The following is a 230,686-nucleotide window of genomic DNA, read 5'->3' on the forward strand; positions in this document are numbered from 1 at the left end:
AGCAAAAAGCAAAAGCAAAGCGAACCTTGCGGTTCGTCATCAATAATTGTCTTAGTTGTATTTGAAATTAGAGTGGATGTCCACGTTATTCTCACGTTATTTTCGGACGACTCCATGGATGGAGGAGGTAGAGCGAAGCAGGATGCCAGAGCCGAAATACATTTGTCCTTTGGTCATCTAATAAAACATCCATGTTTTGATGACATCCCATCATCCCTGATGTGAAACACTTTCCTCAATTGGGCATCCATGCCCAACCGATTTGAGAAAAGTCTTCTTTTATACAGAGCCGTAATACAGATGTTTTGAATCGGGAGGAAAAGCAGAGCAAAAAGCAAAAGCAGGGCGAACCTTGCGATTCGCTAGCAACTAATTGACTTAAATGTTTGTGGGAATTAGAGTAAATTTCCACGTTATATTTTGTAAGAAATAGATAGAGTAAAGTATTAAATGAAATTGACTGAAACGCACACGCATTACTTAGGACTCTTTGGCGGTTTTGCTATTATGTTTATAGTCATATTTGCGGGTTGGGAGCTGGCTGAAACATTTGATTGGTTTGCTGAAGTTTGGGAGTCAATGGGCAACCGACTGTTTATCATTTTTTCTGGAACAATGGGCATTATTTGGCTTATTGCTTTTATTTACTCTTATTTCTGGGGCAAGAGGAAATTCATCCGTACATTTATAGAAGTTGAACGGAAGTCGCTGAATGATTGTGTCGATGGGCAAGTCGTAAGAATTCAAGGGGTATTAAAGTCTATTGGGGAGCCTTTAGTTGCTCCGTTTTCAAGAAAGCAATGTTCAACATACGAAACACGAGCGCTAAGGCAAGAGGATGTCGTAACAACGAAAGGACACGGAACTCATGTTGAACAGAAAACAATTTGGGAAACCATAAAAGTTGTAAGTGACTCAAAAGACTTTTTGATTAGGTGTGGAGAGCAATATGCCCTTATAAGAGTTGACGACTGTCAAATGAAAATTCATGAAGATATTGCACATGATGAACCTGACTACGAACGTGATAGAGGAGGTTTTTTAACTGAGGCTGAAAACAATAAAAGGAAAGAAGCTCTTGAACAGATGGGACTTCAGCCACGAAGTTATATTGGTGTATACGCAGCTAACATTAAGTTTGAAGAAGGAATACTAGAGCCAGATGAGCAAGTTGCAGTAAAAGGGCAAGGTAAGTGGATTGCAACGGCTGAGTTACCTGATTTATCGGAAATCGCACAGCAAGGCATTGAGAAGGTTTTTGAGATAAAGGCTGGCGATAATTCCCCTTTGGTTATAAGTGACTCATTAGATGTTTTGGAGAGTTAATCCACGTGTTTAAAGTAAGTCTACATAATATAATTAGTTTGAGTGTTGCGCTCTACCTTATTGGGCTTGCAGCGGTTAAGTATTACCTTTCCGATATAAACATGCTTCACATTACTCAGGAGCAATCGGAAATTTTGTGGCAACTTGGAGTTGTAAGGGATATTGGCTTCTGGGGATTCTGCTTTTTTGCTGTCGTATCACCACTTAATAATTTCCTTTCGAAAAGAAAGAATAAACATTTGATATTCGTGGCTATAGCTATAACTGGTAACTTAGTTTTTATTGGTTTTACGCTCTATAACTCAAGTCAGCTAGCTAACATCCCGCCAATGACAGGGCAACTATTTAAAGGCAAGCCAGAAATTCTTACCGAGTATAGAGAATTTCTAAACCCTGAACATGAAGACCTCAAAGAACACTCTAAAATAACAAAAATGATGGCCTCTGCGTTTTTTCAAGATAACGGTGTAATAGTTGAAGTAGTCGAAGAAAATGGCGAACTAGTAAAGTATAAACCTAGTCCCGAAAACGTTAAGATGAGACAAGAAATGCTTCAGGCGGATGCGTTGATTATACATCAGGCTGAGGCGATAAAAAGTGCAGGGAATATACATACGCTGTTATTGATTAGTGCAATTTTCTTTGGATTTATGTCGCCTTGGATTTTAAATAAATATAAACAAACTCGCATCGAATAGATGCCTTTTATATTAATAAAAGAGAGACCCATTTTTAGTTGATCACATCCAAACGAAAATTAAGGTGGATTTCTCTAACTCAAATGATAGAAAACTTCTGTTGGCTAAGCTTGTAAGGTATCTAATTAATACACTCTTTTGTATCCACTTTAATTTCAGCAAATAATGAGTTATTTGTATCATGGTATTTGTATAACAAAATTACATCTAAGTCTCTAAAGCTTTTTGTTGTTTCCAATGTACATGCATCAGTTTCTATACCGGGACTCATTGCTTCAATGAATCCTTTAATATCTATATTTTCTTTATCGTAATTAGGAAGCTGATAAGAGTAAGTAAATGAATCTTCGGTGGCGGAACTAGTAAACCAAATAGTTTCTGAATCAAGTTCTAAAGGTAGATTTTCATTAACTCCTTCCGATATTTCTTTCAAAAATTCAGCCCTATTTTGAGATGATGGTTTAAATAATGCGTTATATGCCCAAGATGTTGCGAAAACACCGAACATTGCGGCTAACATCATGTACCCGTTTAGTTTCGTATTCGCCCAAAAACTGACTCGTTCAGTAGTCATTTCGGTATTAAGTTGAGGGTTTTTCTCAATATACGTCAAATATTGTTTTTCTTTGGATTTCCAACTTATAAACCCAAGCAAAGCGCCCCCTAGCGCCCAAACTCCAGCTTGTGACAATAGAGAAAAGAAATTTAAAGGTTCTTCACTTTTTAACGCAGGTAACGCAGCCAATACTAGGAACATGATAAAGCCCCAAGCTAATACGCCATTCTGAATTACATGATTAATCACACCTTCCTGTCTTTGTTCTTTCCAATTTTCCATTTGTTCTGTCATCGCTGCACTAAGTGTTTTGTTACCCTTCAGCCAGCTATCTGGAACTTCTGACTTCAAGTAGACTTTATGAACCTTTTCTTTATCCCAGCCTAAAACGGTTCGCGAAATCAATGCGTTAACTAACCACCCTAACAAATAAAATAGGATCATAAATATAACCATGGTGACTATAAACAATACTACCAAGGCTAAACTGTATTCGTGCTCATTAATGGACTTATCCAAATCAAAACTAAACATTTTTGTGATTAGCCACATTACAGCGAATGAAGAAAACATGAAGGAGAAAGGAAGAACTGCTAATGATAATGAATATCTAGTTTTTATCATTGAGCTGATTTCAGAGTTGAATGCTATGTTAGTCATAAGTTCCTTTTATAAAAAACTAAAATTTGTAACTTGAAGTAGATTGAATCACAATTATTCGTTCCATGCACTAAAAGCGTGATATTTGGGATTTCAGATCTAAACCAATGGGGTCAGATCACTTTGATTTCGTTTAGTGACTCTGTTTAGTTTCTTGATCTTCCTCAAAATATCACTCAAAGTTTAAAAACCCATTCCTCGCGTTTAACCTTCTTTTATTATATAACTGCAATATTGATTTATCGGAATACCTCCTCGTATTTGATTTTAATCGTAGAGATATCATATACCTGTGAATGTAAGGAAATAAACACTGGTTTCAAGGAAGCGCATGTTACAGGTCAATAGTTTAGAAAAACATTATCAATCGGTTACTGCCGTGAATGGTTTAACCTTTGAGGTTCATCCAGGTGAAATATTTGCGTTACTTGGGCCTAATGGCGCAGGTAAATCTTCTTTAGTTAAAATGCTTGTGGGTTTTACTCAAGCCGACAGAGGCAGTATTACGCTTACGGACGGCGACGAAACGCACGACTATATTCCTTCCCATTTATTAGGCTATTTACCGGAAGATAGAGGTTTATATCCAGAAAAAACGGTGAAACAAAACTTAGCGTTTTTTGCCACACTGCATGGCGTAAGCAAAACTGATTTTGAGGCGCGTTGTTTACATTGGTTAGAAAAGTTTAGTTTACGAGACCGCATTGACGAACCATTAAAAGCTTTATCAAAAGGCAATCAGCAAAAGGTCCAACTAATCAGTGCCATTTTGCATCAGCCTAAATGGGTATTGTTGGATGAGCCATTCTCAGGTCTAGATCCCATAAACCAAGAGCTTGTTGTGACCTTTTTGGCGGAGCTTAAACAACAAGGCATGACGGTGATACTTAGTGCTCATCAAATGGCGATGGTTGAAAAATTAGCTGACCGAGTGTTGTTACTTAATCAAGGGACTGCAGTGATTTACGGTGAGCTTGAGGAAATATTGCTGGCTAAACAAGCTGCTGTTATTCATGTTAGGTATGCAGACCAAGTCGATATAACTTCACTGGATGAATTAAAAAATAACTATGCCGTTGAAACCATGAAATCCAATCAATTGTTAATTACCTTACAAAATAATCAAACACTAAATGGACTTATGCCTTTGTTGGCATCGTTAGGCGAAGTGGTTGAGTTAAAAAATCAAGCCCAGTCTTTACATACCATATACTTGAATGCGGTGGCCGCACACAACACGGAACGTTCAAGCTCAGAAGGTTCAAGCGCAGAGATAAGCCAGCAGGGAGAAATATCATGAGTCATAACACGTCATCAAACTTTGAGCAGGTATGGACGGTTGCTAAGTGGGAGTTTTTACACTTTTTTAAATTGAAGCAAGAAATTATCGGCAAGCTAATTATGTTGGCGGTGGGGTTAACTATTTATTTTATTGCGACACAAACTCAAAAACTAGACGATGTTTATCACATAGCCACAGATCAAGAGTTTGTTATTGAGTCAGTTTCAGCAGACGCCAATGTATTTAAATTTAACAAAGTAGAAAATGTGGCTGAGATCATTGACGGCTTAGCCGATGATAATGGTTTTGATGCGGTTTTGGTTTTTAATGGCCTTAATTCTTCTAATATCCCAAATGCCCAAGCGACTGACAAGAAAAATGAGAAGGCGATAAAAGCTAACTCAAGCCCAACTTTAATTACAGCTGAAAAGTTTACTTGGCAAAATCAGCTTGTTTCTCTTATCAGTTCTGAGCTTAATATCATCAGGTTTAATCAACTGGATTTAACCGCTGAACAACAAGTTGCGCTAAGTACGCCTATTCATATTGAGCATAAAATACTGGATGATTTATTAAAAAACGACGCAGATTACAATCAGACTATTACTGCATTTGGTGTGTTGTTTTTATTAATTGTTGCCGTGTTTAGTGTGTTTGGGCAGTTATTTGTCAGTATTACCGGTGAAAAACAAAATAGGGTAACTGAGCAGTTAATGGCGACAATGACACCACAAACTTGGATTGATGGAAAGTTACTCGGTCAGATCTTATTTGCCTTAAAGACTATAGTCACCACGTTAATTTCCATTGTTTTGTCTTTTTTGTTTTTCTCAGTGATCATTAAACAACAGCCAGTAGATTTAACTATTATCAATTGGGCTTTGTTACCTTGGTTATTTGCTTTTGCTATTGCAGGTTTAGCAATTTGTGCCGCCTTTATGGCTGCGGTTGCATCTGCGATTGATGATCCTAACCATAGCGGTAAAAGCGGGTTGATGATGCTACCTCTAGTTCCAGTTATTATCACCTTTCTATTAATCGACTCACCAAATGGTGTGCTTACTATTTTGTTAAGTTATTTACCTATTACTGCATTTGCCGTGATGCCAGTGAGAATGTCACTAGTAGACTTACCGGTTTGGCAACCTATATTGTCGTTAGCCTTAAGCGGTCTTTGTTTTTATTACTTTAGAATTGTGGCCGCCAGAGTGTTTAAAATGGGCATGAACATGTATGGCAAAGAACCCAGCATCAAAGATATGTTTAAAGCTATGTTTAAAGGCTAAATAAAAAGGCCACCATCTAATTTGCTATTTAAAGAAGGTGGCTCAGGTTACATTTTTGTTAGTCAGTTGGTAAATGAGCTTTTGCTAGTGATGCTTTATGTTGTTTTATAAGCTGCTCTGCAATTGCTTGTTTAACGCTTAAAGGTTTTTGTTGGTCGAGTTTGAATATTGTATCAACTCGTTCAATAGATATTTCAAAACAGCGGATATTGGCTAACATGCCGTTGATCATTTGCTCTGGCTGAGCGTCCAAAGACCATTGTCCGGTCTCTAAATCATCTACTTGTAATGTCATTTGTTGTTTGTTTTGCTCTGGCGGTAAAAAGCGAAAGTGACCTGTTATATGAACACGGCGATAATTCCACGTAGGCACTTTGATTTTGTCATGCATTAAAGGGGAAATATAAGCATCATCACCTTGAAAAACAACGGTGACTTTAGCGTTATTTTCTAATAACCAAACCAGTTTATTGTTGATAAATAAATGGCCTGTTAATACATTTTTCTTTTGCTCTTGATTTTGTTCTAAGCGTACGGGTAAATAAATGATTTGGTCGTGCAAATTATCATTACTTGCAATCATTATCTGTGCTAAGGGGAATTCTTTTATTATTGATGTAACTTGTTCATCAAGCTCTGCATGTGTCTCCGTTTCTTGGGAGGCAGCTTTTTGAGCATGTTTTGCTATTTTATCCTGTAGGGTTAATTTAACTTGTGACCATTCATTTTTTAATAAGCTGAATAAAGCGGTGTTGCGGTATTCGCCCGTTGATAATAAACGCTGGCTTCTTAATATCCCTTCAAATGTTGCGCCCAAGCGAGCAATGGCATTACGTGATTTTTGGTTGTTTTCATGCGTTCGTAATTGCACACGAACAGCGCCTAAATCTTCAAATGCGTGAGTTAATAAAAGCAGTTTACAATTGCTGTTGATGTGACTACGTTGAAATGCAGGGTTAATAAAAGTAAAGCCGATTTCAAGTGCGCTATTTGCAATGTCAATACTGCAATAACGCGTACTGCCAACAAAGGCGCCACTGGCATTATCAATAATACCAAACATGACTTGCTCGCCTTTTTTAACTTGGATTAGTGACTCGGTAATCCATTGCCTAGCGGTTTCCAGAGTTTCACATTGGAATGGTGGCGTCCAACGCCAAGTCGCTTCATCTTTACCTGCTTCGTAAAATTGATGAGCGTATTCTTGGGTCATTGGTATCAATGTCACAACATCATTAGAAAGTGTAATAGGCAGTGGCTGTTTCATCGTTTTGTTAATAGCTGTCTTCATTGTTAGTCACCTTATCGTATTCAAGTAATCAATTTTTTTGTGTAAATATTGTGTGTATTGTTACTCAGTCTGGTATGTTTAAAACAACCAGAAATAAACTTATTACTAGACCAGTGAAAACGCTTAATTTGACAGCAAACTCAACTTTTCTTAAAGATGACAGCGTTAATAAAACGCCAAAATACTTGATCATTAGCCAAGCATTACGTGATGCGATAAAAAGTGGCAAAGCAAAGCCATTAGAGCAATTGCCATCCGCTAGGCAACTCGCTTTGCAATTAAATACCAATCGCCATACGGTTATGGCGGCGTTTAATGAATTAATTGCACAAGGTTGGATTGTGAGCCAACAACGCAAAGGCTATTTTGTTGCAGAAGATTTACCTGTAAATAGCTCACAGCAGGTGAAAGGCGCTGCCGGTATTGCCACAGGAACTGAGACTGATACTAATGAAACAGCATCTTTCAACTGGCAGTTTACAAAACCGGTTGACTCTAGTGCTGTGCAAGTAAAGCCAGATTATCGTTATAACTTTGCAGGTGGTTTGCCTGATATTGCTTTATTCCCGTTTAATGAATTTAAAAGCTACACCAGCGAGGCGTTTAGTCGGCCTAATATTAATGAATTAAATTATGGTAATACCGCAGGGTACTTGCCATTAATTGAGCAAATTACAGAATACCTTCGCCGTGCAAGGTCGCTTATTAATCGTGAAATAGTGATCACCAATGGTTCACAGGAAGCGCTTTATATTTTATCGCAGATATTACTGTGTTCTGAAAATAGTGTCGCCACTGAGGCAATGGGCTATGAACCAGCATGGAAAGCGTTTAAAAGCGCTGGAGCCGATGTTGTGTCTATAAAACAAGATGACAAAGGCATGATCCCAAGCGCGCTTGAAGCAGCTATTGAGCGGCAAATAAAAAACAGCAAACCCATTAAGCTGATTTATTTAACGCCTCTACATCAATATCCCACAACGGTGACTTTGCCAGTGAGCCGACGTCATGCGATTTATCGTATTGCGAGTGAACATAATATTGCGATTATTGAAGATGATTATGACCACGAATATCATTATAAATGTCAACCGTTAGCGCCTATGGCAAGTGATGATCCCAATGGATTGGTTATCTATTTGTCGACCTTTTCTAAAGTCATGTTTCCCGGAGCACGCATTGGATTTATGGCGTTGGATAAAACATTAAGCAAGGCGATAGTAAATTACAAAACCATCATAAATCATAAAGTTAATGTGCCAATGCAGGATGCGATTGCACGATGGATGAAAGCTGGAGACTTTGAACGTTATTTAAGAAAGGCAACAAAGGTTTATAATCAAAGACGTGATTTTATGGTTCAGCAGTTAACCTATTACCAAAGCCTTGGGAAGGTGAAATCATTTACCGTTCCAGACGGTGGAATGGCAATGTGGGTAGAGGTAAACCAAAGTGCAGAGAAATTGGCAAAACAAGCATTAGGAAATGGCATTTTCATTCAACAAGAAGGGCAGTTTTTAATAGAGAGAAATCATAGCCAAGACTGCTTTATCAGACTTGGTTTTGCTGGTATGGATATTGAAAATATTGAATCAGGGCTAAAATATATTTTTACGCTTACTGAGCATGAAGGTAATGATGTCAATCAGACAAACCCCAACTTAATTTGACAGGACTTTAAAGTTTACTAAACCCACTTATATCAACAGCGGTACAAGTGGGTTTGTTTTTTAAGGTTACAGTGCCCAGTCCAAGAAAAAGCCAAATCAGTTTAGTAGACGCCCTGCATTTTAATTGTCTTGCTTTTGATCTTGTTCTCGATTTAATTCAAACAAATATTGGGTGGCGGGCGGCGCTCTGTTTCATTATTACTAACCGCTTACATTTTGGGCTGTTGCAAAAAGAAAACTTGCCGTAAGGGCGAAACCTATATTTCAGCTAAGTAAGGTTAAACAGTATTAACAATAAACAAATTGAGTCTGTGCAGTAAGGCCTAAACCTTTAAGAAAATTATGCACTTTGTAATAGTTAATTCTCATTTCATAGCTTATAACTATTGAGTGGTTGTAAGAAATCAAAATATGCACCTTAAGGGTAATAAATGAATCTTGATGTAAAAGTAAAACTAAATGAGCCGCTAAAACTAGAATCTATCATTAAAAGAACCGCTCAACATTATGGCCGTATGTTGGAGACGTTTCGTCCATTTGCTAAGGGTGGCGAACTGAATGAACGAAACTTAACCACCCAATTTTTGATTGAGATTAAAAATAGCCATCCTAATGCCATTATCTGCCAAGAGTTCCATATTCCTGAATACAGTTCCAAAAAAGACTCTGCGTTTGTAGATGCTGTTGTTATTACCAACGACACTGTGCTTTTTATAGAAGCAAAAAGAAACGCTGCGATTATGAGTAATTTTGATGCAATTAACTTGGATATCAAAAAGCTCAACAGTGCAGCGCTAAAAAAACAGTTTAAAGCGGTTTGTGATGTTAGAGAATTTGTTCTTCCGCAATCTGCTTATGGGGTGGTGTTGGCCGACGCATGGAAGAAAAGTTTGACGGATAAGTGGCTTACTGAATACGTCAATGATACAGAGGTTGCGTTAAAGCCAAACTTCCAAAAAATAGCCAGTTTTCCTGATTACTCAGAAGATTATGACTTGCTCTATGGTGTGTTTAAACTTGATTTAAGTGATTAGGCTGCGCATGACTTTGATAGCTTAACCCGCTAGTGCAAAAAACTAGCGGATTAAATTCAATGCCAGATATATTTGGCTGTTTAGTTTAATTATTGCGTTCTACGTGTTCGAGCGCAGCTTGTAATGCTTCACTTCTGTTTTTAAATTCATTGCTGCTTAATTGACTGTTTGCAGAAATTAACTGCAAGATATTAAATTTCTCTAATTGTTGGCGAGTTTGTACATGTTCGCACAACAAAATGACTTCACAATTTGTGTCCAATGCATCTTTAACTGCATTTTCTAATGCTAAGCCAACCGTGACATCTATCATGGGCACGTCGGTTAAATCTAAAATCATAACTTGATAGTCCGATATGCTTGAATGTTGGCGTGTAATTGCTTTGGATACACTGAATATCATTGGCCCAGACAGATAAAAGAAAAGTACGTTGCCATTGGCTTTATCTAACAATTGGCGTTCATCATTGGTTAAAGGCACGTCATTTTCATCTGCGTCACTGATGGCTTTGATTTTACGTGCTTGTTCTTTACTTAATTTCTCAATAATGATGATATTTGAAATAAACACCCCCAAACCAACAGCTGCAATTAAGTCAACAAATACGGTTAAGAACATAACGCCATACATGATGGCCATACCATGAATACTGACTTTATGAGCCCGTTGTATAAAACTCCAATCTAGAATGTTAAAACCAACGTATACCGCAATACCAGCTAATACCGACATGGGAATAGGTTCGGTTAATCCACCGGCCACAATCACGACTAACGCCAGTACACCGGCACGGACTATGCCGGATAACGGTGATCTTGCACCCACTTGGATGTTGGTGACTGTGCCCATAGTGGCACCTGCACCTGGAAGCGCGCCAAACAAACCTGAGATCATATTGGCTAAACCTTGTCCTCTTAACTCTTTGTCAGAGTCGTGTTCCTTACGAGTCAGTGAGTCGCCTATAACGGCGGTTAACAAGGTATCAATACAACCTAATGTGCCTAGTACTAAAGCATCAATCACCATAATGGTAAACATGTCGGCGTTAAAATGAGGGATGATCAGTGACGGTAAACCTGCTGGGATTTCGCCAATTCGTCTAATGGTATCGGTATCAAATAATATGATTGAGATAAGCGTAACCACAACTAACGCGACTAATTGTGCTGGTACGTACTTTCTATAATGTTTTGGAAAATAAAATAAAATCCCTAAGGTTAGTGCACCTAAGAACAGTTCACTAAATTTAAAATTGTATAGTGTGTTTGGTAATGCCGATAGGGTGCCTAGTACGCCGCCAGAAGGTGCTGAGTGACCTAAAAGGGGTGACAGTTGCAAGATGATTAATATGACGCCAATCCCCGACATAAAGCCGGATATAACGCTGTAAGGCATTAAGGTTACGTATTTACCTAACTTAAGTGTACCGAGTAATATTTGAAAAGCACCGGCCATCATGACCACGGTAAATGACATGGCAACGCCAGTCTCAGGATATTTGGCCATCATACTGGTTAATATTGCCGTCATAATCACGGTCATAGGGCCAGTTGGTTCTGAAATTAGGGTTGAAGAGCCACCAAAAAGAGCGGCAAAAAGGCCAACCATAATAGCACCCCACAGACCCGCTTCTGCGCCAGCTCCGGATGCGACACCAAAGGCTAACGCAAGGGGTAAAGAGATTATTGCAGTAGTAACACCACCAAAAATATCGCCTTTTAGGTCGATACTGTCAAAACGATTTCCAAGCATATTAACAACTACCTACATCAGAATGAAAAGACTGGATTATTTTAACAGAAGTTAAAAATCGTGAGTATATGGAAGCCTGCTGTTTAGTAAATAAGTTATTTATTGGTAAGAGGTGTTGATGTGTAAACTCGTTCAAAAATACAGTTAACGGGAAATAATATTAATAACCAGTTTTCAGTTTAGACAAAAACACACACCTTAGTTAAGGCGCTAAATATTTGAGCTAATTAATAGAGTTAATTAAAAGCGCCATAGTAATGAAATTATTTCCTTAATCGATCATGCCTTACTAAGTCCGTTAGGTTATTTAGCGGTTCTGGTTTATGAAAGTGGAAACCTTGTAAATAGTCCACACCTATATCAATTAAGTAATCTGTTATGGCCTTTGAACCAACAAACTCAGCTACGGTTTGAATGCCTAATGTTTTACCTATGTCTGCCATTGATTTGACCATTGCTTGGTCAAGTGGGTCTTTATCTACGTTTCTTATAAAACTGCCATCAATTTTAAGATAATTAACCGGTAGGTTTTTAAGATAGTTAAATGAAGATAAGCCAGCACCAAAGTCATCAAGGGCAAACTTAAAACCTTCTGCTCGTAATCGTTCGATAAACGCAGACGCTTTTGAAATGCTGCCTATTGCGGCCGTTTCAGTAATTTCAAAACAAATATCTGCCGGATTAATGTTAAATTCTTTTTGATAAATTTCGATCTCTTCGATGATCTCGGTTTTATCTATGGATTTACCGGATAAGTTGATGGCACATTTTACTTGATGATCAGCCAGTATTTTTCTTTGTTTATTTAACCATGCAAACGTGTGGAAAATGACCCAGGCGTCAATTTTGTGAATTAAGCCATAACGTTCAGCCGCCGGCAAAAATGCATTAGGCGGTATGATTAATCCATCGTCTTCTTTCATGCGGATTAAGATTTCAAAGTGCAATGGCGGTTTTTGTCCTGCAATAGGTGCTGTAGAAGGGGTAATAAGTTGGAAGAACAGTTCAAACCCATTTTCTTGTGTAATAGCACCTTGCAAGCGTCCTGCCCAATGGGCGTCTCCACTTATCTGTTCTATTTCTGCATCTGTTTTTTTGAATACGGAGACTTGGTTCTTGCCTCGTTTTTTAGAGGTGTAACAGGCAGAGTCAGCTTGAATTAATACGTCTTGCACGTTGGTTGTTTGTTCATTGATCTCGACTACGCCAACACTAGTGGTGACTCTAAATTCTTTTTTGTCTTGAATGTACTTGTACTCAGCTATTTTCTCTCTGATCTTTTCTGCTATTAACAAGCTTCGGTCAATAGGGCAGTCGTGTAATATGATGGCAAATTCGTCGCCGCCCAATCGGGCTAGGGTGTCTTGATGACGAATGGTTTCTTTCATTATATTACTGACGTCTTTTAATAAAGTGTCTCCTGCGGCATGGCCACAAATATCATTTACAAATTTAAACTCGTCTAAATCGATAAAGATTAAGCTGTGTTCAATGTTGGAATGAGTTTGAACGTCATTCACTACATGCTGCAGTCGGATATCAAACTCACGACGATTAAATAGGTCGGTTAACGGATCATGGGTTGCTTGATGGTTTAACTTTGACTGTATTTGTTGGGATTGAGTTATGTCTTGGAACACTATAACAATACCCGAGAGTTTGTTGTCTTTATCAAAAATGGGGGAGGCGGTATAACGTATGGCATATACATCGTCGCTGCGACTAAACAATAGTTGGCTTTTTTGAGTGATAATGGTTTTTTTATCTTGATTTATCAGCTTAATTAATTGGTCACTAGGGTGATCTGTGATTTTATCAACAGCGCAAAATACTCTATGTAAAGGTTTGCCAAGTGCATCTTTATCTAACCAACCAGTAAGTTTGGCGGCGGTTCGGTTAATGTATTGCACGTTTCCGTTAGGAGAGGTTGAAATAACCCCATCGCCTATGGAGTCTAAGGTTTTCTTGGCCTTTTCTTTTTCTTGAAATAAGTCGTTCTCGGCTATTTTTTGTAACGTAATGTCGTGCACAAAACAGATAGTTTCACCTTGATTATGGCTACTCTCCGACGCAGTCATATTGAGAAATATAGGTTCTTTTGATGTTGTTAATTCCCCTTCGACTGAAACGGTTTCAATGGTGTCAAAAATAGCAACCCAAGGTAAGTGTGTAATATTAACTTGTTGTGGCAACGCTAATGCTTTTTGTCGATGAATTAACTGATTTAGTGGTAAAGGGAAATGATGGTTGTCGGTAATGCCAAAAATCGCTTTTGCTGCAGGGTTTGCATTAATGACATTTGCGTCTTTGTCTAACGTTAATATGCCAGCTTGAACGTCTTTAATAATGGTTTTTGTTTTTTGCACGGCATCTTCAGCACGTTCCATTAATTGATTGTATTTTTGTGCGATTTGTCCTACTTCAGTGAAAGGTTCAACGGGTAAACGTTTGGATAAGTCTTTATCTACATTGGCATCATTTACAGTTAACAAAAAGTCAATTAAGTCGGTGCGCGCCCCATGTTCTGACACATTTAACCCTATCTCTTCTTGCTCGGGAGTGACACGTAATCGGAAGAAGTAACGAGCTGTTTTTAATAAACACCAAGTCAGTGTAAACGTCCAAATTGCACAGGCTATAATCCCAATTAATTGTGCTTGTAACTGTTCCCAACGGCTCAGTCCAGTACCTAACAGGGATAGATCAGCAAATATGGCTACTGCTAACGTACCCCATATTCCAGCAAATAAATGAGCCGGAATCGCGTCAATGGCATCATCAATTTTATAACGCGCTAATAACGCCGAACCATAATAAACAATTACACCACCCACAGCGCCAATAACTATGGCGGCAGGTTGTCCAACGGCATGACAGCCAGCTGTAATAGATACCAATCCTGCGATTATACCGTTAAGAGGCGCAACGCTGGTTTGCACATACTGATTTTTAGCAAAGATGCTAAGTAAATAACTGCTAATGCCTCCAGCCATTGCGGCCATAATTGTGTTGACTATGATCGTCGGCACTAAGTTGTTGAATTCTAAAGTACTGCCGGCATTAAATCCTATCCAGCCTATGATAAACAAGATAATAGCTAAGGTAGCTAAAGTAAGGTTACTGGCGGATATATGTTGGCGTCCTTTTTCAAACACTCCGGTTCTTGGACCAATAATTAATATGGCAGCCAGTGATGCCCAGCCACCTAAACTATGCACCACAGTGGAACCTGCAAAATCAACAAAACCAATACGGCCTAAATAACCTTGCTCACCACCTAAAGCTCCGCCCCAGGTTAAATGGGTAAAGATAGGATATATAAGGGCTGCGACAATCACTGCGATAAATAAATAGGCCGAAAATCGAGTTCTTTCTGCAATAGCACCAGAGACGATAGTGATCGCTGTGGCGCAAAACATAGCTTGGAATAAGAAAAAGCTGCCCAACTCTGGTGAGTTTTCATCTATGGTAACAAAGAAATAATTAGTGCCTAATGTACCGCTCCATGAGTCACCAAAAGAAAGCCCAAACCCTACAGCCCACCAAACCATGAAGGTGACGACTAAATCGGCTAAGTTTTTCATGGCAACATTGATTGAATTTTTAGTTCTGGTCAGCCCCGATTCAAAACAAAGAAAGCCCGCTTGCATGATAAGCACCAAAATGGTGCCAAACATTAGCCATAATGTATCAATTGTCACTGTAACTCCTTTTGCTAAATAGACGTTAAAAACTATCTAACTAAAATACAATTTATTGATTTATATATATTTATTTTCATTCTATCAATGCTAAATATAATTAAAAAGGTGAGGGTTAAACATCTAAAGAGCAATAAACTTGCCATCAAGTAACATGTGAATTTTAATGTTAATTAAAGGACTAAAAAGGTGAGTGTAATTGGTTAAGTTAATCAATACCAATAAGTGGTCAAAATAACCAACTTGTGGTTTTTGTAATTGTATGAAAAGCAGCTTGAATTTGCGATTCGCTGTTAAGTTGTTGTAATTGTTACGTAAAATATATTGGCATCGCGGTTGCAATTCCATATATAACTTAACAAGAGGATGACAATTATGAACACTTTCACAAAAACTATTACAACTATTGCTTTAACTTTATCAACAATCGGCATGGCAAACGCAGCTAATCAAGTTGTTGCCGCAGACGACTCAGTAACCAGTAAATTATGTGTTGTTGCCGCTCAAGGTAGTCGTGTTGAATTACACAATGCTATTAAAGAGTCGGGATTAAGCAAAAAATATATTGCTCAAAATGTAAATTGTAATGACCAAAGTATTTTAGAATTTGTACAAACACATTCTGACTCACCAGAAAAAATCAACAATGTATTAACCAATGGTCGTTACAATACTAATGTTAACATTACTGATTTAGCATCAAACTAAGACTAATTCGTAATACAAATTAGACATTAAATTAAAGCAGCTTAGGCTGCTTTTTTTTGTGCTTATGTTTGTCGCTTTAATTCAGGTTGTAACCGTGAAGTCTGATGCAGAGTGCTGGTTTTGATTGAACAAAAATGACGAAATCTTTTATTTAGTTTTTATCAGTCATGCCTATTTTATTTTTATAGTTCAAATATATAAATCCATACCACTGTAAAAATTAATGATGTTTGCTAGTATCAAGCTATAGGAACCGGTATTTGGTGTGTTCTTAATCTCGTTTAATTGGAGCAGTTTGAATGAATTTAACCTTAGTGCCAAATCGTATTAAGTTTTTATTAGCTTTGGTTACACTAGGTGTATGGGGTGAACCTTGTTACAGCCAGGATAAAAATGAACCTTATATTATTAGTTATGTTGAACATGAAGGTATCATTAACTATTACGTTCCCTTATTAAAAAAAGCCTACAAAAAATTAGGCATCACGCCTGAGTTTTCCCAAATCAACGATCAAAGAGCATTAAGGTTACTCAATGATGGTGTGATTGATGCCGATACTGCAAAATCTCTCGAAAGCATTGATAGTTATGACGCTATCACATATTTACCTACTCCAATTAGCCGCATTGAAGTATTTCTGATTTGTCAGAAAAACGAGGTTTGTGATCTTTCACTGCTCGCTAACCCAGAAAAAAGTATGGCGCTTATTGGAGCTAACGAGTTTTATTCGGAATTATTAACCGATAGCGAAATTAAACAGGTTGAACTGGTTAGCTTTGATACTCTGTTCAAAATATTTGATCAAGTAAAAGTAGATGCGGCGATTATCGTATTAGATGCCTATACAAAGCCGAAACTCCTAAAATATACCAATCACTTTTTGATCCAAGAAAAGTTAGGTTTTCACCTTATAAACCAAAAGCATAAAGCATTGATCTTACCCTTGGAAAAAGCCATCACCGAAGTGTTAGAAGAGGGTAACTTTGCGATTTCTAAATAACCGCGTATAAGTGATTTATCTTCTTAATGTGAGTTCTACCATGACAATGCCATGGTCCGTACTTTCGCCATCATGTTCAAATACAGGGTTGATTAGTTGTTTGTCGTAGGTTGTGTAGTTGCTGACTTGATAAAGACTATTGTGGTGACTCGCGTCAAATTCACTAGATAATAATATGTAATCCAATACCGAGCCTTTACCATTAAAATAATGGGTTGGGGCTCGTTGTGGCGCTTTTTGTATTTGTTCATTGATATCATCTGAGTCTGGGCTTTGCTTTAATTCATTCATATAAACGTTATTAAACAAATTCCAAGCGTCGTTTAAACAGTATTTAGCAAGGTAGGCGTTTTGGTCAAAGGCCGAGACAAACCTTAGGTTATCGATGAGTAAGTGGCTTAATACACCGTCATGTAAAGTATTATTAAAATCGCCCATTAATATCATAGGGTAACCGGTGGCCTCACGTCGTTCTATCATATCAACCATTAACAAGGTTGCTTCGTTACCACGTTGCAAAGTTGAGCCCCAGCCACCTGCAACTTGTGCTTTTAAGTTTTCGATTATGATTTGTTCAGGTGATAAATTGGTATTGCTGTCATCAAAATCTATCATTGAGCGCTTAGATTTAAAGTGCACTACATAACAGTCGCAACAACCTAAATGAGGAATCTCTATGTTTGCTCTTAATACTTTTCGGCTAAAAGAAAATTCAGTATCTACGCCAATAGATTGAACTAAATCGACATTAGGCTCTACGGCCACCACGTCTTTAATCGGATAACGTGATGCAATGGCCACAACAGGCCGACGGTAAATGAAGTCATCGATGACTTCTGGCTCATCAACAACGGCAAAATAATCGTAACCTTGTTGTTTAACGAGCTTTTTTAATGACTCAGTGCTGAATACTTCTTGAAAGCCAATAATGTCAGGCTGATATTCGGTCAAGTAGTTACTGATCCAGTTTTGTTTTTTCTGCCATTGCTCAGCACTATATATACGTTCAAATTCATAATAAGCATTAGGTGGCTCAAGGTAATTAAACAAGTTGAACGTGGCTATGTTGAGTTGCAAATTTGTGGTTGCTGTAGTGGAAGTTAACTGGTTAATGGTAGATATATTCCTGTCTTTGCGTAATCAGTAAATAAAATGTAAACGATAAAATCTATTTTTAACATAAATAACAACAAGCAAATAGTGAATAGATTAACCTCTATAGGTTGGGATTATTTACGTTTTTCTAATGTTTTTTCCCAAAGGTTAACTTGATTACGGCCAAGTGACTTTGATTTATAAAGTGCTAAATCGGCTTGACTGATAAACTGAGCGGATGTTGTTGCGTTATAGTTGATTGATGAAACACCAAAACTACAAGTAACGGCAACATCGTTAAAACGACTATCTTCGATTTTTTTGCGCATGGTTTCAGCAATGTGCATGGCTTGCTGAGGTGTAACATTATGAATGATAATACAAAACTCTTCACCACCATAACGCGCAACTATGTCGTTTTGGCGAACACAGGTTTGCAGAATATTCGCCACGCCACAAATTACATTGTCTCCAGCATTATGGCCATGTGTATCATTTATGCTTTTAAAATGATCGATGTCAGCCATGATAATGCAGTATTCATCTAACTTATTCGGGTTTTCAAAAACACGATCCATGTTGTTAATTAATACTCGACGATTATAACAGTTGGTTAGAGGGTCGCGTGCGGCGAGATAATCGAGTTCACGGTTTTTCTTTTTAGAAACGATAAAACGGCGATAAATATAAATAACCAAAAAAGCGCAAAGTAATAAAGATAATACCAATAGGGTATTGGTATTTTTATTGTGCTCCAGTTGCAGATCTGTGATCTTCCTAGTTTGTTTCGCAATTTCAATTTCGTTTTCTTTTTTAACCAATTCGAGTTGGTCTAGTTTGTTTTTCTCCTTTAAGGACTCTAACTCTAATTCCATTTTATGCGAATATAAAAATGCTTTTGTTAGTTTGTATTTATTACTATCATCAGTGTTTTGAATGGTTTCGAGTAACTTAATTTCTTGTTCAGCGTATTGTAACGAAACGTCGATGTTGCCTCGTAATTTTTCAGCGTGTCTTAATTTAGAATAGATGAGCAAGATCAGCTCTTGGTTATTAATTTGTGTCGCGAGGTCTAACGATTCATAAAATAAGTCGGAAGCTTGTTCAATGTCGGAATTAATAAGTGTGACACCTAAGGTGATCATGCCTTGGATCTTCGTTTTTATATCTCCAGATTGTTCAGCTAAACGCATTGATTCTTTATAAAACTCGGTGGCTTGTTGGTTATTGTTTTGTGCAAAATATATATCTGCAATAATTTTTGCGCTGACAGAGCCCCTTAATTTATCGTTTAGGCTTTGATAAATCTGGTAAGCGCGTTCAGACATTTTCAGAGCCATTTCGTAATCTTTAGATTGCAGATAAATGATGGACATTTCTCTGAATGCGGAAGCTAAGGTAAATGGTTTAACTTGGTCAGTTGGCGAATTGATGGTTATTTGTAAAAAAGCAGTTGCTTGGTCAAATTGTTTTAATCGTATGTAGATAAAACCTAACTGGTTTGATGTATTTGCGATGCCTTCTACGTTGTTTACTTGTTTGTAATACAAATGAGCCTGATAAATGTGAGTAAGCGATTTTTCATACCGGCCAATATGTCGATAAATGATACCCGCACCGGTTAATGATTTTGCATAACCTTGGGGATCATCAATTTGTTTATGTAACTGTAAACCTTGAATAGAATAATCTAACGCATCAACTAAGTTGTTTAAGTAACGTTGTGCTTCCGCTAGCGTATTCAAAGTACGTGCGATATTTCTTTTGTCGTCAATAGCGGTAAACACATCCAACGCTTTTTTATAATAAAGAGCGGTTTGCTCTCTATTTTTAAGGCGTTTATAGGACTGCGCGATCATTTTAAACGTCCCACCGCGTTTTTTCTGGGTTTTAACATTAGGTGAAACAAAATAAGTGGACGCCAGCGTAAATTGTTCAATTGCGTCTTGATAACGTTTTTGTTGGTATAACTCAGTTGCGTTATCAAATAAGCGTAATCCTATTGTCCATGTTTCTTCATCTGATAATTGGCTGAGATTTTTTGCCTGATAATTTGTTGTCAGAGCTTTTGTTGGAAGAGAATTTGATGAATCCGTGTTTGTGTTCTTGAGCGTAAGCTTGGCGTCTGAATTACTTATTTGTGCAGACAAAAAAGTGGATAGAAAGGTAAGAAATATTATTAAAACTCTCATTTAAACACGACAAATTTATAAGAAGAAAATAACAGATGACGTAACGAAGCAGAGGTTAACATTGTGAAATATTCAACAAGGAAAGTGTCGTTAACAGCCTTAGTGGTTATTTGTCTGTCCTTAGTTGTGTTCACTTTTAAATGATGGATATTTAACACCTTATCTGAATGCGAATTACCTAGACTTGAGTCAAAATATTATACATTTATGAATAGAATAACAACGAGTTGGTCTGTTATTTTGTATATTACCGAATCTAGAAAATGACTTAGCCACTCGCTAACGTCATCGCTTTTAATAAGTTACAATACTTGGGATATCCATAACGTTGAACAAGCAATTGTCATTACATGCCCAATATTAGTCCATTTAGTCAATATCAAGCTTTGGTTAACTCACAACAAATTCGTTTTGACGATGCCCAACAGCAAGCCGTTAATCTGCTCCAGCAGTTGTTTTTAGACTTGCAGCAAACACACGTTCGTGGTCGAACATTAAAAGGCATTTATTTATGGGGCAAAGTAGGGCGCGGCAAAACATTTTTGATGGACTTATTTGTATCTAGCTTGCCAAACTCTATATGCAGAAGACAACATTTTCATCATTTTATGCAAGATGTACATCAGCAATTAAAAGCCTTTTCAGGTAAACCTGATCCATTAAAATTAATAGCCAAGCAGTTTAGTCAGCAATACCAAGTTTTGTGCTTTGACGAGTTTTTTGTCTCTGATATTGGCGATGCCATGTTGTTAGGTAACTTGTTGCAATACTTGTTTGCGCTGAACATAGTGGTGGTGAGTACCAGTAATTGTGCCCCTAATGAGTTATACAGAAATGGTTTGCAACGTCAGCGGTTTTTACCTGCAATTGCCGCAATAGAACAACATACACAAGTATTACATTTGTCTGGCAAGCAAGACCACAGACACCGTACGTTAACCTTTGAGCAAAACTACTTTGAACTGCCTAGTTTAAAATTAACTAATGGGAACAATGAGCAGATATCCTTGCACCAGAACTTACTCAGCAGATTTAACTTAATGCCATTAGAACAAACTAATCAAAAGTCTAAAAGTAAGATTGATCTTAAAATCAACATATTAGGCCGACCCATCACTTTCATCGCTAAAAATACAGAACATGCTAGTTGTGTCATTTGTTTTGAATTTGCCGAGCTATGCCAAGGGCCTCGCAGTCATTTTGATTACGTTGAAATTGCCAAACAATTTAACACTATCTTGTTATTTAATGTTCCGCCAATGAGTGGACAAGCCTACGAAAGAATAAAAGCCAGAGGCACAGAAGATAATGGTTCTAACATTAATGTATCCGCAGGAGAGACCGGTCAGCGGGAAGTTGTGTTAGCACCTATGGATGATGCCGCTAGACGATTTATCGCATTAGTTGATGAATGTTACGACTGTCATATCAATTTAGTTATCACCGCTTTTGTGCCACAAAACGAGCTTTATAACAGTGGCACATTAATGTTTGAATTTGAACGGACTAAAAGCCGATTAGTGGAAATGGCATCTTTGGAATACTTAGCCAAAAAAGCAGCGTTAAATGGGAGTTGATGTTTATTTACCCTGTTTATTTAAATCCGTACCTAATCAATTAAAATACTTTTTTTGCACCACACATTATTATGTTAATTTACATAGGTTTAAAACTCCATCCTGCCCCCTTAAAGTCGACATTTAACGCCTAGTTAGAACTTCAAAAACAACCCTTTTTAAAGGCTTGATTGTTGTTATTTTGCAATGTTAGTCTTGCCTCGAAATTTACTACTAGGCCACTTTAGGACACTGAATGATCAGTAATCAAACCTTTCAAGAACATGACTTTTCAAATCAAGACTTGCAAGAGTCAACCTTTGAAAATTGTCATTTTTATCATTGTGACTTCAGCCATGCAGATTTAAGAGATGCAACGTTTATTAATTGTAAATTTATTGAAAGTGGCGACAGTCTCGGTTGCCAATTTAAATACGCGGATATGCGTGATGTTAGTTTTAACTCTTGCAAGTTAGGCATGGCAAACTTTCTGGGCGCTAATGGTTTTGGTGCTGAGTTCAGGGAGTGTGATTTACAGGGAGCTAGTTTTGTAAAAACCAGTTTTGTGAATCAAATATCCCGTCAAAGTTATTTTTGTTCAGTTTATATAACGGGCTGTAATTTGGCTTATAGCGACTTTGAACGTCAATGCATTGAAAAGTGTGACTTATTTGAAAATCGTTGGACGGGGGCTAACTTGCAAAATGCATCGTTTAAAGGTTCGGATTTAAGCCGAGGTGTATTTTCAGAGGACAGTTGGCGACAGTTTAATATGGAGTATTGTGATTTAACTAACTGTGAATTAAATGGTTTGGATATCCGTCGTGTTAACTTAAATGGGGTGAAGATTTGCGACTGGCAGCAAGAACAATTGTTTGAACCGTTAGGGATCATTGTACTGCCAAATTAATAAAACTAAGCGTACTTTTGCTAAACCATTATTTAATTTTCTAGAAATAAATAATGGTTAACTTGATATTTCACAACAGCGCACTCATTTCAGTACAAAGCATATCACTTAAGTTCATTATGTTACCTTTTCTATCACTCATCGTTATTGCAGTTTTACTTATTGGTTATATTGTCGCTAAACCATCGTGGCGTGAATATCAGCGTGATAAAGTAAGGAAACTACCTTTTAAGAAAGACTGGCGCGTTATTCTTCAACAACGTATGCCTTACTTTAGACAAATGCCTGCTGACTTGCAGTTGCAGCTTAAGCAACATATTCAGGTGTTTTTGGCAGAGAAAAAATTTGTTGGTTGCAACGGGGTTGAGATCACAGACGAAATAAAAATAACCGTAGCAGCGCAAGCTTGTTTGTTGTTACTTAACCGTAAGACAGATTATTACCCTAAATTGCATACCATACTCATTTACCCGAGTGCCTTTGTTAAAGAACAACAAAGTATGCAAGCTGGTGGGGTCTTGCAGCACCAAAGAATTGCGTTGTCGGGTGAGTCATGGGACTCAGGTACTGTTGTTTTATCTTGGCAAGACACTATTGAGGGGGCCCATATTCCTGATGATGGACATAATGTGGTTATCCATGAATTTGCCCATCAGTTAGATCAAGAAAAGGGCAGTGCTAATGGTGCACCAATACTAGGTAAAGATCAGAACTATAAAGATTGGTCAGACATTTTTTCTAGTCAGTATGAATTGTTAAGAAAACAGAAAAATAGCGGAATTCCGTCTTTGTTTGATTATTATGGTGCGACAAATCCGGCTGAATTTTTTGCAGTGACCAGTGAAGTGTTTTTTGAACAAGCACACAAATTTCATCAACATTATCCAATGTTATACCAACAGCTTAAGTTGTATTACAAAGTTGATCCTATTCATTGGTAACTAATGAAAGCAAAACCTGACAGTTAACTTTAAACGGCCGATATTATGGGTTAGTGTTGACTGGATAAGCACCCTTATAAGCCAAGAGCATCATTTCCTTATGTGGTTTGGAGTAAAACTTTTAATGAAAACTAATTTTAAAACCACATTATTATGTGCCATTGTATTTCTTTCGGTTACTCATGTATTTGCCTTTGATGTTAAGCAGAATGAACAAATAATTAAAATAATTAATGCTTTTAAAGCTCAAGATAAAGTGCTTATTTCAACGTTAATAACTTATCCTTTAAATCGTCAGACTCCTGCTCCTGCAATCAATAATCAACAAGAATTAGTTAATCGATTTGATGAAGTGTTTGATCAAAACTTAATAAATCTAATCGCTAACTCAGATGTGGAGAATGACTGGAAAGCTAAGGGCTGGCGCGGCATTATGTTCCTTAATGGTAAGTTGTGGTTAGATGGTGGGAAGATCAGAAGTATAAATCATCAGACGGTAAACCAAGCAAACTTAAAACAAACGATTGTTGAACAGCAAAAGCTAACTTTACATGAGAGTTTAAGAAACTATAAACAGCCGATATTGCAATGGGAAACGACAAAATTTCGTGTACGAATTGATGATTTGGGGCAACAAAAGTTTAGATATGCTTCTTGGAGTTTGGATAAGTCATTCAGTGATAAACCTGATCTGGTTTTATTGAATGGCAAACAGGACTTTGATGGCAGTGGTGGCAATCATTATTATACTTTTATCAATGGCAAGTATACTTATCGTTGTGACGTGATTGTTATAGGCACGAGTAAAAGTCCGGCCGGAAGACTTTCTGTTTTGAAAGATCAACTAGTATTGTTAACGGATGATGTTGTTGAAGTACTGAAATAAATATTGGAGTTCAAATGAAATTAGGTGCATTTTCAGTGAGTTTAGCGGTTCAAGATATTGAACAATCAAAGTTGTTTTATCAAAAACTAGGTTTTGAAATAATTGGTGGTGATCAAACTCAAAACTGGTTAATCGTAAGGAACGGCGAGCATACCATTGGTTTATTTCAGGGGATGTTTGACAGTAATATCCTGACGTTTAATCCCGGTTGGGACCAAAGCGGTAAAAAGCTTGAATCATATACAGACATTAGACAGTTATTAAAGGAATTTGAAGCTCAAGGTGTTGAGATCACACATAAGTCAATAACCGGAGATTCTGGTCCTTCAAGTTTTTCTATTAAAGATCCAGACGGTAATGCCATTCTTATTGATCAACATGTGTAACTAATTTTAATACAGCGCCAGTATTGGATTTATTTTACTGGCGTTGTTATCTAGCCGTTATTCACTTTTGCTTATTTCGTTTTTATTTAATAGCCAAACCCCAGCAATAACAACCCCAAAAAACATGATATGCAGCCATAACTTTGGCCCAATCTCGGTATTTACAGCAGACAAAGTACCCAAGTCTGGAAACTGTAAGCTGGTGATAAGCTTTACAACAAATTCATTTGCGGGCGTCGCAGTTAACGTTGTTATCCAGCCTAAAGCAACAACTTGTGTGATGTTGACTAGCCAAGTGCGGTTAACGTTAAAAATAATGGTGGAGAGCAGAGCGTAAAACACAGAAACACTCATATGCACAAACCATGATAATAATAACGCCGTGGAGGCATCGTATTCACCTAGTTTAACGTATGCAGCAGCATGTCTTGAGGTTAAGGTTAACATCCCAAATAAAGGTTGAATGAAAATGAATGCAACACTGGCGATAAGTCCAACGATTAAGGCGGTTAAAATAACTTTTTGATTGATAACTGTTTTCATTTAATGGGTCTACTTGGTTAGATGAATAATTATTACGGGGAAACTTACATTCCCCACTGGTATTGGTTAATTTACAAACGTAAAGCGGTTATTGTTGACTAAGTTTACTTGCTAACTCTTCTAGATTTTGAACAACAATATCCGGCTTCACTCCCCAAGGATCAAACACGTCACTGTCATTACGTTTAACCCAAGCAGCCTGTAAACCAAATGATTTAGCACCAATCACATCAAATGAATTACTGGAGATAAGCCAAGTTGATTCAGCAGTGGAATCAGATTGGGTTAATAAATATTGGTAAATGTCTGGATTTGGTTTAAATGTGTTTATTTCGTCAGCACTGACGATTTGTGCAAAGTATTTGTCTAAACCTGCGGCAACTAATAAACCTTGTACAGAGTTATAAGTCCCATTTGAAAATGCGATTAACTTATGGCCTTTTACCAATAATGATAAACCGTGTGCAACGTCGTTATAGGCAGGTAAGGTTTTATAAATATCAAGCAGTTGCTGCTGTTGCTGTGTTGTCAGCGGCGTTTTTAAATACGCACAAGTAAAAATTAAAGACTCTTTGGTACATACCGAAAAGTCGGCATAACTCCTCATTAATCCTCTACGAAATGAATATTCTAATTGTTTAGCTCGCCATGTATCAGCAAAACGCTGAGCCCTCTCAACCCTTTGGTTTTTATCAAATCCGTCAGCTTGATCAACTAACATGGTTTCAAGAAGTGCAGTCACTCCGTTGGTGTTTATTAACGTTCCGTATACATCAAAGGCTAATGTTTTTTTCATAATGAGTCCCTGTAATTTTTTACTAAACACTTTCTTTTACATTGGAAAGTATTTTATTTATTTTGCTATTGACAGAATTGTACTAGTCAGTACAATGCCGGTCAAGATAAACTGTACTGGTTAGTACATTATAAATTTACCGGAGAATAAAATGACTACTTTAACCATTCATACAATCGAATCTGCACCTGAGTTAAGCAAACCAATTTTAGAAAAATCAGTTAAAACTAATGGCATGTTACCTAATTTACATGGTGTATTAGCCGGTGCTCCAGGCATTTTGCAAGCGTACCAAAACTTACATGAACAGTTTGTGAACTCGTCGTTTAACGCTGAAGAGTTAACGGTAGTATGGCAGACAATCAATGTAGAACATGGTTGTACTTATTGTGTCCCAGCTCATACTGCGATTGCACACTCAATGAAAGTTGACCCTGAATTAACTGAAGCATTACGTAATGATGGCTTGTTAACCACGCCAAAATTACAAGCGTTACAAGATATGACGTTAACTATTGTTCGCAATCGTGGTCATGTAACTAATGACGAATTATCTGCGTTTTATGCTGCAGGTTACGGTGAACAACAAGTATTAGAGATCATTCTTGGCTTGTCACAAAAAGTCATCAGTAATTATACCAACCATATTGCTAATACGCCTGTTGATGCACCATTCCAACCTTTCGCATGGAATAAATCAGCGTAATTAATTTTAGTTAATTTAATCGATTTTTTTAAAATGGCTGGGTTAATAACCCGGTCTTTTTTATATGCAGGATATTAATTTATCTCTAATTATTTGCTTAACTCATGAAACTAGGTAACATATTAAGTACTAACTTAATCTGGTTCTCAACGTTATTGACAGGTTCTTTGTGATATTAAACTTATCTAAAACATTAATGGTATTGCTTATTTGTTTGGCCTTTATTGGTCAAGTGATGGCGTCTACCGTTATGTCTTATAATATGATGAGTATGCAAGGAATGAGTCATGATCGCCAAATGTCACAATCAGAGCAGCATGATATGCCAATGATGGATCATTCATCACATACTATGTCTGATACCGTAAAAGTAAGTGATTCAAATTCAGATAATGGCGATTGTTGCCCTAGTATGTGTAAGTGTTTTACTGGTGGTTGTTCTAATATCGCCACGTTAACTAAAGATATTAATACTGTTGTTTTTACTGAATTTTCATCAAAGATACATTCCATTTCAAATCTGGCCTTGAGCCTACAACCAACATCGTTATACCGACCTCCCATTATTAGCTAATACAGAATAAGTGTGTCCAAAATTCGGCTCATTTAAAAGAATATATTCTGTTTTAGGTTCTCTGATCTTTAAATCAAGCAAAGTTAATGCGTCATTAATTTAAAGATTAAAATTAACCTATTCAATCCATTAATCATTGAAGTCCCTTTGGGGTGGTTATGTTTTCGAATAAAAGTAATGTAAACATTGTATTTGTTTCTGCGTTGATCAGTTTGGCGGTTAACGCTACGGATACATCAATAACAAATGTTCATGTCTTAACAATTGAACAAGCAATTAAAACAGCACAAACAATCGATCCTTGGTTAGCTGGCAATATGCATCAACAACAAGCGCTTGAATCAATGGCTCAAGCCTCAGGTTCGTTACCTGATCCTAGTGTATCTATGACTTTGGCTAATTTACCAATGGATGGTTTTGATTTTTCACAGGAAGCCATGACTCAAGTTAAAATTGGCTTAACTCAAGTGTTTCCTCGAGGCGATTCGTTAGCGCTAAAAAGTAAGAGATTTAAGCGTCAAAGTGAAGCCTTTCCTTTTCAACGGTTGGACCGTAAAGCCAAAATTGCGCTGACGGTTGGCAGCCTGTGGTTAGATGGGTATAGAGTACAAAAGAGCATTTCGTTAATAGAACAAAATAGAGCTCTGTTTGAACAATTAGCCGATGTGGCAGAAGCCAGTTACTCATCGGCACTAGGTAAAACGCGCCAACAAGACATCGTTAGAGCGCAATTAGAATTAAGCCGGTTAGACGAACGGCTAGATATACTTCGCCAGCAAAAACACCAATTTGAAGGCTTGTTATCTAAGTGGTTAGTTGATTTTGATGGTCAATATCAATCGTCTAAGTACTTTGAAGAAACTTATGATGTCATTTTAAATGGTATCGATTTTGGCGAACGGTTACCTCAAATTGAATTACAAATTCCATCGAATGAACCTCATAAATTACCTGACCTGAATAGGCTTACATCAAGCCGCTTGATTAATATATTTAACGCTCATCCTGGGGTTATCGCTATCGATAAAAAAGTCAGTGCCAGCAAAACTGGGATTTCCATGGCGCAGCAACAGTATCATCCACAATGGGGCGTAAATGCGAGTTATGGTTATCGAGATGATGCGCCATCTGGCATAGAACGTTCTGATTTCTTTTCAATCGGTGTCACGTTTGATTTACCGCTGTTTACTGACAATAAACAGGACAAGGAAGTAGATGCTGCAATATCTAAAACTGAAGCGGTCAAAACTGAAAAGTTAATATTACTCAAGCAACACCTTTCAGCCTATACAACTGCCATTGGGCGACTGGGAGGCATTAAACGCCGACAAGCATTGTACAAGTCTAAATTACTGCCACAAATACATGATCATGCAGAAGCCACATTGTCAGCATACACCCATGATGACGGGGATTTTTCTGACGTCGTCCGTTCACGAATTGCTTTATTAAATACGGTTATTGATGAATTAAATTTAAACGTTGAGCAGCAACAATTACACCTTGAATTAAATTACTTATTTATTGGTAACTCTTATTCAATCAGCAGTGACTTCGTTCCAAAGGAAGCCTCATTAATGACCACGTTAAACAAAAATGACGGTGGCCGTGTTACAGAATTAAATGTTACTAACCGTGGTCAGTTTTGGTCGGTAAAGGGAGATAACTAATGAATCCAGTTGAAGATAAAATAGCGGAGCAGAATCCTAGTCGTTCAATAATGCCACTGCTAATGGCAGCATTAACCGGCTGTGTATTAACGGTTGCAGTTTATAGCGGGTTTATACCTAAGGTAACCGATGCCGAAATAACAGAAAGTGTTAAAGATAAACCTTTGTATTGGGTTGCACCTATGGATGCAAATTATCGACGAGATAAACCCGGTAAATCCCCTATGGGAATGGATTTAGTTCCAGTATTTGATGATGCTTTAAGTAAAACTAATAATGGAAAAGGCGCTGATGAAGCTGTTGGTACTATTAGAATCGCAGCGAATGTTGTTAATAATTTAGGTGTTCGTACCGCTAAAGTCAGTTATAAGTCGTTAAAAACTGAAATAACCACAGTTGGATATATTACCTACGATGAAGACAAGTTAGTGCATATTCATCCAAGAGTGCAAGGCTGGATCGAAAAGTTACATGTTAAAACGGTGGGCGACCCGGTCAAAAAAGGCCAAGCTTTATATGAGATATATTCTCCGGAGTTGGTCAATGCGCAAGAAGAGTTTTTATTGGCGTTAGAGCGAGGTAATGATCGTTTGATCTATGCCGCTCAAAATCGATTGGTGGCACTACAAATACCAAAGTCGACGATAAACGAACTTAAAAAAACGCAACAAGTGCAACAAAGGATTATCTTTTATGCTCCACAAAATGGCGTTGTTGAAAACTTAAAGATTCGGGAAGGTTTTTTTGTAAAACCCGGATCAACCATAATGTCTATTGGCGATTTATCGGAGGTTTGGGTTGAAGGTGAATTATTTGAGCGCCAAGCTGGGCAAGTAAAAACCGGTACTGCGGTTACCATGACGTTAGATTATCTGCCAGGTAAGGCTTGGCAAGGGCAAGTGGATTACATTTACCCTATGTTGGATCCGAACACACGTACCGTTAAAGTTCGATTACGCTTTAATAATGAAAACGGATACTTTAAACCCAATATGTTTGCTCAGTTAGTGCTGCATACACAAGGGGATGATAATACGTTACTGATCCCAAGAGAGGCTTTGATTAGAACCGGTACTCAAGACCGAGTTGTGCTGGCATTAGGGAAAGGCAGTTACAAATCAATAGCGGTAAAAGTGGGGCGGTATGACAGTGAAAACGTTGAGATTTTGGCTGGGTTAAACGATGGTGAATATGTGGTGAGTTCGGCTCAGTTTTTACTAGATTCAGAATCGAGCAAGTCATCTGATTTTAAACGTATGGAAAAAATGAATACAAGTAAGGACGAAAGTACTAAAGATCAAAAGCCAGACACCGCAACAGTCAAAGGCAAGGTTAATTCATTAATGGCCGAACATGGCATGATCAATATTAGTCGAGATGCCATTAAAAAATGGGGCAGACCCGCTGCAACCCTGGACTTTATCGCGGATGAAGATGTCAGCTTAATTGGCATTAACGTTAATGATGAAGTTGAATTTACCTTTGAAATACATGACGGTAATTTTGTCATTACCGAAATAACGACATTAACTCCTGACATGTTTAATAACAAATCAGATGTTAATCCGTCGTCTGTTGATCACTCAAACCATTAATTTAGGAGTTAAAAAATGATTGCTTCTATAATTCGATGGTCGGTGATGAACCGTTTCTTTGTATTGTTAGCCACTTTTTTGTTAGTGGGGGCTGGTATTTATTCGGTAAATAAAACGCCAATTGATGCCTTGCCAGACTTGTCCGATGTACAGGTAATAATTAAGACCAATTATGCCGGGCAAGCACCACAAGTCGTTGAAGAACAAGTTACCTATCCACTGACAACAGCCATGTTATCAGTGCCAGGGGCGGTTACGGTACGTGGTTATTCTTTTTTTGGCGATTCGTATGTTTATGTCATTTTTGATGAAGATACGGACTTGTATTGGGCTCGGTCACGGGTGCTGGAATATTTATCCCAAGTCACTCCAAACTTACCAACCAATGCCAGACCGCAATTAGGCCCTGATGCAACTGGAGTTGGTTGGGTATATTTATATGCCTTGGTCGATAAAACCGGACAACATGATTTAAGCCAATTACGAAGTATACAAGATTGGTTTTTAAAATATGAATTACAAACGGTGCCAGGTGTATCGGAGGTTTCAGTACTTGGAGGCATGGTTAAACAATACCAAGTCAGAATTAATCCCGATAAATTAAGGGCTTTCGGTATTCCTCTATCTCATATTCAAATGGCGATCAAACAAGGCAATCAAGAAATAGGTGCATCCGTAATCGAGATGGCCGAAGCCGAATATATGGTCAGAGCGACTGGTTATATAAAAAGTGTTGATGATTTGGAAAATATACCACTTGGCGTTAATGAAAATGGTACGCCTTTATTATTAAAAGATGTGGCTGATATAGGCACTGGTCCGCAAATGCGTCGTGGCATTGCCGAGTTAAACGGTGAAGGTGAAACCGTTGGTGGCATCGTAGTTATGCGTTTTGGTGAAAATGCACAACAAGTGATAGAACGAGTTAAACACAAGCTAGAACAACTTAAAAAAGGGCTACCGGATGGCGTAGAAGTGATCCCAGTGTACGACCGCTCCGCATTAATTGAACGCGCGGTTGATAACTTAACCTTTAAGTTATTGGAAGAGTTTGGGGTGGTCGCACTGGTATGCATACTTTTTTTATTCCATGTGCGTTCTTCTTTAGTGGCAATCATTACATTACCTGTCGGTATTTTAACGGCCTTTATTATTATGCATATTCAAGGTCTTAACGCCAATATTATGTCCTTAGGCGGGATTGCTATCGCTATTGGAGCTATGATAGATGGTGCTATTGTCATGATTGAAAACATGCATAAACATATGGAAAAATTGACTTCAAACGGAGAAACGCTCACCAATGAAAATCGCTGGAAAGTGGTTATATCGTCAGCTTCTGAAGTCGGTCCGGCATTATTTTTTAGCTTATTGATCATTACCGTGAGTTTTGTGCCTGTTTTTACATTAGAAGCTCAAGAAGGAAAAATGTTTGCGCCATTGGCCTTTACCAAAACCTATGCAATGGCCGCATCTGCCGCATTAGCAATTACCTTAGTACCAGTATTAATGGGCTATTTCATAAGAGGAAAAGTGGTTGCTGAGCATAAAAATCCTGTAAATCGTTTGTTAACTTTAATTTATATGCCGGTGTTAAAGGCAGTACTAGGTTTTCCTAAAAGCACCTTGTTAATTGCATTTATCGTATTTTTAATAGGTTTATTGCCGCTAAACAAAATTGGTAGTGAGTTTATACCGCCACTTGATGAAGGTGACCTGATGTATATGCCAACCACTTACCCAGGCATATCTATCGGTCAGGCTCGGCAGTTACTGCAACAAACGGACAAACTGATAAAGACAGTTCCTGAGGTAAAAACGGTATTTGGTAAAATAGGTCGCGCTGAAACGGCTACCGACCCAGCCCCGTTAACTATGATTGAAACCTTTATTCAATTTAAACCGCAAGATCAGTGGCGAGAGGGTGTAACGCCTGAAAGCTTAAAAAAAGAATTAGATGCATTAGTGAAACTACCCGGAGTAACCAATGCTTGGGTTATGCCAATAAAAACTCGAATTGATATGTTAGCCACAGGCATCAAAACGCCTTTAGGCATTAAGATTGCGGGAGCGGATTTAACCGTTATTGAAGATATTGGTAAGCAGTTGGAAGATATCTTGAAAGATGTGCCCGGTACAGCTTCAGTGTATTCGGAACGCGTAGCTGGAGGTCGTTATGTGAAAGTTGATATTCAACGTGCTAAAGCGGCAAGGTACGGTTTAAACATAGCAGAAATACAACAAGTGGTTGCTACGGCGATTGGCGGAATGAATGTAACTAATACGGTTGAAGGGTTAGAGCGTTATCCTGTGAGTTTACGTTATCCGCAAGATTACCGAGATTCCCCTGAAAAGCTGTCATTGTTACCAATAGTGACACCTAACGGACAGCGTATTTCTTTAGGCGATGTGGCCAATGTGTTTATTGAAGATGGTCCGCCGGGGATCAAGTCTGAAAATGCACGATTAAATGGTTGGGCGTTTGTTGATATTAACAATGGTGGAGATAACGGTGTTGATATTGGTAGTTATGTAGTTGAAGCTCAAAAGGTCGTTGCTGATAAACTTGTGTTGCCTGCAGGTTATTCCATCACTTGGGCTGGTCAATATGAATATATGCAAAGGGCAAAAGCTAAGTTAGCTTATGTTATTCCGCTAACTTTATTCATTATCATGATTCTGCTCTATCTGAACTTTAGAAATGTTATTGAAATGGCCATGATCATGGGAACTTTACCATTGGCGATGGTGGGCAGTATTTGGTTAATGTACTTACAAGGTTTTAATTTTTCAGTGGCAGTGGGCGTGGGTTTTATTGCGCTTGCGGGCGTTGCGGTAGAAATTGGCGTGATCATGTTAGTGTATTTAAACCAAGCTTATAAAGAGATGCTTGCTGAACATCAAGATAAAGGCATAACCACGACCAAATTAGACATATTAGAGGCTGTATTACATGGCGCGGGTATGCGAGTACGTCCGGTAATGATGACAGCCGCTGCAATAATTGTAGGCTTATTACCTATTTTATATGGCACAGGAACGGGCTCTGAGGTGATGAGTAGAATAGCGGCACCTATGGTTGGTGGCATGTTAAGCGCGGTGTTGCTCACCTTATTGGTATTACCGGCATTATTTTATTTATGGCGTTGTAACAGCCTCAAATAAATGTAGTTAGGTTACTCTGCATTTAGTTGGAATTTACCGTATGACCTATTTCAATATGGTAAGGGATAACAACGGCGTTGGTGGCACGGTTAATAAATAACTCAGCCGCCATATTGCCTTTTTCTTCACTATTTTGGTGTACGGTTGTTAATGGGGGCGTTGAACGGCTGGCTTCGTCTATGCCGTCAAAACCAACCACTCTAATGTCGTTAGGGACGTTCAGTCCCATCGCGCTGATCTCTTGTAATACGGCCAACGCAATAAGGTCACTCATACACAGAATAACATTGGGACGAGGCGTTGATGTTAATGCTTCTCTGGCGGCAATTAATGCGACTTCATGGCTGCTTTTTGGAATATTCCAAATTCTGTCGTTTCTTAGCTCGGCACCATGTTCTTTTATGGCTTTTTGGTATCCAGCTAACCGCTTATGTGCAATGGAAGGTGTGCCTTCATCATCTGGTAATTCATAAACACGGCAGGTTAGATTTGAGTCGAGTAAACGTAAACCTAAAATAGCTATGTCGTCATTTTTAGACTTAATCGCTAACTTAGAAATATCGTAAGCTGCTTGTTCGTTATCAATACCCACAGACGCTTTACGGTCTATGTCAAAATCGGCAGTGACCACTTTTTTAGCTGTGGTTCGTAATTGTTCAACGAGGTTAGGATTACGTGGGCTACCATAACAAATAAAACCATCAACAAAATCTGATACGGCATTAATGTTTTCCGATGCCCCTGAAAATAATAATAAATTGACGTTACTTTTTTCTAAAACTGAAGAAACCCCTTTAACAAAATCACTTGCCACAGGATCGGAGATCATATATTCGACACTATCTGGAAGTACTAAAGCAACAATATTCGATTGACCTTTTCTTAATGATTGAGCTGCTTTGTTAGGGCCTGAATAACCAAGCTTTTGACATGATTCGAGGATCTCTTCTCTACGTTTTTTAGAAAGTTGATCGGGCCGATTAAACGCGTTAGAAACCGTGGCATTAGAAATACCTAATTCCTTAGCAATACTTTTAAGTGTCCATGATTTCTGCTCTGACATACGACCCTATCTTATTGACTTTGAAATACTAAATAGTGAACAACCATAACTGTTAGATTGTTAGTATACTTTGTTGTTTTAAAAAGGCTTGTTAACTTTTTAATGGGTTAGACCAAGTCTAATTAAAAACCAATATTAATTAATATAAAAGGCTTTGTAACGAAATTGAATATGTTCTACTAGCCTCTTTTATTTCGATTGAAGATGTTCGATCTGTTAAGTTTATAATCAGTACGGCACTGCAATGTGCGTTATCCCAACTCATGGTTAACATACTTTGTTCGCCTTTAACGTTGAAATTACCATTAAACGCATCACAGGTGTTTCGAATATTAATTAATTCAATCATCGCTTTAACAAATGATTTTTCTAATGATTCGTCAATATCAGAAGGTGTTAAATAGGGACGGTTAATATCTCTACCAACGTTTGTTTTTTCTAATAATGTCATATCATTCTTTTCACCCATTAACCCTGCATAATATACCTGAGGCGTACCTGGAGCAAAAAATTGAATGGCTCTGGCTAATAAATAGTCGAAGTCATTTTGAGCTAGAGCATCGTAATAAGTGCAATTGACTTGGTATAAATCCACATTACTTGCTGCAGCCCCCGTGGCTTTTTTACTCTCATTAACACTATTAAAGTGGATGGTTTCAACTAAGTTGTCGATTTCGCCATTGGTCAATAACCCGGCCTTGCCTTCCATAGGGCCAACATCAATGATGCCAATGCCATCGTGTGTATCTAAAACGGTGATGCAATTACGAGGTGAAATCGTTAACCATTTCACTAACGCCGTGACATCTTTTGTAAAGAGGCTGTGGAGAATTAAAGGAGGAAGCGCAAAGTCATAAACTTGGTCAACCCGTTTGGCAATTTCTATTTGGGTTTGATAATAAGAATGAATTTCTACTAACGTTTCTATACCTAATGCATTGGCTTTTTTTGATAATTGATCAATGAAGTCAAAGGTTTCATCAAGCATAAAACAACGAGTACCGGCTTTTTTAATGGCGTAACCTGCGGCATCCAAGCGGATCATCTTGATATTGTTGTCGGCAAACGTGTTCAATATTCGAGACAAATACTCTTGGCCTTTATCTGACATGACATCTATATCAATTTGAGTGTCGGTAAAAGTCGTCCAAAACTCAGCCGTTTCTTTGTTTGCAAATTCAAACGTGGTAAAACAACTTCCTGGTCTAGGTCGGTAAATTTTATCAGCTAATTCGTTTGTTAACCCATCAGGAAATACTTTGTCTTTGGTTAAAAACAGCTCCCAGTAAATAGATTGTTTACCATGAGTGAGCACATCTTGAAACTCTTTAGATTGCGCAGACATGTGATTAACAATTAAGTCTGCCATCAATTCATGGCTTTGGCCTAATCGTTTTATATCCTGCCAATTTCCTAGACGACTATCCACTTGAGTGTGATCTATCGGGTCAAAACCAGCATCACTGCCATCAATTGGATAATAGAAAGGTAATAAGTGCACACCAGAAAATAAATCAGAGAACTGTTGGTTAAGTAAGTCTGTTAGCTCAGCGATTCCTGAGCCAGTTAATCTGTCCACGTAGGTGATTAATTGCACTTTGTTTTTCATGGTTTTACCTATTTTACAACAATAATTAAAAATTCACTTAATCGATTAAGTTGATATTCGTATACAATCAAATTTAAATCAAGGCTAAATGTAAATTTCTTTTTATGACCTAATAAAAACAGGATAGGAAAACCTTGTGTGGGGTAAATTTAATAAAAACTTTCAAAGGGGATTTAATTTAAGTTAATCATTATAATTTTTCGAAATCGATTAAACTAAATTCGGGTTAGCTACGTATATTCTACAAACTCATCAAAAAGTAGCGTTATGTTAGTTAATATAATTGGATTTAATCTCTCTTGGTTTGGGCTCGTAATATACGGTAACCAATTCATCCCCTTTACTTTTGTTTGGCTAATTTATCATTTTTATCAATGTTCAAATCGACAAGCTGAACTGAAAGTCTTTTCATTTGTAGTTGCTACCGGTGTAATTGCAGACTCAACGCTTATTAGCCTAGGCGTTTTTAATTTTCCTGAACAAAGCCAATTGCCTTTTTGGTTAATATGCTTGTGGGCTTCATTTGCCGCAACTGTGTCTCATAGTCTTGCATTTTTAGCAAAATCTAAACCTTTACAATTTGCTGTCGGGTTTGTTTTTCCGGCTTTTAGCTATTTAGCTGGTGCTTCATTTGATGCGGTTGAATTACCACTCGGTCCTTATGTCACGTATTTTATATTAGCACCACTGTGGTCGGTGTTAATGGTGCTGTTTTATCAATTTCATCAATACGTAAATTTCCCTAGGGGGGAAGATGAAAACATTACGAATTAGTTTCATCATATTTATCTTGATTTTCCACTCAACATTTACCCAAGCTAATGTAGTTGAGAAGTCCGAAATGAATAGAGGTAATGAACAGTCAAAGTTGTTCAGTAAATTACCAGATGATTTGACAGATATTGGTTACGTTCAAGTTGGTAATGCAACGTTTACATTTTTGTTTTGGGATATCTATAACAGTCGTTTGTTCACAAAGACTGGAAAGTATGATGACAACAGTGGTCAAGATTTATTATTTAAAATCAATTATTTAAAAGATATTAGTGCAGATGAATTAATAAAACGTACTGTCGAGCAATGGCAGCATCTTAAGTATGACGAATCTAAGTACCAGCATTATATTCCTAAAATGAAATCAATTTGGCCAGATATAAAGTCAGGTGATTCATTAACCTTATACAGGAAAAATCAAACAACCATCTTTTATTTTAATAATGAAGAAGTTGGCAATATTAACGACAAAAGTTTTAGTAATTTGTTTTTAGATATCTGGTTATCAAACAATACAAGCCAGCCTAAATTAAGAAAACTACTCATTGGGGAATAAAATAATGACGGTGTTAAACATAAAGAAAATAGGTAAAACGATAACCTATTTATTGGTTTCTATTCTGCTGATTAGTTGTAGTACGGACATTTCAACTTATAAAAACAAGGCGCCGACATTTGATATAAAACAATACTTTAATGGCGAAATGATTGCTTGGGGCATGATCCAAGATTATTCGAGTAAAGTTACCCGTCGGTTCTGTGTTGAATTAGCGGCAAATTGGCAACAAGAACAAGGCACCTTAGCCGAAACGTTTTATTTTGATGATGGTGAAATTAGCTATCGGACATGGAATTTAACTAAACAAGGCGCAGGGAAGTATTCCGGTACCGCAGAGGATGTGGTAGGTGTAGCAAGTGGTCAACAGTCTGGTTTTGCCTTTCAATGGCAGTACACACTCTCTGTGCCGATAGATGACACGGTTTATCAATTTGAAATGGATGATTGGATGTATCAAATTGATCAATATAGAGTATTTAACCGCACAAGTATGAGTAAGTTAGGCATTAAAGTCGCTGAAATTACTTTGTTCTTTGATAAAGGCCAACAGCAAAAACAGTGTCAAACCCCGGTGTCATAACTCATATATTAACAACTGCCACCGATAAGTGGCGGTTTAAGTTAACTCACAGTTAGTGATTTTTTCGGTGTAAAGTCATAACCAAAAGTTTGGATATGATTAGAAAAATCTTTGGCGGACAGTGGTTTTGAAAAATAATAACCTTGAAATTCTTTGCAGCCCATTTGGGCCATGGTATTAACTTGCTCAGCGGTTTCAACCCCTTCAGCGACACATTTAATATTTAACTCTTTGCACATGGCATGGACGGCTTTAACAAGACTTTTTTGTCTCGGTGAATCGGTAATTTGACTGATTAAAGAGCGGTCGAGTTTTAACTTATTAATCGGGTATTCCGCCAGCCTCGCTATGTTTGAATATCCGACACCAAAGTCATCGACAGATATCGTAAAGCCCCAAGATTGTAGGGATTGCATTAAGCTTAACGAATGGTCTTTGTTTGCATCAAGTGAGGTTTCTGTTAGTTCTAATTCAACTTGTTGAGGTTTAACATTAAAGTCAGCCAGTGACTTGACTAATTTTGAGACAAAATCTTTCTGACTAAAGTCGATAAGTGAAATATTGATAGCGACGGGAAGGGTAAGGTTTGTACCTTGTGACCAATATGCGATTTGTGCACACACTTTTTGGATGATTAAATCCGTTAAACGGCTGATCATTTTGTACTCTTCAGCAATGGCAATAAACACATCAGGAGAAACTGTGCCGAGGGTTGGACTGTGCCAACGAGCAAGGGCTTCAAGCCCAATACATTTACCTGTTGATGTAACTTTAGGTTGATAATGTACATCCAATTCAGCATTTTGAATTGCTTCATCTAATAACATCGAAATTTCGTATTTTTCTACAAAATCGTTTGAGGTCTGTTCGTTGTAACCTGTGAATGGCTCATTAATGTTGGCCTGTTTTAACGCACTTATGGCGTTTGCAATTATGTTAGTACTGCTTTTCAAATTACCATCGGAATGCGCGAAACCAAATAAGAATGAGAGGTTAAACTTACGATCTTCTAAGGCATAATCTTGATCAAGAATGTGTTTTATTTCTACCAGCAGTTGACGTTTTAAAGTATGGGCAGAAACATCGGTAACAACAAAGGCTAATTTGTTAGAGCTAATATGAGAACAAAGTAGGGGGCCTTGAACATCATATTTTAACCGTTTATACGCCGCTGTTATTAGCGATTTCACATCATTGGCATTGAGTTTTAAATTTAAATATTCATTATTCGCCGTTTGCATTACCACGACATAAAAAGGCTTAGAATATTTTTCTCTAAGGCGTTCGCATTGAAATTCAAACCAATCTCTATTTGGTAATTGAGTTCGACTGTCACAGTACTTTAATCGTTTATTTTCTTGTTCAATGTTGATGAGGTTTTGTTTTATGATTTGTTCTTGTGTGCAATCTATAAACTCGTAAACTTTATAGGTGGAGTCATTCACGTCTTCACACATGACTTGGAAATAGGCATTGTTCATTTCAATTAACTGTTTGTCGTTTTTATTCTTGGGCTCCGTTAATTGAGGGAACGTATGGAATAAGCCTGCCCCCGAGGTTTTTAAGTTATCTGTTAAATTAAATAAGGTTTTTGCATGCTGATTAAAGTCTGTGATTGTGAATGTATTATCTACGATTATTTTTGCTTTGTTCGACTCCACAAAAAATGTTCTGTACAGATCATTCTTTTGAGCTAGGTGTGTATTTGAGTCAATAATGCTTTGATTTAATCGTTTAGCGGCTACAGTCGTACGAGCAATAGCTAGTGGGATACAGATATTAAAAAACAGAAAAATGAGTCCAAGGATGTACCAGCTGGCGTTAGGAAGTTGCTCTGTAATCCCCATCTGACCAGTAAAATTAATATCATTAAGGATAATATAAAAAGGCACTAAGTTAAGTACTGAATAAAACAATGAGACTCTGTAACCTAATAAGAGTAACGCTATGATAGGGCAGGCAAACATATACATAGAACCAACTTGCGCAAGTTCTAAGTCGATTAAGAAAAAGTTCATACAAACACTGGCAAAAACAATGGCGAGTAAAAAAGTATGGGCGGTAAAATGATAGAACCGAGCACTTAAAGAAAGTAAAGCGGATGTCGTGATAAAAAATAAAGCCGGTAATATCAAAACGGTAATAAAATTGTATTCCATACCTATGCTAAAAGTATGAAGGGTTATCGCAAAACATAACAACATGCCTAACGACAAAAGAATTCGTAAAACACTAATCCGCCAGTTTGGCGCATTACCTATAGGCGTTTGTTCGTCGGACAATAAAAAGAACTTAGATAAAAAATGCATTATTTACAATCATTTAAGCCGTTAAATAGCGTATTGGCATTAGATATTGAAAATTATCAAAAATCAATAGGGGTCAGGAAGTTAAACCCTTTTTTTGAGACCGTTGGCTGTGTAAGGCGGGACGAATTTATCAATACCTGTAATTGGTGAGGGTGTTGTTTAATTTAACTAATAAATGATTTTTTATAATGTAACGAGTGAAGTTTTTATGTTTAGTAGTTTATCTAAACGTTAATTGGTAACAAGCTTTAAGGCAATAAGGCAATAAGGCAATAAGGCAATAAGGCAATAAAGCAAAAAGGCGATAAGGCGATAAGGCGAGGGTTATAGAGCTTTAAGATTATAGGGCGACTGGGTTATAAGATTAAAGGCGGTAATCTTGGAGAAGTTTACCGCCTAAGTGTGAGTGGCTGAACCAGAATCAATTACTAGCCGGAACCTCTTCGTACCAATCCGTCATATCGTCATACATCTCACCTTTTAATAAATGATATGGGGATTTATGGTAAATTTTAATGTCATGAAACGGGTCCGTTAGGATTTTGGTAAACCAGACTAACCCTGATTGAACCCCCATCAATTTAAATAAATGCAAGGTTCGGAATAACACTGCACCGATACCGATAAACAACCAAGTTATTGCGATGTTATTAATAAACTCATAACCATTGGTATGTGCTTCAAATAAGCCAAACAAGCTAGGTTCAAAATAAAGGACTAGCGGTACTAATGCCCAAATCGATAACAGCACCACTTTACGCTGCAGGTTGTACCCAACTTTAACTTCCTCTTTGTATTCGTGGCTTACGTCATTTACTTTGTCATAGGTTAATGGTTCAAAGAAAAAATGACCTGACTGTCTTAAAATCATCGACAATAACCAGCCTACAAGGGCAGCCGCTGCTGGGTAATAAAATACCAAAACATAACTCACAACAAAACACATGGCGCTGAGTAAATGTAAAAACTGGTTTATGCGATTGTGATGATAAAAGCGATGATCATCCCAACGTTGTTTTTTTAGTTCTTGTAAAAATGTCATAATATTTCCTGAGTTTTTAGTAATATTTCATTGTTTAAATTTATAATTAATTAACGGGATGGCCCTGCAGTAATGGATTTCCTACATTCACACGCCCCCCTTTTTGTAACTGTTCACAAAACTGATAATTAGCACTGGCAAATAAAATGATGGTAGAGCCATGTTGGAAATACCCCATTTCGTCTCCTTTATTAAACGACTGCTGGCAGCCAATTTTGTTTGGACCTTGGTATAACATGTCTAAAGTTGGTTCAATAAAATGAAATTTCATTGAGGCGACTAAAATTGCAGCCACCGGAACTAAGGTTAAATGATGTTGTTCAGAGCCCGTATGTAAGTCGATAACCGCACGTTCATTTTTACAAAAAAGACGTTCCACTTTTTTTAATGCAATGGGGTTCACATTCCAAGTATCGCCAGAAATGTAAGTTACCTGGCTTACAGCACAGTCAATCGGACTGTGAAATCTGTGATACATGCTGGATTTTAATCTTAGAGTGATGAATTTCCCGTTTTTGTATTTGTCACTGATGTATACCTCGGGGATCAGATCATTGATTTGATAGGGAAAGCCTTTCGCTTGGTATAACTTACCGTCAATAACTTCACCAAACTCACCAACAATGGCATCACAGGGGCTTGTCACGACTGAAGGTGTCTTGTCGATAACCCTTGCTCCGTCTTTTAACTCACGGGTAAAACAGTCGTGTAAGCTGGTAAATGTAGACTTTTTAGCTTCATCTAATCGTAAATCTTCAGCAAACCATCTCCATACAGTGATGGATAGCTTAGTGACAATTGGATTTTCAATTTTGCTGAATCGACCAATAAACAGGGTTAACCATCGCCTAGGTAATCGGTTGGTAACTAAAAAGTTAACTTGTTCACTAAAGGTTAAAGAATCCGTCGCTTTATTCATTATGATTGCCAATTACCTTATACAGTTAAGCTGGTTGCAGCTTTGTTTATGGGCGATAACGGTGAAGTGGTATTGGCTTTTAAATCCAAGGTCGACTCAGACATTCCTTTTTGAGAGGTATCTGCATAGAGTGGACTTTGGTTATAACCTGCAGGTAAGTCTAATCCCATGTTGGTTAAGAACTCAGCCATAATAGGTTCAGCTTGATATTGTTTGGCACGGATAAGAGCCTGAACTTTCATCTCATCTTGTAATGTTGGATTGGTAAAATACTCAAGGACTTTATTTGTCATTTGTTCTTTATTATCAACTAAAAAGCCGTTAATGCCGTCTTCTATGATGTCTTTAGGGCCTTTACAGTTATAGGCCAGCACTGGCATACCATGGGTAAAGGATTCAAGAATGACGTTACCAAAAGTGTCAAATTTAGAAGGAAAGATAAATAAATCTAAACTCAAATACAGTTGGGCTAATTGAGTCTTATTTTGCCAACCTACAAAAGTAGCATCTGGTAATGCTTGTTTTAATTCATCAGAAGCCGGACCTGTGCCAGCGACAACGATTTTTAACTCAGGTAGCTGTTGTTTGGCCGCGGTTAAAATACTGGGTAGATCAAATAACCCTTTTTCTTTACTGACTCGACAAGCAACCAAGAGTATCGGTGTGGATTCCGTTGCGCCTTTCACTATGCTTGATTTTGCAATGGGTAAAATAGAGTGATCTCGCTTTTGAGCGTGATGAGCCGTTAACTTGACCTGTTGTGGATTAAGCTGCATTTCAAAGCTTGTTAACCAGTCTTTATGTTCGTTATTTAATACAAAGATGCCATTGTATTGTTCATATAAGGCTCTAATTAAGCGTCGTACTCGGTCTCGCTCATATTGATTTAAGTTGGTTGTACTTTTGATGAAGTCAATCCAATCGGTATGCATAAAGAAGTAGCTTGGCACGTTAAACATTTGTTTGATAAACAATGAAACCACAGCCATTGGTCCCTCAGTAGAACAGATGATCCGATCGTATCCGCCTTTATAGAAAATACGTGTTATTTCCATTAGATCTGGAATTCGTATTTCTTGCTCTCCATATTTGGGAATATCGAAAGTTGCGACCGGACGAACAACATGAAGGTGAGATTCAGGATGAGCGTCGTTGTGACAAATTAAAAAGTCTACAGGTAAGTTTGAACGTTGAACTTCAGCCAGTTTGCCACTTAATGAATTTGAGACGCCATTTTTATCTTTTAACGTATCAGTTAAATACAGAGCGCGTTTTTGATGGGCATTTTTTCCAACGTAATGAGCAAATTCGTTTAACAGGTCTCTGTTTTGATATAGCACCCGAGTTGAGGCCAAAGTGGCACCTGCTAATATCGAGGAGATCAATACTGGAAAAGAGAGGTTATCTAATATTTGTCCTACTTGTATGTTACTGATGTTGTCTTGTTTTTTACCATCACCAAAAAATAAAGCGGTTAACTGGCTTGGCATTTCAAATTTACGGGTTAATTCTTCGGTTGTTAAATCGGATGGAATAAAACCATTATTCTTTTCTAAGGCATGGCTTACACGTTTTTTGATCAATTGATTTAAAAAGGTAAATAACTCATTAATCGACTCAGTTACGGTTTCGACAAATACTTCGTTAGACTGGTTTCTACTTTCAGCGATACGCTCTAAGTATTCGATGCAAAAACGATAATCTTTAGAAATTTTCCATTTAACTAATAAGTTAGGTTTTTTACCTTGTAGGGCGTCATGCACACATTCAAAAAACTTCATCGTTTTTTTGTTTTTTTGCATTTCAAGTAAAGCATTACTTAAAACAAAGCAGCCTATTTTGTCCCAAGTACCACCACGGTGCAGTAAAATACGTAACAAACCAGGGTCTTTAATCTTAGTGGCAACTTGAGCAAAATAATCTAATAAGGTGATGCTGAGCTTTTCATTTTCACCAACGGTACCAAAGGGGCGGATATTACCTTTTTTAATGGCTTCTAATGCCAACTCGGAAGGTTTTTGTGTTTTTAACCTTTGTTCTAAATCTGGGATATAGAGATAAGAACCACATAAGCCGGCAAACAGTCCGGTGTGATCATCTGAACCACCAGTCAGTATCTTTTGTTGACTTGGGTCAACGTTAAAATCAGCTGGATTTAAATTGTGTTTTTTAGCGTATTCATTGATTTTCTCTGGCGTTAAACCTTGTGCCCAATTTAACGTCAGTACGCTTTGCCATAAGTCTCGTTGTCCATTTAATACTTCAAAACGGGTAAACATCACTGCCATTTTTTCAAATAAACTCACGTCTATTTTGTCGTTTTTGGTATAAAAATATAATGGGTGAGGAACTATTAACGCAATATCTTGTTGTGCAGCATATTGAACAAATTCATATACGTTTTGACGTTTTTGGTTAAGTATTTTCTCTTGCTCTTGGTCAAAACCGTAAGTCAAAATATGGATATACAATTCGTATTCTGGAAAGTAACAAGTGAACTCGGCGGCAACCAATACATCAATGTTTTTTTCCTGCAGTGCCCAACATGAACGAGCGTTATTGTGGTTGGTGACGGTAATAACATCACAATCATTAGCTTGCAGGTGTTTGACTAACTTTTTCGTTTTTAGCCAAGTCTCTGGTAAGCGTAATATCCGCCCCCAAAGTTCATCAGGGATATCGCTGTTGTGATCGTGACAATGTAAGTCTATTTTCAAACAATCAGTAAGTGGGAAACGCTTTTCCTGCTCACTAATAAATTGGCCAAATTCATCCTGTAATGATTGTCTAAATCCTTTCTCCGACATTTGCGAGTCGCTAAAAGATTGAGTTAAACCAAGATATGACGATTTATCTGCATGTAATACGTTCATGATCCATATACCTTATCGCTGTTTGAGGTTTTAGCGTGAGTTAAGCTTGTTGGAGATTGTTCATTTTCGTTGGTTTTACCTTGGTGTTTATTTTTGCCTTTAACCTTGAAAGGCAGACTTGCATTTAACATGTCTTTTAAAAATTGTTGTTTAATGGATGAATTGCTTAACGTTGGGGAGTACCACCACCAGCCATCATTTCTCATTTGAATAGCGGACTCGATGAATAAGTGGATCACTTGATTAAAGTCGTCGTCGGTATAATCAAAGCTCATTATAAGTCGACCGGTTCCAAGCCAACTAAGCTCTAAACCATTGGATCTTAGATAAAACTGTAACATCCAGTTATAGGCACAGGGTTGTAAGTAATTGACGGATAATATGCTGTGCATATTGTCAATTTTGATTGGAATGTCCGACTCTTTTAGAAGCTGATTAAAATGGGCAACCCTACGTATCCAAGTTTGTTCTATGTTTTGATATAGTTTTTGGATTTCAGGCTCTGCAATACGTTCAAGAAATACATTCATCGCCCCTAATACATAAGGATGTGAATTGAATGTGCCTCGGGCAAGGGAGACATCTACAGGCTTGTCGTGTTTAAACCGTTTCATCAACTCGTGTTTTCCGGCTAATACGCCAACAGGTAAACCGCCACCTAAAGTTTTACCATAGGTCACCATGTCGGCCTGAATACCAAAGTAACCTTGGGCACCCCGATATGAAAGCCTGAATCCTGTGAAAACTTCATCAAAGATAAGCACTATATTGCGGTCTGTGCATATTTTTCTGATGCGTTTTAGCCACCTTGTATAGGTTGTTTTGTCAAAATGTGTGTTTCGGTCACTGGCAATTAATGACGCATCGGATGCTGAATCTGCATTAGGATGGAAAGCTTGTAATGGATTGATTAACACACAGGCAATATCGTGACGAGTCGATAGGACTTTTAAGGTTTGTTCACTTAAGTCTGCTAATGTGTAAACATCGTCTACTTTGCGTCGATTTCCAACCCCAGGTTGAACGCCGTCCCACCAACCATGATACGCCCCACATAGTCTGACTAAATGGGTCTTTTTAGTATGATATCTGGCCATTCTAACGGCTTGCATCACGGCCTCTGTCCCAGACATATGGAACGACACCTCATCAAGTTGTGAAATCGCTTTTATTTTAGCAACATTGTCTGCAATCAAGGGGTGATATGAGCCTAGAGCTGGGCCTAAACTTTCCACTCTTGCACTGCCTTGTTTTATACAGTCTTTATAAAATTCATAACCAAAAACGTTAACCCCATACGAACCCGATAAGTCATATCGCCATTGACCATCTAAATCTTTAACTTTGACCCCTTGGCTAGCATCAATCATGGATCCTAATTTGAAGACATCTGGAAGGTGGGTTCTAAATGGAAACGGGACTCGATACAAACTGGTAAATTGAACATCAGAAATGTCATCGGATATTTGTTGGTATTGGCCAATTGTTTTGACCGATTGTTTTTTTACCTTATTGGTGAGTGCGTTAAAACCTTTAATGCGTTGTTGTGCCACTTCTTCAGGTGCACCATCTACACAAAAATACTGTTGTGGTGAGTATTCAAAAAACTTAATCCATCCTGCTATTCTGCGTGACCATTTGCTATGTCCTCGCATTGATTTATGTTTGGCTTTTGACAGTCGAAGTCGAATAGCAAATTTTCTGAATAGTAAAAGGGTGGCGACGCAACCTAATAAAGACACGATCCATAATTCATTCATAAATATTCTCATTTGTCGTTTTAAACTAAGTTAACAACGACAAATGACAAATTTGTTGCAAAATTGTGTTGGTTCAATAACAGTAAAGCGTCATTAATATTTCACAGTTATTTTTGTTTTACCTTATTACTAAACTCAGGTCTCCAATGCGGTGTAGATATTAAAGGTATGACTTATGGTTAACAGTTGTTAATATCCAACGAGTTTCCCCAATGTCGTGATCTAAAGGCTGTGGCTTGTTTGCTTATTCTTAGTACAAGGGAGCCATATTAATATTGTGATACTTGTTAATAATGAATTAGTTAATTTAGCAAGTAATGTTTAACCGCGGATAGATTAAATGTGAGCAGTTTAGTTTGAAACAGATTTTATTAGTTATATTTTCTTTTTGTTTACACTTCGTTTTAGTGAAGTTTGGCTCGTTGTTCACATTACCTTTTGGCTATGCGAGTATTGTTTGGCCTGTAACAGGCGTCATTTTAGGCATGTACTTTTTATTTGGTCGTTGGATCTTAATAGGTGCATTACTCTCATCTTTATTAGCTTTTTATCAAGACAGTCATTTAGCATTTCTGCCAAATTACCTAACGGCGTCGTTGGCGGTCATAAACATAATTCAGTTAGTTTTTACTAAATATCTAATTGTTCGACTTTGCAAACTGCCTATCAATATTAATAAACCTTACAACACGATTAAGTTTTTAATTCTGACCGGCCCTTTTAGTTCATTCATATTCAGCGTTATCTTTTTTGTGATACTTTGGTTCGGAACTGCCCTGGAACTAGAAGTCTTAATGTACATCTGTACGGTTAAGTGGGTTGGCGAGTTTTTTGGAATTGTATTTTTAACGCCAATATTTTTGTTCTTGTACAAAAATGATTTTGTTAGAAGAACAAGACGGGGCAAGGCCGCCATTATTACAAGTGTGTTTAGTTTTATATTGATCACTTCCCTGTATTTAGTTGTTAGCAATATTGATTACAAAGAAAAACAACTAAACTTTATAAACACCACAGAGCCATTTATTGAGCAATTTAATATTACTCAAACCAAAATAAAACACCATATAAAGTCTTTAGATGGGCTGTTTCAAGCGAGTTCATATATTGGAAGAAGTGAATTTGAATTGTTCACCAATAAGATTAACAGCGATGATACTAAAATTAGAGCACTGGCTTGGCTACCTCATATTACCCACGAACAAAGAGATGAATTTGAACAATCGTTAAAAAATGAAGGTGTTACTAATGCCCAAATTAGCCAATTAACCAATTTAGGTATGATCACGGCCTTAAAACAACCTTATTACCTCCCCGTGTTTTATATAGAGCCAATGCAAGAGAATCAATCCGCAATAGGATTAGATGTGTCTACCCATCCGGTTGTCAGTGAAAGTGTGATGAAAGCGATACACAATAAAAATTATGCCATCTCGCCATTATTATCCCTAGCTCAACAACAAGATAAACTGTCCGGCATTATTGTTTACTATCCCATTTACATAAAAAATGAAATTGGCATAGAGCAATTTACTGGACTGGTGGAAGTGATATTTGAGATTGATGTCCTGCTTTCTGACATATATAAACAATTAGGTGAAGGGAATTTCACTTATCAGCTTAGTTATGATGATAACAACAACCTATTCAAACAAGAAAGCCATCACGAAGACAGTATATTTACCTATTCATTTGATATTACTATGTTTGATAAGAATGGGTCGTTAACATTTGATAGTACAACAGAATTTGAATATAAACTGATCAACTGGGCGCATTTAAGCATCATGGTGGTCGGCCTAATTATAGGTGTTATCTGTGTCATGTTTGTTTTTTTTATTGTTAGCTTTAATTCAAACTTAACCCGAAAAGTAACAGAAAGTACCGCTGAGTTATTAAAAAAGAACGATGAATTAGAAGCGGCTAATCAGGCTAAAAATTTATTTTTAGCCAATATAAGTCATGAGTACCGCACACCACTTAACGCAATTATGGGTTTTACCGAAATTGCAAAACGTGAAACAACGGACGAAGTTGCAAAACAATACCTCGCTAAAATAGACAATGCGTCTGATATTTTATTGAACATAGTTAATGACGTATTAGACCTAACGAAAATGCAAGCCGGTGAGATGGCTTTGGAAAGTATCGCTTTTCAACCTTCTGCCGTTACCACCTCTGTGGTTGAAATGTTCAACAGTAAAGCGAAAGAAAAGTCCATTAGTTTAACCTGTGATTTTGCGCCATCTTATGACCTTTGGGTTCAAGGGGATGAATTAAGGTTTAAACAGATCATTATTAACTTACTTAACAATGCGATTAAATTTACCGACAATGGCGGCGTTAGTATTTGGGGGGAGTGTATTGATAATGTTGACAGAACAAGAACCCTATTATTAAAAGTAATTGATACCGGCATTGGGATTAAACCAGAAGATCAGGAAAGATTGTTTTCTTCTTTTGCGCAGGCAGAAAGCGCCACAACTCGTAAATATGGTGGCACTGGATTAGGTTTGTCTATAGTGAAGCAGTTATGCGGGTTAATGGGCGGAGACATACAACTAACCAGTGATGTTGCTAAAGGAAGTGAGTTTACGGTGAAACTAAACTTACCTAAATCCGTACCATTATCCAAAGAAAGTCGTGCTGGTCAGCAACTTGGATCGTCTAAAACTGGTGCCATCAAAGACATGAATGTTTTGGTTGTAGAAGATAATAAAATCAATCAAACCATAGTTCAAAAACAGCTTGTATCGCTAGGAGCCCGTTGTGATCTTGCTGATGATGGGCAACAAGCGTTGAATTACCTTAAACATAATACGCCAGATTTAATCTTGATGGATATTCAAATGCCGGTGATGGATGGGTTTACCGCGTCAACTAAAATAAAACAAGATCTGCGTTTACAACATATTCCAATTGTTATTTTAAGCGCAAGTGTGGGTAAAGAAGACCGAGATAAAGCGTCGTCATTAGGAATAGTTGATTTTATTTACAAACCTTTCAAACAAGCTGATCTATTCAAGGCGTTAAGTAAATATTCCACGATAGATAAAATATAACTATTTTAAATAATACTGTATACATAAACAGCACTATATACTAAACTAAATGTTAAATAGATTATTATAAAAGTAACCGTTTGAAACTCTATATTGCAGAAAAACCAAGTTTAGGTAGAGCCATAGCTGCAGCATTACCCAAACCACATAAAAACTTAAAAACCCATATTCAAGTGGGTAATGGTGATGTGGTTACTTGGTGTATTGGTCATATATTGGAGCAAGCTGAACCTGAAAAATATAATCCTGATTATAAAAAGTGGAATGTTGCTCACTTACCTATAGTGCCTGAAAAGTGGCAGCTACAACCCAAAATCCAAACACGTACACAATTAACTGCAATTAAAAGCTTATTAAAAAATGCGACTCAAATAATACATGCTGGCGATCCAGATCGCGAAGGTCAGTTATTAGTAGATGAAGTCATTGATTATTTGAAAGTAAACAAAACTAAAAAACAGCAAGTTCAGCGTTTATTAATAAGTGACTTAAATTATTCAGCGGTTAAACGCTCGTTAGAAAACTTGCAACCCAATTCAAATTTTATGCCTTTATCCATTTCTGCATTAGCGCGTTCTAGAGCAGATTGGTTGTACGGCATTAACTTAACTCGTGCCTATAGTTTACAAGGCCAAAAAGGCGGTTATAACAGTGTATTATCGGTAGGGCGTGTGCAAACGCCTATTTTAGGGTTAGTCGTCAATCGCGATAGAGAAATAGATGAATTCACCCCACATGATTATTATGAAGTTGATGCGTATATTCAAAATAAAGACGTAAGTCATGAGTTTGGAGAGTCGGTTCATAGCTTTAAAGCAAAATGGAAACCGAGTGCAGCTTGTTTACCACACAGTGATAATCAACAGCGAGTTATAAACAAAGCGTTAGCGCTTAATGTTGCTAAACGTATAACGGATCAAGATGCTGTGGTCACCGAGTTAACAAAACAAGATAAAAAGCTCAATCCTCCTCTGCCATATAACTTGTCGAGTCTGCAAATTGATGCTGCTAAACAGTTTTCATTAAATGCCAAAATGGTGTTGGATGTATGCCAAAGTTTATACGAAAAACACAAACTTATTACTTATCCTAGATCTGATAGTCGTTATTTACCTAATGAACATTTTGCTCAAGCGCCAAGTATCATTAAGCACCTAAAGTCTTGTGACGAAAAGCTGAGCCTGATGGCAAATAACGCAGATGCAAGTTTAAAAAGTAAAGCGTTTAATAGTGCGAAAGTCACAGCACACCATGCCATCATACCCACTGAAAAGTCATCGCAAAATATCAGTTTAAATCCATTTGAGAAAAGCGTGTATTTTCTTATATGTCGTCAATATTTAGCGCAGTTTTATCCGGTTTATAAATACCAACATTGCCATGTTGAATTAACCATAGCTGGTGGAATATTTGTTGTTAATGCTAATGAAGTTCAGCAGCTCGGTTGGAAAACATTATTTCAATACAAAGATAAAGTTAAAGATAAAAATAAAAGTGACGAACAAGAATTACCGCCTTTGGCGTTAAACGATGTTCTGCATTGTGTTAAAGGTGAAGTGGTAGAAAAGCAAACCCAAGCGCCGGCGCCATTTACCGACGCCACACTATTAGCGGCAATGACAGGTATCGCTAAGTTTGTTACTGATAAAGAAATTAAAAAAGTATTAAAGGAAACCGACGGGTTAGGCACAGAAGCTACTCGTGCCGGTATTATCGAGTTGTTATTTAAACGAGGCTTTTTAGTCCGAGTGGGTAAAGCAATTAAGTCGACCGACGTTGGCAAAACGCTGATTAATGCGTTACCCGAAAAAGCGTCAACCCCAGACATGACAGCGCAATGGGAAGCCACTCTTAATGATATATGTGAACAAAAAGTAAATTATCAAAGCTTTATGCAGCCTTTGTTGTCGGTATTGAACACTATGGTTGCTCAAGCACAGCAGCAAGACTTCTCGTCGTTACCTAAAGTGGCCTTTAAGCCAAAAGGTAAAAATAAATATACGAGTAAAGCAAAAGCTGGCAGGGCAAACCATAAATCTAAAAATAAAGTGGCTTAACTCGATTGATATTGTGAACATAAACAATAAAAAATTTAAAACAAAGAGTAAAATGATTGGCGTCAAGTTTACTTCGTGGTAAATTTCGGCAAATTTTTTAGGAAGTTAGTGATATGCCAAAGGCAAGTGATATAAAGAAACATGCAGCTATCGACTTTAATGGTCGAGTAATGATCGTCAAAGATATTGAGCGTTCTGTACCTCAAGGTCGAGCTGGCGGAAGTTTGTATCGTATGCGTATGTACGATGTGGTGACTGGTAGTAAAGTAGATGAAACCTTTAAAGACAGCGATATGTTGAACTTTGCAGACCTTACTCGTCGTGCCGCTATGTTCTCTTATATAGATGGCGATCAATATGTGTTTATGGATAACGAAGACTACACGCCGTATAACCTGAATGCGTCCGTTATTGAAGAAGAAATTCTATATATAAATGAAGACACAGTTGGCCTGCAAGTTATTTTGATTGAAGGCACTCCAGTTGCACTAGATTTACCTGCGCATGTTGAATTGGTGATTGAAGAAACGGCACCAGCGTTAAAAGGTGGTTCTGCCACTGCTCGTACGAAACCTGCAACATTATCGACTGGATTAGTGGTGCAAGTACCTGAGCATATTTCAACCGGTGATAACATTAAAGTGAGTACCACTGAACAACGATTTTTAGGTCGAGCGGATTCTAAATAATCAATCGCTACCATAAGATAATTTATAAAAAAGCAGACTAATAGTCTGCTTTTTTGATTTTAACGTTTTAAAAACTTGTTGTTTATTAAATGTTTGCCAAAGGTCACATATTTACGTTACTTTTATTTAATTGAATATTGCTTTGTCGAACATACACAGCACTTACTTAAACGAGAGTATTAAATGTTAAAAAAAGAATATGATTTTATTGTTGTAGGTGGTGGATCAGCAGGGTGTGTTTTAGCAGCAAGGTTAACAGAAAATGCGCATTTTAATGTTTTGTTAATTGAAGCCGGATCTGATGATAAAAACGTCGCCGCGGTTCATGTGCCAGCAGGCGCAGTGGCGATGGTGCCCACTAGATATAAAAATTGGTCATTTAATACCACGGAACAAAAACAATTAAACAATCGCCGTGGTTATCAACCAAGAGGTAAGGTACTAGGCGGCTCTAGTGCAATAAATGCGATGATTTATACCCGAGGCCACCAGCAAGATTACGACGACTGGAAAGATTTAGGTTGGGGCTGGGAAGAGGTGCTCCCTTATTTTATCAAGTCGGAAAATAATTTAGCAATCAAGGGCGAACTTCACGGCAATCAAGGCCCTTTATTTGTCAGTAACTCTCGTTCTAATCATCCTATTGCCAATGCCTTTATTAAAGCTGGCGAGTTGCTAGGTCATAAGGTTAATCAGGACTTTAATGGCGCTGACCAAGAGGGAATTGGCCGTTATCAAGTTACCCAAATAAATGGCAGACGTTGTAGCGCAGCTAAAGCGTACTTGACTCCAGAAGTGAGACAACGTGACAACTTGACGATTTTAACGGACAGTCGTGTAACCAAATTGTTATTAGATAACAAACAATGCATTGGTGTAGAAGTAATTTCAAATCACCAGTTATTAACGGTGATGGCGAGCAAAGAAGTCATTTTAAGCGCCGGTGCGTTCATTTCCCCACAAATATTATTATTATCAGGCATCGGTGCTAAACAGGATATTGTGCCTTTTGGCATTGAACATCATCATCAACTGGCTGGAGTAGGTGAAAATCTTGAAGATCATTTAGACTTTATAACCAGTTACAAAGCGAATACTCATAAGATATTTGGATTGTCTGTTAAAGGTATCGGCTTTTTTACTAAAGAAATTATTAAATACTTATTTAAACGAAAAGGGATTTTAACCTCCAACTTTGCTGAAACCGGCGCATTTTTTAAGACAGATCCAAATTTAACCAGACCCGATGTTCAATTGCATTTTGTAGTAGCGGTAGTGGAAGATCATGCTAGGAAAATACGTTCATCGTTAATACATGGCTTTAGTAATCATACCTGTGTGTTGCGCCCTAAAAGTAAAGGCACCGTAAAATTAGCGTCAAATGATCCAATGACTGACCCTGTAATCGATCCTAACTTTTTATCTGATGAAGCAGATATACAGACCATGTTAAAAGGGGTCCGTTTATCTAATGAGATAATGCAACAAAACCCACTTAAACAATACACTAACGCGTCATTAGATAATGAATACCATTTGTCAGACGAGGAGTTAATAGAAAAAATTAGAGCCAAAGCAGATACCATCTACCATCCAGTCGGTACTTGTAAAATGGGTATGGATGATATGGCTGTTGTGGATACTAAATTGTGCGTACATGGCATTCATGGGTTAAGGGTCGTAGATGCTTCTGTTTTCCCAAATTTAATGGGGGGGAATACCAATGCACCCACGATAATGCTAGCAGAAAGGGCCAGTGATTGGATAAAACAGGACTGGGATAGTTAACGACTTAAGTATGAAAATGGTGATAATAGAATGTTTTTTATTCGAATTGTTGATCAATACAAGTCTTATTTTTAAAATTCCTGTATACTCCGCCATCCATTTTTATCTGTAGCCCTGCATAAAGAGTAAATAGACTCATTTGTGCACATTTAGTCATTAGGACAAGTTAGCATGAATTTTTCATCTTTAGATTTAGCCCCAGAATTGCAACAGGCAATTGATGCATGTGGTTACAGTAAAATGACGCCTATCCAACAGCAAGCCATTACCCCGGCTCGCAGAGGTAAAGATGTATTGGCGAATGCTCAAACGGGTACCGGTAAAACCGCGGCCTTTTCAATCCCAGTGTTACAAAAATTAGTAGATAGACCGCGAACAACAGACTCTAAACGACCGAGAGCATTAATATTAACGCCAACACGTGAATTGGCAGAGCAGTTAGCTCAGACTATAGGTGAGTATGCTCAGTTTTTACCGTTTAACGTGACTGCCTTGTACGGCGGCGGAAAAATGAGTGGCCAAGCGGCCAAACTTAAAAAGGGTGTCGATATATTAATTTCTACCCCTGGGCGTTTGTTAGAGCATATTGAAGTTTGTAACGTTGATTTATCTGAAGTTGAATTTGTTGTGTTAGATGAAGCCGATCGAATGCTTGATATGGGTTTTATTACTGACGTACAAAAATTAATGAATTTTACTGCTAAAACCCGTCAAACCTTATTATTTTCAGCAACTACCTCACATGCGGTTAGTGAATTAGCTAAAAAGATTTTAAAAAATCACACAGTAGTCAGTGTGGCAAAACAAAATGTTACGGCCGATACCATTGAACATGTTATGTATCCGGTTGAGGAGCGTCGTAAGGTTGAATTATTTAGTGATTTACTAGAAGAGTTTAACTGGTTCCAAGTATTGGTTTTCACCAGCACCAAAGAACAAGCCGATAGATTGTTAGCGTCATTACAATCAAAGCGTATAGAAGTTGCGGTGTGCCATGGCGATATTAAACAAGGTGCAAGACGTAGAGCATTAGCGGATTTTAAATCGGCCAAAGTACAAGTGCTTATTGCAACAGAAGTTGCAGCTCGCGGCATCGATATTCAAGGTTTAGATTGTGTGGTTAACTTTAATTTGCCTTACTTACCAGAAGATTACGTCCATAGAATTGGTCGTACAGGTAGAGCAGGTAATAAAGGTCGCGCAATTTCGTTTGTTAGCCGTGAAGAAGAGCAGGTTGTAGATAAAATCCAACGTTTGATTGGCACGAAAATCAAACGTATTTCTAGACCTGGTTATGAAGTGAGTAACAGAAGTAGCTTACTTAAAAATATTGAATCGCAAGTAAGACCTAATAGAGCAAACAAAGCAACAGAAACTCAAATTGAGCGAGTTGGACGATTTAAAAAAGGCCGTTTAGGCGGTGTGGTAAAAAAGAACAAACCTGCTAAATAACACCAATTAGCTACGTTATTGGCTGTATTCGAATGAGTACGGCCAATTAATGAATAGTTATGCGAAATTTCCGAATCTTCATTATTTCTTATAATATTTAAACCTCAAAGATTCTATTGATACTTAACAAGTTTTTCCTCTACTATAGCCTAATACCAATTCTATTAAGTATTCAATCACTCAGCGTCATATCAGAGCTTTTAGTTCGAGACGTTCGAATGCAGTAATACTGGACGTCTTTCAAATTCGAGCAACAAAGAAATAGAAGCTCTGAATGACGTCTTTGATGGGACTAAAAGGTATTAATACGGCTTCACAAGATTTTGACGTAGGATAACTATGCCTTCTATCTTGTTTCTTGTCTTAATACCTTTTAGTTCCCACTGAGAGACAGAATGCTTAATAGAATTGGTATAATAACAAGACTATAAAATTTAATGTCTACGCTATCAAGTGAGGGAAAAATGAGACGAGCTACATCAATTATCCGCAAACATCGCGCGGCTGAAAAAGTATATGTATCAAGCAATTCACGTGACAATCAATACATTCTTGCAGAAATGCCATTAACCGATAAATTATTAGAACTCGTGGTTGGTGATGTTGATTTAACAAGTAAAAGTCCTTACCAAAAGTTTTATCAAAAACTATCTAAAATTGCGTTTGAAGTGATTGAAAAACACGGTATAGAACACGCTAACTTTGTTGCTAATAGCCGTCTTGTACGTGTTCGTTATAACGACGAACAGCAAGTGATACATACAGCACAACAATCATTTTTCTTTTATAGTCCTAAACATAACAGTACCTTTAAAGGTTACTTTGACGGCAGCAAACGTTCGAATAAAGTTAAGTTTTTATTTTTAGCCACAGGTGATGAGTTACGAGTTCACTCTGCAGAATTTCATAAAAAAATATATGCTGCGGTGCAAGAGATCTCTGAACGAATTGGTTTGGAACCGGGTGATTTAAAACTTAAAGATCACCAACATCTTACTTTCGATATTTATGCGAAAGAAAAAGGCAATAAAGGCACGATTACTCATACCTTCAGAGAAATATCAGACCGATATACACGTCAAGGTCACCCAATTGAAGGTGATCATACAACCATTACTTACGCTGTAGTTAACATTCCAATGGCCAGACGTTTACTAAAAGGCGTTGATATTGATTATGATAACAGCTTACCATTTGAAGGTTTTTATCAGAATTTTGAAAAGGTATTTAAAGATGCAGCTATCAAACATGATGTGAAACATGCCGCTATGATCGCCAATGGGTTGTCTCCAATTGTTCGTTATGACGAAACAGAAAAAGCGATTTTAAATGGTGAATTAATCTCGTTAGGTTTTAACCCTCACAAAGAAGAAGGCAGCATTGTATGTCAGTGGGAAGGGGATAAGTTAGTAGATAACATTCGACTGGTCTTCTTTGCCGTAAATGCGGATGAAACCAACAATACGTACGGTAAATTTGCTAACCAAGTTATTGATGCCACTAAATCATTAACAGAACAGTTAAACTGGAAAAAATCGAAAGATGAAGTGGTGATGCGATTACATCAACATATTGTTAGAAAGGTATAAGGGTACTTTTTACACTCATTTTTGATAATACGAAATCGTTTTAAAAACGGCACTTTATATAAGTGCCGTTTTTTTATGCGAAGGCTTTGTGGTCTTGATTGTCTTGCAAAAATGTATGCAGTTTAGCAACCGGTAAAGGACGGCTAAAGTAATACCCTTGTATCTCCTGACAACCCATGTCTTTTAATATATTTAAATGTTCGAGCTCTTCAACACCTTCTGCAATTAAGGTCAGTCCTAAGTTTTTACCTAAGTCGACAATGGCACTCACTATTGCTTTATCAGCTTCATTGGTATTTACATTAAAAATAAACGACTGGTCTATTTTTAACTTATCAATAGGGAACTGTTTTAAATAACTTAATGAAGAATAACCGGTACCAAAGTCATCAATAGATAACATTAAACCGACGGCTTTGAGTTTATGTAATAAATCAATGGTGTCGGACTCGTTATACATGATCACACCTTCTGTGATCTCCAGTTCAATGTTTTTAGCGGGTACTTGAGTAAAGGCTAAAGCACCAACGATCATGTCGTAGAAATTTGGGTGTTGGAATTGTTGTGGCGATATATTGATGGCGACAACGATATCTTTATAACCTTGATCGATTAGGTATTTAGCTTGTTTACAGGCATTAATAGTGATCCACTCTCCTAACGGAATGATTAATCCTGACTTTTCAGCCAAAGGTATAAATTCGGCTGGGGAAATAAACCCGTCTGGTGTAATCCAACGAATTAAAGTTTCCAATCCAACAATTTGACCATTTTGAATATTTAATTGAGGTTGGAAATATAATTCTAACTCTTTGTTACTTATTGCAACCCGCAGTTGCTCGGTCAATGCGAGCTCTTTTGAAATGGTTTCACCTAGCGGTTGAGAATAAATAATTAACGATGAGTGTTCCGTTGCAATGGCTTGATCAAGCGCAATATTTAAACACTTAATGATACTGCTTTTATCTTTTGCGTGTTCAGGAAAACAACAGAATCCAAAATCTAATTCGATATGTTTTGCGTTGCAAAACGCTTCACGTTCAATTTTAGTTTCTATTTGATGCACTATTTTGTGTAAACGTTCAGTGCAAAAGTCGGCTTCTATAATAATAGAAAACTGTTTTTCAGAGGTTTTATAAAAAGTGAATGGGTAATCATCAATAATATCATTTAACAAAGGTTGCAATAACTCGGCAACTTCTTGTAATACTTTGCCCGTTTGCTCTATCCCTAGCTGTGATACTAACTTACTGTAATTTCTTACCTCAATGGAGCCGATTACAAAGTGAGCGTTAAGCTCACATTGATCGTTTAAAATTTCATAAAATTTATTTTTGTTATACAACCCAGTAGATTGATCGTGATAGGCCTGATAATTCAACTTATCTTCAGCCAGTTTTCGCTGAGTAATGTCCGATAAATGCAGATCCCAAGTTTCCATATCTTCTAGCCAATGAATTTCACAATCAAGTGTTTTGCCACCAATGATGAATTCAAAACGTCGATGGGGTTGTTTGCAATTTAATATATGTTGTTGTGAAGTCATTACTTGGTTTTTAAGAGATTGATAAAAAATATCATCACTTAAATTTAGAGCTGTAATCAATTTTTTCGTGGCTGGATTGGAAAATACTAGGTTATTGTTTTTATCTAAGCTAATGATTGGATTTGGGTTTCGTTGAGGGAATAAAGCTAAACGTTTATTTTTCCCCGACACCAAAATATAGCTCTTAATATAACGGCCAATAAAAGTGGCTAATACCAATATCAAAACACTGTAAGCTAATACAATATATGAGGTTTGAGCCAAATTTTGTTTAGTATTTGTATACTGCTGCATAACACGTTTGTCGGTGTCTGCGGCGATACTTTGGACAATAGGTTTGGTTTGCTGACGATACATAGAAAACATTTCTAGATGTTCTCTTGCAGTATCCCATTTACCGCCTGCGCCAGATTGCATATTTTCATCGAATATTGCCGCAAGATCTGTAATTTTCTTCTGTGTTTTGGATAAATCAGTAATTTGTTGCGGGGCGACGTTGTGTTCTTGTAGGTCTTTTAACAGTTGATTAATATTTAATGAAGCTTGTTTGAAATGCTCACTATATAAATCACTATCTTGGTTGGCGTAATATTCATTTAAATACAACTCTTGTTCGGTTAACGACGAGTCTAATTTTTGTAGTTGACCAAAAATAGGGATCTCATGTTCAATCAGAATTGACGCACTGCGTTCAATTTTATCGGTTGAGTAGTATACAAATGCCGATAGTAAAATGCCGAGCGATACAATAACGCCATAAATACGGTTTGCATTGCGTTGTAATGATGCGCTATTGATTTCCAAGTGTACTTTTCCCATCTCATCTAACCGTTTAGTATTTGAGCCTCAACTTAATAAGACCGTGTGTTTAAAATAAAATTACAACGCAGTGAACAAAACCAATAAAACCAGCGTAAGCTGGTTTTATTAAATCAATGTTAGTGGTTAATTCACTATTGAGATAAATTCAGGTTTTGAATATGCTCATGAGTATGATCGGGTTCAACTTCAGTAACATGATCATTTCTGATGGCTTGTTCTATGCCTTTTTTATCAGATAATACACGATGAAGTTTTTGTACCGCACTGGTTACCGCTTGAAACATGTCGTCTTTGGTTTCTTTAATAGTGACTTTTTGAGAATGAAATACCGTATCCATTTCAACCATGGCAACTTTTTTGTTGTCGATTGATAGAATAACGTTAACTGCAATGATGTCTGGGAAGTGCTCGCTTATTTTTGTAAGTTTTTCAGAAGTGTGTTCTTTGATTGAATCTTTGATTTGTAAATGGTGACCGGAAATATTAATTTTCATAAACTACCTTAGTACAAATGTAACAGTGGAAAAATTAAAGCTTACATCTTTATATTAGTCAGAATTGAATAAGATGCAATGACTAAAACAGATTAAATAAATTAACCTGAAAAACGATTGGTTTATTTGGTAAGATCTTGTTTTGGTTAGAATATGAGCGTTTCAAATTATGTCGTTTAACACTTTAGGTTTACACTCGTTATTATTAGATGCGTTAACTGAAACTGGTTATGATACTCCAACGGATATTCAAGCTGAAGCCATCCCTCATATTTTAAATGGGGTAGATGTGATGGCCGGTGCACAGACCGGCACAGGCAAAACCGCCGCGTTTACTTTGCCTATTTTGCACAAGTTACTACTATCTGAAGACGACGGTTCCTCAAATGAGTCTTCAATTAAAAGAGTCAAAGCACTTATCCTTACACCAACCCGTGAGTTAGCCCAACAAGTTCACAAAAGTGTAAATACGTATGCCAACAAAACAACTCTCAAAACGGCCTTAGTGTATGGCGGTGTCAGCATTAAAAATCAAATTGATGATTTACAACAAGGTGTTGATATCGTTATTGCGACCCCAGGACGTTTATTAGATCATCTTTATAATCAGAATATTAGCTTAGAGCATGTTGAATATGTGGTATTTGATGAAGCCGACAGAATGTTAGATATGGGCTTTAAGGACGAAATTAGCCGCATCACCAAAAAACTACCTAGTGTTAGACAAACGTTATTATTTTCTGCCACCTTTGATGAGTCCATTTTTAAACTAAGTAAACGTTTATTAAATGATGCGGTATTAGTTGAAGTTAACCAACGTAATGCCGCTGCTACCACAGTTGAGCAAGTGGTTTACAATATTGATGCAGACAGAAAACGTGAATTGATATCTCACTTAATAGGCTCAAAAAACTGGCATCAAGTGTTAATTTTCACACGTACAAAACAAGATGCGGATGCGTTAGCAAAAGAGATGAAACTTGATGGTATTAAAGCAGAATCAATTCATGGTGATAAATCGCAAGGTGCAAGAGAAAGAGTTTTAGAACAATTTAAAACGGGCACCATTAGAGCCTTAGTAGCAACGGATGTTGCGGCGCGTGGTTTGGATATTCAAAACTTAAATTACGTGATCAATTATCAATTACCCTATATTGCCGAAGATTATATTCACCGTATCGGCAGAACAGGCCGAGCAGGTAATCAAGGATTGGCTATTTCCTTATTAAGTGTTGGTGAAGAATACTTGTTGGAAGAAGTTGAAGCTGTGTTGGATACTCGATTGTTACAACAGTGGTTGCCCGGTTATGAGCCTGATTTAACTAAGAAACCGACGAATAACCGTAAAAACACTAAAAGTGCACAAAAACAAAGAGCTGGGCGCAGAGCGGCAGGAAAACGAACTGGCAATCGTTCACAGGCTAAAAGATAACATACTGTTTAGCTAACAATCGTTAATTAGATAGATAGAAATAAATTAAAAATTTAACAAATTAAGGTAGTGTTTCATGTTTGATGTCAATAACAAACCAAAGGGCTTAGTAAGAATTTATCGGGCGACGTTAAATTCTGCCAGAGCATTTAAATGGTTGTTTTCTAACGAATCTGCGTTTAGGCAAGAGTTATTATTATTAGTCTTGGCTGTGCCAGTGACTTTTTGGTTAAACATCACGATTACACAACAAATTATATTAATTCTGGCTGTATTATTTGTCATATTCACTGAGATAGTAAATACCGCAATAGAAGCGGTTGTAGATAGAGTTGGATTAGAAATTCATCCGTTGTCAGGTTTAGCTAAAGACTTAGGGTCTTTAGCTGTCGGTCTTAGTTTGATAATGGCTGTATTAGTTTGGATCGCGGTTTTAATTTAATAATTCTTTCACGATCAATTCTAACAAAAAGGTTTCTCTTTCAATGGACATACCTTTTTTGTCGCTGTGTTTGATGGTTTTTTTGTTGTGATTGATGGCCTCATGAATATTTATCCACTTTGGGCTCATGCCGTTGTTAATTTCATGGGCTTCAAACTTAGGTTCAAGTAAGACTTCGTCAATATTGCAGAGGAAGCAATAAGACTCCATATGCACTATATCGTAGTCTGGTTTATACCAAGGACGAAATTCTTCATATAAGCCAAATTCTTGAATGTTTGTCACATTCTGCGCACCGGTTTCTTCTTCTAATTCACGTATTAATCCGGATATTACATCCTCACCTTGTTCTATGCCGCCACCGGGTAAGCTGTAGTCATGATATCGCTCTGTGTATAACAACAGAATATTTTGACCATTTAATACGATAGCCCGTGTGGCTTTACGGTTAAAACTTGAAACATGAATATCTTTAATATCGGGATGAACTGAGGATTTTAATAAACGCAAAATGAATAACTCTAATCTGGTAGTGAAGTTTCATAAGAAACAGAAACTTGTATATGAAACACAAAATTAAACGGGGAGTTTATCAGTTACGAGTATTAAAATTAACTTTTGAATTTAATCATCCCTTTACAAGGCCATTCAGTAATTTATTATTCTGCTTATAAACATCCATTCATCTATTAAGAAGTTTAAATGATCATTCATAATCAGGTTCATGATATTCCAACGCCGACTGGTGTTATGCGTACTAAGGTGTATAAACCACAAGAGCAGGGCACTTATCCTGCTATCGTATTTTATTCAGAGATATTTCAATTAACGGCGCCTATTGAAAGAACGGCGGCAATTTTGGCTGGTCATGGTTTTGTGGTATTAGTTCCAGAGGTCTTTCATGAGTTAAACCCAATTGGTACTGTTTTAGGTTATGACGATGCGGGTAAAGACAAAGGCAATCAGGATAAGTGGACTAAGCCGCTTGAACATCACGATAGTGATACGCAAGCAATGGTGGAATTTATTACATCACAAGATTACTGCACGGGTAAGATTGGCGTAATGGGAGTATGTATTGGTGGCCATTTGGCGTACAGAGCTGCATTAAATGAACATGTATTAGCGGCTTGCTGTTTATACGCAACGGATATTCACTCAGATACGTTACCTTGTGAGAAAGGGAACGACAGCTTTACCCGTACTAAAGATATTAAAGCCGAATTGCAAATGATTTGGGGCAAACAAGATCCACATGTTCCAGATGAAGGAAGAATGAAAATACATTTAAACTTAATTGCCAGTGGCAACACTTTTACATGGCATGAATTTAACGCGCAACATGCTTTTATGCGTGATGAAGGCGACCGATTTGATCCTGCATTAGCAATGCGAGTTTATGGTATGGCGGTGGAATTGTTTAATAGAACCTTGAGTTAGTTGATTTCCTGACTAACCATAGTGTTGATAACAATGTAGGAGATATGTGTTATCTCCTGCATCCTTATATAACGACAGTGATCGTTATTTTAGTTATATTTTTATAGAATTTCTTTCACACGGCCAACTTCGCCAGATTCAAGTATTACTTTAATACCATGTGGGTGCGTTGGGCTATTGGTCAGTATTTTTCGTACAGTACCTTCCGTTAACTCACCTGTACCTTGATCTAACTTTTGTTCGATATTGACTGCGATTCCAATGAGAATGTTTGACCTGTTATTTCCGTTCATTTAATTACTTCTTTTTAATTATGAGGTTCAGTTATAAACGCCTAACGCGCAATATGCCAGTTATATTTTGCTGGTTAAAAAATAAACGCTTGTGGTTGGTCAAACTTGTGTTATGATGCGCCCCGCCTTTAGAGGCTATATTTATTTTGTTACCCGCTTTATGTTATATAAATTTTAATCATTACCTTGTTATTTGATTGTAGATTTCCATCATAAGCTCTAATCAATTAAGTAAATTCTAAGGCTCCACCGGTGAATACTCACCGTAATTAAATTTTATATAAGGTTACAAACATGTCAAAAACTACTGGCGTTGTTAAATGGTTTAACGAAGAGAAAGGTTTCGGATTTTTAACTCAAGACGAAGGCGGTAAAGACGTATTCGTTCATTTCCGTTCAATCGCTTCTGAAGGTTTCAAAACGTTAAAAGACGGTCAACGTGTTGAATTCAACGTTGAAGACGGACAAAAAGGTCCTCAAGCTGCTAATGTAGTAGTTCTTTAATTAGTATTTAACTAATTAAACGAAAGAAAAGCTCGGTTTACCGGGCTTTTTTTGTGCCTGTATTTTGTTACTATTACGTCCAGAAGCTTATGATTTACCTTTAAAAGTTATAAGTGTATTTAGTAATTAAGGTATTTAATGACGTCTCATCAACAGTACAGTATTGGCACTCCAGGTATTCCATGGGGGGAAGCTGAAAAGTTAGCATGGTATAAAGCTCAAAAAATTAAACGTTCTTATCAAGAGCTCGTTGTTCGTAAGATCCAGTCCATTCATCAATCTTTATCAGGTACTCTTGAACTTAAAAATTATGGATCGATAAGCTATAACGCAGGCGATTATGATTTGTGGTTGTTCATGTCCAAACAATGGCAACATGATAAACCAACTATATTGGTGACTGGTGGCGTACATGGTTACGAAACCAGTGGCGTGTTTGGCGCATTGCGCTTTGTTGAAACAAAGTTAGCTGATTACAGTAAAGCATTTAATTTCATCGTTGCCCCTTGTATTAGCCCATGGGGATTTGAAACCATCAATCGTTGGAATCCAAATGCGGTTGATCCTAATCGTTCGTTTTATCAAAACAGTCCAGCTCAAGAATCAAAAAATATCATGGACTTTGTGTTGGGTCTCAATGTGGAAATATTGGCGCACATTGATTTACATGAAACGACAGACACAGATAACTCGGAGTTTAGACCTGCATTAGCAGCCAGAGATGCCATCCCGCAAAAGTCGTGGAATATTCCAGATGGCTTTTATGGCGTAGGTGATACGTTAAAACCAGAACCTGAATTCCAAAAATCTATTATAGAGTCTGTTGCTCAAGTGACACATATTGCGCCAGCGGATGAAGATAATAAGTTAATAGGTTCAGACTTAGCTCAATTTGGCGTTATAAATTATCCGACCAAAGAGTTAGGTTTATGTGCTGGTTTTACTGATGCTCCTTATGTGTCAACCACAGAAGTATATCCAGACAGTCCTTCATCAAATGATGAAAATTGCATAGTAGCTCAAGTGGCAGCAATTACAGGTGCATTAACGTATCTAATAGGGAACAAATAATATGACAGCAACACAACAACCATTACGCATTGATATTGTCTCTGACGTTGTTTGCCCTTGGTGTATCGTCGGTTTTAAACAACTTGAACAAGCGTTAAATGAGTTAGGTTTAGTTGCCGATATTCATTGGCAACCGTTTCAACTTAATCCGCAAATGGGATCTGAAGGGCAAGATCTTCGTGAACACGTTATTGAAAAATATGGCGTCAGCGTTGAAGAGAGTATTAGCACCAGAGAACGAATCAGTAGCATAGGCAAATCATTAAATTTTGAAATTAACTTTACTGACAACTCACGCATATATAATACGTTTAGCGCTCATAAATTACTGCATTGGGCCGAACAAAAAGGCTTACAACATGAGTTGAAATTAGCCTTGTTTACCGCATATTTCAGTCAAGGTATCGACGTTAGTAACCAAGAACGTTTATTAGAAATTGTTGAGTCAGTGAATTTAGACAAAAACGAAGCGAAACAAATTTTATTATCAGAAGATGTTACTGCAGAGGTAAATCAAATCGCTCAATTTTGGACATCACAAGGTATTTCAGGCGTGCCTGCGATGATATTTAACCAAAGGCATTTGGTGACAGGGGCGCAAGGTACGGAAAACTATACCTCTATCTTAAATCAAATTATTTCATTAGCCCAAACGGAACAAGAGTAAGTTATGAACTTGAATATATTACTTAATAAATTAGAAACGGACTCTGACACGGTTAATTTCAGTGATGTGATCACAGTGATAGATAATAATTATCATTATTCACCTACGGGCTTTATCAATGGTGACGTGGTAAATACCATAGGGACCAATGAAGGTTCTTGCAAAATATTCGCTTTTGCGAAACTACATGAACTTAATGAACAACAAACCTTAGCGTGTTTTGGTGACTATTACCGCAAAGATGTATTATTAAATCCTGACGGGACAGATCATGCCAATATTAGAAACTTCATGTTAACAGGATGGTCGGGTGTTAAGTTTGAAGATGAGGTGTTACGTTTACTTAAATAATTAAAAAATAAGAGTATTTTTCTATACCTCACAGGTCAAACTAGTTAGTATGATTTACAGTTTTTAACGGATTAATAAATGAAGCATCAAGATGAAAAGTAAATTAGTAAGAATATTTTCTGCAATTAGTTTGGCCTTGTTAGTATTGATTGGTGTGTATAACCAGCAACTGATTCAGCTATTTCATACCATCCGTTTATTCAATTCCGATGTCATCGTACATAATTTTTCTCATATTCCTGACCTAGTGCAAACCAAAGTTATTAAACCAACGGGTCCGGTTAATACATTTGATCATTCGCCAAAAGCACTACCTGCAACATTTGACTATTATGGTGACAGTAAAAACACGCAAGACTGGCTTACTGCAACAAACACAACCGCATTATTAGTCGTTAAAGGTAATGACATAACGTTTGAACAATATTATCAAGGTACAGGGGAGTTCGATCATCGAATCTCATGGTCGATGGCCAAGTCTTTTCTAAGTGCGCTTTTTGGAATTGCAGTTGAAGATGGACTTATTCCCGATCTAAATGTTCCGGTTACCGATTATGTTCCACAATTAATTGGTTCTGGTTATGAAGGGGTTTCAATAAAAAATGTCTTACAAATGTCCAGCGGCATTTATTTTAATGAAGATTATGGCGATTTTTTTAGCGATATTAATCGTTTAGGTCGGATAATGGCATTAGGGGGGAGCTTTGATGATTTTGCTGCGTCGCTAACAAGCCATAAAACACCGGGCACTGAAATGCATTATGTCAGTATAGATACGCATGTGGTTGGTATGGTACTTCGTGCGGCAACAGGCAAACGTATTGAGCAGTATTTTGCAGATAAGTTGTGGTCAAAACTTGGTACCGAAAGCGAAGCAATTTATATCACGGACAGTACCGGCGAACCTATGGTATTAGGTGGCCTCAATATTATCACGCGCGATTATGCCAGAATGGGTAAACTATACAGAGATAATGGAGTGTTGAACGGTGAACAACTAGTCCCTTTATCTTGGATTGAAGACAGTTTAAATAATAATGAACCACATCTAAAAGCTGAAAGAAGAGCGGATAATTCTGTTAAATTTGGTTATGGATATCAATGGTGGATACCATTAGACGCAGATCAAGAATTTTTGGCTATTGGCATTTATGGTCAATATATTTACGTTAATAAAAAATTAGATGTTGTCATTGTTAAAAATAGCGCCGATACTAACTTCATGGCCAATGGTTATGAAAGTAAAGTTATCGCAGTGGAAGCATTTAGAGCCATCGCAAAATCACTTAATTAGGATTGATATTAACAAGGAGAGTTAAATGGAAACTAAAAAACGTTTTTCAATAGGCATGAACCCTATTTTGTTAGGGCTTTGTGACGGCATTTCAAGTTACACATCCGTGGACGCTTGGATTGTCAGAGTATTATTCTTTGTTATCTTATATCTCATCACAGGCAGTCTTATTATAAATTTTCTTTTATATGTATTGATTGCTTTTTTTATGCCTCAACATAAAAGCAGTTATCAAGTTGATAGAGAATATCGAGCTAACAATAATAGATAAAGTTCTCCTACATATCGCTGGATAAAGAAGGTTTAAATGAAGTATCAAATTACAGTTAAGGGTTATGTAATCTCTATTTCAGTATTAACAATTTTTAACCATTATGACACCAATAGCATGGTTAAGAATCTCACTGAAATCATTGAAGGTTTTGATGGTCAGCCATTCTATATGCTTATCGACTTATCCATGTCAGATGGCGGTACCCCTGAAGCGTTTGAACAAACTCGGAAGTTTAACCTTTGGTTGGACGAGCAAAATTTAAAGGCCAAGGCCATCGTATGTCCTTCACCTTTGTTAAAAAATATAAATGAGTCGAGAGTTCGTACATCGGATAAACAACTCATAAAATACTTTGAAGATATTAAAAGTGCACATAGTTGGTTTGATGAATTATCATTACAATACGTAATTTAACGCCGTTGTTACATGTCTATTAACGTGATCTTGTGAATGACTACAGGTGATGAAGGCTGATGAAAAGCAACTTGTTTATTGTCCCCCAACCAAACCTCTTTTACCTGTACATTACTAATTTTTTTAACCACATCCAATCCGTTAACTACTTGAGCAAACACCGTATATTTACCGTCTAAATGACTTCTTGTTGCATCACAAATATAGAACTCAGTACTGCCACTATTTGGATCTTCTGACCGGGCTAACCCAACCGAGCCAAGGATATGTGGGTTTTTATTAAATTCGGCTTTAACCGTACGGTTAATGCTGGTTACGTCGTCGTCATCCCCGCTGCCAGCTTGAATAACATGACCTTTTACGACTCGATAGAAGGTTTTGTTGTTATACCAGTTTTCAGTTATCAAGGATTTAAAGTGCGCCACGGTGGCTGGCGCATCGTCTTGATAGAAGGCAATGGTGATGTCACCCAGGTTAGTTTCAATTTTAGCTAATTGTTGTGCCCATGTTGGTAACGTTACAAACAATAACCAGATACTTAATAAGTAAAACCTTTTCATAATCAGTTCAATAACCCCGTTAAAAGGTCAATTAATATAATGCTATCGGAACACCCTTGTTTAAAAAGGAGCAGGGTAGGTCTTGATAACTTGATCGACGGCGCTTAAGGTTTGCTCAGATAATGTTAAATCAAACGCCGCTATATTTTCTTCTAATTGATTTAAACTTGTGGCCCCTATGATAGTAGACGTGACACCGTCAACATTATCACACCAATTAAGGGCTAACTGAGCGGTTGTGATACCCGCATTAGCAGCAATCTTTGCGTATTGTTGTATGGCTAAATCGCATTGTTCAGTGGCTCTAAATAATCCGTTGCGTTGCGCCATAGTCCAACGACTTCCTTCAGGTCGTGCGCCATTTAAATATTTACCGGATAACATGCCTCCAGCTAGGGGAGACCAAGGTAAAAATGCGATATCTTCATGTACACAGTTTTCAATTAAATATGGCCAGTCTTTGTTATGCAGTAAATTAAACTCATTTTGTATGGCTACCATCTTAGGCAAAGCATATTGCTCACTAAGTTTTAAATATTCATTAATGCCCCAGGTCGTATCGTCAGATAAGCCACAGTGCCTAATTTTACCTGCGTCCATACAAATTTTAAGGGCTTGTAAAATTTCCAACATTTGAGCTGATTCTTGTTGACGGTCAACGTTAGTGAAGTTGATTTTATTGGGCCTATGTTTAGAAAAGTGCGGTGATGTTCGATTTGGCCAATGTAATTGGTATAAGTCAATATAATCAGTTTGTAGGCGTTTAAGGGAGGCGTCTACCGATTGAATTACCGCTTCGCCAGTAATGATGCCACCGTTGCGGATATAAGGTAGGCCAGCGCCTGCGATTTTAGACGCAAGAATAATATCTTTACGTTTTGTTTGATTAGCGTTAATCCAGTTGCCGATATAGGTTTCTGTCAAACCGTATTTTTCGCCTGAGGGCGGGACGGGGTATAACTCCGCAGTATCGATAAAATTAATGCCTTTTGATAGGGCAAAATCAATTTGTTGATTGGCTTCCTGTTGGCTGTTTTGTAGGCCCCATGTCATTGAACCTAAACAAACACGAGAAACATCAATATTACTGCTACCTAGTTTCGAAAACTTCATTGTTGATATCCATCTATTTAACTCAGTATTAATATACGTTAACTATCATAAACATACATGTCTATTACCAATTAAAAATAGAAGTAATAAAAATAAATAGTTAAACATGCAATATGTAAACTAATATTAATAATATAGGGGAGAGCCTTATCGATTTAATCTTCGAATAAGGGATAATAACCACAGTATGAGCAGGACGCTCACTGTTGTTGTTTTTTATTGTTATTCCCTTATTTGTGCCCAACCTATTGTGTTGGGCTTTTTTTTGCCTGATATATTAGACAATAAAGGTTATTTTTTTCGGCGCCAAAAAAGAATGGTAGTTAATAAGAACATCAACAGCCAAGTGGTTAAATTACCGAATCGTTTATAAAAGGCATGTGAGGTAGATAAATTTAATGGGTAGGTTAACACCTTTGCAATATTTTGATTAATCGAGGCGCTAATTTGTCCTGTTTGATCAATTACCGCTGTTACACCATTATTAGTTACTCTGACCACTGGCATTGCGAATTCAAGTGCACGCATTTGCGCCAATTGTAAATGCTGCCAAGGACCATGTGAATCACCAAACCATGCATCATTACTCAGGGTTAAGATGAAGTCACTATTGTCGGTTAAATTAGCACTGATCTGTTGTGGAAACGCAATTTCAAAACAAATGGCTGGGGCGATATGGTAGCCATTAGCGATTAAATTATCTTGTTGATATTCCCCTCTATTAAATGAAGAAAATGGCAGATCAAAAATAGGCGCTAATTTCCTAAGGATACTTTCAAAAGGAACAAATTCGCCAAAAGGAAGAAGGTGATGTTTACTGTAACGATTGTTGTGTAAATATTGATAATGGCCAGAGGTGTCGGTTGTATTTTTTTTACCTAAAGTAACAATGTTATTGAAGGCGTATGTGGTGTTAGGTTGATAATCAACAATGCCTGTAATAAGTGCTGTATTTGACTCGCTCGCGTCTTTATCCATGTCACTCAGGAAATCATTGGATGATATCTCTAATCTAGGTATTGCTGCTTCAGGCCAAATTACGATATCGGCTGATTGCCAATGTGGAGAAGTGAGTTCGTAATATTTCACCATAGTCGGCACTTCATTTTCAGGTTGCCATTTAATACTTTGAGCAATGTTTCCTTGTACCAGAGCAAGGTTTATCTGTTTTTTGTTATCTTCACTCCATTGATAATAAGTAAGCGATTGTCCGGCTAGTGGGATCAAAAATAAGGCAACAATGGACACCGTTTTATATTTATAATTGTCCTTGGTTTTTGTTGTATGCATGTTAAATGCAATGACGATAAGACAACTTAATAAGACGACAATCGCTTGTAATCCAAACTCACCAACTATAGGGGCATAACCAGATAAACTACTGGTTAATTGACTGTATCCAATGGATAACCAAGGAAAGCCAGTTAATAAGACGGACCGCAAATATTCGACACTTAACCAAAGTGGAATAACCACAAAAAGGCTGTATTTATCTTTGGTTTTAAACGTTAGCCAACTGAATAGCGCAGGGAAGAGTGCAAGGTAAGCCACTAGCAGCAACATTAATAACAATGAGAAGAATAATGGCAACCCGCCAAAGTCAGCTATCGCGTTATGTATCCAACTAAGACCAAAACTGAACCAACCTAACCCAAATATGAAACCATTACGAGTTGCCTGTTTGACATTGGGGGAGTGGATAATGGCAATGAGTAATATTGGGAAAGAAATAAACGGCAATAGCCATATATTAAATGGACTATAACTGAGCGTTAATAATCCACCTAAAATAAAAATGGTTAGGTTTGGTAGGTTGACACTCAATAGTTTATTGGAGGTATTAAAAAAGGATTGGATTATTAATTTCCAATCCTTTTTTAAATTTCCTAGGCGTTGATTAGTGTGATCTATGACTCAGACCCTTCTTCTTCAAACTTTGGGACCGTAACTGTAATTTGCTGTATTCTACGTGTATCAGCGGTATGCACTTTGAAAACTAAGCCATCGATATCGACTTCTTCACCTTTCTCAGGCATGTGACCAAATTGATGTAAAACAATACCACCTATGGTATCTGCGTCTTCTTTATTGTAATCGGTATTAAAGAAGGCGTTAAAATCGTCCAATTCAGTTAAGGCTTGCACCATAAATACATGTTTGGAGATCTTACGAATATCGTCAGTTTGATTTTCTTCTAAATCAAATTCATCTTCTATTTCACCAACGATAAGTTCAAGAATATCTTCAATTGTAACCAATCCAGATACACCACCGTATTCATCAACCACTACGGCCATATGATAACGGTTTTGACGAAACTCTTTTAACAAACTGTCAACCCGTTTGCTTTCTGGAACGACGACGATAGGGCGTATTAAATCTTTGATTACGATTTCTTTGTCGCGGTCAATCAATAATTTAAGCAAGTCTTTTGCTAATAATATACCTTCTACGTGATCTTTATCTTCGGCGACAACCGGAAATCGAGAATGGCCAGACTCAATCATTGCAGGAATAAATTGCTCTGGACTATCAGACAGATCTAACGTGATCATCTGAGAACGTGGGATCATGATGTCACGGATGCGAAGATCTGCAATCTCCAAAACACCATCAATCATGTTCTTTGTATTCTGATCAATTAAATCATTTTGTGCAGCGAGAGCTAAAACATCGACTACATCTTCTTTACTCTGTGGTTCATCACTAAATATTTGGCTGATTTTATCTAACCAACCTTTGCTGGACGAACCGTTACTACTATGGGGGCTATCTTCGCTCATTCTTTTTAGAATGCTCCTGTGTTACTAAAATTTAATAGTGATTGAATTTTGTTCAAACCACTCACTTTGATTATTGATCGTTATACGGATTAGGGAAACCCATTTTTTGTAATATTTCTATTTCAAGGGATTCCATCTCTTGTGCTTCTTCATCTTCAATATGGTCATACCCTAATAAATGCAAGCTGCCATGTAGCAACATGTGTGCCCAATGAGCGTCAAACGACTTGTTCTGCTCTTGTGCTTCTTGGTTAACTACTTGAGAACAAATGATTAAGTCGCCTAATAAAGGAAACTCCATCTCTTCGGTAATAAATGGCGGCACTTCCGCTGGAAAAGACAATACATTGGTCGGTTTAGCTTTATCGCGATATTGGTGGTTAAGCATTTGGCTTTCATCTTCATCGACGATACGTACGGTAAGTTCAGATAACGATTGAAACTCTGGCAAAAACTGATTTAACCAATCTAAACATTGCTGCTCAGACGGGATTTGTTTGTTTGTGCTGGCATTTTGATAATCAAGTTCAACCATTTGGGTTACTCTCACTTGCCGCATTAGAAGGGTTGTTTTTTAGATCTTCAGCTTGTTGTTTTTTCTCAGCTTCGTAAATGGCTTTGTCTCGTCTTATTTGTTCATCATGACGTTCATAGGCCATAACAACTTTAGCTACAACAGGGTGACGTACAACGTCATTTGCTTGGAAAAAATTAAAACTAATATCGTCAATGTCGGCTAATACTTCGATGCTGTGGCGTAAACCTGAACGAGCACCTCGTGGCAAATCCACTTGAGTAATATCGCCCGTGATCACCGCTTTCGAATTAAAGCCAATACGAGTTAAAAACATTTTCATTTGTTCTACCGTCGTATTTTGGCTTTCGTCCAAAATTATAAAGGCATCGTTTAATGTTCTACCACGCATATAAGCTAATGGCGCTACTTCAATAACGTTACGTTCAATTAAACGTTCTACTTTTTCAAAACCTAACATTTCAAATAAAGCATCATATAAAGGGCGTAAATAAGGGTCTATTTTTTGACTTAAATCACCCGGTAAGAAGCCAAGTTTTTCACCAGCTTCTACCGCAGGGCGGGTTAACATAATACGTTTAACTTCTTGACGCTCTAGGGCATCAACGGCACAAGCTACCGCTAAATACGTTTTACCGGTTCCGGCAGGACCAATACCAAACGCAATGTCATTGTTAAGTATATTTGCAACATAATCTTGCTGATTTGGGTTACGAGGTTTGATATTGCCTTTACGTGTACGAACAACAATATCATTACTAAAGTCTGCATCACTTTGATCTAGTAACTTAGAACCTTGAATTGCAAGATGTACATTGTCTGGCGTCAGTTCATTCGCTTTAACTTTATTCTGAACTTTTGGATCCGCTTGAGTCTCAACGTATAAGGATCTGATAACGTCGGCAGCGGCAAGGGAATTCACGGTCTTGCCAACAATTTTAAATTGATTACCTTGATACGTTACTTCAACACCCATACGACGTTCAATATGTTTTAAATTGTCGTCGTACGGACCTATTAACGAGGCTAATCTGTCCTTGTTAGCCGGTTCTAAAAATATTTCAGTGGTCGTTAATTTGTTAGACAAGAGTGATCCTCAAAGTAATGTTTTTAATAACGATTAAGGTGTAAATGTCGCCACACCTAACTCATCAAGATTGGTTGCACGTTTAGCTAAAATAGCAGACGGCGCAGTATCTTGACGTAATCCCATTTCATCTTCGCCGCGTATAAATTCAGCACGTAAGGAATTGGTATATACATCCACTACTTTAACATCGGCAAAACCACCAATTAAAGTATGTGGCCCTTCGAAGTTAACAACACGGTTGTTTTCAGTACGGCCGCGTAATTCTAATGGGTTTTTAATTGATGGACCTTCCACCAAAATACGTTGTTCAGTGTTTAACATTGAACGTGAAATCTGCAGAGCTTGATGCGTAATTAAGTTCTGTAGTTCATGTAAACGGTCTTTCTTTTCTTGTTCACTGACGTCATCAGGTAAATCGGCAGCTGGTGTACCAGGACGCGCGCTATAGATGAAACTAAAGCTATGATCAAAACCAACGTCAGCAATTAACTTCATTGTTTTTGCGTGATCTTCAGCTGTTTCACCAGGAAAACCAATAATAAAGTCACTCGACATACTAATGTTTGGACGAACTTTACGAAGTTTACGAATCTGAGACTTGTATTCAATGGCAGTATGGCCACGTTTCATTTGGGTCAGTATACGGTCAGAGCCCGATTGCACTGGTAAATGTAAATGGTCAACTAATTCAGGAACGTCAGCATAAGCTTCAATGATGTCGTCACTAAACTCAACAGGGTGCGATGTGGTGTAACGAATACGATCAATCCCATCAATGCTTGCAACTAAACGTAATAACTCACTAAAGTGGCATACGTCACCATCATGGGTCGCACCACGGAATGCATTTACGTTTTGGCCTAATAAGTTAACTTCACGTACGCCTTGTTCTGCAAGTTGTGCAATTTCATACAGTACATCATCTACAGGACGAGACACTTCTTCACCACGGGTATAAGGTACTACACAGAATGTACAATATTTACTGCAGCCTTCCATGATAGAAACAAAAGAACTCGGGCCATCCGAAGTAGGCTGAGGTAAACGGTCAAACTTTTCAATTTCAGGGAATGAAATATCAATAACCGAACCGCCTTCGCCACTTTGAATTTGGTCAATCATTTCTGGTAAGCGATGTAATGTTTGTGGACCAAATACCATATCAACATAAGGGGCTCGTTCACGAATGTGTTGGCCTTCTTGCGAAGCAACACAACCACCAACACCAATAACTAAATTAGGGTTTTTCTTTTTTAAATTTTTCCAACGACCCAATTGATGAAATACTTTTTCTTGTGCTTTTTCACGAATCGAACAGGTGTTCAATAAGATCACGTCAGCATTTTCAGCTTCGTCGGTAAACTCATAACCATGACTGTCATCCAAAAGATCGGCCATCTTTTGCGAGTCATACTCGTTCATTTGGCAGCCCCAGGTTTTAATGTGTAATTTTTTAGTCATGGTACTCTCTATTACTTCTGTTTGTTCAAACGCAAACGCGCAACACGGCGTTGGTTAGTGTTGGGGAAACCCCAAAATGGCGCGTATTTTACAAGTAAATGGACTGAACTGGAAGAGGTGAATTCTAAACTTGTTGGATCTTATTCAGTCTTGATATTTAAATTGGTTTAATTCGCCTTATTTCTGGCATAATAATGCCAATTCCCTTGTTAAGTTTTACTTAATTAACACAACAATTTAGGTAGTTTACATTGACCAAAGGCTCTGATTTAAAAGAACAATTTTATGATGTGGTGATTGTAGGTGGTGGCATGGTTGGTGCTGCTCAAGCGTCGGCGTTAGTAAAACAACAAAAGCGTGTATTGGTGATTGAAAAATATATTCCAAATTCAGATGTTTTAGCGCAAATACCACTAAGAGTCTCCGCGATTAACCTAGCTAGTGAGCAATATCTAACAGAATTAGGTGTTTGGTCGCATATTGGCGAAACATCTAAATGCATGTTTAACCAATTGGCTACGTGGGAACAAAGACATAAACCTGTCATTTTTTCAGCCACTGATATTCAAAAATCGCATTTAGGTTATTTGATCAGAAATGAGGCGCTGCAATTAGCAGCATATGATGAGCTTAATAATACGGCAGATCATGCAGTTGATATTATCACGGATTGTAAATTAACGAGTATTGATCAAACTAATGAACAGGTCAGCGTCCTGTTAACAAATCATGTTTCCAATGAAACTATTACCTTTCATTGTTCGTTATTAATCGGGGCAGATGGCGCCTTCAGTCAAGTTCGAAGTTTAACCGACATAGGAACAACAGGGTGGGATTATCAACAACATTGTTTAAGCCTCACCATTAAAACCGATTTTCCTACTCAACATATTACTTGGCAAGAATTTCAACCTTCGGGGCCTAAAGCGTTTTTACCTTTGGAAGACGGTTATTCAGTATTGATTTGGTATGACAATGCCGAGGAGATTAAACAACTTGTTCAGTTATCGAATGAACAACTAAAAAATCAAGTGCTAACTCGTTTCCCTGATTTGGCCGGAGAGTTTGACGTTGTTGCTAAAGCATCGTTTCCATTAACTCGACGACAAGCCAACCAATATATAAAAGGGCGAGTAGTATTGGTTGGCGACTCCGCACACACCATTAATCCGTTAGCAGGACAAGGCGTTAATATTGGTTATAAAGATGTTGAAGTTTTATCGCAGTTATTGGAGGAAATAGATATTAAACAGAGTGAGGCTTTGTCGGCGGTTCTCAAGCAGTACGAAAACATCAGAAAACGTGAATCACAACTGATGTCTTTAGCCATGGATAGTTTTTATAATTTGTTTTCTAATGATAAAACGGCAGTTAAATTATTAAGAGGCGGATTATTAACCTTAGCGAATAAATTTGAGTGGGCAAAAAAACAAGTGCTTAAAAAAGCGGTGGGATATTAAGTTATCCTGCTGCAGTCTCTAAACTGAAGGTTTAAAAGTTAGCTTTGTCATTTAATTTTTTACAACAAAAAAGGCCTCGCAAATGCGAGGCCTTGAATGTTGGCTGGGATACCAGGATTTGAACCTGGGAATGGCGAGATCAAAACCCGCTGCCTTACCGCTTGGCGATATCCCAACAAAAGAGAAGTGGCTGGGATACCAGGATTTGAACCTGGGAATGGCGAGATCAAAACCCGCTGCCTTACCGCTTGGCGATATCCCAACTGAAACTTTTTGAATATGTGTTTCACATATTAATACATGGTGCGGAAGGAGAGACTTGAACTCTCACATCCTAAGATACTGGAACCTAAATCCAGCGCGTCTACCAATTCCGCCACTCCCGCAAATACTGTTCACTAAAGGTTGGTAAGGTAATCAAGAATTGGTGGCTACGCCCTGATTTGAACAGGGGACCCCATCATTATGAGTGATGTGCTCTAACCAGCTGAGCTACGTAGCCACTCTTGAATACCGCCTCAAGCGATGGCGCGTATTATGCTGATGACGGCTGGTATCGTCAACTGCTTTTTTAAAGAAATTTGCAAAAAACAGAGCGTTTGGTCTTATTTTGCACAGTGCGGTTAAAAAGTGAGACTATATTAGGTAAAAAATGACCTATAAGTCTCATTTAAGTTTATTTATTATTTTGCGGTATTTGATTCTTCGTAAAAATTGGCCCACTCAACCGCATTTACATAAAAGTCGGGCAATACATCTTGTTCCATTCTAAAGCGAGCACATGCTTTACGCATCGCACTCCAACTTGCTGATTCATATGCCTTAGTGATCCTCAATATATTACCTAACGTATTCTCGTGACCGATTAAAGCAGCAGAGACTTCTTCCGTAATAGGTAATTGTTTCACTAGGTCTTCCATCGGTTGTTCTAATATGACATCTAATAAAGAGAATAAACCGAGTATGAAAGCGTCGTCTGCTAAAGAGGGGGCCACTTTAGAAGCGATATTCTCACAAAAGCGCGCTCGGATAATGGACATCTCTGTTAACTCTTCACGACAGTGTTCCGCTATATGAGCCGTTAATATTAATGTGACGAACTTTTTAACCTGAGCAGCGCCCAAATAAACTAACGCTTGTTTTAATGACGATATCGGATCTCGGACAGGAAATAGACCAGAGTTTATAAATTTTAATAATTTAAAGGCTAATGCCGTGTCACGTTCAAAAAATGACGATAATTTAGTGTAATCAACATCAAGTTTTAACGTTTCTTGGTACATAGCTAAAATAACAGTTTGATTTGCGTGTACGTCTTTTTGTTCAATGATTTGAGGCGTACAAAAGTAATAACCTTGGAAAAAATCAAAACCCATGTCTTTAGCTTTGTCGTATTGTTCTTGTGTTTCAATACGCTCGGCTAAAATTTTCAAATTTTTATATTTTCTTAATTTAGGCAATATAACTTCAATTTCAGCAAATGAAGTTTGGTGTAAGTCAAATTTGATCAGTTTAATCAATTTTAAAAATGGTTCCCAAGCCGGATTATAAACAAAGTCATCCAATACCAATTTATAACCTTTACGGTATAGTTGGCGGCATGCTTCATAAACTTCAGGGGTGGGTCTCACACTTTCCAAAATTTCCACCATGGCTTTATTAGGTGGTAATAAACTAGGTACTTGATCTATTAATGCTTGTTCAGGGTAATTGATTAAAGCTGGTTTTCCAGACGTGATTTTATCTAAACCCTGATTGAAGTGGCTATCCAATAACAATTTGGATGTAGCTGAATTGGATTCAACGCCAGGGAATACATTTTTTAAGCTATCGCGAAATAAGAGTTCATAAGCAACAACATTGTCTTTTCGATTGTATATTGCTTGACGTGCTGTATAGACGTTCAATGTTAACCAATCCTTGAATGTTAAATTGAATTGAAGTAGATGTAAGGTTATCAAAATTAGTAAGTTGAACAAACCTTTTATATCGTTTTAGATATAAGACCAGTTGCATCCGGACCTAATATTCAATACATGTGGCGAAAATACAACCATATACTTGTCCGTTTTTACATATCTAATGAACTGAGCAGTTTTTTGGTTTTATCGTGACTTGGATTCGCAAAAATTTCTGCAATATTGCCTTGTTCAATTATTTGTCCGTTATCCATTATTAAGATTCTGTCACTGAGGTATTTAATTAATGAAATCTGATGTGAAATTAATATATAGGTTAACTGATGCTGCTGTTGTAACTCAATCAATAAGTTGATGACTTGTGCCCGTAATGACGGATCAAGAGGGGCTAGGGCTTCATCAATAATAACCACTTCTGGATCTAATATTAATGCTCGGGCAATACTAATTCTTTGTGCTTGGCCGCCAGAAAACATATGTGGGTAATATTCGGCATGTTCAGGCAACAAACCAACCATACGTAATGCCGAATAGATTTTAAGTTGGCGTTCATCTGCATTGAGATTGGTATTAAATATTAAAGGTTGCTCTAGTTGCTGGCCAATTTTTATGGTTGGATTAAGTGATTTTTGTGCGTCTTGGAATATCAGTCGAATGTTTTTACAAAAAAATGATGTGTTGTACCAATCTATTTCAATCCCGTTATGTGTTAAATATCCTGAGTCGGGTGTTTCTGCTGCGGCTAATAATCGAGCTATGGTACTTTTCCCTGAACCGGCTTCTCCAACGATGGCAATCGTTTCGCCTTTTTTAAGGCCAAAAGTGACAGGGCCAATGACTACATCTTTGCCTTTTTTTAGCCAATGCGCTTTGTCTTTATAACACTTAGTTACTTCATTAACCCTTATAAATTCAACACTCATGCTTTTTTCCAATTATCTGTTAGCGGGTAATGACAACGAAAATATTGGCCTTTTACCTTTTGTTGCTCAGGAATTTTTACACAGGCTCTTTGTGCATTTGGGCAACGAGGCCCTAAACGACAGCCTATCGGTAAATGTTGTAAGGTCGGAATTGTGCCTTTAAGAGCATACAACTTTTGTTTGTTATTAATATCACGAGCATTGAAGTCGGGTTCACTGTCAAATAATGCTTTGGTGTAAGGGTGTTTCGGGGCGTTAATAATGTTTTTGGTTAATCCACTTTCGATTAACTGACCGCAGTACATAACGTTAATTGAATCGGCCCAACTGGTGATAGACACCAAATTATGAGTAATAAAAATAACCCCCATTTCTTTAAGCTGATTCAAGCTTTTTAGTAACTTGATCACTTGTAATGAGGTTGTGCTTTCTAATGCCGTGGTAGGTTCGTCGGCGATTAATAATTTAGGCTCTTTGGCAATCGCCATGGCGATCATTATTTTTTGGCAAATACCTTCAGACAACATATGGGGATAACTGTTAAATACTTTTTCGTGATCTTTAATACCAACTTTATGTAACAGTCGAATGCATTTTTTTATTCTTAACTCTTTTTTAGCACCAAACCAGCCCGAAAATTCATAGTCGGGTAATGACTCTTCTAATTGAGAGAAAATATTGGAGGTAGGATCTAAACAACGGCGGGGTTCTTGATAAATCATAGAGATATTATCGCTGATAACTTTTCTACGTTTAGTTTCCGACATTCTATTTAAATCTTGCCCCATAAAATGTAAACGGTCAGCTGTCACGTGCCAGCGATTATTTAACATGCCAACCAGGGCTTTAGCGATTAAGCTTTTACCAGAACCTGACTCGCCAATTAAGCCACTGACTTCAGCCATTCTCATAGAGAAGTTTGCCGACTCAACCGCTTTAATTCTGGAGTCATTAGTGATCAACTCAATATTTAAATTTCTTATGTCTAGTAATCGCACATTTAACCTACTGAAGTCGTCTTTCTTTTAAAGCGTGTCTTAGCCCATCACCAACAATATTTGTTGATAGAATACATAAAAACAAAGTAATACCCGGTAACATGACAGTCCAAGGGCTTAGATAAAACACACCTAAACTATCTGCGATCATGGTGCCTAATTCTGGCTCAGGTGATTGTGCACCAATTCCAATAAAACCTAATACCACAATATCTAACACAGACGATGAAATGGCCATAGTAGAAAATATAATGATGTTTTCTATCATGTTTGGTAACAAGGCAAAGCGAAATACTTGCATATTATTGGCACCATCTAAGCGATACGCAATAACAAAGTCTTTATCAAGCATGTCCGTCACTTCAGTTCTAATATGATGAATAAATTGAGGTAACATTGCCAAAACAACTGCCCAAAATGAGTTGGCGATACCTGGGCCTAATATGGCCACGATAACGATAGCGATAAGCAATGATGGCATTGTTAACGCTATATCTAACACATGGTTTAGAAAACTTGCTTTCACACCTTTACTGAAACCAGCTAACGTACCAATTAATAAACCAAGAGAAAGAGCCAAAATAACGGCCAAAATACCAAGCCCAAATGAATAACTAATCCCAACTAAAATACGGGATAAGATATCGCGCCCTAACGCATCAGTACCAAATGGAGATTGGATAAAGCCATTAACATCCCATGAAGGTGGCACTAACAACATATCGGATTGTTGCATATAAGGTGAATAAGGCGCTAACAAAGGCCCTAAAATTGCCATTAAGAGCATAAAAGCAAATACCCAACTGGCCACCAATGCAAAGTGATTACGTTGGAAAAGTCGCCAAAGTTGTCTAAATGGACTGGAATTGTTTGGCGAAGAAAAGAACCTAAATTTTACCATGACCACGTATCCTCGCAATTGGGTCAAAGATCATATAAAGCAGATCAAATAATATAGTGGCAATAAATACCATGCCGGAAATAACCAATAGCCCACCTTGAATTGCAGGGTAATCTCGTTGATGAATAGCATCAACTAACCAAGAACCCACACCAGGCCAAGCAAAAATAACTTCCGTTACCATCGCCAGTGTAATTACAGTACCAAAGTGCATGCCTAACATTTGGATAACAGGTAACAAACCATTACGTAAACCGTGGCGACGCAATAATTGACCAGACGTGAGTCCTTTTGCTTTGGCCGCTTTAACATAACTGGTATTCATTACGTCTTTCATTGATTGACGAGTTGTTCTGATCAATACGGTGGTCGGGTAGGCCGCTAAAACAAAAGTGGGTAAGGCTAAATGGCGTAAGGCGTCAAAAAAGGCTTCTACTTTATAGTCCACATTAGAACGAATGATGTCGAATAACAAAAAGCCGCTGGAGCTAGGGATGTTATATATTAAACTTAATCGGCCAGATGTTGGGAACCAACCTAATCCAATAGAAAATACCAAAATTAATAAAAGCGCTAGCCAAAATATCGGCATAGAAAACCCAATAATTGATAAGGCTAAGATACTTTTATCTAACCAAGGGTAGGTTTCTGATGAGGCTAATATGCCTAACGGAATAGCCACGATAAAGCTATATAACAAGGCATAGATGGCAAGTTCTATTGTTGCGGGTAATACTCTAAATACTTGGCTGTAAATACTGGTGCCAGTGATAAAGGAAACGCCCCAATCTCCCTGCCAAATACGTCCTATAAAAGCAAAGTATTGAATGATGACTGAATTATTTAAATAGTATTGCTCTGCTAGTGCAGCGTAGTCTTCTTCACCAATATTGGGAATGCCACTCATATTTGATAATACGTCCGTAGGGAACAAAAAGTTGAGTGAAAATACAAAAACGGTGACACCAAAGGTAATAAAAAATAACAGTGATAATTTACGGTAAAAGTAATTTAACATTAGTTTTGTCCTTTATAGGCTTGGAAAAAACCAATGCCACCATAAGGGTTAAATTCTACATCTTCGACATAATTGCGGTGAACTTGATATCTAAGTGCGTGGGCAATTGGCACTAATGGTGAATATTCATAAATGAGTTTTTCAGCTTGTTTGTAATATTCTTTTCGTATCTCAGGATCGGGGGTAGTTAATGCATTTAAAATACTCTTGTCGTAATCATCATTACACCAAGCACTTCGATTAGAGCCTGAAAACGCGGCAGCACAACTTAATAACGGACGATAAAAGTTATCTGGGTCAGAATTATCGGCTAACCAGCCAATAAGCACTGAATCATGCTCACCTTTTGCTAGTTTTTTTCTAAATGTGCCCCAGTCATAACTCACTATGTTGGCTTTAACACCAACCTGAGCTAAGTTCTGCTGTAGTATTTCAGCCATTTTAGTGGCATTTGGGTTATATACACGTTGAACCGGCATTGCCCAAATATCCATTTCAAAGCCTTCAGCGAAACCTTCTTGGATTAATAATGCTCTGGCTTTTTCTAAAGACATTTCTACATCGGTGTTTTCTTCTGAATAAGCCCAACTAGAAGGGGGAACTAATGTCGAAGCTGGTTCTGCATGATTAAAATAAACTGCGTCGATAATTGCTTGTCGGTCAACCACATAAGACAAGGCTTTTCTTACATTGGCGTTATCAAAAGGTGGAACATTAGTATTAAACGCCCAATAACTGACATTCATCGAAACACTTTCGACAATGTCGATATCTTTTTTCTGTTTTAAGAACTCAACATCTGCCGAACTTGGGTAACCAAGTACATCACATTCTTTGGTTAATAATTTTGCAACACGATTTGAGTTATTAGGCGTAATGTCATAGATAACTTGTTCAAGTTTAGGTTGACCATCCCAATAATTTTTATGGGCGTTGTACCTAATGTAATGATCTCGTTTATATTCATTAAACTTAAATGGCCCTGTGCCAATTGGAAGTTGATCTATTAATTCTTTTTGGTCTGTTGTAATCAACTGTTCAGCATATTCTGCTGACAATATTACAGCAAAATCTGTCGCCATATTGGCAAGGAAAGACGCTTGCGGTTCAGATAATCTAAATTCAATGGTTAAATCATCAACCACAATTATTTGTTCAATTAAGGTATCGAAACCCATTCCATTAAAAAATGGGTAAAGGCCGCCTCCCACCATATTATATTCATGATCCAAGTGAAGAATACGAGAAAAGGTAAATAATATGTCTTCGCTGGTTAACGGTCGGGTAGGTGTAAAATACTTAGTTGAATGGAATTCGACGTCTTTACGTAAGTAAAAACGATATCGCATGGCATCTTTTGACACGATTACTTTTCTGGCTAAGTCAGAGACCACTAAACCGGTTTCTGGGTTTATCTTTACCAAGCGATTATAAAGTTGCTGAGATACCGCATCTATTGTTGTTCCGGAGGTAACCAATTGAGGGTTAAATGTCTCAGGTGAACCTTCGCTGCAATATAATAACGTTTTATGCGCTAGTACAGCTTGATTGTTTTTACCACAAGCCACCACAGATAAACACAATAGTGCCGTAATTCCTAAACGGAAAATCAAGGTCACTTTTATTAATGGATTATTCTTCAACACTTTTATCCAACAAATTGTATTTTTTCAAATATCCTCGTAATTGATGGTAGGTCACACCAAGCTGGTCTGCCGTTTTTTTCTGATTAAATTGGCTATTTGCTAATGCACTTTGTATCAGATCTATTTCAAATTCTTGAGTGGTTTGTTTAAAGTCTAATGGGAAACTAAACTGATTAGCTTCCGGCTTAGCACTGATAATTGGACTGTCGGAAGAAGTCGGCTCTCTAGATTCATAATTAACAGGGGCCTGACTTGGGGCAACTTGCCTATCTTGAGTTTTTATACGACCTTTCGGACGGTAAGGACTCGTAAATGGGTCTAATACGATTTCATGAACTGGTACATGTGGATTGGCAGAGCGATATACACTTCGTTCAACAACATTTTTGAGCTCGCGGACATTGCCTGGCCAATCATAATTAAATAGAAGTTCTTTAGCTTTTCTAGAGAAACCACTAAATAACTCCCACTCCAATTCTTTTGCCATAGAAACGGCAAAATGCTCGGCAAGTATAAGGATGTCGTCTTGTCTTTCTCTTAATGGAGGTAAAGTTATTACGTCAAATGCTAAACGGTCTAACAAGTCCGATCTAAACTCACCCGATTCGGCTAACGCCGGTAAATCTTCATTTGTTGCACAGACTAGGCGGGTATTAATTTTAACGGTTTTAGTACCACCAACTCGTTCAAACTCACCATATTCGATAACTCGTAATAGCTTCTCTTGAACCAGTCCGGATGTATTGGCTAATTCATCTAAAAATAAAGTGCCGCCATTGGCTCGCTCAAAACGACCTTCATGTCGTTTACCCGCACCGGTAAAGGAACCGGACTCGTGACCAAATAATTCACTTTCTAATAAATTCTCGTTTAGCGCCGCACAGTTTAAGGTAACATAATTTTGTTCCCAACGTTGCGATAGGTAATGTAATCGAGCTGCAATAAGCTCTTTACCTGTTCCACGTTCACCAATGATAAGAACTGGTTTATTTAGTGGTGCTAAAAGTGATACTTTCTCCAAAACTTCCAAGAAAGAGTTGGCTTGACCTATTAGGTTATCTTTATTTCCGAATTGTCTCATAGTGCAACTGTTGGTTAAATTGACTAATTAGTAGTGTATTTTAAATGGCGAGCAAAGCAAAGGAATCATTTTATTTATTTATTATTTAATTAAAACAATAGGTTACGATTAAGTTAATTTGTGGCAAGATAACTGAATAAGGTTACCACAACTTGATAACAAGTGAATTCAAACTAAGAGGTAATAATTATGGGTATATTTTCACGTTTTGCAGACATCGTTAATGCGAATATCAATTCTTTATTAGATAAAGCAGAAGATCCTGAAAAAATGGTTCGCCTGATTATTCAGGAGATGGAAGATACGTTAGTAGAAGTTCGTTCTTCTTCAGCTAGAACGCTTGCAGATAAAAAAGATATCGTTAGACGAATCGAACGTTTACAAGCAGAAGCTGCTGATTGGCAAAGTAAAGCTGAGTTAGCTTTATCTAAAGACCGAGAGGACTTAGCCCGTCAAGCACTATCAGAAAAGCAGAAGAGCGAAGAGAATGTTGAACAGCTAGTTAAAGACTTAACCTTATTAGAAGAGCAAGTAGCTAGATTGCAAGATGAGATTGGACAGCTTCAAACCAAACTTGAAGACGCTAAAACACGTCAAAAAACAATTTTGATGCGTGGTAAAACAGCGAGCTCTCGTATAAATGTTAAATCAAAATTAGCCAGTGGCAAAATTAACGACGCACTTAGCCGTTTTGAACAATACGAACGTAAAATTGATAATTTAGAAGCGGAAGTTGAGTCATACGACTTAGGAAATAAGTCACTTTCTGATGAGTTTGCTGAATTAGAAACGTCGGAAAAGGTTGATTCTGAACTTGAAGCGTTAAAAGCTAAACTAAACGCGAATAAAGCGAAAGCAACTAAAAAGAAATAATTCAATAAATTTTAGAGGGGATATGTAATGGAAGGCATTGCAGGTATTTTGATTGTACCAATGATAATATTTCTAATATTTGTTGCTCCAGTCTGGTTAATTATGCATTACAGAAGTAAAAGGCAGGTTAGCCAGGGACTATCAGAATCAGAAATTGCAGACCTAAACAGTTTAGCCCATAAAGCGGAACTGCTAGGAGAGAGAGTAAAAACTCTTGAATCTATTTTGGACGCTGAGGCGCCGGAATGGCGCACTAAAGCGTAAGGTGGATATCATGACAAAACCAGAAAAAAAGCAGTTAAATCGGATACCTGAACAAGGAAAAATAGCGGGCGTATGTGCAGGTGTTGCTGAATACACAGGTACTGAACCATGGTTAGTTCGAATTATTTGGTTTAGTGGTTTGGTTTTATCTGGCGGCTTTTTCTTAGTGGCTTACATTGCTGGTTGGTTTATCTTAGATAAAAAGCCAAGTAGCACTTTTGAAAAAGTGAAAGGCGGATTAAAAGAACATTGGAATCGTTTTAACGCAGAGCAAGATATCGATAGAACGGTAGAAGTTAAAACAAAAGTTTGGCAAGCCGGTGAGCCGCCACGTCAAGCATATAGAGATATTGCTCGTCAATTTGACACAATTGAAAATAGAGTAAGAAATATGGAAGGTTACGTTACGTCAAATGAATATACGTTAACGCGAGAAATCAATAAGCTATAACTTAACCAAACTATAAAAAAAATGACCTTCAGGGTCATTTTTTTATGTCTGAAATTCCCCATTCAAAATGCCGCTTAAATTATAAACAACTTTGTTAATGAATAAGCGTTTGCTAGTTCCTTTGTATAGAAAAATTGACAGCTCTAATAAACTTATTAGCGGTTTTAGATTATTAACTCTAGAGAAAATTATGCAAAGTGCGCTCTAATTGAGATATAGCAAAAAGTTAACGGTCTGAAATTTAATATCTGTCCATTAACTTTGTAAATATTGAGTGTTAAATGAGCATTGTAAAAAATAATAATAAATCGCTAAACCAAGAGACCTTATGTATTCACGCTGGTAAAACCAAAGGTGACCATAAAGGGGCATTAACGACTCCTTTATATCAAACATCCACTTTTGTATTTGATAGTGCGGAACAAGGAGCCGCAAGATTTGCAGGTGAAGAAGAAGGGTATATCTATACCCGTTTAGGCAATCCAACCACTCGTGAACTTGAGTTGAAAATGGCCGCTTTAGAAAAAATGGAAGATGCTGCGGCGACAGCGACTGGAATGGCTGCTGTTTCTGGTGCCGTGTTAAGTTTTGTAGAAGCGGGTGATCATGTCATAGTTTCTAAGGCCATATATGGCTGTTCATTTGCATTGTTTAATCATCAATTTAAAAAGTTTGGTATTGACGTCACGTTTGTTGATATGACGGATGAAAGTCAATTATCAGCGGCATTAAAACCTAATACAAAACTGCTGTTCGCAGAAACGCCAATCAATCCAAACCTAGTGGTATTAGACTTACAAATGATAGGTGATTTTTGTCAAAAACACGGTGTGTTATCTGTTGTAGATAATACGTTCATGTCTCCAATTTTGCAGACTCCAGTGGATTTTGGTATCGATATCATTATTCATAGTGCGACTAAGTACCTCAATGGTCATGGCGATGTGGTTGCGGGCATTATAGTGTCGTCTAAAGAAAATATTGGCATCATTAAATCAACTATTCTTAAAGACATTGGCGGCACCATAAGCCCGCATGATGCTTGGTTAATTTTAAGAGGCCTGAAAACTTTATCGGTCAGAATGGAGCGTCACTGTAAAAGCGCTCAAACCGTCGCTGAATACTTAAATCAACACCCTATGGTGAAAGACGTTTTTTATCCTGGCCTACAAGAACATCAAGGGCATAAATACTTATCCTCGCAAATGCGTGGTGCTGGCGGCGTAATCGGTTTTGAAATAAATGGTGATCTTGATGCAGGAAGAAAGTTTATTAATTCAACCAACTTATTTTCTTTAGCCGTAAGCCTTGGTGATGCAGAGTCATTAATACAACATCCTGCTTCAATGACTCACTCACCTTATACACAAGAAGAGCGGTTAGCCGCAGGTATCGGTGATGGATTAATTAGAGTCTCTATTGGTCTAGAACATACAGACGACATTATTGCAGATTTAGAACACGCTTTTGCAACAATAGAAAACTTGAACACTAAAAATAACTAAATAACTGTTAATACAGCTTAGGCATTAAAATGAGCAAAACATCTACTTATATATCAAAACAATCCGATGAACATGGCAACATCCATTGGAGTGATGACGAAAATAAAATTTGGCATGAGCTAATAACACGTCAATTGGAATGTATTAAAGGTAAAGCCTGTGATGAGTTTTTTGACGGTTTAGATAAACTAAATTTGCCTCTAGATCGCATTCCTCAATTGCATGAAGTAAGCAAAGTATTATTAGAGACAACCGGTTGGCAGTGTGCTGAAGTACCGGCGTTGATCAATTTTGAATCCTTCTTCAAATTGTTATCGGAGAAAAAATTTCCGGTAGCAACGTTTATAAGAACAAGAGAACATTTTGATTATTTACAAGAACCAGACATTTTTCATGAAATATTTGGGCATTGTGCCATGTTAACTAATCCCGCGTTCTCTGAATTCACGCATAAGTATGGCCAATTAGGTTTGGCGGCAACAAAAGAAGAACGTGTGTATTTAGCTCGTTTATATTGGTTTACCGTTGAGTTCGGTTTAATTAAAAAAGGTAACCAATTGCGGATCTACGGTGGCGGTATTTTGTCATCACCGGGTGAAACGGAATATGCAATATCTTCTGAAGTTCCAATGAGAAATCGATTAAATTTAATGGATGTGTTTAGAACACCATATCGTATCGATATTATGCAGCCTTTGTATTATACAATTGAAAATGTCCTTGATCTGATTGAGCTGTCAAAGGAAGATTTAATGTCTTACGTTAGAGAAGCCATGGAACTTGGTTTGTTTCCACCTACCTTCCCACCAAAAAGCGCAGCATAAACTCAAATCTAACTTTAATAATGTCAGCAAAGTAATATTAATTATTATGTTGGCATTATTTGTTTACAAATCTTGATTTTAACGCTGCCAATTCCGTTAATTTAGGTTTACAATCCATCGCGTTTAAATTTGAATTTCAATTAAGGCATTGAATATATATGCGTTTACAAATTGCTTGTGAAGACCGTATGGGTCTAGCCAAAGAAGTATTAAATAATTTGGTTGAATACGATATTGATTTAAAAGGAATTGAGTTTGATAAACACTCTCGCTGTTTATATGTTGCCTTTCCTCAAATTGAATTTGAATCCTTTCAACGAGTTATGGCCGCAATCAGACGAATTGATGGCGTTACAGACGTTAAAACTACAAACTTTTTACCTTATGAACGTGAACATAATGAACTCGTTACCTTATTAAGAATATTGCCTGATGGTGTGATCTCAATTGATAACCGAGGCAACATTTTAACCGCTAACCAAGCGTCGTTAGTTGACTTAGGCCGCAGTGAAGAAGAGATCATAGGTCAACCTTTACAAAGTCTTTTAAAAGGTTTTAATTTTGTTAAATGGTTAGAAGGTAAAGAAGTATTAAGTCAAACGTTAAAACTAACCGGTAATAACGAAGAATTTGTAACTGACTTATTACCTATTAACGTAACTGATGAAGAAGGTGTGGTGCAGCTAGTCGGGGCGGTAGTAAATTTAAAATCTCATACTCGTTTAGGTCAGCAGATCAATGCCTTTAGAGATGATAATAACGAATCCTTTGTTAACATTTTAGCCAACAGCACCAGTATGCGCAGAGTCATTCGTGAAGCTAAAAAGATGTCGCAATTGGATGCACCAATACTAATTCAAGGTGAAACGGGCACAGGTAAAGAACTTATCGCCAGAGCTTGTCATGACGCAAGTGATCGTTCAGAACATCCTTTTCTTGCATTAAGTTGTGCTTCATTACCTGATAATGTTGCCGAAAGTGAATTATTTGGTTACGGACCTAATGCTTATCCAGGCGCGGATGAAGTCGGTAAACGAGGTATTTTTGAACAAGCCGCTGGTGGTACGGTATTTTTAGATGAAGTTGGCGAAATGTCATCTGAATTACAAACTAAACTGATCCGATTTTTACAAAATGGTACCTTCCGCCGTGTTGCAGACGAAAATGAAGTACATGTAAATGTAAGAGTAATTTGCGCTACCCAAAAAGACTTAGCCAATATGGTTCAAGAAGGGTTATTTAGAGAAGACCTATATTATCGTTTAAATGTATTAAGCATTTTAATTCCACCTTTACGTGACCGTAAACAAGATATCTTGCCGTTAGCACAACATTTTGTTCAACGTTTTTCAAATGAGTTAGGTAAAGCTGCGCCAACCATTTCTAAAAGCTGCTGTGACTATTTACAAAACTATCCATGGCCAGGTAATACACGTCAAATTGAAAATGCGATTTACCGAGCTATTAGTTTATTGGATGCTGATATTGTTGAAAAAGAAACCTTAGAATTGCCAACTTACACTAATGAATTTGGCTATTTAGAAAAAGAATTTGAAGGGACATTAGATCAAGCCGTTAAACGCTTCGAAGCGGGGCTGTTAAGAAAGTTATATCCTGCTTACCCAAGTTCTAGATTGTTAGCTAAAAAGCTAGGTTTAAGTCATACCGCAATCGCTAATAAACTGCGCGAATATGGCATAAATAAAAAGAGTATTAAGGTATAAATTATGAAGTTGTTTGGTTATTGGCGTTCATCCGCTGCTTATCGTGTAAGAATAGCGCTTAATTTAAAACAATTAAGCTGTGAACATGAATCCGTCCATTTAGTTAAAAATGGTGGAGAGCAACACAGTGCTGAATATCAATCTTTAAACCCAAATGAACTCGTTCCTACCTTAGTAGATGATGACTTTTCATTAAATCAATCCATGGCAATTTTGGAGTATTTGGAACAAAAGTATCCACAATTACCTTTATTGCCTGAGTCATTAGAAGCACAAATGACCTGTCGGGCAATTGCGTTAGATATTGCTTGTGATATTCACCCTTTGAACAACTTAAGGGTATTACAGTATTTAACGTCTGAATTGCAACATAATGATCAGGAAAAAAATGACTGGATCATTCATTGGTTACAAGTTGGCTTTACTAATTTAGAAAAAACATTAAACAAAACGGCTGGTGTATTTTGTTTTGGTGACAAGGTTTCTTGGGCAGATATTTGTTTGGTACCACAAGTCTATAATGCAGAGCGCTTTAAATTAGATATGTCGCCATACCCGAAAATAGCCAACATAGTGAAACACTGTCGTTCATTACCTGAATTCATAAAAGCAGCACCAGAAAATCAACATGATGCCGTTATATAATCAAGATATAACAGTGGCAATAAGCAATTTGTCACGGTACATTATTGTGTTACTTTCTTTTGATAACTAGGTTTGGAGTATCTTAATTGATCAACGTTTTATTAGTAGATGACCATGAATTAGTCAGAACTGGCATTAAACGCATTGTCGATGATGTACGTGGCTTAAAAGTAGTTGGTGAATGTTCCACAGGAGAAAGTGCTTTTCAATTTTGTCGAGCAAATGAGCCAGACGTGGTTTTAATGGATATGAACATGCCTGGGATTGGTGGACTTGAAGCCACTAAAAAGATTCTACGTTATTGTCCTGATATAAAAATTATTATATTAACTGTACATACCGAAGACCCATTCCCGTCTAAAGTCATGCAACTTGGTGCACACGGTTTTTTAACAAAAATGACAGGCCCTGATGAAATGATCAGTGCGATTAAAGCTGTTAATGTTGGTCAGCGTTTTATAGCGCCAGATATTGCACAGCAAATAGCTTTGAACCAATTTAATGGTGTAAAAGATGATAAACCTTTTGATTCATTATCAGAACGTGAATTGCAAATCATGTTAATGATCACCAAAGGTGAAAAAGTACAAAATATTGCTGAACAACTTAGTCTAAGCTCTAAAACCATTAATAGTTACCGTTACCGCATGTTTGAAAAATTAAATATATGCAATGATGTTGAACTAACTCACATGGCGATTCGATACGGCATGTTAGATATGGATAAGCTATAAATTATCCAAAACGGTTAAAATGAAAACTACCTCGTTCGACTCCCAATCTTTTTTAAAAACGGTTACCTCTAAACCCGGTGTGTATCGAATGTACGACGACACCAATACGGTTATTTATGTAGGTAAAGCGAAAAATTTAAAAAATAGACTATCAAGTTACTTTAGAAAAGAAGTGAATAGCGCTAAAACTAAGGCGCTAGTTGCACAAATTGTATCGGTAGAAATTATTGTTACCGGTTCAGAAACTGAAGCACTAATCCTTGAAAATAATTTAATTAAAGAATACCAACCTAAATACAACATACTGTTACGAGACGATAAATCTTACCCGTATATCTTAGTGACGGAGCATAAACATCCCAGAGTAACTATGCACCGTGGGCCTAAGAGGCATAAAGGTGAATACTTTGGTCCATTTCCAAGTGCAGGAGCCGTGTGGGAAAGTTTACGCATTATGCAAAAAGTCTTTCCGGTCCGTCAGTGTGAAGATACATTTTATAAAGCCCGCTCTAGGCCTTGTTTACAGCATCAATTAAAACGATGTTCAGCCCCATGTATCAAAGGGTACGTAACGGATGACAATTACAATGAACAGGTTAACTTAGTAAAACAGTTTTTAACGGGTAAAAGCCAAGACGTTATTGCACAGATTATTACTAAAATGGAAAAAGCCAGCGAACAATTAATGTTTGAAGAAGCCGCTTTTTATCGAGATCAAATCTCAACGTTGCAAAAAGTGACCGAACAACAAAATGTTAGTGGGGCAATTGAAGAGATAGATGTTTTAGCATTCTCTAGTAACAAAGGGTTAGCCTCAGTTCATGTATTGTATATCCGCGATCAGAAAGTATTAGGCAGTAAAAACTATTCACCTAAAGTGCCGACCAATTCTGAACCGAGTGAGATCATAACGTCATTTATTATGCAGTTTTATTTAAATGGTGTTGGTGGGCAGAATATACCTAAAACCATAGTAGTACCGGAATTAACTGAAAATTTACCTGAGTTAGAGCAAGCTATAGAGTTAGAACGAGGCAATAAAGTTAAGTTAATTACCGCTCAACGTGGTGAAAAGTACAAATATTATCAATTAGCACAAAAAAATGCAGATATAGACTTAGCCACTAAATTGGCAGATGGCAGAGCCATGAGTTCAAAATACAAAGAATTGTCGGAGTTTTTAAAACTACCTAAAATCGAACGTATGGAATGTTTTGATATCAGTCATACGTTTGGTGAATACCCAATCGCATCTTGTGTTGTCTTTGGTCCAGAAGGGCCGGTTAAATCAGAGTACAGACGTTATAACGTCAAAGGCGTTAAAGGTGGTGACGATTATGGAGCTATGGCATTTGCACTAGAAAAACGATACTCCAAAGTCACCGACGTAAATAAAGTCCCCGATATTTTATTTATTGATGGTGGTAAAGGGCAATTAAATAAAGCGGAAAGCTTTTTTGCTGATTGGCCGCTAGAAAAAGCACCTGTTATTGTAGGTATTGCCAAAGGGGAGGGCAGAAAACCCGGATTAGAAACTTTATTTATGAATGGTGGCGACGTAGAAGTACATATGCCGAAAGCATCGCCGGCATTACATTTAATTCAGTTTATTCGTGATGAATCACATCGATTTGCCATCACGGGACACAGAGCGAAACGTGGAAAAGCTAAAACAACATCAATATTGCAAGATGTGCCCGGTATTGGTGCTAAACGACGTCAAATGTTGTTAAAAAACTTCGGCGGATTACAAGGTCTAAAATCTGCTACTGCTGAACAAATTTCTAAGGTACCAGGAATTAGTAAACAATTAGCGTTAGAGATACATGCTTTCTTGCATGATAAAGATTAAATAGGCATCATTCATTTGCGTTCATAATTATAAGTAGTTTTTAATTTATGTGGAATATTCCAAACATACTCACCTCTTTTCGTATTTTTTTAATCCCAGTAATGGTTTATTTCTATTATTTACCAGTGGAGATCTATCCGTGGAAGTACTTTGTGACTTTTGCTGTTTTTTGGGTGGCTTCGATTACCGATGCACTCGACGGGTATTTAGCACGTAAGTTAGACCAATCTACACCGTTTGGGGCATTCTTTGACCCCGTTGCAGATAAAGTAATGGTTGCTGTGGCCTTTATTGTTGTTGTGGATGATTATTCCAATCCCTGGGTAACTATCCCTGCCATTATCATAGTTGGTCGTGAATTAGCCATTTCTGCACTTAGAGAATGGATGGCTGAAATGGGGAATAGGGCCGACGTGGCCGTTAGTACGGTAGGTAAATATAAAACCGCGGTACAAATGTTAGCCTTGATGGGTTTGTTGTGGCGTCCAAATGAATATTGGGTATTTGAAGGCTGGTTATTAGGTCCATTATTGGATATTGCCACTTATGTATTTTTATATTCAGCTACGGCATTAACTATTTGGTCATTATTAATATATTTTAAAGCGGCATGGCCATATATTTCTGGTAAAAAAGATTGATTTTTAACCGTGTGAGCTAAAAAATCATCAAACAGTATGAAAATTTCATTTTTATTTAAATTTGATGTTGACTCCCAAAGGTAGAAAGGTAGAATGCCCCCCGTTGTCACAGAGACAACGACGAAATCAAATTTTGCGAGTATAGCTCAGCTGGTAGAGCGATACCTTGCCAAGGTATAGGTCACGAGTTCGAGCCTCGTTACTCGCTCCAAAATTTTGATTGTTTTATATTAACGTTCTTGGCTGTTTTTATAAGACATCAATATAGGGCGGGTTGGCAGAGTGGCTATGCAGCGGATTGCAAATCCGTGGACCTCGGTTCGACTCCGGGACCCGCCTCCATATGATTTCTGAAGTACAAAAAGTGTTTGCCCGGGTGGTGGAATCGGTAGACACAAGGGATTTAAAATCCCTCGCTCATAGAGCGTGACGGTTCAAGTCCGTCCCCGGGCACCAATTTGCGAGTATAGCTCAGCTGGTAGAGCGATACCTTGCCAAGGTATAGGTCACGAGTTCGAGCCTCGTTACTCGCTCCAAATTTTATTTGGGTTTTGGTGAACACACTTGATACAACTTGTTATTGCGAGTATAGCTCAGCTGGTAGAGCGATACCTTGCCAAGGTATAGGTCACGAGTTCGAGCCTCGTTACTCGCTCCAAACATTGTTTGGCAAAGTTGGTTTACGATACCAACTATAAAAAAAACTTCCTGTTAGCCCGGGTGGTGGAATCGGTAGACACAAGGGATTTAAAATCCCTCGCTCACAGAGCGTGACGGTTCAAGTCCGTCCCCGGGCACCATCTCTTTTGGTGGGAAAATTTAATAACAACATACCAGTAGTTATTAATATATGTGATGCGAGTATAGCTCAGCTGGTAGAGCGATACCTTGCCAAGGTATAGGTCACGAGTTCGAGCCTCGTTACTCGCTCCAAACTTCTTCTATTAATAAATACACTCCTCTTATTTCATAATAAATCAAAAACAAAAAACGGTTATCTGTATAATCAAACTTTATATTGATTTAAAATAAATCAGCGTTATTCAATAACTTTACTTTTTCATGGAATCCTAATGAGCCAAATAAACTTAGTTGAGATCACAACTGAATACATCGAATTAAATAAATTTCTTAAATTTGAAAATTTAGTTGAAAGTGGTGGTCACGCCAAACTTGTCATCGCTGATGGTCAAGTTCGTGTTAATGGCAAAGTGGCGATGCAAACCCGCAAAAAAGTAAGAGACGGTGATGTAGTTACACTTGCTGGTGAGCAATATAAAATCGTTGTTGTACAAGAATAGAACAATTACTGATTAAATCAGTTGTGTTTACAAAATAATGACACAATTAGATTTAAATTTTTGTCAAAATAGATTAATTTAACCGCCTATTATTTAAGAGAATGTCAGTAACCTTGTGGGTTTTCACTGACGTTTTTAGGTTAGTACATTAAAGAAGAGATTGAGATGGGCAGAGCATATCAAAACCGTAAAGACTCCATGGCTAAAACAGCCAACGCTAAAACTAAAGTGTATTCTAAATACGGTAAAGAAATTTACGTAGTTGCTAAAAACGGTGGAAGTGATCCTGACGGTAACTTAGCATTACGTAGTTTGATGGATCGTGCTAAAAAAGATCAAGTACCTGCTCATGTTATTAAAAACGCTTTAGACAAAGCCGCTGGCGGTGGCGGTGAAGATTATTCTCCGGCTCGTTATGAAGGTTTTGGTCCCGGTAGTTGTATGGTTATTGTTGATTGCCTAACCGACAACAACAACCGTACCATTATGGAAGTGCGTAACTGTTTTACTAAAACCAACTCTAAAATTGGTGCACAAGGTTCTGCGGCACACATGTTTGATCATTTAGCTGTATTTGTTTTTGACGGTGATGATGATGAAGCGGTGTTAGAAGCGTTAATGATGGCTGACGTTGATGTAACGGATGTTGAAGTAGAAGATGGCAAGATTACGGTTTACGCGCCTCATACTGAATTCTACAACGTTAAAACAGCATTGCAGGCTGAGTATGAAAATATCGAGTTTGATGTTGAAGATATCTCTTGGGTACCGACCACAATGACAACAATAACGGGCGACGATGTTGCAATGTTTGAGAAGTTTATTGATATGCTAAATGATTGTGAAGACGTACAAGAAGTTTATCATAACGCTGAGTTTGAAGATTAATACTCAGTTAGAAAAAAACATAAAAAAAGCCGATGTTATTCACATCGGCTTTTTTGATGATACTGAGTTAAGTTATTAAACAGTTAAGATCTTAACTGTATTGGTTGCCCCAACAGTTTCCATCGTATCGCCATGTGTAACGATAACTAAATCACCTTTATTCAAACGACCTAATTCAACTAACGTGTTTAAAGCTTCTCTAGAGTCGTCAGTGGTTAATGTGCTGTCAAAAAACACTGGATAAACACCACGATACATAGCACTAACGTTTAGGGTTTTTTCATGGCGTGATAATGCAAATATTGGTAACGAAGAACTGATACGTGATAACAACTTAGCTGTGCCACCTGACTCAGTTAACGTCACAATCGCTTTTACCCCTTGCATATGATTAGCTGCGTACATAGCAGACATCGCAATTGCTTCCGATACATTATCAAACACTTTTTCCATTCTGTGTTTTGATACTTGGGCAGTAGGGTGTTTTTCAGCACCACGACATACGTTTGCCATTGCTTGAACCGTTTCGATCGGGAAATCACCTGCGGCTGTTTCAGCCGATAACATTACTGCATCGGTACCATCTAATACGGCATTTGAAACATCCATAACTTCTGCACGAGTTGGCATTGGACTTGTTATCATCGATTCCATCATTTGAGTTGCAGTAATAACGGCTTTATTAAGCTGGCGAGAACGTGCAATCAATTTCTTTTGTACACCGACTAACTCAGCATCACCAATTTCAACCCCTAAATCACCACGAGCAACCATGATCACATCAGATGCTTGAACAATATCGTCAATAGCGGCATCAGTTGCAACGGTTTCAGCACGTTCAACCTTGGCAACAATAAGAGGCTTAAAACCAGCTTCATGAGCCAACGAACGAGCGTAATCTAAATCTGCACCTGAACGCGGGAAAGAAACAGCAAGGAATTCAACGTCTATTTTTGCAGCCGTTAATATATCGGCTTTATCTTTATCAGTAAGTGCTGGTGCTGTTAAGCCACCGCCTTTACGATTGATACCTTTGTTATTTGATAAAGGACCTGCAACTGTTACTTCCGTAAATACCTTTGAAACAGATACAGACAAAACTAATAATTGTACACGACCATCATCTAATAAAAGTACATCGCCTTCGTTAACGTCATTTGGTAATTCTTTATAATCGATTCCAACTTGATGTTGATCACCTTCATCACGACCTAACTCAGCGTCTAGAATGAATTTGTCACCAACAGATAAATGGATTTTAGTGTCTTTAAAACGTGCAACACGAATTTTAGGACCTTGTAAATCGCCTAAAATAGCAACATACGTATTTAATTTCTTAGCGGTTTCACGAACTCGAGTCGCGCGGTCTATATGATCTTGTGCAGAGCCATGAGAGAAGTTCATGCGAACGACATTAACGCCGCTTTTTATAATTTGCTCTAAAACGTCATCTTTGTCCGTTGCTGGACCTAAGGTGGATACTATTTTTGTTCTTCTCAATATGTTCGACATGACGACTATAAACTCCGTTTGGGTTTTACACTTTGTAATTTAATTACATTTTGAGACAATTTAATAAAATTACAAGGACTAATTGTATTAAATTGGTTAATTCTTAACGTGATAACGCAAAAAAGCAGCTCTCGCTGCTTTTTTTATTACATATGGTTTTGTTTAACTTTCATTTTATCGACCTTGCGATAATCCAAAAGAATAAACCTTAACTCAGGTTTTCTTTCTTTTCGAAACGAGAAGGTCTTAATGAATCTTTGACCTTTTTCAGGTTATCTCTAAATTTAGGGCCTCGACGTAAAGTGAAACCTGTCGCTAAAATATCGACAAGGACTAGCTGTGCAATACGCGATGCCATTGGCATATACAAGTCAGTATCTTCAGGTACATCAGAGCTAATACACATATTACATTCTTTACCAAGTGGACTGTCTTTAGCGGTTAATCCGATGACGGTAGCGTCATTTTGACGGGCTATTTGAGCAATCTCAACCAATGGCTTAGTACGACCGGTATGGGAAAAGATAACAACAACATCGCCGTCAGTACTATTAATACAGCTCATTCGTTGCATAACGATATCTTCAAAACAGTTAACCGGAACATTAAAACGGAAAAACTTATTAAGTGCATCTTGCGCTACCGAGGCTGATGCCCCTAGGCCAAAAAACGATATTTTCTTGGCCTGAGTTAATATATCTACCGCACGATTAATTTGACCAATATCTAAATTACGGTGTGCGATATCAAGTGCCGCCATCGTTGATTCAAATATTTTTGCGCAATATTCGTCAGGACCGTCACTTTCATCCACATGGCGATTAACATAAGGCGTACCATTTGCTAATCCTTGTGCTAAATGTAATTTAAAGTCAGGAAAACCTTTGGTATCGAGACGTCGACAAAACCTATTAACCGTTGGTTCACTCACATCGGCCACTTTTGCTAACGTTGCAATGCTTGAATGAATTGCTTGTTCTGGATTTGCAATGATGACTTCTGCTACTTTTCTCTCAGATTTACTGAAAGTGGTAATTTGAGAATTTATTTTTTCAAGAATATTCATTCTTTGTCCTTAACTTTTACTAAGCTAACTCATTAATTTAGTTATTTATGTAGCGGATTTTAGGTAAAAAAGGCTATCATTTTAGTTTTTATTTTAAGACCCTAATCTTGATGTTTAAACATAGGGCAGTAAATAACGAGTTTTGAACAGGTTATGTTCAGCATTAGAATGTAATTACAAGTTAAAAACAACAATATAAGTTAAAAATTTACTAAAAATGTAAAAAAATTACATAATTTAGGTTTACATGCACCGATATAGTTAGTTAGCATTGGAAACATGTAGTTAAATTACATCTTAATCATTAAAGTTTGTTTATTGGAGAATCTAATGGCCACAAATATAAGTCATAAGCCATGCGATTTAGTGCTGTTTGGCACTAATGGTGATTTAGCACGCCGAAAGTTATTACCTTCGTTGTATCAATTAGAATTAGCTGGGTTACTTGCTGAAGATACCAAAGTAATCGGTGTTGCCCGTCAAGCTTCTAGTGACGAAGAATACAAAGCCGCGGTTGTTGAAAGTTTAGAACGTTTTATTAAAGAAGACCTAAATGAAGCGGCTAAAGAAAAGTTTATTAATAGATTAAGTTACTGCCAGGTCGATATGACCAACCCTGAAGATTATAAGGGGATTGCAGAATTAGTTGATTTAGAAAGCAGAACAATGGTGAATTACTTTTCGACACCACCGTCTGTTTTTGGTGATATCTGTAGCGGATTAAACTTCGCTGGCCTAGTGGTTGATGAAACCCGTGTTGTGGTTGAAAAGCCAATTGGACATTGTTTAGAGTCGTCAAAAGTCATCAATGACAAAATTGCAGAATACTTTAACGAAAACCAAATTTATCGTATTGACCATTATTTAGGTAAAGAAACCGTTTTAAACCTGTTGGTTCTTCGTTTTGCTAATGCCATTTTCACCAACAACTGGGATCACGAATGTATTGATCATGTTCAAATTACCGTTGCTGAAGAGGTTGGTGTAGAAGGGCGTTGGGGTTATTACGATGACGCAGGTCAAATGCGCGACATGGTACAAAATCACTTATTACAAATTTTATCATTGTTAGCGATGGAACCACCGGTTGATGTGAGTGCCGACAGTATTCGTGATGAAAAATTAAAAGTATTAAAAGCCTTACGTCCAATTACAGAACAAAACTATCAACAAAAAACCGTTCGTGGTCAATACACGTCTGGTTTTGTAAATGGTAAGTCTGTACCTGGCTATTTGGAAGAAGAAGGGGCTAACACAGAAAGTAAAACGGAAACCTTTGCTTCTATCCGGGTCGATATTGATAACTGGCGTTGGGCGGGTGTGCCATTCTACTTACGTACAGGCAAACGCTTACCAGTTAAAGGAACTGAAATTGCGGTTCACTTTAAAAAGTTACCACACAACATCTTTAAAGATACTTATCAAAATTTACCAGCTAACAAGTTGATCATTCGTCTTCAACCGGATGAAGGTATTGAAATTCATTTATTGAATAAAGTACCTGGATTAGGTGAGCAAATGGACTTACAACAAACTAAGCTAGATTTAAGTTTTTCAGATACCTTTAAAACGGCACGTATTGCCGATGCCTATGAGCGTTTAATATTAGAAGCTATGTTAGGTAATCAATCACTGTTTGTTCGTCGAGATGAAGTTGAAACCGCATGGACTTGGGTTGATGGGATCTTAGACTCTTGGAATAGCTCAAATGAATTACCAAAACCATACTCAGCTGGTTCTTGGGGGCCTGTTGCGTCAATTGCCATGTTAGCTAGAGATGAACGTGAGTGGGATGAATAAGCCTCTCACGGCTCGCACTTTACTTTTTTAAAAGTAGTTAGCAATTTAAAAAGCAACGGACCAAATATGAAAGCACAAGTAAATAAATTCGAGAACTCTACGTTATTAAATGAAGCGTTTTCTCAAGAAATAGCCGACAAACTTCAAGCCGGTATTAATCAAAATGGCAGCGCCTCTTTATTAGTGTCTGGTGGTAACACACCAAAACCTATGTTTTTAATGTTAAGTAACAAAGACATTGAATGGAATAAAGTCAACATCGCATTAGTTGACGACCGTTGGGTTGATCTGACTGATCCAGCTTCTAACGAAGCTATGGTAAATGAAGCGCTATTGATCAACAAAGCCAGTGCCGCTAATTTTATTGGAATGAAAACAGAACATGACAATGCCTTTGATGCAGAGTCTGCGGTAAGTGATAAATTTAAAGAGGTTAAACGTCCGTTTGATGTTGTTATTCTTGGTATGGGGGAAGACGGTCACACAGCGTCTATTTTCCCTTGTTGTGCTCAATTAGAAGAAGCATTAACCACCAATAAAGACATTATGGCCACAGAGCCAACAACTGCACCTCATCAAAGAATGACCTTTACTAAGACTGCTTTGTTAAATTCAAAACAGTTATATCTGCATTTAGTAGGTGAAAGTAAAGAAGCCGTATTATTAGACGTTGCCGCAGGCAGCGACGAGAAACAAGCGCCAATACGAGCGTTTCTAAATCAGTCAAATGTGCCTATGTCAGTAATGTTAGCCACAACAAAATAACTTGATTTAGTTTGGAGAAAGTAATGAATTCAGTAATACAAGAAGTTACAAATACAATAATTGAACGCAGTAAAAAAACGCGTGCTGCTTATTTAGCTAAAATCGAAAAAGCACGTTTAAAAGGCCCACATCGTGGCGTACTTTCTTGCGGTAATTTAGCACATGGCTTTGCAGCATGTAGCCCACAAGAAAAATCGGATTTAACTCAACTTACTAAAGCTAACGTTGGCATCATTTCTTCATATAACGATATGTTATCTGCACACCAACCTTATGAAGTTTATCCAGCAAAAATTAAAAAAGCCGTTGAAAACGTAGGTTCAGTTGCTCAGTTTGCTGGCGGCGTACCGGCTATGTGTGACGGTGTTACCCAAGGCCAACCGGGCATGGATTTAAGCTTAATGAGCCGTGACGTTATTGCAATGAGTACTGCAATTGGTCTATCTCATAACATGTTTGATAGCGGCGTTATGTTGGGTATTTGTGACAAGATTGTCCCAGGACTCGTCATGTCGGCATTAACATTTGGTCATTTACCATTTGTATTTATTCCTGCAGGCCCAATGGAGTCTGGTATTCCAAATAAAGAAAAAGCTCGTATTCGTCAATTGTACGCTCAAGGTAAAGTTGGTCGTGACGAGTTATTAGAGTCTGAATCTAAATCATATCATTCAGCTGGTACTTGTACGTTTTACGGAACGGCTAACTCTAATCAATTAGTTGTTGAAATTATGGGGTTGCATTTGCCAGGTTCATCATTTGTTAATCCGGGCACAGAATTACGTGACGCATTAACGGACGCAGCATCAGTACAAGCCACTCGTATTACAGACTTAGGTACAGAGTACCGTCCAATTGGTCATATTGTTGATGAAAAAGCAGTGGTAAACGGCATTGTTGGTTTATTAGCAACCGGTGGTTCAACTAACCATACTATGCATTTAGTGGCGATGGCGAAAGCCGCAGGTATTTTAGTTAACTGGGATGACTTTGACGCATTATCATCAGTTACTCCTTTATTAGCTAAGATCTATCCAAATGGTCAAGCGGATATTAATCACTTCCAAGCTGCCGGCGGCATGGCATATTTGATCAAAGAATTGCTACGTGGTGGTTTATTACATAATGATGTAATGACGATTTGTGGTGAAGGCCTAGATAAATATACCCAAGAGCCTGTGGTACGTGACGGCAAATTAATGTGGGTTGATGGTCCAACTAAATCATTAGATGATGAAGTTTTAGCAACAATTGAACAACCATTTAAAGCAGACGGTGGTTTATCAGCATTATCAGGTAACTTAGGCCGTGCGGTAATTAAAACGTCTTCTTTACGTGCAGGTAAAACAACCGTTAAAGCACCTGCGGTTGTATTTGAAAGCCAACATGATATCGACGCTGCATTCCAAGCGGGTGATTTAGATAAAGACTGTGTGGTTGTTGTTCGTTATCAAGGACCAAGAGCGGTTGGTATGCCAGAACTTCATAAATTAACGCCACCGTTAAGTGTATTGCAAGACAAAGGGTTTAATGTAGCTTTAGTGACAGACGGTAGAATGTCAGGCGCATCAGGTAAAGTGCCAGCTGCTATTCATTTATATCCAGAAGCATTAGATGGCGGCTTAATCGCGAAAGTACAAAATGGCGATATTATCGAAATCAACGCAGACAAAAATATAGTTCAACTTCATGTAAGTGAAGAAGAGTTAGCTAAACGTGTTGTGACCGTTAAAGACTTAACGGAAGATCGTGAAGCTATGGGCCGTGAGTTATTTAATGGTTTACGCCAAGTAATGACAACGCCAGAAGAAGGCGCTTCTTGCGTTTTCCATGATGCGTAATTAGATCTCTGTATTGGACGTAAATTATGACTATTAAAGCGTTAGTTGCTGATATCGGCGGAACCAATATCCGCCTTGGTATGGCGGATATGGAAACACTTTCTATATCAAATATTTTGACTTACCAATGTAAAGATTTTGACAATGTAGATGGCGCAATTAGCCAGTACAAACAAGATTCTAAACAAGAGTTTGAATATGCCTGCTTAGATGTTGCCTGTCCTGTAGTAGGGGACGAAGTGAACTTAACCAATAATCATTGGTGTTTTTCACAAGCCGCAATTACAGAGCAGTTTGGTCTAAAGAAATTAATTGTTATTAATGACTTTACTGCTATTGCTATGTCGGTGCCAAACATAGCCAAAGACAAATTAGTTCAAATTGGCGGACAAGATGCGCTTCCAAATGCACCTATTGCTATTTTTGGTGCGGGTACTGGCCTTGGCGTTGCAAATTTAATCCATGCCGAAAATAAATGGATACCTATTGGTGGCGAAGGCGGTCATGTTGACTTTGCACCAATAGACAGTGATGAAATAGGCGTGCTTAAAGAGCTACAAAAGAAATATGCTCGTGTATCTGCAGAGCAAGTATTGTCTGGTTTAGGTTTAGTGCAAATTTATCAATCTCTTTGTGCCATCAACAAACAAGATGCAAAACAATATGAACCTGCTGACATCACCCAACACGCAATTGCTGGGACAGATGAATTAGCAGTTAAGACGTTAGATGTATTTTGTCGTATCTTAGGTAGTTTTGGCGGTAATTTAGCCCTTACATTAATGACCTACGGTGGTGTATTTATTGCCGGTGGCGTTGTACCAAGATTTATTGAATATGTTAAAACAAGCGAATTTAGAGCTCGTTTTGATGCAAAAGGACGTTTTGGCAAGATCATAAAAACGATCCCTGTATACGTTGTAACGGAAGAACAACCGGGATTAATTGGTTGCGCGGCATATTTACAGCAAGAAATTTAATTAAGGTTCCTCATAGGAACAACCTCATATTAGAAAGGTTTAAAAGGGTTTTAAAATGGCAGAACGTAATTGGTTAATCGACTCAGCTGAAGTATTTGCAGCAGGTCCAGTAGTCCCAGTATTAGTTATTGAAAATGTAGAAGATGCGGTTCCAATTGCGGAAGCATTAATGGCCGGTGGTATTAAAGTATTGGAAGTGACTTTACGTACTAAAGCGGCAATTGATGTTATTCGTGAAATTGCGACACATTGCCCAGACGCTATTATTGGTGCTGGTACTGTAACTAATGCAGCTCAACTTAAGCAAGTAACAGAAGCTGGCGCTAAGTTTGCTATCAGCCCTGGTTTAACGCCTGACTTATTAGATGCTGGTAACGCTGGTTCTATATCGTTAATTCCGGGTATCGCATCAATTTCCGAGTTGATGATAGGACTAGATAAAGGTTACTCGCACTTTAAATTCTTCCCTGCAGAAGCATCTGGTGGCGTTCAGTCGTTAAAATCAATTGGTGGTCCATTCCCAGATGTTCGTTTTTGCCCAACAGGTGGTATTAACCCTGGCAATTATAAAGACTATTTAGCGTTATCAAATGTAATGTGCTGTGGTGGTTCTTGGTTATGCCCAGATGACATTATCAAAGGCAAACGTTGGTCAGAGATCACTGAACTAGCTAAAAAGGCAACGGCAGGCGTATAAAAGCTTCTTCTTTTTATTTTTATAAAATAACCAGCTTAGGCTGGTTTTTTTGTATCTAAATGAATGTTCTACACCGGTTAATACATATGAAAGATAATAAGGACAAAAAAGAATAGAAATCGGTGCGTTAACGACAAAACTCATGTAGTTTTAATAAGGTACCGTTATTAATAGGAAGCGTTAAAATGTGGGAATATAAAATTATAGATTCAGATAATGCAGAAAAGGGGGGCTTCTTAAAAGGAAGAACGGTTGAGCAGGCTGAGGCTTATTTAAATAGTCTAGGTGCTGAAGGTTGGGAGATTATAGATATTGATTTTCATATGGATCCTATGATGCCTGGTGGGCCAACCCACTTTCATGGCATTGCCAAACGAGCCAAGTAATAAAATGCCGTAGTGTAACGGGTTAAGCAGTTAATAGTTAAACGTACTATTTTTCACGATGAAACTATTTATCTTATTTCCGAAATTCGAAACTTATCGTTGATATTTACCCTATTGAAATAGTCAGTTATTATCCCGTTATAAATAAGAAAAATTATAAGTATTATATGGACATACCTTTGCGTATTTTAAGGGCGGCTGTGAAAGTTCGTCGCATTTTCAGAGTCATCAACCCGCTCCCATTCTTAGTTAATATTAAAACGCGATTTGTTAAATTTTGGCGTGTACTTAATTTTGCCCAACGTTGTTACTTTATTTCAGTGCTTGTAGCTTTACTGCTAATGTTCAACCTTGAAGAAGAAAGCTCTGCTGACCCACTTTTTGCTATTAGTTTATTATTTGCCGTTGTTGCGTTACTTGTTGAGTTTTGGCCTAAGTTTGTCATCATTTGGCACCATTTACTGGGTAAAACCATTATTGTTATTTTTTACGCAATTATGGCCAATTTCGCATTAGCTAGTGCCGCGGGCATGGTCAATGAAGTCGCCGGAGTTAGTTCTAACATCTTGCCTTATAGCCATAATATGGCATTAATATTAAACATCCCTACTTGGTTTATGTTAACAAGCGTTTTAGCTCTGGTTGTTATTCAATTATTTATCCCGTTTTATTTAATATTACTTTTATTATTGAAACCATTTGGATTACACGGTATTTGGCACCAAAAAGAATATCGTTTTGTGTTTACCACTGCAATGATCCGATATATCTGGTGTTCTGTATTATTAATAACTACGGTTGTCTTAAGCATAAATAATGGCTTTATCAATCATACTACACCTGTGTTTGGTTCAGTTGTTGAAGGTTTTGTCAGTGGACATAAATACGCCAAAGCAGAGGGCTCCAGTAAAAAGGATGTTACTAGTATTAACGATATTGTTGAGCTAAAAGATGATAAAGCAAAGTCTATTGAAGAGAAACTTGATGAAGTTAAGGATGATACGCCATCATTCCTAAGTGTTAATCTTGCAGATGATGATTTATCAAACCAGATCTATCAAAAAAGTCTTGCCGTCGAATTAACGTTAAAAAAATTACTAGCAGAGTTTATCTATTATTATGAGACTGATAGTTATTCAAGGTGTGAACATCCAGAGAATACAAAAGTCGTGGAATTGAATGATTATCAATTATTATTGATGCAAATTGATGAGAATGAAGCCATCGGATACAAATTTACGGTGATAGCGTGTAACAGTCCTGGCATCGGTTTGAAAAACTAAGTCGTTTATTTAGTGAACGACAATTGATCATTAAAAATTCTGATAAACGGACAGCAAAATTTGTTTATCAGAATCTATATAAAATTTGACTATGAGCTAATCAATTATAAACTTTACAGCTTACAGCTTACAGCTTACAGCTTACAGCTTACAGCTTACAGCTTACGGCTTAATCAACTGCACTAACTTATGAGCTTGTTGAGGTTGCAAGACTAAACCTTGAGTATTGGCCATCTCAATACAGATCATATTGGAATAACCTTGATCATCAAAATCCACCATGTTTTTAGCATTTTCTTGCCATGGATTCCAAACTACTATGGAGTCGTGTCCTTGACCTAGAATATCCATGTTTTTATTACCGTTGAGCAAAGTGACTTTATCTTGTGCGGTTAAATATACGCGATCAGTGTGTTCGGTTATAACGACATCGCCGTCTTGAATCACTTCTGCGGCATTATCTAGTTTGTCTAAATAGCGGATTTGATTTAAACCAAGTACTTTATGGTCGTTAACGTTATCAAGAGCAAAATAAGTATGTATGGCTTGCGATAATGGTTTTGCTTCAGTTGATGTATTTGTAGTTGTTAATTCAATTGATACGGTATCTGCAAAAACATAACGCACCTGAACATCCAACCCTAGTGATTGGCTTAGTTCTTTTGTTAAGTTTGGCTGCATAATCATTTCAACACTCGTATCTGATTCTACAACATTTATTAGCGACCATGGAACAGAACGAATATAACCATGTTGCGGTTCACCAACAAAATCACCTTGTGCAGGGCCAAACCAAGGCCAGCACAAAGGAACGCCTCCTCTTATAGGTTTGCTGCCATCTAAAGGTGAAGATTCAGACAGCCACAATAAATTTTGTGGTTCATTTTGGTTATCTTTAGGAGTAAAACTCAATAATTGCCCACCAAACTCTGAGATTGTGGCGGCGAACTTAGGATGTTCGATTTTGTAATAAACACACGAGTTAAGTGTTTCTTTACTAACAAATTGGTTGTTCATGTTTGCTCTTATTTTCTCTGGTATTAATTGGGAGAGGGCGATGAAACGCAGTAAAACAAAAAAGGTGGCCATAAGCCACCTTTACTAGATTGAAACAAGAGCAAACTCTTATTCCTTAAACACAAGTTACTTCATTAAAAGTACAGCGTTGTCTAACATGCGGTTTGAGAAACCCCATTCATTGTCATACCAGCTCATTACTTTAACTAAACGACCAATAACGCGTGTTTCTGTCGCATCAAAGTTTGAAGAGTAAGGGATGTGGTTAAAGTCTACAGATACTAAAGGCTCGTCATTTACTGCTAATACTTCAGCTAATGGACCGCCAGCGGCAACCGCTTTACGAATAGTTTCGTTAACTTCTTCAACCGTTGTGTCTTTCTTAGCAATAAACGTTAAATCTACAAGCGATACGTTTAATACTGGAACACGTACTGATAAACCGTCAACTTTACCTGCTAACTCAGGAACCACTAAACCTACAGCGGCAGCAGCACCTGTTTTAGTTGGGATCATAGACATTGCCGCTGCACGAGCACGACGTAAGTCTGTGTGATATACGTCACTTAAACGTTGGTCATTAGTATAAGCGTGGATGGTATTCATCAAACCTGATTCAATACCAATCTCGTCATTTAACACTTTAGCAAACGGTGCAAGACAGTTAGTTGTACAAGATGCGTTTGAGATTACCGTCATATCAGACGTGATGTCTTCGTGGTTAACACCGTAAACGATAGTTGCATCAACACCTTTAGCAGGAGCAGAGATGATAACTTTTTTCGCGCCCGCATCAATGTGTGCACTTGCAGCGTCTTTCGATTGGAAAATACCTGTACATTCAAAAACAACGTCTACGTTTAATTCTTTCCAAGGTAAGTCAGCTGGGTTTCTTTCTGACGTTACTTTGATTAAATCACCATTAACAGTAATAGTGTCATCTGTATTTTCTACTTTAGCGTTAAAACGACCGTGTGCCGTATCATATTTTAAAAGGTGAGCATTAATATTAGCATCGCCTAAATCATTAATTGCTACGATTTTTAAATCGTAATTTTTTTCTGATTCATACAAAGCTCGTAATATATTTCTACCAATTCTTCCAAAACCGTTGATTGCTACGCGAATAGTCATAGTTATACCTGTTAATGATGTTATACAATTTCAAATTGGTAATAAAATTACATCCATTGAGTCATAAAGTAAAGTAAAATGGCAAATAAATAAGGGGAAGTTTTTTTATGCAAACGTATGTAGTGGTAAAGGACGATAAAGTGCTTTTATAGTTACCCCGAAAGTAAATACAATTGAGCTAATCAATAAATCATTGAAAGACAATTTTCTTTAATGGTTTTGCCAAATTCGTAGTCGTTAATAGGAATAAGAATGCACGCTTCTTTAATTGAACATTTAGTTCAAGCCCGCGGGATAGAGTCCGAATATACAGATGCATGGGGTAAACAATCTTTCATAAAGTCTGAATCAAAACAGAAAATATTAGCGGCTATGGGTTATCCAATTGATGACGAAGACGCTTTAGTTAATATGGTTAATGCTGAAACAGAAGCGTCTTGGTTTACTATTGTTGAGCCAGCATCGATTTACCGTCAAGGTCAACACAACGTTTTACACTTTAAATTACCAATTGATTTTGCCAACGATGAACTGCATATCGTTATTAAGCAAAATGGTAAAATCTGCAAGAAGCTAAAATTTGTTCCAATAGATCAAGAGTTACTCGGTGCATTTGAAGTCCGAGACATGGAAATTCAACATTATGCATTACCTGTCGATTTTGATTTGGCGATTGGTTATTACCAATTAGATTTATTAGAACCGGGTATTGAAGAACCACTTGGCTCAGGGTCATTGATCATCGCGCCAGAGTCTTGTTATAAACAGCCGGCGTTGGAACAAGGTAAAAAGTTATGGGGTCCTAGCGTACAACTTTACTGTGTTCGCAGTAAACATAATTGGGGCGTTGGTGACTTTTCGGATTTAAAATATTTAATTGAAAAAGTAGCACAACGAGGTGCTGATTTTGTTGGATTAAATCCAATACACGCCTTGTATCCTAATAACCCGGATTCTTGTAGCCCATATAGTCCATCGTCGCGTCGTTGGTTAAACGTCATTTATATAGATGTGCAACAAGTGACGGGTTACGAAGAATGTTTAGTAACACAAAAACTGGTTAATTCAGACGCGTTTCAAACTCAACTTAATGCTGCCAAGTCCGTTACCGAGGTTGATTATGCTTCTGTGATGGATTTAAAGTTAAAAGCACTAAAACCGCTTTATCAACATTTTGTTAAACATGAAATCGCAAACAATTCAGACCTTGCTAAAAAGTTTGCTGAGTTTAAATTAAATGGCGAGGAAAGTTTAATACAAGCGGCAACCTATGACGCGATACAAGATAAGTTTAAAGCCGACGGTCGTTTCATTGGTGACAATTGGGGTTGGCCTGTATGGCCACAAGAGTTTCAAGATTACGACTCAGCCACCGTTGTTAAGTTTAAACAAGATAATGCCGAATTAGTCGATTTTTATGCTTATTTACAATTTGTTGCTTTTACTCAACTAGAAGAAGTCAACGAGTTCAGTAAAGCACAAGGTATGGCCATGGGGACTTACCGTGATTTAGCCGTTGGTGTCAGTGAAGGCAGTACTGAAATTTGGGCAAATAAAGACTTATATTGTACTGACGTCAGTGTCGGCGCTCCACCAGATGTATTAGGTCCGTTAGGCCAAAGCTGGGGTTTACCACCAATGGATCCTATCAAGCTTTATCAACAAGGTTATCAACCGATTATTGATCTATTCCGTTCTAATATGCATGCCTGTGGCGCATTACGAATTGATCATGTTATGGCATTATTAAGATTGTGGTGGGTTCCAAAAGGCGACACCGCAAAAGAAGGGACTTATGTTTATTACCCTGTTGATGAATTGCTGGCGATACTTGCATTAGAAAGTCATTTAAATCAATGTTCAATCATTGGTGAAGATTTAGGTACAGTGCCTGAAGATATTACGGGTAAGCTGCAAGAGAACGGAATTCACTCTTACAAAGTATTTTTCTTTGAACAAGCGGCTGATGGTGGGTTTTATTCACCAGAACATTACCTTGAGCAATCAATGGCCACATTAACCACGCATGATATGCCAACTTTAATTGGCTATTGGCACTGTAAAGATTTAGAGCTTGGCAAAGAGCTTGGACTGTATTCAGGTGATGAGTTAATGCAAAGCTTATACGGCGACCGTATTAGAGATAAACAAGCCATTTTAAATACCTTACATGGTCATCATTCAATACCAGAACATATCGGTCACGACGCAAATACAGTGGGGATGACACAAGAATTAAATTACGGTATGCAAATTCATATGGCAAAGGGACAAGCCGCTTTGTTAAGTTTACAGCTAGAAGATTGGTTGCAAATGGACAAACCGGTTAATATTCCAGGTACGAGTGATGAATACCCAAATTGGCGTCGTAAATTAACTATGGACTTAGAAGACATATTCAGTGTTAATGAAATAAACCATTTAACTGATGAATTAACCAAAGCCAGAAAACAAGCGTCAAAATAAATACAAATTAAGATAGATAAATTTGATTTAAATAGTTAATACTAAATATGGTTTTTAGTATTAACTTTGTTTATTTGTTCACTATGTTTTTAATCACAAACAGGATCTAAGATGAACCCAAGTGAGTTAGCCAGTACATTATCTAATGCCAATGTTACCAATCCGTTTTCTTATTTAGGTTTATCTGAAAATACCCAAGGCAAAGGGCTCATTGTTAGGGCATGGTTCCCTAGTGCCACCAATGTTGAGTTAATCGAATTTTCTAAAGATCGAAGTTTAGGTCAATTAACACAAGTTGAACAAAGTGGTTTATTTGAATTGGTATTACCAAGAAGAAAAAATCATTTTAATTACCGTTTTAACGTAAGTTATGCCGACAGCTCAAATGTGGTGATAGACCCATATCAATTTAAGCAAGATGCATTTTATGCTGTTCATTACCTTTCCCACCAACCAGAGAATATATATCAACAATTAGGTGCACAGTTAACCCAATTAACTGTTGGTAAAAAAGTATTGAATGCCACTCGTTTTGCTGTTTTTGCCCCTAATGCTTCCACATGTAGTTTAATCGGCGACTTTAATCATTGGGATGGTCGTCAATTACCAATGGAAAAAACACAATGTGGTCACTTTGTCATAGTGGTACCAGAGCTGGAGGCCGGTGTTAAGTATAAGTTTGAACTCAAAGATCAACATGGTCACAACTTACCGCACAAATCAGACCCGGTCGGTTTTTACCAAGATCAGTACCCGTCATTTGCCTCTATTGTTTATGATCATAATGAATATCAGTGGCAAGATGAAAAGTGGCTAACTCGCAAAGAACAAGACTATGTGCATAAGCCTATGGCTATCTATGAGGTGCATTTAGGTTCTTGGCGCATGAAAGAAGTGGATGGCGAATTTGTACCGCTTTCTTATCTTGAAATGATTGATCAGCTTATTCCTTATGTAAAAGAAATGGGATACACCCATATTGAAGTGTTACCAGTATCAGAACATCCATTCACTGGCTCTTGGGGTTATCAACCAACCGCTATGTTTGCTCCGACCTCTCGTTTTGGTGACCCTGATCAGTTTAAGGCATTTGTTGATGCCTGCCACCAAAGTGACATTGGTATTATTATCGATTGGGTTCCAGCACATTTTCCAGAAGATCCGCACGGCTTAGCACGTTTTGATGGGACTCATGTTTATGAATATGATGATCCACGTAAAGGCTGGCATCCTGATTGGAATTCGTGCATTTACGACTTTGGTAAAGACACCGTTAGACAATTTTTAGTATCAACAGCCTTGTACTGGTTGGATAAATTCCATATTGACGCACTACGCGTAGATGCAGTCGCTTCGATGTTGTACCTAGATTATTCTCGCGAAGATGGAGAGTGGATACCTAATGTAGACGGTGGCAATCATAACTATGAAGCCATAAGTTTATTACGTTGGATGAACGACGAAGTTCATAGTAAACATCCAAATGCGTTAACCATCGCAGAAGAATCTACGTCATTTCCAAAAGTCTCTCATCCTACCCAATACGGTGGTTTAGGTTTTGATTTTAAATGGAACATGGGGTGGATGCATGACTCATTAACGTATGTGAGTAAAGATCCGGCTTACCGTAATTATCATCATAACGACATCACTTTTGCCATGGTATATAACTACGATGAACATTTTGTGTTACCAATTTCTCACGATGAAGTGGTACATGGAAAAGGCTCGTTATTAAGAAAAATGCCGGGTGATGAATGGCAACAAGCGGCAAATCAACGGTGTTATGCTGCGTTTATGTATGCCCATCCGGGTAAAAAATTAAACTTTATGGGTAATGAAATCGCACAAGTAAAAGAGTGGGATCATAACTCCAGCATTAATTGGCATTTGTTAGCGAATGAAAAACATCAAGGTATGCAAAACGTTTATAAAGATTTAAATCATTTATATTGTGAACATGCGCCATTACACCAGTTAGATCATGAACACGCAGGGTTTGAATGGTTAGATCACCAAGATGCAGAACAAAGTGTATTAGCGTTTGCCAGAAAAGATAAAGACGGTAACGAAATCATAGTGATCAGTAACTTCACACCAATTCCACGTGATTATTATCGTGTAGGTGTGACGAATCCTGGGCGATATAAAGTATTATTAAATTCAGATAGTGAATACTACTGGGGCAGTAATTATTCGACAGGACTTGAGCTCGTGACCGAATGTATGGGCTGGCAGGGCAAAGAGCATAGTTTGTTAATTAACTTGCCGCCTCTCTCAACCTTATATATCACGCTAACGTAACTCAGTGTAAATAGGTTATTAATGAATAACGAATTAGCGATACAAGTCGACTCCGGCGACGCAAAGTGGTTAGGTGTAAATAAAAAAGACGGTGGATTTAATTTTGCTGTTTATGCACCAGATGCTAAGCGCCTATTTATTCATTTCTTTTTACCAGATACGGAAGAGTTTATCACCCGTATCGAAGCCGATAACCGTACCGGTAACGTATTCCATTGCCATCTCACAGGTATTGATGAAACTTGGGTTTACGCATTACAAGTAATTAATAAAGATGAAAATAAAGCATTAACCACCAGTGAAAAACTTCTAATAGACCCTTATGCAAAATCGTTTAATCGTCACTTAGTATGGAACCAAGATTTATATCAAGATAATAGCCCGTTTTTTATTGCAAAATCCCACTTAACACTCGCCGAATTTGACTGGCAAAATACCTCGAAACCAAACATCAAAAACAGCGACACCATTTTATATGAGACACACGTAAAAGGGTTTACTCAGCAATTAAACAGTATTCACCCCGAACTCAGAGGTACTTATTTAGGACTAGCTGAACCTGAAGTTATTGACTATTTAAAACAACTAGGCGTGACTAGTGTTCAATTAATGCCTGTATTTCACTTTATGAGTGAACCTAGATTAGAACAGTTGGAGTTAACCAATTATTGGGGATATAACCCAGTCAATTTTTTTGCACCAGACCCTCGTTATGCCGTCAGTGATGCGGTGACAGAATTTAAAACCTTGGTACGTGAATTTCACAAAAATGACATTGAAGTTATATTAGATGTGGTTTTTAACCATACAGCAGAAGCTGATGAAAATGGTCCGTTAATTAGTTTCAAAGGGTTAGCCAACTTTGATTTTTATTTGAATACTGAAGGCGATTATAAAAAAAGTTTTGCCAACTACACGGGGTGTGGCAACACAGTAAATGCTGATAACGATTACGCCCTTAAAATGATCATGGACTCTTTGCGTTATTGGCTGACAGACATGCAGGTAGACGGATTTCGTTTTGATTTAGCTGCAACCTTAGGCCGCAATGGTGAACGCTTTAATCAAGGCTGTGCTTTATTTAGGGCCATGAAACAAGACCCAATTATATGCCGAGCTAAATTAATAGCCGAGCCTTGGGATATAGGCCCTCAAGGATATCAGCTTGGTAATTTTCCGAACTATTGGTTAGAGTGTAACGACAAATACCGAGATGGATTAAAGCAGTTTTGGCGTGGTGATAAAGGGTTAGTTGCCGAAACCGCTAGTCGGATTTTAGGATCAAGAGACATCTTTAGAAAAGGCAAACGCAGTCAAATAACGTCAGTAAATTATATAGCTTATCATGACGGTTATACTTTACATGATCTTGTGAGTTATGAGCAAAAACACAACTTAGCCAATTTAGAAGACAACAGAGATGGGCATGGGGCGAATTACAGTTGTAATTACGGTGTAGAAGGGCCGACAACGGATCAAGATATTATTGATAAGCGTGAACAACAAAAACGTAATTTGATGGCCACCTTGTTATTCTCGCAAGGAATCCCGCATTTGTTAGCCGGTGATGAACGATCTAGAACACAAGGCGGTAATAACAACGCATATTGTCAAGATAACCCAATTAGCTGGTTAAATTGGCAAATGTCTGATTTGCAGAATAAATTTTATAAATTTACCCAATATTGCATTCAACTCAGAAAGCAGTATCCAGTATTAACCCATTGCCTGTTACCAGATGATGATTATCATTATAGTGCCATACATCACCACGTTTATTGGATTCGGCCAGATGGCGAAACCAAACAAGTTGACGATTGGCATGATCACGATAATCAATGTTTGGCCTTAGTTATGGCGGACGATGATCAAAAATATAAAATGTTATTGTTGTTAAATGCATCGGATGAAGATTCGGTTTATCAAATCCCAAAAAGTAGTAAAAAGACCTTGTTAATTGATACTGAACTAGACCTATTAAGCCCAATCATAAAAACGGAAGACAGCTATAAACAAAAGGCTCACAGCCTAAGTTTATGGCAATTAGATTATTAAAAAATCAATTTTTTTAGAATAAATAAGCAAGTGCAGAATAATTTATAATTTATAATTTAAGTTATTTGGTAGGAACTTAAAGGTGAATTCTGTATAATCCGCGCCAAAATTGCACTTGCACCATTATTGAAACTAAGAGAAGCTAATTGTATGTCTGACAACGCTATTTTATGTGATATCGGTTTTATCGGTTTGGGAGTTATGGGGAAAAACCTAGCTCTTAATTTAGCAGACAATGGTTACACCATTGCCGCTTTTGATTTGGATACTGAAAAAGTAGCCAGTGCAATAAAGCAAGACGAATTGGAAAGGGGTGATAACCCACAACGAATTTTCCCTTGTACTTCTTATACAGAATTATTATCTAAACTAACATCTCCACACCTTGTTATTCTTTCCGTTCCTGCAGGCCGTCCTGTTGATGACGTATGTCATAAATTAATTGATGCAGGCATTCAGGCAGACGACATCGTTGTTGATACCGGCAATAGTTTGTGGACAGACACGGTAGAACGTGAAAAGAACTTTGAAGGTAACTTCTTATTCTTCTCAACCGCAGTTTCTGGTGGTGAAGTTGGTGCGCGTTTTGGTGCTTCATTAATGCCAAGTGGTGACCGTTATGCTTGGACTCGTATTGCCCCAATGTTCAAAGCCATCGCCGCTAAAGTGGATGATGCAACAGGTAAACCTATAGAACGTCATGAGCCTGGTAATCCAGTGATCGAAGGCGAGCCATGTGCGACTTACATTGGCGAAACAGGCTCAGGCCATTATGTGAAAATGGTTCACAATGGTATTGAATATGCTGATATGCAATTGATTTGTGAAGCTTACAATATTATGCGTACTGGTTTAAACATGACACCAGTTGAGATTGCAGCCATCTTCAGAAAATGGAATGAAGGCGAGTTACATTCTTACCTTATTGAGATCAGTGCCGAGGTTTTAGAGCATATTGACCCAGATACGAATCAACCATTAGTTGATATCATTCTTGATAAAGCTGGCCAAAAAGGTACAGGTTTATGGACAGCAGTGAGCTCTTTACAAATTGGCGCACCTTCTCCAACTATTACGTCTGCGGTTTATGCGCGTGCGTTATCAACGCTAAAAGGCGAACGTGTTGTTGCATCAAAAGTACTAGCGGGTCCAGATCTATCTGAATTTAATTTAGATAAAGATGAAGTTATCGCGCAATTACATGATGCATTATATTGTTCTAAAATTTGTGCTTACGCGCAAGGTTTCCAATTAATGAGCATGGCTGGTAAAGAACACGGCTGGAACTTAGATTTTGCTGGTATTGCAAAAATTTGGCGTGCTGGTTGTATCATACGTGCAGTATTCTTACAGTCTATTACGAAAGCTTATGAGCGTGATGAAGAGTTATCTAACTTATTAATCGACCCGTTTTTTGCCGGGCAAATTGCTAAGTACCAAACAAATTGGCGTCGTACTGTCGCTAACTCGTCATTAATGGGTATTCCTGTTGGTGCGTTTTCTTCAGCGTTGGCATATTACGACTCATACCGTAGTGAAACCTTACCAGCAAACTTGTTACAAGGTCAGCGCGATTTCTTTGGCGCGCATACTTTTGAACGTGCTGATAAGACCGATGGCAAAATGTACCACGTTGAATGGAGCCAAGCGGCTCGTCCAATCGTTAAGGTGTAGTTTTTATACGCCTTTATAAAACCATATCAACGGATATGGTTTTTTTTTGCCTGTAAACTATTGTAGATAAGTTACAGTGGACTAACACTAATAGAACAATTGTTAAAAGCGAGACAAAAATGGACAAAGTAACTAAATCAGAACAAGAGTGGCAAGCCGAATTAGATGAAGAAACCTATAGAGTAACAAGGTTGAAGGGAACCGAACGTCCATACACAGGCAAGTATTTGGACCATAATGAACAAGGCCAATATGTATGTGTGTGTTGTGGTTCTCAATTATTTAATTCAACTCAGAAGTTTGATTCTCATTGTGGTTGGCCGTCGTTTGATCAAAGCATTGAGGGAAGTGTTGAGTATCATAAAGACTTAACCTTAGGCATGGTAAGGGTTGAAATTACCTGTGCCAAATGTGACGCGCATCTAGGTCATATATTTGAAGATGGCCCAACAGAAACTGGTAATCGTTACTGTGTTAATTCAGTGTCACTTACCTTTGATGATGGCTCTAAATAAGAAAATAGTCTGTAAAAACTTGGATTTAGTTACTTTTAACGAGTTGTATTAATAAACTAGTGAGCTATTTGTCAGTCTTTTGTAATGGTTTAAATCCACTTTTTTAAAATTCTGTAACTAAAGTTGTAGTATTACATTTAAACTTACGAAAAAATAATTTACAATGCGCCCGCACTTGAGGTGAACACCTTAACCTTGTGAATTAAATTATTATAAAGGCTGATGTAATGACGTTAACTCCTGAACAAACTTATCAAAAAAGTTGGTTAGAAAGACAAGAATTTGCAGATCGCATGCAACCACTAATTGGTATGTTGTATCGTGGTCGAGGAATAGAAATTTGTATTTATGGTCGTCCACTTGTATCAGCATCTGCTATCGATATTATCAAGGCTCATAAAACGGTAACTAAGTACGAGAGCACCAAACTTAGAGTTCGTGAAAGTTATGAATTTTTAGAGATCCTTTCGGGATTAAATTTAAACCCTGCAAAAATTGATTTAGGTAAGTTGGCCTTTGGTTACATATACAAAAACAAAGGTGAAGGGCTTTCAAAAGAAGAATACTTAAAACGTGAATTGGCTGATATTTTAGACCAAGATGGACACCCAGAACCTCAAGATGTTGTGTTATACGGATTTGGTCGTATTGGTCGTTTATTAGCACGTTTGTTAATCGAAAGAAATGGTCCTAATGCGACATTACGTTTACGTGCCATCGTAGTTCGTGGCGGTAAAGACGGTGACTTAGAAAAACGAGCAAGTTTATTGCGCCGTGACTCTGTACATGGACCATTTAATGGCAGCATTACCGTTGATACTAAAGCTAATGTCATTAAAGCGAACGGTTCTTACATTCAAGTGATATACGCAAACTCTCCAGATAGCATAGATTACACAGATTATGGTATTGATAATGCCTTAATTGTTGATAATACAGGTATTTGGAAAGATGAAGATGGTTTAGGTTTACACTTAAAATCCAAAGGTGCAGCGAAAGTATTATTAACAGCACCAGCTGGTGGCGAGATTAAAAACATTGTATATGGTGTAAATCACACTGATATCGAAAGTGACGATAAAATCGTTTGTGCAGCTTCGTGTACAACCAATGCAATAACGCCGATACTAAAAGCGATCAATGATGAGTATGGGATTGATAACGGACATGTTGAAACGGTTCACTCTTATACTAATGACCAAAACCTAATTGATAACTTCCATAAAGGTGAGCGAAGAGGCCGTGCGGCTGCGTTAAACTTAGTATTAACGTCAACGGGTGCGGCAAAAGCGGTATCAAAAGCACTACCAGAGCTAAAAGGTAAGTTAACTGGTAACGCTATTCGTGTTCCAACGCCAAATGTGTCTATGGCAATAATGAATCTAAATTTAGATAAACCTACATCAGAAGATGAGTTAAACAAGTTCTTACTGGATGTGGCGTTACATTCTGAGCTGAGAGATCAAGTTGATTACACGAGTTCTACTGAGATTGTTTCTACGGATCTTGTTGGTAACCGTTATGCAGGTATTGTGGATTCAAGAGCCACGATCGTACAAGATAACCGTGCAGTATTGTATGTTTGGTATGACAATGAATTTGGTTATAGCTGCCAAGTAGTTCGCGTTATGCAAGAAATGGCGGGTATTAAATATCCATCGTTGCCAACTACTTAATCTTGATAACATAAAACATAATTTTAGAAGGCCACATTTTTGTGGCCTTTTTTATTGCGCTTTTATTTTGATAAAATTAATGATTTGAATAGGTAATTACGATACCGTTGTTCATTGTGTTTTAAATTTCTACCAATCCACATAAAGAGAAATTCAGCGTTAATGTTTAAATTCAATTCAATCATCTTGTTGTCGCTTGTTGTAAGTCAAACTGTATTGGCCAATGAAGCACAAACTCAATCTGTGTTAAATCAAGCAAGTCACGTTTTTGATCAGCAACAGATTAAAAGTCACGGAGTGACTAACGTATATAATTTATTAAATTTTGTTCCTGGGTTTCAAGCAGTGATGACCAGCAATAATTCGGCTCATACCCAATTACAAGTGCGTGGCGTGGCTGCCGATTCTGGCTATGTCGTGCTGATGGTTGATGGCGTTAAACTGAATACCTTATTAATAAATGACGTATTGATGGGCTCGCCTTATTTTGATTCAACGTTAGCGCAAACGGTGGAAATATACACAGGACCGAATGCGGTTCGGTTTGGTAATAATGCAGCTTTAGCGGTGATCAATATCATTACTAAAAAGACTAACCGCCTTTCTATAGCGGGTGGCGACTTTAACCATCAGAATGCATCTGCAAGTTTATATAGAAATACTGGTTATGGTGAGTTCTCGTTTTTTATTATGGACACGCAAGGTGACGGCCAACAATATGCTTCTGACAATATACCAAGTGCAAGTTATGTTTTAGGTAAGGATTATATTAACCAACCTTACAAACATGATCAGTTCAGCATCAATTGGCAGTTAGGTAATTACGTTTTACATTATTACAGTGAAGAACATCAACAAGATGGTTTTTTGAATAATCAAAGTTACCATCAAAATAATCAATTTAACTCGACAAATCGCTTTATATCGAATCAATACCAATATCAGCTAACAGACCAATTTAATGTTAATGCAGAATTAACTTATGGAGAGTCAGAAGTTAAATCTGTGGCTCGAATAGACGAAGCTGGAATTAGACCATTCTCTGAAGATTATTGGTTTGGCCCTAACTGGTCCTCGCGTAAATTGGATTTTAATTTAATGACCAATTATACATGGTCAGATACCTTATCATTTGAATTTGGTGTTCAATGGCAACAACAAGAACAAGATAAAGCTGGGATAGTAACTTCGCATTTAACTCCGGATGGACAAGACAGTTTACCGTTAGATTTGTATTATCTTGACGCTATACAGAGTGTCACTGAGTACGGGCCCTATACAAACTTATTACAGAGTATTGAAAGCCACGGGATATTCAGTGGTATGAGTTGGCAAATGAGTCCGATAGATCATGTGTCAGCGGGTATTCGTTTAGAGCGCAACCACGGTTTTGCCGATGATGTGTCTACTCATATTGGTTACAACCGAATTTTAAATCAAAAAAGTCATGTTAGTGTTGAATATTCAGAAGCATTTCGCGCTCCTAATTTCATAGAACTGTTTTCACAAGATCCCTATTTACATGGCAATGAGAGTTTGAAACCAGAGAAAATACGATCTTATCAATTAAGTTACGATTACACAGAACAAGATTGGAATGCCACAGTAACGGCGTTTTATCAGCAACAATCAAAAGTCATCGCTTTAACATTTCCGGATAGCAGCCAACGTCGTTTTTATAATAATCTAAACAATAAAGATATATTCGGTTTGGAAGCAAAAGGGGATTATAAGCTCAATCAACATATCAAACTACAAGGTACATTAACCCATTATTTTAATGATACCTACGAACAAGCGTTTCAAACATTTGCTACTTTGAGTTTATTATCTCAGATCAACCGATTTACAATTGGGGTTAATAACATATTACGCTCAGCTGTAGACCTAAAAGCAGGACTCGATTCTAGTGATTTTGCATCAACAGGGTTTAATCAAAACGCTACTTATTTGGTGAATGCTGTAGTTAATTATCAACTAGGCCGAAGTATATTATTGTCTTTGAAAGCCGAAAATGTGTTTGATCAGTCGCATAAGGTTTATGATCCAAGCCAAACAGACAATCAACTTTATGTGCCACAACAAACAAGATTTGTTTCATTTACATTAACTTATGAATTTTAATATTAATTATAAAAGTCTTGAATGAAATACATGAACGTCCGGTCTTATCACTGTTAACCCTGTAAATAGGCTTTATAGTCCTAAGGTATTTTTAGTCACATGTTAAAAAACTTAACCGTTCAAGCCCTTATTTTTATCGCTATATTTAATCTTATTAGTTGGTTTAAAGAGTCGAGTTTGTTGTCCACTTCTGGCGATATTAAAGCGCCAGAGTTTGAATTAATGGACATTAATAACCAAAAAGTCACGTTAGCGTCATTGTCTGATAAACCTACGTTATTATTTTTTTGGGCACCTTGGTGTTCTGTATGCAAATTAACCATGCCCAATGTACAAGATTTTTACCAAAGTCATTCCGAGCAATTTAATGTGGTATCTGTTGCGTTAAGTTTCCAATCACCTGACGAAATAGTAAATTTCATGCATCAACGCGAATACAGTTTTACAACCTTATTAGGCAATGCTGATGTGTCTCAAGATTATAAGATACAAGCCTTTCCAACCTATTATGTGATTGACACAGACGGAATTGTGGTAAATAAATCTTTAGGTTACAGTACTGAAATTGGCATGCTACTTAGGTCGATGATTTTATAAGCAAAGTATCATCAAATTACGGTTTACGACTGGTTTCTAGTGGATTTTATGTGATAGTCTTGACCGGATAACAAGTTATGAGATCAAACCATGAAAATTAGTAGTAATTTTGATAGCGGCAACATTGAAGTTGTTAGCTTAGACTCAACCTCTGACATTCAGTTAAACATTTCAAAAGACAATAATTCAGATTTTTATCAGTGGTTTCATTTTAAAATTGAATCTACCGCAGGTGAAGAACACCAGTTCAGAATTCTAAACGCTAAACAATCGGCTTATCCTGATGGGTGGCAAGATTATAGAACTATGGCTTCGTATGACCGTGAAACTTGGTTCCGTATTGATACTTGTTATGAAGACGGTGAATTGAAATTTAATCATATTCCTGATTTTGACCATGTGTTTTATGCTTATTTTGTTCCTTATTCCTATGAACGTCACTTAGATTTAATTCATAAATCTCAACTCGCTCCCGATACTCAGCTTATTACTTTAGGTCAAACTATTGATGGCAGAGATATGTCTTTGTTACAAATTGGCCAAGAAGCTGAAGGTAAAAAGAATATCTGGATAACGGCACGCCAACACCCTGGTGAATCTATGGCTGAGTGGTACGTAGAAGGTTTATTAGAACGTTTATTTGACCACGACGACGCTGTGTCACGTTTGTTATTAGATAACGCAGTATTTTATGTTGTGCCTAATATGAACCCAGATGGTTCTGCTCGAGGACATTTAAGAACAAATGCGGTTGGTACTAACTTAAACCGTGAGTGGCTAGAACCTTCTTTAGATAAAAGCCCAGAAGTTTTTTACGTTAGACAGAAGATGCTCGAGACGGGTGTGGACATGTTTTTAGATATCCATGGTGACGAAGCAATTCCATATAACTTTGTTGCTGGTTGTGAAGGTATCAAAAGCTATGATGCACGTCATCAAGCTTTAGAAGAGACTTTTAAAGCGGCTTATGCTTCAGCCACACCAGAGTTTCAAGATGTTCATGGTTATGACAAAGATGAACCTGGCCAAGCATTACCAACTGTTGGTGCGGCTTGGGTTGGCGAACAGTTTAAATGTTTGTCTTATACCGTAGAAATGCCATTTAAAGATCATAATGATGCTCCTGATGCGTTTTATGGTTGGAACGATGTTCGTTCTGCTAAATTTGGCGCAGATGTATTAACTGCAATATTAGCGGTAGTTAAAAAATTACGCTAAAACAACTTTCGAAATGGGGTAGGGAACTACCCCATTATTTTATGTAACAATAACTATAATAAAAAAGGAATAAACAGTGAACGCACTAAATGATTTACTCGTTTTTCTAGATAGCCTATTAGGAAGCTCTCCTTGGTTCCCTTATGTGCTATTAGGTGTCGGTATCTTCTTCACCATCTACCTTAAATTTCCACAAATACGTTACTTTAAACATGCTTGGCAGGTTGTAACTGGTAAGTATGATAAAAAAGGCGCTGAAGGTGATACCAATCATTTCCAAGCTCTTTCAACGGCATTATCTGGTACCGTTGGAACAGGTAACATAGGTGGTGTTGCATTAGCCTTATCTATTGGTGGTCCGGCTGCATTATTTTGGATGTGGATGACGGCATTTTTTGGTATGACGACTAAGTTTGTCGAAGTAACTATGTCACACAAATATCGTGTGAAAGCGGAAGATGGCACTATGGCGGGTGGTCCAATGTATTACATGGATCGTCGTTTAAATATGAAATGGCTCGCTGTTGCCTTTGCGATCGCAACGGTAATTAGCTCATTTGGTACTGGTAGTTTACCTCAAATAAATAATATCGCCGTAAGTATGGAAAGTTCGTTTGGTATTGAACGAATGATAACCGGTGGCGTATTAGCGGTAGCGCTAGCTCTTGTAATCTTAGGTGGTATTAAACGTATCGCTTATGTTACTTCACGTATCGTCCCTGTTATGTCTGTTTTTTATGTTATTGGTGCGTTAGGCGTAATTTTCTACAATATTGAAAACTTAGTACCATCATTTGTTTCTGTATTTGCAGATGCCTTTACTGGTTCTGCGGCAACAGGTGGATTCGTCGGTGCGGCATTTGCTTATGCATTTACTAAAGGTGTTAACCGCGGTTTATTCTCAAATGAAGCAGGTCAAGGTTCTGCTCCAATTGCACATGCTGCAGCAAAAGCGGACGAACCAGTTTCTGAAGGTATGGTTTCAATTTTAGAACCGTTTATTGATACCATCATTATTTGTACTTTAACTGGTATGGTGATTCTATCTTCTGGTGCGTGGCACGATAAGTTTGAAAATGATTTCCAACGTTCGGACATGTCAATATTGTCAGGACAATATGTTGAAAGCTCTGAACAAAACATGAACTCGCTATACCTTTATTTAAATGGCCAAGAAAGTGATGTTGAAAAATTCTCTGGCGAATTAAAAGTAATTGAAGGTAAAGCTCAAGGTGATAATTTCACTGTGATTAATTCACGTTCAATTGCTGAAAACGTAAACTTCTTATTACCAGGCGAACATTTATATAACGGCAAATTACAGGTTATCGATGGGCAACTGAAAAACAAAGAAATTATAGTTCGCGGTGATTCATTAATTCACTCCGCCGCTTTAACAACAGAAGCATTTACAAAAGGCTACTTTGGTGAGCACGGCAAATACATAGTTACTATTGGTTTGTTATTATTTGCTTTCTCAACTGCGATAGCTTGGTCGTATTATGGCGACAGAGCAATGACGTACCTATTAGGTGCACGTTCGGTTATGCCATATCGTGTTATTTATTGTGCGGCGTTTGCTTGGGCTGCGGTAGCTGATACATCATTAATATGGATGTTAGCTGCGGTTGCCATTGTTGTTATGACCTTACCTAACTTATTCGGCATCATGTTACTTCGTAAAGAAATGAAGGAAACGGTTGATGACTATTGGGTTAAGTTCAATAAAGAACATGGTGAAAATAAAGATAACTAAGTTGTTTTTATAAAATTAAGCCACATTAAATACTAATTAAAACTATATAATTAGTATCAAAAGCATCCTAATAATATTAGGGTGCTTTTTCTGCGTTTATCCCTCAGTATTTTTACAACGGATGAAATGAATAATATCTTTTAGAAAGAGTGTAGTATGGCCATTATTAAATGCCCTCAATGTGCAAAATCTATCTCGGACAAACAAAAGGTTTGTCCACATTGCGACCTAGATATGAATGATCTTACTGAAGAAAAGTTACATTCATTAAGCAAGATCAAATCATTAAAAAATAGTCAGTCTATTATGACTCACCAAGCCATAGCGATGTTGTTATTTTTAATGGGGGTTTTTACCTTTTATAACAGCGATGATAAAACGGCTCCTCAATATTTCATGTCGCAAGCATGTATTGTTGTTGGTTTTGTCTGGTACATCATTAATCGTATTCGGATCATTATGTCCAAACGTAAAAAGTCTTAGTGGGTAACACAATGAATTTAGATCAAATGTTGGCGTCAGTAACGCCGGAAGTTTTTGAAAACTTAAAATACGCTGTAGAAACGGGTAAATGGCAAAATGGCCAGCGTTTAACTGCGGAACAAAGAGATAATTCCTTACAACTTGTATTGGCGTATCAAGCCAAAGTTGAAAAATCTAATCAGCATTTTACCATCGGTGAAGACGGTGAAATGGTGATGAAATCTAAGCGTGAATTAAAACGCGAATTTTTACCTGAAACTGACATCGCAAGGTTTGACCAAGATGATATTTAGTAAATTATTTAGAAAGAAAAAATGGCAAAGTGAAAAAGTAAGTGAACGTTTAGCCGCCGTTGCAGAACTGGATAAAGATGTTATAGCAAATAAATCAATTTTACATGAGTTGGCTTTTAATGATGGCGATGAGAAAGTAAGACGCGCAACCTTAGAAAAATTAAATGATTTTGCATTATGGTGGCAGGCATTTAGAAATGATCACTCAGATAACATTAAGAAAAATGCTGAACGCATCATTATTGAGTCATTAACAGGTGTTCGTGATACAAATTTAGATGCAAAATTAAAAGTGCAGTTTATCGAGCAATGTAATAAAACTCAGTTGTTAGAACGGATTGTATTTGAACTTAATGATGAAGCATTAACGTTAAGTACCATAGAGCGCTTAAATAAAGACGTTTTACATTTCAGAGCGATTACCGAAAGTACCTTATCTGATGAGGCAAAATTAAGTTTATTAGCCAATATTAATGATATGAATCAACTTAAGAAGTTAGCTAAAAAACTCAATGGCAGCTTACTTAGCCATGTTGAACAAAAAATTGAAAAATTAAAACTTGATGCGGAAAAACCAGTTAAGTTAGAAAAGCAAATTAGATTAGTGTTAGCACAATTAAACGCACTTAAAGATAAAAGCGACTTTTCAGTGATTGCTGAAAAACAAGCTGAAATAGAAAATCAATGGCAACAAGCAGTAAACGACATTGATATTTTAGAAAACGAAGTGAAAACCGAGTTACTGGCTAAACATCAAAAAATCGTAGCAACACTAGAACGCATTCAAGCACCGCTTAAAGCACAATGGCAACAACAGCAAGAAGCCGAGCAACTCGCTCAAGAGCAACAAAATCACTTTGAACAAATCAGTGCTGAATTAGCCGCTGTCGAGTCTAAAATTACCCAGTCAATTGCTGACGACAGTGAAATAGAGCAAAGCCAACTAAGTAATGATATCAATACCATTACCCATAAATGTAATGAAGTTAGTTTAAATGATACTAACCGTATTGAGTTATTAAAACGTGCAGAAACAATTTTCAACCGTGCTAATCAAATACCAAAAATAAAACAATCGATATTATTGGCCAAAGGATTATTGGAAAAGTTACAACAACTACCAATACCTCAAGACTTAACTTCTTTAAATGCCATTCAAAGTGAGTTTAAACAACTTAAAAAAGAATGGCAGCATAACTTAAAGGAAGTAGGTATCTCCCTGCCAACGGACATTGCTGGTGAATATGACAGTTTAATTAAGCTCAGAGATAATGCGATTAGTGAGTTTGAGAAACAACAACGTCAAATATTCAATCAAATACGTCGCAAAATTCCTGAACTTGAAGAACTAATCAAGCAAGGGAAATTTAATAATGCATTTGGTTTATATAAAAAAATGACCTTTTGGTATGCCGACTTAAATGATTACCAAAAAAATCAGATAGCCCGTAACTGGGAATTTTTAGAATCTGAAATGGAGAAGTTAAAAGAATTACAAATGTCTTTTTCTAATCCTAAAAAACAAGAGCTATTGGCGGATATTAAAAAATTGGCGGAAACGCCATTGGTTGACCCTACAGAACAAGCTCATCGTGTAAGGTTATTACGTTCTAACTGGCAATCGTTAGGCCATGCGGGTGATGATCAAGAAAATGCATTAAACGAAGAGTTTAATCAGTTTTGTGAAACTGCCTTTGTACCGTGTCGTGAACACTACAAAGAATTAGAAGATGAACGCCAAGCTAACTTGGACGCCAAACTTCTTATTATTAGTCAGTTGGAAACGTTAGCTAATAATTTAAAAAGCTCAGAAGTTTCAAGCTGGAAGGACTTAGAGTCCGTTTTTGTGAAGTTAACTAAGTTATGGCGTGAAACTGGATTAATCGACCGAGACAAAGTATCTGAGATTAATAACCGTTATCAAGCAACATTAAAACCAATAAAACAAGCCATTACTAAGCACCACGTTAGCAATGAACAAGCAAAACAAGCGTTAATTAAACAAGCGCAAGAATTAGCTGCTCAAGAAATGGATTTAACACAAAAGTCAGACAAACTTAAAGGTTTGCAAGCTAAGTGGAAAACCGTTGGTTTTGCAGGTAAAGGCACAGACCAAAAGCTTTGGAATGAGTTTAGAGCGGTGAATAACCCAATATTTGAACAACGTGATAATGATAAGAAACAAGAGATGGATGCGGCAAATGAGTTATTTGATACTCATATGGCCATGTTATCTGATCTCAAACATTCAATTGAAGATGTGACTGAAATAAATGAACTGCGTTCTATTATCGATCAGGCTGAACAAAGCTTAACTCAAGTTAAAGGTGTTGCTAAACCTCAGTTTGAAAAGTTAAGACGTATTGTACTTTCTATCACTAAGATCGCTGATGAAGCTATTGCTGAACGTAGAGCAAAACAAGAACAACAAATATATGTAGATCTGTTTTCTGCCGTTGAAGCATTAGTTGAGGGGAAGGCGGCTGATTTAAGTCAGTTTAAGTCTTCTTGGCAAAATGCTTTTAACATGAATTCAAAACAAGATCGTCATCAAGTCACCTTAATGATGGAGATCACTGCTGGATTAACTTCGCCAGAGGTTGATAAAGCTAAACGTAATGAAGTTCAAATGGAGATGTTGAGTGCTAAGATGGAGCAGGGCATTGAATATAATGTTCAAGAGTTACTAGAATCTTGGTTAGCTGCCGGCATATTCACAGAAGCAGATATAGAATTGTTAACGAGAATTAAACCAATATTTATTTCTTAGACTACATTTGTGCTATAAAAAAAGACTGGCTTGCCAGTCTTTTTTTTACCTGTTAAATAATGATTAACTAGGTGTATCAATATAATCTTTAATTTTGCGCCTGATTTCAGTGAGATCGGTATTATCTTCTGGAAATAATGCAATTAACTCATCAAATGAATCCCATTGAGCTTTATTAACCACTTTACTAAACAACGTGTATTCTTCATTCGTTAAATTTAAGAGCTTCTTTAGAAACAATGACGAGGACATAGATAACCTTAAAGTGTCAAACTTTGACACATACTAAGAATAAACTAATGGTTTATCAACTAGATATTGTAAAACTGAAATCTGCACTTTGAACAGGGGTTTAATTACTAAACCTTAAATGTACGAGGTGACTGACATATAATCTATGCAGAGTTGAGTATCGGTCTGTTCATTTACATTAATCATTTACTAACAGCGGTGACATTAACGAGTTAATTTCACCGCTATTATTATTGGATGTATTATATATTTTGCATGCTCTTTTTTAATCGAGCTAAGTCAATCGCACTTGAACGTACAGTCAACTTTATGTGGTCGTATTCATATTCTTCATTAATTACACTCATGGTGTTACGTATCTCGCCAACAATGCCTTTAGCGGTATATGGAATAATGACTTGTTCCTCAATCATTTCTTGTTCAGCAATACCTACTATATATTCATGCAGTTTAGCCACATCTTTGGGATCACGTGCTGAAGTGAGCATCGCATCTGGATACTCAATAATAAGTTGAGCTTGTTGCTCAACGCTTAGTTGATCGGACTTGTTTAATATAAGTAATTTTTTACTGCCTTCAACGCCAACTTCTTCAAGCACTTCGTTGACAACCTCAAGTTGCTTGCGAAATGAAGGATCGGAGGCATCAACCACGTATAACAGTAACGAGGCATCATGTGCTTCCGCTAAGGTAGAATGGAATGACGCAACCAGATCATGTGGTAATTTCTTAATAAAACCAACCGTATCTGACACTAATATTCTTGGGTGAGTAACGGGGAATAATGCACGAACGGTAGTATCAAGAGTGGCAAACAGTTTGTTTTCACCTTCAACTTCACTGCCGGTAATTGCACGCATCATTGATGATTTACCCGCATTGGTATATCCCACCAATGCTACACAAAAATGTTCAGAACGTTGTGTACGTCGGCCTTTCATTTCTTCTTGAACACTTACCAATTGGCGTTTTAATTCAGCAAGTTGGTCACGAACATTACGACGGTTCAGTTCCAGTGTAGTTTCGCCTGCGCCTTTACCCATTTGGTGTTCTTTATCACCCGTTGAGGTTTCTCGAAGCCTTGGTGCTACATAGTTAAGGCGTGCAATTTCAACTTGTAATTTAGCCGTTTTGGTACGTGCATGACGGCTAAATATTTCAATAATAACGCCGGTGCGGTCAAATACTTCAACCCCTAACTGGTTCTCAACATTACGCATTTGAGATGGGCTTAAGTCGCAGTCAAACACTACAATATCGGCACAAGCAATAGGTAGGTTTACTGATGGGATATCATTAAAGTCTAAATCATAGTCCAGTTCATCGTCATTATCAGTAGCTTCAATTATCCCTTTGTTACCAGTAAGTTGTGCTATTTCTGCTAACTTGCCTAACCCAAGAACATTAACGCGTTTAGTAGAACTCTGATTTTGTGACTGAGTACCAACAACTTTAAATCCTAATGTTGTCACCAAGCGGGCAAGTTCAGCCAATGACTCTTCAGCCTCAGCCCCTTTAAATTCAGGTGTACGAACGGAAATTAATAAAGCGTTATTAAGGGATGGTTTTGCTGTTAATTGCATATAAATTGTTTATTAATGCACGCATGTTAATAAATGGTGCAAGCCTAATGTTTAATTTTGAATAGGGGGCAAGCTTACGCTGTTATGGGGGAAGTTGTAAGTTATATAAAAAACAGCAGTAAAAAGTCAGCCGGAAGTTATAAGCCGTAATCGGTAAGTAAAAGCAATAACGTCGTTTACAAACTCTGATGGATTTATTGCGAGTGATTCTATGTCTATTTTTTATGGTGATATTTTAGTGCCGCTAACATCTAATTGTTTGTTTATGCGGTGTAATGAAATGGCGACCTAAATATTTAAAGTGAAACTAGATCGTCTATTTGTCCACGAACAAAGTAATATTTATATATTACAATCTGCATAGGATTTATATATTTTTCGCCGCTCGCCGCTATAACTCAAACTTCTCAATTCGATACAAAAACTGTTTATACCCCATGCCTAATAACTTAGCGGCTTTGGTTTTATTGTTTTTAGTTTTAAGTAGGGCTTGTTGTAAAACTTGTTTTTCAAAGTCATCCCAATTCATGCCATTTTCTGGAATGTTAAATTCACCATTTTGTTGTGGCATGTTTGTATCAAAGTTTGTTGAATTAGTCTCTTGTCTTGTTAGGTCTTCAATTAACTCTTGTTCATCACCTAATAACACAAAACGTTCTAGTTTGTTGCTCAACTCACGCACATTACCTGGCCAGTCGTGATCAAGTAATAGCTTTTTGGTTGGCGCTGATAATTTAGCGGATTGACCGCCGTATTGTTGTTCAAACTTATTGATAAAGTGCAAAATCAGTTTTGGAATATCTTCAGGTCTTTCTTTTAAAGAAGGCATTCTTAGTGGTACAACGTTTAAACGATAATAGAGATCTTCTCTAAACTCTTGTTTGCTTATTTGGGTTGGAATGTCTCTGTGAGTTGCCGCAATTACGCGGGCATCAACTTGAATTTCGTCATTGGAGCCTAAGCGGGTAATCACACCTTCCTGCAAAAAGCGCAGTAATTTAGCTTGTAATAAAATAGGTAACTCACCAATTTCATCTAGGAATAATGTACCTTGATGTGCCGCTTCAATTTTTCCAATTTTTTGTGCAATAGCACCTGTAAATGCGCCTTTTTCAGCACCAAATAGTTCAGCTTCTGCTAATGATTCTGGGATAGCTCCACAATTAATGGCTATAAAACTATTATTCTTTCTATCAGAAAGTTGATGTAATGCTCTGGCTGCTAATTCCTTTCCGGTACCACTTTCGCCAGTTATCATAACAGTGGCATTGGTATTGGATACACGTTTAATACGTTCATAAACCTGTTGCATACAAGGCGCATTACCAACTAAATCAACCATGTTTTGTTGTTCAGTTAACTGTTTTTCTAACGATTGGTTTTGTTCTCGTAGTGACTTTGCCGTATTGGCTTTTGAAATAGCCAGTAGTAATTCTTGTGATTGGAAAGGCTTACTTAAATAATCATCTGCGCCTTTTTCAATGGCTTCTATTGCGTGTTTTACTGAACCATAAGCCGTAGCAACGACAAAGCCGATATTTAGAGAATTGTTTCTAACGTACTCTAATAATGAAATACCGGTTAAAGTACCTAATTTCCAATCTGAGAAGATAACATCAGGTAAAGTGTTTTGTTTAACTAAGTTTTTTAAGGAAACAATTGCGCTTTCAACACTGTCTGCTTGAGTTACTTTAATGTCGTTGACTTCTAATATATTGGCAACAAGTTCACGCTGATCTTGTTCATCTTCTACTAATAAAACATGCATTATTTGATGTCCTGTTGTACCGAACGAGGAAGTGTACATATTGCAGTGACTCCAGTTACTTTTCCATGTTCTATATTGTTATTTACGGTTAATGTGCCGTCATAATGTAATTCTACTAGACGTTTGCTGATATAAAGTCCCATGCCTGCACCTTCAGCTTTGGTAGAGCAGTGTGCAGAAAAAAGCCGTGATTCTATATTCGAATCAAGTCCTGACCCAAAGTCAGTTATCGTTATGACCGGTAGTTCGTTTGTTATGGATGCCTTGACAATAATAGTTATCGGCGTGTTTTTGTCCACTGACGAATTATGTTGTAATTTATCTAAGCTGGCTTCATAGGCATTAAAAATCAATGTATGGAAAATAGCACGGAACTCACTTTCTGCACCTATTATCTTAATTTTATTGTCTGATATAAGTTCAACATTTAATACGCAAACTGAATTATCGTGAGTTTGTTTTAATTCAAGTATTACATCATTAAGAATTGCGGTTAAAGAAACATTCTCTTCTCGCTCAAGTCCATCAGATGTAATAGTTAACAATGCTTTAATGTTTTTATCTAACTGTGTAATTTTACTTTGTATTTGTTTAAACAGTTTCTGTTTTATGGATTCAGAAACTTGGCCGCTCTGTAATTGTTCAATCGCTAACCCAATGGTGTGCATAGGATTTCGTAAAGCATGAGCTATACCTTTACTTACGTCACTTATCTCAGTTAAGTGAGTTTGTTGCTGTAATTTTGTTTCCGCATCCGCTAGTTTTGCTAATTGGTTACTCATGGAGTTAAATCTATGGATAGTTTGGCTTACCTCAGCAACACCTTGAGGTTCTACTTGTACACCAAAGTTACCTTGTTCTAGTTGTTTAAATCCGTTAATTAATTCTTGCATGGGTTTACTAAATCGTGCGCTTAACCAAAATACAAACAGAATTGAAATAAATGTAGTGAAGACGATGACAAATGTGATGTAGTTAAATAATTCAGATATTTGTGATTTTCGTTTATTGATGATCACATTAGGATCGTGTTTTTTAACACTCTTAGCATGCCAAATCTTTTTAGTGCCGTTCTCCGAGGTAGTTTCAATTTTGATATTGTCGTTTTCAATACCTATGTTTTTCATATTTTCTATTTGTTTGGCTAAATGACGTTTAATCAGTTTGTTAGGATGTGCTTTTTTAATACCTAGTTTTATCCGGAACCCTTTCTCTAGAACTTCTAAATTATGCATTTTTTGTGATTTAAGCTGTTGGGCTAATGATAATACGGTTGGTTTTATTTCTGCTGGTACTTTTGATAACGCATTTAACAGTTTGTCATCTGAATTTAATATGTCAGCATCAATTTCCATTTTTAAACTGAACTGAGGTTTTGCTTTTTTTAATACATGGATTCTTAACATGTCTATAAAAGGTGGATCTTGTTTTTCTGGTAAATAGGTGAGGATATCAAGCTTAGTTTCAAGTTGAGTTGTATGATCTTCGTCTTCAATACTATCAATCGTATATTTTAATATTCGGTCAGCAAAGTCTTTCCCCCTTTGCTCTATTTCAGCATCTACATTATTTTTAAAGTGGAATAGAAGGGCGACTTGTGCGATGGCAATCACTAAAACAAGTCCGGTGATTAATAAAAATAGGTGACGTCGAATTGTCATATATATAGGGTCTCAATTATGAACACGAATTGGTTGATTTTGCTATTTACGCAATCTTTATTCCATAGTGAAAAGTAGATATAAATCATAATGTTATTAAACATTGTTAACTTAATTGTAAACCAAAAATACTGTAATGAGGAATGTTTATCCTTATATCAGGATTAATTATTAGAAGTATAAGCGAATTGTATTCAATATTACCCTAATACATTGAATTATAATGTGTTTATATATTGGCACGTTAGTTGAGTTAACTAGTTTAGTTTTACAAAACAAGCTTTAAAACAGGAGAGCTAATATGAAAAACTTAAAACTAAATGTTATCGCTGCATCTATGATGATAGGCACTCTATTATTAAGTGGTAATGCGTTAGCTGATAGAACTAAAGATAGTAAAGAAAAACCAGTCCGTCAGATGATCAAGATTAAAGCTGAAGAGGGCACTGATGTAAAAGTCTTTGTTGGTAAGAATGGAGAAAAAAATAAGTATAGCTTTAGCGCTGAAGAGCTAGAAAATATGGATAATGTGAAGGCTAAATTAGGTGATTTAGACCAAGAAACACTTGATAAGGTTGTCCAGTTATTAGGCCAACTTAATGAACATGAAGCAAAAATAGTTGAGTTCAAAGACACTGACATCAAACATGGTGAATCAGAATCTAAAATCTTTATGGTGAAAACCGGTAACTCAGAAGGTGAAATGCATATTGAAATTGACGTAGAAGGGGATGGAAAGTTTCATGAAAAACGTTTACGTAAATCTTTCTTCGCGGATGGTAAAGGAAATCATAAAGCCAATCACAAACGTATGAAGTGGATTTCAGAAGACGGTGATAAACCTGAAATGGTTAAAGTACTAAAAAAACTTATCAATAAATCTGAATTAACCGATGATCAAATAGAAGAGCTTAAAACGCTTTTAGATAAAAAAAACCAATAAACATAATTTACATTAGAACCTAAAAGGCCTTTAAATTAAGGCCTTTTTTATATGTGTTTTTTAACGTAACTATAGGCAAGATTTAGACGTTGGAATTTGGTGGTACATCCGCCTTTATCTGGGTGGTGTGTATTGCTTAAAGTCAGATACTGACGTTTAAGATCTGCCTTTGTAGGCAAATTGTCCAACTCTAAAATAGACAGCGACTTCTCTAGGTTTGATTCAGACATTTGCATAGTGGATTGAGAAAACATGGTTTTCCAAAACGAATCAATTAAATCATTTACATTTGATTCATCTGTTTTTTCAAAATTACGCCAGTCTAGGTAATAGGCTCTTAACTTTTCAATGGCTTGTTGCTTTTGTGATAATTGGATGGGGTTCGATTGTTGTTGGTTAGATTCCGAACTTGTTAGTGTTGGGGTTAAAGGAATGTAAGTAATTTGGGATGAAATGATATCTATATCATATTGATTATGTTGTAAGCCTAAATCACGTAAACGATACAGTGCATTAAAAATAACAAAATGGGTTTGAAATAAAGCGAGGTTATTGGACATAACCTCATGGTTAAATAAGTGATAGGGGTCGGATTTGAACTTAGTAATTATCTCATACTCACTAATTGGACCTTGTTTAATGATGTCCAATATTGCTTGATCTAATACTAAGTTTTCCAAAACAGACGCTTATGCTTCGTATTCTAGCGGATCGGAGGCATTGTTTTTTTCAAATGCTTCTAGTCGTTCTTGGCAAGCACCACACTTCCCACACGCTTTTTCACGACCGTTATAACAAGTCCAAGTTTTGTTATAGTCTAAGTTCATAGCCAGTCCGTCGGCTAAGATTTCTATTTTGTCGTTATGCAAATAAGGCACTACAATATCAATGGCATCGTAGTTCGCGATTGCACAAACATCTTGCATACGTTTTACAAACTCTGGCCGACAGTCTGGATAGATAGCATGATCACCTGAATGAGCGCCATAAAACACTTTAGTAGCGTTTAAACTTACAGCATAACCAACGGCTAGACTTAACAAGATCATGTTGCGGTTTGGCACTACGGTGCTTTGCATTGTTTCTGCTTCGTAATGGCCTTCAGGAATATCAATATTATCGGTTAGTGATGAGCCTGCAATAATTGAGTTTATGGCACTAATATCGACAATTTTGTGATGTACATTTAATTCTTCACAAGCACGTTTGGCATAGTCAATTTCTTTAACATGACGCTGACCATAATCGAAAGTTAATGCATATACATCAAACCCTTTTTTTATCGCATGGTTTAACACGGTATATGAGTCCATTCCACCCGAAAAAATGACAACAACTTTTTCTGACATTCAAAATCACCTATAAATTAATTGCGAAAAAGTAACGAAACTTTTGTTATAATCGCAAACATTAACGAACACATAAAAGACAATGGTGTTCGTACTTAAACAGAATAAATGAATGTTAATTCAATATCTGTTTAGAAGAAAGTTAACTTTTAGCAGGTACCAATAGTAAAGCGATGAATAAATACAAAATAAATGAAATATTTGAGACCATTCAAGGTGAAGGTCAATACACAGGTACCGCATCCATTTTTGTTCGTTTACAAGGGTGTCCAGTTGGTTGTTCATGGTGTGATACCAAACAAACATGGGAACAACTTGAAAGCGATAAACAATCACTTTCAAATATTATTATCAAAACATCGGACTCGCCAACTTGGTGTGATGCGGATGAAAGCATAATTTATAACACTTTTGTTGAGCAAGGTTATAGAGCTAAACATGTTGTTATTACCGGTGGCGAACCTTGCATGTTTGATTTAAACCCATTATGTAATTTATTACATTCAAAAGGGTACACCACTCAAATAGAAACCAGTGGTACCTTTGAAATTCAAGCACCAGATCAAACATGGGTGACAGTATCACCAAAAATTAATATGAAAGGCGGTTATCCCGTTTTAGCATCTTGCATGATAAGGGCCAATGAAATAAAACACCCAATTGCACGACAAACACATGTTGAAGAGTTAGAGCAATTGCTTATCGAAGCGCCAGTGAAACCAAACACATTAATTTATTTACAACCTATTAGCCAAAAAACATCGGCAACGGAACTTGCTATAGAAACCTGTAAAGAAAAGAACTGGCGTTTGTCGGTTCAAGTACATAAATATATAGGAATTAGTTAGGCATCATAATGAAACAAAGATTTACTGAGTTTTTTCAGCTGTACGCAACAGCCATGCAAAATAGACAATTAAAGTTATTGAAGTCGATTTATCGATTACCGTTTATTATTGTTCATGATGAGCCTAAAAGCGTGGCTACTTTTAATCTAGAATTAGAAATGAAGTTGAAAAAGGTACTGGCTTCTTTTCAACAAATGTCTGTTTCTAGTGTTGAGGTGCAAGTGAATAAAGCAATTCATTTATCTAAAGATGTTCATTTTGCCAATGTGAACTGGACGTTTAAAAATGAACAAGGTGAAATACAGTTAACCTATAATACTTCATATATGCTCAATGTTACTGAAGAAGATATTAAAATCATAACTGTCATCATCGATGATGAAAACGACACTTATTTAAAGCTAATCGATTAAATACTGTAATAAGTAGTGTAAAGTACATAAATTAAAAAAACCGTTATCTACAAAGATAACGGTTTTTTTTGTTTTAATACTCAGGTATTTCGACAGTTATGATTTCGATGTCGCTGCTTTCATAGATTTAATGAATACGGCTAACTCTTTTAACATAACGTCTTTGTTGGCTAAGTTACGTTCAATAATATTAACCACCGCAGAACCAGAAATTGCCCCAGCTGCGCCAGAGTTTATCGCTGATTTCACTTGTTCTGGGCTAGAAATACCAAAACCTAAAATAGCAGGGGCTGCATTATGGCTTGCTAGCTTTTTGATCATTATGTCAGCTGGCATATTTGCTTTGGTTTCAGCGCCTGTAACACCCGCACGGCTTAATAAATAAGTATAACCTTCACTGAACTTGGCTACCTGCTCTAACATGCTGTCATCAATGGTAGGCGGCACAATAAATACTGCATCAACGTTTGCTTGTTTAGCTGCAAGTCTAAATGGCTCACTTTCTCTAACTGGCACATCGGCAACTAAAACAGAATCAATACCTGCTTTTGCACATAATTCATAAAAGCTTTGTATGCCTTTTGCTACCACTAAGTTGCTGTAAAGTAACAAGCCTATTGGTGTAGCTGGAAACTCTATTCTTATTTTTGCTACAAGATCTAAACAAGCTTGTGTAGAGATAACCTGATCTAAAGCTCTGATGTTCGCAGCTTGTATAGTAGGGCCATCAGCAATGGGATCTGAAAAAGGGATACCTAATTCAAGTGCATCGGCACCAGATTCAATTAATGTTTTAATAATTTGATAACTGGTTTCCAAGTCAGGATCGCCAATGGTAACAAACGGTATAAATGCACCTTGATTATTTGCATTTAATTGTTGAAACATTTCATTATAACGGCTCATTATTTTGGCTCCTTCTGTGCTGACTCTGGGTTATTGCTGGTAAACTTTTCACCTAGTATTGAATGAACGTGTGTTAAGTCTTTATCCCCTCGGCCAGAAAGATTCACTAATATGATCTGTTCTTTTTCAGGATTTTGTTTAGCCAGTTTTAACGCATGTGCTAAGGCATGTGATGACTCAAGGGCTGGAATGATGCCTTCGTGTTTAGCTAATATTTGGAAAGCTTCAATTGCTTCCTCGTCATTAATTGCCACATAATCAGCACGACCAATAGCTTTTAAGTGAGCGTGTTGTGGGCCAACGGCTGGGTAATCTAAGCCAGCTGAAATAGAATAAGACTCTTCTATTTGTCCGTCTTTGTCTTGCATTATATGGGTGTAAGCACCGTGTAATATACCTTTAGAGTCAATTCCTTGGTCGATAACAGCAAGTGCTGCACCGTGTTCTCCAGTTTCTAAACCATGACCACCAGGTTCAACACCAATTAATTCAACGCCTTGTTCTTTAATAAAGTCATTAAACATACCAATGGCGTTTGACCCACCACCAACACAAGCAATAACTTTATCAGGCAATCGGCCTTCTGCTTTTAATACTTGTTGTTTGGCTTCTTCGCCAATCATTTTTTGAAAATCACGAACAATCGTTGGGAAAGGGTGAGGACCAGCTGCAGTACCTAACAAATAATGGCTATCTTCGTAAGTTGAAGCCCAGTCACGCATTGCTTCATTGACGGCATCTTTTAATGTGCCAGAGCCGGCGGTTACAGGGATGACTTCAGCGCCCATTAATTTCATTCTAAATACATTAGGTTGTTGTCTATCAATGTCTTTAGCACCCATATATATACGTGCTTCTAATCCCATTAATGCGCAAGCTAATGCTGTTGCTACACCATGCTGACCGGCACCAGTTTCAGCAATAACTCGAGTTTTACCCATACGCTTGGTTAATAACGCTTGGCCTAATACTTGGTTGGTTTTGTGTGCACCACCGTGTAATAAATCTTCACGTTTTAAATAAAGTTTTGTCTTGGTACCCGCTACTATGTTTTTACACAATGTTAATGGAGTAGGGCGTCCAGCGTAATTTGTTAGTAATGACTCAAATTCTTCTACAAATGCCGGGTCTTCTATAGCCTCAATATAGGCCTGTTCTAATTGTTCTAATGCAGGAACAAAAAGCTCTGGTACAAACATGCCACCATATTCACCAAAATAGGCATCTAATGTTTTTTTAGTTTTAACGCTGCTCATGGGGATTCCTAATATAATTTTTAATTGAGTTAGTGAAAATCTTTTCGATTCACTAACGTAAATAATTGGTTAATTTGTTGAGCTGATTTTATGCCTGGGCTGGTCTCAACACCTGAATTTACATCAACGCCACAAACTGGAAGGTTTTGTGTTGATTTAATATTTTCCAAATTTAAGCCACCCGCTAACATAAATGCTGGTGAATTTAAGTTAATGCCTTTTAACAAGTTCCAATCGAAGGTTTTACCTGTTCCGCCAGATTGACCTGTAGTAACACACTTAGTATCCAATAATATTCTGTCTGCGCTTGGCCATCGTTTTGGTAAAGCTTCAGTGGCATTTGTTTGAATGTTATCAGCTTCAACCGCAACGGACTTCCATATGCTTATTTGTTTATTTGCCTTGTTAGAGAGTTCTCTAACAGAGTCGATATAGTTGTCATCTTCATTACCGTGTAATTGTACTACGCTAATGTTTAACTCAGAGATCAGTTTATCTAGTTCTTTTAACGGCATATCTTGAGTAACAGCAACAAAGTTTAATTGGCCGTTTGAGTCTTGTTCAATGATGTCTTTTGCTTTATCGATAGTTACGCAACGTGGGCTTTTTGTCACAAAGATCAAGCCAGCATGTTTTACTTGGTTTTCAATTAACGCTTCAACAGCGGAGGCTTGAGTTAAACCACACACCTTATGTTCACCGATAATTAAATCATGGCATGCACGAGAAAGATCTTTTTGTGCCATTAACGAACTGCCCACCAAGAAACCTTGCACTTCTTGTTTTAACAAGTTCACCTGTTGGTGATTGTTAATTCCTGATTCTGAAATTAACACTGTGTTGTTAATTTGTTGTTCGCTGGCCAATTGTTTGAACAAACTCACTAACTCAGGGGTTTTATTTAAGTCCGTTGATAAGTCCCTTAAGTTTCGGTTATTTATACCTAATATGTCGGCCTTTAATGATACAGCACGATGCATTTCTTGTTCATTGCTGACTTCTGTTAGTACGGACATGTTTAGTTCGTTAGCTAAGGTATTAAGCAATGTATATTGTTTATCGTCTAAAACTGACAACATCAATAAAATAGCGTTAGCACCAAAGTAACGGGCAAGGTACACCTGATATTCATCGATAAAGAAGTCTTTACATAATACAGGTTGGCTTAATTTAGCTTTCACTAAAGGCAAACGCTCAAATTCACCTTGGAAGTATTTTTCGTCCGTTAATACCGAGACACAGCTGGCGTATTGGCCATAACTTTGGCAAATTTCATCTAAATCAAAAACAGGGCGAATCAGGCCTTTTGATGGACTTGCCTTTTTGCATTCTAAGATGAAAGCTGCGCCTGTATTTTTATGGTCGCTTTGCAACGCCGCTTTGAAATCACGGTCGTTAGGTGTTAATTGCTCAATAAACTCAGTGAGTGGGAAATCCACTTTACGTTGGTTGACTTCAAGCTGTTTGTCCGCAACGATTTTTTCTAATACATTCATTTAATATTCATTCACTATTCTGAGGTTGAACACGAATTGCTAAGTTCAACAAAATCATTCAATGTTTTAATTGCTTGGCCTGACTGAATTGCTTTTAAGGCAGTTTCTAAAGCTGTTTCAAAGGAATCACATAAGCCATACAGGAATAATACTGGCGCTGTATTAAGAGCAACTGCAAAATTATGGGCATCAGTGCCTTTGCCTGATAACACCTGACGAATATTTTTTGCATTTTCTTTTGGTGAACCACCATTTAAGGCTTCAATCGGGAATGATTTAAGACCAAACTGCTCAGGCGTTATTTCAAATTCAGTGATTTCACCATTTAATAATTGAGTTATTTGGCTTTTTCCATGTAACGCTATTTCATCCATTCCAGACCCATGAATGACCCATGCCGCTTTTTTGCCTAATAATTTAAGTGATTCCGCCATTGGACGGCATAACTCAGGCGCATAAACGCCTAGCACTTGTACTGCAGCCTTGGCAGGGTTAATTAAAGGCCCAAGAATATTAAAGATAGTTCGGGTTTGTAGCATCTGCCTGACTGGCATAGCGTGACGGATACCAGAATGATAAACCGGTGCCATTAAAAAGGTTAAATTAGTTTGCTCTAAACATTGTTTTGCACCTTGCGGTGTCATGTCTAGTTTAATGCCTAGTTCAGATAGCACATCGGCAGAACCGGATTTAGATGACACAGCACGGTTTCCGTGTTTTGCCATTTTAACACCGCATGAAGCTGCAAGTATGGCACACATGGTACTGATGTTGATGGTTTTCGTACCATCGCCACCTGTGCCGCAGTTGTCAGCAGTATCAAAATCAAGTGCAGGAAAGGCAAGGGCATTATCACTTAATGCTTTAGCAGCGCCTGCAATCTCTGCAACGGTTTCCCCTTTAATCTTTAACGCCGTTAGATACGAAGACAATAAGATTGGATCTAACTCGCCCTTAACCATTTGGGTAAATAATTGATGAGTCTGTTCAGATGTTAAATCTTCATCGGCAATAACTTTATGTATTAATTCTAAGTTGGTTGTCGTCATGTTCATTCCATTTTTAATCTGGTGTCGCTGATTCGTTAATTATTTAGTTAAGTAGTTTATGGCTTGCTCTAATAAGCGAGAACCATCGGTGGTTAATATAGATTCTGGGTGGAACTGAAAGCCTAATGTTTTATTTTTTTCATCTATAAACACCATTGGGATATCTCCTAACTGCCCAATCACAGTAATATTACTTGGCAAATCTTTTACGATTAGTGAATGGTAACGAGCTACAGACATGTTAGTACCTAACCCATCAAAGATTTCATGTGGTTGGCAGGTTATGACTGACGACTTACCATGAACGGTTTCACCCGCTAACGTAACGATCGCACCATAGTGTTCAGCAATAGCTTGGTGGCCTAAACAAACACCTATAATTGGTATTGTTCCAACAGCGTATTCAATCAGTTTGGTCATACAGACTGAATCAGATGGCTTACCTGGACCAGGAGATAAGAACAACAAAGGTTTTTCACCGGCTTGTATGCTGTTATTAATTTGGTCAATGATCATTTGAGGGTTAACTGTATTACGGAAGATCTCTATTTGATTGTCTAAACAGCGTAATTCATCGACTAAGTTGTACGTAAATGAATCTTGGTTATCTAATAAAAATATTTTACTCATGTTAGTTAACCTCCGTTGTAGATGACTCTGTTTGATTTAAATATACTTCACTAGCTTGAATCGCTTTTAACACAGCTTGAGCTTTGTTTTGTGTTTCTTCACATTCAGAGACTGGGTCTGAGTCAAACACAACGCCAGCACCGGCTTGAACATGAGCCATTCCATGTTGAACAAAAGCACTGCGTATCACAATGCATGTATCCATGTCACCGGAGCCATTGATATAACCCACAGCGCCTCCGTAACTGCCACGTCTGGTTTGTTCAACGTCCCTGATTAATGATGCCGCACTAATTTTAGGGGCGCCAACGAGTGTACCCATGTTCATGCACGCTTGGTAAGCATGAAGGGCATCTAGATCATTTCTTAATGTACCAATAACACGGGAGACAAGATGCATAACATAAGAGTAACGATCGACTTTTAATAACTCTTTAACATAACGCGTGCCTGGTTCACTTATTCGCGCTACATCGTTACGAGCTAAGTCCACTAACATTAAATGTTCTGCCACTTCTTTTTTGTCATGTCTGAGGTTTAACTCAATACGTGAGTCTAAATCTGGATTAATTGAACCGTCAGCTCTAAAACCACGGATACGTGTTCCTGCAATTGGGTATACTTCAACTTGTTTCGTTGTGGAGCAATACTTAAGAGCCGATTCTGGGGATGCACCAAACAATGTAAAATCGTCGGCTTTAAGATAAAACATATAAGGACTAGGGTTATCTTGTTTTAAATGTCGGTAAGCATCTAATGAGTTAGAACAAGGCAAACTAAAACAACGTGAAGGGACAACTTGGAATACATCACCTTGCACTATGTTTTGTTTTAATTGGATAACTTGTTGTTGGAAAATATCGTCTGCCACATTTACGCTAATCGCAGAGTTATTAAGAACAGATTTAGTACCCACTTTATTAAAACCAAAGGATTGTGAGTCTGTGTCATGGCTGTCTGCAATTGCCGTATCTAATTGCTGTTTTAATTGTTCTAGCCGTTTACCAATTGAGAAACAGTTGGCGTAGGCATTCTCTCCACTAAAGACATTACCAATAAGTTCAGTCTGTTGTAATTGATGGTCAATGATCACCATAGTTTCAGCTAAGTAAAATAAGTAATCAGGGCAAGTATTTAACCCTTGAGTTACATCAGGTAACGATTCAAAATTAGCTAACATATCATAAGCAAACACGCCGCCTAAAAACAGGGCAAACGGTGAATCACTAGGTGCTTTTATAGAATTAACTGCAGAGCGTAATACTTCAAACGCATTAGCTTGTTTTAAACGAGTATCCTCATCTACGTTGGTGTCGTTATCTAAAAAGGTGATCGTTAAAAGCTTTCCTTCTAACGAAACATTAGTTGTAGAGGCATATTGTTCAGAAAAGGTTTTTGATAAATGATGAATGACAGGAAGACCATTATCCACTAACGCCGTCACACTAACTTTATTGCCGTTACATTCAAATTTCACGGCTGTGTCTATTAACATCAAACTCTTTAAGTTGTCTTTGCTGTCAATCTCTGCGGATTCCAATAACAAGGCGTTGTCATTGTGTTTGGTAAAACGAGAGAATATATCAAGTGGATCATTTAAATAGTTTGCTTTGATACTAATACTATTTACTTCACCAATTGTTGTTGTGATTTGACTAAATACCATTTTGATTACTTTTCTTATTTATTAAATTTAAGCCATTAAAAAACCCGCCAAATAAGCGGGTTTTCTTTGATAATGTCGTAATATTACGCGCACCACTTATTCACCCGCTAAACTTGGAAAGCCACCAATGCCATGTGAATGTTGAAGTGTTCATTTGTTTGAAAATTCCTAAATTCGTAATATTTTGATTAAGTGGCTATATAAAAACGTTTTTTGATAGACCTGTCAATTATTTATTTCAGAGATAGTAGAACTAAACGCTATATGACATAATTACGCCATTGTTATTTTTAGTTATTCGAGCCCACCTTGATATATGATCTGCATAGCCATACAACTGCATCTGACGGTAGTTTAACCCCAGTTGAATTAGTCACTCGTGCTGATGTTAGACAGGTGGGCGTTTTAGCAGTTACCGATCATGACACCGTTGATGGTTTAACTGCTGCCAAACGAGAAATAGAACTTAAAAAATTAAAATTAAAGTTAGTTAATGGGGTTGAGATATCAACCAAATGGCACGGCTTTGAAATTCATATAGTTGGTTTATGTATTGATCCGGAAGATTCTGTTTTATTGTCTTGTTTGGATACTCAATTAAAACATCGAGAAATTCGCGCACAATCTATGTCTGATAAATTAGAAAAAAAAGGCATAGAAAACGTATATCAAGAAGCCCGAGAAATGGCGGTGGGTAAATGCGTAAGTCGAACGCATTTTGCCAAAGTACTATTACAACGAGGCGTGGTTTCCAATTTTGATGCTGCTTTTAAAAAGTATTTAGGTAAAGGTAAATCAGCATATGTGTCGCCTAGTTGGATGGATATTGAAACAGCGGTTAAGATTATTAAACGTGCTGGTGGCATTTCGGTTATTGCTCACCCAATCCGTTATGACATGTCTAACAAGTGGTTAGCTAAATTAGTGGCCGAATTTGCGGAACATGGAGGAGACGCTTTAGAAGTAGGATTAAGCCAGCAATCGCCAAATCAACGATTACATATCTCCACCTTAGCTAATAATAATAACTTATACAGTTCACAAGGTTCCGACTTTCATGCACCTGCTCGTTGGACTGATTTAGGAAAAAGTTTATATTTAACAGAGCAATGCAAACCAGTTTGGCAACATCCAAAATGGCGATTTGCGTAAGATGGGCGTATAGTTATTTTATAACTATGTTTAAATAAGTAAGTAAAACATGAGTCAATTTTTTCATATTCATCCAGACAACCCACAAGGGAGATTAATTTCCCAAGCAGCCGCTATTGTAAAAAATGGTGGAGTAGTGGTTTACCCAACCGACTCTGGTTATGCCATTGGTTGTGCTATTGGCGATAAAAAAGCAATGGATAGAATCATCGCGATCAGAAATGTGGATAAAAACCATAACTTCACATTAGTATGCCGAGATTTATCGGAAATCGCGACATTTGCTCGGGTAGACAATGTCGCGTTTAGAGCGATTAGAGCCGCAACTCCAGGGCCATATACCTTCATATTCAAAGGCACTAAAGAGGTTCCTAAACGAGTACTTAACGATAAACGTAAAACCATAGGAATACGTGTACCGAACAATAAAATTGCTTTAGATTTATTAATGGAGTTAGGCGAACCACTGATGTCTTCCAGCTTATTGTTGCCTGGCGATGAATTTGCTGAATCAGACCCTGACGAAATTCGCCAACGTTTAGAAAAGCAGGTCGACCTAGTCATACACGGTGGTTATTTAGGTGAAAAACCAACCAGCGTAATCGACTTTTCAGAAGGTGAACCAAATATTTTACGATATGGCGAAGGCGATACGAGTCAGTTTGAGTAAATAGATGACCACTGAGCCGCAAACTCCAACATTAGAAAATCAAGAACGTGATACGACACAAATGATCCAGCAAACTTTACCGCTGGCTTTTGTTCGTGGCGAAGCGGTTATTGAAAAGCCTGAAGACTTGTTTATCCCCCCTGATGCGTTAGAAATATTTTTAGAGGCATTTGAAGGGCCGTTAGATTTTTTGTTGTATCTGATAAAAAAACAAAAGTTCGATATTGTTGATTTACCTATTCAAGAGATCACGTTGCAATACATGGAATATGTAGAGTTAATGCGTGAAGTTAAATTAGAATTAGCTGCAGAATACCTAGTGATGGCGGCTATGTTAGCGGAAATTAAATCTAGACTATTATTACCTAAAAATGTTTTTGATGATGAAAATGAAGAAGACCCTAGAGCAGAATTAATTCGTCGATTACAAGAATATGAAATCATTAAACAGGCTGCTCAAGATATTGATCAATTACCGAGAATGGAACGTGATACTTTTATATCTAAAGCGGTAATGCCACAGACAATGAAACCTGAGTTATCTCAGCCAGAAATAGATATACAAGAATTAGTTTTGGCATTTCAATCCGTTTTAAAAAGGGCATCGGCCTTTACACATCATGAAATTTCAGCGGAAGTATTATCAACAAGAGAAAGAATGTCGCAACTGTTAGACCGGTTAAGCCAAAGTGATAGTTTTATATTATTTCATGAATTGTTTGATGTTACAGAAGGGCGTTCTGGAGTGGTGGTTACCTTTTTAGCCGTTTTAGAATTGGTGAAAGAGAGTTTATTAGAGATCATTCAATCTGCAGCATACGGTCAATTACACGTCCGCTATAAACATGCTGAAGTGAGTTGAGCATAAAATATGAATATTGATGAAAAACAGGTATTAAAAGAACTTAAACTAAAGCAAATAGTTGAGGCTGCTATTTTTACTTCAGAAACACCATTAACTTTTGATAAATTAAAACAAACTGTATTGATTAATGTTAAAGTAAGCGACAGTTTACTAAACTCGATATTAAGTGACATAAAAAGTGATTATTCCTCAAGAGGAGTTAACTTAGTCAAACTGGCAAGTGGATATCGGTTTCAAGCGGCTGCTAATTTGGGGCAATGGTTAACAAATTTGTTATATGAAAAGCCTGCAAAATATAGTCGAGCACTATTAGAAACGTTAGCACTTATAGCTTATAAACAGCCAATTACCCGTGGTGAAATCGAAAATGTGAGAGGCGTTTCAGTAAGCTCAAACATCATACGAACTTTAGTTGAACGGAATTGGATTAAAGTGGTGGGACATAAAGAAGTACCTGGAAGGCCTTCTTTATACGGAACCACAAATGAATTTTTAGATTATTTCTCATTAACTAGTTTGTCTCAATTACCCGATTTAATTGAGCCGGAGTCATTAGAAATAATTGCACAAAGAATAGACAGTGAATTTATGGGGCAAGCCGACGAGAACACTAACCTATCTAAGGTAAATGTATCTGAGTCAGCTACCTCAGAAGAATTAAGCGTAAAAGCAGAGTAAAGAATTAATGAGTGAAAAATTACAAAAAGTATTAGCACGATCTGGAGTGGGTTCTCGTCGTGAGATGGAATCTTATATATCAAGTAATCGTGTAAGTATTAACGGCAGTGTTGCAAAATTAGGTGATCGTGTCGAGGGTACTGAGACAATTCGTGTTGATGGTCACATTATAGAAGTACGCTCGCAAACCGATGAAATTTGTCGAGTGATCATGTACAACAAACCTGAAGGTGAAATGTGTACACGAAAAGACCCTAAAGGTCGTCCTACGGTTTACGATAGATTACCAAAACTTAAAAATAGCCGTTGGATTGGCATTGGAAGACTCGATATAAATACCAGTGGTTTATTGTTATTTACCAATGATGGTGAGTTAGCCAACCGATTAATGCACCCGAGTTATCAAATAGAACGTGAATACTCAGTGCGAGTGTTTGGTGACGTACAAGATGAACACCTTAGAAATTTAGTAAAAGGCGTTGAGCTTGAAGATGGTATGGCTAAATTTGATAAAATCAAAGCTGACAAATCTAATCACGATGAAAACTCTAATAGTTGGTTCAACGTATCGCTAAAAGAAGGGCGGAATCGTGAAGTTAGACGCTTATGGGCATCACAAGAGTTAACGGTAAGCCGACTTATTCGAATTCGTTATGCAGATGTGACGTTAGAGAAACGTTTGATGCAAGGTGGGTGGAAAGAGCTCGGTTTAGAAGATTTAAATAAACTTCGTAAAAAAGTTGGTTTGGATAGAGAGTTAAGAGAGTTTAATCCAACGGTTACTGTTGATAATGCTCAGAGTAGACGAGTTGAGCACGCACGTATAAAACGAGCCGTGAGAAAACATAAACAGCGTCGAATTGATAATCGATAGACTTGTAAAGATTTGAAAAAACCAAACGTTAAGTTTGGTTTTTTTATGCGAAAAATATGAATATTTAATCTTGGTCTGGTTGATGAGTTTGTAAGTTAAATATGAGTTAATGCTCTAATTTTATTGATTAAACTTAATTTGACGCTGAGTTTTAACTCTAAAAAAATAGAGCTTAAATTTAAATATTTATTTAACTTTTGAATTATGTAACTAACTGGTTGTACCAATCAAATAGTTGTGATATTCATTTAATCATGACAGGGCATTGATTGAATTTAAATCACAATCTCAGTGTTAAATTTAGTCATCAAAAATAAAAATTATAATAAGATCGACCAGGAGAAATTATGGAAAACAAAACTATGTTGCGTTCGTTGTTGGCTATAGCAGTTGCAACGTCAATAACCGCTTGTGGTGATAAAGCAGAAGATATTGCAGAGCTGGTAGAAGATCAAACTGCCATTGTTGAGCAAATAGAACAACAACAGGAAGAGCAAGAGGCTACATACACTGGTTCTGGCGGTACGGATCCAATCCCTCCTACTTTAGATGCACCATCCACAACAGAAGCTTTAACAATACCAGTACCTGGTGGTAAAGATGCCGAAGGTAATTACTTAGCTTACCCATGGAATGCGGAAGGAACAACACAGTTCTGGTACGGGCTAGATGAACACGAAGTCGTTATTCCAGAAGCCTCAGATAATGTTATTCATTTAACCTTTTCTGGTGAATTTGATCCGGTAGACGGTACAGAAGGTCCTGCGGCAGAATTAGATATTGCCTTACGAGATAAAACTGGTGATCTAACGGTAGTACTTCCTGAAGGTACATTTAAAATGAACCAAGCGTTACGAGTTGATTTAGCAGGTGATGCATTTTCTGGTATTACAAGTTTGACGGTGCAAGGTCATGGTATTAACAAAACTATACTTTCATATACTGAATCTTCAAATGACGTTAGTGACTCAGTAAATTTCTCAGTAGCGGAAGATTTAGAATTAGCCCATTTCACGGTTGTTGATTCAAATAAAAATGCAATCTTAGTTGATGAAAGTAACGGTGTATATATACATCATGTGGCAGCTATTTGGCCTGGGAAACCCGATGCCGGTAATGGTGCATACGGCTTATACCCAGTTGAAAGTGATAATGTGATCATTGAAGATAGCTTTTCTTTTGGCTCTGCTGATGCAGGCATCTATGTAGGTCAAACTAATAATATAGTTGTTAGACGAAATTATGCAGTACAAAATGTTGCTGGTATAGAAATTGAAAATTCAAAAGATGCTGATGTTTATGACAATTACGCTTATATGAATACTGGCGGCATTTTAGTATTTGACCTACCTATTGCAAATGGACGGTTTGGAGTCGGTACTCGAGTTTTTAATAATGTATCTGTATCAAACAATGAAGAAAACTTTGCCGCTCATGGAGTTGTAGGTTTGGTCCCTCCTGGTACCGGTATGCTGTTATTAGCATCAGATACAGTAGAAGTTTTTGATAATGACTTCTCTGGCAACGAGACATTTTCAGTAGTAGGGGTAAGTCACTTTTTAGTTAATATTGATGTAACTGATTATATAGGGAACCCAGCTACAGGAGCTCCGGGCGCATATAGCTCAATTATTGCTAATGGCTGGAGACCAACTTTACGTGCAATTAATATCCACAATAATCGGATTACAAATTCAGGTACCAACCCTAGAGGTGCTTTACTTGAAGCTCCTCTAACTGATGGCGCCCCAGGAGTCTTGGAGGCTTACCTTGGTACTAGCGGTTATGTGCCTGCTGTCTTAACTGATGGTATGGGACAAAACCTCGCAGCAAACAATATTTTAGCCAGTATTGGTGAAATGCCTTATGAAGAGTCTGATTATTTCTGTGTTGATCCGGCACAAAACGCTTCTACAGGGACTGTTATTGAACATACAGGTGCAACGTCTGTTATAGACACGTCAACTTTTGAACTTAACTTGGCTGCAGCTTCTTTTGAAGTGGACCATGATGGCAGTTACTTATTTAAATGTGATGAGCCTTTAGAGCGATTACCTGCTTATTCTGCAACTTTTAGAGGTGTGGAATTTGGTTGTGGCAAAGATGACAATGGTGACATTTGCACTAATGCAATGCCTCCACAAAGTTAGTTGTTAAATATTTAGATAACAAAGCCTTACTTATAAAGTAAGGCTTCTTTATAAGTAGGGTGTAATTATGCAGTACTCTAAGTTAATCAGTGTTTTGTTGGTGTCACTTCTTACGCTTAGTGCATGTGGTGGCTCAGACAGCAATGATCCATTAGATACAGATGGTGATGGTGTTGAAGATACATTAGACAGTTTCCCAAATGATGCAAAAGAAACAAAAGATACAGATAAAGATGGCGTTGGTGACAATTCAGATGCTTTCCCAAATGATGCAAGTGAAACATTAGATTCCGATGAAGATGGTGTTGGCGATAATACGGATGTTTTTCCAAATGATGCATCAGAGACTATAGATTCAGACGAAGATGGTGTTGGTGATAATGCCGATGCGTTTCCTAATGATGCCAGTGAATCGTTAGATACAGATGAAGATGGTGTAGGTGATAATGCCGATGCATTTCCAAATGATGCTAGTGAAACGTTAGACACAGATGAAGATGGTGTTGGCGATAACGCCGATGCATTTCCAAATGATCCTACAAAGACGGTTACGGCTTGTATTGCAGAAGGCACAGAGGTGAATTTCGAGGCGTTAGAGTCTGAAAATTGTGAATTGTTATCTCAATATAACCTATTTTCCGATCCTAGCAATCCAACAACAGGTGTTAATGGCAGCAAGTCGTTACCATATGATTTATCTATGCCTTTGTTTACCGATTACGCCACTAAATATCGCTTTGTTGTAATTCCAGAAGATAAATCGGGGGCTTTTAAAAGTTCCGAAGTCATGGATTTGCCAGTCGGTTCTGTTTTAATCAAAACATTTAGTTTGCCTGCTGATACTTCTATTCGTGGTTATGAAAATGAAAAGCTAATTGAAACACGTTTATTAATCCATAGAACCAGTGGTTGGGCATCTTTACCTTATGTTTGGAATGCTGAAGGAACAGAAGCTGAATATAAACCGAGAGGAAAAAGCGAAACGGTGTCATTGACTCATAATGGAACAGATCTTGAGTTTACTTATACAGTACCGAGTGATACTCAGTGCAGAGAATGTCATCAACTACTCGATACCGATGAAAACGGGAAAGCAGTTCCAGGTTCTGGAAAAATCTGGCCGATTGGCCCTAAAGCTAGGTTTTTAAACCATGATTACAGCTATGCAGATCAAGAAAAAAATCAGCTTTTAGCTTGGTCTGAAAAAAATATGTTAACGGATTTACCATTTGAATTATCAGACATTACAACCGTACCTGTTTACCAAGACGATGATGCACAAAACTTAAAAAATTCAGTTTGGTCTGCAGAGTATATTAATACTTTAGCTAGAGGTTATTTAGATATTAATTGTGCACATTGCCATAGACCAATAGGCAGTGCTAATAATTATGGTTTATTTTTAGAAAACAATAGAGAGTTATCAAATGCTACAGGTATTTGTAAAGATCCTATTGCGGCACCTGGAAATTCGAGCCTTGAAGGTAAATTAAAAGACATAAAACCTGGTGATGCAGACAACTCTTTCTTATATGAACGAATTACTTCAGAAGACGCAGGGTTGAAAATGCCTAAGATAGGACGAAGTTTGGTACACACAGAAGGTACTTTGTTGATTAAGACATGGATTGATTTGTTAGACAAAGACCCATTTAATCAAACAAGTTGTCCATAGGTTTATTTTTAATTTTAAATTAAAACCACCCAAGGGTGGTTTTTTTTATTTTGGTTGAACATCCAAAGAATGACCGTTAACACCTTTACTTTCATCAGCCATCAAATAAACATAGCTTGGCATTAATTGTTCCGGTGTTGCTAGTTTACTGACATCTTCCGATGGGTAAGCTTTCGAGCGCATGCTAGTTTTGGTTGCACCTGGATTGATACAGTTAGTCCGGATAGAAGTATTTTCAAATTCATCTGCCATCGTTTGCATTAAGCCTTCGGTAGCAAACTTAGAAAATCCATAAGCACCCCAAAAAGCACGGCCTTTTTTACCAACACTACTAGATGTGAAAACAACAGAAGCACTAGGCGATTTTTTTAGTACTGGAATTAATGCCTGTGTTAAATAGAAAGTTGCTTTAAAGTTTACTTTCATCACATCATCAAAGGTGCCTTCATCAACATGCTCTAGAGGGCTTAGTGCACCTAATGTTGAAGCATTATTCAGTAAGCCATCAAGTTTGCCGTATTCCGATAATATAGTAGAAGCCATATCTTGATAATTTTTTACAGTAGCGCCTTTCATATCGAGAGGTATGATAGAGGGCTCTTTATATCCTGCATTGACGATTTCATCATAAACCGCTTCTAATTTTTTTGTGGTTTTACCAAGTAAAATGACTTCAGCACCAAGTTGAGCAAATGTGATTGCGGCTTGTCGGCCAATCCCAGCTCCGGCACCTGTCACTAAAATAACTTTATTATTGAGTTCATTTGGTGATGTTTTAAAGTTTAAATGGTTCATAAATACTTAACTAAATGTTTAAAATCGGCGCAATGTTACAGTGCTGCAAACAATAATTCACTACCGAGCGTTAAAAAGAGAATAAAAACCATATTATTTAATATTTTTGACTAGCTTATTACAAATAAGTGAGGTAACTTTAACTGGTCTAAGCTGTTAAAAAAGTGTCCATATAACAAACCAATCAATTGGTAAAAAAATAATTAGGACCCAGGGGAGAAATATGAATAAGTTAGCGATTAGTATAGCAATTTCGAGTGTACTAGGATTATCAGCCTGTGGAGATACAACTCTAGAAGATGTAAAACAGGAAACTCAAGAATTACAACAAGAAGTCGCTGCAAAAGCGGCTGAAAAATTTATACCACGAGTAAGTGTTGTTTGGGACCCAAGTGGGGGTAATATCTCAGTTCCAAATGATTTACTACTAAGCGGGACAATCGACGGCACATTAGAAATGCCTGATGAAACCTCAGCGAAAAATGCCGGCGAAGCCGTCAATTTCGGAAATCCTGCCGCAGCAATCGGTGCACTTGATGGATGGGGTACACAAAACACATTCACTATCGCCTTAAATTATGCAGATCCAAGTGTAACCATTGACCCAACAACTATTCTGTCTGGTGATGCAGTATCTGTTTATCAAGTTGAGAAATTCCCGAGCCTTACTGATCCAGATTGCACTAACGCTGCATATTCAGGTTTGATTTGTAAAGGTCTAGATAAACTTACCTTTGGTGTTGATTATGTAACTTCAATGGCCGGCGGAAGCATTGCAATAACCCCATTAAAGGCACTTAAAGCTGGCGCGAGTTATGCCATCGCTTTAACAAAAGAAATTAAAGATACTAACGGTAATTCGTTAATGCCTTCCTCAACTTATGGTTCAGTTGAGCAAGATATTGAAACAACTCCTTTAGTGTTACCGTCTTTAACCGCAGAAGAGTTAAATTCAACCCAAGCTGGTATTCGATTATTACAAACGATGACGAATAACTTTGAAAACTCACTAGCGTCGGCATTTGGTGCTAATAAAGATAGTATTGTTTATACCCAAGTATTTACGGTGCAATCTGCTGGTGTAGCTTCATCTGATCCATTACAAATTACAAAATTGTTGAATGCTAAATCATTTGCAGATGCGGCATTTAGTGAAGACCCAATGGTTCAAATATCGGCGGCGTTCCCAATCGTAAGTCAAGGTTATACCGTTGCTACCGCTCTTGCTGGGGCAGGCGCAATAGAAAATGACCCAACATCTACGCCTTATGCACTATTTAACTCTGCCAATATATATGGTGGTTATATCGATGTTCCTTATTATTTAGAGAATACAACTACAGGCAACCCTTTAACTGGCCGTTGGGAAGCCGCATGTGACAGTGGTGCAATTTTAAAATCTGCCACAGCTGAACAATTAGCAGCTGGTACACCAGGTACTAATCATGCGACATGTCAAGCTTTAGGCTTAGCAGATCTAGGTTTAGATACACAACGTCATCTAACTAAATACAACCCAGTTCCTGCCGTAAAAAGTATGGAAAAAGTACAAGTACAAATTACGTTGCCAAATATAGATAACGCAAACGTAATACGTGGAATGTACGGTCTGACAGCATTTACGGCTAAGCCAGACGCTGGTTGGCCGGTAGTTATTCTACAACACGGCATTACATCAAACAAAAATGATATGTTAGCTGCTACTGGTTTCTTATCTATGTTCGGTTTTGCCACGGTAGCGATAGATCATCCACTGCATGCAACACGCGGTTTTGTTTCTGGTGAAGGTGAGACGGCTAAAGTGATTAATGCATCATCGGCTGTTACAGGTAACGACCCGACACATTATTTAAATTTATCTAGTTTATTAACGGCACGTGATAATTTACGTCAATCTATAGCGGATACTTTAAAATTAAGATTGTCTTTAAATGGACTCGTTGACGCAACTGCAGCGGTCGATGCTAGCGGTAATTTAGCTGACCCTAGTGCGATTGTGAGAAATATAGTGGATAGCTCAAAAGTCTATTATATGGGCCACTCTCTAGGTGCAATTACGGGAGCGAGCTTTACTGCAATAGCAAACTCGCCAGTGAACCCGGCATTAGTTGCGGATTCTGATATTGCAGATGAAGCCTTAAGACTAGCCACCGCTGAAGCGACAGCAGCTAAATTAGCTAGTTTATATAAAATAAACGCGTCTATGTTAGCTAACCCAGGTTCGTCAATAGCCAACTTCTTATTGGAGTCAGGTTCATTTGGTGATTTAGTATCTGCATCTGTAGTGTATGGTTTAGGTAATGAGTTAACAGAAGCTATGTCTGCATATTTAACACCAACAGCTCTAGGTGCAATTATTGCGGCAAATCCTTCTTGTGCAGCTGCAGCCACCGATCAAAATACAGCGTTGGTTTGTGCTTTTAACGCATTTAAATCTGAAGCATCGACTGAACAGTTAGCGGGTATTCAAGCTGGGTTACAACAGTTCGCTTTTGCAGCTCAAACGGTTTTGGAAGCGGGTGACCCAACCAACTATGCTGCAACATTAAAAGCAACAAATACTCCTGTGTTAATGGTTGAAATGGTTGGTGATATTGAGTTAGGTGGCGCAAATCCATCTGATCAAGTTGTTCCTAACTCAATTGCAACAAATCCATTGGCAGGTACTACAGGTTTGGCTAACCAATTAGGATTAGCTAGTGTGACCGAGTCTATGATGAACTCAAGCGAAACAGTTAGCGGTATCGTAAGGTACACTAAAGGCTCTCACTCAACTATGTTGTCTCCGTCTACAAGTTTACCAGAGCCATATAAGACTATTTACGGTAGCCTTAATCAAGAGCTACAATTGATGATGTCTTATTTCTTCTTAAGCGATGGACATTCAATTCAAGTTTCTCAAGGAATAATTGATAATTGCATTATTCAAGATACGTCAAATGCAGCTTGTAATCCTTAATGACTAATTAGTTATTTATTAAAATAAAAACCAGCCTCGGCTGGTTTTTTTATGTGCATATGTTTTTGAATTTAGGGTTTAAATTCGTTATTTAAACCTCATATAGTAAAAAACTTTAACAGTAAGGATTTTACCTTGGAATTTTTATATGAGTACGGATTGTTTGTAGCCAAAGCAATTACCATTGTAGTTGCAATTGGATTAGTCATTGGACTGATTGTTAATGCGGCTTCTAAAGGAAAAGTGAGCGGCAAAGGTGAATTGTATGTCGACAATATTTCTGAAGATATAGAAGATACAATTACAGATCTTAAACGTTCGTTATTAAATAAAGATGAATTAAAAGCATTTGATAAAAATCTGAAAAAAGAGCTTAAAAAAGAAAGCAAAAACAAAGAACCAGAAAAACGCCCAAAACTATTCGTTATTTCTTTTGACGGTGGCGTGTATGCCGATGAAGTTGAATCTTTAAGAGAAGAAATATCAGCAATTATCTCAATAGCACAACCTGAAGACAAAGTGCTGATTAAATTAGAAAGCCCAGGTGGAGTTGTACATGGTTATGGTCTTGCCTCATCTCAGATAGCTCGTTTACGCAATGCAAATATAGAAGTTATTGCCTCTGTAGATAAAGTTGCAGCTAGTGGTGGTTATATGATGGCCTGTGTTGCCAATAAAATTATATCAGCCCCATTTGCCATTATTGGTTCTATAGGCGTAGTTGCTCAGTTGCCAAACTTTAACAAGTTATTAAAAAAACATGACGTTGAAATAGAGCAGCATACTGCAGGGAACTTTAAACGTACCTTAACTATGTTAGGTGAAAACACAGATGAAGCACGTGAGAAATTCAAACAAGAATTAGCTGACACACATATTTTATTCAAAGACTTTGTCAGTGAATATCGACCACAATTAGACATTGAAAAGGTATCCACTGGTGAACATTGGTATGGCAAACAAGCCCTTGATTTAAAACTGGTTGATGAATTATCAACCAGCGATGATTTTGTATTAAATGCAGTGAAAGATCATACTTTATATAAAGTTGAATATAAGATTAAACAAAAACTAGCTGAGAAGCTTGGTGTAGCTGCAGCAGCTGGTATTTCTAGCATGGTCAGCAAAATGACTACTTGGTCTTTCACAGCCAATAAATAACTTCATTTAATTTCTAAAAGGCTAAATATATGTTCACTGGAATAGTACAAACTAAAGCTTTGGTGGTGTCATTTGTTGGTAATGATAAATTTAGAACACTGGCCGTAGATGTTTCCAGTGAATATTTAAATAATCTAAGTATTGGGGCAAGCATTGCAATTAATGGCGTGTGTTTAACCGTCACTCAATTTGATCAAGATAAAGGTAAATCTATCGGCCAAGCTCAGTTTGACATCATTGATGAGACGTTATGTAAAACTAATCTAGTGAGCATTAATGTGGGCGATGAAGTTAATTTGGAACGTTCGGTTACCTTTGGTACAGAACTGGGCGGACATATTGTTTCCGGTCATATTCAAACGGTTGCTAAAATTTCGGATATCCAAAACAGTAAAGATAACTGCAAAATGACGCTGACTTTAGACGCAAAGTGGATGAAATATATTTTATATAAGGGATTTGTTTCTGTTAATGGTTCTAGTCTTACGGTTGGTAACACAAGCTCGAATAGCTTTGATTTGCACTTAATTCCCGAAACATTAAAACTAACCAACTTAGGTGAAGCCCAGATTGGGGATTATTTAAATATTGAAGTTGATCAACAAACGTATTCAACAGTTGAAACGGTAGAGCGCTATTTAAAACAGCATTACACCAAGGTATAAACTTTTACTTGGTGTAATGGTTATGATTAATAATATTGCTCATCATCAGCATCAATAGTCAGTTCTACTTTTTGATGGGCATCATCTAAATGCATGCCCATATGTATTGCATTACAACAAGCAGGGCAGTCTTCATAATAGTTTTGATCACCATTGCTTGCATCAAACTCAAAATTAACATTTTGTCCGCAGTGTGGACACGATATGGTTTTATTAAATGTATTCACTTGCCTACTCCTTAGGCTTTTTCACCCCCGTGATTACTTCTACCACCATCGACAGCAATGATTTGCCCGGTAACGTAGTTCGCATCAATCAGATATAAAATTGCTTGTGCTATATCTTCAGGTGAACCTAGCCTTTGTAAAGAAATTTCACTTAACACTTGATGTTTATCCTGATCATTTAAGTCATTTTCATGCCATAAAATTGCACCAGGTGCGACACCATTCACTCTTATATTAGGAGCTAATTCTCGAGAAAGCGACTTTGTTAACATAGCTAATCCAGCCTTAGCCATACAATATACCGAATAACCTTTAAGTGGACGTTCGGCATGAATATCTATCATATTAATAACACAGCCTTTTGTTTGTTCCAGTTGCTTTTTGAATGATTGAATTAAGAAAAATGGAGCTTTTAAATTGGTCGACATTAAATCTTCCCATTGGCTTAATCCGGTTTCTCCTACATCAGTAGGGTAAAAACTACTGGCGTTATTCACTAACACATCTAATCGTCCAAACACTGAAATTACGTTGTCCGCAATTTGTTGATACTGTTCGAATTTTGTTAAATCACCTGTAACTAGTGTGGCCGTGTTCGGTGAAATTTGATTTAACTCATCAACTAAACACTGAGCCTCGTCTGTAGAGCGATTACAATGCACAATAGTTTTATAACCTTGTTGATGCAAACTTCTAACTGTTTGATTACCAATTCGTTTTGCTGAGCCTGTTACAAAGGCTACCTTTTCATATTGAGTCATACATTCTTATTATTTTTTACTGAGGTGGTTTGTTGAGGAATGTAACCATTGTAAGTCTTGCAATAGTCAAACTGCAAATTGAATATACTTGGTGTGCTTGCGTTAATGGGCTATATAAAATAAAATCCCCAACTCATTAAATTCTTTAATTTTTTGGCATATATACTGAACGGACTGTAACCGTACAAATATGTCATAAATCTTAACAACATTAAGTATAAGCGACGCATTGTAGGCGCCGCCACTGTACCAAGGAATACTCATGCCAGTTATTACATTACCTGATGGAAGTCAGCGTTCATTTGATCATCCTGTTTCAGTTTTAGATGTTGCCAATGACATCGGTCCAGGTTTAGCTAAAGCGACCATCGCCGGTAAGATCAACGGTGTACAAGTTGATGCCTGTGAAATTATGGAACAAGATGCGGCCTTGCAGATCACAACGGCCAAAGATGATGAAGGATTAGAGATTATTCGTCACTCTTGCGCACATTTATTAGGTCATGCAATTAAGCAGTTATATCCAGATTGTAAAATGGCAATTGGTCCTACAATTGAAAATGGCTTTTATTATGATATCGATATGGAACATTCATTGTCGCATGATGATATCTTAGCTATTGAAAAGCGCATGATGGATTTAGCAAAAACAAGTTATCAAGTTGTCAAGAAAACCGTAAGTTGGCAAGAAGCTCGAGATGTATTTGAGTCACGTGGCGAAATGTACAAAATTCAAATTCTTGATGAAAATATTGAGAAAGATGATCGTCCAGGTTTATATCACCACGAAGAATACATAGATATGTGTCGTGGTCCACACGTTCCAAATATGAAGTTTTGCCAACACTTTAAATTAATGAAAGTAGCTGGTGCATACTGGCGTGGCAACTCTGACAACAAAATGTTGCAACGTATTTACGGCACAGCATGGGCAGATAAAAAACAATTAAAAGCGTATTTAAAACGTCTTGAAGAAGCAGAAAAACGTGATCACCGTAAAATAGGTAAAACATTAGATTTATTCCATTGGCAAGAAGAAGCGCCTGGAATGGTGTTTTGGCACAATGACGGTTATGCAATTTATACTGAACTAGAGAAGTTTGTACGTAAAAAACTAGCTGAATATGATTACGATGAAGTTAAAGGTCCATTAATGATGGATCGTTCTTTGTGGGAAAAATCAGGTCACTGGGACAAGTATGCAGACAACATGTTTACGACACAGTCAGAACATCGTGAGTATGCAATTAAACCAATGAACTGTCCTGGGCACGTTCAAATATTCAACCAAGGGTTAAAATCTTACCGTGATTTGCCACTGCGTATGGCTGAGTTTGGTTGTTGTCACCGCAATGAACCATCTGGTGCCTTACATGGTTTAATGCGCGTACGAGGCTTCACCCAAGATGATGCACATATATTCTGCACAGAAGAGCAGATTCAACAAGAAGTAACATCTTGTATCAAGATGGTATTTGATTGTTATAAGACACTTGGCTTTGAAGATATCAGTATCAAATTATCGACTCGTCCAGAACAACGTGTAGGCAGCGAAGAAAGTTGGGATAAAGCTGAAAAAGCATTAGAAGATGCACTTGCGGCCAATGAACTTGATTTTGACTTCCAACCTGGTGAAGGGGCGTTTTATGGTCCTAAGATTGAGTTTACTCTGCATGATTGTCTAGGTAGAGCATGGCAATGTGGCACTGTTCAAGTCGATTTTTCTATGCCAGGTCGTTTAGGTGCAACTTATGTTGCTGAAGATAATGAACGTAAAACACCTGTAATGATCCACAGAGCTATTTTAGGTTCAATGGAACGTTTTATCGGAATTATGATTGAGGAATATGCTGGATTGTTACCAACTTGGTTAGCGCCAAAACAGGTAGTAATTATGAATATTACCGATTCTCAGTCCGAATATGTGCAAAAAGTGCAAAAAAAGTTAAAAGAACATGGAATTAGAGTCATTTCGGACTTGAGAAATGAGAAGATAGGCTTTAAGATCCGTGAGCATACTCTTAAACGCATTCCTTACATGTTAGTTGTCGGTGAAAAAGAGAAAGAAACTGGACAAGTTGCAGTCAGAACTCGTAAAGGTGAAGACTTAGGTTCGGTAACTTTGGATGAATTCATCACTCAATTTGACGACGTAGTAAGTAATTATAATTAAGAGAATGCAGTTTAGTGTTAACAACATAAAACTGCATAATAAATTTGTGGTGAGTGGAACAATACATAACAACAAAAGTAGCGTTTCACTTTAATATTATTATTTTTGGAGGATTTTGCCATTAGAGCGCAAAACAAGAGAGGCCAAAAGGCTGCTCAAAACAGGTTAAATGAAGAGATAACACTTACTGAAGTTCGATTAGTCGGACTAGAAGGTGAGGCTTTAGGTATAGTTTCAATTGAAGAAGCATTAACAGCAGCCTCAGAAGCGGGTGTTGATTTAGTTGAAATTAGTCCAAATGCAGAGCCACCTGTTTGTAAAGTGATGGACTACGGCAAATTTCTATACGAAAATAGTAAAGCTCAAAAAGAGCAAAAGAAGAAGCAAAAGCAGATTCAGGTTAAAGAAATTAAATTTCGACCTGGAACTGACGAAGGCGACTACCAGGTAAAACTACGCAACCTGCGTCGCTTCATAGAAGCCGGTGACAAAACGAAAGTTACGATCCGCTTCCGTGGCCGTGAGATGGCACACCAAGGCATAGGTATAGATTTATTAAATCGCGTTAAAACCGATTTAGAAGATATATCAAATTGTGAGTCTTTCCCTTCTCGTGCAGAAGGAAGACAAATGGTGATGGTACTCGCGCCAACAAAGAGTAAGTAATTATTACTCACATGTAGGTAACTAAGGCCTTCAAAGTAGCTAACTATTCTTTTGAACAAGTAACTCGCCTTATTACTATTTTATTAACATAGACCAATGCGGAGTCTAGGCCAATGCCTAAAATGAAAACCCATAGTGGAGCGGCTAAACGCTTCAAAAAAACTGCCTCTGGCGGTTACAAACGTAAACAGTCTCACTTACGTCATATTTTGACTAAAAAGAGCTCTAAGCGTAAACGTCACTTACGTAACAAAGAAATGGTATCGAAGGTTGATAAACCGTTGATCGACCGTATGTTACGCGTTTAATTAGAGGAGACTGAACAATGGCAAGAGTAAAACGTGGTGTACAAGCTCGTAAGAGTCACAAAAAAGTACTAAAGGCTGCTAAAGGTTATTACGGAGCACGTTCACGTGTTTATCGCGTAGCGTTCCAAGCAGTAACTAAAGCTGGTCAATATGCTTACCGTGACCGTCGTCAAAAGAAACGTGTTTTCCGTCAATTATGGATCGCTCGTATCAATGCGGCAGCTCGTCAAAACGGTTTGTCTTACAGCAAATTCATGAATGGTTTGAAAAAAGCATCTATTGAAGTTGATCGTAAGATTTTAGCTGACATCGCTGTTCACGACCAAGCAACATTTGCTGCTTTGGTTGTTAAAGCTAATGAAGCTTTAGCTGCTTAATTAAGCACACAGTTTGAATTATTAAAAAAGGAAGCCTAGGCTTCCTTTTTTATTTCTGCTTTTATATATCTGTCTTTTTTGTTTTTAGAAAAAACACCGTATTCATTAGAATCATCATATTGCATTACAAATACTTGATTTGGCATAAAACAAGGTTTGTTGAACTCAATATAAACATTTCCTAAATCTTCTTCTGTTTTCTTATAGATACTCGATAAACACTGATGAGCATTGAACATCCCATGCATTAATACTGACTTTAAACCTAACTTTTTAGCTAAATATGGATGTAAATGGATAGGGTTTAAATCACCAGACAATAATGCGTACTTCCATGCGGTTTTTAAATTGATCGCATAACTACAGAAAGAATCACCTAATTGCATGATCTCAGCTTTTTCTGTGGTCTCTCTTCGATTGGCTTTATAACCCGGCTTTTTATCTAACATTACGTTAGTATTTTGAATGGTTAACTCACCTTGTTGAAAAAAGTCAGTGACAATTTGGTATGTGAGACCTTTGTTGCTTGATTTACAGCTTTTTACAGTGACTTGGATATCGTAGGGTAAAAACCAATTGTGTTTCGCAAATTGGTTTATTTCGCAACTCAAATGAATCAATCCCAATAACGATGATGGAATAGGGGCTTGAGCGATACATTGAATCGTTGTTCTAAATCCCGCTAAGAAAGCGTAACTCTTTATGTTATCAGGGTGACCAAAAGCTTTGGTAAATGATGAGACTTGTTTCTCAGATGCGTAAATGTTCTTTACCGTGATTGAGAAAGGATGAAATTCTTCTAATTTGCACTTTTTAGAATTTATCGCACGGAAAATTAATCTTGGAACTGAGAACAACGGCTGAATATTAGACATAGGTAAGTTTAGGTAAGTTAATCTGCGCCAAGGATAAAAAACAAATGCGATCTATTCAATTAATCATTGGATTAATTTACGTTTATTTAGTGATGAGTAAGGAGATAGTGATAATTTGTTTAACGTAAATTTAATAATGGCGACGAATTAACGTTAATTAAGTTATATCCATTAAAATTTATCAAATTAGAATGGTAAGATCTAAGTTAGATTGAAAATATGAGATCCAAGACTTATGTAATTAACCTTTATAAAGTCAAATGTATTTCAATGACCTAATTAATTGTAAGTAAGAAGAAAAGTAATGAAAATTGACGTTATCCCTGTTACGGCTTTCCAACAAAACTGCAGTATCATCGTATGCACAGAAACTAATAAAGCGGCAATTGTTGATCCCGGTGGTGAAATAGAGCGGATTAAAGCTAGGTTAACAGAGTTAAATGTTGAGCCAGAAAAAATATTAATTACCCATGCGCATATTGATCATGCCGGCGGGACAAAAGATTTGTCAGAAGCATTAAATTTGCCTATAGAAGGACCAGAGTTAGAAGACCAATTTTGGATAGATAAACTAGCAGATCAGTCTCGTATGTTTCAGTTCCCTGAGTCTAAACCTTTTGTGCCTACACGCTGGTTAAAGCACAACGATACGGTAACAGTGGGTAACCTGACTTTTGATGTTAAACATTGTCCTGGACACACTCCAGGCCATGTAATCTTTATCAACCATCAATATAAATTTATTTGGGTAGGGGACGTTTTATTCAAAGGTAGTATGGGCAGAACGGACTTTCCAAGAGGCGATCACCAAACCTTGATTGACTCAATCCATGCAAATTTATTAACCTTACCAGATGATTATCAATTTTTGTCTGGTCACGGTGAAGTTTCCAGTATTGGTTATGAGAGAAATACGAACCCTTACATTCGTTAATGGGTTTACATTACAGGCAATAAAAAAGCAGCTTAATCGCTGCTTTTTTTAACTAGTAACTAGTTATTTTTAAACTCATCACATGCTTTTGTATCTTTACACTCACCATATAAATATAAACTATGGTGGGTTAATTTCACATTGTAACGTTCCGCTACCATAAGTTGGTGTTGTTCAATAACGTCGTCTTCAAACTCAATAACTCTGCCACACTTAAGGCAAACTAAATGATCGTGATGATGTTTATCACTTAATTCAAAAACAGATTTACCGCCTTCAAAGTGATGGCGCGTTACAATACCGGCATCATCAAATTGGTTAAGTACTCTGTATATCGTAGCCAATCCAATTTCTTCATCTTGCTCTAACATTAACTTGTATAAGTCTTCGGCACTGATATGTTCATCAGGAATTGATTTAAGTATCTCCAACACTTTAAGTCGAGGAGAGGTTACTTTTAAACCGGCGTTTTTTAATTGAAGGTCGTTTTCACTCATTTGTAATTTTTCTTATTGTTAAGTTGCAGATGATTATAGGCAAAAAAGCCAATTAATTAAACCATGAGTAAATTAAGGTTATATTACACGTTAATTTACGATAAATTTTTTGATTAAATAGTACTAGCCCATAAATCATATTCATCAGAATGGTCAATGTTGACATTAACTAATTGGCCGGCTTCTAAGTTTGTTTCACCATTTAAGTACACCATACCATCAATTTCAGGTGCGTCCGCAAAAGTTCGACCAATAGCGCCTTCTTCATCAACTTCATCAATTAATACAGACATAGTTTTACCAATTTTAGCTTTTAATTTATTGGTACTAATAGCTTGTTGTTTTTCCATAAAACGAGCATAACGTTCTTCTTTCACATCTTCGTCAACTTGACCTTCAATCTCATTAGCTTTAGCACCTTCAACAGCACTGTATTTAAAACAACCAACACGATCTAGTTGAGCGTCTTCTAACCAATCTAACAACATTTGGAAGTCTTCTTCAGTTTCCCCTGGGAAACCAACAATAAAGGTAGAACGAATAACAATTTCAGGACAGATTTCACGCCATTTGTTGATGCGTTCTAAAACACGTTCTGCTTGACCTGGACGTTTCATCGCTTTAAGGATCTTAGGACTTGCATGCTGAAATGGAATGTCTAAATAAGGCAGTAGTTTGCCTTCAGCCATCAGAGGAATGACTTTATCAACCGACGGGTAAGGGTAAACATAATGTAAACGTACCCACATTCCCATCTCCCCTAATTTTTCACACAAGGTCTTCATGTCTGTTTTAACCGGTGCGCCGTTCCAAAAGTCCATTTTGTGTTTAACGTCAACACCATAAGCACTGGTATCTTGTGAGATAACCAATAACTCTTTAACTCCTGCAGCTTTCAACCGTTCAGCTTCTGATAATACTTCACCAATAGGGCGGCTGACTAAATCCCCTCGCATTGAAGGAATAATGCAGAACGTACATCTGTGGTTACAACCTTCAGATATTTTTAAATAGGCAAAATGTTTTGGTGTTAATTTAACGCCATGATCCGGCACTAAATGTTCAAATGGGTTATGTTCTGGTTTTGGTAAATACTCATGAACCTGATTTAAGACTTCTTCGTAAGCATGTGGGCCAGTTACGGCTAAAACATTTGGATGAATTTCACGAATTTCATCGTCTTTAACACCTAAACAACCCGTTACAATAACTCGACCGTTTTCTTTTAATGCTTCACCAATGGTATCTAGAGATTCTTGTACTGCAGTATCTATAAATCCGCAGGTATTAACGATGACAAGATCGGAATCATTATACGTATTTACTACTTCGTAACCTTCAGTACGTAATTGTGTAAGAATACGCTCTGAGTCCACTAAGTTTTTAGGGCAGCCTAAACTAATGAAACCTATACGACTGCCAAGATCAAAAGACTGACCATCTTTAGCAGCTTGTTCATGCTGTTGTTCGATCACCTTTACCGGTGTTTCTAAAGTGGTGGTTTGTTTTGCTTTTGTTGGGTCGAATTTGTTTACTGTCATTTTGTCTCAATGGCTAAGGCTTTAAAATTGTGCGGATTATACAGTAAACCGAACTATGGTGGTAATAGTAGATATCCCTAAATGGACATTAAATATAAAAACACCGCTGAGGTAGCGGTGTTTTTTATTATGTCTCTAAACTATTAAATAGAATCACTCATATCTAAGGGCTTTTATTGGATTTGCTTTTGCAACACTAACGGAGTTTGTTGTTACGGTAACCCAAGCAATAATCAACGCGCCAATACCGGCAATAGCTGATAATAATAGTATGTAACTATTATCGATACGATATACAAACAATTGTAGCCAATCACTCATTGCCCAATATGCAATTGGCCAAGCGATGATATTTGCAATTATGACAGGTTTACTAAACTGCCATAAGAGTAATTTAACAATATCAAATACCGATGCCCCCATGACTTTTCTTATACCAATTTCTTTTGTTCGGCGGGTCGCCGTAAAATTAGCTAGGCCATATAAGCCAAGACAAGCAATAAAAATAGCTAAGCCAGAAAACGCAGCGAACATTTTGGCTTGGCCTTGTTCGGTTTTATACATATCAGCAACGTCTTGGCGTAAAAATGAATAACTAAACGGTATGTTGGCTATCGCATTGCCCCAAATCGCTTCAACGTTTGCTTTTAATGTATCTGGGTTGCCATTAAACCTGGCTGAAAGAGTATGGCCCCAGGTTGCATTTAAGTTATATATTTCTGGTCTTATGGTTGCGCGTAAGCTTTCAAAATGGACATCATCAACAACACCTATTATCTCCAATTCAGCTTCTAAATTTTCATTAGGGTTTCCTCGGCTAGTAAATATGGATTGCCCTAATGCATCAGAGGCACTGTTGAAACCTAAACGACGGGCTGCAGACGAGTTAATAACTATGGATGACTTTCTATTTGCACCTTCACGTATTTGAGCGGTAGCAAGAGGTGTGTCATTACGTTCTTTTTGATAAGTACGTCCAGCCAACACCTTAATTTCATAAGTAGCAAAGAAGTCATAACCAACACCTCGTTGGCCCATCAATAATGCGTCGTCTTTCGACATACCCGGTAAACGGATCATGGTATTGTTTTGATTGGTGTTACCGGGCGTTTCATTTGACCAAGTGATCGCGGTTACTTGTGGATCTTTGCCGATCTCTTTAACTAGCATATCCAGTTTTTCGCTAACCACATCTAAACCAATGCGGTGTACTAATAGCATATTGTCTTTGTTAAAGCCGGGATTCATTTTATCTGCATATTGCATTTGGCTATAAACCACAGCGGTAGAGATAAACAAGCCAATGGATACCGCAAATTGCATGACTACTAATATGGCTCTTAATTTTACCGAGGCACTAGATTCAGCTGATTTGTTGGCTTTTAATACCGTTGCCGGTCTAAAGTTAGACAATACAAATGCAGGATAAAGCCCACCTAAAATACCAACGATTAATGCCAATCCTGTAATTTGTAACATGTCGGTAGAAGCATAATTGATGACTAACTCTTTATTTAAAACCTCGTTATAAAAAGGCAGTGCAATTTCAACCAAACCGATAGAGATAGCTAATGCAATGAAGGTCACCAATACCGACTCACCTAGAAACTGGAAAATTAAGTTTGAACGAGACGCACCCATTACTTTACGTAATGACACTTCTTTTGATCTTTGACTAGCACGTGCCGTTGATAAGTTCATAAAGTTAATGATGGCGATGATCAATATAAGCAGGGCAATAGCTGAGAAAATAAAGACTCGTGTCGCATTGCCACGTTCAGTCATTTCACCGCTGCCTACCGCATGTAAGTGTAAGTCTTTAATATTCATGGCACTTAAGGTAATAAAGTCAGACGGCTTTGCGTCAGCACCACCTATCGGTAGTTTTGGAAAGTTACGATTTGAAAAATCGTCAAACGTTGCGTTGATATGATCTAAGTCAGACGGTTTTTTAGTTTGAAAATATAGCTGAGCGTTGACTGAAAACCATTGAGCAAAAAGAGAAGTGCGATCAGTCCAGTCATTTTCATCAATTAGCGCCAGCGCTTTAATTGGTAATTGAGTGTTAGATACTGAGTTTTCAATAACCGCGGTTATTTTGTAATCCCGTTTAAAATAGTCGTAATCTAAACTGAGAGTCTTACCTATTGGGTCTTCTTGACCAAAGTATTTGACCGCTAATTCTTTGGTTAATATTAGCGAATGTGGATCGTTTAACGCATTGCTTAAGTCACCAGATAAAGAAGTTAAATCAAACATAGTTAGAAAGTCTTTATCAACCAAGCTAACTGGTTGAATAAAGGTTTCTGCGCCCACTATAATTGCAGGTGAAATACTTGCCACACGAGAGGCTTGAGTTACTTGTGGGTAATCTTTTTTTAATGCATGTATCAATGGCCCTGGAGCAGACACCGCTTTAAATGGGTCGCGCCCTGGAATTTTAAATACAATATGAGAACGGTGTAATGTATCGGCATTTTTCCAGAACGTATCATAGGATAACTCAGACCGAACAAATAAGGTGATCAAGGTAACCGCCGCTAAACCAATAGCTAAGCCTAATATATTGATACTTGAAAACAGCTTGTTGTGGTTGATGTTGCGCCAGCCACTTAATAAATAATTATAAATTAACATGTCAGTATTCCTTAGCTAACAGCTTTTAAGGCAGGCTCTACAACTTGACCATCTAATAAGGTGATAGTGCGAGTGGCAAATTCAGCATGTGCAGGCGAGTGAGTCACCATAACTATGGTCTTACCGTTTGCGTTGAGTTCTTGCAGCATTTCCATGACTTCATGGCCATGCTGAGTATCTAGGTTGCCGGTAGGTTCGTCCGCTAATATCATGCTTTGATCGCCAACCACAGCTCTTGCTACGGCAACACGCTGTTGTTGACCACCAGATAACTGGCTTGGCATGTGATTCGCTCTGTGCGAAATGCCCACTTGTTGCATAACTTTCTCCACTCTTTCTTTACGCTCAGCGCTTGGAATATTGTGATAAAGCAATGCCAGTTCAATATTTTCCCTTACGGTTAATTCATCAATTAAATTAAAACTTTGAAAAATGAAACCAATATTATGCTTTCTAATGTTGGCTAATTTTGCCTCTGAGTAATTCGCTACATCTTCATCATTAAACCAATAATGGCCAGAAGTAGGGCTGTCCAACATACCTATGGTATTTAATAAGGTAGATTTACCACAGCCAGACGGCCCCATAATGGCAATGAATTCACCTTTGTTTATTTCAATGTCGATATTGTTTAATGCTGTTGTTTCAACGTTTTCAGTACGGTAACTCTTAGACAGATTTTGAATTTTTAACATTGTTGTTATTCCTTATTAATTATCTTTAGTAATTTTTATTTGTTCTATGTCGGTATAAGGTTGGTAGGTTGAGCTAATAAAATGCTCACCTGACGTTAAGCCTGATAACACTTCAATAAATTGATTATTTTTACGGCCAAGTTTGATGTTGCGGCGACTTGCCGTATTGGTATTTTTGTTGATTACAAATAACCAATGTCCGCCTGTGTCTTGATAAAACGAACCATTTGGTATTAACAAGGTGTTAACAGGTTCACCTAAACTAAACTTGGTAGGCATCGCTTGACCGCGGCGAATATTTTCAGGTTGGACTTGATCAAATTGAAGATCGACTCTAAATGTGCCGTTGACAATTTGAGGGTAAATTTTGCTGACACTAAGTTGATAGGTGGTGCCATTTTGTTCTGTGCTTGCTAGTTGCCCAATTGATACACGGCCAAGATAAAACTCGTCTATATTGGCTTCTAATTTAAAGGCTGAGGGTTCATCAATTTGCCCAATTCGTTCACCACGGCTAATTGATTGACCAATTTCTAAATCAAAACCTGAAAGCTTACCGTTAACTGGCGCTTTCATATTAAGGTTATCTATATTTTCTCGTGCAAACTCCAAGCTTTGCTCTAAACGCCCCCCCGATAAGGTTAAAAACTTAAGTTGGTGTTCTTGCATGAGGGCATCTGTTTTTTGGCTTTCTAGCGTGATTTGTTTGCGTTGTTTGTAGTAATCAAGCAGGTCTGTTGTTTGTTCAAGTGCGCTTAAGGTCAGATTGCCTGCGGCTAATGCGCTTTGCTCTCTGGTCAGTTGTCGATTAAGTTTTTTAATTTCGTATTCAATTTCAATTAAGTTACGTTTGTGATTTAAGCGGTTTTGCTCCAACGACAACTCAATGGTACGCATATTATTTAATTGCTCAGTCACTGCGGCTTCATTACGCATGACTTCTAGTTGCAATTGTGTATTTGATAACACAACAATAGGTTGACCTGCTTTTAACAAAGTACCGTCATCCACTAATATTTTTTCAACTCTTCCCCCCTCAACAGCATCTAAATATACTGTTTTAAGAGGAACAACTCGGCTGCGTACAGGAATGTAATCCTCGAAAATGCCAGTGGTAACAGTATCTGTTGTAATATCACTACTTGATACAGAAATTGATTTACCGATATTGGTGGGTTGGTTTGTATAGTAGAAAACAGCCATAGCTATAATAACTATGGTAATAAAGTAGACTTTCCAATTTGTATTCTTAACTTCAATTTGTTTATCCATTGCGGTACCAGAATTGGCTTTATTAGGTGTTGTTAGATGTGGTTTATCCATGAATATCTCGTAGTTTTACAATTTATTGTCCAATTGCAGTGGTTGTGCCAATAGTTATCTTCCTGATTTGTAAGGAATTATCTAGGTTTTTATTGTGGGGTAATAATATGAAACCTATCCATTGGTCTAGTTAACCAATTAATTTGGTTATTTTGACCACTTTAGTAATAAGCAATAAATTTATATGTCTAATCGCGGTAAATAAGTTATACGCCGTTGAATAGTTGCGTATTTTTAGTTCAGCGTGGTTTAATGTTAACAACTGAATTTAAGGAAATTTGTTATGACGTCAAAGCACATCATTTATGCTTGTATTATCACGTTAGGGTTTAGCTCTTGGGTTTCATCGAAAGAAACGATTGACACAAAAACAGCGGTTAAACCTATTGAACTTAAGAAAATAATGTCAGATCCAAAGTGGATCAGTAACTCACCGCAAAATGCATCTTGGCTTGCAGGTTCAAATGAAATTGTATTTCAACAAAATAAAGAAGTAGGGGAGTTAAAAGATACATTTAAATTAAATATCAACAACTTAGAAACTGAACAAGTAAAGTTAACTAATTTGTATCAAGTTAAACAAGATGATTTGGTTTTTAGTCCAAACTCTGAACTTGCAGCGTATGTTTACGAAAATGATATTTACTTACTGCATATGACTGGTGAGAATAAATTGGTACAACTCACTAAAACCTCAGCTCGAGAATCTTCACCTCAATTTATTGGTGACCGTGTATTAAGTTACTGGGCTGGGAATACAATATTCGCCATAGATTTAAACACAAATTTAACATCTGAATTGATAAAACTACAAATGTCAGAGGCACCAAAAGAACCAAGTGTACCTGATGACATCATCGCAAAAGAACAACATGAATTAATCGATTATGTCGTGAACCAACACAAAAACTCATTAGAAAAATTTAATCATAAGAAGTTGGTTAAACAAAATGATAATCGAGTAACTAACAGCTCAGTCTATTTAGGTAGTGGTCAACGTTTTGTCCAAGGGAGTTTATCGCCTAAAGGAGATCGTATGTTGGTTGTGACGAGTAAATCCGTACCATGGCGAGCTGAAAGTGACTTAATGCCTAATTACATTGCACATAATGGTCGTATCCAATTTGACCAAGTTAGACCACGTGTTGCAGATGCTAAACCTAATCAACAAAACTATTGGCTAATTGATGTTAAAAGCAAACAAGTCGATAAGTTATCGATAGATGTATTGCCTGACTTTGATAAAGATGTACTTAAATCGGTCAGAATTGAAAACTTTCGTGAGAAAGGCGAAAAATACAAAAGTAAAAGAGAACCAAGAACAATCAATTTAATGTCAGATTGGACCTGGTCACAAAGTCCTATTCAATGGCATAACAACGGCGAACAAGTTGCAGTAATGTTAGAAGCTTGGGATAACAAAGATCGCTGGATAGCAACTGTTGATTTAGAAGATAAAAAATTTGTAACACAACATCAATTACATGACGATGCATGGATAAATTATACCTTTAATGATTTTGGTTGGTTTAACCACTCTGAAACGTTATATTTTCAATCAGAGCAATCGGGATATTCTCATATATATACCAAGGCGCTTAGTTCAAACAAAATTAAACAAATAACCGCAGGTAAGTACGAAACGTCGAAAGTTAAGTTAACTAAAAACGATAAAACATTTTATTTTAGAGCTAACGTCAATCACCCAGGTGATTATCAAATTTATCGGGTAAGTGCTTACGATAAAAAAGTAAAAAATCCAATTGCCATCACTCAGCTTAAAGGTGACAACAACTACAGCTTGAGTCCAGATGAATCTAAATTACTAATTACCCATTCAAACTTATTAACACCAGAAGAGTTATACCTGACCAACGCGGATGGCAGCACTGATATGGTAAGACTAACCAATACCGTATCTGATGAATTTAACAATATGCCTTGGACGAAACCTGAAATTATAGAGGTGGACTCTTCATACACAGATCAACCTGTCTACGCCAAAGTGTATTATCCTGCCGATTATAAAGCGGGAGAAAAACGTAAAGCCGTTATCTTCAATCATGGAGCCGGTTACCTACAAAATAGTCATTATGGCTGGTCTGGGTATTTTAGAGAGTTTATGTTCCACAGTATGTTAGCTCAACAAGGTTATGTTGTTATGGATATGGACTACCGAGCTTCTAAAGGATATGGCCGAGATTGGCGCACGGCGATATATCGTCAAATGGGAACACCAGAAATTCAAGATTTAAAAGACGGTGTAAATTGGTTAGTAGAAAATGCCAATGTTGATAGAGAACGAATTGGCACTTACGGAGGCTCATACGGTGGTTTCATGACCTTTATGGCCATGTTTAATGAACCTGAGCTGTTTAAAGCTGGCGCTGCATTAAGACCAGTTTCTGATTGGGCTCATTATAATGACGGTTATACGTCTAATATTTTAAACAGACCAGAAGATGACATGATTGCATATCGTAAAAGCTCACCAATTTACTTTGCTGAAGGACTTAAGAACCCGTTGTTAATCAATGCCCCTATGGTAGATAACAATGTCTTTTTTGTTGATGTAGTGCGCTTGGTACAACGTATGATTGAATTAGAATTAGAAAACTTTGAAACCGCTATTTACCCAGTAGAGCCACATGGTTTTAAACAACCGTCGAGTTGGTTAGATGAATATCGTCGTATTTATAAATTATTTGAAACCAATCTTTAATCATAAATAAAGTGTGAAAGGCCTGTTACTACAGGCCTTTTTTATTTATTCAATGTTTGTTAGTTCTATAAACATAGAGGTAAGTGAATCCCATGATTAGGCCAACAATACAACCAATTAGATGAGCTTCAACTGCGACACCAGCTTGAATGAGCTCTTCAGTATATTTTGTCGGGCCAATTATCATTTCATATAAAACTTTTGCTAATACCCCGATTAATAATAACCAACCTGTTTTATCGTGTCTTTTTATATCAATAACCCCGCCATAAACGATTAAGCTATGCAGGATGCCTGATAAGCCAGCATAACTCCTGTATTCGGCAAAGAACAATAAACCGATGCCAACCAGGAGTAAACTGCTTAACACAGCTAGAGTGTAATGTTTGGTATCGTAATACTCGCCATGTAACGCCCAAATCAATACGATACCTGCCATGTTTAACAACACATGGTTAAAATTGGTGTGTAACACCTGACCAGTAATAATTCGCCAAACTTCTCCCTTTTCTATATCCGTTGGAATAAAGCCTAGCCATTGCATACTAAGAGGTTTAGTTACTTCAAGTAACAACATGATGACGATAAGAAAAAGCGGGGCAATAAGATATTGTTTTTGTGTTGGAAAACCTAACATTGTTATCCTTTGGATATAGTGAAAATTAAACTGTGTTTTAATTTGTCATGTTGTTAATATTGCTTCAATTAATTAGAAAATGAAGTCAATTATTTATGCGCGTATTTAGTCTTATTTTGCTGTTGTTTGCAACTCAAGTATATAGCAATGAAGCATCAAGAGCTGTTCCAGAGGCTTTTACTGGCCTTAACTATACCAAAGCCAGTTATTCTAAAAATACTATGGTTAGTGCAGCCAACCCTCATGCTGTTAACGCAGGTAATAAAATGTTGATAGAAGGTGGTAATGCTATAGATGCTGCTATCGCGATTCAACTCGTACTTACCTTAGTTGAACCTCAATCTTCTGGTATAGGAGGAGGTGCGTTCTTAATGTGGTTTGATGGTAAAACTAAACAAATCAAAAGTTATGATGGTCGTGAAACTGCTCCTATGAGTGCGACACCTGAATTGTTTTTAAATGCACAAGGTAAACCCGTTAAATGGATCGATGCCGTTATCGGTGGCCGTTCTGTTGGTACTCCTGGTGTGTTAAACATGTTGTGGAATTTACATCAACAACAAGGGAAATTACCTTGGAAAGCCTTATTTGAACCCGCAATTGAACTTGCTGAAGATGGTTTTATTGTTAGCCCTAGGTTAGCCAAGTTAGTGCAGATGCGGTTTAATCCCGGTATCGAAAAGCTACAAACGGTTCGCGAATATTTTTTTCCAAATGGTAAACCAATTCAAGAAGGACAACTGCTTGTTAACAAAGCGTATGCAAACACATTAAAACGTATTGCTGAAAATGGCGTTGAGGAGTTTTATCAAGGTGACACAGCCAAACATATTGTTGATGCCGTACAACAGTCTGAGTTAGCGCCAGGTAAGTTGTCTTTAGCAGACTTAAAAAGTTACCAATCAAAAGAACGTCCTGCGGTATGTACTCAATACCAAGCAGAGACAGGTAATTATGATGTTTGTAGCATGGGACCACCAAGTTCTGGTGGTTTGACGGTATTGCAGATCTTGAAGTTATTAGAACCGTTTCAATTAACCGAACATAAAGTTGATAGTGCAGAGACCGTGCATTTGTATAGCCAAGCGGCAAAATTGGCATTTGCCGATAGAAATAAATACTTGGCGGACAGTGATTTTGTCGAAGTGCCTGTTGCAGGATTTCTAAATCAAGAGTACTTAACCAACAGACGATTATTAATGTCACAGAACAAAGATTTAGGCAAAGCAACCGCGGGCAAAATTGATTCACAGCAGTTGGCTGAAAACACATCTATAGCTCAACCTAATACCAGTCACATATCAATCGTGGATAAATTTGGTAATGCATTGTCCATGACAACAAGTATTGAAATGGGTTTTGGCTCTACGGTAATGGTTGATGGTTTTTTATTAAATAATCAATTAACTGACTTTTCTTTAAACCCAATAAAAAATGGAAAGCTGGTGGCGAATCGTGTGGAAGGTGGGAAACGCCCACGTAGCTCAATGACACCTGTGATTGTTTTAAAAGACGGAGAAGTATTTGCGGTATTGGGCTCACCGGGTGGCAGTCGCATTATTAATTACGTAGGTTATGCACTTATTGGTTTATTAGATTATGGTATGGATATGCAAGAGGTTGTCAATTTGCCTAGAGTGTCAAACCGTAATGGAGCCACCTCATTAGAAAAAAATACAAAGTTAGATCTGATTAAACCTGAATTAGAAAAACTTGGACACAAAGTTAATATGGTTGAAATGACGTCGGGTATTCATGGGATCATGAAAACTAAAAAAGGCTGGCAAGGTGCTGCAGACCCAAGACGTGAAGGGACAGCGATTGGTTTATAGTAAAACGCTAAATCCGTTAACATGGTAAGGAGACCCTTCCTTACCATGCTTTAAAAAAATCCTGGGATTTATCGCTTCATATAAGGGTCATCTTCAACACTGTCGATTAACCATTCTCCATCGACTCGTGAAAACACAGCTTGTCTTACATCATTAATTCGATCATCGTTTAACGTACCGGTAAATAAAATATTAACCACGGTAGTATCTGTCTTACCAGTCGAAACTTGATTAAGTGAACGATCAATTTTTAATTCGACACCAGGGTCAATCTGTAGATTTAATACATAACGTGCATAACCACGAGTCGTGCCATATGAACGTAAAATACGAGATAACTTAGCGGTTGAATACTTTTGTGCTTCACCCAGGTTTTTTTGATTATAAATGGCATCAAAGAACATCAAAGCGCGGTATTCAGGTGCGTCAGGGTTAGCAAACGCAGGAATGTTTTTGTTTGACTCATCACAAGCGGATATAAAACTAAATGATAATATCAGTACTACTAGTTTAAGGAACTTCACTGTTCACCCATTGTTTATCAATATTGATATCGTCAATTGTAACTAAAATTGTGGAATTGATAAGGAATTATTTTATATAAGAAGCGTCTTGAACTGGAAATTTGGAATAAAGTTAGTATTTGAAATAATAAAACCGCTAATTTGCATTAGCGGTTTTTAAAAATTACTTATTTTTAAACTTACTGAACGAGTTGATCATCATCAAACACATCAGCGAATAAAGCAGTAGATAAATATCTTTCTGCAGAGCTTGGTAAGATAACAACAATGTTTTTATCTGCGTATTCAGGTGTTTCAGCTAGGCGTTTAGCAACAACTACTGCAGCACCAGAAGAAATACCCGCAAGGATGCCTTCTTCTTTCATTAAACGGTGAGACATAGCAATTGCTTCTTCATTTGTTACTGATTCAGCTCTATCAACAACGCTCAAGTCTAAGTTGCCAGGGATGAAACCAGCACCAATACCTTGGATTTTATGAGGTCCAGGTTTTAACTCTTCGCCTTTAAATTTTTGGCTGATAACTGGAGAGTCAGTTGGCTCTACAGCGATAGACTCAATGTTTTTGCCTTTTTCTTGTTTGATATAACGACTTACACCAGTGATTGTGCCACCAGTACCAACACCAGCGATAAATACATCAATGTTTCCGTCAGTTGCTTCCCAAATTTCAGGACCTGTGGTGTCAAAGTGAATTTGTGGGTTGGCTGGGTTTTCAAACTGTTGTAGTAATACATATTTATCAGGGTCTGAAGCAACAATTTCTTGTGCTTTAGCGATCGCACCACCCATGCCTTTAGGGCCTTCAGTTAACACTAAGTTTGCACCAAGTGCTTTTAATAATTGACGACGTTCTAAACTCATTGTTGACGGCATAGTTAGTGTTAATTTGTAACCTTTAGAGGCCGCAACAAATGCTAATGCTATACCTGTATTTCCAGAAGTAGGTTCAATTAACTCTTTGCCTTTAGTTAAACGACCTGATTTCTCGGCATCCCAAATCATGTTTGCGCCAATTCTGTCTTTTACGCTAAATGATGGGTTTCTAGATTCTATTTTTGCAAACACATTGCCGCCAGTTACGCGGTTTAATTTTACAAGAGGCGAGTTACCAATTGATAAAGTGTTATCTGCTAATATTTTTGACATGTTATTTCCTACTGGAATTAATAATTGCTGCTAGTTAATACTATGAATGACGTTAACTGAAGTTCCATTTTTAACTATTATATTCAATTTATTCATAACCTATGGCTATCAAAAACTAAAAAACGAGTTTTTTTGGTTATAAATAGTGCGGTACATAGTTAGTAGTAAAATCAAAATACGGTGTTACAATTACTATTCATTAAATAAAATAATCCGAAGTTACTTTAATATGGCTAGAAGATTACCTCCATTGAATTCGCTTAAAGCTTTTGAAGCCGCGGCTAGAAACTTAAGTTTTACAAAGGCGGCGGAAGAGTTGTTTGTAACTCAAGCCGCAATAAGTCATCAAATTAAGTTATTAGAAGAACACTTGAGTATGAAGTTATTCATGCGGCGAAATCGTTCATTATTGTTGACTGAAGAAGGGCAAAGTTATTATTTGGATATCAAAGATATCTTTGCTCACCTTTATGAGGCCACCGAACGTTTATTAACTAGGGGGGCAAAAGGTTCAATTAGCATAGCACTCACTCCAAGTTTCGCAATCCAATGGTTAATACCAAGACTAAGCGAGTTTTCTAATTTACACCCAGACATAGACGTTAAAATTAAAGCTGTGGATTATGACGATAACTCTCTGACAGATGATGTTGATGTGGCAATTTATTATGGATTAGGTAATTGGCAAGGTGTATTTACCGATAAGTTATATACCGAATATTTAACTCCAGTTTGTTCTCCTCTGTTATTAAGTGGTGAAAAAGCATTATCTGAACCTTCTGATTTGATGAACCATACTTTGTTGCATGATATGTCCAGAAACAACTGGAAAGAATGGATAAAAGTAGCCGGGGTGAAAGATATTAATGTTAATCAAGGCCCTATATTTTCCCACTCATCTATGGTGTTACAAGCCGCTATACATGGACAAGGTATCGCACTAGGCAATAGCGTATTAGCTAAGCCTGAAATAGAGTCTGGCCGTTTGGTAACGCCATTTAACGAAGTGCTGGTGAGCAAAAATGCTTTTTACTTAGTCTGTCGTGAAGCTCAAGTAGACTCCCCTAAGATTGTTGCTTTTAGAAATTGGTTATTAGAAGCGGTGAGGGCGGAGCAAGAAAGTGTCTGATATTGTTGAAAAGTTAGAACATGGTTTTAAAAGTACGGTATATCAACATGCCCACCTAGCTAGTAAAGCTATTGTCGTTATGGCGCATGGAGCTGGAGCGGGCAATAGAAATGAATTTATGGACTGTTATTGTACCAAGTTAGCAGAGTCACAAATTAAAGTGATCAGTTTCAACTTTGATTATATGCAGATCATGTATGAAAGTGGTAAACGACGGCCTCCAAACCCCAATAAACAATTATTAACCCAATTTAACCAAGTACTTTCTGAGTTGAATACAAACTTGCCAGTGTTTATTGCAGGAAAAAGCATGGGAGGCAGAGTTGCTTCACAACTTGCCGCGACGTCCGAATTAGGTTTGAAAATACAAGGCTGTATCGTTTTAGGTTATCCCTTTATGCCACCAGGAAAGCCTGAGAAGTTTGCTGATAGAACACAACACTTTATAGAGTTAACCGTGCCGTTATTAATCAATCAAGGTGAGCGAGATACCTTTGGTGGTGTTGATTCTTTGTCTAACAAAAGTCACGAGCCAGTTCTTTGTAATAGTAAACTGCAACTTAAGTGGATACCGTCAGGTGATCATAGTTTTAAACCGTTAAAGTCGTCAGGGGTAACGATTGAAGAAAACATTGAAACGGCGGTAAGAAACACAGTTAAATTTATTCATGAGTTGGTGTAAACAATGCTAAAACTCAATACAAAATCATTTACTTTATTTGCTGCACTGAGTGGATTTCTAACCGTAATATTAGGTGCATTTGCTGCCCATGGTTTAAAGGGAAGTTTGTCTAGTTATGAGCTAGATATATGGAAAACTGCCGTGTTATATCAATTTGTCCATACCATAGTGATTTTACAAGTTAGCCAAATGAAAACGTCAACATTGTTAATTCGAGCTCAACTCTGGTTTAGTGTTGGTATTCTGTTATTTTCTGGTTCGTTATATCTTTTAGCTGTGACCGGGTTGACTAAATTAGGCATGTTCACACCTTTAGGTGGAATTTGCTTTTTATTGGGTTGGATTTACTTAATAGTACAGGTTGTTAAAAATAAATAATTTTATATCAATGATTTAGTGGGCTGTCGTTTCAGTATCGCGTTACCATTTTATTGTCGGCGTGTTACGAAAGAGGGGTGAAAATTGTCGTTGTTTGACCGATTGTAAGGTACAGATTTTCGAGGTTAGGTACTTTTGATTTAAATTCACTCACGAGAGTTTCAATGGTTTTATTTGGAGTTAATTTGTTTTCACCATTGATGAAATGCTGAAAAAAATAGGTCGCGATTATTATAAATAAAGTATTTATGTTGATATTTTTATGTTCGATAGCTTTGTCTTTATTTATCTTTAAAAAATTAAAATACTGTTCGATAACTTGAATATAAGCTTCTGGCAGCAGCCAGCTTTTCGATAAAATTAAACTGATTTTTTTCCAATTATCAAAGGTGTTTAATCCAAAAATTTCAGCTAAGGATTTTACATCATTCTCATTGGCTTTAACTAAACAAGCAGGTGTACTAGCGGCATAAGCAACCTTTGGGATAGTCATCAATGCAATCATTAGAATACGGCCAATTAATTCGTGGTACTTAGGCAGTCCATTTAAGGTTTGATGATGTAATTGGGATAATATATGACTAAATAAATCAATTTTATAGTTAACAACATCAGAGCCCATTTGTTTCACACTATGTTGTTTCACTTTTATATTGTCGTTACATAAAGTTGGAAACAATTGCACTTTCCCTAACATAGCAATCGCATGACTTACGTCTGTGACTTGCAGCTGCTTGCGGTTATGCATAGTTGCAAAGTTTAATAATAACTGTGATTGATCTGGGTAGTTTAATAATACTTTACCCAAGACTTTGTTGTTGTCTCGTAATACGCTCTGGGAGATGACTTTCCAACTGTGGTTCGCACTGTATCTATATATTCCAACATGTGACTCAGTGGCTTTAGGTTTAGCTTTTGACTTGGCATTTGTTTGTTCAAGTGCTTGTTGATTTAAGATTAAGCGAATTATCTTGTTATGATCTAATGTCTGGTGCGGTAATACTGACCTTACGTTATTAGTGTCTATTTCACTACATTCAACATTTTCATCTATGGATGTTTGTCCAAATTCAAACCCACTGCAAATTTGTTTATCAGGGCTTTGCGAAAGGATATAAGCAAGGTTTTGATTTTTCAGCCTTACTAATGCGCCATTAAAGTCCACTGATGATTTACATAATAAACTGAATTCAGTTTTATACGTCTGTAGATTAGGTTGGTTAAGGTGTAAATCGTCCTGAATGGCCAGTAATCGACTTAAAGCACTATTGTAAGTAACTTTACCTTTTAAACCTGAAAACGCGGTGATAGAGCAATTAAGGGCTGTTACAGCTAATAGTTGAATTTTAGAGTTAGCTTTAGAATAAGTATTTACATTTGAAAGCTGACTTAATAATTTAAGACTATTGTTATCGGCTATAGGGATACGTTTTGCCAATTGAAAACTGGCCTGGGGGCAATGTAATAAGGCTTTTTTGAATTTGCTGAGTTGTTTGTGGTCTTTTTTTGCAGCAATGAACTCAGGCAAAACAACATACAGTAATAACAGGCTTGCCTTAATTATAGAGTTACCATGCTCTGTAACGACATTACTATTGATACAAAGCGAACGACAAAAACAGGTATGTTTAAGAATGAATAAAGCAATAAAGTGCATGTCTTTATTGCTGGTATTTAAAATTAGCCCTGTCAATTGCGGATGAGTAGTTAACACAACATTCATCTTTTTTAACAACTCATCAAGTTGCTCTTCAAAATCAAGTTCAGTACGCTTGACGAAAACTTTATGACATGACGATGCCAGTTCACAAAGCTGGTTATAAGAAGATAACAAGGCCGATTGCAAAGTTAGATGTTATTAAACTGTTCATAGGCGCTGTCGCCCCAAGCAATTAATTGCCCATTTTCAAATAACATTGGCGTGCACTCATCTTTAGTTGTGATCCCGTCAGATTGTGTATGCTGTGTACGGTAGAACATAACTTGAAAACTTACGTCATCTTTTAATTTCGCTTCAGTTAAATCTGGAGAGCCCAATGTTTGAATAACGTAGGAGCGATTAATGTTTTCATCAATAGAAAGGGCACTGATAAATCGTTGGTTGAAAGCTTGTCTATCTTCCCAACCCATTTGATCCGGATCATCTTCGTAAAATGTTAAAACTAGGGCCGCAAATATTGCATATAACCCAAAACCTATTCCTACAAACTTAACGACCTTTTTATCCATGATGTTCTCTAACTTATCCGATTTATTATTATGCTTTTATTATAACGTGATCACTTTGTACTATGTCAAAAGAAGTTTATTTTTTATTTTTAAAGTATATTTATCTTATAACAAGGTTCATATTTACTTCCCGGCAGCTTCATCCGTCCTTGTTCGACAAACGCCATTAATAATTTATCCATACGATGCATCAATGTCTCATCACCTTGAAGGATAAATGGCCCTTTTTCTTTAACGGCTAACACGCCTTGTTCTTTTATATTGCCAGCTACAATACCTGAAAATGCTTTTCTTAAGTTTGCAGCAAGTTGGGTTTTAGGCTGATCAAGATTAAGGTTTAGTTGAGACATGTTTTCATGGTTAGGGTCAAAACTATGTTGAAAGTCAGGTTCTATATTTAAGGTCCAATTGTATTGATAGGCATCACCTACCGATTTCCTAAAATCTCTTACGTTTACCATTTGGTCTTTAATGAATTGTGCTACTGCAGCAGGTTTATCAGGCATGATATTCAATAAGTCACGAGCCTCTTTGCCCAATGTTGCTTCAACAAATTCAGCTATTTCTTCAAAATAGGCGATGGACTCAGCAGGCCCTGTTAATACAATAGGCAACACTTGTAATTTATTCTTAGGGTTTAACATAATACCTAAAAGATATAATAACTCTTCTGCGGTACCAGCGCCGCCAGGAAAAATAATAATGGCGTGAGCAACTCTGACAAAGGCTTCTAATCTTTTTTCAATATCTGGTAAAATGACTAATTCATTTACAATTGGATTAGGGGCTTCTGCTGCGATAATACTAGGTTCGGTTAATCCTAAATATCGTCCATTTTTAATTCTTTGTTTTGCATGGCCAAGCGCCGCACCTTTCATTGGGCCTTTCATAGCACCTGGTCCACAGCCAGTACAAATATTTAATCCACGTAAGCCTAACTGATAGCCAATTTCTTTGGTGTAACGGTATTCTTTTTCTTTTATAGAGTGGCCGCCCCAACAAACCACTAAGTTAGGCAAGTCGGTTGGTAAAATCACATTTGCGTGGCGAAGGATATCAAATATGGCATTGGTCACTTCAACACTGTCATTAAAGTCTGTTGTTTCATATTTTGACGAGTTAAATAATATGTCACGAATAACGGATTGAAGGTGTTCTTGTATACCCGTAATGATTTCACCATCAACAAAGGCAGCTTGTGGCGGGTTAATCAGTTCAATTTTAATCCCACGCTCACGGCTAAGTAGGTTAATTTCAAAGTCAGAATATTCGTTATATAACTCATCACTTTCATTCCCTACGTTTAATACAGCTAGTGCACAACTTTTGAAAAGGGCATATAAAGGGCTGTTCGAGGACTTTTGTAGTTTAGAAACTTCTGTTTGCGATAATAAATTCATCCCATCAAGTGGGTTAAGTAATACTCTCATTCATATTCCCGTATGTTTTTATAAAAACTGAAAAATTCAATTTTTATTAATATGCTGTAGTAGATAGAGGAAACAGGTTATTTTTTATAACACGTCTTATTTCGGCCTGTATGTTTTGCTTCATAAAGCGCTTTATCAGCTCTATCAAATACAGTATGGGTATTGTCCGTCGCTTTTAATGCCGTCACACCGATGGAAACGGTGATATTCAACCTATCTTTTTTGATTGAAAATGGAATGGCTTCGATAGCAAGACGCACTTTTTCAAGTGCTAACATGGATTCTTTAGGATCTGTATTGGTTAATATACAAACAAACTCTTCACCACCATATCTGGCAACATAGTCAGATACTCTAAAATGTTTTCTTAACGTTTTGGCAACAATTTGTAATGTCTTATCGCCAACACTATGCCCATATTTATCATTAATACTTTTAAAATGATCTAAGTCTAAAACGGCTAAACATAGTGGCTCTGGGTGACGGATCCAACGATGAAACTCTTCATCAAAGCGTTTATCGTATGCACCCCTGTTTGGTAAACCAGTTAACGCGTCAGTTTCACTTCTTGATTTCTCTTCTAACCATTTGGTGCGATAGAAAGAAGTTCTTTCTTCCATTTTAGAAAGTTTAGTTTCCATCTTACTGAGTGAAGAATTAAGTTCTTCGGTACGTTGCTTTTCAATATCTTCTTTCTTTTTTATTGACTCAGTAATGGAGTTTAACTTGCTATTAATAAGGCCTTTTAACTGCTCTACGTTATTTGTTTGTCCTGACTTTTGTGACAATTCATGGATTTGTTTTTCAATCTGGATATTTAATTTAGCGAGCTCTAAATCGTAATGTTTGGAGTTGGCTAAGGAATCGACTAATACTTGCTGAACTTCTTCTAGCGCTGAATTTATGCTTAGTACTAATGTTTGAGTTTGTTTAAATTCTTCGCCAAACTGTTCAATTACTTCTGCAAACGTTTTAATGCATAGGTTTAGTTTATCTTTTTCAACGGTAGTATTTTTTATTTGGATCAAGCGTTTGTCTAATGACGGAACCAAAATCTCGTTATTAGCTAAGTTATCTAAACTGTCTACTAATATCTTGGTGATATTGAAACTTTCAGGTGCATTTGTCGAATTGTTAGTGTTTTTTAGCGCACTAAATAATTCAAGTAATTGAATAGTTTGCGGTTGCAGTTCTGTGAAAATACTTACCGTTCCTGACTTTAACTTATTTACAACCATTCTTAATTGGCGTCTTAAATTATCTGGAATACCGGTTGTGCTTTGTAATATTTCACCTGATTCGATTAAGGCATCTTTTAATGATATTTGAGATTTTTGTTGGAATTGTTCTAACGATTTAACTTTTAGGTTAGCGGATTCAATTGCATTGATAACGGATTGGTAATCAGCATCGTTTACGACAAGTTTTCTAAGTTTGGTAAGTTGGATGTCTAACTCAGGACTACTTCCTTTTGTAACATGACTTAATCTTTCTACTAAGCCAAAAGAAGCCTTATATGCTTTAACTTGTAATGCTTGCTTAATTTTTTCGTTGTCTACGTTATCGTTCAATTTTATTTCCGTATTATAAAGACTATAAGAGATAAATAGTTTGAAAAATCAATCCTAATAATGTCTTTAACTATAAGAGGTATAACAAAAAAAAGCCATCTATAAAGATGGCTTTTTAATGATAAAAATATCAAGTCAAAAACATAATTGCGTTATTTATTTAATAAATAATAAGGCAACCAGCTATTTTCTTCATTCTGTTCAACAATCATCATGTACTCGCTTAGTAAATAATAAAAACAAGATTGGGGACTTGTTGATGAGAATAATACTCGATTTTTGATCGTTTGTGTAATCTATTTTGTAATATTACAAATGGGCTTACATTTTTTTGTGTGTTGAGTTGCATATTTGGTTGGGTTTTAAATTGAGGTGTGGGCGCTATTGTTTTAAAGTGTTTATTTATCAATGGTTTAGTTTTACATTGAGGGTTGGTAGATGTTCGGTTTTGGTTTCAAGGTTGAAATGTTACTTTTTCACTTACGTGATTTGGTGGGGGTTAGATAGGGCTAAATAAATTTTGATACACTCTAGTTGCATGTTCATCTGACATACTCGCTAAATAATCGGATAATATTCGGTCTGGATTATTCCCTTTGGAGTCTGCATTTATCCATTCTTGTTTGATACTGTTAGGTAATAACCTTAATGGATCACTTTTAAAGGCATCAAACATTGCCATTAACATTCTCTGACCTTTAAATTCTAACTGCTGTATTTGTGTTGCCATGATAACGTTATTAAAAACAAACTTTTTAAGTACATCTAACAAGGCCATAGCTGAATCGACCAAGGTGGCATTATATTTAAGTAGTGGTTCTGTAAATGCAGGGTTAACTTCAATGATAGTGATATTGGTAATTAAATGATTTACTAAGGCGCCAATTGCATTTTTACGTAAATGGTGTTCGTGGCTAAATAACATTTCGGTTAAATTGGCACTATGTTTTTTAGACCAAGGGTTTTCAATTTCTAATAATATAGGCAGAACTTGATCAAGCCATTTTTCTTTAGTGACATTGTTTAACACTATGGCATCTTCTAAATCATGTACACCGTAGGCAATATCGTCTGCTAGTTCCATAATGGATGCATCAAATGATTTGTACACTGTGGCGTTATTATTCAAGGTTAACAATAATTGTCGGTCTGGCTCTGTAAGATCTTTGAGTACCCAATCGAAACTTTTTCCGTCATCGATAAAGATGCCTTTGGTTGGTTTCCAATCTGCTGCTTTAATTAAGTACATGCCGTTTTCTTCTATATTCGAGGGGGTAGGGGCATCTAATAAACGAGGGTATTTAATTAAACCAAGTAAGGTTCTGCGAGTTAAATCCATACCAAAAGATTTAGTATAAGGTTCTAATTCAGTTGCGATTCTAAACGTTTGCCCATTTGCTTCAAAGCCACCTGAGTCTCGCATCATATAATGCAAAGCGACTTCACCACCATGGCCAAAAGGGGGGTGACCCAAATCATGTGCGAGGCACAAAGATTCTATTAAGGCATCACTTGGTAATAACGCTTGTAAAAGCGGACTTGCTAAGACTTGAGTACTCTGCCTTAATTGTGCGGTTAAGCCGGTGCCGATTTGAGCAACTTCTAATGAATGAGTTAAGCGAGTTCGATAAAAGTCATTTTTACCAACACTTAATATCTGAGTTTTAGATTGTAAGCGGCGAAAAGCGGCAGAGTGCAATACCCTTGCTCTATCTCTTTGAAAAGCATCTCTATGGTCATTAGGTCTTACGTTCCTGTCACCAGATAGCCGTGCTTGCCACTTATTCATAAATCTGCAGAAATCTCATCTAAACTCAGACTGAAACTAGGAACAAATACATCCATAAAGTAATTAACTTCAGGGGTTCGGTATTTTTCTAATGTTTTAGAAATATTGTTTTTCGCTTTCTCGAATTCATGGTTACCCGCAGATATTTCTTCTAATGCTTTGAGATAACCGCATATTACATCAGCCGATTTAACTAAAAACGCGACTTCAGTATCTATTTTTTCATGTTGAATGAGCGGAGCAAAGTCTTCCTGAAACTCCGTGGGCAACATATTAACCAATGTTTTTTCAGCGATTGATTCAATTTTTTTATATTCTTTGGCAATGTCTTCGTTAAAGTATTTAATAGGGCTGGGTAAGTCACCAGTTAATACTTCCGAACTATCGTGGTAAAGCGCCACTAACGCAGCGCGTTCAGGGACTATATTGCCATTAAATTTTTTGTTTTTTATGACCGCTAAAATGTGACTAACAATAGCGACTTGATAACTGTGTTCCTGTACATTTTCTTCAGTGACAGTACGCATTAAAGGCCAACGATGGATTAATTTCAATCTTGCTAAGTTGGCAAAAAAGTGACTTGTCTTCATGTATAAAGTACAACCTTGTTATTGTTTATAATGTTTAAAGAAATCTGCAAGTTCAGCTAATGCTATTTTTAAATCATCGATATTTGGTAAGAATACAAGCCTAAAGTGATCTGGTGAAGGCCAATTAAAACCTCGACCATGAACGAGCAAAATATGTTTCTGTTTCAACAAGTCTAACACCATTAATTCGTCGTCTTTAATGTTAAATTTTTCTAAATCAATTTTAGGGAATAAATACATGGCACCTTGAGGACGTGTACAACTGATGCCATCAATTTCATTTAACGCTTTATAAGCAAATTCCATTTGTTTGTATAAACGTCCATCTTTATCGACTAAATCATTAATGCTTTGGTAACCACCTAATGCTTGTTGAATCGCGTATTGGCATGGTACATTTGGGCACAATCTCATTGAAGCCAACATGTTTAACCCTTCGATATAATCAGAGGCATGTAAACGACTACCTGATAACATCATCCAGCCGGTTCTAAATCCTGCTGCACGGTAGTTCTTAGATAAACCACTAAAGGTAACGGTAAATAGGTCAGGTCTTAATACAGCAATGCTGTGGTGAATGGTTTTGTCATACAAAACCTTATCGTATATTTCATCACTGAAAATAATTAACCCGTGTTGGTCGGCTAACTCTGCTATCTCCAATAAACATTGTTTAGAATAAACAGCACCAGTAGGGTTATTAGGATTTATTAACACAATTGCTTTGGTGTTTTTTGTGATTTTAGACTTTATGTCTTCGATTGATGGTGCCCAGTTTTGTTCTTCATCACATAAATAATGGACAGGTTTTCCACCACTTAAATAAACCGATGCCGTCCATAAAGGATAATCTGGAGAAGGGATTAAAACTTCATCACCATTATTTAACAATGCTTGCATTGACATTGCGATTAATTCACTCACACCATTACCAATATAAATGTCTTCAACACGTATATCTTTTAACCCTTTTTGTTGGTAATACTGCATGATGGCAACTCTGGCAGAGTATAACCCTTGTGAATCACTATAACCTTGTGCTTTTGGCAGTTGTTTGATGACATCTTTTAACATGTCATCAGGGGCTTCAAAACCGAATGTGGCTGGATTTCCAACATTTAACTTTAAGATTTTATGACCCGCGGCTTCTAGGCTTTTAGCATGATCGAGAACTGGGCCGCGAATGTCGTAACAAACGTTATCTAATTTTGAAGACTTTTTTATTGGTTTCATTTACTTAAGGGTACTTTTATAGGTTAAACACATCTTGTTTCACATATTTACAGACAAAGGGTTATTTATGTCAAATAATATATTTATCTAAGTGATTCAATCGAGGTGTATATGGCGTTACCTTTCATCGCATTAGCAGCCGTAATCGGCACAAGTGTGGCTCATGAGTCGACAAAATCAAGATATAAAGATCTAGAACAGTTAAGACATATCGCAAAAGAAGATACAGATGACTTATCTGTTATTAAAACCCCCTCCGATACGTATTCATCAGATACTTATGTGCAACCACAGCCTGGCAGTATTGTTTGTTGTGAAGTATTCAATTTATTTGAACATACTGGGATTTGGATTGACCAAGAAACCATCATTGAATTGAGCAACGATGGATTGGTCAAAGCTGTGTCGGCATCCCGTTTTTTAGATGAACGTTCAGGTAAAAATATATTTGTAGCGTGTAATGCTCGTCATCAACCGATTGTATTACCAGGTTGTGAAAGCAGGGCTCTACATAGCATATTTACCTATCGAGAGTATGATGTATTAGAAAATAACTGTCATCGATTTACCCATTATTGTCTTTCAGGAAAAGACATAAAAGTGTCACGCTTTACACGATTAAATGAATTATTAATTGATAATGTAGAACAAAATATATATTGGGATAAAGTTAAGGTTTAGAGATAAAACTGTTAATATAAAACCTTAATTTATTGAGGTATTTATGACGTTAAAAATAGTAACTAAAATTATCCTTGCTGCAATTGTAGTGTACGCAGCAATTTATCCTATGTTGAACCTGCCTACGAGCAGTATTACTACGACAGAAAAGAATAACCACCTACCTAATATTGTTAAAATATCTCCATTACCTGACTTTTCAACTTATGTAGATGTCAAAGAGAAAAAAGTCGCTTTTTTCTCTTACCTGACGCCTTATGTTGAGCAAATTAACCGTGAAATATCGTTACAACGTGACTTTATCAACCGATTAGATAAATTTCCGCAATTTACTAAAGATGCTGAAAAACTAGTGAAAATTGCCAAAAAATTTAAAGTTGATATGGAACAAGACTTTCCAGAACTTAAACGCCAATTATTGTTAAGGGTAGATACTTTACCGATTGAACTCGTTCTGATGCAAGCGGCAAATGAAAGTGCTTGGGGCACATCTCGATTCGCTTTGACGGCGAATAACTTGTTTGGCCAATGGTGTTTCAGAAAAGGTTGCGGTGTGGTCCCAAGTGGACGTCCAGAAGGTAAAACATACGAAGTTAGAAAATTTAAACATCCAATTGACTCTGTTCGTGGTTATTACCATAACTTAAATACAGGTCATGCTTATGACTTACTTCGCGATTTACGAGCAAACTTGCGTAAAGAAAATAAACAGTTAGATCCTAATGTCATTGCCGATGGTTTATTGTCTTATTCAACACGTCGTGAAGCATACATTGCTGAATTAAAACAAATGATCAGAATCAATAGAAAATACATCAAAGGTAATTAATAAAAATGTTTAACATTAAAATGGGCGCTCTTACTGGTTTATTATTGCTAAGTGGCGTTATATTTCCTTTTAATACTTATGCTGATAGCACCCAATTAGTCCTAAATTATGATGGGTTTTTTGACCGTATGGACGACTTGGATGAGCCTGAATATCAAGATATAAAACTGGCGTTTTATTTCATGGATGTCAAAGGTAATGCTTGTCCGGTAAAAGCGGTAAGGTTACAAACACAACTAGCTAAAAAAGAAGTTTATCATTTAGCCAGTGGTGAAATTTTATTACCTTTTGACCATCAATTAGATGCTGATAAGGCCGCCATCGTTATAGATAAAGTGGACTCACAACCTTGTGGTTTAGATATGCGTTTGGAAACCAGTATTTTATTTGAACAGAAAGTGGGGGTTGAGAAAGCGAAATCGTTAATTGGTACATTCGACCTAGCATTAAACGACCTAGCTGGGATGATGTCATTTACCTTACCTGATGTGGTTGGTATAACGTTTAAATCGAAAATAGGTGAAACATTAACGATCACTAATTTAGCAGCTGGACATTGTGAGTTAAATGCGTGCACATTAACCTTATCTGATTTAACTTTGTATCAAGAAACGATTAAATTTTCACATACCATCATGAAAGCCGTTCCTTATATTAAATAAGAAAGGTTACATGGATTTATAATAACTGAATTTCTATATCTTCATTTGGAACACTACAACAAGTTAAAATCTCGCCTTTTCTAACAAAGGCGAGTGGTTCGTTGATATATGTAATGGAACCAGATTTTAACTTACATCGACACGCCCCACAAAACCCTTCTTTGCAATGATATAGCACTTCAACTCCATTATTTTGTAACGAGTTTAACAAAGTAGAATCCGTGTTATTGAACTCAATCTCAGTTTCAATGACGTCATGGCGGTGAACAGTGACTTTAGTCATAGTTAATCTGTAATCTCAACTTGTCGATGAAAACTGACTTTAGTTAATAATTGAGGGCTGATTTGACAACAAGGCTGTATGAAGAGGATATGTATAACATTGTTATTTAACATATTAATAACTAGCCTTTGTTCTTATTGTTTTGGGCTTAAAATTTAACAACATACCTAATATAAACTCTGATTTAACACGTAAGTTGTCATTATTATGATAGAAAATATTATACCGTAATAGTGATAAATATTCACGTTAAGAGTAGGCGTTATTGGATAATATAACGCCTAATTGATGATTACTTTTTTGTTGGTATATGTATTAGTTTTTAATTAAATGCGCCAAACCTTCTCTTACAAAGTTTGGTAGAGCAAAGGCAGCAGTATGTATGCCTTTATTATAATATTTGAATGACAAACCACTTTCATCAACCTTAGATTCGTTAAAGTCAGTGATTGGGTTATATTTTTTAGACGCCAGTGTAAAACACCATAATCCACCAGGGTAGGTTAAATTACTGAAGCTATACATATAGGTTTGATCAAATACGTTATTCAAGACGGTTAACAAGGATTTTTGTATCTCTTTGCCATACCAAGGCGTTTCGCCTTGAGAAACAACCATACCGTCATCGGTTAAACAGTTGTTTACATCTTGATAAAATTCTTCACCAAATAAGGGGGTAGCAGGCCCTATAGGGTCCGTACTATCTATGATGATCACATCAAATTTTTCGGTGGTTTCTTTAACAAACTGAACCCCGTCGCCAATGATTAAATTAATTCTATCATCGTCTAAAGCACTCGCTGTTAAAGGAATGAACTCTTTACAAGCATCGACAACCATGGCATCTATTTCGACCATAGTGCATTTTTCAACACCTGGGTGGCGGATAACTTCACGGGCAGTACCACCGTCGCCACCACCAATTACGAGTACATTTTTAGGGCTTGGATGAACAAATAATGGCACATGAGAGATCATGTCATGATATGCAAATTCATCACGTTCAGTGACCATGATCAAGCCATCATTTAGTAACATTTTACCGTGACCTTTGGTTTCAACAACATCGACAGTTTGAAACTCACTTTTGCCAGAGAAAAGTACTTTTTCTACTTTTAAACGAAGCCCTAAAAAGTCTTCAAATTTTTCTTCTACCCATAGATCAGAGTACATGGTTTTCTCCGTTGATATTTATTTTAACTGGTGCGGAAAATTCAGTAGAGGGTTTTAAATAATTACTAAATTTAACTTCATAACCGTTGGTTAATGTTTGTTGTATTTTACACGTAGCCTGATATTCAGCCGGAATAAATTGATTGACCTTATTTAGGTAATCAAATTCGTTATAGGTAAGAATATCGAATGATGCAGGTTCTAACACTGAGATTATCTGCGGACTGAGTGAAATTAGGTCAATGTTAGACTCAAAACTAACGTAACTACTGGTTTCTTGAGGCGTAACATGAATCGTTAAATATTTATCATCTTTAATCGCATTTAACGAATATCCATAAGGGTCAAATACAAAGTCATCGATTGTAAAACCAGGGATCAGCTGGTCAAAGTTAAACAGCGTTCTTATTTGCTGTTTAGATAACCCTGTTGTAGAAAGTAGTTTTGAAGCTTTTTCACTAATTTGATAGGCCAAAAATTCGTAGGTCTTATCTTGTTGGTCAGCTTGAAAATCATTTTCATAATGGAAAATAAAATTATGGTGTCCATCAAGGGCGCCAAAACGATAAGCTTGACCATCAATGTATTTAGCCAGAGTTCTTAAATCATCGCCAAAACAACTTGGTTGGGCATGAGAAAAGTATTCGTTTTTACGCTGATATGTAACTTGTTTTAATATTGCTTTGTCATACTTTTGAATGAAGTATTCAATAGAATTGATAAGCTTAGTTTCACCACAGGTTAAGATTAAAAATCTGTCATCCCACACAAACAAGCTTGACTCAGATAACAAAAAGGCTTTGCAATATTTATTTTCAATAGAAGATAATATTTTTGCTTCACATTTATGTACTAACTCATGCCAATATTGGTTTGGAATATCGTTTAGTAGCGATAGTTTGTTACTATCTATTTGGATTTCGGCTTTTTTTTCAGCACCTTCAAAAAACAACGATAGAGTCTCCGCAAATTATTAGCTTATAGCTATTTAAGTTGGCGTATTCTACAAAAATTCTTATACATCACAATAAATGATCGAGTTTTTAGTAAAAAAAATTATAATGCCGGAATTCACAATTATAGAGTAATACCATTTAAACGATATGGTATGAAACGACATATTTTAAATTAGGCGTACTTATGGATCTAATAAAAGCAATTAACGTTGATCTTACCCCCGCAAATGTTGTGTTTGAGTGTTCAATAGAGCAAAGTGGTATTTTCAGAGATACGATTCATATTGTTGGTTTTGAATTTGATGGCACGGCTTGTTTCCGTAAGGGCACAAAAGATGGACCTAATGCCTTAAGAGAGGTATCTGATGGGATTGAATCGTATTCTCCTTATTTGGATGATGATATTGATGGGATTTCGTTTGTTGATTTAGGTAATTTCAAACTGCATAACTTAACAGAACAACCACAGCTTGTTGATGCATCCTCAGAGTTTATTGAGTCATTATGGCAAAAGGGTACAGATGACTTTGTAGACTTGTTTTCAGATGTGAATTTACAGCAAGATAATGTAAAGGTACTAACTCTAGGCGGGGAACATTCTATTTCCTATGCACCTATTAAAACGTATTTAGACCAATATGATGACTTAACATTAATTCATTTAGATGCGCATGCGGATTTAAGAGATGGTTATCTAGGTTATCATTACTCCCACGCATCAATTATCAGACGGGTTGTTGATCACTTTGGTGCTGGTCATGAGTTGATCCAATATGGTATACGCTCTGGGACTAAACAAGAATATGTTTGGATGGATGAAAACCAAACATTAATCAAAGATAGAACTTCATTCCTTAAAAAAATAGAAAGTATTCCAAGTGATAGACCAATCTATTTAACATTGGACTTGGATTATTTTGATCCTTGTTATTTTCCAGGTACTGGAACACCAGAGCCTGGCGGTGAAGATTTTCACTCGTTCGTCAGTTTATGTAAGATTTTAACGAATAAAAACTTTGTCGGTTGTGATGTAGTTGAATTGGCGCCAAATATTGATGCATCGGGTAATAGTGATGTATTTGCCGCTAAAGTCGTACGTGAACTTATTTTATGTTTAAACAATTCTGGTACATCAAATCATGCCTAACAAAAATACCGAAACATCAAATTGGAACTTTGAAGACTCTGAAAAGTTATACGGTGTTAGCCGTTGGAGTAAGGGGTATTTTTCTATTGGCGCTAATGGAGATTTATTAGCGACGCCTGATCATCATCAACCTAGTCTCACCATAAATATTCAAGAGATTGTTGAAGAAATGAATGAAACGGGTATTCAGTTTCCTGCGGTTATTCGTTTCCACGACATTCTCCGTTCACAGGTAGAGTCACTAAACCTTACGTTCCGAAATGTTATAAATGATGCCGACTACCAAGGGCAGTACTTTGGGGTATTCCCAATCAAAGTTAATCAAATGCGTGAAGTGGTAGAAGAGGTGGTTAGTGCGGGTAAACAGTTCAATTACGGTTTAGAAGCCGGCTCAAAACCAGAGTTAATGGCTGCACTTGCTTACAACACAAACAAGGAGTCTTTAACCATTCTTAATGGTTATAAAGATGAAGAGTATTTTAAGTTAGCTTTGTTGGGGCAACAGATTGGCCGTAAAATCATTATTGTAATTGAAAAATTTAATGAATTAAAAACCTTGGTGCGGATAGCGAAAGAGATGGGGGTTATGCCTATCGTTGGTTTACGCAGTAAGTTAATGGTGAAAGGCAGAGGAAAGTGGAAAAACTCAAGTGGCGAACGTGCTAAATTTGGTTTGAGTTATGTTGAAATGTTAAATGCGATTGATTATTTAACAGAGCAGGGATTTGCTGATAGTGTCAAATTGTTGCATTTTCATATTGGAAGCCAATTAACTGATATTCGCTCTGTTAAAGACGCAATACAAGAAGCCTCCATGGTTTATATGAACTTAGTTAAATATGGTGTGCCATTATCTTATATTGACGTTGGTGGTGGATTAGCCGTTGATTATGATGGAAGTCAATCTACACATAACTCGTCATGTAATTATTCTACCGAAGAATACATTGTTGATATTGTTTATGGCATCAAACAAACGTGTGACTTGTATGATATTCCACACCCTAATATCGTCAGTGAAAGTGGCAGGGCGATCACAGCTCACCATTCTTGTGTTATTGCAAAAGTGATTGGCGAAATCAAACCCAACAGTACCAAGTTTGATACCAGTATTGAGCAAGATGAGCATATTTTAATCAGTAATTTGCGCGATATTACCCAAGAACTTAATTGCGAAAATTACCAAGAGATGTATAACGATTTAGTCTCTGTAAAAGCACAAACGGTCAGTGCTTTTAATTTAGGCGTTCTTAGCTTAAAAGACATGGCTAAAATGGAGTCGTTATATTGGCAAACTCTGGAAAAGATCAATCAACATTTAATTGGCGAGGAATTTATTCCAGAACAGTTAATGGAGATACCCGCGTTATTATCGTCACAGTACTTAGTGAATTTCTCTGTGTTTCAATCAACCATAGATTCCTGGGCCATTAAACAAGTATTACCGATTGTGCCAATCAACCGTTTGTCAGAAAAACCTACCAAGATAGCAAGTTTAGTGGATATTACTTGTGATAGTGATGGCAAGATAGATCAGTTTATTGAATCTAATGGCTCGACAAATACATTGCCTCTACATCAACTAAACACAGGTGAAGATTATCATGTTGGCATATTTTTAACGGGCGCTTATCAAGACGTTATGGGCGACATGCATAACTTATTTGGCCGGTTAAATGAAGTGCATATATATAGTTATGACGACGACCCTAAAGACTATTACATTGAAGAAGTCGTACATGGTTCGAATATGGGGGATGTTCTGTCCACTATGCAATATAGCTCTGAAATTCTAGCTAATAATATAAAAAAAGAGATTGATGTAAAAGTATCGCAAGGGTTAATCAAACCAAGGATGGGTGTTCAACTTACCGATTTTTATGAAGGTTGTTTAAGTAATTACACATATTTAACAGACGATAAACACTAATCAAAATAGTAAAGTTAAATAATAGATATAAAAAAGGTGATTTCATTTCTGAAATCACCTTTTTTATTTATGTCTCGTAGCCCTAGCTCCTAACACGAAGCTCGCTACTCGAATCTCAATACTTATAGACTAAAGTTCAAAGTCGTCAAACGCACTAGCATCAACATCAGAATCAATTTGTCCCACTAAGTAAGAGCTAATTTCTGACTCTTGTGGTGCTACTTGAACGTTGTCAGATTCTAAATACTTATTCATCCAAGGAAGAGGATTGCTCTTAATGTCATACATGGCTGGAATGCCTATGGCTGACAAACGGTGATTAGCAATATACTCAACGTACTGGCATAAAATTTCTTCGTTTAAACCAATCATAGAACCGTCTTTAAATAAGTATTTTGCCCATTCTTTTTCTTGGTCAACTGCATTAACAAAGATTTGTTTCGCTTCTTGGAAACACTCAATGCTGATCTCTTGCATTTCAGGATCATCTTGCCCATCTGCCCACAAGTTTATTATGTGTTGAGTTGAGGTTAAATGTAAGTTCTCATCACGAGCAATCAAACGAATGATCTTAGAATTACCTTCCATGATTTCACGTTCAGCAAATGCAAAGGTACAAGCAAAACTGACGTAAAAACGAATCGCTTCTAATGCGTTAATTGAGTTTACCGCTAAATAAAGTTTCTTTTTAAGCTCTCTAAGTGTGATGTTGTAAGTAACACCATCAACCACATGTTCACCAAGGCCTTGTGTTTGATATAACTGAGTGCAGAAAATTAAGTCATCGTAGTATTTAGAAATGTCAGAAGCGCGTTTTAATATCTCTTCGTTTCTAACGATGTCATCAAATACTTCACTTGGGTCAGTAAATAAGTTTCTTAATATATGAGTATATGAACGAGAGTGAATCGTTTCACTGAAAGACCAAGTTTCAATCCACGTTTCTAGCTCAGGCAATGACGTGATTGGCAATAACGCAACGTTAGGGCTTCGGCCTTGAATTGAATCTAATAACGTTTGGTACTTTAAGTTTGAAATAAAAATATGTTTTTCGCTGTCTGTCATCGACTGAAAATCAGCACGGTCTTTACTAACATCAATTTCTTCTGGACGCCAAAAGAATGAAAGTTGTTTTTCGATTAACTTTTCAAAAATGCTGTGACGTTGTTGATCGTATCGAGCTACGTTTACTGGTTGTCCAAAAAACATAGGTTCTTTTAACGCATCGACGATAGTTTGATTAAACGTGGTGTATTTCATATTTTTTTTATTCTCTAATTCTTTAGTTATCCACGGTAATGATACCGTGGATACATATTCCCTGACTAAATTTTACAAGCGCCGCCTTCACAATCGTCATCTTCTTCGATAACAACTGTGGTTGGATTAGCAGCCGTAGCCTCTGATTTACCACCAGTACTGATACCAGCTTGGTCTCGTGTATTATGGTAATACAAAGTTTTTAAACCGTATTTATAGGCTGTTAACAAGTCTTTTAACAGCTGTTGCATAGGCACTCTGTTCTCAGGGTATTTTGTTGGGTCATAGTTAGTATTCGCCGAAATCGTTTGGTCGATAAACTTCTGCATAATACCGCACAACTGTAAGTAACCTTCGTTACTAGTAATATCCCACAATAATTCATATTGATTACGTAAACGGCCAAGTTCAGGAACCACTTGTTTTAATACGCCATCTTTACTTGATTTAACCGAAATCAATCCACGTGGTGGCTCGACACCATTTGTCGCATTCGATATCTGAGATGACGTCTCAGAAGGCATTAATGCTGACAATGTAGAGTTACGTAATCCATGTTTAACAATGTCAGTACGTAATGTTTCCCAATCTAAATGTAAAGGTTCATCACAATAACCATCAACAGACTTCTTATAAGTGTCAATTGGTAATAAACCTTGAGCGTAAGTTGTCTCGTTAAATTTAGGGCAAGCACCACGCTCTTGCGCTAAGTCGTTTGATGCTTTTAATAAGTAAAATTGAATCGCTTCAAAGGTACGGTGAATTAAGTTGTTGCCACTACCGTCTGAGTATTTAGCACCATTTTTTGCAAGATAATAAGCAAAGTTAATAACACCAACACCTAATGTTCTGCGTCCCATTGTTGCGTTGAACGCAGCGGGAACCGGATAATCTTGGTAATCTAATAAGTTATCTAAGGCTCTTACCGCTAATTGTGCTAACTCTTCAAGTTCATCCAAAGATTCTATCGCACCTAAATTGAAGGCAGATAATGTACAAAGAGCAATTTCACCTTCTTCGTCATTTACATTCTGTAAAGGCTTAGTTGGTAGAGCAATCTCTAAACATAAGTTACTTTGGCGAACTGGGGCAAACTCAGGATTAAATGGACTGTGTGTATTACAGTGATCAACATTTTGTAAGTAAATACGACCTGTACTTGCACGTTCGTTTAAGAATAAAGTAAATAATTCAACGGCTTTAATACGTTTCTTACGAATACTTTCATCTTGTTCGTATTTTACGTATAGCTCTTCAAATAGGTCTTGGTCAGCAAAATAAGCATCGTACAAACCTGGTACGTCAGAAGGGCTGAATAAAGTAATGTATTCGTCTTTAATTAAGCGTTGGTACATAGTTCGGTTGAACTGCACACCATAATCTAAATGACGAACGCGGTTTTCTTCAACACCACGGTTATTTTTTAGAACAAGTAATGATTCTACTTCTAAATGCCATAAAGGGTAAAAGAGTGTAGCAGCACCACCACGAACACCACCTTGAGAACAGCTTTTAACAGCCGTTTGGAAATGTTTGTAAAAAGGAATACAACCTGTATGGAATGCTTCACCGTTACGGATTGCACTACCTAGAGCACGAATTCTACCGGCATTAATACCGATACCTGCACGTTGGCTTACGTATTTTACTATGGCAGAGGTTGTCGCATTAATTGAATCTAAGTTATCGCCAGCTTCTATTAATACACAAGAACTAAATTGGCGAGTAGGAGTACGGACGCCCGCCATAATAGGAGTTGGTAACGATATTTTGAATTTAGACGTCGCATCATAAAAACGCTGAATGTAATCTAAGCGTGTTTCTTTTGGGTATTTGGCGAATAAACAAGCCGCAACTAACACATATAAAAATTGAGCACTTTCATATATTTTACCGGTTACGCGGTTTTGAACTAAATATTTACCTTCTAGCTGTTTAACAGCAGCATAACTAAAGTCTAAATCTCGTGAGTGGACAATAAATTTATCCATTTCATCAAATTCAGCTTCAGTGAAGTCTTCTAATAAATGTTCATCGTAACGTTTGTCTGCGACCATTGCTTTTACGTGATTGTACAAACGTGGTGGCTCAAATTGGCCATACGCTTTTTTACGTAAATGGAATACAGCTAAACGCGCTGATAAATATTGGTAATCTGGCGTTTGTTCAGAGATCAGATCCGCCGCAGCTTTTATGATCGTTTCGTGAATATCTTCAGTTTTGATACCATCATAGAACTGAATATGAGATTTGATTTCAACCTCAGATACAGAAACGTTATCTAAACCCTTGGCTGCCCAAGTGATAACGCGATGGATTTTATCTAGATCAAGAGGTTCTTTAACTCCATCTCTTTTACTAACAGATAGGTTCTGATTCATCTGGCCAGTTTATCCTTTATTTTTATTATTTGCGCACGACTTTAATATCGTTTTTTGTTGACAACTATATGTAGGGGTGTTTTTGATTAAAAACACATCATGTAGTGCCTAACTTGTTTGTTAGGCACAAGATAGAGTGTATGAAGTGTGAATGCAAGCTCAAATTTCGCTTCAATATTGAGCATTAATTGGTATTGTAAGTAGCTCCTAACGCTACACAATAAAGTGTAAATACGAGCTAAAAAAAATCTACATTTTATTGAAAAAAAAAGTCCATTTTATAAATTATTTTTTTTCTCACGTACTGAATTAAAAAGTGAGCAGTCAAGTAAAAAACAATGGAAATCTTATATTAAAATCTTATTGATCTAACTTTTCAAAATATAAAATGTAATTTACATCGATGTTAGGTTTTAAGGTGAACTGTTCATTTAATGGATTGTAATGTAATCCAATTGCATCCCTTATTTTTAAACCGTAACGTTCGGCCCACTGAATAAGTTGTGCCGGTTTTATGAACTTTTCAAATTCATGTGTGCCATTGGGTACTAACTTCAATACTTTTTCAGCACCAACGATGGCTAATAAGTAACTTATAGCGGTTTTATTTAAGGTTGAGAAAAAGACACGCCCCCCTGGTTTACATGCATTTGCGGCGGCACAAATGATTGATTCTGGGTCTGGAACGTGTTCCAACATTTCCATGCAAGTAACAATATCAAACTGTTGATAATGTTGTTGGCTAAAGTCTTCTGCGTTGATGTTTTGATATCTTACGTTTTTTACTCCAGCTTCTAAGGCATGAAGTTTGGCAACATCTAAAGAATCTTGTGCTAAATCGATACCGACAACATTAGCAGACAATTTAGCTAAACTCTCAGCCAAAATACCACCGCCACAACCAATATCTAGCAATTCTTTATGGGCTACTGAGCCTGCCATTTGTTGAATATAAGACACTCTAACAGGGTTTAATTTATGTAGTGGTTTGAAGCTACCTTCCATATCCCACCATGAAGCCGCAATGGAATTAAATTTGTCAATTTCGTTGGAATCGACATTGGTGTTTTCACTCAGATCAGAACTCATAAATTTTGTGCCACTTATATAAGGTAATTAATGTGATTATATGAGTCAGAAAAAAATAAAGATAGATGAAATAAAAGTGATTGTTCAATTAAAACGCAAATACAGTGGTCACAAAGGGCGAATAAACAATTTTTAATCATTTTGCATAGGGTAGGCAATAAAGACGCTGAAATTGCACTAGCGTGACGATACGAATGTGTTACAATCGCGAGCAAGATCCATACTAATAAAAACTTACTTTAAGTAGTTGCAGGGAATAGTGCGTTTATGACAGATCATACTGATAATATTAGTCCTATTAATATTGAAGAAGAATTAAAAACCAGTTACCTAGATTATGCCATGAGTGTAATCGTTGGCCGTGCGTTACCAGATGTACGAGATGGATTAAAACCAGTTCATCGTCGCGTATTATTTGCGATGAACGAATTAAAAAATGACTGGAACAAACCTTATAAGAAATCTGCACGTGTTGTTGGTGACGTTATTGGTAAATATCACCCACATGGTGATAGTGCGGTATACGATACCATCGTACGTATGGCACAGCCTTTCTCATTACGTTATACATTAGTAGATGGTCAAGGTAACTTCGGTTCAGTTGACGGTGATTCTGCAGCAGCCATGCGTTATACCGAAATTCGTATGGAAAAGTTAGCTCATGAATTATTAGCTGACTTAGAAAAAGAAACGGTAGATTTTGTACCAAACTACGATGGTCAAGAACACATTCCAGTTGTTTTACCAACAAAAGTGCCTAACTTATTAGTTAATGGTTCTTCTGGTATTGCTGTTGGTATGGCGACAAACATTCCGCCACATTCATTACGCGAAGTTATTGACGGCACACTTGCGTTGTCACATAACGAAGATATTACTGTTGAAGAGTTGATGGAGCATATTCCTGGTCCTGATTTTCCAACAGGCGCGATCATCAATGGCCGTAAAGGTATAATAGATGCTTATAATACCGGTCGCGGTAAAGTATATATCCGTGCACAAGCCACTATCGAAACTGATGAAGCTAATGGTAAAGACACCATTATTGTTACTGAAATTCCTTATCAAGTTAACAAAGCAAGATTGATCGAGAAAATTGCTGAGTTAGTTAAAGATAAAAAAGTGGAAGGCATTACGGCATTACGTGACGAGTCTGATAAAGACGGTATGCGTATTGTTATAGAAATCAAACGTGGTGAACCGTCAGAAGTTATTTTAAACCAATTATATTCATTGACTCAGTTACAGACTGTGTTTGGTATGAATATGGTTGCATTAACACATGGTCAGCCAAAAATTCACACGTTAAAAGAAATGCTAGAAGCATTTTTATCTCACCGTCGTGAAGTTGTTACCCGTCGTACGGTATTTGATCTCCGTAAAGCGCGTGACCGTGCCCATATATTAGAAGCATTAGCAATTGCGTTGGTGAACATAGATCCAATCATTGCATTAATCAAAGATTCTCCAACACCAGCCGAAGCAAAAGTTAAGTTAGTTGCCCAAGGTTGGCCTTTAGGGAATGTTGCAGCCATGCTTGAAAAAGCAGGGGAAGACTCAGCACGTCCAGAGTGGTTAGAGCCCGAGTTTGGTATTCGTGATGGTGTCTATTATATGACTGAGCAACAAGCTCAAGCCATCTTAGAGTTGCGTTTACACAGATTAACAGGTCTAGAACATGAGAAGATACTTGCTGAATACGGTGAGATCTTAGAGCTAATTGCTGAACTGTTATACATTTTAGGTAGCCCAGAACGATTAATGGAAGTTATTCGTGAAGAGTTAGCCGTGATACGTGAAACATATGGTGATGAACGTTGTACTGAAATACGCGATGCATCACACGATATAAACCTTGAAGATCTTATTAATGAAGAAGATGTTGTGGTAACACTTTCTCACGAAGGTTACTGTAAATATCAACCGTTAACTGATTACCAAGCACAACGTCGTGGTGGTCGTGGTAAATCTGCGACTAAGATGAAAGATGAAGATTTCATTGAAAAACTCTTAGTGGCCAACACCCATGACACTATTCTATGTTTCTCTGATAAAGGTCGTATGTATTGGTTGAAAGTATACCAATTACCTTTAGCAAGCAGACAGTCTCGTGGTCGTCCTATCATCAATTTATTGCCTTTAGATGCTGATGAGAAGATAACTACTATTTTACCTGTACAAGAATATGAAGCTGATAAGTTTGTATTTATGGCAACAGCCAACGGTACGGTTAAGAAAACAGCGTTAACGGAATATTCTCGTCCACGAGCTAACGGTATTATTGCAGTAGGTCTTAACGACGGTGATAAACTGATTGGTGCATCTATTACCAATGGTGAAAATGAAATCATGTTGTTCTCACAAAACGGTAAAGTGGTTCGATTCCATGAAAGCCAAGTTCGTTCTATGGGACGTACTGCAACGGGTGTTCGTGGTATCAAATTAACTGAAGACGCTAAAGTAGTATCGTTAATTGTTCCAGACGCTGAAGGTAATATCTTAACCGTTACTGAAAATGGCTTTGGTAAACGTACTCCTCAAGCGGATTACCCAGCTAAGAGCCGTGCAACACAGGGTGTTGTATCAATTAAAGTTAGTGAAAGAAATGGATTGGTTGTTGGTGCAACACAGGTTGCAGATAATCATGAAATTATGATCATTAGTGATAAAGGTACCTTAGTTCGTACTAAAGTTGATGAAGTTTCAGTTGTTGGTCGAAATACACAAGGTGTACGTTTGATCAGAACAATTGAAGGTGAAAACGTTGTCGCTCTAGCACGTATTGAAGAGATTGAAGAAGACGAAACATTATTATTGGATGAAGATGGTAATGTTATTGAACCTGAAGTTGTTGCTGGTGATGTAGAAGGTGAAGAGGTTGTTACACCTTCAGAAACTGACTCTACAGAAGTAGAAGACGACACTGACAATGAAAGCGATGAAAGTTAATTAAACGCTTAACATGATAAAGAGGCTCTACGGAGCCTTTTTTTGTGCCTGATTATTAACCCTTTCGGGGTTAAATAATAATCAATTTTAATCTTTACTAAAATAAATGACAAAGTTGCATAAATATCAATTGAGTGAATATATGTAACGGGTTAGAGTAAATATTCAATTTGAAATAAATCATAATAATATTTTTTAAATCTCCACAACAAATAGCACCAATAAATGAGAACAAGATGACGGTATATAACTTTTGCGCAGGTCCTGCCAAACTTCCTGATGAAGTAATGATCAAAGCTCAATCTGAATTTAGAGATTGGAATAATACAGGTTGTTCTGTGATGGAATTAAGTCACAGAAGCAAGGTTTATATCGAAGTCTATGATCAAGCAATTCAGTCACTGAAAACATTACTGAACATTGGTGATGAGTACACAGTGTTATTCATGCATGGTGGTGGTCGAGGTCAATTTTCAGCAGTTCCGCTTAATCTCTTAACAGAGAAGAAACAAGCCCATTATGGTGTTACCGGTTCATGGTCTAAATCAGCAGTAGCTGAAGCTGAAAAATTTGGGGCCATCACGGCTCGTAATTATGTAAATGTTGATACGAAAGGTCAAAAAAGTGTATTAGGTTTTGATCAATGGCAGGTAAATAACACTGCCGATTTTTTACATTACTGTCCTAATGAAACCGTTGATGGCATCGAAATATTCGAATCGCCTAAATTTGAAATACCTGTGGTTGCCGATATGTCATCGACGATCTTATCTCGCCAAATTGAACTTAATGATTACGACTTAATATACGCCGGTGCGCAAAAAAACATAGGTCCATCAGGGTTAAGTATTGTTGTTGTTAAAAAAGAACTATTAGCTCGCAGTAACGACTCAATTCCATCGGTATTAAACTACAAACTGACGGCAGAAAACGACAGTATGTTTAATACACCACCAACGTACGCTATTTATTTAGCTAAATTGGTATTTGATTGGTTATTAGAACGTGGCGGTGTAGCAGCACAAGAAGTATTAAATATAGAAAAAGCGAAATGTTTATACCAAGCCATTGATGCTTCAGATTTTTATTCAAATAATATTTCACAAAATAATCGTTCGCGTATGAATGTACCATTTTTCTTAGCCAATGATTCTTTGGATAAGTTATTTTTAGAGCAAGCTGAGAATAATGGATTATTAGCGTTAAAAGGGCACCGAATTGTCGGTGGCATGCGTGCCAGTCTTTATAATGCAATGCCAATTGAAGGCGTTAAAACACTAGTTGAATTTATGCAGGAGTTCGAACGTACCCATGCTTAATAATAAAGAAATGGCTAATACAAATAAACACGATTCATTAACGCTTGACCATATTACCGCTTTCAGTGGTGATGTTACGGTACCTGGTTCAAAAAGCCTCTCTAATAGAGCACTTTTACTTGCTGCCCTGTGTGATTCAAAAACCACGATTCGTAATTTGTTAGACAGCGATGACATTCGCCACATGTTAAATGCGTTAACTGCGTTGGGGATCCAAACAGAATTAAATGATGACAAAACAGAATGTGTGGTGTCTGGTAATGGCGGTAAGTTTACGACGCCAAGCAGTGCTTTATTTTTAGGTAACGCAGGAACCGCAATGCGACCTCTGGCTGCGGTACTGGCATTTTCTGGCGTTTCAGTGGAATTAACCGGTGAACCGAGAATGTTCGAACGTCCAATTGGCCATTTGGTCGACGCATTATTGCCATTAGGCGCAAACATTGAGTATTTAGGCGATACTGATTTTCCACCTTTAAAATTAACACCATTTGAACAGGTTGATTGTTCAGAAGTAAATATTGAAGGCAGTGTATCAAGTCAATTTTTATCTGCTTTGTTGATGGCAGCTCCTTTATTAGGAAGAACGATCACCATAAATATGATAGGTGAACTGGTTTCTAAACCTTACATAGATTTAACGTTAAACATCATCAAACAGTTTGGTGTAAACATTACCAACAATAACTATCAATCATTTGTTATTGAAGCGGGTCAACGTTATGTTTCGCCTGGTGATTTTATGGTAGAAGGGGATGCATCTTCTGCATCATACTTCTTAGCGGCAGGTGCACTTAGTGGCGGTCCGGTTAATGTCTATGGTGTTGGTAAACATAGTGTTCAAGGTGATATTCAATTTGCTGATGTATTAGCCAAAATGGGGGCAACGATTAATTATTATGACGATCATATCTCCGTTAGTTCTAACGGACAGCTAAATGCAGTTGATATGGATATGAATCATATTCCCGATGCTGCAATGACGATTGCAACCACGGCATTATTTGCCAAAGGTACTACAGCAATAAGAAATATTTATAATTGGCGAGTAAAAGAAACCGATAGACTTCATGCTATGGCTACCGAACTTAAAAAAGTTGGCGCGACAGTAGAAGAAGGGCATGATTATATTATTGTTACGCCTAATAAAATTAATCACGCAGCGATAGATACTTATGACGATCATCGTATTGCTATGTGTTTCTCTTTATTAGCCTTCGATAAACAGAGCGTAACCATTAATGACCCTAAAGTAACGAGTAAAACCTTCCCGGATTATTTCACACGATTCAATTCATTAGTAAAATAATTAGTAAATAAATACCCAATATTAAATCATATTTATGCAAAAGCCTTAACTTAGGCTTTTGCAAGAGATTTAAATTCGTTCTAAATCAATTTCCTTTTATTTTAATTCGAGTATAATCCCGCCCGCAAATTCACCGTATGGAGTATTTATGGAGCAAACAATTCCGGTTATCACTATCGATGGCCCTAGTGGAGCAGGTAAAGGCACAGTATGTCGTTTATTGGCTCAAAAGTTAGGCTGGGAGATCTTAGACAGTGGTGCAATCTACCGAGTATTAGCATTAGCTTCCATCCATCATCAAATTGAACCATCAGACGAAGATAGCCTAATTCCTTTGGCTGCACATTTAGATGTTCAATTCTTATCAACCGAAACCAGCTCTAAAATTATTTTAGAGGGTGAAGAAGTTACTCAATCTATACGCAACGAAGAAGTAGGCGGTATTGCCTCTCAAATTGCGGCTTTGCCACGTGTTCGCGAGGCATTATTACGCCGTCAACGTGCCTTCCGACAGTTACCTGGTTTAATTGCTGACGGTCGAGACATGGGAACGGTTGTATTCCCAGATGCAGAAATTAAAGTATTTCTTACGGCAAGTGCCGAAGAGAGAGCGAATAGACGTTATTTAGAGTTGAAACAAAAGGGGCACGATGTTAAAATCGGCGACCTTTTGACCGAGATACAAGCTCGAGACGATAGAGATACCAACCGATCAGTAGCACCTATGGTGCCTGCAGAGGATGCAATCGAAGTTGACTCAACGAGTATTTCAGCTCAAGAAGTGTTTGAACAACTTATTGTCGTTGTTGAAGCTAAATTTGGTAAGTAGTTAGGTAACCTTTTATTTTGAAAGGTTTTTAACATAATTAACAGCCTTGTTAGCATGGATGTAACAAGTTAAAAATCAACCCATAGTCGCTGGAACGCCTCTTTGGAATTAATGAAGATAAATCATGACAGAAAATTTTGCAGCATTATTTGAAGAAAGCCTACAGGTTATAGAAACTCGTCCAGGTTCAATTGTTAAAGGTACAATCGTATCAATCGATCGTGACTTAGTATTAGTAGACGCTGGTCTTAAATCTGAATCTGCTATTCCAGCAGCTCAGTTTAAAAACCACGCTGGCGAACTAGAGGTTGCAGTGGGTGACGTTGTTGACGTTGCACTAGAATCAATCGAAGACGGTTTCGGCGAAACTATCTTATCTCGTGAAAAAGCAAAACGTTACGAGTCTTGGGTACGCCTTGAAAAAGCTTGTGAAGAACAAGAAATCGTTAAAGGTGTTATCTCTGGTAAAGTTAAAGGTGGTTTCACTGTTGAAGTTGAAGGTATCAGAGCTTTCTTACCAGGTTCTCTAGTAGATGTACGTCCTATTCGTGACACATCTCACCTAGAAGGCAAAGAATTAGAATTTAAAGTTATCAAGCTTGACCAAAAACGCAACAACGTTGTTGTTTCACGTCGCGCAGTTATCGAAACTGAAAACTCTGCAGAACGTGAAGAACTTCTTGCTAACCTTGAAGAAGGTTCAGAAGTTAAAGGTATCGTTAAGAACCTTACAGATTACGGTGCGTTCGTTGATCTTGGTGGCTTAGACGGTTTATTACACATCACTGACATGGCTTGGAAACGCGTTAAGCACCCAAGTGAAATCGTTGCAGTTGGTGACGAAATAGACGTTAAAGTACTTAAATTTGATAAAGAAAAGAACCGTGTATCTCTAGGTCTTAAGCAATTAGGTTCAGATCCTTGGGGCGACATCGCTGGTCGTTACCCAGAGTCTTCACGTCTTAAAGGTCGTGTTACTAACCTTACAGACTACGGTTGTTTTGTTGAAATCGAAGACGGTATCGAAGGTCTTGTTCACGTTTCAGAAATGGACTGGACAAACAAGAATATCCATCCTTCAAAAGTTGTTAACTTAGGTGACGAAGTTGAAGTTATGGTTCTTGAAATTGACGAAGAGCGTCGTCGTATTTCTCTAGGTCTTAAGCAATGTAAAGACAATCCTTGGGAAGTATTCGCTAAGACTCACAACAAAGGTGATCGTGTTTCTGGTAGCATCAAGTCTATCACTGACTTCGGTATCTTTATTGGTCTTGATGGCGGTATTGACGGTCTTGTTCACTTATCTGACATTTCTTGGAATGTTTCTGGTGAAGACGCTGTACGTGAATTCAAGAAAGGCGACGAAATCGAAGCTGTTGTTTTACAAGTTGACCCAGAGCGTGAGCGTATCTCTCTAGGTGTTAAACAAATGGATTCTGACCCGTTCAGTGAATACTTAGAAAACAACAAAAAAGGTACTGTAGTTAAAGGTCAAATTAAAGACGTTGACGCTAAAGGTGCTACTGTTGTTCTAGGTACAGAAGTTGAAGGTTACATCCGTGTATCTGAAATTTCAGCAGAACGCGTTGAAGACGCTTCTACAGTATTAAAAGCTGGTGAAGAAGTTGAAGCTAAGTTTGTTGGTGTTGATCGTAAGAACCGTGTAATTAGCTTATCTATTAAAGCTATCTTCGCGGCTGAAGAGAAACAAGCATTAGACAACTTGCAAAGTCAAACTCCTGAGTTTGAAAACGCAATGGCTGCAGCATTCAAAAATGCACAAAAAGACTAATAATTAATTATTAGCAAAAAAGGGAGCTTAGGCTCCCTTTTTTATTAGTTAAAATCTATCGTAACTGAAACTCACTAAAACTTTCTGCAAAATATACTCAACACTTAACTTCCAAATTAACATTACTCATTAGAAATATTGAAATTGGCATAATTCATTATGGATTACGAAAAAATGAATCAGTAGCTTGTTCACTGCATATTGAGAGAACTATAAAGATAAAATTAAAGAGGAAGCGAACAGGAGTGGAAATTATAATTAGCTTACTTATGCGTGAGAATCAAAACTTAACTCGTTACACCTACATCAGTTTAACCTTAAATGTTAAGTAAATAGGATGAGTGTCACCGCTTCTGATTAATTACAAAACAGGGTATACCAGATGACAAGAGGATTGAGCTTGTCACTCATTAAATAAGGTAGTTTATCTATTTAACATCATTAGCTTAACTTAAGCTTACTCATGGTGAATTTTAACCATATTAAGAATAAGACAGATGCAGTTGATAAGCCAATAACCGTACCAACCCAAAAACCTTGGGGTCCCATCGCTGGCACTATGTGGTCAGTTCTTCCTAACAAATATCCTAAGGTAAAGCCAATTGGCCAGTAGGAAATAAAAGTAATATAAAATAAAGGTTTAGTAATCTTTAAGCCTTTAAATACGCCTGCGGCCATAACTTGAATGGCATCTGGTAGTTGGTATATGGCAGTGATGACTAATATACTTGCTGCCAGTGCAACGACTTCCGGTTTTGAGGTATAAATAAGAATGATCTGCTCACGGAAGAAAAAGGTGGTTAACATAACTAACGTACCAAAACTTACCGCCATGAAAAAACAGGTCTTGATGGAATATTTCAACTTGTCTAAATCACCAACGCCTTTTAAATAACCAACTCGTATTGTCGCAGCCATCGCCAAGCTTAATGGAAACATGAAGACTACAGCACTATAACTAAATGCTACTTGATGACCAGCAACTGCGATCGAACCTAATGGGGCAATAAATAGGGCCATAAAAGCAAATAGGCTAGATTCGAACAATAAAGACAGTGCAATAGGGGTACCTAATTTTGTTAATATTTTTATGCTTTCTGGATTCGGTTTCTCTGGGTGCTTAAATATTTGAAAAGGTTTTAAGTTTCGTGAAATATTAAAGTAGATTAACAAACTGATTAAACTTATCCATTGTACGATAGCTGTTGCAAGACCACAGCCTGCGCCACCTAACTCCGGCGCACCAAGCTTACCAAATACAAATATATAATTAAGCGGAATATTCGCCAGAAGTGCTATGACACTGACGATTAATGCCGGTTTTGTTACTCCAATACCTTCGCAAAAACCACGTAACGCAAAAAATAGACAGGTGGGTAATATGCCCCAAACCACATAATTTAAGTAACCGATAGACTTATCATGCAATTCGGTTTCTAAGTCTAAGTTTTCTAACGGAATATGAACAAACTGGAATAAACAAACAATAACAAGTGTGATAGCTGCAGCGATATAAGCACCTTGGAATAAAGTTGATACCATTTGTGCCTGATTGTTATTGTTTTTACTGGAACCAAATAAATGAGCGATGACAGGCGTGATAGCAATTAATAAACCTTGCGCTGAAAATATAACAGGAGACCAAATACCGGTAGCGATAGAAACAGACGCCATGTCAACATGTCCTGCTCTACTTGCCATTACCGTGTCCGTAAAAAACATTAAACTTGCCGTTATTTGGGTCAGCAATAGTGGAATGGCTAACTTTAAAATGTGTTTTACTTCGGTGAAATCAAATACTTTCATGAATAACTTTATAAAATTCAAAAACTAAATACATTATGAAGTGAATGTTGATTTGAAACCAGTTTTGCGTAAATTAATTGGTAAAACATGCCCCAGATTATCCTTTATTGAACTTAGTAGCTGCTAGAAATCAATTAATAGTACATAAACTCTAAAAATACTGATTTATAGGTTTCTATATTCAGCCCTATATGGCAAAGTCGGGGCATAAGTTAGTTGAAATTCGTTTTTGAATTATCAAGTTTATTACTTAAAGTTAGACGTCGTATTTATCAGTTTATAATAGGTGGTTTGGTTTTTAATTATGGCAAGAAAAAACACATCTGTATTGTTTGTATGTTTGGGTAATATCTGCCGTTCTCCTACTGCACATGCTGTATTTCGACAAAAATTAAAACAAACCAAGTTAAATGTGATCTTGGATAGTGCCGGTACCGCTGGGTATCACGTTGGTGCTACGCCTGATAAACGTTCAATTAAACATGGCTTGGCAAGGAATTATGATTTTTCTGATTTATTTGCCAGAGCCGTTAAAAATGACGATTTTGAATTTTATGATCATATTTTGGCCATGGATAAAGCCAATTACCAAGACTTAATGGCTAAATGTCCAAGTATTTATCAACACAAAATAAACTTGTTTCTAGACTATGCAGAAAATTATCCAGATTACGATGAAGTGCCTGACCCTTATTATGGTGGAGATCAGGGTTTTGAAATCGTTCTGGATTTAATCGAAGATGCCAGTGATGGCTTAATTAATTATCTCTCAAAATAAAAGGGTGACGCAGTGAGTATTTGGACACCGGATGGTTGGAGAAATTTCCCTATCCAACAACAACCGACTTATAAAGATCAAACATTATTATCAAACGTTGAACAGCAATTGCAAAGCTTTCCGCCTCTAGTTTTTGCTGAAGAAACGAGAGAATTACATCGTCAATTAGGTGAAGTTGCTGAAGGTCGTGGGTTTGTTTTACAAGGTGGTGACTGCGCAGAGTCGTTTGCTGATTTTAACGCGGCAAATATCAGAGATACGTTTAAAGTTATGCTGCAAATGGCTGTAGTATTGACGTTTGGCGGTAAAGTACCAGTAACTAAAATTGCACGTGTTGCAGGACAATATGCAAAACCGCGTTCAGCTGATTTAGAAACGATTGATGGTGTTTCATTACCGAGTTATCGTGGCGATAACGTTAATAGCTTTGAATTCACACCAGAAGCTCGTGAACCCGATCCTAATCGTTTGATCACGGCTTATCATCATTCGGCATCTACATTAAATTTATTACGAGCTTTCGCTCAAGGTGGGTTAGCTGATTTACACCAAGTAAACCGCTGGAACATGAGTTTTGTCGCCTCTAACCCTAATCGTGAACGTTACCAACATTTAGCGGATAGAATTAAAGAAACGTTAGAGTTTATGGAAGTCATTGGTTTAACGTCAGAAACGACACCTAGTATTAAAGAAACTCAATTATTCACCTCACATGAAGCATTGTTATTAAATTATGAACAAGCGTTAACTCGTCGTGATCACTTATCTGGCAATTGGTATGATTGCTCTGCACATATGTTATGGATTGGTGAACGTACTCGTCAATTAGATCACGCACATATGGAATTCTTTAAAGGCATTCATAATCCTGTAGGTGTTAAAGTTGGACCTAGCATGGACCCAGATGATCTTATTCGTATGATAGATGCTATTAACCCGAATAATGAAGCGGGTCGTTTAACCTTAATTACTCGAATGGGTGCTGATGTATTAGCCGAAAAATTACCAGCTCTAGTTCGTAAGGTAGAATCTGAAGGGCGTAAGGTGGTTTGGAGTTCAGATCCAATGCACGGTAATACGATTAAAGCGTCTAACGGTTATAAAACGCGTAACTTCGATTCTGTTTTACGTGAAATCCAGCAGTTCTTCGGTGTACATAAATCGGAAGGCAGTTGGGCCGGTGGCGTTCACTTTGAAATGACAGGGCAACATGTTACTGAGTGTACTGGTGGGGCTTATGGCTTAAGTGAGGCGGATTTGTCTCAACGTTATAAAACTCAATGTGATCCAAGATTAAATGCAGATCAAGTACAAGAACTTGCTTTCTTGATCACGGATGCATTAAAAGATGCTAAAAAGTCGTAACATTCAGTTTTAGTATTAATTTAATAAGAATTAAAAGCCAACTATCAAATAGTTGGCTTTTTTTGTAAAGTTAACATACAAATAGATGTATTGGAAAAAGCTGTGTCTGAAACCGTTACTTTAAATCAACCAAGTATTAAGCAAACTCACCGATTACCATTTATAGATTGGTTACGAGGGATCAGTATACTGTTGATGGTGATTTACCACTTCTGTTATGACTTAGATTTGTTTGGTTACATAGTTACCACCTTTGGTAAAGGTCCTTGGATACCATTTCGTTATGTCATAGTAGTAGGCTTTTTAACTTTAGTTGGTGTAAGTTTAGTCATCGTCCATCAGCGACGTGTTAATTGGAAAAGCTTAAATAAACGAACGTTACAGTTACTTATCGCGTGTATATTTGTATCAGGCTCTGGCTACTTTATCGCAGCTAATAAAATAACAATATTTGGCATATTACAATTTATATTGGTTGCGAGTTGGTTGGCATTGCCTATCATCAATAAACCTAAGTTAGCGCTAATTGTTGGTATTGCCATTTTTATAATTGGCCATAGCGTAACGTTTCCATTCTTTAATTCTGTTTGGTTGCATTGGATTGGGATGGCTGAGACGAAAAGAGCCGCACTGGATTTTGTGCCTTTGTTTCCCTGGTTAGGTGCGGTATTCGTTGGCGTGTTTTTAGGTCATTGGTTTATGTCGGAGAAAGGGCGTAAATTAGGGGCTTTTACCTTCAATAATCACCCTAATGCTGTATTGAGAAAGATTAACCAAACTATTGAAAAAATGGGACAAAATAGCTTAGTAATCTATTTAGTACACCAACCAATCATGTTTGGTGTTTTTTATGCCATTGAATATCTATATTAAGTTATTAACTTTGGTTTTAATTCTGGAAAAACCAATTAATACTTATGTCTTTCTAGTCCCATTTCAGAAATAACTTTGGCTGAAATCTCTTCAACAGAGAAGTGAGTCGTATTTATATAAGGGATCTTATTCTTCTTATACATGCGTTCTACTTCTCTTAATTCCATTCTGCATTGGCGTATTGATGCGTATTTACTGTTTGCATAACGTTCGTGTCTGATTGCAGCTAATCGAGCAGGTTCGATAGTTAAGCCAAATATTTTCTTTTTATTTTGTTTTAAATCATTTGATAACTTCAAATCATCCATGTCATCTTCGATAAATGGGTAATTCGCGGCTTTAATACCGTATTGTAATGCAAGGTATAAGCTAGTTGGCGTTTTACCACTGCGTGAAACCCCAACTAAGATCACATCTGCATCATCGTAATGTTGTGTAGTTTGTCCATCATCATTAGCCAGCGCATAATTCATGGCACCAATTCTGTGATCATAACTTTCTTCATGAATTGAATGAGTTCTATGTAACTTAGGGGTAGGTTCAATATTTAATACTTGGGTAATCTCTTTGGTAAACGGACTCAATACATCAAAACAAATACTATCTGTTCCCTTAATTAATCTCTTAAATGCTTTTTCAACAAATGTAAAAAACACAAAAGGGCGATTGCCTGTTGTTTTATAACGAATATTTATCTGATCACACAAGTGTAATGCTTGCGCTTCAGTTTCAATAAATGGGCTAGTTATGTGCTCAATTTCAATAGGGTATTGCGACAAGGTCGCATGTCCAATGACTTCAGCTGTAATTGCTGTTCCGTCTGATATATAAAAGGCTGTGTGGGACATTATTTTCTCTTGTAGTAATAAATTAACAAAATTAATTACATTTTACCCGACCAAAAACTCGGTGTAGAATGCAGTTTCTTTGTAAGTGACCTTGTAATAATACAAAATACAGAACACTAATTTTAACGCAACTAAAATCTTGGAGACAGCCTAGTGCAAAATCAACAAACGGCCCAACAATATGTGATTTGGTATCAGCAATTAGGAATGAACGATGTAAATCAAGTTGGTGGTAAAAATGCGTCGTTAGGCGAGATGATCAGCAATTTGGCTAATGCGGGAGTAAAAGTACCGGGTGGATTTGCAACAACGTCTTATGCTTTTAATGAATTTTTAGAGCAGAGTGGATTAGAAAAACGTATTCATGATGTGTTGGACACTCTAGATGTAGAAGATGTTAATGAGCTTGCAAAAATTGGTGAGCAAATCCGCAACTGGATAATCGAAACTCCGTTTACAGACAATATAGAGCAAGCTATATCCGAATCTTACACTCAGCTTGCTGGTGAATTAGGCGAACAAGCCTCTTTTGCTGTTCGTTCATCTGCTACTGCAGAAGATATGCCTGATGCATCATTTGCCGGTCAACAAGAAACGTTTTTAAATGTTAAAGGATTAGATGCAATTAAAGTGGCAGTGAAACACGTTTATGCATCGTTATTTAATGACCGAGCCATTTCATACCGTGTCCATCAAGGTTATGACCATAAAGGTGTGGCTTTATCTGCGGGCGTACAACGTATGGTACGTTCTGATTTAGCATCTTCAGGTGTTTTATTCTCAATTGATACTGAATCTGGTTTTGAAGATGTTGTATTTGTCACTTCTGCTTATGGTTTAGGTGAAATGGTCGTTCAGGGCGCAGTTAATCCAGATGAGTTTTATGTGCATAAGCCAACTTTAGCAGCAAATAGACCTGCCGTTGTACGTAAAACCATGGGAAGCAAAGCAATTCAAATGACCTACTCTGAAGACCAAGGTCATGGTAAACAAGTCAAAATTGAAGATGTTGATGTGGCTAAACGTAATCAGTTCTCATTAACCGAAGATGAGGTGATGGAACTGGCTAAACAAGCAGTGATCATCGAGAAACATTATGGTCGCCCAATGGACATTGAGTGGGCTAAAGATGGCTTAGATGGTCAGTTATATATAGTTCAAGCAAGACCTGAAACAGTACGTAGCAATGAAGAAACGAATGTCATAGAAACATTCCAATTACAACAACGTGGTACCGTTATCTGTGAAGGTCGTGCTATTGGTCACAAAGTAGGTTCAGGTACGGCTAAAGTCTTAAATTCAATTGCTGAAATGGACAAAATTTTACCTGGCGATGTATTAGTGACTGACATGACGGATCCTGATTGGGAACCAATCATGAAACGAGCTTCAGCTATCGTTACCAATCGAGGCGGTCGTACATGTCATGCAGCTATTATAGCGCGTGAGTTAGGTATTCCAGCCGTTGTTGGTTGTGGTAATGCAACAGAGACATTAACAACAGGTGATCAATTAACGGTATCTTGTGCTGAAGGTGATACCGGCTTTATTTATAGTGAAATTTTGCCATTTGATGTAGTGACATCCAAAGTCGATGAGATGCCTGACTTACCAATTAAAGTCATGATGAATGTTGGTAACCCAGATAGAGCCTTTGATTTTGCACGTTTACCACACGCTGGAGTTGGTTTAGCGCGACTTGAATTTATTATTAATAGAATGATAGGTGTTCATCCAAAAGCATTAATAAATTATGAAAAACAAGATGCAGACCTTAAAGAAGAAATTGATGAGTTAATTGCAGGTTATGAGTCTCCGGTTGAATTTTATATTAATAAAATCAAAGAAGGTGTTGCTACTTTAGCTTCAGCCTTCTATCCAGAAAAAGTAATCGTAAGAATGTCTGATTTTAAATCTAATGAATATGCCAATTTGGTTGGTGGTGAGCAGTACGAACCAGAAGAAGAAAACCCAATGATTGGGTATCGTGGTGCCGCACGTTATATTTCTGATGACTTCAGAGAGTGTTTTGCATTGGAATGTGAAGCGTTAAAACGCGTACGTAACGACATGGGATTCACTAACGTAGAAGTGATGATCCCATTTGTTAGAACCGTAGGTGAAGCCAAAAAAGTCAGTGAATTGTTAACTGAGCATGGTTTAAAACGTGGTGACAATGGTTTACGTGTAATTATGATGTGCGAATTGCCATCTAATGCATTGTTAGCAGATCAATTTTTGGAGTACTTTGACGGCTTTTCAATTGGGTCGAATGACTTAACTCAGCTAACGCTTGGTTTGGATAGAGATTCTGGTTTAATAGCACACTTATTCGATGAACGTGATGAAGCCATTAAGATGTTACTTGCAATGGCAATCAAAACGTGTAAAGAAAAAGGTAAGTACGTTGGCATATGTGGTCAAGGTCCATCTGATCATGAAGATTTCGCCGAATGGCTAGTTGAACAAGGCATTGATTCTGTATCGTTAAACCCTGATACAGTACTTGAAACCTGGTTATATCTAGCGGAACAACAAAAAGTTAACTAACCTATTTGAGTTGTTAGTTAACGTTTTAGGAAGCACGGTGTGAGTGAATTACATCGTGTTTTTTTTGCTTAACTGATAATGAACTGAACATTGTGAAAGTAGGAAGGGAAAATGAAATTAATCCATATGACATTTTTTGTATTTTTTACCCGACTGACAAGGGCAGTTATCATTTCTTTTTAACTTTATTATTGGAGTTTCAAATAACAGGCCTGTGTCGTATTTCAGCTTATTATTATCATTAATAAACGTCGAACGTTCATGTATTTTATGATATTCATCATTTATCAATAAATGAGCAATAAACTCAACAGTATCATCTTTAAAATCTACCACATCCAAATGTACAAATTGACATGTGGAACAGGTTTCAATTAAGTCTTGTTCAGAAAAAGTGGTTAATAATCGGTCAGAACTTGTTTTAATTAAATAGCTAGTGTTACCAATAGCAAACGCTGAATAACGCGAACGCATTAATTGTTCAAAATCAGATGCCGATTTTTCTTCTTTTACTATAGGTTCACAACAATCAGAGTAGCTATCCCCAGACTTACAATAACACAGCATAATGACAAATTTTAATGATGAACAATGGCTTGATCATGAGTGTTTTTATTAAGTAAGTAAAGTGCGGTATTTACTGATTTTGCTTTTGCGTTTAATAGAGCATATTCACTTTGGTTAATTAAACCATCCCAGATCACTAACGCTGAACAATTTTCATTTCTTAGACCTTGATATGCAGTGAAAAGTATATCTGTACAATGTTTTTTATGAACGATCAGTACTTTATCTAAATTAATATTATGATGGGTTAAAATATCTTTTTTAGGTAAATGATCAGGCGCTATTAATAGGGTCCAACCACAACAATATTCATAACGTTTAATGATTTTAATTAATTCAAAGTGAGAATTTAAATCATCTTCAGAAGGGGTGTTTAAAAGTATGGTTTCTACTAAATGTTTAGACTCTGTATTAAATATACCCATCATTATTCCTGTGTTTGTTAACAGTGGTTTTATATACAGTAGTTTATCCAGTAGTAAAACACAACACTTTTTTTACAGCTTAATTAATATTAAAATTGCATATTTGCTATACTAAGAATATGTTTATATTAATAATTTAGGTTGGAGTACGTTTAACCAATGAGCAAATATAATAAATGGATGTTAGTTTTGTTCATTTTATTCCCAATCTTGTTGTTCCTGTTTGGAATAGGAAACTCCTTTACTGACATCAGTAAACTTGCACTAAGTGAAGATGATATCAGCATAGACATCAGGCATAAGTTCTACACAGATAAAACCAACCAATTATCCCTAAATGATGTTGTCGATAAATTAAATGACTTTGACGAATTACCATTAAACAAAGCGAAGGTTAGCTTTGGTGAAATAGGATTTTGGTATCAAATTGATATAAAAAATGTGTTAAATCAATCTAGAGAATTAATTGTATTCTTAGATAATCCTATGATTGATATTATTAATGTTCATCAATTAAAAGAGGGGGAATACAAGTTAGTAAGGTCTTTAGGTGACAGTAACCTAGACAATATAATTTTAGATATAGCACTTCCCAATTTTAATGTTGAATTAGATGCCGGGCAACAAACCTCGTTTTTAATTTACACAACAACAACGGGTGCAGCTAATGTACCTATTTCTATATATGACAGTGAAAACTTTTATCGATATAAAGATGCCGTTTACCTTTTATGGGGGGCATTTATTGGTATTGTTGCAGTCATGTCAGTGTATAACTTAATTTTATTTATTGGCACCAGAGAAAAGTTGTATGTTCTTTATATCGGTTATATCGCTATATTTTTAATCGAACTGGCTACCGTTCATGGCTATGGTGTCTACATCATGTCACTGCCATTATTCGACTTTTTCTCCAAAAATATTATCTCCATGAACTACCTTTTAGGTTACTTTACTTTGATGTTTGCTTCTCATTACTTGAAGTTTAATGAAGAACCAGAGCGAAAGGTCACACGTTATGTCAACTATCTTAGTTATTCATACCTAGTACTCTCTGTGATATCAATATTTGTTGTGGAATATATAGCTGCACAAATATTTTTCAGTTTACAGATATTACTCTATGGTTTAGCTGTAACTATGATGTATACAAGATTAAAAGAAGGAGTTAAATGGGCCAATTTTTATATTTTTTCTTGGCTTCCGCTTCTTGTCGGAACGGCAGTAGGCCCTTTATTACTAACTGGAAATCTTGAATACAGTTTTTGGTCTCGACATGCGCTTTTGCTGGGCGTTGTTTTTGAAATAACCTTTATGGCTATGGCATTAGCGCATAGGTTAAGAACCAGTGAAAATGATAGATTGTATCAAGCATCTCACGATCACTTATTTGGTTTTGCTAATAGTAATTCACTAGAAGTAGCCGTTAAAGGATTAACTGAGAAATCAAATGAACCTTCTTTTTCAATAATGATCGTATCTATTTCAAAATATGAATCGATAGTGCCTTATTTACCTAAAGAAAGCTTAAAATCAATTGTTTATCAATTTGTCAGTGATGTTGAAACTGAATTAAGCAATGAACTGTTATTAATCGACATAGATAAAGACTCTCAGTATATGAAAATGGCAATGATCCGTGAAGGTGTCTTTGCATTTTTAGTATCAAGTAATGATGAACATTTACTTAATAATGTTATGAGTCAGTTTGCCGCTCAACAACCAATTACCTACAACAGTGGTGAATTGTCGTTGAATATTAAATGTTTAATAGGGGCTTCTACTTATACCAGTAGAATTAATAATACCAATGAGCTTGTTAATAAAGCGCAGCAAGCTATCGAATTAGCCATTGAAAATGGTAATTTGCACGGTATTTATAATGATCATGTAAATAATAATGATCAAAGAAAAGTTATGTTAGCGTCAGATTTACAAACGGCGATTGAAGCGGGGTCATTGCAGCTTTACCATCAACCTCAGACTTCTACTTCAACAGGTATGGTTGTCGGCAGTGAAGTGCTATTACGCTGGAGTCATCCTAATTATGGCTTCATACCTCCTGATGAGTTTGTAAGAATTGCAGAAGATACAGGGATCATTAATAAGCTAAGCGAATGGGTATTTAATAAAAGTTGTGAGCACCTAGTTGAGCTGATGAAATTAGGTATCGACAATCATATTGTATCGGTCAATATGTCGGTTCATGACGTAATGCATAATGGCTTTATTTCTTATTTAATAAGAACCATAGAAAGGTATCAATTACGCGCTGATATGTTTGTATTAGAACTGACGGAAACGGTGTCAGTGACAGATACAAAAAAATTCACACGAAACATGCTTGAATTAAAAGACATAGGTTTTTGCCTAGCCATCGACGACTTTGGCACCGGTTACTCTTCGTTAACGTATGTCAGTAAACATCCTTTTGACAAACTAAAAATAGACAGAGAATTCATTAAGAATTTAGATCAATCGGACAAAGATTTTACAATTGTGTCCGCAACTATAAAAATGGCTAAAAGTCTTGGGTTAGAAGTGGTCGCTGAAGGGGTTGAAGATCAGAAGACATTGACTCTGTTAAAGTCGTTGAACTGTGAATGGGCCCAAGGTTACCATATTTCCAAACCTTTGCCATTTGAAGCATATGTTGAATGGTTGGATGAGGAATCCATCAAGAACAGTTTCAGTTGAGTTTTAGAAGGGAAGACGACTCATAACAGAGCCGTCTGTTTTAAATGTTATTAGTTTAGCTTAGTGACAAATCCGTTAATTTCATTTTCTTTCAGTTGTGCCAATTCAGTTTCTGCATTGGCTTTTTCTTGAAATTTACCCGTATATAATTTCATCAATTCACCGGATTGTTTTATAAACGTTTGTTTATCTAAACTTTGTAATTTAGTGATGATTGGGTCAGCTGAACTTAATGTACTAAAACTACCTAATTGAACGGCGTAAAAGCTACCCATACTCACAAATTTAGTGGTTGTTTGTTTAACTGGGGTATTGACGATAAATCCATCCACTCCCATTCCCTTCAGTTTTCTTAACGATACAGACGCAGATGATTTAGTTTCAAATCCTTGATAATAGATTTTGATTAAGCCGTTTATTTCCCTTGTATATGTCTGATCTTCTGCAATATTATTTTGTTTTAGATATAGATTTACGGAATTTATGTTCTTAAATACACCAATCTGAATAGTAAAGGGCATATCTTCAAATGTATCTTGTACAAGCATGCTACTTTCTTCAGGCGCTAGTTCTTCAACTTGACTATTGATTAAAGTATCGTCAATTACACCAGTTACAGAGCTGGCTAATAAACTCGGCGCAGTGGTGATAGGAAGTGTGTCTTCAATTAACGGTGAATCGGTTTTAACATCACTGGTTAAATCGGTATCAAGTGTTGTACTTACCGTTTGTATTGGGTCAGCACTTTCATTTTTAAAAGTGGATACAGGAGCTCGATGACTTGGAGTGTATTTAAACCCTAAACCTACAGAGCTAGAATCGGTTAACACATTTGAACCAAAATCATAACTTCCTTCAAGTACAATACTAAATGAATCTGATACATCATATGCAAATGTCAGGTTGCTATAACCTTGTGTGGTACCTGAGTCTAAGGAAATTTGTTTAACCTCTACAGCATTTACGGCCAACCCAATGCTTGGAGTAATACTAAATTCATTGGTCAATTCAAATTTATATCCTGTTGACCAACGTAAATTAGTAAAGTCATGTTTAAAATCAACATTATTTAACTCATAACTTAAGTCGGATAAATGATCTAAGCCTACATTTATAATGAAACCACTTTCTGTACTAGGTTTATAACCCAGTTCCATTTTAGCGCCTGAACTTGAGAAGTGATCAGAATATAATCCACTAAGTTGAAAACTAAAGGGGCTTTTTATTAATTCAGTGACTTCCATATCTTCATTTTCTGCACAAATAGCAAACGTTGAAAATATAAGTGGTGAAGTTAATAGAGTAATAAAAATAGTTTTTAATTTAGCCATGTGATCCCTTAGCAAAAATACCTGTTAAAACTAAACAGCAACAATACAGTGAAACAATTTACGATTTTAGTGTAATTGTTTTTGCACCGCTTTAATAGTGAGGTATATCAATAACCAGTCAAGTTTAGCGTCAAAATTGAATATAAATTGTTTGAAATAAATCGATTAATTTAATAATAGCAATTACCTATCTGGTAAGACCTCGCTATTTAACAATATTTTTGCTGGGTTTTTGATAGTCAGACTGAGACGACGATCAGAAATAAAAAACTGTCTAACGCTTACCCTATATGACTTGTACGTATTTTGAACAAGTGGTCAAATTAGGTTAGGAGTTTGTATATAACCATTAGTTTTTTTTTTAAACAAAATATAATTAAAAACTAACCAAAATGAGGCCTTTACCTAAGTAAAAATATAGGCTAGATTTTTACCACTTTATATATTTAGAGGCGTATTTTTGAACCTAGATATAAAGATTTTTATATGATGTACGTATTTTAACTTCTCTTTAGTTGACGAATCATACATTTGACTCATTGATTGTCCGATGACTTTTTTGCTCAATATTAAGATTAGTAGTGAATTTAGTTGTCAAATCATAATGAATATATTTTAAACATATAAGCTTTAAGTTAACGGAGTAATCATGAGTAAAAGTAAAGGGGGATCAGTCGCCCCTAAAGAACGTGTTAATATTTCCTATAAACCGGCCGTTGGGGATGCAACTGCTTCCATTGAATTACCAATGAAAGTCTTAGTATTAGGTGATTTTACGACTAAACCAGACGACCGAATTATGGAAGACAGAGACATCATCAATGTGAACAAAAATAACTTTGATGAAGTGATGTCCTCAATGGACCTAAGTGCTGAATTCACGGTACCTAATCATCTCACTGACGATGCTGAAGAATTTGAAATAAAACTTAATCCTAAAAACCTCAAAGACCTATCCCCAGATCAATTAGTAAATAGCATTCCTGAATTAAAGAAAGTTATTGAATTACGTACAGCATTAAAAGCATTAAAAGGACCGTTAGGAAATGTACCTAGTATGCGTAAGAGCATACAGTCAATGATTTCTGACGAATCTATTAGAGGTCGATTAATTCAAGAAATTAATCCAGACGCATAAATCTAGATTTCACTCTAAAGGTATAGATATGGTAACCACAAAAGAAGAAGTTATAGAAGGGACGTTGGTTGATGAAATCTTAGGTTTCACAAAAATTTCCCAAAGTGACGAAAGCTATCCTGTTGTAAAACAAGGCGTAGAAGTATTATTAAAAGAAGTTTTAGACCGTGACCAAGCAACAGTTAGAGTTGACAAGTCGTTTGTTGACCAGTTGATTGAAGAATTAGATCTTCGTCTAAGTGCTCAAATGGATGCGATTTTACACAATGAAACATTCCAAGAGTTAGAAAAACCTTGGGCAAGTTTAAATTTCCTCGTTAACCGCACTGATTTCTCTCAAAATATTAAAGTTCAAATCCTTAACGCTACAAAAGATGATTTAGCTGAAGATTTTGAAGATGCGCCAGAAATAACACAAACGGGTTTATATCGACGTGTATATACCGATGAATATGGACAATTTGGTGGTGAACCATTTGGTGTAATCATTGGTGATTATTCGTTTAATCAAAAAGGCACAGATATCGACTTGCTCAAAAATTTAAGCGCAGTTTCGGCGATGACTCACGCTCCGTTTATTGCATCAGCGAGTAATGAATTTTTTGGTATTGACGATTACAGTGAATTACCTTCTCTTAAAGAATTGGAATCAATCTTTGATGGTGCACCTTATACTAAATGGCGCTCATTTAGAGAAACTGACGATGCTCGATATGTTGGATTAACGCTACCTAAATTTATGTTACGTCCAACGTATGGTGAAGATGCGATAGTTCGTAACTTTAACTATAAAGAGACAATTACCGAAAAAGGTGATTACTTATGGGGTAACGCAGCATATGCGTATGCGAGTCGTTTAGTGGCTAGTTTTGCTGAATTTAGATGGTGTCCTAATATTATAGGTCCACAATCTGGTGGTGCAGTTGAAGACTTAGCTATCGACGTAGTTGATGTTGATGGGTCGGATGAAATACGCGGTCCTGTTGAAGTCGTTATTTCAGATCGTAAAGAATATGAATTAGCTGAGTTAGGTTTTATTCCACTGACACTTCGTAAAGGTGGAGATCATGCCGTATTTTTCTCATCCAATGCTGTTCAAAAAGCGATTAAGTTTGGTAATGATGAAGAAGGTCAATTAGCTGAATTAAATTATAAACTTGGTACTCAGTTACCTTATTTATTTATTGTTTGCCGTTTAGCTCATTATATAAAAGTTTTACAACGCGAAAATTTAGGCAGTTGGAAAACAAGAGCTGACTTACAAACAGAACTTAACAAATGGTTACGCCGTTATGTGGCTGACCAAGAGAATCCATCACCGGCAACAAGAAGTGCCAGACCGTTAAGAAATGCAGAACTAACGGTGTCTGAAGTTAAAGGTGAGGCTGGTTGGTACACAGTTTCTTTAAGTGTGACTCCACACTTTAAATTCATGGGTGCTAATTTTACACTTTCACTTAGTGGAATGCTGGATCGCAATTAATACTAATGCCTAGTGAATGCTAGGCATTATTAATTAAAGTACATTTAAATAAATAAGGAATATTCTAATGCCAAATGAAATTTTTATTACAATTGAAGACGCTGAAGGTAATAACTTAACTGAAGGTGCTTCTTCTAAAGAAAGTATCGGTTCTTATTATAAAGAAGAGCATGTTGATAAAATATTTGCTCAGGCTTTTGCCCAAAAAAGCATATTGCCAATCGATAGACGTAATGGCCAGGTTACTGGTGTAAGACGTCATGAATATCTAGAATTTACAAAATTAATTGATAAAAGCAGTCCAATTTTAGCCCAGCTTTTATCTCAACCTACCGACCTTAACATTCATGTTGAATTTTACCGTTCTCCAGATGAAACCAGTGGTGGTGAACCTGTACGCTATTTTCAATTAAAGATGGCTGAAGCTAAATTGATCAGTATCGAAACTGTCTCTCCAAATGCAATGGATCCTGCAAACGATCACTACATGGCAACGGAAACTCTACAATTCAGTTTTAACGCAGTTGCCTGGAAACATGATGTTTGTGGTACAGAATGTGTTGATTCATCTGCAAATGGTGAAAATGTTGAATTAGTTGCATTTGACGACTAAATCAAAAAATAAACGCACTTAAATTATTAAGTGCGTTTTTCTCTACCCTTGGTGATTAAATAGTATGGATTTACGTGTTTCGAGTTTAATAATTATTTTGCTCGCTTTATCTGGTTGTGCAACACAGCTAACTGAATGGAAGGGTACGATTGAAGATGTTCCTCCAATTACGATTGATGATTCCAATAAATCTGAAAATGATTGGATTTGGAAAGACTCAAAAAATAAATGGATTTATAGAGATGGTGAACCAGCGTTAGCAGAGTTTGCTAACTGGGGTTTTGAAAATCAGTCGTTTGTATTTAGATTCGAATCACCTCAACATTTGAACTTACATTTGGGTAAACCTCATAGTTTGTATTTAAAGGTTTATCAGTTAACCGATCTTAAGTTTTTTAAAGATATTATTAAAACACCTGCTGGTAATCGAGAATTGTTATCGTCAGGAAAAATTGATCCAAGTATTGTTGCTATTAATGAATTAACAATTTCACCAAACGATGTTGAAACTCTGGTGGTTGATAGGTTTAAAGAAACTCGATTCATTGCAATTGTGACTGGCTATTTCGCTATGAAGTCCGGTGAAAATATCAGAATATTTGAAGTTCCTGCAGTAAAAAATAGATTCGCAACTGAAAACTTTACTTTTAGTGACCTAAATCCTTTTGCTGAACCATCAGTAACAGAAGCTGCAAGGATAAAAGCTTGGGTAGATCTTGGTGTAACAAAAATATCTCGTTTAAGAATGATAGCTCAGTAGAGCAAATGAAAAATACCAAAAATTAAATTACATTGTATAGGGTAATCAGGTGAATTTTAATAAACCGCTTCTTTGGCATCAAGGCTTGTTCCTACAGCCTCAGCACTTTCAGTATAACTCGCTTCATATGCAGCAAAGTATCGTGCAATATATGGCACAATCTAGCTCATATCCTTGGGGAGTGTCTTCGTTACAACTTGATGATGCCGCATTAAATCGAGGACAGTTTTCAATCAAAGGTGCTGAAATTATCTTTGAAGACGGAACATTCACTAACATACCTGAAAATGCCCATATTATTTCTAGAAACTTTGATAGTGTTTGGATAGATAGAACTAAACCATTGGAAGTGTATTTAGGCTTAGCTAAATTAGCCGATGATCAAAGCAATGTTACGGTTGTCACAAATTATGACAGTAATCCCAATATAACGACTCGCTTTGTCTCCTTAGTCGAAGGTGAAGAATTCCATGATTTACATCAGGGTAAAGTCTCTAGTCATCTAAAAACCATGAAATATGCGGTTACTGTATTGTTTAATGAAGAAGTTTCTTCATCGAATAATTTCGTTACGATTCCAATTGCTGTAATAGAACAGCATGAAGATGAAGCGCACTTTAGCAGTTCGTTTATTCCTCCAAGTATATCAATGCGTGGTTCATCTATTTTAATGTCTACTGTAAAAGACATTAGAGACGAATTAGTCGGTCGTTCTAAACAATTAGAAAATTATAAAAGTAATCCAACGTCACGAGCTGCAGAATTTAATCCTGTTGCAGAACGTTACAGAGCAGCATTACGTGTAATAGCTAGGTACGCGCCTATGTTAAATCACCATCTTGAAAATAGTGTGGTACATCCATTAGAAATTTATGGATTAATCAGATCGCTTGTTGGTGAATTGAGTACATTTTCAGACAAGGTAAACTTACTCGGTGAGACTTTTGAGACCGGAGTCGATTTACCAAAGTACCAGCATAAAAATTTAGGTAACAGTTTTTCATTAGCAAAAAATATAGCCATAACCTTGCTTGATGAACTAACAGTAAGTCCAGAATTATTAGTTAAATTTACCAAGGATGAAGCGGGTAGATTTAGTTGCCAATTACCAAATGATTTCTTCGCTAAACAACACAGTATGTACATAGTGCTTGAAACAGCCACTCCATTTAGTGAATTTATCACTTCATTTAACCGATTCGCTAAGTTGGGTTCAAATAGTCAAGTTGATATTTATGTAGAAAGAGCCATTCCAGGAATACCATTTGAACACCTCAGTGAACAACCGACTGGCCTAGAGCGTCGTTCAAAAGTGACCTATTTTACCATTAGTAGAAACAGTGAAAAATGGAAATTAGTTGAAGAGGAAGGAAAACTTTCACTTCAGTGGGACGATGCGCCTGAAGATTTAAATGTTGAAACTGTTTTAGTCAGAGGGTAGGGAGTTACTATGCGTTTAATTGATTGTTTTGCACCTAGTTTTGCCTACACTTTGGACATGATTGCCGATAGTGAAAAAGGCGAAACAATCGAGTTTGCAACGGTTCAAAGTCATATTATAAGCCAGATTGATAGTCTTAAAGCAAGAGCATTTGATGGTGGGTATTCTGAAAAACAATACCAAATTGCGTTATATGCGGCGATTGCACTGATAGATGAAAAACTTGTGAGTGCAAATTGGCATGGTCGCAAGGAATGGGTTAAATCCTTATTACAAAAACGTTATTTTGATACGTCTA

At 37.1% G+C, this 230,686-nt stretch carries 194 protein-coding genes and 11 tRNA genes (1 of these 205 only partly in view); 122 read left to right on the plus strand and 83 right to left on the minus strand.

What is annotated here, in order from left to right; genetic code table 11:
- From KO505_RS11010 to KO505_RS11020, 3 genes are all read left to right on the plus strand, one after another.
- Positions 1-225, plus strand: a 225-nt coding sequence (locus KO505_RS11010) for a hypothetical protein (protein WP_216055511.1), incomplete at its 5' end; no start/stop codon positions are given.
- Between the two features lie 225 nt (positions 226-450).
- A complete protein-coding gene (locus tag KO505_RS11015; RefSeq protein WP_216055512.1) occupies positions 451-1,326 on the plus strand; it encodes a hypothetical protein in 876 nt (291 codons plus the stop codon).
- Between the two features lie 5 nt (positions 1,327-1,331).
- Positions 1,332-2,024, plus strand: coding sequence for a hypothetical protein (locus tag KO505_RS11020; RefSeq protein ID WP_216055513.1), 693 nt, complete (start codon positions 1,332-1,334; stop codon positions 2,022-2,024).
- A gap of 121 nt (positions 2,025-2,145) precedes the next feature.
- Here the strand turns inward: KO505_RS11020 and KO505_RS11025 are convergent, their stop codons facing one another.
- Positions 2,146-3,240 (minus strand): hypothetical protein, encoded by a 1,095-nt coding sequence (locus tag KO505_RS11025; protein WP_216055514.1) that lies wholly within the window; start codon positions 3,238-3,240, stop codon positions 2,146-2,148.
- Positions 3,241-3,571: 331 nt separating this feature from the next.
- Between KO505_RS11025 and KO505_RS11030 the strand changes: the two genes are divergently transcribed.
- Together KO505_RS11030 and KO505_RS11035 are read left to right on the plus strand one after the other, a co-directional pair.
- Positions 3,572-4,540, plus strand: coding sequence for an ABC transporter ATP-binding protein (locus KO505_RS11030; RefSeq protein WP_216055515.1), 969 nt, complete (start codon positions 3,572-3,574; stop codon positions 4,538-4,540).
- A complete protein-coding gene (locus tag KO505_RS11035) occupies positions 4,537-5,808 on the plus strand; it encodes an ABC transporter permease (protein WP_216055516.1) in 1,272 nt (423 codons plus the stop codon). Before KO505_RS11030 ends, KO505_RS11035 begins: the two co-directional genes overlap by 4 nt.
- Before the next feature lie 58 nt (positions 5,809-5,866).
- On the opposite strand, the gene KO505_RS11040 is transcribed toward KO505_RS11035, so the two are convergent.
- On the minus strand, positions 5,867-7,099 hold the full coding sequence (locus KO505_RS11040; RefSeq protein ID WP_216055517.1) for a GNAT family N-acetyltransferase: 1,233 nt from the start codon (positions 7,097-7,099) through the stop codon (positions 5,867-5,869).
- Positions 7,100-7,227: 128 nt separating this feature from the next.
- Between KO505_RS11040 and KO505_RS11045 the strand changes: the two genes are divergently transcribed.
- Both KO505_RS11045 and KO505_RS11050 read left to right on the plus strand, forming a co-directional pair.
- On the plus strand, positions 7,228-8,769 hold the full coding sequence (locus KO505_RS11045; protein WP_252731771.1) for a PLP-dependent aminotransferase family protein: 1,542 nt from the start codon (positions 7,228-7,230) through the stop codon (positions 8,767-8,769).
- A 431-nt stretch (positions 8,770-9,200) separates the two neighbouring features.
- Positions 9,201-9,803 (plus strand): hypothetical protein, encoded by a 603-nt coding sequence (locus KO505_RS11050; protein ID WP_216055518.1) that lies wholly within the window; start codon positions 9,201-9,203, stop codon positions 9,801-9,803.
- Positions 9,804-9,888: 85 nt separating this feature from the next.
- On the opposite strand, the gene KO505_RS11055 is transcribed toward KO505_RS11050, so the two are convergent.
- On the minus strand, positions 9,889-11,556 hold the full coding sequence (locus KO505_RS11055) for a SulP family inorganic anion transporter (protein WP_216055519.1): 1,668 nt from the start codon (positions 11,554-11,556) through the stop codon (positions 9,889-9,891).
- Positions 11,557-11,819: 263 nt separating this feature from the next.
- Positions 11,820-15,257, minus strand: coding sequence for an ammonium transporter (gene amt, locus KO505_RS17570; protein WP_216055520.1), 3,438 nt, complete (start codon positions 15,255-15,257; stop codon positions 11,820-11,822).
- Positions 15,258-15,632: 375 nt separating this feature from the next.
- On the opposite strand from amt, the gene KO505_RS11065 reads away from it, so the two are divergent.
- Positions 15,633-15,965, plus strand: coding sequence for a DUF3718 domain-containing protein (locus KO505_RS11065; protein WP_216055521.1), 333 nt, complete (start codon positions 15,633-15,635; stop codon positions 15,963-15,965).
- 299 nt (positions 15,966-16,264) lie between these two features.
- Positions 16,265-16,966 carry a hypothetical protein gene (locus KO505_RS11070; protein ID WP_216055522.1) on the plus strand — a complete coding sequence of 234 codons (702 nt, stop codon included), beginning with the start codon at positions 16,265-16,267 and terminating at the stop codon, positions 16,964-16,966.
- Positions 16,967-16,981: 15 nt separating this feature from the next.
- On the opposite strand, the gene KO505_RS11075 is transcribed toward KO505_RS11070, so the two are convergent.
- Together KO505_RS11075 and KO505_RS11080 are read right to left on the minus strand one after the other, a co-directional pair.
- Positions 16,982-18,043, minus strand: coding sequence for an endonuclease/exonuclease/phosphatase family protein (locus KO505_RS11075; protein WP_252731772.1), 1,062 nt, complete (start codon positions 18,041-18,043; stop codon positions 16,982-16,984).
- Between the two features lie 152 nt (positions 18,044-18,195).
- Complete coding sequence (locus KO505_RS11080; RefSeq protein ID WP_216055523.1) at positions 18,196-20,253, minus strand: tetratricopeptide repeat-containing diguanylate cyclase; 2,058 nt, start codon at positions 20,251-20,253, stop codon at positions 18,196-18,198.
- Between the two features lie 350 nt (positions 20,254-20,603).
- On the opposite strand from KO505_RS11080, the gene zapE reads away from it, so the two are divergent.
- The 5 genes from zapE to KO505_RS11105 all read left to right on the plus strand — a co-directional run bounded on the left by zapE (position 20,604) and on the right by KO505_RS11105 (position 24,932).
- Positions 20,604-21,830 carry a cell division protein ZapE gene (zapE, locus tag KO505_RS11085; RefSeq protein WP_216055524.1) on the plus strand — a complete coding sequence of 409 codons (1,227 nt, stop codon included), beginning with the start codon at positions 20,604-20,606 and terminating at the stop codon, positions 21,828-21,830.
- Between the two features lie 235 nt (positions 21,831-22,065).
- Positions 22,066-22,719 (plus strand): Qnr family pentapeptide repeat protein, encoded by a 654-nt coding sequence (locus tag KO505_RS11090; protein WP_216055525.1) that lies wholly within the window; start codon positions 22,066-22,068, stop codon positions 22,717-22,719.
- 119 nt (positions 22,720-22,838) lie between these two features.
- Positions 22,839-23,660, plus strand: a complete 822-nt coding sequence (locus KO505_RS11095; protein WP_216055986.1) for a zinc-dependent peptidase — start codon at positions 22,839-22,841, stop codon at positions 23,658-23,660.
- A 124-nt stretch (positions 23,661-23,784) separates the two neighbouring features.
- The gene (locus KO505_RS11100; protein WP_216055526.1) at positions 23,785-24,546 is read left to right on the plus strand and encodes a hypothetical protein; all 762 of its coding nucleotides are present in this window, start codon (positions 23,785-23,787) and stop codon (positions 24,544-24,546) included.
- 14 nt (positions 24,547-24,560) lie between these two features.
- A complete protein-coding gene (locus tag KO505_RS11105) occupies positions 24,561-24,932 on the plus strand; it encodes a VOC family protein (protein WP_216055527.1) in 372 nt (123 codons plus the stop codon).
- 57 nt (positions 24,933-24,989) lie between these two features.
- Here the strand turns inward: KO505_RS11105 and KO505_RS11110 are convergent, their stop codons facing one another.
- Together KO505_RS11110 and KO505_RS11115 are read right to left on the minus strand one after the other, a co-directional pair.
- Positions 24,990-25,475 (minus strand): hypothetical protein, encoded by a 486-nt coding sequence (locus KO505_RS11110; protein WP_216055528.1) that lies wholly within the window; start codon positions 25,473-25,475, stop codon positions 24,990-24,992.
- Positions 25,476-25,563: 88 nt separating this feature from the next.
- Positions 25,564-26,271 (minus strand): haloacid dehalogenase type II, encoded by a 708-nt coding sequence (locus KO505_RS11115; protein WP_216055529.1) that lies wholly within the window; start codon positions 26,269-26,271, stop codon positions 25,564-25,566.
- 151 nt (positions 26,272-26,422) lie between these two features.
- Between KO505_RS11115 and KO505_RS11120 the strand changes: the two genes are divergently transcribed.
- The 5 genes from KO505_RS11120 to KO505_RS11140 all read left to right on the plus strand — a co-directional run bounded on the left by KO505_RS11120 (position 26,423) and on the right by KO505_RS11140 (position 33,981).
- Entirely contained in the window at positions 26,423-26,977 is a 555-nt protein-coding gene (locus tag KO505_RS11120) for a carboxymuconolactone decarboxylase family protein (RefSeq protein WP_216055530.1), read from the plus strand.
- 169 nt (positions 26,978-27,146) lie between these two features.
- Positions 27,147-27,551 carry a hypothetical protein gene (locus tag KO505_RS11125; RefSeq protein ID WP_371819991.1) on the plus strand — a complete coding sequence of 135 codons (405 nt, stop codon included), beginning with the start codon at positions 27,147-27,149 and terminating at the stop codon, positions 27,549-27,551.
- Positions 27,552-27,709: 158 nt separating this feature from the next.
- Positions 27,710-29,221, plus strand: coding sequence for a TolC family protein (locus tag KO505_RS11130; protein ID WP_216055531.1), 1,512 nt, complete (start codon positions 27,710-27,712; stop codon positions 29,219-29,221).
- Positions 29,221-30,816, plus strand: coding sequence for an efflux RND transporter periplasmic adaptor subunit (locus tag KO505_RS11135; RefSeq protein ID WP_216055532.1), 1,596 nt, complete (start codon positions 29,221-29,223; stop codon positions 30,814-30,816). The genes KO505_RS11130 and KO505_RS11135 overlap by 1 nt, the downstream gene beginning before the upstream one ends.
- Before the next feature lie 15 nt (positions 30,817-30,831).
- Positions 30,832-33,981 (plus strand): efflux RND transporter permease subunit, encoded by a 3,150-nt coding sequence (locus KO505_RS11140; RefSeq protein ID WP_216055533.1) that lies wholly within the window; start codon positions 30,832-30,834, stop codon positions 33,979-33,981.
- A 22-nt stretch (positions 33,982-34,003) separates the two neighbouring features.
- On the opposite strand, the gene KO505_RS11145 is transcribed toward KO505_RS11140, so the two are convergent.
- Positions 34,004-35,044 carry a LacI family DNA-binding transcriptional regulator gene (locus KO505_RS11145; protein ID WP_216055534.1) on the minus strand — a complete coding sequence of 347 codons (1,041 nt, stop codon included), beginning with the start codon at positions 35,042-35,044 and terminating at the stop codon, positions 34,004-34,006.
- A 139-nt stretch (positions 35,045-35,183) separates the two neighbouring features.
- On the minus strand, positions 35,184-36,653 hold the full coding sequence (gene gtfA / locus KO505_RS11150) for a sucrose phosphorylase (protein WP_216055535.1): 1,470 nt from the start codon (positions 36,651-36,653) through the stop codon (positions 35,184-35,186).
- 267 nt (positions 36,654-36,920) lie between these two features.
- On the opposite strand from gtfA, the gene KO505_RS11155 reads away from it, so the two are divergent.
- Genes KO505_RS11155 through KO505_RS11165 form a run of 3 tightly spaced genes read left to right on the plus strand, consistent with a single transcriptional unit; the run spans position 36,921 to position 38,566 of the window.
- Entirely contained in the window at positions 36,921-37,427 is a 507-nt protein-coding gene (locus KO505_RS11155; protein WP_216055536.1) for a DUF2878 domain-containing protein, read from the plus strand.
- Positions 37,408-37,983, plus strand: coding sequence for a chalcone isomerase family protein (locus KO505_RS11160; protein ID WP_216055537.1), 576 nt, complete (start codon positions 37,408-37,410; stop codon positions 37,981-37,983). The genes KO505_RS11155 and KO505_RS11160 overlap by 20 nt, the downstream gene beginning before the upstream one ends.
- Before the next feature lie 4 nt (positions 37,984-37,987).
- Positions 37,988-38,566 carry a DUF3833 domain-containing protein gene (locus KO505_RS11165; RefSeq protein ID WP_216055538.1) on the plus strand — a complete coding sequence of 193 codons (579 nt, stop codon included), beginning with the start codon at positions 37,988-37,990 and terminating at the stop codon, positions 38,564-38,566.
- Between the two features lie 41 nt (positions 38,567-38,607).
- Here the strand turns inward: KO505_RS11165 and KO505_RS11170 are convergent, their stop codons facing one another.
- From KO505_RS11170 to KO505_RS11190, 5 genes are all read right to left on the minus strand, one after another.
- Positions 38,608-40,875 carry a bifunctional diguanylate cyclase/phosphodiesterase gene (locus KO505_RS11170; RefSeq protein WP_216055539.1) on the minus strand — a complete coding sequence of 756 codons (2,268 nt, stop codon included), beginning with the start codon at positions 40,873-40,875 and terminating at the stop codon, positions 38,608-38,610.
- A 421-nt stretch (positions 40,876-41,296) separates the two neighbouring features.
- Positions 41,297-41,917, minus strand: coding sequence for a hypothetical protein (locus tag KO505_RS11175; protein WP_216055540.1), 621 nt, complete (start codon positions 41,915-41,917; stop codon positions 41,297-41,299).
- A gap of 46 nt (positions 41,918-41,963) precedes the next feature.
- A complete protein-coding gene (gene asd, locus KO505_RS11180; protein ID WP_216055541.1) occupies positions 41,964-42,836 on the minus strand; it encodes an archaetidylserine decarboxylase in 873 nt (290 codons plus the stop codon).
- 17 nt (positions 42,837-42,853) lie between these two features.
- A complete protein-coding gene (locus KO505_RS11185; protein ID WP_252731773.1) occupies positions 42,854-45,709 on the minus strand; it encodes a glycosyltransferase in 2,856 nt (951 codons plus the stop codon).
- Positions 45,706-47,469, minus strand: coding sequence for an aminotransferase class III-fold pyridoxal phosphate-dependent enzyme (locus tag KO505_RS11190; protein ID WP_216055542.1), 1,764 nt, complete (start codon positions 47,467-47,469; stop codon positions 45,706-45,708). Before KO505_RS11190 ends, KO505_RS11185 begins: the two co-directional genes overlap by 4 nt.
- A gap of 356 nt (positions 47,470-47,825) precedes the next feature.
- Between KO505_RS11190 and KO505_RS11195 the strand changes: the two genes are divergently transcribed.
- The 6 genes from KO505_RS11195 to KO505_RS11220 all read left to right on the plus strand — a co-directional run bounded on the left by KO505_RS11195 (position 47,826) and on the right by KO505_RS11220 (position 58,106).
- Complete coding sequence (locus KO505_RS11195; RefSeq protein ID WP_216055543.1) at positions 47,826-50,531, plus strand: CHASE domain-containing protein; 2,706 nt, start codon at positions 47,826-47,828, stop codon at positions 50,529-50,531.
- Positions 50,532-50,611: 80 nt separating this feature from the next.
- The gene (locus KO505_RS11200) at positions 50,612-52,588 is read left to right on the plus strand and encodes a DNA topoisomerase III (RefSeq protein ID WP_216055544.1); all 1,977 of its coding nucleotides are present in this window, start codon (positions 50,612-50,614) and stop codon (positions 52,586-52,588) included.
- A gap of 113 nt (positions 52,589-52,701) precedes the next feature.
- A complete protein-coding gene (gene yeiP, locus KO505_RS11205) occupies positions 52,702-53,277 on the plus strand; it encodes an elongation factor P-like protein YeiP (RefSeq protein ID WP_216055545.1) in 576 nt (191 codons plus the stop codon).
- Positions 53,278-53,460: 183 nt separating this feature from the next.
- A complete protein-coding gene (locus KO505_RS11210; protein ID WP_216055546.1) occupies positions 53,461-55,065 on the plus strand; it encodes a GMC family oxidoreductase in 1,605 nt (534 codons plus the stop codon).
- A gap of 171 nt (positions 55,066-55,236) precedes the next feature.
- Entirely contained in the window at positions 55,237-56,517 is a 1,281-nt protein-coding gene (locus KO505_RS11215) for a DEAD/DEAH box helicase (protein ID WP_216055547.1), read from the plus strand.
- A 464-nt stretch (positions 56,518-56,981) separates the two neighbouring features.
- On the plus strand, positions 56,982-58,106 hold the full coding sequence (locus KO505_RS11220) for a DUF3083 family protein (protein ID WP_216055548.1): 1,125 nt from the start codon (positions 56,982-56,984) through the stop codon (positions 58,104-58,106).
- 73 nt (positions 58,107-58,179) lie between these two features.
- On the opposite strand, the gene KO505_RS11225 is transcribed toward KO505_RS11220, so the two are convergent.
- Both KO505_RS11225 and hpf read right to left on the minus strand, forming a co-directional pair.
- Positions 58,180-60,456, minus strand: coding sequence for an EAL domain-containing protein (locus tag KO505_RS11225; protein ID WP_216055549.1), 2,277 nt, complete (start codon positions 60,454-60,456; stop codon positions 58,180-58,182).
- Between the two features lie 149 nt (positions 60,457-60,605).
- Complete coding sequence (hpf, locus tag KO505_RS11230; protein WP_216055550.1) at positions 60,606-60,968, minus strand: ribosome hibernation-promoting factor, HPF/YfiA family; 363 nt, start codon at positions 60,966-60,968, stop codon at positions 60,606-60,608.
- 169 nt (positions 60,969-61,137) lie between these two features.
- Here hpf and KO505_RS11235 point away from each other — a divergent pair, with 169 nt between their 5' ends.
- Positions 61,138-62,400, plus strand: coding sequence for a DEAD/DEAH box helicase (locus KO505_RS11235; protein WP_216055551.1), 1,263 nt, complete (start codon positions 61,138-61,140; stop codon positions 62,398-62,400).
- Between the two features lie 76 nt (positions 62,401-62,476).
- Complete coding sequence (locus KO505_RS11240) at positions 62,477-62,842, plus strand: diacylglycerol kinase (protein ID WP_216055552.1); 366 nt, start codon at positions 62,477-62,479, stop codon at positions 62,840-62,842.
- Here KO505_RS11240 and KO505_RS11245 read toward each other — a convergent pair.
- Positions 62,834-63,352, minus strand: a complete 519-nt coding sequence (locus tag KO505_RS11245) for an NUDIX hydrolase (RefSeq protein WP_216055553.1) — start codon at positions 63,350-63,352, stop codon at positions 62,834-62,836. The genes KO505_RS11240 and KO505_RS11245 overlap by 9 nt on opposite strands.
- 192 nt (positions 63,353-63,544) lie before the next feature.
- On the opposite strand from KO505_RS11245, the gene KO505_RS11250 reads away from it, so the two are divergent.
- Positions 63,545-64,282: a dienelactone hydrolase family protein gene (locus tag KO505_RS11250; protein WP_216055554.1), complete on the plus strand. Its 738-nt coding sequence runs from the start codon at positions 63,545-63,547 to the stop codon at positions 64,280-64,282.
- 101 nt (positions 64,283-64,383) lie between these two features.
- Here the strand turns inward: KO505_RS11250 and KO505_RS11255 are convergent, their stop codons facing one another.
- The gene (locus KO505_RS11255; protein ID WP_216055555.1) at positions 64,384-64,575 is read right to left on the minus strand and encodes a YwbE family protein; all 192 of its coding nucleotides are present in this window, start codon (positions 64,573-64,575) and stop codon (positions 64,384-64,386) included.
- A gap of 294 nt (positions 64,576-64,869) precedes the next feature.
- Between KO505_RS11255 and KO505_RS11260 the strand changes: the two genes are divergently transcribed.
- The 7 genes from KO505_RS11260 to KO505_RS11290 all read left to right on the plus strand — a co-directional run bounded on the left by KO505_RS11260 (position 64,870) and on the right by KO505_RS11290 (position 69,150).
- Positions 64,870-65,079 carry a cold-shock protein gene (locus KO505_RS11260; protein WP_216055556.1) on the plus strand — a complete coding sequence of 70 codons (210 nt, stop codon included), beginning with the start codon at positions 64,870-64,872 and terminating at the stop codon, positions 65,077-65,079.
- Between the two features lie 138 nt (positions 65,080-65,217).
- Entirely contained in the window at positions 65,218-66,150 is a 933-nt protein-coding gene (locus KO505_RS11265) for a M14 family metallocarboxypeptidase (protein WP_216055557.1), read from the plus strand.
- Between the two features lies 1 nt (position 66,151).
- Positions 66,152-66,817 carry a DsbA family protein gene (locus tag KO505_RS11270; RefSeq protein WP_216055558.1) on the plus strand — a complete coding sequence of 222 codons (666 nt, stop codon included), beginning with the start codon at positions 66,152-66,154 and terminating at the stop codon, positions 66,815-66,817.
- Positions 66,818-66,820: 3 nt separating this feature from the next.
- Positions 66,821-67,168 carry a HopJ type III effector protein gene (locus tag KO505_RS11275; RefSeq protein WP_216055559.1) on the plus strand — a complete coding sequence of 116 codons (348 nt, stop codon included), beginning with the start codon at positions 66,821-66,823 and terminating at the stop codon, positions 67,166-67,168.
- A gap of 91 nt (positions 67,169-67,259) precedes the next feature.
- A complete protein-coding gene (locus tag KO505_RS11280; RefSeq protein WP_216055560.1) occupies positions 67,260-68,462 on the plus strand; it encodes a serine hydrolase in 1,203 nt (400 codons plus the stop codon).
- Between the two features lie 25 nt (positions 68,463-68,487).
- Positions 68,488-68,733, plus strand: coding sequence for a PspC domain-containing protein (locus tag KO505_RS11285; RefSeq protein ID WP_216055561.1), 246 nt, complete (start codon positions 68,488-68,490; stop codon positions 68,731-68,733).
- A gap of 36 nt (positions 68,734-68,769) precedes the next feature.
- A complete protein-coding gene (locus tag KO505_RS11290) occupies positions 68,770-69,150 on the plus strand; it encodes a hypothetical protein (RefSeq protein WP_216055562.1) in 381 nt (126 codons plus the stop codon).
- A gap of 8 nt (positions 69,151-69,158) precedes the next feature.
- On the opposite strand, the gene KO505_RS11295 is transcribed toward KO505_RS11290, so the two are convergent.
- From KO505_RS11295 to miaB, 7 genes are all read right to left on the minus strand, one after another.
- Complete coding sequence (locus tag KO505_RS11295) at positions 69,159-69,710, minus strand: peptidylprolyl isomerase (RefSeq protein WP_216055563.1); 552 nt, start codon at positions 69,708-69,710, stop codon at positions 69,159-69,161.
- Positions 69,711-69,770: 60 nt separating this feature from the next.
- Positions 69,771-70,823 carry an aldo/keto reductase gene (locus tag KO505_RS11300; protein WP_216055564.1) on the minus strand — a complete coding sequence of 351 codons (1,053 nt, stop codon included), beginning with the start codon at positions 70,821-70,823 and terminating at the stop codon, positions 69,771-69,773.
- A 291-nt stretch (positions 70,824-71,114) separates the two neighbouring features.
- Positions 71,115-72,647 (minus strand): apolipoprotein N-acyltransferase, encoded by a 1,533-nt coding sequence (lnt, locus tag KO505_RS11305; protein WP_252731774.1) that lies wholly within the window; start codon positions 72,645-72,647, stop codon positions 71,115-71,117.
- A gap of 83 nt (positions 72,648-72,730) precedes the next feature.
- Entirely contained in the window at positions 72,731-73,606 is an 876-nt protein-coding gene (locus KO505_RS11310) for an HlyC/CorC family transporter (protein ID WP_216055565.1), read from the minus strand.
- Between the two features lie 70 nt (positions 73,607-73,676).
- The gene (gene ybeY, locus KO505_RS11315; protein WP_371819994.1) at positions 73,677-74,141 is read right to left on the minus strand and encodes an rRNA maturation RNase YbeY; all 465 of its coding nucleotides are present in this window, start codon (positions 74,139-74,141) and stop codon (positions 73,677-73,679) included.
- A complete protein-coding gene (locus KO505_RS11320) occupies positions 74,134-75,228 on the minus strand; it encodes a PhoH family protein (RefSeq protein ID WP_216055567.1) in 1,095 nt (364 codons plus the stop codon). Before KO505_RS11320 ends, ybeY begins: the two co-directional genes overlap by 8 nt.
- A gap of 33 nt (positions 75,229-75,261) precedes the next feature.
- The gene (miaB, locus tag KO505_RS11325) at positions 75,262-76,692 is read right to left on the minus strand and encodes a tRNA (N6-isopentenyl adenosine(37)-C2)-methylthiotransferase MiaB (protein WP_216055568.1); all 1,431 of its coding nucleotides are present in this window, start codon (positions 76,690-76,692) and stop codon (positions 75,262-75,264) included.
- A gap of 251 nt (positions 76,693-76,943) precedes the next feature.
- On the opposite strand from miaB, the gene KO505_RS11330 reads away from it, so the two are divergent.
- Positions 76,944-78,152 carry an FAD-dependent monooxygenase gene (locus KO505_RS11330; RefSeq protein ID WP_216055569.1) on the plus strand — a complete coding sequence of 403 codons (1,209 nt, stop codon included), beginning with the start codon at positions 76,944-76,946 and terminating at the stop codon, positions 78,150-78,152.
- Positions 78,153-78,252: 100 nt separating this feature from the next.
- Here the strand turns inward: KO505_RS11330 and KO505_RS11335 are convergent.
- From KO505_RS11335 to pspF, 11 genes are all read right to left on the minus strand, one after another.
- Positions 78,253-78,327 (minus strand) — tRNA-Gln (locus KO505_RS11335).
- Positions 78,328-78,339: 12 nt separating this feature from the next.
- Positions 78,340-78,414: transfer RNA gene (locus tag KO505_RS11340), tRNA-Gln, on the minus strand.
- Between the two features lie 39 nt (positions 78,415-78,453).
- Positions 78,454-78,538 (minus strand) — tRNA-Leu (locus KO505_RS11345).
- Positions 78,539-78,577: 39 nt separating this feature from the next.
- Positions 78,578-78,654: transfer RNA gene (locus KO505_RS11350), tRNA-Met, on the minus strand.
- 181 nt (positions 78,655-78,835) lie between these two features.
- Positions 78,836-80,059 (minus strand): EAL and HDOD domain-containing protein, encoded by a 1,224-nt coding sequence (locus KO505_RS11355; RefSeq protein WP_216055570.1) that lies wholly within the window; start codon positions 80,057-80,059, stop codon positions 78,836-78,838.
- Between the two features lie 164 nt (positions 80,060-80,223).
- Positions 80,224-80,994: an ATP-binding cassette domain-containing protein gene (locus KO505_RS11360; protein WP_216055571.1), complete on the minus strand. Its 771-nt coding sequence runs from the start codon at positions 80,992-80,994 to the stop codon at positions 80,224-80,226.
- Complete coding sequence (locus KO505_RS11365) at positions 80,991-81,992, minus strand: oligopeptide/dipeptide ABC transporter ATP-binding protein (RefSeq protein WP_216055572.1); 1,002 nt, start codon at positions 81,990-81,992, stop codon at positions 80,991-80,993. The genes KO505_RS11360 and KO505_RS11365 overlap by 4 nt, the downstream gene beginning before the upstream one ends.
- 7 nt (positions 81,993-81,999) lie before the next feature.
- Entirely contained in the window at positions 82,000-82,893 is an 894-nt protein-coding gene (locus tag KO505_RS11370) for an ABC transporter permease subunit (RefSeq protein ID WP_216055573.1), read from the minus strand.
- Entirely contained in the window at positions 82,880-83,911 is a 1,032-nt protein-coding gene (locus tag KO505_RS11375; protein WP_216055574.1) for an ABC transporter permease, read from the minus strand. Before KO505_RS11375 ends, KO505_RS11370 begins: the two co-directional genes overlap by 14 nt.
- Positions 83,911-85,554 (minus strand): ABC transporter substrate-binding protein, encoded by a 1,644-nt coding sequence (locus KO505_RS11380; protein ID WP_252731775.1) that lies wholly within the window; start codon positions 85,552-85,554, stop codon positions 83,911-83,913. Before KO505_RS11380 ends, KO505_RS11375 begins: the two co-directional genes overlap by 1 nt.
- Entirely contained in the window at positions 85,544-86,638 is a 1,095-nt protein-coding gene (gene pspF / locus KO505_RS11385) for a phage shock protein operon transcriptional activator (RefSeq protein ID WP_216055575.1), read from the minus strand. Before pspF ends, KO505_RS11380 begins: the two co-directional genes overlap by 11 nt.
- A gap of 189 nt (positions 86,639-86,827) precedes the next feature.
- Between pspF and pspA the strand changes: the two genes are divergently transcribed.
- The 19 genes from pspA to KO505_RS11480 all read left to right on the plus strand — a co-directional run bounded on the left by pspA (position 86,828) and on the right by KO505_RS11480 (position 98,340).
- Positions 86,828-87,511, plus strand: coding sequence for a phage shock protein PspA (pspA, locus tag KO505_RS11390; RefSeq protein WP_216055576.1), 684 nt, complete (start codon positions 86,828-86,830; stop codon positions 87,509-87,511).
- Between the two features lie 27 nt (positions 87,512-87,538).
- Complete coding sequence (gene pspB, locus KO505_RS11395) at positions 87,539-87,775, plus strand: envelope stress response membrane protein PspB (RefSeq protein ID WP_216055577.1); 237 nt, start codon at positions 87,539-87,541, stop codon at positions 87,773-87,775.
- A 10-nt stretch (positions 87,776-87,785) separates the two neighbouring features.
- On the plus strand, positions 87,786-88,226 hold the full coding sequence (gene pspC, locus KO505_RS11400; RefSeq protein WP_216055578.1) for an envelope stress response membrane protein PspC: 441 nt from the start codon (positions 87,786-87,788) through the stop codon (positions 88,224-88,226).
- A 281-nt stretch (positions 88,227-88,507) separates the two neighbouring features.
- Entirely contained in the window at positions 88,508-89,731 is a 1,224-nt protein-coding gene (gene megL / locus KO505_RS11405; RefSeq protein WP_216055579.1) for a methionine gamma-lyase, read from the plus strand.
- A gap of 29 nt (positions 89,732-89,760) precedes the next feature.
- Positions 89,761-90,555 carry a phenylalanine 4-monooxygenase gene (phhA, locus tag KO505_RS11410; RefSeq protein ID WP_216055580.1) on the plus strand — a complete coding sequence of 265 codons (795 nt, stop codon included), beginning with the start codon at positions 89,761-89,763 and terminating at the stop codon, positions 90,553-90,555.
- Positions 90,556-90,713: 158 nt separating this feature from the next.
- On the plus strand, positions 90,714-92,279 hold the full coding sequence (gene tyrR, locus KO505_RS11415; protein WP_216055581.1) for a transcriptional regulator TyrR: 1,566 nt from the start codon (positions 90,714-90,716) through the stop codon (positions 92,277-92,279).
- Between the two features lie 3 nt (positions 92,280-92,282).
- Positions 92,283-92,924, plus strand: coding sequence for a maleylacetoacetate isomerase (gene maiA / locus KO505_RS11420; RefSeq protein ID WP_216055582.1), 642 nt, complete (start codon positions 92,283-92,285; stop codon positions 92,922-92,924).
- Positions 92,925-93,010: 86 nt separating this feature from the next.
- Positions 93,011-93,658, plus strand: coding sequence for a UvrY/SirA/GacA family response regulator transcription factor (gene uvrY / locus KO505_RS11425; protein WP_216055583.1), 648 nt, complete (start codon positions 93,011-93,013; stop codon positions 93,656-93,658).
- 19 nt (positions 93,659-93,677) lie between these two features.
- Complete coding sequence (gene uvrC / locus KO505_RS11430; protein WP_216055584.1) at positions 93,678-95,510, plus strand: excinuclease ABC subunit UvrC; 1,833 nt, start codon at positions 93,678-93,680, stop codon at positions 95,508-95,510.
- Between the two features lie 47 nt (positions 95,511-95,557).
- Positions 95,558-96,151 carry a CDP-diacylglycerol--glycerol-3-phosphate 3-phosphatidyltransferase gene (gene pgsA / locus KO505_RS11435; RefSeq protein ID WP_216055585.1) on the plus strand — a complete coding sequence of 198 codons (594 nt, stop codon included), beginning with the start codon at positions 95,558-95,560 and terminating at the stop codon, positions 96,149-96,151.
- Positions 96,152-96,286: 135 nt separating this feature from the next.
- Positions 96,287-96,362, plus strand: a tRNA-Gly gene (locus KO505_RS11440).
- Positions 96,363-96,419: 57 nt separating this feature from the next.
- A tRNA-Cys gene (locus KO505_RS11445) sits at positions 96,420-96,493 on the plus strand.
- A 28-nt stretch (positions 96,494-96,521) separates the two neighbouring features.
- Positions 96,522-96,607: transfer RNA gene (locus KO505_RS11450), tRNA-Leu, on the plus strand.
- Between the two features lie 4 nt (positions 96,608-96,611).
- Positions 96,612-96,687: transfer RNA gene (locus KO505_RS11455), tRNA-Gly, on the plus strand.
- A gap of 46 nt (positions 96,688-96,733) precedes the next feature.
- A tRNA-Gly gene (locus KO505_RS11460) sits at positions 96,734-96,809 on the plus strand.
- A gap of 56 nt (positions 96,810-96,865) precedes the next feature.
- Positions 96,866-96,951 (plus strand) — tRNA-Leu (locus KO505_RS11465).
- 57 nt (positions 96,952-97,008) lie between these two features.
- Positions 97,009-97,084: transfer RNA gene (locus KO505_RS11470), tRNA-Gly, on the plus strand.
- Positions 97,085-97,224: 140 nt separating this feature from the next.
- Complete coding sequence (locus KO505_RS11475; protein ID WP_216055586.1) at positions 97,225-97,452, plus strand: RNA-binding S4 domain-containing protein; 228 nt, start codon at positions 97,225-97,227, stop codon at positions 97,450-97,452.
- Between the two features lie 165 nt (positions 97,453-97,617).
- Positions 97,618-98,340 carry a YebC/PmpR family DNA-binding transcriptional regulator gene (locus KO505_RS11480; protein ID WP_216055587.1) on the plus strand — a complete coding sequence of 241 codons (723 nt, stop codon included), beginning with the start codon at positions 97,618-97,620 and terminating at the stop codon, positions 98,338-98,340.
- A 75-nt stretch (positions 98,341-98,415) separates the two neighbouring features.
- On the opposite strand, the gene pyk is transcribed toward KO505_RS11480, so the two are convergent.
- Both pyk and KO505_RS11490 read right to left on the minus strand, forming a co-directional pair.
- Positions 98,416-99,843 (minus strand): pyruvate kinase, encoded by a 1,428-nt coding sequence (pyk, locus tag KO505_RS11485; RefSeq protein ID WP_216055992.1) that lies wholly within the window; start codon positions 99,841-99,843, stop codon positions 98,416-98,418.
- A 217-nt stretch (positions 99,844-100,060) separates the two neighbouring features.
- On the minus strand, positions 100,061-100,918 hold the full coding sequence (locus tag KO505_RS11490; protein WP_216055588.1) for a MurR/RpiR family transcriptional regulator: 858 nt from the start codon (positions 100,916-100,918) through the stop codon (positions 100,061-100,063).
- 330 nt (positions 100,919-101,248) lie between these two features.
- On the opposite strand from KO505_RS11490, the gene zwf reads away from it, so the two are divergent.
- From zwf to KO505_RS11525, 7 genes are all read left to right on the plus strand, one after another.
- Positions 101,249-102,718, plus strand: a complete 1,470-nt coding sequence (zwf, locus tag KO505_RS11495; protein ID WP_216055589.1) for a glucose-6-phosphate dehydrogenase — start codon at positions 101,249-101,251, stop codon at positions 102,716-102,718.
- 66 nt (positions 102,719-102,784) lie between these two features.
- On the plus strand, positions 102,785-103,483 hold the full coding sequence (gene pgl / locus KO505_RS11500) for a 6-phosphogluconolactonase (RefSeq protein WP_216055590.1): 699 nt from the start codon (positions 102,785-102,787) through the stop codon (positions 103,481-103,483).
- Positions 103,484-103,506: 23 nt separating this feature from the next.
- Entirely contained in the window at positions 103,507-105,324 is a 1,818-nt protein-coding gene (edd, locus tag KO505_RS11505) for a phosphogluconate dehydratase (RefSeq protein WP_216055591.1), read from the plus strand.
- A 26-nt stretch (positions 105,325-105,350) separates the two neighbouring features.
- The gene (locus KO505_RS11510) at positions 105,351-106,304 is read left to right on the plus strand and encodes a glucokinase (RefSeq protein WP_216055592.1); all 954 of its coding nucleotides are present in this window, start codon (positions 105,351-105,353) and stop codon (positions 106,302-106,304) included.
- A gap of 55 nt (positions 106,305-106,359) precedes the next feature.
- Positions 106,360-107,001 (plus strand): bifunctional 4-hydroxy-2-oxoglutarate aldolase/2-dehydro-3-deoxy-phosphogluconate aldolase, encoded by a 642-nt coding sequence (locus KO505_RS11515; RefSeq protein WP_216055593.1) that lies wholly within the window; start codon positions 106,360-106,362, stop codon positions 106,999-107,001.
- A 185-nt stretch (positions 107,002-107,186) separates the two neighbouring features.
- The gene (locus tag KO505_RS11520) at positions 107,187-107,387 is read left to right on the plus strand and encodes a DUF4177 domain-containing protein (RefSeq protein WP_216055594.1); all 201 of its coding nucleotides are present in this window, start codon (positions 107,187-107,189) and stop codon (positions 107,385-107,387) included.
- A gap of 200 nt (positions 107,388-107,587) precedes the next feature.
- Positions 107,588-108,670 (plus strand): hypothetical protein, encoded by a 1,083-nt coding sequence (locus tag KO505_RS11525; RefSeq protein ID WP_216055595.1) that lies wholly within the window; start codon positions 107,588-107,590, stop codon positions 108,668-108,670.
- 162 nt (positions 108,671-108,832) lie between these two features.
- Here KO505_RS11525 and KO505_RS11530 read toward each other — a convergent pair whose 3' ends face one another.
- Together KO505_RS11530 and gap are read right to left on the minus strand one after the other, a co-directional pair.
- On the minus strand, positions 108,833-109,687 hold the full coding sequence (locus KO505_RS11530) for a D-hexose-6-phosphate mutarotase (RefSeq protein ID WP_216055596.1): 855 nt from the start codon (positions 109,685-109,687) through the stop codon (positions 108,833-108,835).
- A 126-nt stretch (positions 109,688-109,813) separates the two neighbouring features.
- Positions 109,814-110,821, minus strand: a complete 1,008-nt coding sequence (gene gap, locus KO505_RS11535; protein ID WP_216055597.1) for a type I glyceraldehyde-3-phosphate dehydrogenase — start codon at positions 110,819-110,821, stop codon at positions 109,814-109,816.
- 252 nt (positions 110,822-111,073) lie between these two features.
- Here gap and malQ point away from each other — a divergent pair, with 252 nt between their 5' ends.
- The 13 genes from malQ to KO505_RS11600 all read left to right on the plus strand — a co-directional run bounded on the left by malQ (position 111,074) and on the right by KO505_RS11600 (position 130,752).
- Positions 111,074-113,287 (plus strand): 4-alpha-glucanotransferase, encoded by a 2,214-nt coding sequence (malQ, locus tag KO505_RS11540; protein WP_216055598.1) that lies wholly within the window; start codon positions 111,074-111,076, stop codon positions 113,285-113,287.
- A gap of 111 nt (positions 113,288-113,398) precedes the next feature.
- Positions 113,399-115,591, plus strand: a complete 2,193-nt coding sequence (glgB, locus tag KO505_RS11545) for a 1,4-alpha-glucan branching protein GlgB (RefSeq protein ID WP_216055599.1) — start codon at positions 113,399-113,401, stop codon at positions 115,589-115,591.
- 21 nt (positions 115,592-115,612) lie between these two features.
- Positions 115,613-117,646, plus strand: coding sequence for a glycogen debranching protein GlgX (gene glgX, locus KO505_RS11550; protein WP_216055600.1), 2,034 nt, complete (start codon positions 115,613-115,615; stop codon positions 117,644-117,646).
- 150 nt (positions 117,647-117,796) lie between these two features.
- Complete coding sequence (gene gndA / locus KO505_RS11555) at positions 117,797-119,320, plus strand: NADP-dependent phosphogluconate dehydrogenase (protein WP_216055601.1); 1,524 nt, start codon at positions 117,797-117,799, stop codon at positions 119,318-119,320.
- Between the two features lie 119 nt (positions 119,321-119,439).
- Positions 119,440-119,835 carry a peptide-methionine (R)-S-oxide reductase MsrB gene (msrB, locus tag KO505_RS11560; protein WP_216055602.1) on the plus strand — a complete coding sequence of 132 codons (396 nt, stop codon included), beginning with the start codon at positions 119,440-119,442 and terminating at the stop codon, positions 119,833-119,835.
- A gap of 227 nt (positions 119,836-120,062) precedes the next feature.
- Complete coding sequence (locus tag KO505_RS11565) at positions 120,063-121,511, plus strand: glyceraldehyde-3-phosphate dehydrogenase (protein WP_216055603.1); 1,449 nt, start codon at positions 120,063-120,065, stop codon at positions 121,509-121,511.
- A gap of 162 nt (positions 121,512-121,673) precedes the next feature.
- On the plus strand, positions 121,674-123,635 hold the full coding sequence (locus KO505_RS11570) for a TonB-dependent receptor (RefSeq protein ID WP_216055604.1): 1,962 nt from the start codon (positions 121,674-121,676) through the stop codon (positions 123,633-123,635).
- 99 nt (positions 123,636-123,734) lie between these two features.
- Positions 123,735-124,232, plus strand: coding sequence for a redoxin domain-containing protein (locus KO505_RS11575; protein ID WP_216055605.1), 498 nt, complete (start codon positions 123,735-123,737; stop codon positions 124,230-124,232).
- A gap of 90 nt (positions 124,233-124,322) precedes the next feature.
- Positions 124,323-125,450, plus strand: a complete 1,128-nt coding sequence (locus KO505_RS11580) for a M14-type cytosolic carboxypeptidase (protein ID WP_216055606.1) — start codon at positions 124,323-124,325, stop codon at positions 125,448-125,450.
- 76 nt (positions 125,451-125,526) lie between these two features.
- Positions 125,527-127,206, plus strand: coding sequence for a sodium:alanine symporter family protein (locus tag KO505_RS11585; RefSeq protein WP_216055607.1), 1,680 nt, complete (start codon positions 125,527-125,529; stop codon positions 127,204-127,206).
- 156 nt (positions 127,207-127,362) lie between these two features.
- Positions 127,363-127,689 carry a zinc ribbon domain-containing protein gene (locus tag KO505_RS11590; protein WP_216055608.1) on the plus strand — a complete coding sequence of 109 codons (327 nt, stop codon included), beginning with the start codon at positions 127,363-127,365 and terminating at the stop codon, positions 127,687-127,689.
- Positions 127,690-127,700: 11 nt separating this feature from the next.
- Positions 127,701-127,982 carry a YeaC family protein gene (locus KO505_RS11595; protein WP_216055609.1) on the plus strand — a complete coding sequence of 94 codons (282 nt, stop codon included), beginning with the start codon at positions 127,701-127,703 and terminating at the stop codon, positions 127,980-127,982.
- A complete protein-coding gene (locus KO505_RS11600; RefSeq protein WP_216055610.1) occupies positions 127,972-130,752 on the plus strand; it encodes a DUF349 domain-containing protein in 2,781 nt (926 codons plus the stop codon). The genes KO505_RS11595 and KO505_RS11600 overlap by 11 nt, the downstream gene beginning before the upstream one ends.
- 63 nt (positions 130,753-130,815) lie before the next feature.
- On the opposite strand, the gene KO505_RS17495 is transcribed toward KO505_RS11600, so the two are convergent.
- From KO505_RS17495 to KO505_RS11615, 4 genes are all read right to left on the minus strand, one after another.
- Positions 130,816-130,947, minus strand: a complete 132-nt coding sequence (locus tag KO505_RS17495) for a hypothetical protein (protein WP_256447643.1) — start codon at positions 130,945-130,947, stop codon at positions 130,816-130,818.
- 299 nt (positions 130,948-131,246) lie between these two features.
- Positions 131,247-132,587: a GTPase HflX gene (hflX, locus tag KO505_RS11605; protein ID WP_216055611.1), complete on the minus strand. Its 1,341-nt coding sequence runs from the start codon at positions 132,585-132,587 to the stop codon at positions 131,247-131,249.
- A gap of 391 nt (positions 132,588-132,978) precedes the next feature.
- Positions 132,979-134,355, minus strand: a complete 1,377-nt coding sequence (locus KO505_RS11610) for a sigma-54 dependent transcriptional regulator (RefSeq protein WP_216055612.1) — start codon at positions 134,353-134,355, stop codon at positions 132,979-132,981.
- On the minus strand, positions 134,355-136,016 hold the full coding sequence (locus KO505_RS11615; protein ID WP_216055613.1) for a HAMP domain-containing sensor histidine kinase: 1,662 nt from the start codon (positions 136,014-136,016) through the stop codon (positions 134,355-134,357). Before KO505_RS11615 ends, KO505_RS11610 begins: the two co-directional genes overlap by 1 nt.
- A gap of 301 nt (positions 136,017-136,317) precedes the next feature.
- On the opposite strand from KO505_RS11615, the gene KO505_RS11620 reads away from it, so the two are divergent.
- A complete protein-coding gene (locus tag KO505_RS11620) occupies positions 136,318-136,959 on the plus strand; it encodes a hypothetical protein (RefSeq protein ID WP_216055614.1) in 642 nt (213 codons plus the stop codon).
- A 47-nt stretch (positions 136,960-137,006) separates the two neighbouring features.
- On the opposite strand, the gene KO505_RS11625 is transcribed toward KO505_RS11620, so the two are convergent.
- Positions 137,007-137,639: a DNA-J related domain-containing protein gene (locus KO505_RS11625; protein ID WP_216055615.1), complete on the minus strand. Its 633-nt coding sequence runs from the start codon at positions 137,637-137,639 to the stop codon at positions 137,007-137,009.
- A gap of 9 nt (positions 137,640-137,648) precedes the next feature.
- A complete protein-coding gene (gene queC, locus KO505_RS11630; RefSeq protein ID WP_216055616.1) occupies positions 137,649-138,308 on the minus strand; it encodes a 7-cyano-7-deazaguanine synthase QueC in 660 nt (219 codons plus the stop codon).
- A gap of 173 nt (positions 138,309-138,481) precedes the next feature.
- Between queC and queE the strand changes: the two genes are divergently transcribed.
- Together queE and KO505_RS11640 are read left to right on the plus strand one after the other, a co-directional pair.
- On the plus strand, positions 138,482-139,156 hold the full coding sequence (queE, locus tag KO505_RS11635) for a 7-carboxy-7-deazaguanine synthase QueE (RefSeq protein ID WP_216055617.1): 675 nt from the start codon (positions 138,482-138,484) through the stop codon (positions 139,154-139,156).
- A gap of 8 nt (positions 139,157-139,164) precedes the next feature.
- Positions 139,165-139,569: a hypothetical protein gene (locus tag KO505_RS11640; RefSeq protein ID WP_216055618.1), complete on the plus strand. Its 405-nt coding sequence runs from the start codon at positions 139,165-139,167 to the stop codon at positions 139,567-139,569.
- Between the two features lie 96 nt (positions 139,570-139,665).
- Here KO505_RS11640 and trpA read toward each other — a convergent pair whose 3' ends face one another.
- The 6 genes from trpA to KO505_RS11670 are packed head-to-tail and all read right to left on the minus strand — an operon-like array spanning position 139,666 to position 146,572.
- Positions 139,666-140,475, minus strand: coding sequence for a tryptophan synthase subunit alpha (trpA, locus tag KO505_RS11645; RefSeq protein ID WP_216055619.1), 810 nt, complete (start codon positions 140,473-140,475; stop codon positions 139,666-139,668).
- The gene (trpB, locus tag KO505_RS11650; protein WP_216055620.1) at positions 140,475-141,731 is read right to left on the minus strand and encodes a tryptophan synthase subunit beta; all 1,257 of its coding nucleotides are present in this window, start codon (positions 141,729-141,731) and stop codon (positions 140,475-140,477) included. The genes trpA and trpB overlap by 1 nt, the downstream gene beginning before the upstream one ends.
- A 29-nt stretch (positions 141,732-141,760) precedes the next feature.
- Positions 141,761-143,227 carry a bifunctional indole-3-glycerol-phosphate synthase TrpC/phosphoribosylanthranilate isomerase TrpF gene (gene trpCF / locus KO505_RS11655; protein ID WP_216055621.1) on the minus strand — a complete coding sequence of 489 codons (1,467 nt, stop codon included), beginning with the start codon at positions 143,225-143,227 and terminating at the stop codon, positions 141,761-141,763.
- 14 nt (positions 143,228-143,241) lie between these two features.
- Complete coding sequence (gene trpD / locus KO505_RS11660; RefSeq protein WP_216055622.1) at positions 143,242-144,276, minus strand: anthranilate phosphoribosyltransferase; 1,035 nt, start codon at positions 144,274-144,276, stop codon at positions 143,242-143,244.
- 39 nt (positions 144,277-144,315) lie between these two features.
- On the minus strand, positions 144,316-144,906 hold the full coding sequence (locus KO505_RS11665) for a gamma-glutamyl-gamma-aminobutyrate hydrolase family protein (RefSeq protein WP_216055623.1): 591 nt from the start codon (positions 144,904-144,906) through the stop codon (positions 144,316-144,318).
- 1 nt (position 144,907) lies between these two features.
- A complete protein-coding gene (locus KO505_RS11670) occupies positions 144,908-146,572 on the minus strand; it encodes an anthranilate synthase component 1 (protein ID WP_216055624.1) in 1,665 nt (554 codons plus the stop codon).
- A 309-nt stretch (positions 146,573-146,881) separates the two neighbouring features.
- Here KO505_RS11670 and KO505_RS11675 point away from each other — a divergent pair, with 309 nt between their 5' ends.
- The 7 genes from KO505_RS11675 (at position 146,882) to KO505_RS11705 (ending at position 154,636) form a co-directional block, all read left to right on the plus strand.
- Positions 146,882-147,724: a PHP domain-containing protein gene (locus KO505_RS11675; RefSeq protein ID WP_216055625.1), complete on the plus strand. Its 843-nt coding sequence runs from the start codon at positions 146,882-146,884 to the stop codon at positions 147,722-147,724.
- A gap of 49 nt (positions 147,725-147,773) precedes the next feature.
- Positions 147,774-148,394 (plus strand): L-threonylcarbamoyladenylate synthase, encoded by a 621-nt coding sequence (locus tag KO505_RS11680; RefSeq protein WP_216055626.1) that lies wholly within the window; start codon positions 147,774-147,776, stop codon positions 148,392-148,394.
- A 4-nt stretch (positions 148,395-148,398) separates the two neighbouring features.
- Complete coding sequence (locus tag KO505_RS11685; RefSeq protein WP_216055627.1) at positions 148,399-149,256, plus strand: ScpA family protein; 858 nt, start codon at positions 148,399-148,401, stop codon at positions 149,254-149,256.
- 9 nt (positions 149,257-149,265) lie between these two features.
- Positions 149,266-149,937 carry an SMC-Scp complex subunit ScpB gene (gene scpB, locus KO505_RS11690; protein WP_216055628.1) on the plus strand — a complete coding sequence of 224 codons (672 nt, stop codon included), beginning with the start codon at positions 149,266-149,268 and terminating at the stop codon, positions 149,935-149,937.
- A 7-nt stretch (positions 149,938-149,944) separates the two neighbouring features.
- Complete coding sequence (gene rluB / locus KO505_RS11695; protein ID WP_216055629.1) at positions 149,945-150,811, plus strand: 23S rRNA pseudouridine(2605) synthase RluB; 867 nt, start codon at positions 149,945-149,947, stop codon at positions 150,809-150,811.
- 347 nt (positions 150,812-151,158) lie between these two features.
- Positions 151,159-152,961, plus strand: coding sequence for a parallel beta-helix domain-containing protein (locus tag KO505_RS11700; protein ID WP_216055630.1), 1,803 nt, complete (start codon positions 151,159-151,161; stop codon positions 152,959-152,961).
- Positions 152,962-153,028: 67 nt separating this feature from the next.
- The gene (locus KO505_RS11705) at positions 153,029-154,636 is read left to right on the plus strand and encodes an SO2930 family diheme c-type cytochrome (protein WP_216055631.1); all 1,608 of its coding nucleotides are present in this window, start codon (positions 153,029-153,031) and stop codon (positions 154,634-154,636) included.
- A 45-nt stretch (positions 154,637-154,681) separates the two neighbouring features.
- Here KO505_RS11705 and KO505_RS11710 read toward each other — a convergent pair whose 3' ends face one another.
- On the minus strand, positions 154,682-155,431 hold the full coding sequence (locus KO505_RS11710) for a YciK family oxidoreductase (RefSeq protein ID WP_216055632.1): 750 nt from the start codon (positions 155,429-155,431) through the stop codon (positions 154,682-154,684).
- A gap of 223 nt (positions 155,432-155,654) precedes the next feature.
- On the opposite strand from KO505_RS11710, the gene KO505_RS11715 reads away from it, so the two are divergent.
- The 3 genes from KO505_RS11715 (at position 155,655) to KO505_RS11725 (ending at position 160,216) form a co-directional block, all read left to right on the plus strand.
- On the plus strand, positions 155,655-158,390 hold the full coding sequence (locus tag KO505_RS11715) for a VolA/Pla-1 family phospholipase (protein WP_216055633.1): 2,736 nt from the start codon (positions 155,655-155,657) through the stop codon (positions 158,388-158,390).
- A 135-nt stretch (positions 158,391-158,525) separates the two neighbouring features.
- A complete protein-coding gene (sohB, locus tag KO505_RS11720; RefSeq protein ID WP_216055634.1) occupies positions 158,526-159,551 on the plus strand; it encodes a protease SohB in 1,026 nt (341 codons plus the stop codon).
- A gap of 29 nt (positions 159,552-159,580) precedes the next feature.
- Entirely contained in the window at positions 159,581-160,216 is a 636-nt protein-coding gene (locus KO505_RS11725; RefSeq protein ID WP_216055635.1) for a riboflavin synthase subunit alpha, read from the plus strand.
- 26 nt (positions 160,217-160,242) lie between these two features.
- Here the strand turns inward: KO505_RS11725 and KO505_RS11730 are convergent, their stop codons facing one another.
- Both KO505_RS11730 and KO505_RS11735 read right to left on the minus strand, forming a co-directional pair.
- Positions 160,243-160,443: a CPXCG motif-containing cysteine-rich protein gene (locus tag KO505_RS11730; RefSeq protein ID WP_216055636.1), complete on the minus strand. Its 201-nt coding sequence runs from the start codon at positions 160,441-160,443 to the stop codon at positions 160,243-160,245.
- 11 nt (positions 160,444-160,454) lie between these two features.
- Entirely contained in the window at positions 160,455-161,204 is a 750-nt protein-coding gene (locus tag KO505_RS11735) for a pteridine reductase (RefSeq protein ID WP_216055637.1), read from the minus strand.
- A gap of 262 nt (positions 161,205-161,466) precedes the next feature.
- Between KO505_RS11735 and thrS the strand changes: the two genes are divergently transcribed.
- The 4 genes from thrS (at position 161,467) to rplT (ending at position 164,728) form a co-directional block, all read left to right on the plus strand.
- Positions 161,467-163,377 (plus strand): threonine--tRNA ligase, encoded by a 1,911-nt coding sequence (gene thrS, locus KO505_RS11740; RefSeq protein WP_216055638.1) that lies wholly within the window; start codon positions 161,467-161,469, stop codon positions 163,375-163,377.
- Positions 163,378-163,482: 105 nt separating this feature from the next.
- Positions 163,483-164,043: a translation initiation factor IF-3 gene (gene infC / locus KO505_RS11745; RefSeq protein ID WP_216055639.1), complete on the plus strand. Its 561-nt coding sequence runs from the start codon at positions 163,483-163,485 to the stop codon at positions 164,041-164,043.
- Positions 164,044-164,156: 113 nt separating this feature from the next.
- Positions 164,157-164,351 carry a 50S ribosomal protein L35 gene (gene rpmI, locus KO505_RS11750; protein WP_216055640.1) on the plus strand — a complete coding sequence of 65 codons (195 nt, stop codon included), beginning with the start codon at positions 164,157-164,159 and terminating at the stop codon, positions 164,349-164,351.
- Positions 164,352-164,368: 17 nt separating this feature from the next.
- Entirely contained in the window at positions 164,369-164,728 is a 360-nt protein-coding gene (rplT, locus tag KO505_RS11755) for a 50S ribosomal protein L20 (protein ID WP_215962909.1), read from the plus strand.
- Positions 164,729-164,763: 35 nt separating this feature from the next.
- Here the strand turns inward: rplT and KO505_RS11760 are convergent, their stop codons facing one another.
- Positions 164,764-165,603 carry a MaoC/PaaZ C-terminal domain-containing protein gene (locus tag KO505_RS11760; protein WP_216055641.1) on the minus strand — a complete coding sequence of 280 codons (840 nt, stop codon included), beginning with the start codon at positions 165,601-165,603 and terminating at the stop codon, positions 164,764-164,766.
- A 304-nt stretch (positions 165,604-165,907) separates the two neighbouring features.
- Between KO505_RS11760 and KO505_RS11765 the strand changes: the two genes are divergently transcribed.
- Positions 165,908-166,537, plus strand: a complete 630-nt coding sequence (locus KO505_RS11765; protein ID WP_216055642.1) for an MBL fold metallo-hydrolase — start codon at positions 165,908-165,910, stop codon at positions 166,535-166,537.
- Positions 166,538-166,596: 59 nt separating this feature from the next.
- Here KO505_RS11765 and fur read toward each other — a convergent pair whose 3' ends face one another.
- The 5 genes from fur to KO505_RS11790 form a co-directional block, all read right to left on the minus strand.
- The gene (gene fur, locus KO505_RS11770; protein WP_216055643.1) at positions 166,597-167,034 is read right to left on the minus strand and encodes a ferric iron uptake transcriptional regulator; all 438 of its coding nucleotides are present in this window, start codon (positions 167,032-167,034) and stop codon (positions 166,597-166,599) included.
- 113 nt (positions 167,035-167,147) lie between these two features.
- Positions 167,148-168,575 carry a 30S ribosomal protein S12 methylthiotransferase RimO gene (rimO, locus tag KO505_RS11775; RefSeq protein WP_216055644.1) on the minus strand — a complete coding sequence of 476 codons (1,428 nt, stop codon included), beginning with the start codon at positions 168,573-168,575 and terminating at the stop codon, positions 167,148-167,150.
- Positions 168,576-168,728: 153 nt separating this feature from the next.
- Complete coding sequence (locus KO505_RS11780) at positions 168,729-171,212, minus strand: ABC transporter permease (protein ID WP_216055645.1); 2,484 nt, start codon at positions 171,210-171,212, stop codon at positions 168,729-168,731.
- An 11-nt stretch (positions 171,213-171,223) separates the two neighbouring features.
- The gene (locus KO505_RS11785; protein ID WP_216055646.1) at positions 171,224-171,907 is read right to left on the minus strand and encodes an ABC transporter ATP-binding protein; all 684 of its coding nucleotides are present in this window, start codon (positions 171,905-171,907) and stop codon (positions 171,224-171,226) included.
- A gap of 15 nt (positions 171,908-171,922) precedes the next feature.
- Positions 171,923-173,230 (minus strand): efflux RND transporter periplasmic adaptor subunit, encoded by a 1,308-nt coding sequence (locus KO505_RS11790; protein WP_216055647.1) that lies wholly within the window; start codon positions 173,228-173,230, stop codon positions 171,923-171,925.
- Positions 173,231-173,513: 283 nt separating this feature from the next.
- Here KO505_RS11790 and KO505_RS11795 point away from each other — a divergent pair, with 283 nt between their 5' ends.
- On the plus strand, positions 173,514-175,952 hold the full coding sequence (locus KO505_RS11795; RefSeq protein ID WP_216055648.1) for a prolyl oligopeptidase family serine peptidase: 2,439 nt from the start codon (positions 173,514-173,516) through the stop codon (positions 175,950-175,952).
- Positions 175,953-176,001: 49 nt separating this feature from the next.
- Here KO505_RS11795 and rrtA read toward each other — a convergent pair whose 3' ends face one another.
- Entirely contained in the window at positions 176,002-176,589 is a 588-nt protein-coding gene (gene rrtA / locus KO505_RS11800) for a rhombosortase (protein ID WP_216055649.1), read from the minus strand.
- A 95-nt stretch (positions 176,590-176,684) separates the two neighbouring features.
- Between rrtA and ggt the strand changes: the two genes are divergently transcribed.
- Entirely contained in the window at positions 176,685-178,421 is a 1,737-nt protein-coding gene (ggt, locus tag KO505_RS11805; protein ID WP_216055650.1) for a gamma-glutamyltransferase, read from the plus strand.
- 68 nt (positions 178,422-178,489) lie between these two features.
- Here the strand turns inward: ggt and KO505_RS11810 are convergent, their stop codons facing one another.
- Together KO505_RS11810 and cysK are read right to left on the minus strand one after the other, a co-directional pair.
- Positions 178,490-178,945: a hypothetical protein gene (locus KO505_RS11810; RefSeq protein ID WP_216055651.1), complete on the minus strand. Its 456-nt coding sequence runs from the start codon at positions 178,943-178,945 to the stop codon at positions 178,490-178,492.
- A 179-nt stretch (positions 178,946-179,124) separates the two neighbouring features.
- Positions 179,125-180,093, minus strand: a complete 969-nt coding sequence (gene cysK, locus KO505_RS11815; RefSeq protein ID WP_216055652.1) for a cysteine synthase A — start codon at positions 180,091-180,093, stop codon at positions 179,125-179,127.
- A 229-nt stretch (positions 180,094-180,322) separates the two neighbouring features.
- On the opposite strand from cysK, the gene KO505_RS11820 reads away from it, so the two are divergent.
- From KO505_RS11820 to KO505_RS11830, 3 genes are read left to right on the plus strand one after another with little or no spacing between them, the layout of a single operon-like run.
- Positions 180,323-181,222, plus strand: a complete 900-nt coding sequence (locus tag KO505_RS11820) for a transcriptional regulator GcvA (protein ID WP_216055653.1) — start codon at positions 180,323-180,325, stop codon at positions 181,220-181,222.
- The gene (locus KO505_RS17415) at positions 181,215-181,904 is read left to right on the plus strand and encodes an alpha/beta family hydrolase (RefSeq protein WP_216055654.1); all 690 of its coding nucleotides are present in this window, start codon (positions 181,215-181,217) and stop codon (positions 181,902-181,904) included. The genes KO505_RS11820 and KO505_RS17415 overlap by 8 nt, the downstream gene beginning before the upstream one ends.
- Positions 181,905-181,907: 3 nt before the next feature.
- On the plus strand, positions 181,908-182,282 hold the full coding sequence (locus KO505_RS11830; protein WP_216055655.1) for a DUF423 domain-containing protein: 375 nt from the start codon (positions 181,908-181,910) through the stop codon (positions 182,280-182,282).
- 64 nt (positions 182,283-182,346) lie between these two features.
- Here KO505_RS11830 and KO505_RS11835 read toward each other — a convergent pair whose 3' ends face one another.
- From KO505_RS11835 to KO505_RS11865, 7 genes are all read right to left on the minus strand, one after another.
- Positions 182,347-184,116 carry a hypothetical protein gene (locus KO505_RS11835; RefSeq protein WP_216055656.1) on the minus strand — a complete coding sequence of 590 codons (1,770 nt, stop codon included), beginning with the start codon at positions 184,114-184,116 and terminating at the stop codon, positions 182,347-182,349.
- A 14-nt stretch (positions 184,117-184,130) separates the two neighbouring features.
- Positions 184,131-184,511 carry a DUF3192 domain-containing protein gene (locus KO505_RS11840; RefSeq protein ID WP_216055657.1) on the minus strand — a complete coding sequence of 127 codons (381 nt, stop codon included), beginning with the start codon at positions 184,509-184,511 and terminating at the stop codon, positions 184,131-184,133.
- 89 nt (positions 184,512-184,600) lie between these two features.
- Positions 184,601-185,941, minus strand: coding sequence for a nucleotide 5'-monophosphate nucleosidase PpnN (gene ppnN / locus KO505_RS11845; RefSeq protein ID WP_216055658.1), 1,341 nt, complete (start codon positions 185,939-185,941; stop codon positions 184,601-184,603).
- 77 nt (positions 185,942-186,018) lie between these two features.
- Entirely contained in the window at positions 186,019-187,512 is a 1,494-nt protein-coding gene (locus KO505_RS11850; RefSeq protein WP_216055659.1) for a GGDEF domain-containing protein, read from the minus strand.
- A gap of 499 nt (positions 187,513-188,011) precedes the next feature.
- Positions 188,012-189,301: an anti-phage deoxyguanosine triphosphatase gene (locus KO505_RS11855; RefSeq protein WP_216055660.1), complete on the minus strand. Its 1,290-nt coding sequence runs from the start codon at positions 189,299-189,301 to the stop codon at positions 188,012-188,014.
- The gene (yfbR, locus tag KO505_RS11860; RefSeq protein WP_216055661.1) at positions 189,298-189,891 is read right to left on the minus strand and encodes a 5'-deoxynucleotidase; all 594 of its coding nucleotides are present in this window, start codon (positions 189,889-189,891) and stop codon (positions 189,298-189,300) included. The genes KO505_RS11855 and yfbR overlap by 4 nt, the downstream gene beginning before the upstream one ends.
- Before the next feature lie 18 nt (positions 189,892-189,909).
- Positions 189,910-191,124, minus strand: coding sequence for a pyridoxal phosphate-dependent aminotransferase (locus KO505_RS11865; RefSeq protein WP_216055662.1), 1,215 nt, complete (start codon positions 191,122-191,124; stop codon positions 189,910-189,912).
- A 111-nt stretch (positions 191,125-191,235) separates the two neighbouring features.
- Between KO505_RS11865 and KO505_RS11870 the strand changes: the two genes are divergently transcribed.
- The 3 genes from KO505_RS11870 to KO505_RS11880 are packed head-to-tail and all read left to right on the plus strand — an operon-like array spanning position 191,236 to position 193,296.
- Positions 191,236-191,805 (plus strand): hypothetical protein, encoded by a 570-nt coding sequence (locus tag KO505_RS11870; protein ID WP_216055663.1) that lies wholly within the window; start codon positions 191,236-191,238, stop codon positions 191,803-191,805.
- A gap of 43 nt (positions 191,806-191,848) precedes the next feature.
- Entirely contained in the window at positions 191,849-192,634 is a 786-nt protein-coding gene (locus KO505_RS11875) for a glucosaminidase domain-containing protein (RefSeq protein ID WP_216055664.1), read from the plus strand.
- Between the two features lie 5 nt (positions 192,635-192,639).
- Complete coding sequence (locus KO505_RS11880) at positions 192,640-193,296, plus strand: DUF2987 domain-containing protein (RefSeq protein ID WP_216055665.1); 657 nt, start codon at positions 192,640-192,642, stop codon at positions 193,294-193,296.
- A gap of 16 nt (positions 193,297-193,312) precedes the next feature.
- Here the strand turns inward: KO505_RS11880 and yfaE are convergent, their stop codons facing one another.
- The 3 genes from yfaE to KO505_RS11895 all read right to left on the minus strand — a co-directional run bounded on the left by yfaE (position 193,313) and on the right by KO505_RS11895 (position 195,704).
- The gene (gene yfaE / locus KO505_RS11885; protein ID WP_216055666.1) at positions 193,313-193,579 is read right to left on the minus strand and encodes a class I ribonucleotide reductase maintenance protein YfaE; all 267 of its coding nucleotides are present in this window, start codon (positions 193,577-193,579) and stop codon (positions 193,313-193,315) included.
- Between the two features lie 315 nt (positions 193,580-193,894).
- Entirely contained in the window at positions 193,895-194,752 is an 858-nt protein-coding gene (speE, locus tag KO505_RS11890; protein ID WP_216055667.1) for a polyamine aminopropyltransferase, read from the minus strand.
- A complete protein-coding gene (locus KO505_RS11895; RefSeq protein ID WP_216055668.1) occupies positions 194,742-195,704 on the minus strand; it encodes an adenosylmethionine decarboxylase in 963 nt (320 codons plus the stop codon). Before KO505_RS11895 ends, speE begins: the two co-directional genes overlap by 11 nt.
- Positions 195,705-195,892: 188 nt before the next feature.
- On the opposite strand from KO505_RS11895, the gene speB reads away from it, so the two are divergent.
- The gene (speB, locus tag KO505_RS11900) at positions 195,893-196,855 is read left to right on the plus strand and encodes an agmatinase (protein ID WP_216055669.1); all 963 of its coding nucleotides are present in this window, start codon (positions 195,893-195,895) and stop codon (positions 196,853-196,855) included.
- Positions 196,848-198,785: a biosynthetic arginine decarboxylase gene (speA, locus tag KO505_RS11905; protein ID WP_216055670.1), complete on the plus strand. Its 1,938-nt coding sequence runs from the start codon at positions 196,848-196,850 to the stop codon at positions 198,783-198,785. The genes speB and speA overlap by 8 nt, the downstream gene beginning before the upstream one ends.
- Positions 198,786-198,914: 129 nt before the next feature.
- Here the strand turns inward: speA and nrdB are convergent, their stop codons facing one another.
- The 3 genes from nrdB to ubiG all read right to left on the minus strand — a co-directional run bounded on the left by nrdB (position 198,915) and on the right by ubiG (position 203,503).
- On the minus strand, positions 198,915-200,045 hold the full coding sequence (gene nrdB, locus KO505_RS11910; protein WP_216055671.1) for a class Ia ribonucleoside-diphosphate reductase subunit beta: 1,131 nt from the start codon (positions 200,043-200,045) through the stop codon (positions 198,915-198,917).
- Between the two features lie 65 nt (positions 200,046-200,110).
- Positions 200,111-202,426 carry a class 1a ribonucleoside-diphosphate reductase subunit alpha gene (gene nrdA, locus KO505_RS11915; protein ID WP_216055672.1) on the minus strand — a complete coding sequence of 772 codons (2,316 nt, stop codon included), beginning with the start codon at positions 202,424-202,426 and terminating at the stop codon, positions 200,111-200,113.
- A gap of 360 nt (positions 202,427-202,786) precedes the next feature.
- Entirely contained in the window at positions 202,787-203,503 is a 717-nt protein-coding gene (ubiG, locus tag KO505_RS11920) for a bifunctional 2-polyprenyl-6-hydroxyphenol methylase/3-demethylubiquinol 3-O-methyltransferase UbiG (RefSeq protein ID WP_216055993.1), read from the minus strand.
- A 279-nt stretch (positions 203,504-203,782) separates the two neighbouring features.
- On the opposite strand from ubiG, the gene gyrA reads away from it, so the two are divergent.
- The 5 genes from gyrA (at position 203,783) to rpsA (ending at position 211,713) form a co-directional block, all read left to right on the plus strand.
- A complete protein-coding gene (gene gyrA / locus KO505_RS11925) occupies positions 203,783-206,464 on the plus strand; it encodes a DNA gyrase subunit A (protein WP_216055673.1) in 2,682 nt (893 codons plus the stop codon).
- 236 nt (positions 206,465-206,700) lie between these two features.
- On the plus strand, positions 206,701-207,783 hold the full coding sequence (serC, locus tag KO505_RS11930) for a 3-phosphoserine/phosphohydroxythreonine transaminase (RefSeq protein WP_216055674.1): 1,083 nt from the start codon (positions 206,701-206,703) through the stop codon (positions 207,781-207,783).
- On the plus strand, positions 207,776-209,092 hold the full coding sequence (aroA, locus tag KO505_RS11935) for a 3-phosphoshikimate 1-carboxyvinyltransferase (RefSeq protein ID WP_252731777.1): 1,317 nt from the start codon (positions 207,776-207,778) through the stop codon (positions 209,090-209,092). The genes serC and aroA overlap by 8 nt, the downstream gene beginning before the upstream one ends.
- 148 nt (positions 209,093-209,240) lie before the next feature.
- Entirely contained in the window at positions 209,241-209,921 is a 681-nt protein-coding gene (gene cmk, locus KO505_RS11940; protein ID WP_216055675.1) for a (d)CMP kinase, read from the plus strand.
- 124 nt (positions 209,922-210,045) lie between these two features.
- A complete protein-coding gene (rpsA, locus tag KO505_RS11945; protein WP_216055676.1) occupies positions 210,046-211,713 on the plus strand; it encodes a 30S ribosomal protein S1 in 1,668 nt (555 codons plus the stop codon).
- A 441-nt stretch (positions 211,714-212,154) separates the two neighbouring features.
- Here the strand turns inward: rpsA and KO505_RS11950 are convergent, their stop codons facing one another.
- Positions 212,155-213,519, minus strand: coding sequence for an MATE family efflux transporter (locus KO505_RS11950; RefSeq protein ID WP_216055677.1), 1,365 nt, complete (start codon positions 213,517-213,519; stop codon positions 212,155-212,157).
- A 304-nt stretch (positions 213,520-213,823) separates the two neighbouring features.
- Here KO505_RS11950 and KO505_RS11955 point away from each other — a divergent pair, with 304 nt between their 5' ends.
- The 3 genes from KO505_RS11955 to KO505_RS11965 all read left to right on the plus strand — a co-directional run bounded on the left by KO505_RS11955 (position 213,824) and on the right by KO505_RS11965 (position 216,535).
- Entirely contained in the window at positions 213,824-214,297 is a 474-nt protein-coding gene (locus KO505_RS11955) for a low molecular weight protein-tyrosine-phosphatase (protein ID WP_216055678.1), read from the plus strand.
- Positions 214,298-214,309: 12 nt separating this feature from the next.
- Complete coding sequence (locus KO505_RS11960; protein WP_216055679.1) at positions 214,310-215,662, plus strand: class II 3-deoxy-7-phosphoheptulonate synthase; 1,353 nt, start codon at positions 214,310-214,312, stop codon at positions 215,660-215,662.
- Between the two features lie 102 nt (positions 215,663-215,764).
- The gene (locus tag KO505_RS11965) at positions 215,765-216,535 is read left to right on the plus strand and encodes a heparan-alpha-glucosaminide N-acetyltransferase (protein WP_216055680.1); all 771 of its coding nucleotides are present in this window, start codon (positions 215,765-215,767) and stop codon (positions 216,533-216,535) included.
- Between the two features lie 35 nt (positions 216,536-216,570).
- On the opposite strand, the gene KO505_RS11970 is transcribed toward KO505_RS11965, so the two are convergent.
- Entirely contained in the window at positions 216,571-217,383 is an 813-nt protein-coding gene (locus tag KO505_RS11970; RefSeq protein WP_216055681.1) for a pyruvate, water dikinase regulatory protein, read from the minus strand.
- Positions 217,384-217,536: 153 nt separating this feature from the next.
- On the opposite strand from KO505_RS11970, the gene ppsA reads away from it, so the two are divergent.
- Positions 217,537-219,933 carry a phosphoenolpyruvate synthase gene (ppsA, locus tag KO505_RS11975; RefSeq protein ID WP_371819996.1) on the plus strand — a complete coding sequence of 799 codons (2,397 nt, stop codon included), beginning with the start codon at positions 217,537-217,539 and terminating at the stop codon, positions 219,931-219,933.
- A gap of 117 nt (positions 219,934-220,050) precedes the next feature.
- Here ppsA and KO505_RS11980 read toward each other — a convergent pair whose 3' ends face one another.
- The gene (locus tag KO505_RS11980; RefSeq protein ID WP_216055682.1) at positions 220,051-220,500 is read right to left on the minus strand and encodes a YchJ family protein; all 450 of its coding nucleotides are present in this window, start codon (positions 220,498-220,500) and stop codon (positions 220,051-220,053) included.
- An 11-nt stretch (positions 220,501-220,511) separates the two neighbouring features.
- Positions 220,512-220,925 (minus strand): hypothetical protein, encoded by a 414-nt coding sequence (locus KO505_RS11985; protein WP_216055683.1) that lies wholly within the window; start codon positions 220,923-220,925, stop codon positions 220,512-220,514.
- A 159-nt stretch (positions 220,926-221,084) separates the two neighbouring features.
- Between KO505_RS11985 and KO505_RS11990 the strand changes: the two genes are divergently transcribed.
- A complete protein-coding gene (locus KO505_RS11990) occupies positions 221,085-223,622 on the plus strand; it encodes an EAL domain-containing protein (RefSeq protein ID WP_216055684.1) in 2,538 nt (845 codons plus the stop codon).
- 50 nt (positions 223,623-223,672) lie between these two features.
- Here KO505_RS11990 and KO505_RS11995 read toward each other — a convergent pair whose 3' ends face one another.
- Positions 223,673-224,953 (minus strand): SPOR domain-containing protein, encoded by a 1,281-nt coding sequence (locus tag KO505_RS11995; RefSeq protein WP_216055685.1) that lies wholly within the window; start codon positions 224,951-224,953, stop codon positions 223,673-223,675.
- A gap of 649 nt (positions 224,954-225,602) precedes the next feature.
- Here KO505_RS11995 and tssB point away from each other — a divergent pair.
- The 6 genes from tssB to KO505_RS12025 all read left to right on the plus strand — a co-directional run.
- Positions 225,603-226,091, plus strand: coding sequence for a type VI secretion system contractile sheath small subunit (tssB, locus tag KO505_RS12000; protein ID WP_216055686.1), 489 nt, complete (start codon positions 225,603-225,605; stop codon positions 226,089-226,091).
- 28 nt (positions 226,092-226,119) lie between these two features.
- Positions 226,120-227,574, plus strand: coding sequence for a type VI secretion system contractile sheath large subunit (gene tssC / locus KO505_RS12005; protein WP_216055687.1), 1,455 nt, complete (start codon positions 226,120-226,122; stop codon positions 227,572-227,574).
- 67 nt (positions 227,575-227,641) lie between these two features.
- Positions 227,642-228,187, plus strand: coding sequence for a type VI secretion system tube protein TssD (gene tssD / locus KO505_RS12010; protein WP_216055688.1), 546 nt, complete (start codon positions 227,642-227,644; stop codon positions 228,185-228,187).
- A gap of 64 nt (positions 228,188-228,251) precedes the next feature.
- Positions 228,252-228,947 carry a type VI secretion lipoprotein TssJ gene (locus KO505_RS12015; protein ID WP_216055689.1) on the plus strand — a complete coding sequence of 232 codons (696 nt, stop codon included), beginning with the start codon at positions 228,252-228,254 and terminating at the stop codon, positions 228,945-228,947.
- A gap of 49 nt (positions 228,948-228,996) precedes the next feature.
- Entirely contained in the window at positions 228,997-230,388 is a 1,392-nt protein-coding gene (gene tssK / locus KO505_RS12020; protein ID WP_216055690.1) for a type VI secretion system baseplate subunit TssK, read from the plus strand.
- A 9-nt stretch (positions 230,389-230,397) separates the two neighbouring features.
- On the plus strand, positions 230,398-230,686 hold the beginning of the coding sequence (locus tag KO505_RS12025; RefSeq protein ID WP_216055691.1) for a DotU family type IV/VI secretion system protein. 374 nt of this gene lie beyond the right edge of the window; only the first 289 of its 663 coding nucleotides appear in the window; its start codon is at positions 230,398-230,400; its stop codon lies off the right edge, out of view.

It is taken from the genome of Psychrosphaera sp. F3M07 (assembly GCF_018860345.1).
GTDB lineage: Bacteria > Pseudomonadota > Gammaproteobacteria > Enterobacterales > Alteromonadaceae > Psychrosphaera > Psychrosphaera aquimarina.

Coding starts and splice junctions, on each gene's coding strand:
- KO505_RS11595 (WP_216055609.1), top strand. CDS start 127,701: ATGAATTTAGATCAAATGTTGGCGTCAGTAACGCCGGAAGTTTTTGAA.
- KO505_RS11270 (WP_216055558.1), top strand. CDS start 66,152: ATGACAGCAACACAACAACCATTACGCATTGATATTGTCTCTGACGTT.
- KO505_RS11170 (WP_216055539.1), bottom strand. CDS start 40,875: ATGCATTTTTTATCTAAGTTCTTTTTATTGTCCGACGAACAAACGCCT.
- yfbR (WP_216055661.1), bottom strand. CDS start 189,891: ATGAAGACAAGTCACTTTTTTGCCAACTTAGCAAGATTGAAATTAATC.
- nrdA (WP_216055672.1), bottom strand. CDS start 202,426: ATGAATCAGAACCTATCTGTTAGTAAAAGAGATGGAGTTAAAGAACCT.
- KO505_RS11950 (WP_216055677.1), bottom strand. CDS start 213,519: ATGAAAGTATTTGATTTCACCGAAGTAAAACACATTTTAAAGTTAGCC.
- maiA (WP_216055582.1), top strand. CDS start 92,283: ATGAAGTTGTTTGGTTATTGGCGTTCATCCGCTGCTTATCGTGTAAGA.
- hpf (WP_216055550.1), bottom strand. CDS start 60,968: ATGAAAATTAATATTTCCGGTCACCATTTACAAATCAAAGATTCAATC.
- KO505_RS11050 (WP_216055518.1), top strand. CDS start 9,201: ATGAATCTTGATGTAAAAGTAAAACTAAATGAGCCGCTAAAACTAGAA.
- KO505_RS11685 (WP_216055627.1), top strand. CDS start 148,399: ATGACCACTGAGCCGCAAACTCCAACATTAGAAAATCAAGAACGTGAT.
- trpD (WP_216055622.1), bottom strand. CDS start 144,276: ATGACGACAACCAACTTAGAATTAATACATAAAGTTATTGCCGATGAA.
- KO505_RS11575 (WP_216055605.1), top strand. CDS start 123,735: ATGTTAAAAAACTTAACCGTTCAAGCCCTTATTTTTATCGCTATATTT.
- tyrR (WP_216055581.1), top strand. CDS start 90,714: ATGCGTTTACAAATTGCTTGTGAAGACCGTATGGGTCTAGCCAAAGAA.
- KO505_RS11875 (WP_216055664.1), top strand. CDS start 191,849: ATGACGTTAAAAATAGTAACTAAAATTATCCTTGCTGCAATTGTAGTG.
- trpA (WP_216055619.1), bottom strand. CDS start 140,475: ATGAGCCGTTATAATGAAATGTTTCAACAATTAAATGCAAATAATCAA.
- KO505_RS11725 (WP_216055635.1), top strand. CDS start 159,581: ATGTTCACTGGAATAGTACAAACTAAAGCTTTGGTGGTGTCATTTGTT.
- KO505_RS11220 (WP_216055548.1), top strand. CDS start 56,982: ATGAGACGAGCTACATCAATTATCCGCAAACATCGCGCGGCTGAAAAA.
- KO505_RS11870 (WP_216055663.1), top strand. CDS start 191,236: ATGGCGTTACCTTTCATCGCATTAGCAGCCGTAATCGGCACAAGTGTG.
- speB (WP_216055669.1), top strand. CDS start 195,893: ATGGATCTAATAAAAGCAATTAACGTTGATCTTACCCCCGCAAATGTT.
- megL (WP_216055579.1), top strand. CDS start 88,508: ATGAGCATTGTAAAAAATAATAATAAATCGCTAAACCAAGAGACCTTA.
- ybeY (WP_371819994.1), bottom strand. CDS start 74,141: ATGGTTGAACTTGATTATCAAAATGCCAGCACAAACAAACAAATCCCG.
- KO505_RS11665 (WP_216055623.1), bottom strand. CDS start 144,906: ATGAGTAAAATATTTTTATTAGATAACCAAGATTCATTTACGTACAAC.
- aroA (WP_252731777.1), top strand. CDS start 207,776: ATGCTTAATAATAAAGAAATGGCTAATACAAATAAACACGATTCATTA.
- KO505_RS11155 (WP_216055536.1), top strand. CDS start 36,921: ATGTTAGTTAATATAATTGGATTTAATCTCTCTTGGTTTGGGCTCGTA.
- glgX (WP_216055600.1), top strand. CDS start 115,613: ATGAATAACGAATTAGCGATACAAGTCGACTCCGGCGACGCAAAGTGG.
- zwf (WP_216055589.1), top strand. CDS start 101,249: ATGGCCACAAATATAAGTCATAAGCCATGCGATTTAGTGCTGTTTGGC.
- ggt (WP_216055650.1), top strand. CDS start 176,685: ATGCGCGTATTTAGTCTTATTTTGCTGTTGTTTGCAACTCAAGTATAT.
- cysK (WP_216055652.1), bottom strand. CDS start 180,093: ATGTCAAAAATATTAGCAGATAACACTTTATCAATTGGTAACTCGCCT.
- speA (WP_216055670.1), top strand. CDS start 196,848: ATGCCTAACAAAAATACCGAAACATCAAATTGGAACTTTGAAGACTCT.
- KO505_RS11070 (WP_216055522.1), top strand. CDS start 16,265: ATGAATTTAACCTTAGTGCCAAATCGTATTAAGTTTTTATTAGCTTTG.
- KO505_RS11235 (WP_216055551.1), top strand. CDS start 61,138: ATGTCGTTTAACACTTTAGGTTTACACTCGTTATTATTAGATGCGTTA.
- KO505_RS11290 (WP_216055562.1), top strand. CDS start 68,770: ATGAAGTATCAAATTACAGTTAAGGGTTATGTAATCTCTATTTCAGTA.
- KO505_RS11255 (WP_216055555.1), bottom strand. CDS start 64,575: ATGAACGGAAATAACAGGTCAAACATTCTCATTGGAATCGCAGTCAAT.
- KO505_RS11025 (WP_216055514.1), bottom strand. CDS start 3,240: ATGACTAACATAGCATTCAACTCTGAAATCAGCTCAATGATAAAAACT.
- KO505_RS11115 (WP_216055529.1), bottom strand. CDS start 26,271: ATGAAAAAAACATTAGCCTTTGATGTATACGGAACGTTAATAAACACC.
- KO505_RS11015 (WP_216055512.1), top strand. CDS start 451: ATGAAATTGACTGAAACGCACACGCATTACTTAGGACTCTTTGGCGGT.
- KO505_RS11705 (WP_216055631.1), top strand. CDS start 153,029: ATGCAGTACTCTAAGTTAATCAGTGTTTTGTTGGTGTCACTTCTTACG.
- uvrC (WP_216055584.1), top strand. CDS start 93,678: ATGAAAACTACCTCGTTCGACTCCCAATCTTTTTTAAAAACGGTTACC.
- ppnN (WP_216055658.1), bottom strand. CDS start 185,941: ATGAGAGTATTACTTAACCCACTTGATGGGATGAATTTATTATCGCAA.
- KO505_RS11185 (WP_252731773.1), bottom strand. CDS start 45,709: ATGAACGTATTACATGCAGATAAATCGTCATATCTTGGTTTAACTCAA.
- KO505_RS11095 (WP_216055986.1), top strand. CDS start 22,839: ATGTTACCTTTTCTATCACTCATCGTTATTGCAGTTTTACTTATTGGT.
- KO505_RS11530 (WP_216055596.1), bottom strand. CDS start 109,687: ATGAACAACCAATTTGTTAGTAAAGAAACACTTAACTCGTGTGTTTAT.
- rpsA (WP_216055676.1), top strand. CDS start 210,046: ATGACAGAAAATTTTGCAGCATTATTTGAAGAAAGCCTACAGGTTATA.
- queE (WP_216055617.1), top strand. CDS start 138,482: ATGAATAAATACAAAATAAATGAAATATTTGAGACCATTCAAGGTGAA.
- KO505_RS11680 (WP_216055626.1), top strand. CDS start 147,774: ATGAGTCAATTTTTTCATATTCATCCAGACAACCCACAAGGGAGATTA.
- KO505_RS11275 (WP_216055559.1), top strand. CDS start 66,821: ATGAACTTGAATATATTACTTAATAAATTAGAAACGGACTCTGACACG.
- pgsA (WP_216055585.1), top strand. CDS start 95,558: ATGTGGAATATTCCAAACATACTCACCTCTTTTCGTATTTTTTTAATC.
- glgB (WP_216055599.1), top strand. CDS start 113,399: ATGAACCCAAGTGAGTTAGCCAGTACATTATCTAATGCCAATGTTACC.
- KO505_RS11105 (WP_216055527.1), top strand. CDS start 24,561: ATGAAATTAGGTGCATTTTCAGTGAGTTTAGCGGTTCAAGATATTGAA.
- KO505_RS11580 (WP_216055606.1), top strand. CDS start 124,323: ATGAAAATTAGTAGTAATTTTGATAGCGGCAACATTGAAGTTGTTAGC.
- KO505_RS11820 (WP_216055653.1), top strand. CDS start 180,323: ATGGCTAGAAGATTACCTCCATTGAATTCGCTTAAAGCTTTTGAAGCC.
- KO505_RS11790 (WP_216055647.1), bottom strand. CDS start 173,230: ATGGATAAACCACATCTAACAACACCTAATAAAGCCAATTCTGGTACC.
- KO505_RS11970 (WP_216055681.1), bottom strand. CDS start 217,383: ATGTCCCACACAGCCTTTTATATATCAGACGGAACAGCAATTACAGCT.
- KO505_RS11265 (WP_216055557.1), top strand. CDS start 65,218: ATGACGTCTCATCAACAGTACAGTATTGGCACTCCAGGTATTCCATGG.
- pspF (WP_216055575.1), bottom strand. CDS start 86,638: ATGAGACAATTCGGAAATAAAGATAACCTAATAGGTCAAGCCAACTCT.
- KO505_RS11375 (WP_216055574.1), bottom strand. CDS start 83,911: ATGTTAAATTACTTTTACCGTAAATTATCACTGTTATTTTTTATTACC.
- gtfA (WP_216055535.1), bottom strand. CDS start 36,653: ATGAAAAACAAAGTGCAATTAATCACCTACGTGGACAGATTAACTGGC.
- cmk (WP_216055675.1), top strand. CDS start 209,241: ATGGAGCAAACAATTCCGGTTATCACTATCGATGGCCCTAGTGGAGCA.
- KO505_RS11590 (WP_216055608.1), top strand. CDS start 127,363: ATGGCCATTATTAAATGCCCTCAATGTGCAAAATCTATCTCGGACAAA.
- KO505_RS11570 (WP_216055604.1), top strand. CDS start 121,674: ATGTTTAAATTCAATTCAATCATCTTGTTGTCGCTTGTTGTAAGTCAA.
- KO505_RS11360 (WP_216055571.1), bottom strand. CDS start 80,994: ATGAGTGTTGAATTTATAAGGGTTAATGAAGTAACTAAGTGTTATAAA.
- KO505_RS11135 (WP_216055532.1), top strand. CDS start 29,221: ATGAATCCAGTTGAAGATAAAATAGCGGAGCAGAATCCTAGTCGTTCA.
- hflX (WP_216055611.1), bottom strand. CDS start 132,587: ATGCAATTAACAGCAAAACCATCCCTTAATAACGCTTTATTAATTTCC.
- KO505_RS11475 (WP_216055586.1), top strand. CDS start 97,225: ATGAGCCAAATAAACTTAGTTGAGATCACAACTGAATACATCGAATTA.
- KO505_RS11300 (WP_216055564.1), bottom strand. CDS start 70,823: ATGAAGTTTTCGAAACTAGGTAGCAGTAATATTGATGTTTCTCGTGTT.
- KO505_RS11715 (WP_216055633.1), top strand. CDS start 155,655: ATGAATAAGTTAGCGATTAGTATAGCAATTTCGAGTGTACTAGGATTA.
- KO505_RS11190 (WP_216055542.1), bottom strand. CDS start 47,469: ATGAATGAATTATGGATCGTGTCTTTATTAGGTTGCGTCGCCACCCTT.
- nrdB (WP_216055671.1), bottom strand. CDS start 200,045: ATGAAATACACCACGTTTAATCAAACTATCGTCGATGCGTTAAAAGAA.
- trpB (WP_216055620.1), bottom strand. CDS start 141,731: ATGAGCAGCGTTAAAACTAAAAAAACATTAGATGCCTATTTTGGTGAA.
- gndA (WP_216055601.1), top strand. CDS start 117,797: ATGTCTGACAACGCTATTTTATGTGATATCGGTTTTATCGGTTTGGGA.
- KO505_RS11030 (WP_216055515.1), top strand. CDS start 3,572: ATGTTACAGGTCAATAGTTTAGAAAAACATTATCAATCGGTTACTGCC.
- KO505_RS11840 (WP_216055657.1), bottom strand. CDS start 184,511: ATGGATAAAAAGGTCGTTAAGTTTGTAGGAATAGGTTTTGGGTTATAT.
- KO505_RS12015 (WP_216055689.1), top strand. CDS start 228,252: ATGGATTTACGTGTTTCGAGTTTAATAATTATTTTGCTCGCTTTATCT.
- KO505_RS11260 (WP_216055556.1), top strand. CDS start 64,870: ATGTCAAAAACTACTGGCGTTGTTAAATGGTTTAACGAAGAGAAAGGT.
- rpmI (WP_216055640.1), top strand. CDS start 164,157: ATGCCTAAAATGAAAACCCATAGTGGAGCGGCTAAACGCTTCAAAAAA.
- KO505_RS11795 (WP_216055648.1), top strand. CDS start 173,514: ATGACGTCAAAGCACATCATTTATGCTTGTATTATCACGTTAGGGTTT.
- yfaE (WP_216055666.1), bottom strand. CDS start 193,579: ATGACTAAAGTCACTGTTCACCGCCATGACGTCATTGAAACTGAGATT.
- msrB (WP_216055602.1), top strand. CDS start 119,440: ATGGACAAAGTAACTAAATCAGAACAAGAGTGGCAAGCCGAATTAGAT.
- KO505_RS11735 (WP_216055637.1), bottom strand. CDS start 161,204: ATGACTCAATATGAAAAGGTAGCCTTTGTAACAGGCTCAGCAAAACGA.
- KO505_RS11090 (WP_216055525.1), top strand. CDS start 22,066: ATGATCAGTAATCAAACCTTTCAAGAACATGACTTTTCAAATCAAGAC.
- KO505_RS11765 (WP_216055642.1), top strand. CDS start 165,908: ATGAAAATTGACGTTATCCCTGTTACGGCTTTCCAACAAAACTGCAGT.
- KO505_RS11250 (WP_216055554.1), top strand. CDS start 63,545: ATGATCATTCATAATCAGGTTCATGATATTCCAACGCCGACTGGTGTT.
- KO505_RS11480 (WP_216055587.1), top strand. CDS start 97,618: ATGGGCAGAGCATATCAAAACCGTAAAGACTCCATGGCTAAAACAGCC.
- fur (WP_216055643.1), bottom strand. CDS start 167,034: ATGAGTGAAAACGACCTTCAATTAAAAAACGCCGGTTTAAAAGTAACC.
- KO505_RS11855 (WP_216055660.1), bottom strand. CDS start 189,301: ATGAATAAGTGGCAAGCACGGCTATCTGGTGACAGGAACGTAAGACCT.
- KO505_RS11120 (WP_216055530.1), top strand. CDS start 26,423: ATGACTACTTTAACCATTCATACAATCGAATCTGCACCTGAGTTAAGC.
- tssC (WP_216055687.1), top strand. CDS start 226,120: ATGGTAACCACAAAAGAAGAAGTTATAGAAGGGACGTTGGTTGATGAA.
- KO505_RS11700 (WP_216055630.1), top strand. CDS start 151,159: ATGGAAAACAAAACTATGTTGCGTTCGTTGTTGGCTATAGCAGTTGCA.
- KO505_RS11490 (WP_216055588.1), bottom strand. CDS start 100,918: ATGAATATTCTTGAAAAAATAAATTCTCAAATTACCACTTTCAGTAAA.
- pspA (WP_216055576.1), top strand. CDS start 86,828: ATGGGTATATTTTCACGTTTTGCAGACATCGTTAATGCGAATATCAAT.
- gyrA (WP_216055673.1), top strand. CDS start 203,783: ATGACAGATCATACTGATAATATTAGTCCTATTAATATTGAAGAAGAA.
- KO505_RS11165 (WP_216055538.1), top strand. CDS start 37,988: ATGACGGTGTTAAACATAAAGAAAATAGGTAAAACGATAACCTATTTA.
- rluB (WP_216055629.1), top strand. CDS start 149,945: ATGAGTGAAAAATTACAAAAAGTATTAGCACGATCTGGAGTGGGTTCT.
- serC (WP_216055674.1), top strand. CDS start 206,701: ATGACGGTATATAACTTTTGCGCAGGTCCTGCCAAACTTCCTGATGAA.
- KO505_RS11370 (WP_216055573.1), bottom strand. CDS start 82,893: ATGGTAAAATTTAGGTTCTTTTCTTCGCCAAACAATTCCAGTCCATTT.
- pgl (WP_216055590.1), top strand. CDS start 102,785: ATGAAAGCACAAGTAAATAAATTCGAGAACTCTACGTTATTAAATGAA.
- KO505_RS11055 (WP_216055519.1), bottom strand. CDS start 11,556: ATGCTTGGAAATCGTTTTGACAGTATCGACCTAAAAGGCGATATTTTT.
- KO505_RS11985 (WP_216055683.1), bottom strand. CDS start 220,925: ATGGGTATATTTAATACAGAGTCTAAACATTTAGTAGAAACCATACTT.
- KO505_RS11515 (WP_216055593.1), top strand. CDS start 106,360: ATGGCAGAACGTAATTGGTTAATCGACTCAGCTGAAGTATTTGCAGCA.
- KO505_RS11760 (WP_216055641.1), bottom strand. CDS start 165,603: ATGTCTAATATTCAGCCGTTGTTCTCAGTTCCAAGATTAATTTTCCGT.
- KO505_RS11670 (WP_216055624.1), bottom strand. CDS start 146,572: ATGGTATTTAGTCAAATCACAACAACAATTGGTGAAGTAAATAGTATT.
- KO505_RS11600 (WP_216055610.1), top strand. CDS start 127,972: ATGATATTTAGTAAATTATTTAGAAAGAAAAAATGGCAAAGTGAAAAA.
- KO505_RS11140 (WP_216055533.1), top strand. CDS start 30,832: ATGATTGCTTCTATAATTCGATGGTCGGTGATGAACCGTTTCTTTGTA.
- KO505_RS11130 (WP_216055531.1), top strand. CDS start 27,710: ATGTTTTCGAATAAAAGTAATGTAAACATTGTATTTGTTTCTGCGTTG.
- thrS (WP_216055638.1), top strand. CDS start 161,467: ATGCCAGTTATTACATTACCTGATGGAAGTCAGCGTTCATTTGATCAT.
- KO505_RS11520 (WP_216055594.1), top strand. CDS start 107,187: ATGTGGGAATATAAAATTATAGATTCAGATAATGCAGAAAAGGGGGGC.
- KO505_RS11640 (WP_216055618.1), top strand. CDS start 139,165: ATGAAACAAAGATTTACTGAGTTTTTTCAGCTGTACGCAACAGCCATG.
- pspC (WP_216055578.1), top strand. CDS start 87,786: ATGACAAAACCAGAAAAAAAGCAGTTAAATCGGATACCTGAACAAGGA.
- KO505_RS11295 (WP_216055563.1), bottom strand. CDS start 69,710: ATGAAAAGGTTTTACTTATTAAGTATCTGGTTATTGTTTGTAACGTTA.
- yeiP (WP_216055545.1), top strand. CDS start 52,702: ATGCCAAAGGCAAGTGATATAAAGAAACATGCAGCTATCGACTTTAAT.
- KO505_RS11210 (WP_216055546.1), top strand. CDS start 53,461: ATGTTAAAAAAAGAATATGATTTTATTGTTGTAGGTGGTGGATCAGCA.
- KO505_RS11100 (WP_216055526.1), top strand. CDS start 23,785: ATGAAAACTAATTTTAAAACCACATTATTATGTGCCATTGTATTTCTT.
- KO505_RS11510 (WP_216055592.1), top strand. CDS start 105,351: ATGACTATTAAAGCGTTAGTTGCTGATATCGGCGGAACCAATATCCGC.
- phhA (WP_216055580.1), top strand. CDS start 89,761: ATGAGCAAAACATCTACTTATATATCAAAACAATCCGATGAACATGGC.
- KO505_RS11240 (WP_216055552.1), top strand. CDS start 62,477: ATGTTTGATGTCAATAACAAACCAAAGGGCTTAGTAAGAATTTATCGG.
- KO505_RS11865 (WP_216055662.1), bottom strand. CDS start 191,124: ATGAAACCAATAAAAAAGTCTTCAAAATTAGATAACGTTTGTTACGAC.
- scpB (WP_216055628.1), top strand. CDS start 149,266: ATGAATATTGATGAAAAACAGGTATTAAAAGAACTTAAACTAAAGCAA.
- rimO (WP_216055644.1), bottom strand. CDS start 168,575: ATGACAGTAAACAAATTCGACCCAACAAAAGCAAAACAAACCACCACT.
- rrtA (WP_216055649.1), bottom strand. CDS start 176,589: ATGTTAGGTTTTCCAACACAAAAACAATATCTTATTGCCCCGCTTTTT.
- KO505_RS11980 (WP_216055682.1), bottom strand. CDS start 220,500: ATGCTGTGTTATTGTAAGTCTGGGGATAGCTACTCTGATTGTTGTGAA.
- KO505_RS11080 (WP_216055523.1), bottom strand. CDS start 20,253: ATGAGAGTTTTAATAATATTTCTTACCTTTCTATCCACTTTTTTGTCT.
- KO505_RS11310 (WP_216055565.1), bottom strand. CDS start 73,606: ATGAGCGAAGATAGCCCCCATAGTAGTAACGGTTCGTCCAGCAAAGGT.
- asd (WP_216055541.1), bottom strand. CDS start 42,836: ATGAATAAAGCGACGGATTCTTTAACCTTTAGTGAACAAGTTAACTTT.
- KO505_RS11035 (WP_216055516.1), top strand. CDS start 4,537: ATGAGTCATAACACGTCATCAAACTTTGAGCAGGTATGGACGGTTGCT.
- KO505_RS11620 (WP_216055614.1), top strand. CDS start 136,318: ATGAAAAACTTAAAACTAAATGTTATCGCTGCATCTATGATGATAGGC.
- KO505_RS11880 (WP_216055665.1), top strand. CDS start 192,640: ATGTTTAACATTAAAATGGGCGCTCTTACTGGTTTATTATTGCTAAGT.
- KO505_RS11160 (WP_216055537.1), top strand. CDS start 37,408: ATGAAAACATTACGAATTAGTTTCATCATATTTATCTTGATTTTCCAC.
- KO505_RS11145 (WP_216055534.1), bottom strand. CDS start 35,044: ATGTCAGAGCAGAAATCATGGACACTTAAAAGTATTGCTAAGGAATTA.
- miaB (WP_216055568.1), bottom strand. CDS start 76,692: ATGACTAAAAAATTACACATTAAAACCTGGGGCTGCCAAATGAACGAG.
- KO505_RS11280 (WP_216055560.1), top strand. CDS start 67,260: ATGAAAAGTAAATTAGTAAGAATATTTTCTGCAATTAGTTTGGCCTTG.
- speE (WP_216055667.1), bottom strand. CDS start 194,752: ATGTACTCTGATCTATGGGTAGAAGAAAAATTTGAAGACTTTTTAGGG.
- malQ (WP_216055598.1), top strand. CDS start 111,074: ATGCACGCTTCTTTAATTGAACATTTAGTTCAAGCCCGCGGGATAGAG.
- zapE (WP_216055524.1), top strand. CDS start 20,604: ATGCCCAATATTAGTCCATTTAGTCAATATCAAGCTTTGGTTAACTCA.
- KO505_RS11955 (WP_216055678.1), top strand. CDS start 213,824: ATGGCAAGAAAAAACACATCTGTATTGTTTGTATGTTTGGGTAATATC.
- trpCF (WP_216055621.1), bottom strand. CDS start 143,227: ATGAATGTATTAGAAAAAATCGTTGCGGACAAACAGCTTGAAGTCAAC.
- KO505_RS11065 (WP_216055521.1), top strand. CDS start 15,633: ATGAACACTTTCACAAAAACTATTACAACTATTGCTTTAACTTTATCA.
- gap (WP_216055597.1), bottom strand. CDS start 110,821: ATGACTATTCGCGTAGCAATCAACGGTTTTGGAAGAATTGGTAGAAAT.
- KO505_RS11990 (WP_216055684.1), top strand. CDS start 221,085: ATGAGCAAATATAATAAATGGATGTTAGTTTTGTTCATTTTATTCCCA.
- tssB (WP_216055686.1), top strand. CDS start 225,603: ATGAGTAAAAGTAAAGGGGGATCAGTCGCCCCTAAAGAACGTGTTAAT.
- KO505_RS11110 (WP_216055528.1), bottom strand. CDS start 25,475: ATGAAAACAGTTATCAATCAAAAAGTTATTTTAACCGCCTTAATCGTT.
- KO505_RS11040 (WP_216055517.1), bottom strand. CDS start 7,099: ATGAAGACAGCTATTAACAAAACGATGAAACAGCCACTGCCTATTACA.
- pspB (WP_216055577.1), top strand. CDS start 87,539: ATGGAAGGCATTGCAGGTATTTTGATTGTACCAATGATAATATTTCTA.
- KO505_RS11615 (WP_216055613.1), bottom strand. CDS start 136,016: ATGACAATTCGACGTCACCTATTTTTATTAATCACCGGACTTGTTTTA.
- KO505_RS11565 (WP_216055603.1), top strand. CDS start 120,063: ATGACGTTAACTCCTGAACAAACTTATCAAAAAAGTTGGTTAGAAAGA.
- rplT (WP_215962909.1), top strand. CDS start 164,369: ATGGCAAGAGTAAAACGTGGTGTACAAGCTCGTAAGAGTCACAAAAAA.
- KO505_RS11780 (WP_216055645.1), bottom strand. CDS start 171,212: ATGTTAATTTATAATTATTTATTAAGTGGCTGGCGCAACATCAACCAC.
- KO505_RS11215 (WP_216055547.1), top strand. CDS start 55,237: ATGAATTTTTCATCTTTAGATTTAGCCCCAGAATTGCAACAGGCAATT.
- edd (WP_216055591.1), top strand. CDS start 103,507: ATGAATTCAGTAATACAAGAAGTTACAAATACAATAATTGAACGCAGT.
- KO505_RS11830 (WP_216055655.1), top strand. CDS start 181,908: ATGCTAAAACTCAATACAAAATCATTTACTTTATTTGCTGCACTGAGT.
- tssD (WP_216055688.1), top strand. CDS start 227,642: ATGCCAAATGAAATTTTTATTACAATTGAAGACGCTGAAGGTAATAAC.
- KO505_RS11995 (WP_216055685.1), bottom strand. CDS start 224,953: ATGGCTAAATTAAAAACTATTTTTATTACTCTATTAACTTCACCACTT.
- KO505_RS11610 (WP_216055612.1), bottom strand. CDS start 134,355: ATGCATGTTTTATTAGTAGAAGATGAACAAGATCAGCGTGAACTTGTT.
- KO505_RS11710 (WP_216055632.1), bottom strand. CDS start 155,431: ATGAACCATTTAAACTTTAAAACATCACCAAATGAACTCAATAATAAA.
- KO505_RS11285 (WP_216055561.1), top strand. CDS start 68,488: ATGGAAACTAAAAAACGTTTTTCAATAGGCATGAACCCTATTTTGTTA.
- KO505_RS11175 (WP_216055540.1), bottom strand. CDS start 41,917: ATGACATTTTTACAAGAACTAAAAAAACAACGTTGGGATGATCATCGC.
- queC (WP_216055616.1), bottom strand. CDS start 138,308: ATGTCAGAAAAAGTTGTTGTCATTTTTTCGGGTGGAATGGACTCATAT.
- KO505_RS11785 (WP_216055646.1), bottom strand. CDS start 171,907: ATGTTAAAAATTCAAAATCTGTCTAAGAGTTACCGTACTGAAAACGTT.